Genomic DNA, 230686 nt, shown 5'->3' with positions numbered 1-230686 from the left:
TTACAGGCGTAGATCCCGACGATACGTCCAGCCCGATAGAGCCGTAGATGATAGCCATAGCTGCTGGCGGTGCTGCCCCACTGGTTGAGCAGGCTGTACTGACGGGCGTCGTAGAAGCGGGAGGTGTCGTTGAGGCGATCCCAATATTGGCGGTCTACCTGTACGTCTATGACTCGTAGCCCCGATAGATTTGGGTTTTCAGGCGGCAGATCATGGTGGAAGGCTACCCAGTCGTCAATTAGGCGATACCCGCCCCAGCGAGAAATGAGTTGGTCCCGATTCCACCACAGGCTGGGGGGGGTGAGGTGGGTGTAGGAGGGCGTATTGGCGACCACCGTGGGCCAGTCCGTCGTGTTCCTGCTGGGGAGGCCATTTCCATTCCCGAAACGGTTCCCTGGGTCATAAGCCGAAGGCAGGGTCAGGAGGGTTTGGAAAATGAGTTTTTCGGGTGGGATCAGTGGGGGCGAAGATTGTGCGATGACCCAGGGCTGCTCGGAGGCCAGCGCAACTCCTCCATTCATGCCCACCAAGGCCACAGCAACCCAGCCCAGCCGCTGGAGGTGCTGTCGAAGTTGAGAACCTTTAGAATCGGAGGGACTAGGCATCGTCATCGCTCAACATTAGGATTCCATTTCAGCAGAACGCTATTTCAGCACTATTCAGCAACAAACGATAGCGGTGGGTATGGAGCAGGTGCAGCCCTTGCTTCGCTACCTGTTCCAGCATGTAGACCAGGTGCTCGGGCCGTAAGAGGGTGCCATCGTTGCGGCAACTGCCCCGGTAGTAGATCACCGTGCGTTGCCCCTCTAGCGTTGGGTGACAATCCTTCGGCACTAAGGCCCACAGATCGGCAGGGGCGAGGTGGAGGTCAAATATGCGATCGCGCAAATTCACCACCTTCACCTTGCGAGATTTAGTCGTGTGTTCCCAGGGAATGTTTGCTTGAGCGAGAACCCCTTGACACCAAGCCTGCCACTGGGCTGGTCTAGGAGCGTCCTCAGCATTGACCTGCACTGCCACTAGATACTCCGCCTGATCCAGAGACTTGGTTGCTGAGGGAGCCGTCAGAGGCACCTCTGCTACCGCCGTTAGGGGCATCTCTGGAGGCAGTTGTGCCCCTAGACGCTGGCGAAACGCCTCCGGTTCCAGGGCTTGGGTGAGTTCAAAATCCACCACCTCGCCAGAACTGGTGGCCCCTAGGGGTAGGGCATTGGCGGGAGAGATGCGGGGACCAGGGTGATAGCCCCCCGTAAACGCAATAGGCAAAGCTGCCCGCCGCACCGCCCGATCCAATAACCGAACCACATCCAAATGGCCGATCAGGGCGAGACTTCCCGTTTTGCTAAGCGTCACCCGTAGCCGCTGTACCCGTTCCTGGGGCGGCTGGAAATGGCCAGCAAAGACGGGAATGGGCAGGGGCGGCACGACGACATTGTGACCTAGATCAGGACCGCACACCCCGCAGTGGGAACAGCCCTCAAAGGAGCAATCAGGCACCGTGGCTGCCTCTAGGGCTCGTTGCAGATCTGCCTTCAGCCAGGTTTTGTCAATGCCCGTATCCAGATGATCCCAGGGCAGGGGCTGATCGAGGATCGCGCTACGATCCTCTGTGGGAGTATCCATGACATGCCATTCCCCCTGCTCTACCTGACGGTATTTCCAGGACAAACCCGCTTCATCAATGGCCTGGGTCCAGGCGGCATAGGCCCGATCCATGCTTTCCCACCAGGCATCCATTCCGGCCCCCAGTTGCCACGCCCGCAGCACCACAGCGGAGAGGCGGCGATCTCCCCGTCCCACAAAGTCCTCCATGGCGGAGATGCGGACATCGGTGAAGTTCACCTTCACTCCCCGCAGTGGGCGAAATGCCTGCTTCAGCAGGGCTTGCTTACGCGTAAACTCCGTTGTGGATACGGAATGCCACTGGAATGGCGTATGGGGTTTCGGGGTGAAATTAGAAATTGTCAGGTTCACCCCCAGGGGTCTGCGCCCTTGGTCACGACATTCCTGCTGGAGCCACTGCACCGTCTCCGCAATGCCCAGCACATCCACGTCCGTTTCTCCCGGTAGGCCGATCATGAAATACAGCTTCACCCGGTTCCAACCCTGTTCGTAGGCGGTTCTCACCCCTCGCAGCAGTTCCTCATTGGTCAGCCCCTTGTTCACAATGTCCCGCATTCGCTGGGTGCCCGCCTCGGGAGCAAAGGTGATGCCAGTCTGGCGGGTGCCGCCCAGGATATTGGCAATATTTTCGTCAAAGCGATCCACCCGCTGGCTGGGCAAAGCCAGGGAAATGTTGTCGTCCTTGAGGCGATTCTTGATTTCTAACCCTACGGCGGGCAGGGCTAGATAGTCGGAGCAGCTTAGGGAGAGGAGGGAAAACTCGTCATATCCCGTGGCCCGCATCCCCGTTTCAATGGCGTTGATCACCTGCTCTGGTTCCACATCCCGTGCCGGACGGGTGAGCATCCCCGGCTGACAAAAGCGACAGCCTCGGGTGCAGCCCCGGCGGATTTCGACCGTCAGCCGATCGTGGACCGTTTCTACATAGGGCACGAGGCCGATGGCATAGTGGGGCATGGGGGTGGCTACCCGCCGCAGAATCCGGGCAGGGACATTGGTACGATTGGGATGCACGGACCCATCCGCTGCCATGTCGTAGAACTGGGGCACGTACACACCGGGAACCTGGGCCAGATCCAGGAGGACCGCTTCTCGGCCCCATGCGGCGGTTTTACCCTCTTCTACTACCAGCCCAATTTCCGGCAGCAATTCTTCTCCGTCCCCTAGGGCCACAAAGTCAAAAAAGTCGGCGTAGGGCTCGGGATTGGATGTGGCGGTTTGCCCCCCGGCAAAAATCAGCGGCCAGGGTTCCCCATTGCTCTGGCGAGTGGTAGACCGTTCGCGCCAAGTCAGGGGAATGCCTGACAGCTCCAGCATGGCCAGAATATTGGTGGCCCCCAGTTCGTAGGAGAGACTGAAGCCGAGAATATCAAAGTCGGTGACTGGGCGGCGGGATTCTACGGCAAATAGGGGCGTCTCTGTTGCCTGAAGCTTTTGGGCTAGATCCAGCGCAGGCAGATAGGCGCGATCGCACAATTGCTGGGGCTGGGCATTCAGAATGCTGTAGAGAATGATGTGGCCAAGGTTGGAAGCCCCTACCTCATAAACCTCCGGGTAGGTAAGCACCCACCGCACCGTGGCTTGGTGCCAGGGCTTGTGGACCGCCCCCAGCTCATTGCCCAGGTATCGAGCTGGTTTTGCAATGTCTGGGGTGAGAAGGGAATCAACCGCTGCTGCCACGCGACCAACCTGGGACGAATCCATAGGGATGAACGGGATCCAATATAGCGAAAAGCCCTCGAACTCAGCCAAGTTAAAGCGGGTTTCTTGCCCGCCCAAACCAGCCATCAGAACGACGGCCTCGACTTAATTCCCATCCGAACTTCCCGCCTGACTTCCCCTCCGCAACCCTAGGCCGCAAGTGGGACGGGAGCTGTTTCCAGAACTTCAAAGACCTGATCAAGCTGGGTCAGCTCCAACACAATCCGAATTGAGGGCGGCACCGAGCAGAGGCAGAATCGCTTCTCTAGGCTGCGAGCGAGACGCAGAACGGAAATCAAAGATACTAGACCGGCGCTATCGAGGGATTCTACCTGGCTCATATCCACCATCAGCCCCTGGGAGTCGGTGGCAGCAATGCGCTCAGAAAGTTGGGCTTGCAGGGCCTGGGCATTGGCAGCATTGAGAACACCGCTGGGCTGAACTACCAATAGGGTCGAGGGAAAGCTTGACATGGTATTTGAATCACTCCTGAATCAACTCGTGGGGACAAACGATCGTAAATGTTGGCTACAGGGTCTTTGTGGCATGTCCTGAAAGTAAGCCGGTATTTTCCGAGGTGCACACCCAGGGAGGGCCGACTTCGCTGAATCTTGATATTCAATCAGGATTCCATGAAGATTTGATTAAGTATTTTTGCAGACGGTATCAAGCACCACGGGTTCCAAATAGTGATCTAGGTCACAAATGGGAGGGGTAGGTGTCACCCCCTGGGTCATTTACGGATCACGGGGTTAGGGGAGCGGAGCTGCAACACTATGAATTGAAGCTTGCAATCGGCAGAGGGCCGACTGGTTCCATGTATGCACCTAGCGGAATTCGTAAACTAGTCGAGAAAGCCCTGTATTTTCGACGATTGACGCCGGAGCTAGAAAACGCTATTAACTCCGAGCTTACCCGGCTCGGTTATCTGCCGGATACGGACTTTGAAGCCCTAGAACTCTTGATGGCGGAAATGGATGCTGGTCGGGTGCAGTTGGTACCCAGCTCCTAGGGTTCAATTTTTGCACCAGTATCTTTGGTGGACAGCGAAGGCCGGGGTGTTCCTTTGGTAACCGTGGTAGGTAAGGCTTCTTCCAGGACCGGATAGGCGACCACCTGCCGTAGAATCTGGCTGAGGAGATGGTTGGCTTCGGTGCGATCGCATAATTTGCACGATTCTTCCCCCTCAGTAAGGTAGGGCAAGAGTGCCAGCCAATCTTGATCTAGGGCAGGTTGAAACAGTGAGAGGGGCCAGATCACATCGGGACCTAGCCGCAGATCGTATAGCCGCTCATAGACATGACACCCCATGGCTTGCGGGGGGGGGACTGCGGCGGCAGGTATCACCACGCAAGCCATGGGGCGGACCCAACAACGCTGGCGACTTTCCACCACCTGAATCACTTCCCCATAGAGTCGCAGGAAGTCCTGCTCTAGGTAAACGATTTGATGGGGAATTAGGGATGGCCTGTTGTGGCTTGGATAGTCTAACCGTGCCATGGGATGCAAAAACGGTGCTAGTCATGTTTATATGGGGCCAAATTGCTTCAGAAAATACTAAGGATCTGATCTGATGCTCAGTGCCATAGCAAATTGGCTCGCAGTCTTGTCCAAACCGGACTGACGACTGCTATGGGCGCTAAGGAGATTCTAGACGCCTTAAACTGATGGGTGGATCGAGCTAGGCCCGATGTTGGTGGAAATCTGCCCCAGGGGCCTCTAGATCAATTCCCACTTTAGCCCGGTTGAATCTGGGGGTGGAGTCGGGTTCCAGCGTTAGGAGGAATAAGGTGTGGCAGTTGAAACGATTGAGCAGAAGTCTACAGCCACGGTGCGTAAGCCCGCACCTCGATACCGGGTTCTGCTGCACAACGACGATTTCAACAGTATGGAATATGTGGTGGAGTCGCTTCTGAAGGTAGTTCCCAGTCTGACGACGCCCCAGGCTGTGGACATCATGATGCAAGCTCACTCAGCGGGTAAGGCGGTGGTGATTGTCTGTGCCTTGGAACACGCTGAATTCTATTGCGAGGGCCTTCAGAGCTGTGGCCTGACTAGTTCCATCGAGCCGGAAGAGTAGCCCCCCCTTGTTTGTATTCCTAAAGGTTATCGGACAGTATTTTCGTCGCAGCCCTGCGCCGATCAGGATTATGGGGTTTTTGGCGGGGCTGATTCTGGTGTCCTTGCCGGTAACCCTGCCGCTGTATTGGCTGGAGCAACGAGAGGGCAATTCTGCCTTCGGCATCGGCATTTTACTGACTTGGTTTGGTCTCTTTTTAGTGGGTGTCGGTCCTTGGCTGCGGCGAGTCCACGGGCTAAAGCATCCCTGGCAACGATTGGGGCTCTATGGCGGCAAGCAATGGGGGCGGGCCTGGGTCCAGGGGATGGCGGTTGGCATTGTCGGGGTGGCAGCGCTCTATGGGTTGCAAATTGTCCTGGGTTGGGGGGGGGCGATGCCTTTGCCTGCCAATATGGGGTTCATTCTCCTGGAGGGGTCTTTGGCGGCGGTGGTGGTAGGGCTGGCGGAGGAACTCGTGTTTCGAGGCTGGTTGTTGCTGGAACTGGAGGCCGACTATGGCCTCTCGGGGGCATTGGGCGTGAATAGTCTATTGTTTGCCCTAGTGCATTACATTCGCCCTTGGGAGGTGATTGTGGCGACGTGGCCCCAGTTTGTGGGGTTGGTGCTACTGGGAGTGACTCTGGTGTGGGCGCGTCGCAGTCCCCTCGGGCGAGGGCGATTCCGGCGAATGTCGGGGGCTCTGGCCTTGCCGGCGGGGCTCCATGGCGGGCTGGTGTGGGCCTACTACCAGGTCAGTGTGGCCAATATCGTGCAGCCAACGGGGGTGATCCCCAATTGGGCTACGGGGATTGACGGGAATCCCTTGGCGGGGGTGATGGGGCTGGTTTTGCTAGGTGCGATCGCGGTTTGGTTTTACCGTCGTAGTCGGGAGTCACTGTAACGCTCAAGTCCCCCATCGCTTCGGAAAAGTCTCTTCCCCTATAACTCCGCCGCATAGCGGGCAGCCCCGATTAAGCCCACCTGGGGATTGAGGACGATGGCCACGGGCACATCTTCCAGAAGGCGACTCACACGGCCCTTGTCGCCAAAGGCCGTCATGAAAGGGCCTGCTGTCATCGTCTCTAGATTTTTTGCCGCGATGCCTCCGGCGATGTAGAGGCCGCCATAGGGCAGCAGTTTGAGGGCTAAATTTCCCGCTTCAGCGCCATAGGCTCCGACAAACAGATCCATTGCCTGCTGACAGAGGGGATCCCCCGGATCTTGGGCCGCCTTAGAAATCACGGCAGCGGGATCGATGGTTTTAGCCGCTAACCCCGCCTGTCGCTCCCAGGTGGTGATGTCTGCCGCCACCTCTGGAGACTCCGCCGCCATGCCGCGATCGCGAAGAAATTGGTAGATCGCGACGATACCCTGCCCCGACACCACCCGCTCCACCGAGACACGGGTGATCTGGTTCTTATCCCGCAGGTACTTCAGCAGTTGAAACTCCAACTCCGAGCGGGGGGCAAAGTCGGCATGGCCCCCCTCGGAGGGAAACACCCGATAGCGATCGCCTTGGCGTACCAGGTAACCCTGCCCCAATCCCGTCCCTGCCCCAATCACCGCAATTGGGGCGGTGGCATCACGATGCCCCGGTTGCAACATCTGTAGGTCGGCGGGTTCCAAACCCAACACACCGTAACCAATGGCTTCAAAGTCATTAATTAGGGAGGCTTGCTCTAGATCCAGCGCAGCGGCAAGGCGATCTCGGCTGAGATTCCAGGTCAGATTGGTGAGTTGAGAAGTATGGTTAACCACCGGACCAGCAATGGCAAAGCAGCCTCGGGTAGGCTGCACCGTTTGTCCCATAGCCGCCGCCGCCGTGGCCATGAACTGCTGCACCATAGGCACTAAATCCGAAAAGTTGGCACTGACGTATTGGGCCTCATAGGTCGTGGTCAACTTAGCGCCCGCATCATTGACGAGACGCAGAATGGTTTTGGTACCGCCAATATCACCCGCCAGAAAATAGGTCATAGGAGAAGTTATCAATGCTGTGTTTCTGACCGTTTTATCGTGGCATACCTCGGCCCCTCACCCTAGCCCTCTCCCCAGGGCAGAGGGGACCGAAAAATGTTATTTCCTCGTTCATTATCCCCACGCCCTAGTGCTTTGTCAGTTTTCAAATTGTGAGTTGGCGTAGGTTGGGTGAAACGCAGTGAAACCCAACAGCGGTGGGCTATGTTGGGTTCCGCTAGCGCTGCACCCAATCTACAAATTGAGGCTTGACAGAGCACTAGGGGGCTACCGGACACACTTGATCGGGAAAGGGGGCCGGGACGACGATGAAGCCCGTAGACTCATCCCCCAGAACCCAGTTGCGATCGCAACCCCACCACCACCAATGGGCTCCCGCGTAGGCACAGGTGAGACTGTCGAGTTGGTCCTCCACCGCCTTCATGGCCTTACCCCCCGTGGGAATTGGGGGCAGATCCCCCTCCTCCAGAGGCAGCGGCGGATCCAAGTGAGGCAACTGAGTCAGTTGATACCGACGCAGCTTTTCCAACTCAGGTCGCCGCTGAGCCAGAGATCCCTTCTTGTACTTGAGGATGCGGGGCAACCGGAAGAGGTGAATGGTGGCCGGGTGGGGAAATAACTCGATCTGGTAACGCCCCGGTTTCTGGGGCTTCAGAGTGGGGGCATGGCGAAAGCCTTGGGCCTCCAGAGCTTGGCTGAACTGGATTAACCCAGCGGCGAAGGGACGGCCCCGATTGGCGGGGTAGCAGCCCGCATCATAGCGACCAAAGTAGCGATGGGCGAGGCGATCTGGAAGGCGCATCCCGGTTTCATTAGGGATTAACGTGGGGGCATCCACCGCCACCAGGGCAGGCTGATCTGTGCCCACGTGGGCCTCGATCCAGTCCAGCACCTGATCGTGGCGGGACACACAACAAAAGTCCCCAAGGCGTAGCCCCTGGGGAGTCAGGTCAAGGCAACAGAGGCCGCTGGCTCCGGTTTGCCAGCCCAAATCGATGCCTAGGAATTTCAAGCGTCAACCCTATTGTTCCTGCATCAGACGCAGGTAGTTTTGACGAAGTTGGATGTGGCTCTCGGTGATGCGCTCAGAGAGATGCTTTTCCACCTGACACAACTCTTGCCAAAAGGCGGCGGAGCGTTGGGTAGCGACATATTCCCGCCACAACATTTGCAGCATTGTGGCAAACTCGGGGTTATCCGCCCGCGTTTCTTCGTAGAGTTGATGGAAGGCTTCATGCGCTTGGCCCTGGTTTTCAACAGACTGGGCCAGTTGCATGGCTGCCTTCAGGGCATCCATGGGGGATTGGGCAACAACAGTTTTCATGGGGCTATTTAACTCTCAACAACAGCAAAAAGAAGAATGAAACTCTAAATTCCTCAGGGGTTCTTATACAATTCTTCACAGAGTATACACACCGATACATTACTTAATCCATGGGTAAGCGACGAATTCTTTCTGGCATTCAACCGACCGGGGCTCTTCATCTGGGAAACTACCTCGGGGCAATTCGCAACTGGGTTCGGCTTCAGGAAGAGTACGACAGCTTTCTGTTTATGGCGGACCTCCACGCTATCACTGTTCCTCATGACCCCACCCGTTTAGCGGAGGACACCCAAAATGTGGCGGCGACCTACATCGCCTGTGGCATCGATCCCGACAAGGCCACTATCTTTGTCCAGTCCCACCTGTCGGCCCATAGTGAGTTGGCCTGGTTGTTCAACTGCATTACGCCGCTGAACTGGCTAGAACGCATGATCCAGTTCAAGGAAAAGGCGGTGAAGCAGGGGGAGAATGTCTCCATCGGTCTGTTCGCCTATCCAGTACTCCAGGCGGCGGATATCCTCCTCTACGAGCCGGACTTGGTACCGGTGGGGGAGGACCAAAAGCAGCATATTGAGCTGACGCGGGATATTGCTACCCGCCTGAATTTTCAATACGGTTCGGAAGATGCTCCGGTGCTGAAGGTGCCGGAACCGTTGATCCAGGCGGCGGGGGCACGGGTAATGAGTCTGACGGACGGCACCAAGAAAATGTCGAAGTCCGATCCTTCGGAGCTGAGTCGTATTGATCTACTAGACTCGCCGGAGTTGATTCAGAAGAAGATTAAGCGCTGCAAGACTGATCCGGTGCGGGGGCTAGCCTTTGGGGATCCAGATCGGCCCGAGTGTAACAACCTGCTGACGCTGTACATGCTGTTGTCGGGACAGACCCAGGAGGCTGTGGCTACGACCTGCGCCGACATGGGCTGGGGCCAGTTCAAACCTCTACTGACGGAGACGATGGTGGAGGCGCTGCGGCCCATTCGAGACACCTTTGGTGAGCTGACGGCGGATCGCACCTATCTGGAGTCGGTGCTCAAGCAGGGTCGGGACAAGGCTGCCGCGATCGCAAATCCCACCCTGGCCAAGGTCAAAGCCGCTCTCGGCTACAGCCCCCTGCCCTAGTGCTCAGTCAATTAATGACTGACGGGTGACCGAAACCCTGGAGTTTAGTTGGGGTTGAATTTTGAGGGGCTTCGACCCGTCAAAATTGTCCTAGCGGAATACTAGTTCGGTCGACCCTGGGGCAGATAGGATCGGATGACCCGCCCAGCGCTCAACAGTTGGGCGTAGTAGCGCGCACTTACGGGATCCCGTAAGTCCTCAAGTGAGTCAATGCCGATGCCATTGCGGCCTTGATCTTTGCCAGAACTATGGATATAGCGCCCTGCCCCCAGGGCCAGGGCGACATGGGTGGTTTTCTCAGGGGTACCAAAGAAGATCAGATCGCCGGGTTGTAAATCTGCGATGGCCAGAGGCCGGTCAAAGACCATCGCAATAGGTTCCACGAAGGCTTGCTGCTGGTAGGCGTCCCGAGGCAGTTGGATGCCCACAGCGGCAAAGGCGGCTTGGACCAGGCCGGAACAGTCGTAATTGGGGGCCACGGTGCCCCCCCAGAGATATTCATTGGGCTGGGCCATGGCGGCTTCTGCGAAGGCAATCACCTGGGGCAGACGCTGGGCAATCGTGGCGGCGTCCACTGACGTCGGCTGGTAGGGACCTGGGGCAATTTCTAGCTTGGGCAGATCTGAGATCGCCAGCCAACCGGGATAGTCGTCTTCACAAAGGCAAACCGGAATGGCCCGCTGAGGCCGGTCTCGCCCCTGAGGGAGGAGACCACCCATAATCCTTGTGGTCTTTGACTCTTCTGCTAGCACTCGCAACTGTCGCCCCGCCGCCGCCTGGGTTACCAGACTGTCACAGTCAGGGGTCTTATACAGATTCACCGTCTCTAGGCACCGCAATTCTGAACCTTGAGAAGTCAGACAATCAGGCTGAATATCCACCATAGGAGAGGGTGAGGGTAAATCCAGGGAGCATCGCTTCGTCGGTTACGCTAACCGGGGAAGTCAAGATTTCAACACTTGATAAATTATTGCTGGAGAAGCTTCTGTTAGCTGGGATTGCCCGTGTCGCGGAAGTTTCAGAACCGTGGTTACAGGAGCGTGAATATTGCTCCCCAGCGGCTCAGTTCCTCTTCCCAAGCAACTGACCCAACCCAAAATGTTGGGTAATGCCCGGAAGAAACAGAGGTAAGCCTGTCATTCCGAGCAGCGGGAGGAATCTCGGTCTTGGCCACAGAGGGAAGTTTCTTGGAATCAGCTAGGGGAGCAGGACAAGCCCTATGCCCTCCGGGCAGGCTCCGCCCTAGCGTTAGCCTTAGCGTAGCCATGCCGGAGGCTATTGCCCGAAGGGCTATACGGCTCAGCTCAGAACAAGCAAGGGATTTCCCGTAAGGATGAGACCTTGTTGTTGTGTAGATCCCCTATTGGACAATCTCCATGATCTTGAACATAGGCAAGTACATCGAGATCAGAATCGACCCCACCATGGCCCCCAGAACAATGATCATTAGCGGCTCCATGATACTAGTGAGGGCTTTCACCGCCTGCTCCACCTCGTCTTCGTAGAAGTCCGCCACCTTCATCAGCATTTGGTCTAGCTCTCCAGTTTCTTCCCCAATACTAATCATCTGAATAGCCATCACCGGAAAAACTTGGTGCTTTTGGAGGGCAAGACAGATCATACCGCCCGTTTGAATCTCAGCTCGGGCATCATCAATGGCATCAGAAATAACCTGATTCCCAGCGGTATCCCGCACAATCTCCATTGCTGTCAAGATCGGTACCCCCGATCGCGATAGCGCCCCAAAAGTGCGGCAAAACCGAGCTGTCGCCGTTTTTTGTACCAGATCGCCAAAGAGTGGCATTTTCAGGAAAAACCGATCCATCGTCCGGCGACCAGAGGGGGTAGCGTAGTAGCGCCGATAGAGAAACCCTGCACCAAAGAATGCTGCCACCATAAACACCCAGTTCAGGGGTTGGCGCAGGAAAGCACTAATCAGCAGCATGATCTGAGTGAAGAGGGGCAGTTCCGCATCAAACTGCTCAAAAATCTCGGCAAAGGTAGGCAGCAAGAACACCGTCATCGCCACAAAGATGACGGTTGCCAAGATCGTCACCACCACCGGATAGGCCATGGCCGACTTGATCTGGTTCTGTAAGCGGTTCAAATCCTCCAGCAGCTTAGCCAGACGATTGAGAACCTCATCCAGAACCCCGCCGACTTCTCCCGCCTGCACTAGGCTGACATAGAGATTGTCGAAGCAGCCAGGATGCTTGCGCATAGAATCCGACAGACTGGTGCCCTGCTGCACATCGGAGTTGATCCCCTCCAGAGCCTTTTTGAGCTTAGGATTGGGACATTCCTCCGCCAGCACCCCCAACCCCCGAACTAGGGCGACGCCAGCATTGACCAGGGCCGCAAACTGACGAGAGAAAATAGCCTTATCCTTGACCGAGACCGAGGTCAGATAGTTGGTTTGGATCTCGGTGAAATCTATGTTAAATCCCCGCTCCTCCTTGAGGTCCTGAATATAGACCCCCCGCTCCTTTACCAGGTTTCGGGCCTCGCTGGGACTAGCGGCAGTGACTCGCTCCTTGCGAGAGCGTCCACTACTGTCTTTACCAATCGCTACGTAAGTAGGCATTGTCTTGCACTCACAGTCGATATTTCAGGATTTGGATACTGAGATCATGGGGATATCAAGATCATCAGTTATGAAGAAATGGGCACAAGAGCTGAGATCTCAGCTCTTGTGCCCATTTCTTAGTCTATCGTCGCACGCCTGCCGCCGCCGTTGGCTTGGCTCCTCCCGGTCCCGGTGTGCCTCCAATCAGGCGCTGTAACTCATCGGGACGAGAGGTTTTCGCCATGGCCGACTCAAAGGAAATTTTTCCTTCCCGATAGAGTTCACCCAACACCTTCTCCAGGGTTTGCATACTGAGCTTGCCCCCCGTTTGAATCGCGCCGTAAATCTGGGCAGTCTTTCCCTCTCGAATCAAGTTTGAGATAGCCGGAGTCACCACCATGATTTCCTGAGCCATGATGCGTCCAAATTCCCCTGGTTTGGGATTCATGCGGGGAACTAAAGTTTGGCTCAGCACCGCCACCAGAGAGTTAGACAACTGGACCCGGACCTGCTGCTGTTGTTCCGGTGGAAACACATCCACCATCCGGTCAACAGTCTGGGATGCAGAACTAGTGTGCAAAGTGCCAAAGACAAGGTGACCCGTTTCAGCCGCTGAGATCGCCAGGGAGATAGTTTCCAAATCCCGCATTTCCCCCACGAGAATCACATCGGGATCTTCCCGGAGGGCCGCCCGCAGCGCATTGGCAAAGCTCTTAGTATCTTCACCCACCTGCCGTTGGTGGATCAAGCTCTTGTCTGGAGAATAAATAAACTCGATGGGATCTTCCACCGTCAAAATGTGCTCAGGTCGAGTGATATTGATCTCGTTGATCATGGAAGCCAGGGTTGTGGACTTTCCAGATCCCGTCGGCCCCGTCACGAGAATGAGTCCCCGAGGCTTTTCCGCCAGTTCTCGAACGATAGGGGGTAGGCCCAAGGTATCCATCGTCGGAATCTTAGAACTCAGTGCTCGGAGACAGGCAGCATAGGTACCTCGGTCCTTATACACATTGACCCGGAAGCGCGCTAGTCCCTTCACCCCATAGGAGCAGTCCAACTCCCAGGTTTGCTCTAGATGTTTGCGCTGGGTATTGTTCAACATACTGAAAATCAGCCGCTGACAGGCTTCAGGGCTCATCGGTTCGTGCTCAGTGGGGGTGAGTTTGCCACTGATACGGATGTAGGGAGGGAGACCCGCAGAGAGGTGTAAATCGGACCCACCCCGCTCCACCACCTCTTCCATCAAGTCTTCGATCATCAATTCCATGGCGTTACCTCACCTACAACATCAAGCAACAATAAACTTTAAGAATCCCCACGCTGTCCATGGGATTTTCAGTTCCGGAGAACATTTTTCCCACTGTCTTCGCCCTCTACAACAAGGGCCTTCTCGAACCCTAACCTTGGAACCGTGGGGTTAGACAATAGGGACAGTCCAACCATTCTGGTTGAAGCTGGGCCTGACAGTTATCACAGGTCAGAGAACTCTTGCGGCGAGCCTTGAGTTCCGCCTCCAGTCCCGTATCTGTAAAGGTCACCCGCATGACCTCATCCAGGGTGGTGTGGCCTTGGCGCACAAGGTCGAGGCTATAGGACAGAAGGGTTTGCATCCCATCCTGCACCGCTCCTTCCTTGACTCGATCGGTGGGGGCTCCCTCCGAGATCAGGGTCTGGATGTTGTCGGTCATGCGCATGACCTCATACACCCCCACCCGGCCTTTATAGCCATTGCCTTGACAGGTTTGACAAAGAGTACCAGCGGAACGGGTCGCTTCAATTTGATCCACCGGCACAGTGTTGGCCCGGTAGATAGTCATATCGGCATCCCCAGAGGCGGTAAGGCCAAAGCGGGCCAATTCTTCAGGGGTGGGGTGATAAGCTACGCGACAGTCACTACAGACCCTCCGGACAAGGCGCTGGGCCAGCACGCCAATCAGGGAACTAGAAACCTGAAAGGGCTCCATCCCCATTTCCTCAAGACGTGAGATCGCACCAGCCGCGTCATTGGTATGGAGCGTTGTCAGGACGAGGTGTCCCGTCAGAGCAGCTTCAATAGCAGTTTTGGCCGTTTCTGGATCTCGGGTCTCTCCGACCAGAATCACATCGGGATCCTGCCGCAAAAAGGCCCGCAGAATTGAGGCGAAATCCATGCCCTTTTCCCGGATGACCTGTACCTGGGTGATCCCCGGCAGGGCGTATTCAATGGGGTCTTCTGCCGTGCTGATATTGATCCCCGGATCGTTACGCTCCGATAGCAGGGAATACAGGGTTGTCGTTTTACCTGAACCTGTTGGTCCCGTCACGAGAATCAGACCATAGGGCCGAGAGGCCATGTCTTGGACAATTTTGAGGGTTTCTTCATCAGTAATCAGCTTGTCCAATCCTAGTTGAGTAACGGAGTTGTCCAAAATCCGTAGAACAACCTTTTCCCCGTATCGACTTGGTAGGGTGCTGACTCGGAAATCCACCTTACGGCCTTGGAAGACTCGACGGATGCGCCCATCCTGGGGGAGTCGGCGCTCGGCAATATCCAGTTCAGAAATGATTTTGAAGCGGGCGGTTACAGCGGGAATGATTTTCTTGGGCAACTTAGGGAACGCCTCTCGCAGAACCCCATCTCGGCGAAATCGAATTCGCAGAAACTCTTCCTGGGGCTCCACGTGAATGTCGGAGGATCCCTCCTGAAGTGCTTTGACCAGAATCTTGTTCACTAAGGCAATGACCGGAGCGGCTCCTGCGTCCTGGAGGGCTGCACTCAGGTCAGATTCCTCCTCCATCGCCTCTTCAAGGGCGGCACCATCAAGGTCAAGGTCTTCTAGGTCAGTTTCAACATTGACCGCAGCGTCCATATCCCGCTGCTTTTCCTTGGCGACCTGCTCATCAAGATAGCTGGAGATTAACCGCTGATAGTCTTCAACGGTGATCACCATACGTCTCAGCTTGAGCCCCTGTTGCCGGAGAATGCGATTGAGATCGTCCTGGGCCTCTAGGTTCTCAGGATCCACCATGGCCACCAGTAGGGAGGGGGGATCGCCATCATCCCGAGAGAGGGGAACCAGGCGATGTCGGCGGCAGGTGTCTACGGGAATCAGAGAATCAATGAGTTGGGCAATCTGATTATTGGCAATGGTATCGAGTTCCGGATCTAGGGACTCGACGCCGTAAAGGATTTTTAGCTCAAAAAGCTGTTGCTTTTTGTACTGGCGCAGTAGCTCTGGAGAAAGTTGCTGACCCGTGACAGACTCTAAAACATCTGTCAGAGCCCGCCCTGATCGCCGACTCTCGGCGAGGGCCTGTTGCATCTGTTCGCCATCGACATATCCCGCCTGGATGAGTTTGTTGCCGAAGGGCGAAAAACTGCGCTGTAGGACGAGGGCGCGACGCTGGGAAGAAGAGTTCGTCATAGCCAATGCAGGAACGTACTAAAGAAAAATATGCCCAACCTGAGCCAAATCCCGACAGTCACCGGAAAGGATTGGCCCAACTAAACTGCTGATTAATGGGGAGAACCCCTAAACCGCATTGGCACTTGAGGGAGTAAATGCCGATTGTCTGTGCCCCGATGATAGCCCTAACCCCTGAAAAATGGCACTCATCCTTGGGGATGTTGGGACTAGACTTCTGGGGAAATCTGGTACTTACGAGGATTGGCACGTAATATAGAGACGATTGAACTGGAGCGACTAGACGCTAGCCTAGGTCTTCTCCTCTTAGGGGAGCAGAATGGTGACAGCCAAGGATCGCTCCTGAATCCCCAGTCTGCTATGGGATTTGAGCAGTGCATCGTTAGATTTCTTAGGTTGCAGGCACAATGATTGACGAGACCCACTCCACCGAGCCTTCCCCAATGCCGACCCATGAAGCTCCGGAAGAGTTGGAAGAACTCCAAACTGAGGATGCAGCGGCGGATCTGGACCTAGAGGCGGCCTTTGGTGAGGCCGCAGAAGAAGTTGTAGAGACCGAGGTTGTAGACACCACAGAGGCGGGTTCCCCAGATTTAAGTTCGACCTCGGAGGAAGCGTTGCCTCCTGGACCAGAGGTGGCGGCTCTAGAGGAAAAATTGGTCGCCCTCCAAGGCCAATTGGAGGAGCGCAGTGGCCAATACATGCGCATTGCTGCCGATTTTGAGAACTATCGACGGCGGACGGCTCGTGAGCGGGAAGAGCTGGAGGTACAGTTCAAGTGCAATACCATCAGTGAATTGCTGCCGGTAATCGATAATTTTGAGCGGGCGCGATCGCAGATTAAGCCTCAAACCGAAGCCGAGATGACCATCCACAAGAGCTACCAAGGGGTCTACAAGCAGCTTGTAGACTGTCTAAAGCGTCTAGGAGTGGCAGCAATGCGGGCAGAAGGCCAGGAATTTGACCCCAACTACCATGAAGCAGTGATGCGGGAGGCTACAGATCAGCACCCTGAAGGCACTGTTATGGAGGAATTGGTCCGTGGGTATCTTCTAGGAGAGAAGGTTCTGCGCCATGCCATGGTAAAAGTCGCTGCACCACCAGATCCAATGACCGACGCTCCGGAGGCGACTTCAGACCCAGCGTCCTCTGGATCCTAGAAAAGCGCTAACCCGCTAGACGTTAAATCTGGCCTAGGCAGAAAATTTTACGCTTAGACTGCGATCCTAAGCTATGGTTGCACAAGTCCATCCACCTCGTAGGAGGGGATGAAATTTGAGAGATCTAAGCTAACGTTTAGGGGCGAGAGCGCCTCTTATCCAAGCTAGCCGTTCACAGCCGCGAGTCATGGGAAAAGTAATCGGTATCGATCTCGGAACGACCAATAGCTGTGTTGCCGTCTTAGAGGGGGGACAACCCGCCGTCATTGCCAACACTGAGGGGGGACGAACCACCCCCAGTATTGTGGGGTTTGGCAAAAACGGGGAGCGGCTGGTCGGACAGTTGGCAAAGCGTCAAGCCGTCACTAATGCTGAAAACACGGTTTTCAGCATTAAGCGGTTTATTGGACGGCGGTGGGAGGATACCAGCGAAGAGCGCAGCCGCGTTCCCTACGTCTGCGTATCGGGGCGAGACAACACCGTAGATGTCCAAATTCGGGGTAAGAACTACACTCCCCAAGAAGTTTCTGCCATGATTTTGCAGAAACTTAAGCAGGATGCTGAAGCGTATCTGGGGGAAGAGGTCACCCAAGCGGTGATTACTGTACCCGCCTACTTCACTGACGCCCAGCGACAAGCCACCAAAGATTCCGGCACGATTGCGGGCCTAGAGGTGCTCCGTATCATCAACGAGCCCACGGCGGCAGCCCTGTCCTACGGCCTAGACAAGCAGGACCAAGAGCAAACCGTGTTGGTTTTTGACTTGGGGGGTGGCACCTTCGACGTGTCGGTCCTCCAATTGGGGGATGGCGTCTTTGAAGTCAAGGCAACTGCCGGCAACAACCACTTGGGAGGGGATGATTTCGATAATGTCATTGCCCAGTGGATGATTGATCAGTTCCGGGAGCAGGAAAATATTGATCTATCCGCCGATCGGATGGCCCTGCAACGGATTCGAGAGGCTGCCGAGAAAGCCAAGATTGAGCTTTCCAGCATGTCCAATACCTCGGTCAACCTGCCCTTTATCACAGCCGATGAAACAGGGCCAAAGCATCTGGAAATGGGGCTCACCCGTTCCCAGTTTGACCAACTAGCCAAAGATCTGGTGCAGGGCACCCTTGAGCCCGTCAAGCAGGCGATTAAGGATTCTGGCCTGTCTCCCGATGACATCGATCGCATCCTGTTGGTGGGAGGCTCTACCCGGATTCCAGCGGTACAAAAAGCTATTACCGACTTTTTTGGCGGCAAGGCTCCCGATCGCTCCGTCAACCCTGACGAAGCGGTAGCCCTTGGGGCATCCATTCAAGCCGGTGTCTTAGGGGGAGAGGTTAAGGATCTGCTCCTGTTGGATGTCACGCCCCTTTCCCTAGGAATTGAGACTCTCGGGGAAGTGTTTACAAAGGTTATTGAGCGCAATACGACAATTCCCACCAGTAAGGCCCAGATCTTTTCCACGGCGACGGATGGCCAAACCTCGGTGGAAGTGCATGTGCTCCAGGGAGAACGGGCCATGGCCAAGGACAATAAGAGCCTGGGTAAGTTTCAACTGGCAGGAATTCCCCCTGCACCTCGGGGTGTGCCCCAGATTGAGGTGTCCTTTGAAATCGATGCCGATGGTATTTTGCAGGTTTCTGCCCGCGATAAGGGAACAGGTCGGGAACAAAGCATCCGGATTACGAACACTGGTGGTCTCAGTGGCGACGAAGTGGAGCGCATGCGTCAAGAGGCGGAGATATTCGCCGATGAAGATGAACGACGGATGCAGGTGGCAGACCTCAAAAACCGTGCCGACAACCTGTTCTATAGCTATGAAGCCACGATGCGGGACAATGCTGACCTAATGGATGCCACGGTTAAGGCCACGGCGGCAGAGAAGGCGGCGGAGTTGCGGGCAGCATTGGGCGATCGCAATGTCACCCCTGAAGCCTTGCAGGAGGCTTTAGATGCGCTCCAGCAGGCCCTCTTTGCCATTGGAGCTACCCTGTACCGAACTTCGGCGGAGTCCGGTGGGGAAAATGACATTGACTTTGGGGTCGATGTCCCGACCACGATCATGGATGAAAACGGCGACCAAGACCCAATGGCAGATGGTGGCGGCAGTGATGATGATGATGACGGGGAGTTTGACTTGGATGCCACCATTACCGCTGATTATGAGGCCATTGACTAAACAGGGTCATTCTGGATGATCTCAGTCTTAGGAATTTTTCTGGAAGGTCTGAAGCTTAGTCCCATGGCTGATTTGAGTTAAGACTTGGGGGAAGGGAGGCGGCAATCCGTCCGATCAAGGGCGGTGTTCTCTCTCACGAAATAGGTTAATGTGTCGGAATGTTGATGCGTCTGTGAAGTAGCCGTCTATGGCCCGTGACTACTACGAAGTGCTAGGGGTGGCCCGCAGTGCTAGCCCGGATGAAATTAAGCGAGCCTATCGACGACAGGCCCGTAAATATCATCCAGACGTGAACAAGGATGAAGGTGCCGAAGAGGTTTTCAAGGAAATCAATCGGGCCTACGAGGTTTTGTCGGAACCAGAAATTCGCACCCGCTATGATCGCTTTGGTGAAGCTGGGGTTGGCGGTTCTGGTGCTGGAGGCTTCCAAGACTTCGGCGACATGGGTGGATTTGCCGATATTTTTGAAAGCTTTTTTGGTGGGTTTGGTGGTGCCGCTGCTGGTGGTGCTGGTCCCCGGCGGCGTGGTCCTAGCCGAGGGGACGATTTACGGCTTGATCTGAAGCTGGATTTCCAAGAAGCTGTCTTTGGTGGTGAAAAGGAAATCAAAATCAGCCACTTGGAAACCTGTGCTACCTGTAACGGTTCTGGGGCTAAGCCAGGGACACGTCCCAAGACCTGTGGTACCTGCGGGGGCTCGGGTCAGGTGCGCCGCACCACCCGTACACCCTTTGGCAGTTTTGCCCAGGTCTCGGCCTGTCCGACCTGCGGGGGCTCGGGAGAAGTGGTGGAGGAGCGCTGCGAAACCTGTGGCGGTAGCGGTCATCGCCAAGAGAACAAGAAGCTCAAGATTACGGTTCCAGCGGGGGTAGATAATGGTACGCGCCTGCGCGTTTCCAATGAGGGAGATGCGGGTCAGCGAGGCGGTCCAGCCGGGGATTTGTATGTCTATCTCTTTGTGGCGGAGGATGCCGAGTTCCGACGGGATGGTATCAATATTCTGTCGGATCTGAAAATCACCTATCTTCAGGCCATTTTGGGAGCCAAGATTGAGGTTAAGACGGTGGATGGGCCGGTGGAGATGGAAATTCCACCAGGGACTCAACCCGATACGGTGCTAACGCTGGAAAGCCGAGGGGTGCCTAAGTTGGGCAATCCTGTCAGTCGGGGAGATCATCTGATTACGGTGAAGGTGCAGATTCCCACGCGCCTGAAAACCGAGGAGCGAGATTTGATTGAAAAGTTAGCGGAAATGCGGGGCGATCGCGTCAGCAAGGGAGGGGGCATTGAAGGGTTCCTGGGGGGGCTATTTCGCGGATGAATTATCCTTCTGCTAGTTCTGCAGATACCTCGGACCCTGCACAGGCTAGCCCTGATGCCCAGCTTGATTTACGGGGCACTCCTTGCCCGATCAATTTTGTGCGCACCAAGTTACAGCTTGATCGGATGGTGGCAGGAAGTCTCTTGGAAGTATGGCTTGATGGGGGGGAACCGGTGGAGCAGGTACCGGATAGCCTCACTATGGAGGGGTACACTATTGAGCAACTGAGTGATTGTGGTGAGTTTTTTGCCCTTCAGATCCGCAAACCCAAATCCTAGGGATCGTGTCCATGGTGAATCCGGGACTCTGGGGTACGGTGTTAGCGGTACAGGCCAATTTTTACCAAGTTCGTCTAGGAACTCTGCAAGTTAATCCTGCACTTATCAGTTGTCAAGGATTGGGAGAAGTTGTTTGTCCTAAGCGCCCTCGCAAGGAGAAAATCCGATCGGTTGGTCAGTTATCGACAGATCAGGCCCTGACCCTAGCGTTAACCCCTGAACATCTGTTTCCTTCTACAACTCTGCTCTGTACCCGGCGGGCGCGGCTGAAGAAAATTGGCCAGCAGGTGATGGTGGGGGATTGGGTCCGTATTGAGGAACCAGATTGGGAAGGGGGACGCGGCGCGATCGCAGCGGTTGCTCCTCGCCAAAGCCAACTGGATCGTCCACCTGTGGCCAATGCTAACCAAATTTTGCTGGTTTTTTCCCTAGCGGAACCGGATTTGGATCCCCATCAGCTCAGTCGTTTTCTAGTGCAGGCGGAGACCACGGGTATTGAGATTGCCTTGGTGCTGAATAAACGGGATTTGGTCACTGCCTCGGTGGCGGAGTCTTGGGGTGAGCGTCTCCAGCGGTGGGGCTACTCTGCGGTGGTCACTAGTGTCCAAACCCAGGATCCCTGGCTTCCCTTGGGAGACATGCTGCGCGATCGCGTCACTATCATTTCTGGTCCCTCGGGGGTCGGCAAGTCGAGTCTGATCAATGGCCTGATCCCTGCTGCTCATCTCCGTACAGGCACTGTTTCTGGAAAATTGGGACGGGGTCGCCATACCACCCGTCATGTGGAGCTATTCGAGTTGCCCACGGGGGGGCTACTGGCGGATACGCCTGGTTTTAACCAGCCTGATATCCACTGTGCCCCAGAGGAACTAGGCTATTATTTCCCGGAAGTTTGCGATCGCATTGCGATCGCCCCGTGTCAGTTTGCCGACTGCTTGCACCAGGGAGAACCGGGCTGCACCGTGGGGGAGGACTGGGAGCGCTATGACGATTACCTGGCCCTGTTAGAGGACTGTCTGGCCCAATCCCAGCAGCGCCACGACACCTCTGATAGGGATACCACCCTGAAAACCAAGGTAGGAGAGGCGGGGCAGGTTTACCACGAGCCCCGTCTCCAAGCCAAAAAGTACCGCCGCCTCTCCCGCCGCAGTCGTCACCAATCGCTCCAAGAGCTACGCTACGAACTCACTGACACGATGGAAAATCTAGAAGCTAAGGAGGATGAAGGTTGGGATAATTTTTGATTTGGGATGGATTTGGGATAAAACGTTCGCGTGTAGCGATCCTGCGTGTATCGCTAAAATTCCTAGGATAGGTAGGACGCCTGCACGGCCAAGATGCCCGTCTTACCTGCAAAACACAACTTGGGTTGCTATGGCTTTCCCAAGGTAAGGGACTCGAAGGAAAGCATTTCCGGCAGGATGCCTCCGGAACTGGGGAATTTCCGGCATCAGCCGGGGGCAGGCTGCTGGGGGGTACCCCCAGCAGCCCCAGGGTCAGGATAGACTAGCTGTCGCCGCCGCCGTCGCCGCCGGGTGCTTAGCCAGAATTGTCTCCGCCATCTGGGACGGCGTGAGCCCGAGCTCAATCTTAGACTGGTCCGGGGTGGCGTGATCCACCAGCACATCCGGAACCCCGAGCCGCAACACTGAGACTGACACCTGGGCATCCAATAGGGCTTCCGCTACGCCGGAGCCAAAGCCCCCCACAATGCAGCCTTCTTCTATCGTCACCACCTTGCCAATGCGTTGAGCCAGGGGCAGGATCATCTCTTCGTCAATGGGTTTGGCAAAGCGGGCGTTGATCACCGTCGCCTCGACTCCGTGCTCACTGAGGATTTCCGCCGTTTGCAGAGCGGGATAGACCATGGAGCCGTAGCCCAGAATCAGCAGGTCATCCCCCTGGCGCAGCACCTCTGCCTTGCCAATGGGCAGGGGCTCCCAGCCTTCCTCCATGAGGGGAGCGCCGACGCCACTACCTCGGGGGTAGCGCATGGCGATGGGACCATCGGTGTGTTCAATTCCTGTCACCAGCATCCGTTGAAGTTCTGCCTCATCTTTGGGGGCCATCAGTACCAGATTGGGGATACACCGCAGGTAGGCGATGTCGTACATGCCCTGATGGGTGGGGCCATCTGCCCCGACGATGCCTGCCCGGTCTAGACAGAAAAAGACGGGTAGCTTTTGGATGCACACGTCATGGATGATCTGGTCAAAACCGCGCTGGAGAAAGGTGGAGTAGATCGCCGCTACCGGACGCATTCCCTCCGTCGCCATCCCCGCCGCTAGGGTGATGGCATGTTGCTCGGCAATGCCCACGTCGATGTACTGTTGCGGCAGTTTTTTGGCCAGAATATCCAGCCCTGTTCCCGTGGCCATAGCCGCTGTAATACCTACTACACGGGGGTTATCCTCCGCCAGCTTGGTGAGGGTATTGCCAAAGACCTTGGAGTAGCTGGGGGGTTTGGGTTTATTGGAGGGTTTAGCCTTGCCACTGGCCAAGTCAAAGGGAGATTGGGCGTGGTACCCCACTTGGTCCGCTTCTGCGATCGCATAGCCCTTTCCCTTGACTGTAGCCACGTGCACCAGAACTGGCCCTGGAATCTTGTGGGCTTCCTTAAAGGAAGCGATCAGTTCCTCAAGATTGTGCCCATCCACTGGCCCCATGTAAGTAAAGCCCAACTCCTCAAACACCGCCCCTACCTTGGGCACCGCCAGCCGCTTCATGCCCTCCTTCACCCGACTCAGTTCCGGCGATAGGGATTCCCCGACAAAGGGCAGATGCTTGAACTGCTCCTCCAGGTTGTCTGTCAAAAACTGCATTGGGGGACTGAGGCGAATCTTGTTCAGGTAGCGGGGAATTGCTCCGACGTTGGGGGAAATGGACATCTCATTGTCATTCAGCACCACCAGCAGATTCGTGTGGGGCATGTGGCCAGCATGATTAATGGCCTCCAAGGCCATGCCCCCGGTCATGGCCCCATCGCCGATGATGGCCGCCACCTTGTAGTCTTCCCCCTTCAAATCCCGAGCTAGTGCCATCCCCAGAGCAGCGGAGATGCTGGTGGAGGCGTGGCCCGCCCCAAAATGGTCAAAGCGACTTTCGCTGCGCTTCAGATACCCCGCTACCCCATCCCGCTGGCGCAGGGTGTGGAAATTGTGATAGCGCCCCGTCAACAATTTATGGGGATAGGCTTGGTGTCCCACATCCCACACCACCTTATCTCGATCTAGGTCTAGAGTCTGGTATAGGGCTAGGGTCAACTCCACCACACCCAGACCCGGCCCCAGATGCCCACCACTGGCTGCCACCGTTTCCAGATGCTTCTCTCGAATTTGGCGTGCAACCTGCTCCAGTTGATGGATCGAAAGGCCATGGAGCTGATTGGGGTGGGTCAGTTCACTCAAATGCATAGTGGAATACCCTCGATTTTGGGAAAATAACGCTAAAGTTACTTTTCAACTGTAGAAGATTCACTCACCCCTCAAGGTTTCTGAAAATTGGGTTCGGTGAGGGATAGTACAGAGAAGGACGCTAGGATCAGTGAAAATAGGGCTTTACAGCCGTTTTCCTGGCTCATTATCCCTTTGCGGGAAGATAAAACCCTTAATTACCCTTAATCCTTTGTTATGGCTCATTTTGCTTTGTCTCAGGGAATTCCCCGGTGGTCTGCGATACACTTGGCCGCCGCTGGTCTGATCACCACTGGGGTGCTGACCCTGGGCCTGCCGTCAGCCCTGGCTAATGACTACATGAGTTGCGCCAGCACTCTCCTCGCCCTGGACCTAGAGACAGAGATGGTCGCAGCGGCCTGTGCATTGGCCTACCGCCCCACGGAGGTCTCCAGTTGCGTCACGGGAGTGCTCTCGGAGGCTGTCCTCGATCCCCGTGATGTCCTCACTGCCTGTAGTCGCGATCGCCGCCCCCTAGAGGTGGCTACTTGTGTTACCGACATCCACACCACTTTGCCCGTCGTCAGCTCTCTGTCGGTGCTAGACCATTGCCACCGTAGCCTACTGCCAGTGCGCTACGCTCAGTGCGTTACGGGCCTAGCGGAAACCGCCAGCCTAGCGACAGAGGAATCCATGGTCCGCTGTATCGCCGCTGGCTACCGCCCCGAAAATGTGGCCCCTACCTATATTCCGATGTATTAGTCCAATGTATTAGTTCGCATTCCAATGTATTAGTTCGCAGCCGTTCACGCTTATCATGACTGTCCTCCCTGCTCTCTCTTGGTCCGCTCTACAAAATGGCTCCGATATTCGGGGGGTGGCTCTGGATGGAGTCCCCGGTGAAGTTGTGAACCTCACCCCCGCGATCGCAACCGCTCTGGGGCAAGCCTTTGCTACCTGGCTGGCGACAAGCTTAAAGCGTGCGATCTCAGATCTCACCATTGCTCTGGGACGGGATAGTCGTCTATCGGGTCCAACCCTGATGCAGGCCGTCGCCGAGGGCATCACCAGCCTAGGGGCCAGAGTCTACGACTTCGGCCTCGCTTCCACCCCCGCGATGTTCATGAGCACCATCACTCCCGGCTACGGGTGCCACGGGGCTATCATGCTCACCGCCAGCCACCTTCCCTTCAACCGCAACGGGATGAAATTCTTCACCGTCCAGGGAGGTCTGGAAAAACCCGACATCACCGCTCTACTGGACTTAGCCGCAGCGGGGGCCTTTTCCCCCGCCCCCGTTTTTGGACAGCGGGACAGCTGCGATTTTATGGCGGTCTATGCCGAGCAGCTTGTCCGCACCATTCGCCAAGGGGTAAACCATCCCACCCAGTTCGATCGCCCCCTGACCGGACTACATATTGTCGTGGACGCGGGCAATGGGGCCGGGGGCTTCTACGTGTCCCAAGTGCTAGAACCCCTAGGGGCCGATGTAACGGGCAGCCAATTCCTCGACCCCGACGGCACCTTTCCCAATCACGTCCCCAATCCAGAACATCCCGTGGCTATGGCCGCCCTGCGCCAAGCGGTTCTAGAGCACCGGGCTGACTTTGGGATTATTTTCGATACTGACGTGGACCGCGCTGCTGCTGTCGATGCCCAGGGTCAAGAGTTGAATCGCAATCGGCTGATTGCCCTCATGGCCGCTATCGTGCTCCAGGAGCATCCCGGCTCCACCATCGTTACCGACTCCATTACCTCTGACGGCCTCACCCAATTCATCGAAACCGATCTTCAGGGGGTCCACTACCGCTTTCGCCGGGGCTACAAAAACGTGATTAACGAAGCCCTGCGTTTAAACGAAACGGGGCAGGAGTCCTGGCTGGCTATCGAAACCTCAGGCCACGCAGCGCTCAAGGAAAACTACTTTCTCGATGATGGAGCCTATGTCGTGAGCAAACTGCTGATCGAACTGGCCAAGGCCCACAGTGCAGGTACAGATCTTAGTGCTCGGATTGCTTCTCTACAGGAACCCGTAGAGAGCCGAGAGTTTCGTATCACTATCACCGCCGAGGACTTTCAAGCCTACGGCACCCAGGTGATCGAACACCTGCGAACCTTTGCCACGACCCAGTCAGATTGGACCGTAGTGCCAAACACCCACGAGGGGGTGCGCATCGCCTGCCAAGCCCCCCAAGAAGGGGGCTGGTGCCTATTGCGGCTCTCTCTCCACGATCCGGTGCTGCCTTTGAATGTGGAGTCCAATGTGCCGGGAGGGGTAGGGCAAATTTGCCAAACCTTAGTCAGCTACCTACAAGGATTTGACGGCTTGAAGCTGGGGGCATTGGGGGAGTACGGAAACCTTCCTCTGCCATGAAGCCTGGGTAGGGAATGGGGGCAATCTGATTTCGGAACCATGAATTTCTGATGATTGCTCCGGAGACTGCTGTCGTTGGTCAGGAAAAGGAAGTAGCTATCAGTACTTTCTGGGTCTGCAACAGCAGTCTTTAACACATGACTGGGAACCTGAATCTATCGTTACACCACAGCCTTGAGCCGCAGCGAGACCATGTTGAAATTTGTCGTCAGATGGTGGGGGAAACCTTTGCCTGGGATATGAGCCGCGCCCTGGAGCTGGCTCTGCTGAGAACATTCTGTGTGCCCAGAATTTCCGCTATTCTGCGCCAGACGGGGGAATTTGTTCATCGCCCCCAAAAGCGCTACGACGATACCGGCCTAATCCTGGGCAATATCCTCAAATGGGGGTACGACAGCCCCGAGGGCCAGCGGGCAATTGCGCGGATGAACCGCATCCACAGCCACTACCCAATTGAAAACGAAGACTTTCTGTATGTGCTGTCGGCTTCTTGCTATGAGCCTATCCGTTGGAATTGCCAGTATGGCTGGCGGCTATTTACGGAAACGGAAAGGCAATCCCTATTCTATTTTTGGCGGGCAGTGGGGGATCGCATGGGCATTCAAGATTTGCCCGAAAGCGATGAGGCATTTGCAGCCTTTAAGCAGGACTATGAGGACCGTCATTTTGCCTATAGCTCTGATAATGCGGAGGTGGGGAATGGGGTGATTCGCTTGATGCAGCATTGGCTCCCAGCCGGTCTAGGCTGGTTGGTGCCGATCGTAGTGTATGCCCTCCTAGATGCTCCTATGCGGCAGGCATTGGGCTGGTCTAATCCCCTGCCGGGGCTGGAGTGGACGCTGCGGCAATACTTTCGCGGGCGACGGTGGTTGATTGCCACGGGGGTGCTGCCACGTCGGTCGGGATTCTTTGTGGATCGGCCTACCCGCAGCTATCCCCAGGGCTATGATATGGAGAACCTGGGACCTGTCCCCGACGCCGAGGTCCAACCTGTTGCCTCGGCCTCGCGTTGTCCCTTTATGCGGATGCGGTCTTTTCTCAAGCCTCATACCTCGGCGTCCTGAGGCGGCAGCAGATCTCTACAATGGAAGGGGCATAGCTGACATCATTGCCAGCTATGCCCCTGTTGTCCATTCGCGATCGCAATGTCTGCCTCCTCCCCCACCCGTCCCGCCTCCATTGATAAATTGGTGCAGCGTTTTCAGCGGGTTTCGGATCCCAAACGGCGCTACGAGCAACTTCTGTGGTTTGCAAAGAAGCTTGCTCCCTTCCCCGAGGCTGAAAAAACGCCAGAAAATAAGGTGGCGGGGTGTGTGTCCCAGGTGTACATCATTGCCCACCTAGAGAACGGTCAGATCCACTTCCAGGGTGATTCAGACGCCCAGATCACAAAGGGCTTGGTGGCCCTCTTGATCACCGCCGTAAACGGTCTCACCCCAGAGGAAGTGATCAATCTATCTCCCGATTTTATTCAAGAAACCCAACTGGACGTGAGTCTGACCCCCTCCCGTGCGAATGGGTTTTACAACATCTTCAAAACCATGCAGCAAAAGGCTACTCTCTTTGTGGCGAGCACCTAGTACTGGGCGGTATGAGGTTAGCCCTCGTCGTCGTGCAAGCCTCTGGCTTGCGCGACAGTAGTCGGAGGATTTCTGCCGCAGGGTACTAGTACACCTAGGCTGAAATAGGCTTGCTATTCTGTCGCACCAGCCCAACATTTTCCGGTCCCCTCTCCCCTTGGAGAGGGTTAGGGCTTCGGCGTGAGCTCAGCCGAACGGTGAGGGGCCGAGGTGTACCGCGATAGAACGGTCAGAGTATTTGCGCCGCAGAGCACTAGGCAATTTCCCCCCAACGAGTTAGTGCCGAATGGCACTGGGGTAAGCATTTTTCCGGGTTAGCCGGTTGAGCGAAGTCCAGTTTGTTCCTCAAGCAGAGGCTATTGCCCACAGGTCTATACGGCTCGGCTCACCTCACTGGGTTAATCGGCACGTTATGGCGATATGCAGTTGGATTGTGTCCATCCCTGAGGGCGCACAGCCGTGCGTCCCTACTGTGGGTGTACTGGATTGGGACAATACCGCTAAATTTTACCGCAGAGCCCTTAGGGATCTGTGGGTTCATAGTGTACCCAGTGGCCAGGTTTTCTCCCAAAGGGAGAAAGCCCGATCAGCGGAGCGGGTAGTTGATTTTCCTGCAAGTCCCTTAGTTGTCTGCTGTGGCCTGATTGCGGATCAGGCGCTGGACCGTACCTAGGGCGCGGTTTAGCTCCGGCCCCTTGAGGCTGGGATCGGCCAGGAAGGAGCGCTGTTCTTGCTCCAGCATGAGTACGTCCTGAACCACCAAGCCGTCTAGCATCTTTTGAGCTGCGCCAAAGAGGCGATTTTTGACAAAGCGGCGAAAGGCCACCGGCAACTTGTGCAGCCGATGGAAGGCTTGCAGGGAGGTGAAGTGAATCAGATAGGCCCGAGTGTGGGTAGGGCTGATGGGGCAGAATAGACAGCAAATCTTGAAATCTTGCCCCAGGGTAGAGACCCAGTTGGGGTACACATAGCTGACGTAGAGATCCTCGGGGTGCAGTTTCCGCAGCGCTGGGAAAAAGAGCTGGGAGACGGACCAGATTTTATCGATGCGGTAGTAGCTTTGGGCGTGGTAATGGACATCCACCCGATGATCGGATTCCTCAATGGTATTCAAGACCGGATCTGCCCAGGCTTGCAGATCGTCATGGAGTCGCCCATGGTACATGTCCATCAGGTTCTCGATCAAAAAGGAGTAGTGGGACTCCACATCAATCAGGGATACCGTAGCGATGTAGTTGAGGTGATCCCATTCCGGTAGGGCCAGGGGTTCGATCTTCTCCGCCGCAAGTCGCGCCTCATCCCCTGGAAACACCCAAATGAATCCATCCTGTTCCCGCACGGGATAGCGGCGCAGGGTGCAGGTGGGCAGCTTTTGGGCCTCCCCTAAATAGGGCACATGGGTACAGGCTCCCGTCGCATCGAAGCGCCAACCGTGATACACGCATTCCACTTCGCCATTGACCACTTCGCCGTGGCTGAGCTGGACTTGGCGGTGGGGACAGCGATCTTCGAGGGCTTGGACTTGATGATTGCGATCGCGAAAGAGCACAATTTTTTGCTGCCATAGGGTCACCCCCCGAGGCTTATCGGCAGTAACCTCATCGGCTCGGGCCACAGCATACCAATGGTTTACATTAATGCCCAGCTCCCGCAGATGGGGCTCTTTATGTGAGGTGGCGATCGTAGAGGTCAGGGGCGGTGTAGCGACCATAGGTAGAGTGAGGGGGTGGGGGAGTGATGGGGTGAGGGAGTGATGGGGGGATGGGGTGGGGGAGAGGTGACAGAGAGTTTTGAATTTTGAGTTTTGAATTTTGAATTGAATTTCCCGTAGGGTGCATTCGCGAAGCAATGCACCGCCGAGATGCCGCGCCCAATTCAGGATGTCGCTGCATTGGGCGCAGTTTCTGCGCCCAATGCAGGATGCTAAATCTTCAAGATGCCCTCTGGATTGACAGACAGCAAGGGGCGGCGCTGGGCTCCTTCCCGCTTAAGAATGGCGTTGGCGGCGAGGAGGCCACTGCTGACCGCCCGCTCCATCAATCCGCAGGGAAAGGGCATTTTCACCCAGTCTCCAGCAAATAGCAGATTCGAGACCGGGGTTTCCGTTGTGGGGCGGTCGTTAAAGCTGCCTGGAGGAAACCCTGCAAAGTTCTTCTGATTTACCAACTGCTTGTGGAGCATCGTTGCCTCCCGTAACTCTGGCACAATCTCAAACAGCTCTGACTGGAAGGTTTCCAGCACGGCCTGTTGGGTGGGAAACTCCTTTTCCTTATAGCAGTAGGCGTGGAGTTCCACCACACTGCCCCCTGTGCGCTGTGCCCAGGCGATGTAGTCGTCCTGGATGCGATGGTAGAGGGTGATGCTGTCCGTGAGGCGATAGCCCGACAGGGAGGTAAACCAACTGTGATCCCAGTCAAAGTCGCTATCAAACCAGAATCGGGCCACGGCGAAGGGATCCGCTACTCGGAGCTGATCGACTTGGCTAACTAGGGTGGCGTCCTGGTCGCCCTCCGACAGGGAGAACAAATGCTGAATCCCAGGAATATCGGCGGCCATGACGTAATAGTCGGCCTCTAGGGTTTCTGCGATCGCGGTGTGATTCGGTGGCACGATCGCCATCAACTGCACCTGATCCTCCCGACGCTCTAGCACTTGGTACCGGGTCAAATCTTCTCGGGCGGGGCCACCCAAGACGGTGCCATCGGCGGCATAGACCGCCCCGTGACAGGGACAGGCAAATCCGTCAGCAGTTGTGTCTACGGTGCGCTGGACCGTACAGCCTTGGTGAGTGCAGGTGAGGGAGAGGGCTTCCTGGGCTCCAGCCTGGAGGCTGTAAACCCGATCCCCGGCTCCGAAATACTCCACCTCATCGCTGCTCAGTAGGGGATTGCGATCGACCCAGAAGGGAATGGGGTTGGCTTCTAGGCTTCCCTGCTGGTAAGTCACATTGGCGATCTGACCGTCTTGCCACTGAATCTGGCTGACGGTCGCCCCCGTAATCACCTGTCCCCCATTGTTGCGAATGGCATCGGCGATGGGGTCTACCAAACTGCGGCCCATATCCTGGCAGGTCCCATTGAAGGCCAGTCCCTCGGGATTTCCGAAGAAATAGAAGTGGAAAAACTGCATCAGCTCCCCCGCACTGAGTTCATCGGGGGCATTCAGACTGGACTTCGCAAAGGGTAAGAAATACAGGTCATAGAGCCCCTTGGGAAAGTCGCTCTCCACCCAATCCGCCACGGAAATGTTGTCGAGGCGTTCGTAGGTTTGGGGATTACGAAAGCCTGTGATTTCCCGAAATACCTCTAGGTGTTTGAGTTTTGCCAGGTTGATCCCCCACTTGAGGCGGTTATGGGAGGACACCGCTAGGTCGATCACATTCCACGGGAAGGCGGAGTGGCTGGGGCGGAAAACCTCCGGCTCATAGCCCTCCTTATAGACCAGAGAGTAGTAGTTCAAAGACTTGAAGTTCTGGCGGATGCTCAGTTCCTCCACCACGTTGAAGAGGTTGTAGTACTGGGGAAAGAAGCCATGGAAGCCATGCTCCATCATGAAGGCGTCTTCCCCCACTTGGATCGGCCAACTGGCCACCTTGCCCCCCAACTGCGGGGATCGCTCTAGGAGCGTCACCTGTACTCCCCGCTGACTCAATTCGTAGGCTGCGGCCAGCCCTGCCAGTCCACCGCCGATTACCACCGCCTTTAGCTCTCGTCCAGGCTGGTAGGGCAGGTCCAAGGAATCCCGTTGGTGTACCGCTGGTTCAGGCTTGCTAAAGCGAGAGTAGCTGACTCCCGCTGCCACCGTACCCACCCCAAACAGTTTCAATACAGTCCGCCGGGAAAGGTTTTGCAGAGATGCGAGATCTTGGAGTTGGGTCATGTGACGGGTATCAGCTCGGCAAATAAATTAGGTGATATCCACCTGGAAAGGTGGCAACGGCCCGAATAGTGTCCGGCGAGAAAGACCCCTCTAGCCGTATCTTGCTCTACACTTTGCGACGGAAAATCACGGATGACCGAAGGACTACGGTGCTAGGGGCTGTGGACAATCAAAGCCAGATTCCTGGTTATGGGGCGGTTACAGCCCCTAGCTTGATTCTGTAGGGCGGGCGTGGTCATGCCTACCCCGGAAGGGTTTCCCCGTTAATTGTCCACACGCCCTAAATCCCGATCGCCGTCAATCTTAAACTACCGCCCCTCGACACAGTTCTTTACTCATATTCATTTTAGTTATGGGTTTTCGGGGCACGGGTTTGCAAGGTCGTGGGTTTTGGGGTGCTAGGGCTCCCTAGGACAGGGCTCTGGCCAGATGCTAGGGAAATTCCCTGACACAGTAAACTCAGAATATCCCACCCCTTCAGGGGTTCCATGCCTCATTCCCATAAATTACCTCCTGCGTCCTATGGCCTCTTTTTTTCGCGAGACCTTAGCCGTTGCCCAGCGGATCTTGACCGAGTTGGGGCGGCGACGACGCAGCCTCGTCTTTTGGGCCATTTTTCCGGTTCTCATCTTAGTGCTCAATAGCCTGATTCTGGCGGAGCGTGCACAACTGGAGCAGGCAGAAGCCTTCCAGCAATCAGCTCCAGCGACCCTGGTGGGGGCAGCCCTGTTTTTTAGCTGCTTGGGGGGCAGCGTGGCCACCGTTGTGGCGGAGCGGGAACAGCAGACTCTGAAGCGGCTGTTTCTTTCCCCCCTCAACGGGGGAGCGTACTTTTTGGGAATCTTTGTGGCCCACTGTGCCATTGGGGTGGGACAAACAGCACTGGTCTGGGGGCTCGCGATCGCGATGGGGGCCGAGTTCAGTGGCTCCCTTCCCCTGAGCCTGGGGATCATTCTGCTCAGCATCGCCGCCTATGTGGGGGTCGGGTTCATCCTCGGAACCCAATTTGCCCGCCGCACGGAAGATGTGAACGCCCTGATTGCCGCTTTTGGGGTTCCCTTGCTGATCCTGGGCGGCGCTTTTCTGCCGGTCTCTCTCTTTCCCGACTCCCTACTTACCCTGGCGGAATACAATCCGATTTACCACATGATCATCGCCCTTGAGGGCATCGCCACTGGCTCAGAAACGGTTGAGGCGGTGGCTTCCCACCTTTGGTTTTTGGGAATTTTTGCGATCGCGATGACCGCCAGCGGCTGGCTAGCCTATTACCGTATGTTGCGCGTCGAGCGCCAACTTTAGGGCGATCTCAGCTTTATCGCCCCCATGCCACCCCGTATCCTTACTGGGAATTAGCTAGGATCAGGAAAATCCCGAATATGTGACAGGATGCGACTGCCCTATGTCGTCCCCGACCGTTCCAGGACCAGTCCCAATCGATCCCCAGTACGTGGCCTATTGGCAACACCTCAGGGCTGCCCAGAGCGTTGCCCAAGGTCAGGCATACGATCTTGCTTGGAGGGAGGCTCGTGAGATTGCAGCCTGCTTATACCGAGACTTTGGGGCGATACGAGTACTCGTTTTTGGATCGCTGGTGCGCGATCGCTTCACCGAGGACTCTGATATTGACCTAGCCGCCGAAGGTATTCCCCCAGAACGCTATTTTGCAGCCGTTGCCCAGGCCAATCAGCTCAGCACTCGCTGGGTAGACCTCAAGCCCCTAGAAGCTCTGGAGCCCTATTTCCGCCAGCGAGTTCTAGCCACTGGAGTAGACCTGGATGCGACCCATTAGTGCAGCAGCCCTGCGAGAACTCGCCGCCGATATCGAAGCAGAACTAGCACGCCTCAGCCGCCTAGAACAGGCCATCCAGCAAGTCCAGGCTGAAATTGAGCGAGACCAACTGCGATCTCACCTGTTCTACGAAAATCTCGCCCTCAAACTCCACAACTTCTACAATGGCTGCGAAAAGATACTGCGCCTAGTGGCGGTAGAACTCAACGGAGGATTACCCACCGGGGCAGATTGGCATCAACGACTTCTGGATCGCATGGGGCAAGAACGAGAAGGCCGTCCAGCCGTGTTAGCCCCGGAAACCGCCAGCCATCTACGGGAGTTCCTCAGCTTTCGCCACATTGTCCGCAATCTCTACGGCTTCGAGCTAGATTCGAGTCGGGTAGCCGCTCTCCTAGACCGCTATCCCAGCCTATGGGCAAAAGTACTTCGGGATGTTAAGGCATTTGTCGAATGGCTACGGACACTGGCAGACCACATTCCCAACTCATAACGGGAACCCTTACTCTGGAGAGTAGGCATTATGTGATTGTCCTGAGAGTGGCTCAACATTCCGGCTTCCAGCTTTGTTGTAGTCCCGCAATAGGCAACTTGGCATCAAAGTGATATCTATCCCTTTCAAAAAGCCCCATTGACAGGAGAGAAACATTGACTCGGGAATCTTCTCAAAGGCGAAGTAGTTCTCTCCATGAATCCGAGAATAATTTGTTGCCATACACTCCTGAAAGACTAGGAGAAGGAGGTTTGCGGACCAGAGGCCATTTCAAGGAAGGTCTGGAAGGACAGCCCTTGGTGACCATTATTACCGTCGTATTCAATGGTGAAAAGCACTTAGACAAAACGATATCGAGCGTTATAAATCAAACCTACAAAAACATCGAATACATTATTGTTGATGGCGGCAGCACCGATGGCACTCTAGATATTATTAGGAAATATGAAAATCTAGTGGATTACTGGGTTAGCGAGAAAGACCAAGGGATTTATGATGCAATGAACAAGGGGATAGGATTGGCATCCGGGAAATACATTGGACTTATTAATGCGGATGACTGGTATTCTCTTGATGCTGTTGAAGTCGTTGTTCAAATGTTTTCACAGAGCAGGGCTGAAGTGATTTTTGGCCAAGTTTTTTTTGTTGATGAGCGACTTCAATTGGCCAGAATTCTAGATGTTCCCATTCCGAAAAATAGAAGGGAATTAAAAATAAATATCGTCCATCCAGCCACTTTTCTGGCCGCTAGTATTTACAAGCAAAAAAAGTTCGATATCCGATTTAGACTAGCATCAGACTACGCATTTTTCCTGGATGTGTTTGACTCGGGGGCAACTTTTTTGCGTGTGGAGAAGGTTCTGTCTTATATGCGATGTGGTGGCTCCAGTAGCCAATTCCATGTAGAGGAAGTTGCAATAAAATATAAATATTTCTCTCCATTGGATGCCTTGTCAAAACTTATAGGGTCGAGTGCCACGTATTTTCGCTCTAGATTTTCCCGTCTCTTCCCCACTGCAATGATAAGAGCCATCAAGAAAAAAAGAGGATGGTCTGATGTCTTGGAAATTGATATTCAAGGCCAACCTGGTAATCTATTGAAATCCTGAAAGTATCAGTACTTGATTTTATGAATTCTAATACCTTGATCTTGGGTGGTGGAGTTACTGGATTAGCAGCAGGGTTTGCTTCTGGATTTCCTGTATTAGAGGCAGCCAGCTTTCCTGGGGGAATTTGCTCCTCCTATTATCTGTCTCCCAACGTCAGTGAGCGTCTTTCCATCCCTCTTGCTTCCCAAGAAAACTATCATTTTGAAATTGGAGGAGGGCACTGGATTTTTGGTGGAGATGCCTCGATCCTAAGAATGCTCAGGTCACTGACCTCAGTTAAGCAATATCAACGTAAATCGTCAGTTTATTTTCGAGAGAGAAATCTCTACGTACCTTACCCGTTGCAAAATAATTTACGTTACTTGCCAGACTTGCGAAGTCAAGCACTCCATGAAATGTCTCGAACTAAATCCGACTTTTCAACCTGGCAGGAATGGCAGATACAGTATTTTGGCGAAACACTATCGGAACTTTTCTTTGAGCCCTTTCACCAACTCTATACCGCTGGGCTACATAAAAGTATTGCCCCACAGGATGCCTATAAATCTCCCATAGATCTTGCTCAAGTGATCCAAGGCGCTTTTGATAACAATGTGCAACCTGCTGGATATAATGCCACCTTTGTGTATCCAGAATCGAGCTTGAATATGCTGGCCCAGCAATTAGCCTCTAGAGCAGATGTGAAGTATGGACAGAAGGTTGTAAAAATCGATCTATGTGATCGAGTCATTTACTGTGAGAATGGTGAAATTTATCCCTACAGACACATAATTGCAACCTTACCGCTGAACCGTTTATTAGAATTGACGGGATTAGAAGTGACTGCCCCGCCAGATCCCTATACTTCTGTATTAGTTTTGAATCTAGGTGCTGTTCGAGGATCTAGTTGTCCTGACGATCACTGGCTTTACAATCCCGATGCTCGTTCAGGTTTTCATCGTGTAGGTTTTTACAGTAATGTAGATCGAAATTTCTTGCCCCAATCTTCACGGATATCTGGTAGGCTTGTCAGCATTTATGTTGAGCGTGCCTATCAAGGAGGTGTTCGCCCTAATCCAACGGAAATTGACATATATACCAAACAAGTCATTGCTGAGCTTCAGGAGTGGGGGTATATCGAAGCAGTCGAAGTCGCCGACCCAACTTGGATTGATGTGGCCTATACCTGGTCTTGGCCCAATTCTCATTGGCGTAGTCAGTCCTTAAAAGCATTAGAAGAACACGATATTTATCCTGTTGGACGCTATGGCCGTTGGATATTTCAAGGCATTGCTGATTCCTTAAGGGATGGTTTATTTGTGGGAGTTAGCTTTAAGGAGCAATAGGATATGAAACCCACTGTTGCCGCTGTAGTCGTGACGTTCAATCGTAAGCAGCTCCTACATCAGTGTCTGACTGCACTCTTAAATCAAAGTTGCCCAGTGGATTGTATTGTTGTAATTGATAATGCATCTACAGACGGTACAACTGAGATGCTGGCTGAAAATGGCTATCTCCATCAATCCAGACTCATTTACCAAAAAATGTCTGAAAATACCGGAGGAGCAGGGGGATTTCATGAAGGTATGAAACTGGCATTTGAAGCTGGCTATACCTGGCTCTGGTTAATGGATGACGATGGTGTACCCGCTGACACCTGCCTCGAAAGATTATTAATTAATTCAGAGAAATATGATGTGATTGGAACTGCTGTTGTCAAGCCTGATGACTCGGAAGCCTTAGCACTAAAGTTGCGAGTTTTGGATGACCAAGGCTATTTTGCTAACCGTCAGTATATTTCCACCTACCGCGATCTTTGCGCGCAATCCCAGAATGGGATCTATGCAGGGACAGCAAACTTTTTCAATGGGGTTTTGATTCATCGCCGTGTTCCTGAAAGTATTGGATATGTGCTCAAAGAGCTTTTCATCTGGGGAGATGAATATGAGTATTCGCTACGTATTAAGGCTGCTAATTTTCAGGTGGCAACTGCGGTGGATGCTATCTATCGGCATCCAGCGTCTCTATTTACCTTCAGTAAACTGAAATATTACTATTACTTTCGTAATTTGATCTATGTTTATCAGAATTATGCTCAGATTATGTATCGCCCCAGTCTTAGATGGCTATTTCCTATCTACACTGTGGCCAACTGTCTACGCATGACTCCCTCTTGGTCACCCCATTATCTCGCTCGGGTTCTATCGGCAGTATTTTGGGCATGGCAGGGAAAATTAATTCCTTACAACTGGACCTCAACCTAACAATGTTCTCTTCCCAGACGTGCCCAGTTTGTGAATCCACCCAATCGAAGAGTTTATTTTCTGTTGCGGATGGAAAGCTTGTCCAATGTATTGAATGCAAGCTAGTTTTTTATACCCCATTGCCAAGTTCGGCGGAATTAGCTGCTTTTTATGATGCCGAAAGCTATCGTCAAAACTATCATCACAGCCCTCTAGCTGGAATGCAGATGGCTAAGATTCGCTATCAACAACTGAAAAGCTACTTCCGCCAGAGGACGTCACATGATCTAGGTCTTTCTCCCCAGCTTCGTTATCTAGATGTTGGTTGTGGCGAAGGGGATTTACTCAAAGTATTAGCAGCAGAGGGCTGGGACACTCTGGGAACAGAGATTTCTGCTAAAGCAGTTGCTCAAGCAGGAGAAGGCTGGCGCGATCGCATTCAGGTTGGCGATATAAACTCTGTTGATTTCCCATCTGCATACTTCGATTTGATTACAATGTATCATGTTATAGAACATCTTTTAGACCCTGTAGATGCTCTGTCAAGAGTCTATAACTGGCTAAAGCCAGGTGGTATTCTTTTTATTGAAACTCCTAATTGGGGTGGCTTAGGGGCAAGATTACGAGGACGTTCTTGGTCTCTTATTATTCCTCCAGAGCACTTAACCTACTTCCAGAAAAGCTCGTTATCCTATGCTCTGAGTCGAGCTGGATATGGAGATTTTCAGGTCTTCTCTAGTACTCCACAGGTGCTAGAAAGCCTCGATCGATTCCCTATTGGGGTACGACAATTTATCGCTATTGCATACCGCTTAGCTCCATATATGGGTCTAGGAGCAAATCTTCAAGCTTTAGCTTTTCGAGATCACTAAATGGACTTACAACCCCCTCATGAAACTGCTCTATACCTTGACTAGCTATGTGCCAGCTATAGGTGGGGCTCAAGTTCATACTCACCTTCTAGCTCAACACCTAGCGATTAGAAACACTGTTCAAACTGTCTGCCACTGGGACCATAATCGAACTGATTGGCTATGGGGTACGACCATTGGTCAACCCTCATCCTATAACTATCAAGTTAATAGTATCCCTGTTCATCGGTTGGGTTTTACCTGGGCTGAGAAGCTAAGAATTCTACCTTGGTTGCCTTTGTACTACCCTCTCATGTCTTTAGCTTTACCACCTGTAGTAAAGCTAATTGCTAGGCATTTACAACCCTTTATCCATAAAGCCGATGTACTTCACAATGTACGTATTGGCCGTGAGGGGATTAGTGTGGCTTCCTGGAAAGTTGCCCAACAACACAATCTTCCTTTCATATTGACGCCCGTACATCATCCTCGTTGGGTGGGCTGGCGCTACCGTGCTTACCTTGAGTTATATCGTCAAGCAGATGCGGTCATAGCACTAACGGCCAGTGAGAAAGCCACGCTTATTATGCTTGGAGTTGAACCAGAGCACATTTATGTTACGGGTATTGGCCCTGTACTTGCAGCGAAAGGCCAAGGGAAGACTTTCCGCGATATCTACAATATTCAAGAACCCATCGTTTTGTTTCTGGGCCAACATTATTCTTACAAAGGATTTCGTCAAGTTTTGGAGGCTGCACCTTCTGTTTGGAAACAATTACCGGATGTTCAGTTTGTTTTTATTGGCCCTGCGGTCAAAAGGTCCGAACAAGTTTTTGACGCCTATGCCGATCCGCGTATTCATCGCTTGGGTTCAGTAGATCTCCAGACTAAGACTAATGCTCTAGCTGCCTGTGATTTGCTGTGTGTCCCTTCTTCTCAGGAAAGTTTTGGGGGTGTTTACACAGAGGCATGGAGTTTTGGTAAGCCTGTTATTGGGGGAAGAATTCCCGCGATCGCAGATGTCGTCACTGATGGGCAGGATGGTTTTCTTGTAAATCAAGATCCTGAAGAAATTGCCTGTCGCATTCTGGATCTGTTAACTCAGCCTGCTGCTGCTGCGGCCATGGGGCTGGCTGGTAAACGTAAGGTGGAAGCCCATTACACATGGCCTAAGTTGGCCGAGAAAACCCTGGGTGTTTATCGTTCAGTTTTGGGAGGGAGGAAGGGCGTTTGAGTGAATCCAGATTGGGTTTCCAAACCAATGCCCTAGTCACAGTGGTCAAGGGTGACTAGGGCATTGGTCCTAAGCAGGGATGCTGCTGTGGGCTTGAGGGAAGAACTTAATAGGCGATTTCGTTGAGGACGTATTGCATGAAGTCGCTAGCGACTTCCGAGCTATTTTCATGGGCAGAAAAGACGATGACCATACTGTCGCTGCCTGCGGCATAGCAGAGAATGCGGAAGGTGCCGTCGTCAAAGTAGCCGGTGCGATCGATTTCTCCACCATCAGAGGGAACGCCAATATCTTGAATGAATTGATCGGCGCGGCTGAGGCAGCCACTTTGGTCTACCCCTTGTAGCCAACGATCGCCGCTGGCGATTTCAGGGGCGGCAAAAGCAGGGAGTCCTAGGGTGGCTAGGCTCATACTAACGAATCCAGCGGAGAGAATTTGATTGAGCTTCATCATGGGGTTGGGTTGATAACAATGGACGAGTAGCCATCGCCGGGATAGTGACCGGAGGTTCCTGACGCATCAGACCCTTTAGTTTGTTGAGCAGTCCTGATGCCAGTCTAGACGCCGATAGTCCTGGGGGCTTGCTGGTCTTGGGATACAGCGATCGCAGGTCAATTTCCGGGACTCCCACAAAAAAGGGGCGTTTTGAGGGTATCTCGGCAATTTTAGGGGCAAGGGAGATGGAAAATACACCTAGAGAGCAGCATACTTCTATTCCTTACAGTTTATCCTTACGCCTAGAGAACGACTGATCAAGGAGTCCTCGGCCCATGCGTGTGATTGGTTTAATTAGCGGCACCTCTGTAGACGGTATTGATGGTGCGATCGCAGAAATTCACGGTCAGGGATATCAGCTCGCGGTGACGGTGCTGGGGGGGGGCACGGTGGCCTATCCCCCGGAGGTCCAAGGCGCGATTCTCCGAGCCTGTGCTGGGGAAGCCCTGACCTTGTCAGCCCTGGCGGATCTGGATGACGCCGTGGCCCAATGTTTTGCCCAGGCGGCCCAAGCCCTCGTGGATCAATATGGTCCTGTGGATCTGGTGGCCTCCCACGGTCAAACAGTGTTCCATCGCCCGCCAGACCGAGGGGCAGAAGGGGCGAGGCGGAACCCACGCTTGGGCTACAGTCTGCAATTGGGGCGGGGAGCCGCGATCTCGGATCAACTCCAGTGCCTCACCGTCAGCAACTTTCGAGCCGCCGATATCGCCGTAGGGGGAGAGGGTGCCCCCCTCGTCCCCCCCATAGATGCGGTGCTACTGGCCCATGAAAACCGCGATCGCTGCGTTCAAAACATCGGCGGCATCGGCAATGTGGCTTATCTGCCCCCGCAGGACAAGCTATTCGCCACCCCCTCACCCCAGGTCTTTGGCTGGGATACCGGCCCCGGCAATAGCCTGTTGGACCTCGCGGTGCAGACCCTTTCCGGAGGCACCCTCACCTTTGATCAGGGAGGACAGTGGGCCGCCCAAGGCACCCCCGACCTGTCCTTAGTAGAAACCTGGCTGCGGCATCCCTACTTTGATCAGGCCCCGCCTAAATCCACTGGGCGAGAACTCTTTGGCTGGGACTTTTGGCAGCAGTGTCAGGCTCAAATGACGACCTTAGCTCCTGCGGATGTGTTAGCCACTCTAGTGGACTTTACCGCCGCCTCTATTGCTCAGGAATATCGACGTTGGCTACCCCAGTTGCCTGCTGAGGTGCTGCTGTGTGGCGGGGGAAGTCGCAATTTCTATCTTCGAGAGCGGCTAGCCCATTACCTGCCCGTAATCCCCATTACTACTACGGACGACTTGGGCGTTCCCAGTGGTCTGAAAGAGGCGATTGCCTTTGCCGTTTTGGGATTTTGGCGACATCAGGGCTTTCCCGGCAACCTCCCGACAGTGACCGGAGCCCATGGTCCCGTGGTGCTGGGAGAAATTCACTACCCTACCCCCACGGCGTTTCCGTTCGGGACAGGATCTTCACCTATGCTGTAATGGAAGCGGACGGGGGTAATGATGGATCTTGTGCCCCTTGTCTGGTGAGCCGGGATAAGAAGGGTGAGCGAGTCATACCTATCTAGGCCACCCTATCTGAGCACTAGGCTTGGCGAGGGTTTGGGCCTAGGGGATAGACTGGCCCATAACCAAAACCAGAGGGGTTGCGGGAGAAAACGGGTGGAGCATACATTTTTACTGGAACCAGGGCGCTGGAAGCTCCAGGGCAATTGGCTAGAGCGAGAGGCTATGCCCATAGCGGTTCGTGGTGCGATTTTGATCGCCTGGAGCAACGACGATTGGTTCACTATGGTCATGAAGCTGACCTTTCCCAATTCCGAGATGGATCAGGTTTCACTCCAGTATCGGGGGCGTTTGATCGGTGGAGAGCGTCAGTACACCTTTGTGCTTCAGCACACCCAACTCGATCGGGTGGAAGGGGAAGGTTGGGTTACGCCGGATTCTGTCGTGCAGAGATACTGGGCAATCAATGATCGTCAGCGCCGTACAGGCTTTGAAACCCTCTATCGCCTCAACAGTGATCGCTATCACCTATCCAGCGGCATCATGGCGGGTCACCACCTCACCAGCGCTATGGAAGCCACCCTCGATCGCCATTAGGGACAGGGAACTTGGGGACCAATGTTTCTAGCGATGGTCTCCGACTCGCCTCCGTCCATCGCAGACCCGAGCCAGAGCCAAATCTATCCCGAAGCGGGCAGCGGCGATCGGTATCTTAGAAGGGTAGAAAGGCTCGCTGGGAGGCAATCCCTACGCATCCCCTGGGCATGATGAGTACATCAGTGGATGCCTGTGATTTCCCCCAGCGGGGACTCGCTACAATACGGTTACTTCAACAAGCTTTGTAGGGCCAGAGTTATCCCCTAGCCCATACGGGGCTGTCTTAGATCAGGTTAACTAGGGGCTGTGGATAATCAAGGCCATATTCCTGGTTATGGGGCGGTTACAGCCCCTAGCTTGATTAAGTAGGGCGGGCGTGGTCATGTCTACCCCGTCAGGGGTTCCTCGTTCAAGTGTCCAAAGGCCCTAGATTGAAGTAGCTAGATCGGGGTATTTGCTATCTACATCCACTTGTTTGTATCGCCATTCCCTACTGCCCCCATTGAGCCTTATGCCTTCCTGGTAGCTGTTCCAGGTTATCCAGGTTGAGCAAGGCGAGGGCTTGATTTGGGATCGCGGTGGTCAGTCACCGTTCTGACCCTGTTGATCCCGATGCCATTTCATTGACCCCCATGTCAGACCCCAATCTCGGCCTCAAATTAGCCAATCGCTATGAACTCGTAGAACTGCTGGGGCAGGGCGCAATGGGGCGTGTCTATCTGGCAGAAGATACCCTATTAGGGGGAGTCATGGTAGCGGTCAAGTTCTTGGCCCAAACCCTGCTGAATAAAAAAATGCGCGATCGCTTCGTTCAAGAAGCCACCACCTGCGCCCAATTAGGCCAGAAAAGTATCCATGTGGTGCGCGTCACCGACTACGGCGTCAGCGAAGACGAGGTGCCCTTCTATGTCATGGAATACTTACAAGGGGACAACCTCAGCAAAATTATCAACCCAAAACCCCTTCCCGTACCCCGCTTTTTGGGACTGTGTCGTCAAATTTGCCTCGGGCTCCAATCCGCCCACGACGGCATTCGCGTCAAGGGCTATGACAAGCCCGTCTCCATTATTCACCGAGACATCAAGCCCAGTAATATTCTCATCACTCAGGATCCAACCCTGGGAGAATTGGCGAAAATCCTTGACTTTGGCATTGCCAAACTACTCCAAGCCGACATCGACCAGACCAGTTCCTTCATGGGCACTCTTGCTTATGCTTCTCCCGAGCAAATGGAAGGGCGTGAGTTAGATAACCGCTCCGATATCTACAGCATGGGCATCATGATGTTCCAGATGCTTACCAGCAGAATTCCTTTGACGGCGGAAAGCCATACCTTCGGCGGTTGGTATAAGGCTCACCATTCCCAGCCGCCAAAAGCTATTCACGAAGTCACCTCGGTCCAGAAGGTGCCAAAACTGCTGGAGGATCTGATCATGGCCTGTTTGGCCAAGGATCCTAAGGATCGTCCCCAAACTGTAGGGGACATCATCAAGGCTCTAGAGCCCTTGGATCAGCGCTTTGGAACCGGATTTCGCATTGGCCAACGCATTGGTGCGACGCTGTCTCGGGTGCCCGTAGTCAAAAAAAATGCCGATAGCACCCTCACCGAACCCCAGACCGAAGACGATATCTGTCGGCTGACCTCTTGGCCTAAAAATAAGCCCATTGCTGAAATTGTCTTTCCCTACCCCCTGCCCACCAGCAAGCGTACCCTAGCCACCCTCTGGGTGATGCTGCCCCAAGTGGAGGTGGACAAGCGTCTTCTAGGGAGTCGCTACAACAACTTCATCTGCACTATGTCTCCCCACCCCATGGCGCTCTGGCTGACAGTGCTTTACAACGCCCAGCATGGTCCGCGCTGGCTACCGTGCTACTTAGATTTGAAAACGAAGGCGGGTCAGGAAATGGGCTTTTTGCTGGGGCAAGTGGGGCAATACAAAATCCTCTTCTTTGCCAAGGAGAACCCCCAGCGCTGTGCTCATGTGGTCTCCGCCAACATCGCTAACCCCCAGCGCAAGCTACTGCAAGAGTGGGTAATGGCAGCTCGGAGTCACCCCTCTGTGGGCAATGCCGCAGATAGCAAGGATGTACTAAAGCGTGAGCTAACCACCAGCCTCAAGCCCAAAATTCTCAAACAGCTAGAGGCCCTGCACGAAAACTAGGTGTATTCCATCTCTCAATCAGAAGCCATCCTGCGTAAGAGAGATGCCAGAACCGCATAAAATTAAGGACCAAAGACCTATCGAGACGAACCTATGAGGCCCTACCTGGCAGCCGCAATCCAGATGACCAGCGTGCCGGATCTGGAGAAAAATCTGGCCCAGGCAGAAGATTTGATTGACTTGGCAGTACGTCAGGGTGCCGAGTTGGTGACGCTGCCAGAGAATTTTTCCTTTTTGGGGGATGAAGCGGCTAAACAGGCCCAGGCTCAGGTGATTGGCGATGCCAGCGAAGCCTTTTTGAAAAAAATGGCTCAGCGCTACCAAGTAACCCTGTTGGGTGGGGGCTATCCGGTGCCGACTACGGGTAATAAGGTTTACAACACGGCGCTGCTGGTGGGGCCGGATGGCAACGAGCTGTTGCGATATGAGAAGGTCCATCTTTTTGACGTGAATGTGCCTGATGGCAATACCTATCGGGAGTCAAATACTGTAGTTTCGGGCCAGCGGTTACCCAATGTGTATCCCTCTAAGCATCTAGGCAATATTGGGGTGTCGGTGTGCTACGATGTGCGCTTTCCTGAGCTCTATCGCCATCTCTCCCAGATGGGGGCGGAGGTGTTGGTGGTGCCCGCTGCCTTTACCGCTTTCACGGGTAAGGACCATTGGCAGATTTTGCTCCAGGCGAGGGCGATTGAAAATACCTGTTATGTTCTGGCTCCGGCCCAGACGGGCTACCACAACAACCGTCGCCAATCCCATGGCCATGCCGCCATTATTGATCCCTGGGGGGTGGTGCTGGCAGATGCTGGGACGAGTCCGGGAATTGCGATCGCAGAAATCACCCCTGCTCGTCTGCTCCAGGTGCGGCAACAGATGCCCTCCCTAGAACACCGGGTTTTCATTTAGAGTATTCCATCTAAAAAATCATCCTGGTCATGGTCGCGTACTCTTCCCCTTGGGACGGTTGCGGTGAAACCCCGGATAGGCATTTAGCTCGAACACTCTCCGTAACGTTAAACCATTGATAGACCCTCAAAAACCACAGATCACTCTCTGGGTGAACCTTGTAGGGGAGCAGACTCGGGTACCCTAGACAAGATGCGTTTTTTCAGACCGAATGGTGGATTTGCTTCCTTGGCTGGTTTCTGTTGGCAGTCCCCTAACATCGGCCTGTATAGGCGGTGGGGATCAAGGGTTTTTTCTCCTGGCGGAAGCCTCAGAGGCAGAACTAGAGCCGCTGGTGCTGGCTAGCGTGTTGCTGAGCCTGATTACGGTGTACTTGGCGGCTAAAATCGGGGGCGAACTGTGTGCCCGGTTAAATCTCCCCCCAGTACTGGGGGAATTGGTAGGCGGAGTAGTGGTGGGGATCTCAGCCCTGCACCTCATCGTCTTTCCCGAGGCTGGTGGGGAAATGGGATCGGCCCTACTGCGGGTGGTGGATGCCACCGCTGGCCTTGACCCCCAGTCTCTGATGACGGTTTTCCGGGGTGAGAGTGAGGTGATCTCCGTCCTGGCGGAGTTGGGGGTCATCATTCTGCTATTTGAAATTGGTCTGGAATCGGACCTGAAGGAATTGATCCGGGTCGGTCCCCAGGCGGCGGTGGTGGCTGTTGTGGGGGTAGTGGTACCCTTTGCCCTTGGAACGGTGGGGCTGATTGCCCTATTCAACATTGCTACGGTGCCTGCCATCTTTGCTGGGGCGGCGCTGACCGCGACCAGTATTGGGATTACGGCCAAGGTGCTGGCGGAACTCCAGCGCCTCAATTCCAAGGAGGGGCAGATCATTATCGGCGCGGCGGTCCTGGATGATGTGTTGGGGATTATTGTGCTGGCGGTGGTGGCGAGTCTAGCCAAAACCGGGGAAATCGAAATCCTGAATGTGGTGTATCTGATTGCCGGGGCGGCCATTTTCCTGGTGGGGTCCATTTTCTTGGGGCGGTTACTGAGTCCCTTCTTTGTCACCCTTGTGGATCAGATGAAAACCCGAGGCCAGGTGATCATCAGTTCCCTGGTATTCGCGTTTTTCCTGTCCTATGTGGCGGCGGCGATTCAGCTTGAAACGATTCTGGGAGCCTTTGCAGCGGGGTTGATTTTGGCAGAAACCTCCAAGCGCAAGGAGCTGGAGGAGCAGATTAGCCCCATTGCCGACATGCTGGTGCCTATCTTCTTCGTCACGGTCGGGGCACGGACCGATCTGGGGGTTTTGAATCCCTTAGATCCCAATAATCGCGAAGGATTGATTATTGCCTCCTTCTTGGTGCTGGTTGCGATCGCGGGCAAGGTAGTGACAGGGTTTGCCGTCTTTGGCCAACCGGGGATCAACCGCCTTGCTATTGGCTTTGGTATGGTGCCCCGAGGTGAGGTGGGATTGGTTTTTGCTGGGGTGGGATCTGCTAGTGGGGCACTGTCGGAGTCATTGGAAGCCGCCATTATTGTGATGGTGATTTCAACGACGTTCCTAGCGCCGCCGCTGCTGCGGGTGGTGTTTAAGGAGCCCGATGATACGGGGTCTGATACGGATGAGAAGGAGATCCCAGCGGTGGAAGCAGGGGAGGTGTCTTAGGGGAGTGGGGGAGTGGGGGAGTGGGGGAGTGGGGGAGTGGGGATTGCCTTAATGGGGTAAAACTCCCGTACACTCTTAACAACTTTTCCGTTAAGAACTTTGTCATATCCCGTAAAGGCGTCTCCGTTTATGAATGGTTGCTCCCAGCCTGCATTCCGTGACCTATCTGCGGCTCCCATTGGTATTTTTGACAGCGGTGTGGGGGGGCTGACGGTGCTGCGGGAATTGGACCGCCAGTTACCCCAGGAATCGATTTTGTACTTTGGGGATACGGCCCGCTTACCCTACGGCAACCGCAGCGCCGAAGAGATCCTGCACTTTGTGCGAGACATCATGGACTGGATGGTGGAGCAGGGGGTAAAGATGGTGATGATGGCCTGCAATACCAGCTCTGCTCTAGTGCTAGAACAGGTACAGCAGGAGTATGACCTCCCCATTCTGGGGTTGATCTGGCCAGGGGCACGGGCGGCAGCCCAAGCAGGACGACGGATTGGGGTGATTGCCACTCCAGCGACTGTGGCGAGTAATGCCTATCGGCGGGCTATTTTGGAGGTGGAGCCCAGTGCCCAGATTTGGCAGGTGGGGTGCCCTGAGTTTGTGCCGTTGATTGAGCAGGGTCAACTTCAGCATCCCCGCACCCGCGCAGTAGCGGCAACTTACCTCCAACCACTGGTGGCAGCCCAAATTGATGCCTTAGTGTACGGCTGCACCCACTATCCCCATCTAGAGCCCGTGTTAGGACAAATTCTGCCTTCCGCCGTACAACGGGTCGATCCGGCGGTACATCTGGTGGCGACCGCTGCGCGAGAACTGACGCTGCTCAATCTCCGCCATAGGGGGTCTGCCCAGAAAACGCGCTTCTATGTCAGTGGCGAACCGGAGGGGTTCGCCAATCTGTCGGTGCGGTGGCTGGGCTATCGGCCTCGGGTAGAACAGGTTATTTTTGCCCCTATAAGGGAGCTGCGGGTTAATAGTGTACCCAGTGGCCAGGTTTCGACTTCGCTCAACCTTCAGTGATCGAGGGCTGAGCGAAGTCGTTCGCTTTAGCGTCTCCCGAAGGGAGAAAGCCCGATCAGCGGAGCGGGTACGTTATTTTCCTGCGAGTCCCTAACGGTGTTTTAGGTCAGGGCTAGGGGCGATCTACTTAGGTGACCAAACCCAAACTACGAAGACTGTGTTGGAGTTGAAAGGCCCGACTGGGGTCGGTGTGCTGATATAGGGTGAGGGCGCGCTGGAAGGACTGGATACTCTCGGGAAGTTTCCCTAGCTTGAATAAGGCCACCCCTAGGTTTTGATGGGCTTCGGCATAGTGGGGCTGGAGTGCGATCGCAGTTTTATAGGCCGCGATCGCAGGTTCCAAATAGCCCCGTCCTCGCTGGGCCGTTCCCAGGTTGTAATGGGCCACGGCAAAGTTCGGAGCAATCTGGGTGGCTTTTTCAAACAGTTCTACCGCTCCCGTTAACTGCTTTTGCCCCGTCAGAATACTGCCCAGATTGATGTAGGCTCCCAGTTTCAAGGTCTCCGGAATAGGCTGAGCTAGGGCGAGGCGATAGTGGGCCTCCGCTTCCGTCCAGCGATCATGGCTGCTATCCGCTAGGGCCAAATGGTAGTGCAGTTCATAGGTGGTACTGGGGTCAGCTTTGCCCATTTGCAGTGCCCGCTCTAGCAAAGGACGGGCCTTGTCCCAGTCACCAGCTTGGCCATAGAGAGCTCCCAGCTTGTTGGCAATGTAGGGATCATCGGGGTGCTCCGCCAGGTAGCCCGCCATGATGCTCTGGGCGCGGGCAAATTTGTCTCGGGCTGCGATCGCGCTAGCCTGATACCCCGTGTGGATCATGGCCACCTCTGGATAGGTGACGACCTGCCACTGGGATTCCTGGGCCATCACCACCGCTACGGCATCATCCACTGTCTCGTGATAGGGGCGCTGGAACCGTACCTGAGGGTGGCGACGAAACAAACGGGATACAGCAGAATAGGGAGTCTGCTCTGCTTCCACCTCATGGCGCAGTAGCGTCACCATCAGTACATCCGCTAGGGCAATATCTCCCCAGGGTTCCCCCGTCCGCACCTGTTGCAAAAGCTGCTGCCCTGCGGGAGTCAGGGTTTCATCCGCATCCAACACCAATACCCAGTCTCCTGTGGCGTGGTCTAGGGAGATATTGCGAGCCGCCGCAAAGTCATTCTGCCAGTCTACGGTGACGACCTTAGCCCCAGCAGCCTCTGAGATCGCAATAGTGTCATCCGTCGAACCCGTATCCACGACGATGATCTCGTCTACGCAGTCAGACACGGATTGAAAACACCCCGGCAGATGGGTGGCTTCGTTTCTGACGATCATGCAGAGGGAGAGGGTCATAGGTTAGTAATACTCGTAGGCATCCGCCGTGGGGTTGGCGGGGTCGGGAGCAAAGGCAAGCCAGAGGGGAAACTGAAGCAGCGACAGACTGATCTTGCCCTCCGACTCATCAATCAAAATTAAGGGCAGGAGATTTTCCGCTAACAGACGTTCTGCCCGCTGGGCCAGAGGTTCCGCCGACTCAAAGAGGGTAATGCCCCGACCCGTGCCAAAGTCCCCTCGGGACACCCCCAGGCAGTCTTGGAATCCCCGCCGCCATTCCCCCAGACGCTCAGGGGTGTTGGCCAGCATCAGCACCCGCAACCGATCGCCGTAGAGGGTGTAGAGAATTGAGACTGCGGCTGAGGCAACCAGCACATTTTGCAGGCGGCTGCTAAGGGTTTTTACCGCTCCCCGCCCCCCTTGATTAAAGAACCAGTTGGAGATGCGCTCGCTGTGGATGGGTTCAAAGGTGCGGCGAAACTGCCAAACCGGGCCATAGTAATCGGGGCGGAGACGATATTGGTCTAGCAGGCTTTGAATGCGATTGCTTTGGCGTTGAAAGCGAGATTGGGCGAAGTCTACGGTGGCTGTCGGCTCCGAGGAAGTCTCTGGAGCGGTGGGGTGCGGTCGTCCAGGGCGTTCCGTCCGGGGGGCTGGTTCCGGTGGCAGCATTTCCAACTGTTCGGCGGCGGCGGCGAGGTCTTGCAGACTCCCCACTAGGTATTCCTTAAAGCCCTGTACCCGCATTGCCAAATCCTGGGAGGCTCCAGCAAAAGTGGTCTTCATTTCTGCATCAATGCGATCGCGGCGGCGCTCTAGCTTCTCGATCTCCAGCTCCAGAGATCGCTTGCGGCGCTCTAAATCCACCAAGCCCTGTTGCACCAGACGGGCAATATCCGTCTGTACCTTTCCGGTGCCCCCCACAGGATCGCCCTCGGTAATAGACGCTTCCCCACTGGCAAAGCTGGAGGAGGAAGCAGCGGAAAAGGCAGATTCATCAGCGGTCATAGATCCGAGGGGTGAGGGAACAGGGCATTAGGAAGGCTGCTGAGCATCCGCTGCCGCTTGGGGCAAACGGGCTTCTAGTTCACTGCGGAGGGCCGCAGGTTGGAACAAGATGGGTAAAAAGTGGATGCTGTTGACTTCCCGAAAGTAGAACAGGATGGGCAGTGGGGACCAAAACAGCTCCCAAAGTTGCCAATCTTGGTAGGGAAATTGGCGAATCTGGGTCTGGCCCCGGTAGATCTCTAGAGCTATGGGGGTGAACACCAGCCTTAGGGTCACGGTCTGGTAGAGCAGAAAGAGGGCAAATACTGCGATCGCACCCCCAAGCCAGAGCTGTACCCATAACAGCGGCACGGCCAAAAGTCCCAATCCTATGGGAATGGCATAGCTGGGGAGCAGCGTCGTAGTCGTGGTGGGAGAATCTCTATCTGTGGAATCCTGATGCGGAGAAGCAGTCACAGGTGTTACCAAACCCATCTCGGGCTAACGTGTGCTTCCCATTGTAAAGGGCGACCGTCCTCCCTCACCCCCCCAATATGGCACTTCCCGTCCCTTGGAACATCAGCCAGGAGAGGAAAAAATTACTGATAAAGATCGCCAAGAGAGAGGTCACCACCGCCGTGGTGGTGGATTGCCCCACCCCCTTTGCCCCCCCCGTGGTGGTCAGGCCCCAACTGGTGCCAATCACTGCAATCAAGATCCCAAAGACAAAGGCTTTGATCACGGAGCTGACCAGATCCCAGGTGGACAAAAAGTTTTGGGCTGAATTGATAAACACTGTCTGGGAAATGCCATAGAGGGAGGTCGCAATCAGCAGCCCCCCGGTCATCCCTGTAATAAAGGACAGCAGATTCAACACCGGCAGCATCAGGGCGCAGGCCACCAATCGGGGGATTACCAGGTAGTCGATGGGGTCGGTCTTGAGGATTTGCAGAGCATCGATCTGTTCCGTAACCTTCATGGTGCCGATCTCAGCGGCAAAGGCGGAACCGACACGCCCCGCCAGCACAACTGCCGTCAGCACCGGAGCGAGTTCTCGCGCTAGGGTTAGGGCCAAAACCCCGCCCACGGCAGTCCCCGCCCCAAAGTTGATAAATTCCCGTGTCACCTGAATGGTGAATACCATGCCCACAAAGGTGGCGGTCAGGAGGGCAATCAGCAAGGAGGCTGGCCCCACGATAGCCATTTGCTCTAGGGTATTCCGCCGATGGATCGGTCGGGAAATGAGGTGAATCACCACCTGTCCCCCCAGCAAAATCGCTGCCAAGAGGCGTTGGCTCCAGCGCTGCAAGTTGTAGGAATTTGTAGCCTGGGTCAAAGGGTAACCTCATCACGGCGTGATGGGCAAAGTCCGGTCGGAGACCATCGCAATCGCCACACCTGTTTCCAGCATTATCCTGTTTCCAGCATTATATAGAACCGCCTATGGATAAACCGCCTATGAATAGCCTTGCCTGGATATAGGTTTAGGAAACCTAAAAATGTCAGTTCGGGGGGGGCTGTGTTGAAATTGAAAAGGCGTATTCTTTTTTCGGCGCGATCGCAATGCTCTTCTCCTCCTCTTCTTCTTTAACGGGTCATCCGGCTGCCCTCCGCCATACCCCGAACCATCCCAGCGGACGCCCTATGGGACGAGTTCTCGGATTGCTGGCTCTGCTATGGATAGGGCTAATGGGGTTCATAGCCCTACCCCTGCCTGCCCTAGCGCAGGATGCTGGGGCAAATACTGGTCCCTCGGTTCAGCCCTATCTAGACCGGGTGGCGCAGCAAGTAACCGAGTTCACCCTCGACAATGGTCTCAAGTTCATCGTGCTAGAGCGACACCAAGCGCCAGTGGTGTCCTTTATGCTGTACGCCAATGTGGGGGCGGTGAATGAGGAGGATGGCAAAACAGGTGTTGCCCATTATCTAGAGCACTTGGCCTTTAAGGGCACCCAGCGCATCGGTACCCAAAACTATGGGGCCGAACAGGCGGTACTGGATCGCCAAGACCGGGTATTTGATGAAATCCTAGCCGCTGAGAAGGCCGGGAATCTTGAGGAAGCAGCGGATCTGCGATCGCGCCTCACCGACCTGCGTGCAGAAGCGGCCCAGTATGTAGAGCAAAACAAATATGGCCAAATCGTAGAACAGGCCGGAGGTGTTGGCCTCAATGCCACCACCGGGGCCGATGCTACCCGCTACTTCTACAGTCTCCCCTCCAACAAACTAGAACTGTGGATGTCCCTAGAATCGGAGCGATTCCTAGAGCCCGTATTCCGAGAATTTTACGAAGAGAAGGATGTCATCCTCGAAGAGCGACGGATGCGGGTAGACAACTCCCCCATCGGCAAGCTGATTGAGGTCTTTCTAGAAACAGCCTTTGAACAACACCCCTATCGCCGCCCCATCATTGGCTATGCCGATGACCTCTACGTCGCCACCCGTCGGGATGTACAGACATTTTTCGACGCCTACTACGGTCCCAGCAATCTTGTCGCAGTGGTGGTCGGGGACGTGAATCCCAGGGAGGTGCAACGCATGGCGCGAGCCTACTTTGGCCGCTTCTCTGCCCGCAGTCTCCCGGCCACCGTGACAGTGACAGAGCCCCCCCAAACCGAGACTCGGGAGTTCACCCTCACCTTGGCCTCCCAACCCTGGTATATCGAGGGCTACCACCGCCCCAGCCTCACGGACCCAGATCATGCCACCTACGGCATGATCGAGGCCCTACTCACCAGTGGGCGCACCGCTCGCCTCTACAAAACCCTGGTAGAGGATCAGCGCTTGGCCCTGAGTGTGGGCAGTGTCAACGGGTTCCCCGGCGACCAATATCCCAACCTGTTGCTGCTCTATGCCCTCACCGCCCCCGGTACCCAGCCCGATGACATCGCCCCTTTGATCCATAGCGAACTGGACCGACTGATCAACACCCCTGTCCCCGAAGCCGATCTGGAGCGGGTGAAAACCCAGGCCCGCGCCGCCCTACTACGGCAGTTGTCCTCCAATGCGGGGATGGCGTCGCTGCTGGCGGAATATGAAGCCAAAACGGGCTCCTGGCGGCATGTTTTTGCGGAGTTACAGGCTATTGATGCCGTGACCGCCACCGATGTACAACGGGTTGCCCGCACCGTCTTCCGCCCTGAAAACCGCACTGTGGGCAAGATTCTGCCGGAAGGCGGAGCCTAGCGCGGCTTACCACCCATCACTCTCCCTCCTCCGGTAGCGATCGCGGCCACCGATCCAGGGTGTCAATGCTCTCCAAATCCTCCCCCGAAGCGGCTCCCAGATCTTTGAACTTGCGGGCTGTAACCAAAACACGGGATTCCAAGGAGCCCACCACTTTGTTGAAGGCATCCACCGTACTGTCCAAGCCTCGACGCATTTTGCCTACATGGCCCAAGAGGGTGTGGGTGCGATCGTAGAGTTCGCGACCTAGGTCGCTGACCTGTTGGGCATTTTCCGCCATACGCTCCTGTCGCCAACCGTAGGCCACCGCCTTGAGTAGGGCAATCAGAGTGGTGGGGGTAGCCAGAATTACCCGTTGATCGACACCAAACTCAATCAGGCCGGGATCCTGTTCTAACGCGGCACTGAAAAAGGTTTCCCCCGGTAAAAACAGGACGGCGAATTCCGGGGCGGGCTGGAACTGATCCCAATACCCCTTGCTGCCCAACTGGGTCAGGTGGGTGCGGATCTGGCGGGCGTGGGCTTGCAGATGGGTGCGGCGGCTGGCCTCATCCGGAGCCTCTACCGATTCTAAATAGGCTTGGAGGGGGGCCTTGGCATCGACAATGATTTGGCGCTGGTTGGGCAGTTGAATCACCATGTCGGGTCGGCGGCGACCGCCTTCTGTGGTCACCGAGGTCTGTTGGCTGAAGTCGCAATATTTCACCATGCCCGCCATCTCCACCACCCGCTGAAGCTGGATTTCTCCCCAGCGCCCGCGCACCGTAGGGGAGCGCAGGGCTTTGACCAAGTTGGCGGTTTCCCCCTGGAGTTGGCTTTGGGCTAGCGCTAGCCCCTTCACCTGCTCCGACAGGCTGCTGTAGGCGGCGGTGCGGGCGGTTTCCAAGTCCTGCAAGCGACTGCCCACCTGTTCTAAAGAACTTTGTAGGGGTTGCACTAGGGCGGCGATCGCCTGTTGGCGCTGGGTCAGATCTCCCTGGGCCTGGGATTGGTACCTGCCCAACAGGGTTTCCGCCAGTTGCATAAAGGATTGAGAATTGCGCTGGAGGGCATCGGCGGAGAGGGCTTTGAAGGCATCGGTGAGGCGCGCTTGGGCGTGGTCCAGCAGCCGTTGTTTCTCCGCCATCGCCTGTTGCTCTTGCTGGAGACGGGTTTCCACCTCTCGACCCTGCACCTGGAGAGCAGCGCAGGCAGCTTGCAACTGGTGGATCTGGGCCTCCCGCTCCCGAAGCTGCTGCTGAAGAGGGGGCATCTGGGCGGCTTGGGCTTCGGCGGTACCCCGGCGGCTGGCTTCTTGGCGGAGTTCCCCTTGGATGGTCTCTAGGCGGTCATCGCGGTGTTGCAGGGCAGCCTGCAAGTCTTTAATCTGCTGGGTGTGGGCCTGCAATCGTTCCAGCATCCCAGCCCGATCGGCGATGGTATCTGCTTTGGCGCGATCGCGAATTCCCTGCACCCGGCTTTGGCATAGCAGCCACGTGACCCCGCCCCCCAGCCCCATGCCGATCCCCAGTGCCAGAATTAGTTCCACCCTATCTCCGCCGCATTAATCTCCCTACGCTAGCAACGTTTGTACTATCCTTCAATCCCCTGTCTAGAATAATCCGGGATCGCCTCCTGGCAGCCAGAAGAAACCGCCAACCCCCGAGGATTTTTTGATCCCACCTTTGTGGTGCTGACGGAAAATGAGGATGCCGCCGATCTGCTGCAACCAATCAACGCTGCTTGCAGCAGATCGGCGACACCGCCAACGGATATCACATTTACACTATTCGCCGTTGATTGTCCCCACGCCCTAGGGTTCAGCCAACTAGCTCCGTAGGTTTGCCGCCAATTCTTCGGCGGCTTGCTCAGCCGCATCCACAAAGGGCCGCAGAATCAAATCTATATCAGTGCTGCGGAGCAGCTCATCCTCCCGGTCTTGGTGGACCGTGACCGCCAGTTTGCCTTGGTAGCCATGGTGGCGCAAGGCATGGAGCAGGGTCAGGTTGACCTCTCGCCCAGGAATACTGCTGACCACCCACTTTACGGTTCCTAGGGCAAGGTGGCTGGGATATTCTGGATCCTCCGCATCGCCATAATGGACTGAGAATCCCTGCCGTCGCCAGCGCCGCACATTCTCGGGATCAAAGTCTACTCCATGGACCTCCAGTCCTTTACTGGCCAGACTGTTTACCAGCCAGCCCCCGTAGCGGCCTAAGCCATAGACGATCACATCGGCACCGACGGCGGCTATGTCTGTATCTCCCTCTTCTTCTCGGTGGGGAATGCGGCGCTCAAAAATACCTAGGAGCGGAGAGAGTCGTTCGTAGAGTTCGTGGGAATAGAGAATGAGGTAGGTAGAAAGGCCAATGGTAATTAGGCCCACGAGGGTAATGAGTCCGACGATTTCCTCGTCGATATGGCCCAAGCTCAACCCTAAAGCCGCCAGAATCAGGGAAAATTCGCTGATTTGGGCTACCGTTAACCCTGCCAGCAACCCTGTGCGCTTGCGGTAACCCAGGTAGCCCATGATCACCATGACAATGGTGGGATTGCCCACCAGTACAAATAGGGACAGCAGTACAGCGGGGCCGATCTGCGCCCCCAGCAAACTGAGGTCGAGATGGGAGCCTAGTTCTACAAAAAAGAACAGCAGTAGGAAGTCGCGAATGCCCACCAGCCGCGCCCCAATCGCCTCTCTATAGGGGGTGGAGGCCAGGGAAATACCGGCGAGAAATGACCCGACTTCACTGCTAAAGCCTAGAATTTCACTCAGGGCCGCTAGGGAAACAGCCCATGCGATCGCAAATATCAACAACAATTCCTGCGATCGCGCCACATGCCGCAGCAGGGTGGGGAGCCCGTAGGCCATCATCACCGCCACCCCCACTAGCAGCGCTCCCCCCTTTGCCAAGAGTTGCACTAGCACTGTCCCCAGCGTGGTTTCCCCAGTACTCCCCATTGCTGAGAGGCCAATCATGACCAAGACCACCACTAGGTCTTGGACAATGAGAAAACCCAGGGCAATGCGACCGTGGAGGGAATCGATCTCCCGCTTATCTGACAGCAGTTTGACAACGATGATGGTGCTGGAGAAGGTCAGGGCCACCGCGATATACAGTGCCGTCAGCGGAGAGTAACCTAGCAGCCAAGCCAGCAAAAAGCCCACAATGGAGGTGAAGCCCACCTGCCCCAACCCGGTTGCTACGGCCACTAGACCCATAGTTTGAATCAGGTGCAAATCTAACTTGAGCCCCACCACAAAGAGCAGCAGGGCAATGCCCAGCTCAGCAAATAGCGCCAGTTGTTCACCGGACTGAATCCACCCCGTCACCGATGGCCCCATCAGAATACCAACAGCAATGAAGGCCACAATTAGGGGCTGGCGGAGATAGAGGGCAATCGCCCCCACCCCCGCTGAGATCACGAGTAAAAATGCCGTTTCGTAGAACGGATTGGTCAAAATTTCCATGGCTCAATCCTTCACAACCACCGATCTACATTCGATCTACATTTAATTGCGCCTGCGCTGCCCGTGGCCTGCGCTGTCCCTATCAATCCTCCCATGACTTCCCCACAGCCATCGGAACCCCCTATCTTGTAAGAACAGGAAGACCTGTACTACACCTGCCACCGCCGTAATACCATGACTGAGTCAGTAAAACGCATCTGTATTTTAGGGGGGGGGTTTGGGGGGTTGTACACCGCCCTGCGCCTGAGCACCCTGCCCTGGAGCCAGCAGGAACCCGTGGAAGTGGTACTGGTGGATCAACGCGATCGCTTCGTCTTTGCCCCCCTACTCTACGAGTTGGTGACAGGAGAACTGCAAACCTGGGAGGTAGCCCCCCCCTATGCCGAACTGCTGGCCAATACCCCTGTGCGCTTTATCCAGAACGAAGTGAGCGGGATCAGCCTTGGGGATCGCCAAGTGTTTCTACCGGATCAGGAGCCCCTCACCTACGACCGTCTAGTACTGGCGGTGGGGGGCGAAACGCCCCTCGATGGCGTTCCCGGTGTAGCCGACCATGCCATTCCCTTCCGCACGGTGGAGGATGCCCAGCGCCTTCAGGAACGGTTACGGCACCTAGAAGCCTCGACCGCTGAAGTGTTGCGGGTGGCCGTAGTTGGAGGTGGCTACAGCGGGGTGGAACTGGCCTGTAAACTGGCGGATCGGTTGGGGGAGCGCGGGCGCATTCGTCTGGTGGAGCGGGCCGACGATATTTTGCTCACCTCTACGGAGTTCAACCGCAAGGCTGCCCAACAGGCGCTTTCGGAGCGGGGGGTATGGATCGACCTCGACACCACCGTAGGGTCCGTGGGCACCGATCGCCTGACCCTAAACTATCGGGAGCAGGTAGACGAGATTCCCGTAGACATCGTGTTGTGGACTGTGGGGACGCGGGTGTCCCCCCTCCTGGCAGGGCTGGATCTGCCCAAGAACAATCGCCAGCAACTTCTGGTCCAGTCCACCCTGCAAGTGGTGGATCATCCCCATATCTTTGCCCTGGGGGATTTAGCCGACTGCAAAGATGCCGATGGTCAGCAGGTACCCACGACGGCCCAATCCGCCCTCCAGCAGGCCGACTATGCGGGGTGGAATCTCTGGGCCTCCCTCACCCATCGGCCTCTGCTCCCCTTCCACTACCAGCATCTGGGGGAAATGATGGCCTTAGGCGTGGACAATGCTACCCTTACAGGGCTTGGGGTTCAGCTCGATGGGGTCTTGGCCCACGTGGCGCGACGTCTGACCTACCTCTATCGGATGCCCACCCTCAGCCATCAGATTCGGGTGGGATTGAACTGGATTGAGAAGCCCCTGCGGGATTTGTTATCTGTTTAGGGATCAGCCCGTTTAGGGATCAGCCCGTTTGGGGACCAGTCCGTTTAGGGATTATCTGCTGTAGTCCGCTTGAGTACTGCTTGCGATCTCACACCATGGAAAAGCCAAATGTGATCTTTCTGGATGCCGTCGGCACCCTGTTTGGGGTGCAGGGCACGGTCGGTGAAGTTTATGCCGACATTGCCCGCAAATTTGGGGTAGAGGCGGATGCCGACGCCCTCACCCAGGCATTCTTTCACCACTTCAAGGCGGCGGAGCCGATGGCCTTTGCCGACGCTGAACCTACGGCGGTCCCTGGGTTGGAATACGCTTGGTGGCGTGCGATCGCACAGCAATCCTTCAGTACCGTCGGCGCACTCGAACAGTTCCAGGATTTTGAGGAATTCTTCGCTAGCCTCTATGCTTACTTTTCTGGCGCTGATCCCTGGTTTGTGTATCCCGATGCCTACCATTCCCTAGAGCGCTGGAAATCCCTAGACATTGAGATGGGGATCATCTCCAACTTCGACTCCCGTCTCTACACTGTGCTGGATGCCTTGGCCCTAGCGGACTTTTTTGACTCTGTGACCATTTGTACCGAAGTGGGAGCTGCCAAGCCCGATCCTTTGATTTTTGCAACGGCCCTAGAGAAGCATGGTTGCCCAGCCACCGCCGCTTGGCACGTGGGGGACAGCTACCGCGACGACTACGAAGGGGCTCAGGCGGCGGGGTTACGGGGCATTTGGCTACGGCGGCCCCAGGAGGCCAACCCGTAAATATACAGAGTGAAGAATTATAAAAACCCTTTTGATCCCCATACATTTGCCCTTATTCCTAGAAAAGCGCGTTTGACAATATACCCCCACACACAGAGGTGAGCTATGGACGGGGTTCTCATTACCGGGGCCGTAATGACTGCTATATTTGTGTCTCTCTTCCTCTACAACCGCATTGTCTTAGGCTAGTCTGGTTGGTCTTATCCGCTGCCATGGGGGTTTCTACCCCTAGGGAACTTCGATTCCGCTCCGCTCCATTACTCCTGCGGAGTCGCTTCGCGAACAACATGACAAGTGCACGTCAACATGACAAGCCCGTCATTCCGACCAGCGGGAGGAATCTCGGTCTTGGTCACAGAGGCAAGTTTCTTAGAATCCGCTGCGCGAACAGGACAGGCTCTCCGGGCAGGCGAGGGATTGCCCCTACGGTGGGACTTTAGTTTTTGTGCAAATCCCTGAATTCTGCAACAACCTGTTGCAGAATCGGCAATGGTCTGAAGAGGGTGCATCGCTTTGCGGATGCACCCTCCGCCTCGGTCCGGCTCCCCCTGTATTTTGCAACAACCTGTTGCAAAATTGAGATGCAGCTCAATTCCGGAATTGAGGGTTGCATCGCCCCTAGTGCTGCAACAGCCTGTTGCAATCGTGATCCCCAGGGTTTACCGGAGTCCATGACCGATAGCCTGTCTTTCCCCAACCGCGACTACGAGCAGCTTTTCCTCGACCTGAAAGAACGGATTCGTCTGACTCAAGTACGGGCCGCGATCGCAGTTAATCGTGAGCTGATTGTGCTGTACTGGCAAATTGGCCGCCAGATTCTGCAACGGCAGGTGCACCAAGGCTGGGGCAGCAAGGTAATCGACCGCCTTGCCCAAGATCTGCAACGGGAATTTCCCGACATGAAGGGCTTTTCCTCCCGTAACCTGCGCTACATGCGAGCCTTTGCCGAAGCCTATCCCGAAGAAAAGTCAGTCGATCAGGTCATGGCCAACCTACCCTGGGGCCACAATGTCCGTCTCCTGGATGCTCTGGATGATCCCGAAGAACGTCTCTGGTATGCCCAGCAGGCGATTGCCCAGGGCTGGAGTCGCAACATCCTGCTGATGCAGATCGAAAAGGGCCTCTATACCCCCCAGAACAGTGCCATCAACAACTTTGAGCGCACCCTCCCCCAGCCCCAATCAGATCTGGCCCAAAACCTCCTCAAAGACCCCTACCATTTCGATTTCCTCTGCCTGGGTGCAGATGTGCAAGAGCGCGATCTGGAAAAGGCTTTGGTGGATCGCATTCGTGATTTCTTGCTGGAACTGGGGGTGGGCTTTGCCTTTGTGGGCAGCCAGTATCGCCTAGAGGTGGGGGGCGAAGATTTCTACCTCGACCTACTCTTCTACCATCTGCAACTGCGCTGTTATGTGGTCATCGACCTTAAGATGGGAGACTTTCAACCGGAATATTCCGGCAAGATGAATTTCTACGTGTCGGCGGTGGATGACCTCCTGCGCCATTCCCAGGATCAGCCCACCATCGGCATTATTCTCTGTAAGTCCAAGAATAAAACCATTGCTGAATACGCCCTCCGGGATGTGATCAAGCCCATCGGTATCTCCACCCACCGTTTGGGCAGCGATTTACCCGATGCCTTGAAACAGAGCCTGCCCTCCCCCGAAGTTCTAGAGCAGCAAATGGCGAAGATTACTGGGGATCAGCCAGGGGATGAATTTTGAGAAGGAATAGGTTGGGGTTAGGTTCCTGAGGCAACCCCGGTTTATCCGCCCCGGCCCCCTCAAAAGGCTATATTCTGGGGCTAAGTTGTGCTCGAAACCGCCGTTTGTGCCCGTCGCCATGACAGATACCCTTCAGACCCATGTCTACCCCGTCCTGTGGCAGCAGGATCATGTGCTGCTAATTGACCAGACTAAGCTCCCTCGGGACTACACCGTGGTCTCCATTAGCCGCTGTGAAGACATGATCACTGCCATTAACAGTCGCATTGTGCGCGGGGGACCAGCTCTGGGTATTGCAGCGGCCTATGGTCTGTATCTGGGGGCGCGGGATATTGCCAGCGACGATCGGAATGCCTTTTTGGAAAGGCTAGAAGCGATCGCAGAACAACTCAAAGGCTGCCGACCGGATAAGGCCAATCTGCTCTGGTGCTTAGATCACATGGTCAAGGTCGCCCAGGGCACCAGTGGCTCCGTTGCTGAGGTGCAAAGAACTCTGCTACACACTGCCCAAACGATTCAGCGGCAGAACTGGGATATCTGCCAAGCCATCGGGCGGCACGGCCTCGCCGCTCTACCGGAAACCCCAGCTCAGCTCACCCTCTATACCCACTGCAACCACGGAGCCTTGGCCACCTCGGGCTACGGTACCTCCCTGGGAGTGGTACGTGCCGCTTGGCAGGCGGGGCGGCTAGAGCGGGTCATCGCCGGGGAAACCCGCCCCTGGCTTCAGGGATCACGACTTACCGCCTGGGAATGCGTACAGGAGAATATTCCTGTAACGGTGGTGACCGACAGTACCGCTGCCCACTGTATGCAGCAGGGTTGGGTCCATGGTGTCCTCGTGGGGGCGGATCGCATTGCCGCCAATGGCGACACGGTGAATAAAATTGGCACCTATCCCTTGGCTCTAGCGGCCCAGGCTCAGGGCGTCCCCTTCTTTGTGGCGGCTCCCCTCTCTACGGTGGACTTTACTCTGCCTACGGGACAGGGGATAGAGATTCCCCAGGGAGACGCCACTGATGTCTGTGGTTTGGGGCAAACCCAGGTTTGCCCCTCCGGTGTCACCGCCTACCATCCCTTGGCGGATGTCACCCCCGCTGGGCTGATTACGGCGATTATTACGGAGGAAGGCGCGATCTCACCCCAGGATCTAGCCGCCCATGCCCACCCCAAGCCCTAGGACTAGTACTCTGCGGCGGAAATCCTGTGCCCATTTCCCCTAGGCATTGCCTTTCTGCGGTGCATCGCTTCGCGTGGGCGAAGCCACGCCTTAGCGTTATGCACCCTACGAAGCTTCTTTCCTGGTTCCCAGGCAGAGCCTGGGAATCCACCGAGGCTCTGCCTCGTCGTTAGAAAACGGTAAGGCTATTTAAGCGGCCCAGTTCTAGGGGCTGTGGACAATCCGCCAGATTCCTTGTTATGGGTGCGAGTCCCTAAACTCTCTGGAACTAATGGGGAAATTGGCGGGCTACGGCTTGCAGGCGATCGTAAAAGCCAGACATCGGATCCATTGGGACAAATTTTTGAATGGGGGCCGGGTGACTGAAGGGATCGTCGCGGTGGTAGTAGGGCATCGTGATCTCAGACTGTGGAGGACCGATGGTGACCGTTGGGGGGGCCATGGGTCTCAAACTCGCTGTCGAAGGTGTTAGGGGGGCGGCAGGTGCCTCCTCGATAATCTCAGACTCCTGGGAATCTGGTACAGACAGGGATAGATCGGAGCCCGGTAGATCGGAGCCCGGTAGATCAGGATCGGATGAATCAGAGCCGGATGAATCAGGGTCCGATGAATCAGAGCCGGATGAATCAGAGCCGGATGAATCAGGGTCGGAGATCCCCTCAGCGTTTGGGACCGCAGACATTGCTTCCCAATGATCAGCCCCAAAAGGATCAGTCCCAAAATGATTGGTTCTCAAATGATCAGTCCCAAATCCCTCTGTCCTTAGGAAGGCGGGGCTAGGGATATCCGCTGAGGTCTCCGAGGAAGTCCCGCTACGGGTGTCTCCATGGTCTCCGGCATCCCTAGATGCGGTGGTAGGGCCGACTGACCAGCCTCCTGTGGGCAAGGTGTAGGGGCTCAGATTGGGGTCTACAGGACCAAAGACCACCCGCTCAAAATCGTGGTTGAAGTGGCGGATGGGATAGCCGCGTCGTTTCCATAGGCGAAGGATCTGTTCAACAGAGAAGGCTTTATAGCGGCCCTGGTAGAGGGCTTCTACCACGGCAGCACGAATCCAACTGGGATCCGCTTCCAGATGATGTTGCCACAGGTTCACCAAATCTGCGGGCCGACACCCCCCCAGCTCAAAACTGTATTCCTGCAACAGCCGACAGGCTTGCTCAACATCGCGATCGGAACCAGGAAGTAAAGTCATGGGGTTTGCCGTAGCGCTGGATAACTGTCCTGCTGGAGGGAAGGATAGTAGACCCACTGTGGATCTGGTCTTGCGGTTACCGATACTATTGCTTTGAATATTAGCGAACCTCGATGGATTTAGTAGTTTCTAGCGATATAATGCGTGGGCTTTGTTCCAGGGGGCCAGATGGAGGCACAGGAATGGATCGCGCTGCTCCAGCGTCACCGCGCGATCGCAGTTATTCGCGCTCCCACCTTGGCCCTAGGCATAGATTTGGCTGAGGCTGTAGCGGCGGGGGGCATTCGCTTGATTGAAATCACTTGGACCAGTGATTGCCCTGCGGCCCTCATCACCCACCTGCGGAACGGTCTGTCCCACTGCTGCATTGGGGCGGGTACCCTGCTCCATGCCAGCGATATGGAGGCCGCGATCGCAGCGGGAGCCCAGTTTGGCTTCATGCCCCACACCCAGCCAGAGCTGATGCAGATCGCCCAAGCCCAGGGTATCCCCGCCATTCCCGGAGCCCTTACCCCCACGGAGATTGTCACGGCTTGGCAAGCCGGAGCCCCGGCGGTGAAGGTGTTTCCTGTCACTGCCCTAGGGGGAGCCGCCTATCTGCGGCAGTTGCAAGGCCCCCTGGGCCACATTCCTCTGATTCCCACCGGAGGAGTGACAGCGGCCAATGCTAGCTTCTTTCTCGCCGCTGGAGCCATCGGTCTGGGTGTCTCCACCACCCTCTTTCCCCAAGTGGCGGTTGAAGCCGAAGACTGGGCCGCAATTACCCAACGCACCCGTGACTTTCTCGCTAGTGCTCTGTCCATTAATGATTGACGGGTGATCGAAATCCTGGAGTTTAGTTGGGGTTAAATTTTGAGGGTCTTCGACCCGTCAAAATTTTCCTGACGGAACACTAATCTGAGCCGCAAGGAATTTCATTTTGGAGAGTGCCCATAACTGGGGATCAAGTTTCAATGCTCTGGGTGTAGAGGGCGATGGCGCTACCTTCAGCCGTTGTGCCTAAAATCGCGATCGCAACGACAGGCTCCTCCCCGATCCGCAGCACCTGAAGTGCCTGGAGCTCATGGGTGCAATAGGCCATCAATGCCCGGTGGCGCAGGGCGATCTCCCGGCCCTCTGACCCATAACCCCGACAGCGGCGCTCCACCTGCTCCAGAAATTTCTCCAGCGTTAGGGGTGAGATCGCGGCATCAGCAGGTTGCTGGAGATCTGCGCAGAGGACCGCCAAATCTGGTGTTCCTTCTGCCCATACCCGCAGAGACCAGGTACTTTCCCCCTCACTGGGAAACCAGAGATCAGCGATCAACGCCCTCAGCCTGATCAGAAACTGATGGACCTCTGGGGAATAGTCAGAAAACTTGTCCATGCCTACTCCGAGTTGCCATCCCTCAAGAAAGAATTACATTAGAAGCACAACCCTGCTAAACCCTAAGCGTGATGGCTCCCGCTGTAGATCGTGTGCGCTGGACAACCACTGACCTTGCCCTTTTTCCGGAAGAGGGCAAGCGCTATGAAATCATTGACGGAGTTCTAATTGTGACCCGTGCCCCCAGTTGGAGCCACCAGAGGATTACGGGACGAGTCTTTAGCGTCCTAGATAGGTGGTCCCAGGCCAGTGGCCTAGGGGAAGCGGCAATCAATCCCGGTATTGTGTTCACGGACGAAGACAATGTAATTCCTGATGTGGTGTGGGTCAGCCGCGATCGCTTAGCGCTGCTCATGGACGAGGCAGAACATCTTACGGGAGCACCGGAACTGGTGGTTGAAGTATTGTCTCCAGGATTACGCAACGTGGAGCGTGATCGGCAACTTAAGTTGAAACTTTATTCCCAGGAAGGGGTACAGGAATACTGGATTCTAGACCCGGCTCTGGGCCAAGTTCAGGTGTATCGCCGCGATCAAGTCCTATTGAGGCTCACCAGTACTCTGTACCCGAAGGATACTCTGACCTCTCCTTTGTTGCCAGGGTTTACCTGTGTCCTAGAGCAGATCTTTTCCGGTTCCAGATCACAGAGTCTTTAGAATCTGGAGTGCTTCCTGTACGTGGGCCTTGGGGTTGAACTGGGAATTGAACAGGTGGCGGACGATGCCCTGAGGATCAATCACATAGGTGACGCGGCCCGGTAGCAGTCCCAGCGTAGTGGGAACGCCGTAGGCCCGACGGACTTGGGAACCGAGATCGCTGAGGAGTAAAAAAGGCAGGTTGTGCTTTGCAGCAAATGCCTGATGGGATTCGGGGGAGTCGCTGCTGATGCCAATCACCTCTGCCCCCAGATCCTTGAAAGCTTCGTAACTGTCCCGGAAGGTGCAGGATTCCACCGTGCAACCGGGCGTATCGTCCTTGGGATAGAAGTAGAGCACCACAGGAGACTGATCCTTGAACTGGCTCAGGGATACGGTGTCTCCGGTTTGGGAGGCCAGGGAAAAATCGGGGGCAGGGTCGCCCACTTTAATAGCCATAGGTCTTGTACTGGTCAGCTTGAAGCTGAATTGTTAACTTTTACTAAGTATAGGACGCCCCGCCCCCATGCGAATTCTTCTCTGGCTCCGCAACGATTTGCGGCTCCATGATCATGCCCCACTTCAAGCGGCCCTAAAGACTGGAGCCCAGGTGATTCCGGTCTATTGTCTGGATCCCCGCCAGTTTGGCCAGACCGACTTTGGGTTTCCCAAAACGGGAGCCTTCCGGGCGCAGTTTTTGCTGGAGGCTTTGGCGGACCTACGCCAGTCCCTACGGCGGCTGGGGGGAGATCTGGTGGTGCGCCAGGGGTTCCCGGAGCAGGTGCTGCCAGCCCTGGCGCGGGAGGTGAAGTGCGATCGCGTGTATTGGCATCGGGAGGTCACCCCGGAGGAAACGACGGTGGAGTCTGCCCTCACCCGCACACTGGCGACCCAGGGCGTAGCAGTACAGCACTTCTGGGGCGCTACGCTGTACCATCCCGACGATCTGCCCTTTCCCCTAGAGCAACTGCCGGATATCTTTACTCAATTTCGCAAACGGGTAGAGCGGGATAGTAGGGTATCTACTCCGAGCCCCCCACCCACCCAACTGCTGCCGCTGCCCCAGGGACTTGAACCGGGCTCCTTGTCATCCCTCCAGAATCTGGGTCTGCAACCGCCTATCCGGGATGATCGGGCTACCCTAGTATTCACCGGGGGCGAAACGGCGGGATTGGCTCGTCTGCACCATTACTTCTGGGCAGCAGACTGCCTGAAAACCTATAAGGAAACCCGCAATGGGCTGCTGGGGGCAGATTATTCCTCTAAGTTTTCTCCTTGGCTGGCCCTAGGTTGTCTGTCTCCTCGATACATCCACAGTGCGGTGCAGGACTACGAAACCCAGCGGGTCAAAAATGATTCGACCTACTGGCTGGTCTTTGAACTGTTGTGGCGGGACTACTTTAGATTTGTCTGTACTCGATATCGCGATAGTGTTTTTTACCCCTCCGGTATACAGGGCATCTCTGTGCCGTGGCGGCAAGACTGGCCCCGATTTGAAGCATGGTGTCAGGGCATGACGGGCTATCCCTTTGTGGATGCCAATATGCGGGAGCTAGCTGCTACTGGGTTTATGTCCAACCGGGGTCGTCAGAATGTTGCCAGCTCCCTGACCAAGAATTTAGGCATCGACTGGCGTATGGGGGCAGAGTGGTTCGAGTCTCTGCTGATCGACTACGACGTGTGTAGCAACTGGGGAAACTGGAACTACACCGCCGGGGTTGGCAATGACGCTCGGGGCTTTCGTTATTTCAACATTCCTAAGCAGGCCCAGGACTACGATCCCCAGGGGCGCTATGTCAAACACTGGATTCCAGCGCTAGCCCAAGTCCCTGCGGCCCAGGTGCATCTCCCCGGTAAATTGCGGCCTGAGGAGCAACGCCGATTTCAGATCCAGCTCGGGGTAGATTACCCTCGCCCCCTTGTGGATTTGCAGCAGTCGGTACGGGCTAATGAAGCCCTCTACAATCAAGCATTGGCGCAGCCAAGGGCTGACACCCATTGTCCACGCTGACGGTCTAGTGTTCCGTCAGGAAAATTTTGACGGTCTTCGACCCGTCAAAATTTAACCCCAACTAAAGCGTGGCATTGTATGCCGCCCTAGCCCAATATTTTCCGGTCCCCTCTCCCCGTGGGAGAGGGCTAGGGTGAGGGGCCGAGATGTTCCACGATAGAACGGTTAGAGTATTTCCGCCGGGATGTACTAACGAGTTCAGCTTTATTGTGGTGGTGGGATGCCCTTTAGGATGGAATACCCTTAGGATAAAGAGCGATCTCACTGCGATGGAGGTATGACATGTTTTTGGATGAATTGACACCCTTTGTACAAGAGCTAACCCGACAACCGATAGCCTTTATCGGCGGTTTTACCTCAGGGTTACTCCGGCTCAACTTGAATGAAGATCCGCTCAAGAGCTGGCTCGATACCCAAGCGGGTGCCCCTGATGGCGGTGGAGACAATTTCCCCCCACCCCCCAGCGACGGCCCCCAAAAAATCTCTATTGATTAAGGTTGATTCCCTAGAGCGGCCCGCAGCGATCGCAATGCGGCACTAGAATTCCGCTCGTAGGCGATGTTGAGACAATCTTGAACCAGGCCAGAGAGATTTCCTCGGCCTGGAAAGTGCATACTTTTGGTCTGGAGCAAGTATTGGCTCTGAACTAGGCGATATATTTCTAAGCGACCAGACTTATACAGCCAAATTTCCGGCACTTGGTAAGGGAGATAGTCCTTCACATCTGAATAGCTCGTGACATCAATAAAAAAGGGGCTCTGCACATGCAGAGCCCCTTTTTTAGCAATTAATCAACCTAGAGAGAACGTGCTCTAGAAGCTGAAGGTTGCCCGGATAGCACCGTAGAAGTTGTTGACATCTGTTGCCGAGTTACGATCTAGGTTGCCGTAGATCAGAGCTGGGGTTAGGGTCAAGAACTGGTTGACGGGGATGGAGTAGTAACCTTCAACCATATAGGGGCGGGAGGTGTAGCTAGGTAGGCTAGCGTAGTACACACCCAGTTGAGAGCCTTCCAGGAACAGGTCAGGGAAAGCAGCCCCAATCTGCCAGCTATCGGTGCTAGCAGGACCAGAGGTATGGTGGGCAAAGGAGCCCGCCAGGATGAATCGACCAAAGTCAAGGCTAGCCAGGGCACCATAGGTGTCAGTAGAGGCTCCAGCAACTACAGGAAGTACTCCAGGGGCAGTAGGGGCTGTAGTCCCGTTCGCATATACCAGAGCACCGCTAAAGAAGCCCTCAGGGAGGAAACTTAGCTGGGCAATGTAGCTTTGGCTAGGAGAACCAAAGATACCACCAGCGTTGGGATTGTTAGATCCACCAAGAGGAGTAGCTGTACGGCCAGCAGAGTAGCCTGCATCGAAGACCAAGCTGTTGGTAATCTGGAAGCTTAGGCCAGCGGCGAAGCCACCGCCACCCATGCCAAAGTCATAAAGTAGAGGGCCGCTAGGGTCAGCTACCGCAGGACCATCCCAGGGAACGATGGTGCTGGTGACGAAATCATCAGTTTGCACGGAGTTGGCTGCCAGCGTGGCAGTAACTCGGCTACCAATGGGGAAGCGATAGTAAAAGTCATCGAGAGCAACGTTAAAGGTGCCATCTCCACCAGCATTGGCAAGGCCACCAGCAGTAGCCAGAGGAGCTGCCCCATCCCCTGCTTGGAGGCGAGTCCGTAAGAGATCGCTACCGGTGAAGCTGGTGTCGAAGTTCAGACGTGCACGGCTGTTGAAGGTGGTAAAGCTATCAGGGCCAGCAGCGGTGTTACCGAAGGGGACAACCAAATTAGAGTCCACTTGACCACGGAGCTTGGTGGTGGTAGAGAACTGCTGAGCGCGAAGCTGAGCGGTTTCTGCTTCTAGGGCATCCACACGACCGCGCAGGGTGGCGAGTTCTGCTTGGAACTCTTGCTGAAGGCGCTGGATGGTGGCGAGGGTGCTACCGTCTAGACCGTCTCCGGTGATGAGACCAGCAATAACGTCCAAACAGGCGTTCAGACCGGCGGCGAACTCGTAGCGGGTCAGGGCTTGGTTACCCCGGAAGGTGCGGTTGGGATAGCCTTCGATACAACCGTAGGTTTCTACCAGGTTTTGTAGCGCGGTGTAGGCCCAATCGGAGGGCAGCACATCGCTGAGGTCGCTAACGCTGGCAACTTGAGCTAGTTGAACAGGCTCAGAAGCGGAAATGTCTAAGGATTCAACGGTGGGGGCTTCAGCCGCCACACTGGCACTTGCCATGACCATACCCAGGAGGGCAGGGCTCATGAAAGCTGCTTTCCAAAATTGAGTCGTCATAGTCTATATTCTCCCCTCACACCATGAGGTAGGTTTTAGGCTGATAGCAAAAACTATCAACAAAGCGCGTGAGGCCAAGTAAGCGCATTACTGCACGTACAAAGATTTCCTATCGCGTTCTGCTGATAGTAACAGATTTAATTGGGGCAGGCAAAGTTCCCGTTGCCAAACCCTAACTTTTCAGCCGATGTGTGAGGGGCACGGGGTCTAGTGTGCTAGACCCCGCTGAGGGAGGGTGCCTAAACCCTAGAAGGTGAAGGTCGCCCGGATAGCACCGTAGAAGTTGTTGACATCAACGGCGGAGTTACGGTCGAGGTTGCCGTAGATCAGAGCAGGAGTCAGGGTGAGGTTACGGCTCACGGGAATAGCGTAGTAGCCCTCAACCATGTAGGGGCGGGAATTGTAGCTAGGCAGGCTAGCGTAGTACACACCCAGTTCAGAGCCTTCTAGAAACAGGTCGGGGAAAGCGGCCCCAATCTGCCAGCTATCGGTGCTCCGAGGTGTTCCCGATTCGTCATGGTGGGCAAAGTAGCCCGCTAGGATAAAGCGGCCAAAATCTAGGCTAGCGAGGGCACCATAGGTATTCGTGAAAGCTGATGCGTTGTTGTTGTTATTACTGCCGTGCATGTACACCAATGCAGCATTGAAGAAGCCTTCTGGCAAGAAGCTCAGTTGAGCAATGTAGCTCTGACGATTTGCACCGAAGATACCACCCTGGTTGGGATTGTTAGAACCACCACGAGCAGCAGAATAACCAGTGTCAAAGACCAAGCTGTCCGTAATTTGGAAGCTCAGACCACCACCAAAGCCATCGCCACCCATATCAAAGTCGTAGAGCGCAGGACCACCGGGGTCAGCGACGCTGGGGCCATCAAAGGGAACGATTGTGCTCGTTACAAAGCTGTCCTTTGAAACGGAGTTAGCAGCCAGAGTCGCTGTCACGCGGCTACCAATAGGAAAACGGTAAAAGAAGTCATCTAGGGCTACATTCAAGTTGCCAGGACCACTATCACTACCGCCATTGGCAAGACCGCCAGCCGTCGGGATAGCGTTACCATCACGAGCCTGTAGACGGGTGCGGAGGCGATCTCGTCCGGTGAAGCTGGTGTCGAAGTTCAAACGAACTCGGGTGTTGAAGGTTGTAAAGCTATCAGGGCCAGGGTTAGCTGGAGTAGCCGCAATATTACCGAAGGGGACAACCAAGTTGGCGTCCACTTGACCCCGTAGCTTGGTGGTGGTGGAGAACTGCTGAGCGCGAAGCTGAGCGGTTTCTGCTTCTAGGGCATCCACACGACCGCGCAGGGTGGCGAGTTCAGCTTGGAACTCTTGCTGAAGGCGCTGGATGGTGGCGAGGGTGCTACCGTCTGTTCCACCTCCGGTGATGAGGTCAGCAATCACGTCCAGACAGGCGTTCAAACCGGCAGCGAACTCGTAGCGGGTCAGGGCTTGGTTACCCCGGAAGGTACGGTTGGGATAGCCCTCGATACAACCGTAGGTTTCTACCAGGTTTTGTAGCGCGGTGTAGGCCCAGTCGGAGGGCAGAACGTCGCTGAGGTCGTTAACACTGGCGACTTGAGCCAGTTGTACGGGCTCTTCGACTGCAATCGTGTCTAGGGTTTCGACGCTGGGAGCTTCGATTTCAATGCTGGGAGCTTCAACTGCGATCGCGCTGCTGGTTAACGCAATGCCTAGAAGCGCAGGGCTCATGAGAGCCGCCTTCCAAAGTTGTACAGACATATACTCACTTTCCTCACACGTTTAAGGTGGGATTAAGTGTATGTTAAGCAGCCGTAAACCCTGTAATCCTTTCTCCAAGAGGGTTTCACGCTGCTCTCACCACTTATCCTGCATTGGATAGTAGCAGGGGAACCCAGGAGAATGTAAGTCGTCTAGAACACATCAAAGTCCCATTTCTGGAACATTCTGAATGTAATGATTGTTACGGGAGGGATTGGGGGAGTGATGGGGTGATGGTAGGGGCGCGGTTCCGCGCCCGATGCAGGATGTTGCCGTAGGGGCGGGTTTAGCTCGTGTCTACTGGGAAATCCCAAATGGAAGGCTCAAAACCCGCCCTACCCCGTGCCGGGGAATTCAGCCACCGTATTTAGGCGATCTGGTTGATTTCGGCGGCGAGGGCAAAATCCTTTTCCGTGAGCCCCCCCGCGTCGTGGGAGGTGACGGTGATGGTGACTTGGTTGTAGGAGATGGCGATGTCGGGGTGGTGTCCGGCAGCTTCAGCAGGATCTACGAGCTTATTTACAAATGCGATCGCACTCGGGAATCCGTCAAAGGTCTTCACCGTTTGAATCGCCTTGCCCTTGAGGGTCCATCCCTTCAGCGGGCTCAGCTTAGACTGAATAGTGTCATGGGTCAGAAGAGTAGCCATAGTTGGTCTTGCCTTGTGATGATTGCGAACCCTATCTGGGGTGTTGTAGTTGGCCCCAGGAAATAGCATTCCCGTTCATTGTGACCCCTGAAAAAACTATCCGCCCCTACCCAAAGAAGGATATGCCTTCTCAGGATAGGGGCGGTCTAGCGGGTCTATCAGGTTGAAACCAGACTGCCGGAAGGAACTCCAGAATCCAGCTTCAATGGCTCAGTCAATCTGAGGGAGATTGAGACTGGCTCCTAGTGAACAGCCCCGGCACGCAGCCGGCTCACTTCAACCTGGAGACCCATGCATTTACTACTGTCTGACATGGGCATCACCTCCTTAATTCCCTGGACGGTTTTTATCTCAGGTCATTGTGCAATTGTTTGCACTGGAGATAAGGTAACACAGATTTATTGTTCACACCCCCTAGGCAGCAGTGCTCAGCCCTCGGTGACGGAGTAGCGCAGCGGTGCTGGGCTCTCTTCCTCGGAAGGATTTGAACACCTCCATGGGATGGCAACTTCCCCCCATGGCTAACACCGTATTGCGAAACCGCCGCCCTGTTTCCGCGATCGCGGTTTCATCCTCCAGACCCGCATCCTCAAAGGCCGCAAAGGCATCAGCACTGAGCACCTCTGCCCAGAAATAGCTGTAGTAACCCGCCGCATAGCCCCCGGCAAAGATATGGCCAAAGGAACAGAGCGACGCATCCTCTGGCAACGGCTTCAACACCATGGTTTTGGCTGCAAAGCGATCGCGCACATCCCAGATTGTTTCTTCGCCATCGGCGCGGTAGCGGTGGTGCAGTTCCAGATCCAGCCAGCCAAAGTTCACCTGCCGCAAAATGGCGGAGCCCGTCATGAAATTTCGGGCCAGTAGCAAGCGCTGGTAGAGTTTCTCCGGCAACGGCGCTCCTGTTTCGTAATGGCGAGCTAGGGTGAGCAACGTGTCCCGGTGATAACACCAGTTCTCCATAAACTGGCTGGGCAGTTCCACCGCATCCCACTCCACATTGTTGATGCCCGCCGCACCAGGATAGTCCACCTGGGTCAGCATGTGCTGAAGGCCATGGCCAAATTCGTGGAATAGGGTTTCCACCTCCCTAAAGGTCATCAGGCTGGGCTTTCCCGCCACCGGGGGAGACTGGTTACAGATCAAATAGGCCACCGGTAGCCGGATAACAGTGCCAAACTTACCCCGGTTGACACATTCATCCATCCAGGCCCCGCCGCGCTTTTCTGAGGGACGGCTGTAGGGGTCAAGGTAAAAATGTGCGATCACTTGCCCCCCTTCGTCAGCAACCTGGAAATAGCGCACATCTGAATGCCATACCGGAGCTGTTCCATCGGCGGGGGTAATCGTGACCCCAAACAATTGGTGAGCTAGGCCAAACAATCCCTCTAATACCTGAGGTAAGGGAAAGTAGGGGCGTAACTCTTCGTCATTGAGGCCATACTGTTCCTCCCGCATCCGCTCCGCCCAGAAAGGCACATCCCACTGCTTCAGATCCTCCGCCTCTGCCGCCCTCTTCGCTTGGGCAAAGTTCTGGAGATCGGCCAATTCTTTCACTGCCGCGTCGTAACTCGCCCGCCGCAGTTCCTCCATCAACTGCTCTACTGCCGCTACCGAGGGGGCCATTTTACGCGCAATACTGAGTTCCGCATAGGTGGCATAGCCCAAAATTTGCGCCATTTCTTGCCGTAGCTCCAGCGTACGCTCAATGATGGGCTGATTGTCCCACTCCCCAGAGGCGGCACGGGTGACAAAGGCACGATAGACCTGTTCTCGCAGATCTCGCCGCCGACTGTGCTGTAGAAACGGTACATAGCTGGGATAGTCCAGAGTAATGCGCCATGGCCCTGCTGCCTGCGCCTGCTCCTGAAACTCCTGCTCATCTTCATCCGCTGCTTCCTGAGCTGCCTGGGCCGACAAAGCCAGCAGACTGGGGGGCAACCCCTCAATGTCTTCCGGGGTGCTTAGGGTCAGACTGAAGGACTTGGTCGCATCCAGAACGTGATTAGAAAACTTGGTAGAAAGCTCCGCCAGCGACTGCTGGATCTCGTTAAAGCGCTCCTTCGTGCTGCCCTCTAAGCCCACACCCGAGAGTTCCGCTTCCCGAATGGCTGCTTCTACAATGCGCCTCTGGGCAAGATCCAGGGTTGTCCACCCGTTTCCCTCTTGCAGTTGCTTAAACGCCCGGTAGAGGGGCCGACTCTGACCTAAACGGCTGGAAAATTTCACTAGAGCGGGCTGTACTGATTCGTAGGCGTCCCGGAGTTCGGAGCTGTTTTTCACCCCCATCAAGTGGCTGATAATTCCCCAACTCCAGCGCAGGCGCTCTTCAATACGGGTTAGGGGCTCTACCAAATCCTCCCAGCTAGGCTGAACCCGAGCCTCTAGGGTCTCCAGTTCCTGGTTTAGAGTCTCCAAAAGCTGGTGTATACCGGGCACCACATGCTGCGGCTGAATGTTGTCGAAAGGAGGCAGTCCTTCGCCAACCAGTAAGGGATTTTGCGGAATCGTTAAACTCATAGTGGCAATAGACGACGATAGGTGAACTCAGGAGGCGGTGAACTCAAGATGCAATATGTGTCAGCGCGGATTTACTAGGGGCTGTGGATAATACAAAGCCAGATCCTGATTATGGGGCGGCTACAGCTCCTAGCTTGATTTAGTAAGGTGGGCGTGGTCATGCCTACCTCGCAAGGATTTCCCCGTTAATTGTCCACACGCCCTAGTGATGATCTGAAATGGGCTTAAGCGAACTCATTTCGACTTTGATTTTAGCACCGGGCAGAGTGGGTTTGGAGGGATTGTCTTGGGATTCCTCAGCAAGAGCTACTAATTCGGGGTTTCCCGATATCGAGAAGGGCGGGCTTTGAGCCTCCCATTCTGAGTTCCCAACACCGGGTTAGGACGGGTACGGAGTTGACCTTGATCCTGGATTATCCGGCACGGGGCAGGGCGGGTTTTGTCAGCCCATTCCTGAATCATCACCCACCCAATTCCGGCTAAACCCGCCCCTACGGCGACATCCTGCATTGGCACGGAAACCGCGCCCCTACGGCGACATCCTGCATTGGGCGCGGAAACCGCGCCCCTACCGGGAAATTCAAAATTCAAAACTCCCCCACCCCTAAGCCCTCCGGGCAGGCTAACTCCCTGGGAGTGGCTTCGCCAACGCCTTTCTTGAATGCCGTTAGGCTATACACCCCCCTACTCCAACACCCCATCACCCATCCACCGGGATACAATAGCGACACTCGATCTGGAGAAAGCCTGATGACGCTTGCCGTTGGTGACCCCGCCCCCGACTTTGATTTGCCTGATGCTGAGGGCAATCAAGTCAAGCTCAGTGATTTCCAGGGGCGGCGGGTGGTGCTGTACTTTTACCCCCGAGACAATACACCGGGTTGTACGAAGGAAGCCTGTGGCTTTCGAGATGCCTATGACCAATATCAGGATCAGGATGCGGTGGTTTTGGGGATAAATGCTGATGCTGCGAAGGCCCACAGCAAATTCATCGCTAAATATAGTTTGCCCTTCCCACTGCTGATCGATACAGGAGGGGAAGTCGCTGCTGTCTACGGCAGCTATGGCCTCAAAAAATTCATGGGCAAGGAATTTATGGGGGTCTTTCGCCACAGCTTTATCATTGGCCCCGATGGCAAGGTGGAGAAAATTTATCGCAAGGTCAAGCCAGAACTGCATGCGGCGGAGGTGCTGCAAGACCTGCTATCCCTCGCCCATGGCGAATCCTAGGCTATGGGTATGATGGGGCTCTGGCGTCCAATGCGGGTGTTGCTGGGGTTATTGCTCCGTCGTCCCATTCTGGGTACCAGCATCATTCCCCGGTTGCCTAATGGGGAAATTCTGTTGGTGCGGCGGCGAGATAATGGCCTCTGGAGCCTGCCGGGGGGCATTGTGGATTGGGGTGAGGACATTACCACCGCTGCTCGCCGGGAACTGGCGGAGGAAACGGGCTTGACAGTGATCCAGATGGGGCGTCTAGTGGGAATATATTCCGCGCCCGAGCGTGATCCCCGCTTCCATTCGGTCTGCGTAGCCCTGGAGGCTCAAGTAGAGGGGACACCCCGTATTGGGGATCCGGCGGAGATTCTTGAGGTGATGGGTTTTTCGAGGGATGAATTGCTCCATCTAACCTTGTCCCATGACCACACCCAGCAGCTTCGGGATTATCTGGCGGGGAATACGGTGTTGGCATGACTCTCTGCTATCCGCTAAGCCAGCGACAATCAGCATGACAGGTCATAGGTCACGATGACAGGACTATTGCGCAATGGGCGGATGCGCCTCTCGAAGGGCACGCTATTTTGGCGAGAGGGGGGCCAGGGGGCAACCTTAGTGTTTCTCCATGGGAGTTGGGCGGAGAGCAGCCAGTGGGTGCCGTTGATGGAGGTGTTGTTACCCCGGTTTCACTGCCTTGCGCCGGATCTACTGGGCTTTGGAGAGTCTACGGTGCTTCCTCGGACGGCCTATTCCGTAGCGCTTCAGGTGAATGGCTTGGCGGAGTTTTTGGCTGGGGTGCGATCTCCTGCTGTAATCTTTGTTGCCGATTCTTTAGGAGCTTGGGTTGCGACCCGTTATGCCCTACGCTATCCCGACCAAGTGCGGGGACTGGTGGTGATGGCACCGGAGGGGGTGATGCCACCGGGGTTAGGGAATCGCTGGCGCAGGGAGGCATGGCTGGCTCGGCGTTGGTCTCCTCTCCTTTTGGCTTTATGGCTGATTCGTCCTCTGGTGTCTCTGTTGGGAGGTAGACGCTGGCTGCGACAAGTGGAGTTACGGCGGCGGGAGTTGCGACGCTACCCTGCTGCCTGTCGAATCCTGTTTCAGGGGCGGCGAGGGGAGCGCCGCGCAGAATTGCTGGATGAGGCGTTGCCGGGGCTGCTGCCCCCAATGTGGGTCTTGCAGCCGGAGGGCACGGCGATGGTGAAACAGGCTTTAGGGCAAACCTATGCCAGCCGGGTGGGACGGGGTAAGCTGAAGCCGATGGATACTCCGAGTTCTGTACTGTGGGATGAACCGAGGGAACTTGCGGATTTGATCCAGCAATTTGCGATCGCGCTTGATCCCTAAGGAATTTGCACAGGAATAAAGTCCCAGCATTCCATCAGAACACAACGGCACCGAGGGGAGAGCGCTGGCGCTGCCCCACAAAGGGACTGATGGATTCCTCTAGCGATCGCAGGCGTTGGGTCTGGTCATAGACGTTGAACTGATAGACCAATTCATTATCTAGATCCAGACCCGTCAGCCAACCACTGCGGGGATGATAGGCCCCGGTGTCAATATTGAGCCAGCCCGGTCCCTCCACCAGTTGACCTACGGTCGTATCTGGGAAGGTGAAGGTGATGGTATGCCCAGTGATGATGAGCTTATTGGGAAAGTAAGGCATCGGATTATTGTGAAACCGATCTCGAATCCAACACAATTCCTCCGCAGTCTGCTCACCGATGGGCAATTCGGGATGGATGCCAGCGTGAACCAGCCAAACATCGTCTAGGTCAATGTAGAGGGGCAAGCTGCGTAGCTATTGCAGATGATCGTTTAGCAGATCCATCTGGTCATAGCTGGAGAGGGTGGCCTGCCCGCCGCTGTATAACCAGGCTTGGAGGGCGCTGGCGTTGGCATGACCATCGGCAAAGGCTTCTAGTAATAGTTGTTCATGATTGCCCAAGACGCAGCCAGTGGCGTATTTACGCACATACTCAATCACTAGGGCGCTTTGGTTACCGCGATCGATCAAATCACCGACAAAGTACATACGGTCATCTTCTCTGGGATCCATGGCCTCAAGGAGCCCCATGAGTCCATCGTAGTGACCGTGAACATCTCCAATAAATAGGCGGCGAGACATGGCAGGGGATAACGATAACGAGGCAAGAATTTAGAATTTACATATCAGCCAACATGGGGGCAATGGGCCGCTATGTGTCGGAGGCAACCTAAGTGTTCCCATCAGCGTAACAAACCCCGAAGCTCCCCATGAACTCGTTTGGTAAAGACTTCGCAGGGAATGTTTGAAAGTTCTGTAGGGGGCTACACGGACAGGCAGGGCGGGTTTTGCCAGCCCATTCCTAAATCACCTACCCAATCCCGGCTAAACCCGCCCCTACGAGACATTCCATTCAAAATTCAAAACTCCCCCACCCACCTATGTGTGTCCTGAAATCCCCTTTCCTCCTTCTGCCTTGCGGTACTAGGGTGTAATCACCCCGGCAATTTCTAGCAGGGCGGCGTCAGAGAGAATGGGGGTTCCGGCGATCGTGGCGGGAATCAGGGGCTGGGTTTGATTTTGAACAATACATTGCATGGCGCGATCGTAGACCGTGTTGCCGCTGGATTGCAGCACCCATGATCCTAGGATTTGACCACTTTCATCCACCAGGATTTGGAGTCTGACGGTCACGCTGGCGGAACGACTGACCAGTTCCTGGGACAGGCATTGGGGATAGTCGGTGACCCGTAGGTAGCGGGTCTGCCAACCCGGTGGCAATTGGGGCAGGGTATCGGGGCGATCGCGGGCTTCGGGAACCCAGTCTATGGCCCAGCGGGTTTGCACACCGTCTCCCGCTGGGGCTGTTTCATTGCCATTGCTATTCCTGCTGCCATTGCCATTGCCACTACCATTGGCACTACCACTGCCATTTGTAGGGGGAACAGGAGTGGGCGAGGAGCCAGGAGTCGTGGGTGGGCTAGCTCTGGGGGCGGGGGATGAGGTGCTACTGGGGGGGCTCTCCGGTTGCACTGGAGGAAGGGTCGGTAAATCCGACGTTTCCGAGGAGGCCGTATTGGGAGCCATCGCTGTAGGCAGGGATACTTCGGGGAGTGCTTCAGTCCCGGTTTGTTCAGTCCCGGTCTGCATATTTCTAGAGGCTACCGTTGGGGCCGAGGTTCCAGAGATCTCCGTTAGCGTGACCAGTTCAATCGCAGCGGGCGGAACCGAGGCAGCACTACGGGCTTGTACAACCCAGCCCCAGAGGCCAGCCCCATGGATGGCGAGGGCCGCGATCGCGCTGGCGGGCCAGAGATAAACCGGATCTTGGTGGTGGTCGGGCCAGAGAGGAGATCCCATTAGCAGCACCCAAGGGCATTGCCCTCAGCTTAATGCCTATGCCAGCGTATAAAGAATCCCTAGGGCAGGGCGGGCACCTCTAGGCATAGGGTCGAGGCTAGAATGGGAGTTGGCACCCCCCGTAACGCCACAGGTCGGGGCGTCCCTAGTTCACTGGGGTCAAGGTGTTGGGCTACCTCTGCCGAAACCAGCACCCCATTGGGGTCCGCTGCCTCTTGGAGCCGAGAGGCAATGTTGACACAGGGACCGATGGCCGTATAGTCCGCCCGCACAGAACTGCCGAACATGCCCACCACCGCATCCCCCTGGTGGATGCCGCAGCGAAATTGAACGGTCTGAATCCCCTGGGTTTGCCAATGTTGGTTGAGGCGCTGGAGTACCTGGTGCATTCGATGGACTGCCGCGATCGCGTGGCGAGCTTGATCCGCCGGGGACCATTCCTCCGGTGCCCCAAACAGGGCTAGCACGCCATCACCCATAAACTTATCCACAGTGCCGTTGCAGGCAAAAATGGCATCAGTCATGACCTCCAGGTATTCATTCAGCAACTGGGCTACCCGCCGGGAGCCTAATAAGTTAGACAGGGGGGTAAAACCCACAATGTCGCTGAAGAGGATAGTGACAAGGCGGGGTTCGGGTTTGAGGTCAAGCTGTAGCTCCCCACAGGCAGCTTTCTGCACCAGAGATTTGGGCAAGAATCGCCGCAGCACCGATTCCGTCAGATACTGGTTGAGTTCCGCCACCCGCTGTTCATTGGCCTTTAGTGCCAGCAGGTTGCGCACCTCCGCCAGCAGTTCACGATCGTTGAAGGGCTTACTTAGGTAGGCGTCTGCCCCCTGCTCCATGCCTTCAATACGGGTTTCGTCATCCACCTTGGCGGTGAGCAACACGACGGGAACTGTCCGCAGGCGCTCATCTTGTCGCACCTGCTGAATCAGTTCTAACCCAGACATCCCCGGCATCATTAGGTCCGTCAGAATCAGATTGGGGGGCTGGCTGTGGGCCATCTCTAGGGCCATTGTGCCACTGTGGGCGGTACGGACTTGGTAGCCCTGGCGTTGCAAGACGTGGGATACGTAGGCTCGCAGGTCTGCATTATCGTCTACGACCAGAATATGGGGACTGTCGGGGCCAGGGGAGGATTCGGCCCTAGCAGGGGGAGCCGCTTCAGAGGCTTCTGGCCCTTCTAGGGCCACGTCTGCTAGTTCTACTGCCGCTCGCCCCATCTCTAGGTCTACCGGGGCTTCCAGCACTTGATCGGGGGGCAAATGCCGGGAACCTAGGGGTAACTGTACGCGGAAGGTGGTGCCTTCTCCGTAGGTGGACTGGACTTCTACCTCTCCCTTATGGAGATTGATCAGTTCTTGGACGAGGGCAAGGCCGAGACCGCTGCCCTCATAGCTGCGGTTGGTAGACCCATCTGCCTGCTGAAACCGCTCAAACAGATGAGGTAACTGGTCGGCTCGAATGCCAATGCCTGTATCCTTGACCGTCAGGATGGCATGGTCACCCTCTGGGTGCAGCGTCACCGTGATTGTGCCCTCTGCTGGGGTGAATTTAACCGCGTTCGACAGCAGGTTGTAGAGCACCTTGTCGAACTTCTCTAGGTCTAGGTACACCGGAGGGCAGGGTTGAAGCTGGGTGACTAGGTGAATCTGTCTGCGATCGCAATAAGGGCGAAAGGCGGTGACAATTTCATCCACAAAGCGATCCAGGCCACAGGGCCGGAAGGTGGGCTGCATTCGGCCTGCATCCAACCGTTGCAGGTCTAGGAGCTGGTTGACTAGCCGCAGCAGGCGACGGGCATTGCGGAGGGCGACTTGGGATTGGTCATGGTCTAGCCCTTCCCCTCGGTTTACCGCCGACTCCAGCGGCCCGAGGGTGAGGGTGAGGGGGGTACGAAATTCGTGGGAAATATTCTGGAAAAACTCGGTCTTCTGGCGATCCAGCGCCAAGAGCTGTGCCGCTTGGTCACGGGTGGTCTGGTAGAGTCGGGACTGTTGAACTGCGATCGCAGCCTGGGCCGCCACCACTTGGACCAGATTAATGTCATTAGGGTGCCAAGGACGGGGCTGCCCGGTTTGGCGCAGCGAAATACTACCAATGACATTCCCCTCCGTCACCAAGGGCACCACCAACAGCGAACGGGCGGAGGACCGTAGGGCTTGGGCCATGTCCATTTCAGGGCGCTGGGCTAGATCATCCACCACCACCGGTTGATGGGTGGCCAAAATTTCTTGCAACACCGGGTTGGCATGGATCGGCACCTGGGACCGAGGCAAGTCCGTAGGGGGAATATTGTCATCGACAGTGCGATCGTACAGCCCCACGCATTCCACATACTCATCCGTTGCTGTCCAGAGGGAGAGCACACAGCCATCCACCTGGAGCGCCTGCCCAAGTTCCTGAGTAATAGCGGCAAAAATAGCCTCCGGCTCCAAACTAGAGCGGATTGCCTGAGTCACCGTGTTGATCAACTGCTCCTGACGAGCGAGGGCCTGCATCTGCTCATAGGTGCTGGCCTGAGCCAGAGCCAGAGCTGCCTGATCCGCCACCGTCACCAACAACTGAGTTTCGTGGTTTTCCCAGTGCCGAGATTGGCCACAATGATGCAGGGCCAGCACCGCCATGACAGTGTGCTGGCTACTCAGGGGAATGAGGATGCTAGAGCGGATATCCAGATCTTGGTAGACGGCCTCAGTGGTAGTGGGGGGTAAAATCCGACCTTCTCCGCCAATAATCTGGACCTCTTCCACTTCCCACGCTAACTGATCCACCAGCGCCGTCGCCCTGCCCCCATCAACACCGGTTGTTGCTGTGTAGATAAACGTCTGACTGCCTAACCCGGCCCCAGAAACAGGGCGTAGAACACAGATTGTGGCCTCTATCAGTGCCCCCACCGTCTCCACAATGGTCTGCATCATGGGGCGAGACCCAGCAGCATTGCGAATGGTATTGGTAATGGCATTGAGTAGGCTTTCCTGGCGCAAGACCCGTTGTAGATCCTCCGTCCTAGCCTTCAACACCTGATGGGTTTCAAGGGCCTGTTTCACCACTGCCCGCAGATGTTCATCTTCCCAGGGCTTGGTGACGTATTTGAAGACGCGGCCCTCATTAATGGCATCGACCAAATCCTCTACATCCGTGTATCCGGTCAGAATAATCCGGATGATGTTGGGATAGGTGGCGGCGGTTTGACTCAGAAACTCAGTACCGCTCATTCCCGGCATCCGCTGGTCGGAAATAATTACCGCGACATCGGGCTGGGCCTCTAGCAGTGCTAAGGCATCGTAGCCATTGTCGGCCCGGAGCACCTTGAACTGTCGGTAGAAGGTGCGATAGAGCAAGTCCAAGTTGTCTGGCTCATCGTCCACGACCAACAGCTTGGGCTTCCCGAGGGTGGCATCAGAATAGGGGGTAGACAACTGCATGCACTCGATCAGCCTAACAGGCCAAAAACGGTCTAAAGGAAATCCGTACTTTCTACCCTTACGCCAAGGGCAGAATTCAATCCGGGGAGTTCCCTGGGCTGTGCGCTAGGGGAAGAGAAGGGTACACTGCTTGCTGAGGGGCAAGCGTCCTGAGTTTACCTAATCCCAGGGTGCCCAGACCCTGTGGGATTTCATCATGGCTCTGGCCATCGTGGTGTTCTGGTGTTGTCATTTCCTTCCCTGAGTCAGAGCCCCTATAAGGTCCGGGTTGCCGCTGCCCAGGATCTCCACCAGCTTGCGGACATCCTGACCCGTAGCTTTTACCCCCCTACCAGTTGGCGGCAGTGGGCCTTTCCCTTCCTGCGATTCAGCATTTACGAAGATCTAAAGCAGCGTCTAAATGCGGCGACAGCCCACCATGCCTGCTTGGCGGCGGTGATAATTGGCCCCACTACAACTTCAGAGTGGCTGGTGGGGACCGTGGAGGTGGCTCCTCGGCGCTATCCCCTCTGGGTGAACCGCCAGCCCCGCCAACTGTATCTCTCGAATCTGGCGGTGAGAGAAAATGCGCGGCGTCAGGGAGTAGCTCGTCACCTGCTGGCGGCTTGTGAGGAAACTGCCCATACCTGGGGGTTTCGAGAACTTTATCTCCACGTCATGGAGGACAATGTCTCGGCTCGACGGCTATACCGTCAGGCGGGATATCAGATCCAATATGCGGAAACAACGCTGCTGTCCCTGCTAGGAGCCCGCCCTCGACGGCTATTGCTGCGTAAAAGTCTTGCATCTGAGAAATCATCCCCTGGGTTGGACAATGGGTGTGACTCTGGCTGATCTATACTCTGGCTAATCTATACTCTGGCCTCTACCCAGATTCAGAATAGGGGTTTAGCTGAAACCCTCTAGGGGGATTGCCCCCTAGTCCTTTTACAGAAAGATTACAGGGATATCCCACATCTTCATAGGAGCTTCATGCTTTGCCGTAGTAGACGCTATGGGATATCCGTTGATTCTCTTAAAATTGATGGTGTGCAGGGGATTCGTCACCCGTTTTACCCCTCAGGCATGTGGTAATAGTGTCCTAGATTTGTCGGGAGCCAGATTGTCTCTCCTGATATATCTCTATGATTCCATTCCTGATATGCCTGGTTACCAGACGCTTAGTCCCTGAATAAGGTTTCGGATTTTTGTCAGGTATTCCTGACGTTTTCCCTTCGGTTAGGGCGCGTCATCAATTACGGGTGAAAGCCTTGCCGGGTAAGCATTGCCGCGCCCGGTCCTGTGATATGGCTAGGGGCTGTAGCCGTTGTACAACAAAGGTTCTGACATGAATTGATGACAGCCCCTAGCGTTCTGCTCCGAGCCAAGCAATCCTGGACAGCAGCATTCTGGGTGTATTAGGTGATGGTCAGGTGTGCTGTGAATTGTCGGGCTAGAGCGCTCTGACCCTGATTAGGGACTATCGCTGAATGTGTGCTGACGACAATCTGTTACTATGCTTCCGACCCATCAAGACTCTGTAGCCTATTCCCCTGTGAAGCAAGATGCGGGAGCAGATGAGATCCTAGAGCGCATTACCAGCGGCAAGCTTTGGATCGTTAACCCTCGCCGCCGTAATGGCATTGTGATCTATCGCAAGTTTTATGCCGTATTTGCGGGGCCAGGGGCCGCAGTGGGGGGGCTGTTTGATCAGCACTGTAGCCAGGTGATTCCCCTGGGTAAGCTGTCTTTGCTGACCCCAGCTTCCCATGAAGATCAGCAAAAAGCGATTCGCATTCGGCTCCAGTGGGTGCGGCTCACCCAGAATTTCACTGATCGTCCGGTGCCTATTGAGCGGGCGCAGATGATTCTGGAGCAGTTCAAAATGTATTTTGACCAAGAGATTGTGGCGCGGGTACCCGACGAAGCTTTTGCCCAACTGGTGGGGGTGTTTCCGGAGACGGTCCATTTAGCCCGCCGGAGCATGTGACAGGTTGTTGATGTTTGTTCAAAGGGTGTTTATTTGAGCATCCATCCCTGTTAAAACCCCCGGCCATTGGAGGTAATAGCCGGGGATTTTTCACGCTATCCTATGGGCCGTCTTAGCCTCGCCTTAGCCAATGCGGAGCAGTTCCACCTCGAAGATCAGGGTGGCGTTGGGGGGAATTACGCCACCAGCTCCTCGGGCTCCGTACCCCAACTCGGGGGGGATTACGAGCCGTCGCTGTCCGCCAACCCGCATGGTGGATACCCCTTCGTCCCAGCCCTTGATCACCTGTCCAACGCCAATGGTGAAGCTAAAGGGGCGATTGCGATCGCGGGAACTATCAAACTTGGTGCCATCTTCTAGGGTGCCTGTGTAATGAACGGTTACCCGCTGCCCAGATTGGGGCATGGCACCAGTGCCCTCCAGGGTATCTACATACTGCAAGCCGGAATCGGTCGTTACATAATGAATTGCTTCTTCAGCCATTTCAGACGAGTCCTCGGGGGTAGGCTCTGCGGGAGCTAAATCGGCGGCGGACTGGGCCACCAATGTCTCCGCAGGAGCGGCTAGGTCTTGGGTGATGAGATTTGCCGCGATCGCGTCATCCTGGCCGCCAGTGAATTGAGCTACTACCAGCACAACACAGCACACCGCCAACACAGCAAAGCTTATGAGAATCTCGCGCACGGGGAATTTCCTCCAGCAGCGATTTACAGCAAGATATCAATGGCATTCACGAATGCCAAACAGACCTATCCTACCGAGATTAGGGTCATCACGGCAGGTTTTTACCCTAAGCACCATGGACTTGGTGAAGACGGCATTACTTCCAGAGCTTATTTTCCAGGTCACGAACCTGGCGCTCTAGGCGATCAATGCGGCCCCGCAACTCATCCATCTCGTTTTGCCGAGGCACCCCCAGATCTTGCAACACATTGCGAAGCTGGCGGTTCATCTGTTCTTCAAACCCAGTGGAATCGGTCGAAAACTGAGCCATCACCTCATCCACAAACCGACTGGCCTGTTCTGGATTGAACTTGCCGTCGCGGACCCACTCTTCACTCACCTGGCGCAGGCGTTCCGCCACTAGAGAGGTTGTGCCAATGCCGATCATCAGCATTTGACGCAGCAGGCTATTGGTATCCATGGTGCCTCCAGGCAAAGGGTCAGCGTGACCCTGTTCAAGCTTTATTCTGACAAAGAATGTAAAGATCCTCCTATGCTGACAACCGAACCTTATCTGTTCTATGGGGGCAAGGGGTGAGCAGGAAAACACGGCATACCCCCGCCTAATAACGGGGCATCAACGGTGCAAGAAGCGGGGGAGGAGAGGATTCTGTGGTGATTGAATGGCTTGAGTTTCGGGTGCCTGCCGACCAGCGAGAGCGCTATGTGCAATTGGATGAGGAAATTTGGACCCCTGCCCTGCGGCGCTATCCCGGTTTTTTGTCGAAGGAAACCTGGCTGGATCCCACAGATGCCGAGTTGGTGAGTCTGATGATTCGCTGGCGCAGTCGGGAGGAGTGGAAGGCGATTTCCGAGACGGATTTAACTGCGATTGAGGTCCAGTTTGACCAAGCCTTGGGGGTGGCCTATACCCTGGAAAATGCTCGGGAATTCCAGGTGCGGCGGTTTCCGGTGGGACCGAGGGCGGACTAGGGGCTGTAGATAATCAAAGCCAGATTCCTGGTTATGGGGCGGTTACAGCCCCTAGCTTGATTCATTAGGGCGGGCGTGGTCATGCCTACCTCGCAAGGGTTTCCCCGTTACTTGTCTACAGGTCCTAGGATACGGAGGGAACGCCTGAGGATATTCCTATGCCAAGCTGTCCCCGCTGTCAGACCCCGGTGCAGACTGTGGCGATCCAATGTCCCCACTGTGGGCTGCTGCTAAAGGCCCATGGGCATCCCGGCATTCCCCTACATCAGACTCTAGGAAGCCAGTATCTTTGTGCTGACTGTGCTTATCATGCTGACGATTCCTGCACCTTTCCCCAACGGCCCCAGGCGACCACCTGCACGCTCTACCAGTCGGTGGGCATCAGCGAGGTCGAGACATCGGGATGGTCAAAGACTGGTCCAAAAGGGCCATCCCACTCTTGGACGCCACGCCTCATCCTGCGCCGCTACGGGGTCTGGATCAGCCTGGTACTCCTTTTGGGCATCAGCTTCTTTATTGCCCTCAGTTCGCAATGACCTTAGGTGGGGGTGTGGGGGTGTAGGAGTGTGGGGGTGATGGGGTGACAGGAATTTTGAGTTTTGAATTTCCCGTAGGGTGCATAACGCTAAGGCGTGGCTTCGCCCACGCGAAGCAATGCACCGCAGAGATGCCGCGCCCAATGCAGGGGGTAACAGGTAACAAACAGGTAACAGGGAAGAACCGTAGGGGCGGGTTTAGCCGGGATTGGGTGGGTGATTCAGGAATGGGCTGGCAAAACCCGCCCTGCCCCGTGCCGGGTAATCCAGTCCTTTCGTTTGGGGGATCCCAAATGGGGGACTCAAAACCCGCCCTACCCAGTGCCGGAGAGTCTGAGCCACATGTTCTCTATCTGCATGGGGATGATTTGTCTGTATTCCTTGTCATGAATCCTAAAGAAATTGGCTCTAGAGGACTCCCTTTTCGAGCTAGCCTAGGGAGATTGGCAGATCGGCAGGCAAGACATGAAATTGGCAGATCGGGTTAATCGGGTTTCCCCCTCCATGACGTTGGCCATCTCCGCTAAGGCTAAGGCCATGACAACCCAGGGGCTGGACGTGTGTAGCTTCAGTGCTGGAGAGCCTGACTTTGATACCCCTGCCCACATTATCGCCGCTGCCAAAAAAGCCCTGGATGAGGGCAAAACCCGCTACGGTCCCGCCGCTGGTGAGCCCGCCCTACGGGCCGCGATCGCACATAAACTGAGGACCGAAAATAACCTCCCCTACGGTCCCGAAAACATCATCGTTACCAATGGTGGCAAGCATTCCCTCTACGGTCTGATGATGACCTTGATTAATCCGGGAGATGAGGTGATCATTCCGGCCCCCTACTGGGTCAGCTACCCGGAAATGGTCAAGCTGGCGGATGGGATTCCGGTGATTGTGCCTACGACTGCCGAGACAGGTTACAAAATCACTCCTGAGCAACTCCAGCAGGCTATCACCCCCCGTACTCGCCTGTTTGTGCTGAATTCCCCCTCTAATCCCACGGGAATGATCTACACCCCCGACGAGATTCGGGCCTTGGCCGCCGTTGTCGAGGGTCATGATTTGCTGGTGGCCTCGGACGAAATCTACGAAAAAATCCGTTATGGGGAGGCCGAGCACCTGAGTATTGGGGCGGTTAGTCCCGGAGCCTTTGAACGCACGGTGGTCAGTAGTGGCTTTGCCAAAGCCTTTGCTATGACGGGTTGGCGGCTGGGGTACCTGGCTGGTCCTGTGGAATTGATTCGAGCTATGAATACGCTCCAAAGTCACAGTACTTCCAATGTTTGCACCTTTGCCCAGTACGGTGCGATCGCGGCCCTAGAGGGACCCCAAGACTGCGTGGAAACCATGAGACGGGCCTTTGCCCAACGGCGGCGGGTGATTGCCGATCGGGTCAACGGAATTCCGGGGCTGTCTTGTCTGGAGCCCGATGGAGCCTTCTATCTCTTTGTCAGCATTGCGAACCTGGGGTTGTCCTCTCTAGATTTTTGCAATGCGCTGCTGGAGGAGAAGCACGTGGCCACTATCCCCGGCGTCGCCTTTGGGGCGGAGGGTAATATCCGCGTGTCCTACGCCACGGACCTCGACACCATTGAACGGGGCATGGATCGCTTGGAATCCTTTGTGAAGGCTTGTCTATAAGATGTTCCGGTTCCAGAGGTTGCGTTTCTCGGCGATAGATTGACTCGATGGGGTAGGATCATCAGGCTGTTAAGAACTGTTGAGCCATGGTTGAGCGGCCTATCAAAAAATCTGAGCGTGCCCCTGGCACTGGTGATGAGCCCAAACGGGAAGCGCGGCGAGAGTCTGGTGACAAGGATCGCAAGGGGGGACGGGGCAAGGGACGCGATCGCGAAGAAGTGAAGCGAGGGGTATCCCCAGCCCTCATGCGTGGTCCTAAGCCCCAGCCCATCAAGGAAGAAGAGCCCGCCCCGGAAGTGATTGCGCCTGAGGAGACTACTACCGAAGCAGTAACTGAGGAAGTGGCAACTGAGGAAGCGGCAACTGAGGAAGCGGCAACCGAGGAAGCGGTGGCCAAAGACTGATCCTAGACCATCGCAGTGGAGACGCCAGCAGCTAAGGGGATCCCCATTTAACGATGCCGATTGAAGATTGTATGGCTATCGGTTGCGCCCCCTCGACGTTCTCCAGCGACGAGGGTCGATGACTGATCGTCCATATCGTTATGATTGGGCTGATTTCTAAGAGGCCGTTAGAGTGTCGAGGGAGTTGAACTTGCGCCCTTTTCGTTTTGCCATTATTAGCGATCCCCACATTGCTCTGCCCCATACGATTCGGCAGATCCCCAATCGGTTTCACTTAGTCGAGGTGAGCATCCCCGTTTTTGAAGCCATATTGGCGGATCTGGCGGAGGCGGACCTAGACTTTCTGCTACTGCCGGGGGATCTGACTCAACACGGAGAGCGGGAAAACCATGAATGGTTGGTGAATCGCCTGCGCCAGTTGCCTTTCCCCGTCTATGTGGTGCCGGGAAATCATGATGTGCTAACGCGGGCGGGGGGTGATGCTCAAAGGCCGGTCGGAGCCCCTTGCCCCCTCAGCCTAAAGGAATTTCCCCACCTCTATCGAGACTTTGGCTACGACGGCAGTGATTTACCCTACTATCGCCAGGAAATTTTACCGGGACTTCACCTGATCGGCCTCAATTCCATTGCCTTTGACCAGGAGGGTAATCAAATTCCCTACGGTTACCTGACCGCTCCCCAGCGACACTGGTTAGAGGGCAACCTCAGGGACTGCGCTGACCAATGGGTGATGGTGATGATTCACCACAACGTTTTGGAACATTTGCCAGGGCAAAGCCGCCATCCCCTTGGACAGCGCTATATACTGCGGAACCGGAAGGCTCTTCTCAAGCACCTACAATCGTCCCCGGTGGCCCTACTGTTGACGGGCCATCTTCATGTTCAGGATGTAGTCCAGAGGGAGGGGCTTTGGGAAGTGACCACCGGATCCCTGGTTAGCTACCCTCACCCCTACCGGATTCTGACCGCTACTCCCACGGCTACTGGGCAACTGGAAATCCAGATCGAGACCCACCGCATCCTATCGGTGGCGGACTGGCCAGATTTGCAAGCTGCTTCCCTGGATTGGATGCGCGATCGCGCCTTTGGCTTTATGGTGCGCCTCCTCACCTGTCCCCCCTTCAGTTTGTCGCTGGCGGAGGCGGAGCAGTATGCTCCCCACCTACAGGATTTTTGGGCCAGAATCTCGGCTGGGGATGGCGACCTCACCTATCCCCAACTTCCCAGTCCCCTTCAGGAGCAACTGCGGACCTTTGGTGCGGTGGATGATGCGGGCAATTATTGCGCCATCGACAACGCCACCACGTTGATGTTATCCCACGGTAGACGGTGACAGGCATCGTGAGGGTGGCAGGGGGTCGAGAAGAGCTTTATTGACGGTCAAGAAGCCCTATCGATGTAGTTCATTTATACTAGCTGCGGCTACAATCTAGGCAGTGCTGCGTTGGGAATCTGCCGATGCCCGCGATCTCGTTACGGACTGGGGTGAGGGTGCGTTTGAAGGGGCAGTCGTCCCATCTTCCAGGGTTTTTGGTGGTGGCCTGTCGGGGCGATCGGGTCTGGGTGCGGCAGCCAAGTTGGCCCATCCAGGTCCAGGTGTGCGTTAATGTCACCCAGATAGCCATTCCGGCTCCGGTGTCACCTTGGTGGCCCGGTGTTGCAAGTCACCCTGGCCCCTCCTGTGGTGGGATAACGCCCTATGTCTGCGTCGATGATTCCCGCTGATGTCGCTGAAGCCCAGATTTTGAGCTGGGTCCAGCCTTTGGATCCGGAGCGCGATCTCGAAACGATTCCCCTCTTCCAGGCCATGGGGCGGGTGCTGGCGACGACGGTACAAAGCCCCCTGGACTTTCCCCACTGGGACAATTCCGCCATGGATGGCTATGCGGTGCGGTATGCCGATGTGGCAGAGGCTAGCGCGGAAACCCCTGTGATTTTGACCGTTGTGGAAGAGATTCCAGCGGGCAAAACTCCCCAACGGATCATCCAATCGGGGGAAACGGCACGGATTTTAACCGGATCCATGTTGCCTCTGGGGACAGATACGATTGTGATTCAGGAGGAGACGCAGCGGCAGGGGGATGGTGTTGAGATCCTGGCTGCACCTGAGCCCCAAGCCTTTGTGCGCCACCGGGCTAGTTTTCGGCGGGCGGGGGATGACCTGCTGGCGGCTGGGTTGGAATTACACGCCCCGGAAATTGCGGTCTTAGCGGCGGCACAATGGGCTCAGGTGCCTGTGTATCGACGGCCTCGGGTGGCGATTCTGTCTACGGGGGATGAACTGGTTATGCCGGATCAGCCCTTGCAGCCCGGTCAGATTGTGGATTCCAACCAATACGCCCTGGCGGCGTTGGTCCAGGCAGCGGGAGGGGAACCCGTGCCTCTGGGCATCATCCCGGATGACCCCGAAGCCCTGCGAGAGGCGATCGCGGCTGCCCTCACCCAAGCCGATTGCGTTCTATCCTCCGGGGGCGTGTCGGTGGGGGACTATGACTATGTGGATCGGATTTTGATGGAGTTGGGGGCGGTGCTGGAAATTCGGGCGGTGGCGGTGAAACCGGGCAAGCCCCTGACTGTGGCTAGGTTCCCCAGCTCGGAACCTAGCCCTGGACAGAGGGTGGCCCCAACCCTTTACTTTGGCTTACCGGGAAATCCCGTGTCGGCTCTGGTCAGCTTTTGGCGCTTTGTGGAGCCTGCGCTGCGGAAATTGTCAGGGCGGGCAGCGGGGTGGTCTCCTGTGTTTGTCGAGGCGCGATCGCAACAGGATCTCAAGGCGGGGGGACAACGGGAAACCTACCTCTGGGGCCATTTAGCCAGTACCGACCAGGGTCTCACCTTTTCCTTGGCCGGGGGTAGCCACAGTTCCGGTAACCTGATCAACCTAGCGGGCACCAATGCGCTGGCAGTGGTACCCGTAGGCACCCGGCTGGTGGCGGCAGGAAATCCTGTAGCGGTGATGTTGGTCGGGCGTATCGGGAAGTATTAGGGATGTTATCCATGGGGTGGGAAGATCCCAATCCCCTGGGCATCCTTACGTGAGACCCCTGATTCATTCCCACGAGGGCGTTAAACAGCACAAAGCATATGGCAGCAACGGCACTGATCACGGGTATTACAGGGCAGGACGGCTACTATCTCAGTCGGCTGCTGCTGGGGCGGGGCTATCGGGTGGTGGGGCTAGTACCCCCCAGCCGTCAAGCCAGTGTCGCCAAGTTGGAGGATCTGGCGGAGACCGTTGAGATTTTGCCCGTTGACCTCACGGATGAGATCGCACTCCGCCGTGCCGTCGCCGACCTCCAGCCCCAGGAGATCTACAACCTAGCCGCTCCCAGCTTTGTTCCCGCCTCCTGGAATGATCCCCTCGGCACCCTGGACTTGATTACGGGCACCGCCACCCGCCTCCTAGATGGGATTCGGCAGGCGGGCTTAACCACCCGCTTTTACCAGGCCAGCAGCTCAGAAATCTTTGGGGATGTGCAGGAATCACCCCAGGCGGAAACCACCCCCTTTCGCCCCAAAAATCCCTACGGGGCAGCAAAACTCCACGCCCACTGGACCATGGTGCATCACCGCGATCGCTATGGCCTCTTTGCCTGTAGCGGCGTGCTCTACAACCATGAGTCCCCCCGTCGTCCGCCCCAATTCGTCACTCGCAAGGTGGCCCTCGCCGCCGCCGCCATCAAACTGGGTCTGCGCGATCGCCTCACCATGGGGAACCTAGACGCCAAGCGCGATTGGGGGTTTGCCGGAGACTACGTGGAAGCCATGTGGCGCATGTTGCAAGCCGATAGCCCTGAAGACTACGTGATTGGCACCGGGATCCTCCACAGTGTCCGAGATCTGGTCGCCGCCGCCTTTGCCAGCGTGGATCTGAAGTGGGAAACCTACGTGGACATTGATCCCCATCTGATTCGTCAAGATGAACATTTTCAACTCGTGGCCAATCCCCACAAGGCCAATACGGGCTTGAACTGGCAGCCCCAGGTCAGCTTTGAACAACTGATTGAAAAAATGGTTCAGACCGACCTAGCCCGTCTGCAAGCAGGCCAAGTCTCCCCCCTTGCCTCCGCCCAGCCCGCCTTTTAAGACACAGAATTTTCAGGTATTCGAGGACAGAACTGAGTGGCACGTCAACCGCGTATTAGCTTTGTATTCCTGCAAATTTTTTCCTGCGAAGGGGGGATCCAGTCCTACGTCAAGGATGTTCTCCGGGCCTATGCCACCAACCCTGCCCTACCCCCCGCCGATGTGCTGCTACTGCGGGATGGTGCGAGCTGTGATAATCCCTTTCGCGATTCCAGACTTACCTTCTACTACCTAGAGAGCCCCTCCGCCAACCTGGGACGGCTACGGATGGCGTTGATTTTACTGTGGCATTTACTACGGGGCCGCTATCAGCGAATCATCTGTGGCCATGTCCGTTTGGCTCCTCTGGTTGCTCCCCTGTGTAAACGGTTCCGCATTCCCTATACGGTGATGACCTATGGCAAGGAGGTGTGGGCTCCCCTGCCCCCCCGGCAGCAGCAGGCATTACAGGGGGCGGACAGCCTTTGGTGCATTAGCCGCTACAGCCGCGACTTGGCCTGTCAGGCCAATGATCTGGATCCAGGAAAAGCTCACCTACTGCCCTGCGCTGTAGACGGGACGGTGTTTACCCCCGGCCCTAAATCTCCCCAGCTTCTTCAGCAGTATGGCCTAGAGGGTAGCCGCATCCTGATGACGGTGGCGCGGCTCTGGTCCGGGGACATCTACAAGGGGGTAGATGTGACGATCCGCGCCCTGCCCCAGATTTGTCAGCGCTTTCCCGAGGTGAAATACCTGGTGATTGGCCGGGGTGACGACCAACCCCGACTGGCCCAACTGGCCCAGGATCTGGGGGTGGCGGATCGGGTCGTCTTTGCCGGGTTCGTGCCCAATGACGCACTAGCGGATCACTATCGGCTAGCGGATGCCTACGTGATGCCCTCCCAAGAGGGGTTTGGCATTGTCTACATGGAGGCCATGGCCTGCGGAGTGCCTGTCCTCTCCGGGGATGCGGATGGATCGGCGGATCCCCTTCAGGATGGTCGCATGGGCTGGCGGGTGCCCCACCGGGATCCCGACGCGGTAGCCGCCGCCTGTGGGGAGATTCTGACGGGCACCGACCCCCGCTGTGAAGGCAGTTGGCTGCGTCAAGAAACCCTCGCCCAGTTCAGTCCCGAGAGTTTGCAAAAGCGACTGGCGACCCTGATCTAGCCCAGGGTTACGACCTGGTCTCTGAAGAACAGCTCCATCACTCCCCCACTCCCTGGCAGGGCGAGCACCGCCCGCCCCTACCACCTCCCCACTCCCCATTCGGGTCACCCGGCAACAAGGGCAACCACAAGGGATTGCCCCTACGGGAAATTGAATTCAAAATTCAAAACTCCCCCAATACCCTAATACCCCCAACCCCCCAATACCGATCACCCGGCGACTGGGTAGGGCGGGTTTTGAGCCTCCCATTTGGGATTTCCCGGTAGACACGAGCTAAACCCGCCCCTACGGAATATTTAATTCAAAACTCAAAATTCCTGTCATCTGCTACTTCCTGCATTGGGCGCGGAAACCGCGCCCCTACCCATCCACCCCAAACCCCCTACCCATCCACCCCAAACCCCCTACCCATCCACCCATCCACCCCCATACCCCCATACCCCCACTCCCTCTGCCATCAATGCCAGACCAATGGCGGCTTCAATGCTGGGGAGACTGGCTCCTAAGCTACACTGGGCACAGGTGAAGGCAGACGCTACACCCCCCTGCTCCAAAACCTACCTTAATATCCACCTAGCACCCTAGAAATTGTAATGACACAGACAGTGCAAAACGAACGGGGCATTCAGATGACTGAGGCTGCCCTCCAGCATGTCCAGGCGCTCCAAGCCCAGCACGGTAAAGACCTGTGCCTGCGGGTGGGGGTGCGGCAGGGCGGCTGCTCTGGCATGTCCTACATGATGGACTTTGAAGACCTTGGCAATGTGGGGGACCACGATGAGGTCTATGACTACGATGGCTTCAAGGTGGTTTGCGATCGCAAAAGTCTGCTCTACCTCTATGGCCTCGTGCTGGACTACAGCAACGCCCTGATTGGCGGTGGCTTCCAGTTCACCAACCCCAATGCCGCCCAAACCTGCGGCTGCGGCAAGTCCTTCGGCACTTAGGGATCCGCACAGAAATCAAGTCCCATCTGTCGGGGCGAGTTTAGCTCCTATTGACTGGGGAATTTACAATGGCTTGGGCTTTTCTATGGCTCGGGCCTGCTGTAGGCTTCAGAGGGTTCCATCTACAGGGTCATCCCATGGAATTGACCGCAGGCTTGGTTTGGCTGCTCTATCCCAGAATTACTGAGATAGAGGCCGGACAAGTCTTGAGTTGGAATACTCTTATCCCGGTGAGACAGGTAATTGCAGCATGACTCAGAGCGCTGAATCGCTATTTGATCAAGGTATTGCCCGGTATAAAGCAGGGGATCCGGTAGCGGAACTGATTCCCCTGTTCAAGGAGGTTTGCGATCGCGCCCCCAAAAGCAGCGCCGCCTTCACCTGCCTAGCATGGCTATACCTGCTTGAGGGCAAGGGATCCCTCGCCTTCAAGACTGCCCAGCGGGCAGTGAAGCTCAACCCCCAAGATCCCCAATCGCGGATCAATTTAGCCATCGCCTACCTGGAAACGGGGAAGAAGGGGGTGCGGGATCACATCGAACTGGTGACTCAGGTGATGATGGTGTCAGAGGAACTGCGTCAGGAAGTGCGGGAAAATCTTGAAGATGGATTACGCCGTCGTCCGGACTGGAAAAGTCTAGAGCGGGTACGCACATGGCTCTTTGACAGCTAGTACAGAAAGGCAGAGGGCAGAAGGCAGAAAAGGAATTCCTGGTCTCACAAGGGCTCCTGCTCCATCAAATAGGCAAGTTTTTATGCCGTCGAGTACTAGCTTCTGGCGGATTCCAGCCTCGGAAGGGCGGAGTGGATACCGCTAGCCCGTAACAGTCCGCAAAAAACTTTTGTGAACAATATTGCGGCCTGTGTCGCCCTCTTAAAAAGCCCTGGCAATTGTCCAGGGCTTTTTCATACAAGGGTTTCAGCCTTTTATTGTCCTAGCCGGAATCGGCATGAAATCCCATCGGGGATCGGTAAGAACGATTAGATAACTTAACGGCATGGCTCGAATTTGGGTGATAAGCTTTCTTTAACGAACCGATAAGGTTTACTGAGATTTTTCTTTCTGTCGAGCTAAATTACGGAGCCAAACCCATGGATACACGCACTGTCAAAGTTAAGCCTGAGACTCGCAACCACAAGGGCTTTTTTGTCCGCGACACCGACTATGAATTGGTGGAAATTGAGCAGTCTGGGTGGGCCTTGATCTGCATTGATGAGGCGACCTGCCACTATGTAGATCCCGACAACATTCGTAACCAGGATGCCAGCCTCGGGACCATGGAATGATCTGGGGCAGGCCCATCAGCTTCGTTAGATTGGCTCAGTAATGCCTTGCAAGAGGATTTGTAAAAAAGCGGCTGTTCCCTTGGGAACAGCCGCTTTTTTACGGGTGTTCAGGCACCAGTTTGGGGGGATAGGGTGTTCAACTCGGATTGATGTGTCACGCTGTGCTAACACTGCGGCAAGCGGGACGCTTGCGCGACGACGCGACGATGGCAGCAATAACTCACCTATTTGGTAGAGCAGGAGCCCTTGTGAAACGAGGAAGTCCACGACTTGGAAGGTTATGTCTTAAAACAAGCTGAAAAGCCTGCTAAGTCGTTGTCTCCATACAGACATCCAGTTCCCTGAGCAGAGTCGTTGGCTTTGCCGCCCCGGAGGGGCTAGGGAACGGCCAGAACCCGGTGATGTGGCTGGCTTTCTCCCTTCGGGAGACGCTGCGCGAACGACTCCGCTTAGCCAGCAGTCAATGGGCTCAGTTCTCTGTAACCTTCCAAGTTGTGACAGTCCTTTTCATCCTGCTACGCACGGGCAAAGCCTTACATCCTTCTGCCTTCTGCCTTCCCGCCCTAGGGGTTTGACAAGGCGGTCCATTCTTGGATTTTGAGCTGAGCAGAGGCATAGGCTTCGGTGCGGGCAGGCACCTGCCGCGCGATTTGAATCGCCTGGGGCAGATCGCGATTCGCCTCACTTTCTGCACTACGGAGAATATCCCAACTCCACTGGTTGATGACGCCTTGGGCCTCACTCCAGCGACTGCTACCTTCGGGAACCTCCCGAGCGATATTAATAGCTTGCACCAAAGCAGCGATGGTGCCGCCTTGGGCGCTTTGGTAAGCCCGCTGGAGTTGGTCGCCGCCACTGACTTCCCCGCGCCAGGTTCTGACTAGGCTTTGGGCATCACTATGGAGGGCTTGGCCCTGGGGAATTTGGGAGGCTACGGCGATCGCTTGGGAGAAATTCCCCGCAGCGGCGAGTTGACGGGCCTGGGCCAAGATTGGTGCATGGTCGAGGCGTTGTATTTCCCAGCGCCAGTCTGCAATCAGATCCTGGGCTTCACTGTAGAGGCTGCTCCCGCGTGGAATCACCTGGGCTGTTTCGATGGCGGCGCTGAGGGCGGCGCGATCCCCTGCCCCAGCAAGAGCCTTGGCCTGGGATAGGTAGGGGCCGTCTTCGATGCGAGAAATTTCCCGCTGCCAGCGGTCGATTTGCTGCTGGGCGTCTTGCCAACGGGGATTGTCTCGCCCGATCCGGCGGGCTTCGATGATGGCGGCCCGCAGATCTGCCACGGTGCCGGGTTCTGCCACCCGTCGAGACCAGTCCAGGAGGGCCAACCCCTCTACCTGTTGCTGCCATTCACCAATCAGGGCTTGGGCGCGGCTGTAGAGAGGACGATCGCGACTAATACTCTGGAGCCGCAGAATGGCGGTCTCATAGCCCATGGTGGAGTTGTCCCAGGTGAGTTCGTAGGCTTCCGCTAGGGTTTTGAAATCGGCAACTTCCCCGGCCAGTCCGGCTTTAGGGGGAATCTTGCCCAGAATGTCCAAAGCACTGGCACTGTCAGCTCGTGCTAGGGCATTCTCTGCCAGATCCAGCAGTTTGCGGCTGATTTCCTTCATCAAGGTTTGAGCTTCCCCATGGAGGGGGCTCGTATCCTGAATCTGACCAATTAGCTCTAGAGCCTCTAAGATTGCCGTTACGCTTCCCCGTTCTGCTAGGCGACGGGCTTGACCCAGAAGATTTATATCCCGCCGTGCCGCCGTAATCAGGTTCAGCAGTTCCTCATATTTGGTGGTTTGCCAATAGTCATTCCCCACATTACGAAGTTGGATTGCCTCGCCGAAGGCTTCGCGGAACTTACCTTCCTGGAGATAGGTTTCAGCATTGGCAAAAATAGTGCTTGCTTTTTGCCAAATGTCTTCCCAGGTTGCAATGCGGTCCACGACTAGGGCCGCAGCGGCGGTGTGTCCGGGGATGCGGCGGGCAATGGCGATGGCTTCTTGCAGGTCTCCTTCATGGAAGGTACGGTCGGCAATAGTCAAAATCTGTTCGGCCCAGCGCTCGACTCGTTCGTCAATGTCGCTACGGAGGGGATGATCCTGGGGCAGTCTTTCCACCAGGGAAATAGCTGCTAGGAGACTTTCTACGGAGCCTTGATCAGCGTAGGCGTCTGCACATTGCAGGCGGGTTGAGGCGGAGGCCAAGGGCCAGAAGATGGCGCGGCAGTTGGGCAGGTTAGGAATGCGAAACAGACTCACGGCGGAGGCTGTCGCTACCCCCCCAAATAAGGCTAAGGCGACTAAGGCCCATAGGGTCCAATTGCTGGCAAGACGAATCCAGAGGGAGGGGCGGAGGTCGGTAGCGGGGGTGTCTAGCTGAGATCTCAGGGAGGCGACCTCGGTCTGGGCACGGGAAGCAGAACGCCGCTGACGGGTTGGTTTTTGTGGGGTAGGGTCTCTGGGTTCAGATGGCTTGGACGCGGGCTGTCTGGATCGGGGCTGCTTGGGCGCAGGATAGATCGAGCGCGCCTCCGCTTTGGGGGCGGGCGGGGGCATGGTGGCTCCGGGGCTGGAGTTGACCCACTGCGATGGCCCCTTTGGGCCGGTCTCTGACCATCGTGGATTTGGGGGTTGCAGATTCGGGCGGGGCTGCTGTCCCCGTCGCGGTGGCGGCATCTTGGCACTGCCCGCAGCGGTCACTGGGGGCGAGGGCGGGTTAACGGGTCGCTGCCCGTAGGGCCATGGACGGGGATTATTCATATATCCCTAATAAACGTACCTAAATGGAATTGGGCCAACCCTTTAGGGGGTTCTTGACCCCTAAACCGGGGACTGGACACCAGATATAGATGCATCCCTGGTATTTCAGCGTGACCTAGATGTCCTGAAAGTATACTGAGCCCTTTGGGAAACGCAATGGTGCGAATGTAAAAAACTAGGGGTTCACTCCATATCTCGCTGCCAGCAGCGCTAGGGTAGACAGAGCTTGAATGGGGCTCATGTAGCTTTATACCAAGTCCAGCTCGAAATCTGGAGTTTCCCCACCGGGAAAGCTCCATTTCTGGACTTGGGCAAGGTTGAGATCTAGTCTTGTCGGTTTTTTCTGTCGGTTTTTTACTGTGAAACGTTCTTCCTCCAGTGCTTCCTACAAAAGTAGTCGTCGGCCTCCCCTCATTCTATTTCCGGCGATCGCTGTGGTGTTGGTCCTCGTGTTGTCGGGAGCGGTGATCCACCTGCTGACGGAATCCTGGTGGTTTGCTGCGGTGGACTATGCCGATGTCTTTTGGCGGCGGATTCGCTGGCAGGGGTTGATCTGGCTGGCTACCCTGGTCCTGGCGGCGGGCTTTTTGTTAGCCAACTACGGTCTGGCAGCAGCCCTAACTCGGGATTCTCCCTGGCGGCTGGGGAAGAATGCTCCCCCGATTCCCCGGTTGGCGGTTTTGCCCAGCTATGGCGCGATCGCACTTAGTCTCGTGGTGGCCTTTGGCATCGCTCTTCAGGGAGCTGCTGCCTGGGACAGCATCCTCCAGTTTTTGAACCTCACCCCCTTTGACCAGAGGGATCCCCTCTTTCAGCAAGACCTCTCCTTCTACTTTTTTCAACTGCCGATTTATCAGGGGCTGCAACTGGGGTTACTGCAACTGGTGCTGTGGGCCTTGGCAATTGCGATCGCAGTTTATGCCCTAAAGGGGGAAATTCGACCAGAGCGGGGCTGGAAATATTTCCTCACTGGGGCTGCCAAGACCCACCTGTGTCTGCTGCTGGCGGGACTGGCCGTGCTCATCGCCGTAGGGTTCTACCTAGAGCGGTACGAACTTCTGTTCTCCCCCTCAGGGATCATCTTTGGGGCCGGATTTACCGATGTTAATGCTCGCCTGCAAGCCTACTGGATGATGGCCTTTGTCACCCTAGCGGTGGCAGCGCTGTTCATCGTTTCCCTTGGACGCAGCGGCTTTTTGCTGCCCAGCGTCGGCATTGTGTTGTATGTAGCCGTGTTAGTGCTGGTCAGCGGTTTCTATCCCTGGTTTCAGCAACGATTCCAAGTCGCTCCCAATGAATTGGTCAGGGAACAGCCCTACATTGAGCACAACATTGCCTACACCCGCGACGCCTATGGTTTAGCGACGGTGGAGAGTAATGACTTTCCCGCCGAGGCCAGTCTGACCCAGGCTGACCTCACCGCCAATAGTCCCACGGTAGACAACATTCGCCTCTGGGACTACCGCCCCATCCTCAGCACCTACCGCCAACTCCAGGAAATTCGCCTCTACTACCGATTCCAGGATGTAGACGTGGATCGCTACACCCTGGACGGCAACTACCGTCAGGTGATGGTGGCCGCTCGGGAAATGGACTACAGCCAAGCTGCCCCCGAGGCCCAAACCTGGGTCAATCAGCGGCTCAAATTTACCCATGGCTACGGCATCGTCATGAGTCCGGTGAACCAGGCGACGACGGATGGTCTGCCGGAACTCATGATCAGAAACATTCCCCCCGTGATTGATATCGATCTGGCTTTGGAGGAACCCCGGATCTACTACGGTGAGGCGACCCGAAACTACATCTTCACGGGCACCGACACCGACGAATTTGACTATCCCCTAGGAAACGACAATGCCGTTAATCGCTACGAGGGCAGCGGCGGTGTGCCCATAGGCTCCCTGGGGCGACGGCTAGCCTATGCCTTTGAACTGGGGGATTTCAATGCACTGATTTCCAACTATTTCATCCCGGATTCCCGTGTTCACTATCATCGGCAAATTGTAGAGCGGGCACGGCAGGTCGCCCCGTTCCTCACCTACGACAGCGATCCCTACATTGCTGTGGTGGAGGGACGCTTGAAGTGGGTGCTGGATGCCTACACCACCAGCGATCGCTATCCCTATTCCCAGCCCCTCATTCGCAGCAGCGACGTAAATGACATCCTGGGGAATCCCGTCCTAGCCCAGATCGCCCGTCGGGGCACCAACTACATCCGCGATGCCGCCAAGGTCGTGATTGACGCCTACGATGGCAGCCTTACCTTCTATGCCCTAGATGGGACCGATCCGATCCTGTCCACCTACCGCAAGATTTTCCCCAACCTGTTTCAGGATATGACGACGGTGCCCTCCGCCCTGCAAGAACACTTTCGCTATCCCCAGGATCTCTTCACCCTCCAGGCCCACATGTACCGGACCTACCACATGGCCAACCCCGAGGTGTTTTACAACCGAGAGGATGTGTGGCGCTTCCCCATGCAGATTTACGAAGGCGCGTCGGTGATGATGGAGCCCTACCACACCATCATGCGGCTCCCGGACACCAGCCCCGAGGAGTTCATCCAGATCATGCCCTTTACCCCTGTGAACCGCGACAACATGGTGGCATGGCTGGCGGGGCGCTCCGATGGCGATAGCTACGGCACGCTGTTGGAATACCAGTTTCCTAAAGAGCGGTTGATCTACGGCCCCAGCCAAATCGAAGCCCGCATTAACCAAACCCCTGAGATTTCTCAGCAGCTTACCCTCTGGAGTCAAGAGGGATCACGGGTGATCCGGGGAGATATGTTGGTGATTCCCATTGAGCGATCGCTGCTCTATGTGGAGCCGGTGTATCTGCGGGCGGAGCAGGGGGAACTGCCGGAACTGCGGCGGGTGATTGTGGCCTATAGCGATCGCATTGTCATGGCGGAGACGCTGGATGCCGCGCTTGTTGAAATCTTTGGGGCGGCTGATCCCGATGCGGCACCGGAGGCGGAAGCTACCCTTGACCCCGATCAGGTGGCCGTTCCCCAGGCACCGGCAACCCCAGAGGTGGCAGCCCAGATCCAAGCGGCCCTGGATGCCTACACCGCTGGACAGACTGCCCTCCAAGCGGGGGACTGGGATGGCTATGGTCAAGCCCAACGCGATCTGGAGCGCATCTTGACCCAATTGAATGACGAGATCTAGTGAATGACGAGATCTAGGCCAGTCCAGTTGCGATGGGGGATGGTTTGAGGTGCCGCCCATTGAGAGCCTATCCGGAAACACCCTCCAAGCCTTGATTCTTCATCGGCAAAACCGAGTATGGCAATCCCATTTGATGTCTGAAGACCTTCGTAGCGTGGGTGAAGCGAAGCGTAACCCACGGAGCAAGAGGCTTACTCAAACCTGAGTTCGACAAGGAGTAGAGGGCTAAAAAACGTCAATTCGGTATCAGCGCTGTCACCCCGCCGGGAATTCAAAATTCCCGGCTAACAGGCTTATAGCGGTTCCCTAATGTATGAGGTACACCTCAACTTAATGACACTTTGGCGAACAAGGGGCTTAAGCCCCTTGCCTGTACTTCACCCGAGTGAGAACCGCTATAAGTCCATTTTTGATGGACTGGGAGTTGGGCTGGGGATAGGGGGGCGAGTCCGTTTTAACGGACTTCTGCTGTGAGCCAGGGCAATTTATTCCCTGGCGGATGGGTAGCGAAGCTTAAGTCGAACTCAGGCTTACTCAAGGCTCATGCAGGATCGCTATTGGATGGATTCTTAGTGCCCTAGAACAGTGGGCATTGATTGAAGTTGGTCTGCTAGGGGACGGTTCCCACCTATAGGCAGCAGTACCCCCTGGCTAGCGGACAGGGTGGGGGACCAAGCCACCCAAGCGCTGCCCTTAGGCAACCCTGGGGCATAGGTTGGGCTCAGCCAGAGGAGGGGCGAGCGGGGTAGACGGAGCGGAGGCTGGCCCCTGCGATTGTCCCTTGGGGCTGGTCTCTGACCATTGTGGCTAGCCCCTGCATTACTGGGCATCACTGCCGCCAATGCCGACAGCACTCCGTGTTTATCTTGCAAAATTCCCGTGGGGGCCATCCACAGCGCCACCGTTAGGCGATGCTCCAGCCCGTAGACATAGAGAGTAGCGGCAGCACTCACCGCTGCCTCAAAGTCCTCCGGTTGCCAAGTGGCTTGGACATCCAGGGCCAGCAAGACTTGATTGTCTGCCGTCAGTTGCTCCAGTTCTCGTACCCGCAGTTCTCCATAGCGGGCACTGGTGCGCCAATGGATCAGCCGGGTAGGGTCGCCCCAGCGGTAGGGGTGCAAGGCACGGGTCAGCCCCTCGGTAGCCTGGTCCGCAAGGCGTGATTGTTGCCACCTTAGCCCCGTAGATAGACTCATATCTTCCAAAATTGGGCAGTGGCGCAGGGGCCATACCTGGGGATATACCGTCACTTGGGCTGGAGCCACCACCGAGCGCCGACACCAAAACAACCCCACCGGGGCCGCTGTTCGCAGACTCACCTCTGGCCACTGATAGATGCCGCGCTGGGTAGCCTTGACCTCATAGCGCCAGGGGTGACTGTGGTGGGGACCAAGAGCCGCAATCGCAGTGGACTGCAACGGCCCTAGCCCCTTCGGTAGGGGATCCTCTATCTGGAGCAGGGCACGGGGCTGGGAACTGGGATTCGTAAGGGTCAGGCTCAGGGGCAAAACCTCTCCTACGCTAATGGGGCGTAGGGGAGCCCGAGTGACCCGTAGCCCCCGTAACGCTCGGGGGGGCAAAAGGGCTGAAACCAGGAGCAAGGCCAGCAAGATACCGCTGATCACATACAACCAACCCGCCATCGTATTGGTCGCAGCCCCAAAGAAAATAATTGTTAGCCCCAGCAGCAAGCCACCGCTATAGGCCGGGACGACCCAGTGGATTTCGAGCCAGTCGTGGAGGGATTGGAGGCGAAGCATAGGAGGACGGAAGCCAGAGAGAGCCCGTTTAGTCAGCATAGCTCGACACCCGTGGGATAATAGCTTGCCCATGACCCACCACCCCGCTAGGAGCCTATGACTGCCCGTCTTACCCCGGATGCTGTGCCTGAGATGCTGGAATCCCCGGCAGACCTGAACTTTCAACTGCCGGATCCTGAAGATGATCAGATCTCTGAGGGGGAGTTTCGGCAGCGGATCGAGACCGCATGGCAGGTGTGCGATCGCTTTGATCTGCAAACGGATATTTGGCGGGGCCGAATTTTGCGGGCGGTGCGCGATCGCGAAAAACGGGGCGGAGATGGCCGGGGTACAGGCTTTCTGAACTGGCTAAAGGATCAGGAAATTACCAAAAGCCAAGCCTATTCCCTAATTGAGCTGGCGGACAGTGCCGACACCCTGCTACAGGAGGGCCTGCTAGAACCTGAGGACGTAAACCAGTTCAGTAAACGAGCCTTTGTGGAAACCGCCCAGGCATCCCCCGAAGTGCAGCAACTGGTCAGCGATGCCGCCCGCCGGGGGGATCACATTACCCGCCGCGAGGTGCGCCAAGTCTCCGACGAATGGACCGCCATGTCCTCGGATCTCCTGCCTACGGAGGTGAAGGAAAAAGCCGCCAACAACACCATTCCCACCCGCTACCTAGCACCCTTGGTTCGGGAAATGGAAAAGCTCCCGCCCATTCACCAAAACACCCTCAAAACCGAAGTTACGCTCAATCCCGATCTCGACACCCTCAAACAGGTCACCGCAGAAGCTCGCTATCTGGCGAAATATCTGGAAGCCGCCGTCCAAGTTCAGGCCCTAAACCACGAGGGGCTGGACTTGGAAAATGCCCTAGAGGAAGCCCTACGGGTCGGCTGTCTCAACGCCACCGCCGATATGGTGAACCAAGCCGCCCAACTGGAGCAAACCGTTGCCAAGCTCTACAACACCTGGAACCGTCTCACCAAACTCTCAGAACGGGTCTTCGTAGATAGCGGAGCCAGTACTCCCCATCTGCGGGAGCTGTTGGCCCGCCTTGATCCCCTCACTAGCACCACCCTAACGGTGCAAATCGGCGATGCCGACAGCCCCCTTGCCCACACTGTCCGCCTCAAAATTCTGCCCGCCATTGATGGCGTTATTGATGGCGTTGCTGCCGGTATCCCATAGGTTATGGGTCTACAACCAGTTGCCCACCATCACAAAGGGAGCCCAGAAATAGGGGTGGCGGCGGTAGCGGGGATCGTCAAGGATGGCTCTCTGGGCGGCCTGGAGGGCTTGGGCCTTCGTGACTCGTTGGGTGGTTAGGGTTTCGTAAAACCGCGTCATCAATTGGGATGTGGCCACATCATCCACCTGCCAGAGGCTGGCGAGGGTGCTGCGGGCTCCGGCCCGAACCGCAATACCGGCCAGACCTAGGGCAGCCCGATCGTCCCCAGCGGCGGTTTCACAGGCACTCAAGACCAGCAGTTCTACGGCGGCGGCACGATTGGTGGCGGTGGCTTCTAGGGATCCCGTCAAATCATCAATGGTGATGGTGGTGCCCCCGGAAGCCACGATAAAGGTTTCGTTTTGGTTGGAGCTGAACTGGCCATGGGTAGCAAGATGGACGATGGGGGCGCGGGTGTTGGCTAGGGCCTGTCGGAAACTGGCAGGGGTGAACTCCTCGTTCATCAGGATCTGAGTCGCAGGGAGGAGGGCCTGAATTTGGTCCAGTTCCGCCGCCACATTGGGGAGGGCGGAAAATCGAACCTGGCGAGAGGTGTTGGGGATATTGACATTGACCGGCTCTGACAGACCAAAGGCGAGGGTCGATAGATTGGTTTCTAACAGGGGCTGGGGAGCCAAGAGTTGCAGGCCGGGGGTGAGTGCGATCGCGTATTTTTCAATCAAGAACTTCTCCCCGTCAAACAGGGCTGCCATGGGCACATTGCGCAGTCCCCCATCCAACACAAACACCAGGGTATCAATGCCCCTGGTGGCAAGATCCGCCTCTAGGGGACGAATCACCCAGTCGTAAACCTGCTGGGCAGAGGTGCGGTAGCCCAGGCTAATGCGGTTCGTCAGCGCCCGCCGCAGTTCCCTTAGGGTAGTGTCCATTTCCGTGGCGCTGATGCGGGTGGGGTAGAGTTCGAGCAGTTCCTCGTTCTCCCTGAGTTGCTTCTCTGTGGACTGGGTGTCCCTCGCCTTGGCCGCTAAGGTGCTTTGGCCGGGATAGCTGACGATGGTAGCAAGACGATCACTGAGGATGATGGGGTAAATGACGGCGGCAGATTGGGCCTGGGCAATTTGATCGATTTGCACCTCTTGTAGATCTAGGCAGGCCGCCCGGAGATAATTGTTCAATTCCTCCTGCTGGAGGGATTCAATCACCATGCGGGCCGCCCCCAAGGGGTTCGCCGTACCGTTGGCCTTACGGTCTGCCTTGTTGCCCCCCTGCTCATAGGACTCGATTAGCAGACTCACCAGCTTGCGGTGGATCGGCTCCACACTCTTTTGGAAGGAAAATTGCAGATCGGGGTTGACGGCGAGCAAATCTGTCCGCAGCCGTTTCAGGGTGTTGACCGCTGACTGATAAGCCGCGATCGCACCGGGCAAATTACCTTGGGCCTCCTGAATTTGCCCCAATTGCTCATGCCAACGGTAGGTGATATCCGTAGCATTCACAGCGGCGGCGATCACCAGGGCTTGTTCCGTCAACTGGTGAGCCTGTTGCCACTGAGATTGTTTCAGGGCTACGGTGCCCCGCAGGCCCGTCACGTAGGCATTGGTACGGCGATCGCCCAGGTTTTGGGCCTGGAGTTGGGTCGCCGACAGCAGAGATTCGATCTCTCCCCAACTTGGGGCAGCGCACCCTGGGCTCCCACAACCCGCTTGGAGTTGAATCAGGCTGTTGGCAAAATTGATCCGCCCTTGGAGAGCATCGCGGCTTAAGGGTTGTTCGGTGACCTCGGTCCAGAGGCGCTGGCTGAGGGCATTGGCGGCGTTGTACTGCTGGGCCTCCACCAGCAAACTGAGTTCATTCAGGTGGGCTCGCAGGCGATTGGAGCCAGGACTGGCCGCTGCCGCCTGACGGTAATAGTCGAGGGCGGCGTCTGGATCTTGCGGCGATCGAGCCGCATTGCCCAAACTGATGTAGAGGGCGGTCAATACCTCGGGCAAATGGGCCTGATCAGCGGTAGAAAAAGTACTGGATCTAGCCTCCAATCGCTTTAGCACCACCAAACTTTCTTCCAGAACGGTTCTTGCCTGGGCGGTACTGTCCGCCACCAGCAGGGCTCCCCCTAGACTGTTTAACCCCTCGGCCTTGACTAGGGAATCGGGCTGCGATCGCAACCAAGTTTCCAGGGGCAAAAGAATGTCTCGAATGGCACGGCGGTAAAAGCCTTGATGTTGAAGAGCTTGGGCCTGATTAATACGACTCCGCACCTGGCGAATGGTATCGCCCTGGGCCTCGTAGAGAACCGTTGCCGTTTCAAACGCAGCCAAGGCCGCAACTTCATTTCCTTGGGCCAAGTACAGTTGACCCTGAATAGTCCAGGTCTGGGCCAACACCACCGGACGACGGGCATCGTTGCCCTCCCGGAGGAGAGAAATTGCCCGTTCCACGGCTCCCTGGGCCTGGGACCATTGGCCCAACTGTCCCCGCACCAAGGCCAAATTACTAAGGGCCACCGCTGTCCGCAGAGAATCTCCATTAGCCTCATAGGCCCGCAGCGTCTCTTCCAAAAGGGTGGCAGACTCCGTCAGTTGCCCCGATTCGTAAAGCTCATAGCTGGTCTGCAAGGGTGAAGCTTGAGCCAGTACAGCATCCCCTGGCCAAGAACTGATTAGGGAACTGGTCGAGGAACGGGTCACTGGAGACGTTGGTTCCCCTGGCCAAGACTGGGCCGGGACCAAGGCCAACAGCCAGGTTGTCCCTATTGTCGCCAAGACTAATGCGCCCCAGCGCCCCCATCGTCGCCCGCCGCGCCACAGGTTTTGCCAACGACGCAAACCAAGTCGGGGGAAGGAAAAGGGGATGCCCATGGCAACCTCGGGGTATTAGCTAAGAAACTCTAGGCTAGCATTATCATCCCGTAGACTCCCAGTACCCCCCTGCACTTCAAAATTTCCCCCTGGAATCGTTCCTTGCGCCAGATCGGGATTCTTCACTTCGCTCCCCATTCAAAACTCCATCCCTAGCGCCTACCGCAAAAGAAACGGAGGTGGACAGTTAAGCATGAGCCAGTAGCGCCCCAGTTGGTGCAGTGCTCTCAAGAACTGGTCATAGTCAATGGGCTTGCGAATATAACTGTTGCAGCCCAGTTCGTAGCTCTGGAAGCGATCTTGCTCCTCATCGGAGGTTGTCAAGATCACCACCGGAATCACTCGACCGATGGGGCTCTGGCGTAGCCGTTGCAGTACTTCCAGCCCCCCCATGCGGGGCATATTCAGATCCAGTAATATCAGCTCAGGGTAGAGCGGCTCAGCCCCCGTCTCTGAAGGGATCAGCAGTTGCAATGCCTCCACCCCATCCCGCGCTATCGTTACCGATCGTTCAGGAATTCCCACCTGCTCAAAGGCGATCATGGTCAACTCAATGTCGTCCGGGCTATCTTCCACCAACAACAGTCTGCGAAGCTGGGTCATGGCGTTAGGCGCAAATGGATCTCATCCGAACCCCGATAGATCATCCCTAAACAACAGCACTAAATCGCAATCTTTAGGATTAGTATCGCGTAGGACTCAAGGGTGCGACTATAGCTAGGATTTTGTCACGCCAGCGTCGCTTGGCTGAACTTGTCAAGGACAAAACCCTGCAAAAATTTCACTGGAATGTTCTAGTGTCCACCATCAGCCTCTTAGAGGCCCAGTGTAATTTCCTGGAGGTTGGACAACAAATCGCATCAGGGTACGAGCAATACGGAGCAATACACTGTATACAAAATACAGCTTCATACCCTCACCCCCATGCTCTGTGATGTTATTGCGGTCAAGCTACCCCGGCCAACTGCATTCGGCTCAGAAAGGCCCGTAGGCGATCGCTTTGGGGATTGGTAATTACGTCGTAGGCGCGACCCGCTTCTTCAATTACACCCTGGTTGAGAAAAATGACTCGATCCGCCACATCACGGGCAAATTGCATCTCGTGGGTGACGATAGCCATGGTCATGCCATCCTCCGCCAGTTGCTTCATGACCCCCAGCACCTCACCCACTAGCTCTGGGTCTAGGGCACTGGTGGGCTCGTCAAAGAGCATGATATCCGGCTGCATACACAGGGCTCGGGCAATGGCCACCCGCTGCTTTTGTCCTCCCGAGAGCTGATCGGGATAGGTCTCTGCCTTGGCCGACAGTCCTACCTTCTCCAGGTACAAATGGGCGCGATCTCGGCTTTCGGTGTTGTCTCGCCCCAGCACCTTGCGAGGAGCCAACATCAGATTTTCCAACACCGTCATGTGGGGAAATAGGTTGAACTGCTGAAATACCATGCCCACCTGAGCCCGCAGCCGTTGCAACTGCTTCCGGGATAAATCTGGATGGGACAGATCCATGCCGTTGACCCGTAGTACACCATTATTGATACTTTCTAGGCGGTTGAAACAGCGCAGTAGGGTACTTTTGCCACAGCCGGAGGAGCCAATGATGGCCACTACCTCCCCGACTTCCACTTGGCCGGTTAATCCCCGCAACACCTCCAAGTCTCCGTAGCGCTTGTGCAGATCCTGAAAATAAATCGCGGATAGAGCGTCTGACATAAAACAAGACTTGTAGTGAAAGCTGCACCGTGCAGTAGAAACACAGAGTATCATCACTGGCATAACTCTAATCGTGCTTCTCTAGACAATTTATGACCATTCGCAGATCTGCCTTTCTACGCAACCTGGCCCTAGGTCTAGGGGCTTCCGTACTCTTTGCAGCCTGTGGAGGCGGTGCTCCCACAGCCGACGGTGGAGGGGAAGCTGCTGGCGACATCCTCAAGGTGGCCACTGAGCCCGCTTTCCCCCCCTTTGAGTTTCAGGCGGATGGCGGAGAACTGGACGGCTTTGATATCGATTTGATGAAGGCCATTGGTGCAGAAGCTGGGGTGGAAATCCAATTTGAATCGCTGCCCTTCGATGGCATTATTCCAGCTCTCCAGGCGGGGACGGTGGATGCGGCCATTAGTGGTATGACGATCACCCAAGAACGGCTGAATACGGTGGATTTCTCCCGTCCTTACATCAAGGCGGGGTTGGCGATCGCGGTCAAGGCAGAAGACACTGCAACTACGTCCCTGGCAGACCTAGAGGGCAAACGCATTGCTGTCCAGATCGGCACCACGGGTGCAGATCAAGCGGCGGAGATTCCTGGAGCCGTTATCAGTACGTTTGACTCTGCACCTCTGGCATTACAGGAACTGGCCAATGGCAATGTGGATGCGGTAATCAATGACGCCCCCGTAACCCTAGATGCGATCGCATCCGGCAATATAAACGGCCTTAAGGTGGTGGGGGAACTGCTGACGGAGGAATTCTACGGTATTGCCCTACCCAAGGGCTCCCCCAATGTGGAGGTGATTAATACTGCCTTCGCCGCCCTGATCGAAAACGGCACCTATACTGAAATTTATCAAAAGTGGTTTGGCACCGAGCCCCCGGAACTCCCGGAATCAGCGTTTTAAACCGTCCCAGAAAGAGCCAGTCCTGATCAAACTGGCCAAAGCTATATAGCGGTTCTCACTCGGGTTCAGTACAGACAGGGGGCTTAAGCCCCTTGTTCGCCGATTGTTCGCCGAAGGGCGATTAAGTTGAGGTGTACCTAATCCACTAGGAAACGGCCATGGATGCGCTTTATCAGGGCGTATCTGGCTGGGTTCCATCAGCGTCTTGCCCCTCTGGTATTGGGGAGAGTTGCTCCACCAGCCCCATTTCAAAGGCAATGTCCGGTAGATCTCTGGCGATGTATTGTCCCGGCTCAAACACTCGCCCCGGAGTCAGGCATAGTTGCCGCAATTCCACCACCTCGGTTTCCAAGAAGATGCTGCGGGCAAGGCGACGCTGAATAGCCATAGTGATGTTTTCCTTAGCATTACTGCTTTTAGAGCCCTATTCTTCAAACTGCCCTATTCTTCAAACTGGTATATCTCACGGGTGTAGTTTTCATCCAGGATGTGTTTGGGGCGTAGCACGAGCACCAGTCGTCCCAGGATTTTAACCGTTGGCTCGGTGTCAAACCATTGGAGGGTGACGGTGGTGCCATCGGTGCTGAGGAAATAGCTCATATCATCCCAAGCCCGCTGTCCCCGGTCTACCACCAGCAACACCTGCTCCTTGCTGTCGGGGTTCGTCACGTTGGGGATCTGATGGGGCTGGGCCAAGATGCCGATGGGATCTTCGGCCTGTAAAATCACCTGCCAACCGGGAATCGGAGCCCAAGCCCCGGTGCCACTAAATTTAACGATGCCGAAGGGCTCTTCTGGGACCGTTACGGGAACCGCCTGAAATTCCTCTGGGGAGAGGGGCAGGGCTCCCGCCACTGGAATCAGGTAGGGGAGTTCCCCATCGCTTTCTAGTCGATATACGGGCAGGGTTGGGGCGGGGCGAGCTTTGACAACGGAGAAATCCGTCAGCAGCTTCTCGATCTGTTGGCGAGCTGTGGGGCTGGCGGCAAATCGGAGACCCTGGGCAATCAGGCGCGATCGCGCTTGGAGCTCAGACTGTTGGCGGGCTAGCTTCCAGTAGTGGTAGGCTACCGCATCACCCGTAGCCTCGGTAAAGTGGCTGGGGAGCTGCTTGCGGTATCCGTACTCCTTTAACGCCTTGACCACGTCCTTCATGGCTTCAGTATCGAGGTCATTGTCAAGGGCAAACACGGCGGCACGGGCACGATCCTCCTGGGACAACACTCGGATTTCGTAGAGCAGATCGCTGCCTCGCTCGGTAAAGTGCGATCGCACCGCTTCGGACACCTCCGCCTTCATCACCGAGTCATAAACCTGGGCTGCGACAATGAGCTGATTTTGGTGAATGGGCTCAAATCCGGTGTCTTCAAAGATGTTTTGAGGACTACGGCCTGCTTTTTGTAGGGCTTGGCAGGCCCGCCCCCAGGATACCCAGGTGCCCTTTTTGCGTCGCAGTTGGAGGGTTAGAGCCTCCAACTGCTCGTCCACTGGAGCGACATCCACTGGAGCAACATCTGGATCACTGTTGGAGGATTGGGGAGACACCATAAAGTCTGAATGTTGAACGGCTATGGCTCGACTCTAGCGCGTTTCCCCAAGGCAAAAACAGAAACTTCTGCAAAGGGCTTGACGCTGTCCCTCCCTAGGCGTGAAGATTAAGAGCGCGATTGTGCGGGGCTATAGCTCAGTTGGTAGAGCACCTCAATGGCATTGAGGGGGTCAGCGGTTCGAATCCGCTTAGCTCCATTGAATTTCAGACTGCAAGAGTTAGGTGTCGTTCCCAGGCGCTTTGCCCGCACATTTCAGGTTTGGGGCGCGGTCAGTACGCCCTATCGGTAATGCCCACTATTCAGTTCCCTGTGCTCTGAATGCTCGCAGAGCCTGAGCACGGCTTTCGATGGCCACACATGCTGCCAGGGCCGCTAGGTTCACACCAGGAACAAACTGACTTGTCTCAATCTGGCGATAGTTGCGTTCCCCAAGCTGATAGAGGGTGATTTGCTGATTTTGCCAGAACCAAACCTCTGCAATCCCCAGGGCTGCATACCGTTTCAGCTTAGTTTGTCCTTCACCCTTGATGACCACCTCGATAGACAGATCAGGCTGTTCTTTGCGCTCTGTGCCAAAGCAGTAGGACTTGTCGCCTTGGGCACTAACGATGCCCTCTTGCTCGACGGTCATATCTTCTGTGGCAATGAAGTCAATGGCTTGTTCTAGCATCCAAAGTTCTAGTAGAAAGCCCAGATTGCCCGCAATGATGCCGTGCTCTGGTGATACGGACAAAAGTTCCACCTCTCCTCTGTAGAAGGCTACCCGCACCCCAGGGGAGTCAGCAAAGGCCCGTTGCAGCGCCTTGAACTGATCCCACGTCAGGCCGGAATGGGTGAAGCTTTGGGGACTGGCAATCGCGATAGCTGGGTTAGTCATTTGGACTGCTCTCCATGAATTAATGTGTAGAAGTCGCCAGTCCAAGGCGTCAACAGCACATCACGATCCTAGCCAAGTCGCGATCGCACTAATCGACTCCAGTTCCAGATCCGGCTGAATGCCCAGCAGATCGACAAAATGGGGCCGATATTTCCCCGTTTTGACCAGCACCCCCTTCAGCCCTGCGCCCTGGGCTCCCGCCACATCAGCCTCAATGTCATCCCCCACCATTGCCACCTGTTCCGGGGGTAGCCCTAACTCCGCCAGTGCCATCTTGAAAAAGAAGGGGTTGGGCTTGCCCACCACCAGCGCATCTGCATCCGTGGCGTACTCTAGCCCCACCACAAAGGCCCCGATGTCCAGTTGCAGCCCCGCTTCCCACTGCCAAAATTTCCCCTTGTGGAGAGCAATCACCTGGGCTCCCTGCATCACCAAGCGAAAGGCCCGATTCAGCACCCGATAGTTCCACTCGTCCCCCATGTCCCCGATTACCACCACATCAGCCTGGGTATCAGAGATAGGGAACTCAGCGAAATCCTGCTGCGCATTTTCTGAAAGTAGAGGATAAATCTTGGGCTGGCCCATCTGTCGCAGATGCAGCACAGCGGCATAGGGGGCACTGATGATTTCCACAGGATCGATAGGCAGTCCCATCGACTTCAACCCTTGGCTTAGGGACTGGATCGACTCGGTGGTGTTATTGGTGACAAAACGGTAGGGCAGACCACTCTCTTGCAGAGCTTCCACCGTCGCAACAGCTCCCGGCAACGCCCTATTGGCCACATAAAACACCCCATTTAGGTCCAGCAATAGTCCCTTGATGTCTCCAAGCCCATCCATTACCATCGGAAATCCTCAACCGTTTCGGTTTGTTTACTATCTTCCCTGGAGCGTAGCGATTATTGTCCCTGCCAGTGGCTTAGATTTTACCGTTGCCGCGATCGCAGTCATTACATTATCAATAGATAAAGCCCAGATTCCATGCTCACCCCCCCACCCGTGACCCACCCCGCCCTTCGGGCACCCCTCCCAAGAGGGGATGTTAGGAGGAGGTTCCTTGAGCACAGCCAAGGCAAGGGATTGCCCCTGCGGGAATAACTCCAATCCCCCTGCAAGGGCGAGCGCCGCTCGCCCCTACCCACCCCAATACCGGTCACCCGGCAACAGGCAGGGCGGGTTTTGAGACTCCCATTCTGGATATCCCAGCCAATACGAGCCAAACCCGCCCCTACGGCGACATTCTGCATTGGGTGCGGAAACCGCGCCCCTACCGGGAAATTCAATTCAAAACGAAAGGACTGGATTCTCCGGCACGGGGCAGGGCGGGTTTTGCCAGCCCATTCCTGAATCACCCACCCAATCCCGACTAAACCCGCCCCTACGAGACATTCCATTCAAAACTCAAAACTCCCAATACCCGCACCCCCTCACCCCCCCACCCCTTGCTCTGGTACCACGGCGCTCCCCACCCCACCCATCTGCCCCTCCTGCCCACGGATCCGGCGCTACTCTACGGCGCGACAGTATTTACTACCCTGCGAGTTTATGAGAACAATTTGGATCATCCCTTCACGGCATGGCAGCCCCACTGCGATCGCGTGAGTCAATCCCTCCAAACCTTTCATTGGCATAGGCCGAATTGGGGTCAAGTCCGGTCGGGGGCAGAAATCCTAGCCTCCCAGTATGCCGTTCTCAGAATTACCCTTTTTCCCGATGGGCGTGAGCTCATTACTGGACGATCGCTGCCAGAGGATTTAGCAAGCCGTCAGCGGCAGGGGGTCATCGCCTGGGTCGCAGACCCGGACTACAGTCGGCCCCTGCCGGGGCACAAGACCGGCAACTACCTGGGCTGCTGGCTGGCACTCCAGGCGGCGCAGCAGCAGGGAGCCCAGGAAGCGATTCTCACCAGCGCCGACGGACATTGGTTGGAAACCAGTACGGGCTCCCTCTGGGGGTGGGCCGAGGGACAGTGGTGGACACCGCCCCTGACGGCAGGGATCTTGCCCGGTGTGGCGCGATCACAAATTTTGACCGGGTTAGCCCAGCAGGGTCAAGACGCCAGAGTCGTTGATTGGACTGCGGCAGTGCGATCGCACTTCACCCACCTGGCCTACAGCAATAGCGTGGTAGAAGTCGTCCCCATCCGACAGATTCTGCGGACCGCCACACCCTTGAACTACAATCCAGATCACGCCCCAATTCAGGCCCTGAGGCAAGCTTTACACAGGCAATCTGCCTGAATCCTGAAAATCAGTTAACATAATTTAATAATTGATGTCGATAACTGATCGAGACAGTCCTACAAGGCACACACCCTAGGACAAAACCGATAAACCGATACGCAACTTTTAGTCTGGTCTTTAAGGGCCATCGGAAGGCTTGCCCCGGCAACCCTTCCCCCACAACCTAGCCCTGATTACTGTTTGGAGGCATAGCCCCGTGAATAAGCGGTGGAGAAACGCAGGATTGTACGCATTGCTCGTAGTGGCGGTGATCGCCATTGCCACAGCAATCTTAGACAACTCGGGTCAGGAAACCCAAAGCTGGCGCTACAGCCGCTTCCTGAATGCCGTTGAAAGCAACACTATTGAACGGGTCAGCATCAGTGCCGATCGGGCGCGCGCCCGCTTCACCGCTCCAGATGGCAGCGGCCAAGTCACCGTCAACCTACCCAATGACCCCGAACTCATTGGGCTTCTAGAGCAAAACAACGTTGACATCGTAGTCTTCCCCCAAGGAGATGATGGAGCCTTGGTGCGGCTGTTCAGCACCTTCTTGATTCCCATCCTGCTGCTGGTAGTGCTGTTCTTTGTTCTCCGGCGGGCACAGAATGGCCCTGGCAGCCAAGCCATGAACTTTGGAAAGTCCAAGGCAAGAGTGCAGATGGAGCCCCAAACCCAAGTTACCTTTGGGGATGTAGCAGGCATTGAGCAAGCCAAGCTAGAACTAACGGAAGTCGTTGACTTCCTGAAAAACGCCGACCGCTTCACCGCCATCGGGGCCAAAATTCCCAAAGGGGTATTGCTTGTAGGGCCTCCGGGAACCGGTAAAACCCTCTTAGCCCGTGCCGTCGCTGGGGAAGCGGGAGTCCCGTTCTTCTCCATCTCTGGTTCTGAGTTTGTGGAAATGTTCGTTGGCGTCGGCGCGTCCCGCGTTCGAGACCTGTTTGAACAAGCCAAGAGCAATGCCCCCTGCATCGTCTTTATCGACGAGATTGACGCTGTGGGTCGTCAGCGGGGTGCCGGACTCGGTGGCGGCAACGACGAACGGGAACAGACCCTAAACCAGCTTCTCACCGAGATGGATGGTTTTGAGGGCAATACTGGCATCATCATTATCGCCGCCACCAACCGCCCCGATGTCCTCGACTCTGCCCTCCTACGCCCAGGTCGTTTTGACCGTCAGGTCGTGGTAGATCGCCCAGACTTTGCTGGTCGGCTGGAAATCCTCCAAGTCCACGCTCGGGGCAAAACTTTCTCCAAAGATGTGGACCTAGATCGTATTGCCCGCCGGACTCCCGGTTTTACCGGGGCAGACCTGTCGAACCTACTCAACGAGTCAGCAATCCTAGCGGCCCGTCGTAACCTCACCGAAATCTCTATGGATGAAGTGAACGACGCCATCGATCGCGTCCTCGCCGGTCCAGAGAAGAAGGATCGGGTTATGAGTGAAAAGCGCAAGGAACTGGTGGCCTACCATGAAGCGGGTCATGCCCTCGTCGGTGCCCTTATGCCTGACTACGACCCAGTGCAAAAAATCAGCATCATCCCTCGGGGACGGGCAGGCGGCTTGACTTGGTTTACCCCCAGTGAAGAGCGCATGGAATCGGGGCTCTACTCTCGCTCCTATCTGCAAAACCAGATGGCCGTAGCCCTAGGGGGCCGTATTGCCGAAGAAATCATCTACGGTAATGAGGAAGTCACCACCGGGGCCTCTAACGACCTGCAACAGGTCGCACGAGTAGCGCGGCAAATGGTCACCCGGTTTGGCATGAGCGAACGTCTAGGGCCAGTTACCTTGGGTCGCCAACAGGGCAACATGTTCCTGGGCCGTGATATCAATTCCGAGCGAGACTTTTCTGAGGAAACCGCCTCCACCATCGACTCCGAGGTGAGCCAACTTGTCGAACAAGCCTACATTCGGGCAAAGTCGGTATTGGTGGAAAACCGTTCTATCCTCGATAGTCTTGCCGCCATGCTGATGGAGAAGGAAACCGTGGATGCAGAGGAGCTACAGGAATTGTTGGCAAACAACCCTGTGAAGATGGCTCCCATTGTCTAGTTCTATACCAAGTCCAGCTCGAAGTCTGGAGTTTCCCCACCGGGAAAACTCCACTTCTGGACTTGGACAAGGTTTAGTATAGTCCAGCGGCCATAGGCCCAGGATTAGGGTTATACCAGGGCTGAGTTGATATCGGAAGCATAAAACCGGGATGCCTGTTACGGGTGTCCCGGTTTTGACGTTTAGTTTTGGCCTTTTATAATCGGGTTTTCAGCCTGGGTACGGCTATGGGTACTTTTGATATCCAAGAAACCGGCCTACCAGCATCGGTAACAGATGATAAGGTAGACCTGTCAGGAAATAGAGTCTTCCTAAGAGTGTTGCAGCTACATCTCTGTATTGAATCTCAGCAGAAACTAAAATGTGAATTGGCCAGAAATGGGCCTTTGATTCAATGCTGAAGATGTTTTGAGGCTGAAATACTCCAACAGGCAATTCAACCTATTTCCCCTCATTAAGAAATAGGAGGTTAGACATTATGGCACTGGTACGTTGGGAACCTTTACGGGAAATTGACACTCTTCAGCGGCAAATGAATCGATTATTTGACGAGATTCTGCCAACCTCCCGCGATGGCGATCGCGCCTTTTCAATGATGCCTCGGGTAGAAATGGATGATACCCAAGAGGCTATTCATCTGAAGCTAGAGATACCGGGGATTGATCCCAATGACTTGGACATTCAGGTGTCAGCGGAGGCAGTTTCCATTGCGGGTGAACGCAAAACCGATACCAAAACTGAGGAAAAGGGCGTGACTCGAACGGAGTTTTGCTATGGCAAATTCCAGCGGGTCATTCCGCTCTCGTCACGGGTTCAGAATGATCAGGTCGAAGCGGATTATAAGGATGGCATCTTGCGGCTAACCTTGCCTAAGGCTGAGTCTGAAAAAGCCAAGGTTGTTAAGGTCAATCTGAGTTAGGCTGCTATTCTCAGTCAACCTTCTTGCTTCCTGCTGGTGGTAGGTACCGCCAGCAGGAAGGTTTTTCCGTTAGGGTAAATACCTCGATAATGAGGACAACTTACAGATAATTCTCATGGTTATAGCAGTCGCCAGTCCAATTCGGTCAAGACTGCCAGCCGCTTTGCTGGGGCACAACGCATTAGAGCGGTACCCGCATCTGATGCAAATTGGCCAAAGCTATAACTATAGACAGATGCTTAACCGGAGCGGCGATCGCGCAGAGTGTTCGCTAGAATGCAGCCATTGCCCACCTTAATTGCTGTTTGTCATCACCATGGCTGTCCAACAGGTTCAGTACGAGACGCTGCTCTCCACCTGTAGTGAGTACAGCGGGGCCTTAGCCTTGTTGAAACAATACCGTCCGTATTTGGAAGCGATTCCCAGTATGCGACGGCCCAAGGAAAGTATTGTCACGATTCCCCTACCTAATATTCGGGTACGACAGTCGATTCAAGGTGTTGCCATTGAGGCAGGCACCCTCTCCGCTGGGGAAGCCGTAGCTTTGCCCTGCGATGTCGTGCTGCTGATGTGTGACCCGGAGTGGAAGATAAAAACTGGGGTGGAATTATTTATTCTGATCCATCGTCCCCAGGAGGACTTTTCAGATCTGTTGATGCGGTGGCGACGGACGCAAATTCTGCTGGATCGCGGCTATGAATGGATGCTACCCGCCCGCCATGAACATCTCCTCAGCGATGGTGCCGATGTGGTCAGACCCCTCTTTGTTGTTTTTCCTGAGAGCCCCGATCGCATTCTTAAGGGACTACAGGGGGCGGGGCTACCGACGGTGATTTATGAGCCCGAGAGTGATGGTGCGGCATCCATACCTTTACCCCCTGACAGTGAAGAACTGCGGGAGGAGGATAGCGATGATCTGGATTTCTCGGATCTAGAGGATTTAGGTTTGTCGGATAGCCAGAGCGACTAGTAGAGAAAGGCAGAAGTAAGAAGGCAGAAGGATGAAAAGAAATTCTTTGTCTCACAAGGGCTCCTGCTCCACTAAATATGTGAGTTATTTCTGCCGTCCAGTACGAGTCTAGCAATGCCGCGCCCTGTTCTCTACGTTGCGATTACCAACCACGGTTTTGGCCATGCCACTCGGGCGGCCTCTGTGGCGGCTACGGTGCAGACGCTCTGCCCGGAGATCGATATTATTCTGGCGACAACGGCTCCTGACTGGCTCCTGGAGTCTTACATGGCGGGGCCGTACAAACTGCGATCGCGGGCCTTTGACGTGGGGGTAATCCAAGCCGATAGCCTCACCATGGACAAGTCCGCCACCTTGACGGCTCTCCAAACCCTCCAGACCAAGGCGACGGACCTAGTGGTCGCAGAGGCGGAATTCCTAAACTCGGCGGGGGTGGGGCTGGTGCTAGGGGATATCCCTCCCTTGGCAGTCCCCCTAGCCCATCGGGCCGGAGTGCCCTGCTGGATGATGAGCAATTTCGGCTGGGACTTTATCTATCAACCCTGGGGGGACGAGTTTGCCGCCGTAGTCGATTGGATTCAGGGACACTTTAGCCAGTGCGATCACCTTTTTCGCCTCCCTTTCCATGAGTCCATGGCAGCCTTTCCCCACGTCACCGATGTCGGGTTGACCGGGGGCAGTCCTCGGTATGGAGAAGACCATCTGCGATCGCGGTGGGACATCACCGCCCCGGTGGAAAAGACAGTCTTGCTCACCTTTGGCGGATTGGGCTTGGCCCAAATTCCCTACGCCGGGTTAAGCACCTTTCCCGACTGGCAGTTCATCACCTTTGATCTCCAGGCTCCCCCCCTGGCCAATGTGCGACAGATCCAAAATGTCCCCCTGGGGTCGGACCTTGACCCTCGCAGCTACCGTCCCGTAGACCTCATGCCCCTCTGTGGACGGGTGGTGTCAAAACCGGGCTTCAGCACCTTTTCCGAAGCCTGCCGCCTGGGTATTCCCTTAGTGACCATCACCCGCGACGACTTTGCCGAAAGCCCCCTGCTGATCTCCGGCATCCAGGCCCACCATCCCCACCAAGTCCTCTGTGCCGAGACATTTTTTGCCGGAGACTGGTCCTTCCTCCAAGCCACCCCCACCCCACCCCAAAGTGAGATACCCCTGGATCGGGAGGGAAATTCTGCGATCGCCCAGGCCATTATTGAATTTCTATTGACCTAATAATTTTGGGTTTTCCGATTGAAGGAAGGAATCTGGCTTTGATTGTCCACAGCCCCTAGTTCAGTGAAATATTTGTGCCACGGGATAGGCAAAACCAGGCAGCAGGGGACTGACTAGTACATCTGAGGCAAATAGGGTCGTTACCAGCCTCAATTGCATCTGCTCTCGGCGATAGACCTCCAACTGTCCTTTTTGCCAATGTTGTTGGGTAGGAGAGAAAGACATCGCTGCCCCTCTCCCCCCTAAGAACCGGACTTGATAGTTTCCTCTCATCCGGCTCAAGCCCTCTGTGAGCCAACAGGTGTTTTGGCCTGACCATGTACCTGCCGATGACAGGCCTGATGGAGCAATTGTAGGTTCTCGTCCTGACTCAAACCACCCGCCTGGACAGGAGAGCGGTGATGAGCATGGACTTCCTCGCCATTGACGAGCCCTTCACCACAGACAGGGCACCGCCATTGCTGACTTTGGGCCAGTCGATAATACGTGGAGCCTCGACTCCAGTATCGCTTGCCATGCCGCTGTTGACGGTGTTGCCAGTAGTCGTGCAGGTCAGGGTCATCCGGAGAGGCGGTGCCTTTGACTTTGACCTTAACGGGTGACAAGGGCACTCAACGTCATACGGTACAGGGTTTTGAGATAATGGAGGGGACAAAAAAAAGGGAGCCTCAGTACAGCTCCCCCAACCAAATATGTTCCCTACATTCTACCAAACTACCCTTCTCACCCATCTCAATGAAAAACAGTACTTGACCTTCCAGTTACTGTTGTTATTGCTACAAGCGCATCGCCAAGTCAAACTCTCCGTCTTAGCCAGCGTCTTTCCTCAGCCCATTCAGTATCAAAGTCGCAAACGGAACTTACAACGCTTTTTAGCCTTACCCAAACTCACGCTCAAGGTGCTGTGGTTTCCACTGCTCAAATATTGGATCCGCCAAGTGGAAACGGGACGGGGCTTGAACCGTGACCAACGCCGTCGTCTGAGAACGCTCAAACACCATAAACACGGCTATTGGATTCTGGCAATGGACCGCACGGAATGGAAAGGGCGAAATATATTCATGGTCAGCGTGGTGTGGGGGACTCATGCTTTACCCGTCTATTGGGAGCGTTTAGGGCGGGCGGGTACGAGTGACCTGAAAACGCAACGGCGACTGCTGAAAGCGGCCCTGTCCTTGTTTAAGTCCTACCCGGTTCTACTGCTGGGTGACCGGGAGTTCCATAGCCCTAAACTGGCGGAATGGTTGGATCAGCGCGGGGTGTCCTTTGCACTCCGACAGAAAAAGGACTTCCATTTCAAGACCGATACCGATACCGACTATCAAGTCCTCAAAAACGTTGGCTTCAAACCGGGCCAGTCTCGATTTTATGAGGGAGTTTTGTGCAACAAAGGCGATGGTATTGGCCCGTTTAATTTAGCGGTGTATTGGAAGCGCTCCTATCGCCAGAAGGGGCCGAAGGAACCGTGGTATATCCTGACTAATCTGCCCACCTTGAAGCAAGCGTTAGCGGTCTATCGATGTCGCTGGGGCATTGAACAGCTCTTCAAAGACTTTAAGACTGGGGGCTATAACTTGGAGGATACCAAGGTCAATGACACCCGATTCTTAGCCTTAGTTTTACTGATCGCTCTGGCTTACAGTTTGGCGACTCTCCACGGCCAGTGGATGCAGGAGGCCAAGCTAGCTCAGTATGCCGGACGTCTCCAAGAGCACCAAGATAAGGCTCCACGGCACAGTGACTTTAGCTTCAGTCTCTATGGGCAACGATGGCTCTATGCCATGGATTTATGGGCCGATTGGGCGCTCAAGCTGGTGGCCCTTAAACCCCATAAACACCGCTATTTTCAGCGAGGTTTTCACGCTCTATCCCTTATCCAGCAAGCTCTCTAGGGGGGTTGTCACCCTGTAAGGAATCCAACTGTCATGGCCTTGGTTGAGGCGAATCCACGTTTGGTCGATAGCGTCCTGGGCACTGCGTCCGGGCCGAAACCCATAGCTATGTGCCTCAAAGCGAGCTTCCCAACTGGGTTCCAGGGCATTCTTGACCAGGCTTTGGGCCACTCGGTCAAGGACGCAAGGGATCCCCAGGGGACGCTGTTTACCCTTAGCCTTGGGAATATATATCCGTCGGGCTGGACGCACCTGACCGGGCGCATAGGCCGACATCTGATGGACCAGGTGCACCCGCTGGGCGGGTGTTAGGGCGGTATAACCATCAATGCCCGCCGTCTTGCGTCCGGCATTCAGTTGGGTGACTCGTCGCACCGACCACAACAGGTTGGCATGACTCCGTAGCATCAGTTTCATCAGGCTTCTCACCCGATTCCACTGCTGCTGTTGGCTCGCCCGGTAAATTCGCCGTCTCAGGTTCCGCAACCGCTTGTTGACCGACTTCCAGACGATGCTGTGCCAGTCCACTTGCGCTGTCGTAGTTCCGATGTCGTTGCCGACTCTATCTTTCACTCACGATTAGGTTCCTTTACAGTGGTTTATCGGTGAAGACCCACTGGAAGTCTGCGACCTTTCAGTCCGGGGCAAAGCTTGAACCCCTATCTGCGGCATTACCCACAGCCTTCGCTTTCTCCAGTTTCCTTTACCCGCTAGGGAGTTCTGCCGCCTTTACAGACTGGCTTACTGAGGCTATCGACCTGGCCTCAGACCCTATCGGGCTTACCGTGTTCCCTACCTGTGACCTGCGACTGTGGGGGGTTCCATCTATATGCCGGTGGGAGTTCGGTTCCTGCACGGTCAACTCGTAGACTTTGACCGCCCACCCACTTACCTTTTGGTCAGAGTGTTTCAGCCTCTTTCACTCGGCTACTGTGACGACACTTACGATGATTCACTCGCGTTAACCCTTCACAGTCTTCGTCTTGCACTCTCTCCAGATGGAGGCTGCCAGAGGTCGTGCTTGCGTGCCTTGCATTCCATTGCGTTCATTACTTACTAGCAACGTAGGCAGGGTCATTGACCCCGTTACGGGACGATGGGGAGCAAGAATTCCCCAGAGAGGACGGCCTCTCAGTCAGCAGGTACAGCTTTCACGTCGCACCCACAATCCAGTATTCCTGAACACCCCGTTCAGAATAGAGCTTGAGCTTCAGAGCGCGGTCTCTCCTCTCATTTTCCTCGCCGGGAGACAGCACTTCTACAACCAAGTCCGGAGCCGCAGTCAGATGTCCGGCTTCATCTAGTAACAGGGATAGCCGCTCTTGGCTGACCCAAACCACATCGGGAATCACATTATCAGCATCAGTAAAAATCACACCAGGAGCCTGCACCGCCTCGCCTAGGCCCGTTTCTAAACACCAAGTATCCAGAGCCGTACTCATCCGAGTACTTGCCTTTTGATGCCTCCAGTTTGGGACTCTAGTCACCAAGAGATTCCCATCGATGATTTCATACCGATTGCCGTTGTCTGGAAACAGATCTAAATCTGCCGCTGTCCAGCGTACCTTGTCCGCTGTCCGCTGGCTCATAGGTGACTTCCTGAGGGAATGACTTCAGTCTACTCGCTGTCCCCATGGGCAACAGAGCGGGGATGAGCGCGATCGCCTAATCCCATTTGTGACGGATCAAGTCATAGATCTCAACGTACTCCACCGCCGGATTGCGCCAAGAATAGTCATACTGCATCCCCTGGAGCGCAAGCTGTTGAAACACCTTCGGCTCGTTGTAGTACAGATCCAGCGCACGATTTAGGGCCGACTCCAGGGCATAGTTGTCCGTTTCGTAGAACACAAACCCTGTCCGTTCCTCCGGGGGATGGTTGGGGTCGTAATCCCAATCAAAGACAGTGCTGACCAGGCCACCCACCCCGCGCACGATGGGTACGGTGCCGTACTTCATCGCAATGAGTTGGGTCAGGCCGCAGGGCTCAAAGTTGCTGGGGACCACCATCAGGTCCGCCCCGGCGTAGATCAGGTGGGCCAGCTCCTCGTTGAAGCTGAGTTCCAAGTGGATATCGGGATTGTCGTTGAGGAAGCGCTTTTCGTGCCAGAACCAGTCATTTGTCTGGCGATCGGTTGCAGACCCCAGTAGGACAAATTGCGCGCCCCGGTTGAGAGTGTAGTACATGGCATGGTGAACCAGATGCACCCCTTTCTGGTCATCTAGGCGACCCACATAGGCGACGATGGGCTTATTCGCCATTCGTAGGAGTAGCCGTTCCCGCAGAGCCTTTTGGTTTATCCCCTTGTCTTCAAAGGTGCTGAGGCTGTAGGGGTGGGGAATGTGGGTGTCGGTCTCCGGGTTCCAGATGCCGTAATCGACCCCGTTGAGAATGCCGCAAAACTTCTGCTGGTGTCGATGAATCGTGTCACCTAGACCAAAACTACAGGTGCCATAGTGGGCTTCCCAAGCATGGTGGGGGGAAACCGTGTTGACGTAGTTGGAATAGACAATGCCTCCCTTCATAAAGTTGAGAGAGAAGGGGTTGAAATTGTCTCGCAAGCGGTCGTAGTGGAAGTAATGCTCCTCTCGATTGAGCCCCGTGGCCCAGAGAATTTCCGATCCGCCAAACCCTTGGTGCTTGAAGTTGTGGATGGTGTAGAGCACTCGCTGGTACTCCATGCCGGAATACTGGTACATCTCGTAGAGCATCACGGGAATTAGGCCCGTCTGCCAGTCGTGGCAGTGGATCACATCAGGGCGTTTGTTGCTCTGGAGCAGGAATTCCAGCGCAGCTTTGCTGAAAAAGGCAAAGCGCATAGGGTCGTCATCACAGCCGTAGTAGGTGCCCCGATCGAAGAACATATCACTGGAATGGGGCTCAATGAAGAAGCACAGCCGCCCATGCACCCAGCCGCAATGCACTGTACAGTCAATCGCCCCGCCATACCAAGGCACCGACAGCCCTAGATAGGCTTGGTGCAACCCCCAGATGTGGTCGTAGCGCATGTTGTTGTACTTAGGCAGAATCAGCTCGACACAGTGACCCTGGGATTCCAACTGGCGACTGAGGCCGTACACTACGTCCCCCAATCCCCCCGCTTTAATCACCGGAGCGCACTCCGAGGCAACCTGCACAATGTACATAGGGCATCCTCATTTAATAAAAGTTCATTCTGAATTGATTTTATTCAAACAGGATCCTTGAAGCGAGGCAAGAACCTAGGGACAGATTTATGGGGCTAAGGGGGCCGTGCAAACCGCTCAAACCTAGAAACCCCCCTAGCCCGAAGGCAATAGGAGGGTTTCTAGTTATTTACCTAACCGACAGCCTCGTCAACCAAAGCGGCTTGAGGTCGAAGCTATCAGGAAGGCGGCGTAGGTGAGAATATACCCCACCGTGAAGTGAGCTAGGCCCACCACACGAGCCTGAACGATGGACAGTGCCACTGGCTTATCCTTCCAGCGAACCAGGTTCGCCAGGGGAGTCCGCTCATGAGCCCAAACGATGGTCTCGATCAGTTCCTGCCAGTAGCCCCGCCAGGAGATCAAGAACATGAAGCCCGTAGCCCAGACTAGGTGTCCAAAGAGGAACATCCAGGCCCACACCGACAGGTTGTTCATGCCGTAGGGGTTGTACCCGTTGATCAACTGCGAGGAGTTGAGCCACAGATAATCCCGGAGCCAGCCCATGAGGTAGTTGGAGTTTTCATTGAACTGAGCGACGTTACCAGACCAGATACTCAAGTGTTTCCAGTGCCAGTAGAAGGTCACCCAGCCAATAGTGTTCAACATCCAGAACATGGCCAGATAGAAGGAGTCCCACGCAGAGATGTCGCAGGTGCCGCCACGGCCAGGGCCGTCGCAGGGGAAGCTATAGCCGAAGTCTTTTTTGTCCGGCATGAGCTTGGAGCCGCGAGCATCCAAGGCACCCTTCACCAAGATCAGGGTGGTGGTGTGCAGACCTAGTGCGATCGCATGGTGGACCAGGAAGTCCCCAGGGCCAATGGTCAGGAACAGGGAGTTACTGCCACTGTTGATCGCGTTGAGCCAGCCCTCTAACCACACGTTGCCGTTGTTGGGCCAAGCGGTGGAAGCAATGCTGTCAGGATTAGACAGCAGGGTGTCAAACCCATAGAGCAGCTTGCCGTGCGCCGCCTGAATCCACTGAGCAAACACAGGCTCCACAAGAATTTGCTTTTCGGGGGTACCGAAGGCAACCACAACGTCATTGTGGACGTACAGCCCCAGGGTGTGGAAACCCAGGAATAGAGAAACCCAGCTCAGGTGAGAGATGATCGCTTCCTTGTGCTGAAGAACGCGGTCGAGGACGTTGTTCTTATTAGCAGCCGGATCGTAATCGCGGACCAGGAAGATTGCCCCGTGGGCAAAGGCCCCTACCATGATGAATCCAGCAATGTACTGGTGGTGGGTGTACAGCGCCGCCTGAGTCGTGAAGTCCTTCGCGATGAAAGCGTAGGAGGGCAGCGAGTACATGTGCTGCGCCACCAGAGAGGTCACAACCCCTAGACAAGCGAGGTGCCAAGCCAACTGGAAATGGAGGGAATTGTTGTAGGTGTCGTAGATACCCTTATGCCCCTCCCCAATCATGCCGCCAAAGGGAGTGCCCTTCGGAGGATTGTGGGCATTCATGATCTCCTTCATGCTGTGGCCAATACCGAAGTTAGTCCGGTACATGTGACCCGCAATGATGAAGAGCACCGCGATCGCGAGGTGGTGGTGAGCAATGTCCGTCAGCCACATTGCTTCCGTTTGAGGATGGAAGCCACCCAAGAAGGTCAAGATAGCCGTGCCCGCACCCTGGCTGGTGCCAAAGAGATGGTCAGCGGTATCCGGATTCTGGGCATAGACTCCCCATTTCCCTGTGAAGAAAGGCAGGAGCCCATCAGGGTGAGGCGGTGTGGACAGGAAGTTATCCCAACCCACATGCTGACCCCGAGCTTCAGGAATTGCAACGTGGACCAAGTGACCGGTCCAAGCCAGGGAGCTGACCCCAAACAGACCTGCCAGGTGATGGTTCAACCGAGATTCGGCATTTTTGAACCAAGACAGGCTGGGTCGAAACTTGGGCTGAAGGTGAAGCCACCCTGCGAACAGGAAGACCGCAGACATCAGCAGTAAGAATACAGCTCCGCTGTACAGGTCGGCGTTGGTGCGCATACCGATGGTGTACCACCAGTGATACACACCGGAATAAGCAATGTTGACCGGACTAGATGCGCCCGCCTGGGTGAAGGCTTCCACCGCAGGTTGGCCAAAATGGGGGTCCCAAATCGCGTGGGCGATGGGACGGATGTTCAGGGGATCCTTGATCCACTGTTCGAAGTTGCCTTGCCAAGCAACGTGGAAGAGGTTGCCCGAGGTCCACAGGAAGATGATTGCTAGATGACCGAAGTGGGAGGCGAAGATCTTTTGGTAAAGATTCTCCTCCGTCATGCCATCGTGGCTTTCAAAGTCGTGGGCCGTGGCAATCCCGTACCAGATCCGACGAGTTGTCGGATCCTGGGCCAGTGCTTGGCTAAATTTCGGGAATTTAGTCGCCATAGCGTGTTAATGAGTCCTCCGCGCTCTTATCCAACGGCAATAATTCGCGCCAGGAAGAATGACCAAGTGGTCACAATTCCCCCCAGGAGGTAGTGAGCTACCCCAACAGCCCGACCTTGAGTGATGCTCAGGGCACGAGGCTGAATTGCCGGGGCTAGCTTCAGCTTGCTATGAGCCCAAACGATGGACTCAATCAACTCCTGCCAGTAGCCGCGACCGCTAAACAGGAACATCAGGCTAAATGCCCAGACAAAGTGAGCACCCAGGAACAGCAAGCCATAGGCAGACAAAGCTGAACCGTAGGAACCAATGACCTGAGAGGCTTGCGCCCACAGGAAGTCACGCAACCAACCATTGATGGTGATGGCGCTGTTGGCAAAATTGCCAGCGGTGATATGAGATACCGCACCACTGTCGGAAACCGTTCCCCAAACATCAGATTGCATCTTCCAACTGAAGTGGAAGATCACGATGGATAGAGAGTTGTACATCCAGAACAGTCCTAGGAAGACGTGGTCCCAACCAGATACCTGACAGGTACCGCCACGGCCAGGGCCGTCGCAGGGGAACCGGAATCCCAACTCGCCTTTATCGGGTACAAGGCGAGAACTGCGGGCATACAGGACACCCTTCAGTAGAATCAACACGGTCACATGGATGGTGAACGCATGGATATGGTGGACCATGAAGTCCGCCGTACCCAAGGTGATAGGCATCATCGCGACCTTACCGGCCACCGCCACTACGTCACCGCCAAAGGCAGGGCTCACGCTCGCTAGGGCATGGGGAGCTGTTGCACCCGCTGCCCCTGCATGAATACCTTGGATCCATTGGGCAAAGATCGGCTGTAGCTGAATTGCGGAGTCCGAGAACATGTCTTGGGGACGCCCCAAGGCCCGCATGGTGTCGTTATGGATGTATAGCCCAAAGCTGTGGAAGCCGAGGAAGATACAGACCCAGTTCAGGTGGGAAATGATGGCGTCACGAGAGCGCAGCACCCGATCCAACAGGTTGTTTACATGGGTGGCTGGATCGTAATCCCGCACCATGAAAATTGCTGCGTGGGCACCCGCACCCACAATCAAGAAGCCGCCAATCCACATGTGGTGGGTAAAGAGCGACAACTGAGTGGGGTAATCCGTCGCAATGTACGGATAGGGGGGCATGGAGTACATGTGCTGGGCAACAAGAATGGACAGAGAGCCCATCCAAGCGAGGTTCCACGACAGTTGGCAATGCCAGGAGTTCGTAAAGATCTCGTACATGCCCTTGTGACCTTCCCCGGTAAAGGGACCCTTATGGGCTTCCAGCACCTCTTTAAAGCTGTGGCCAATGCCCCAGTTCGTGCGATAGAAGTGCCCTGCGACGATGAACAGAACCGCTAGGGCTAGGTGATGGTGGGCCGTATCTGACAACCAAAGACCACCAGTTACAGGGTTCAATCCCCCTTTGAAGGTGAGGAAGTCAGCGTAGGCCGCCCAATTCAGGGTAAAGAAGGGGGTCAAGCCCTGGGCAAAGCTGGGGTACAGCTCCGCCATCAAGCTCTTATCTAGGATGAACTCATGGGGCAGGGGGATATCCTGCGGTGCCACGCCTGCATCCAGCAGCTTATTGATAGGCAGGGAGACATGGATCTGGTGACCTGCCCAGCCCAAGCAACCCAGCCCAAGCAAGCCTGCTAGGTGGTGGTTCATCATGGATTCCACATTCTGGAACCACTCAAGCTTGGGAGCTTTTTTGTGGTAGTGGAACCAGCCAGCAAACAGCATGAGGCCAGCCATCACAAGGCCACCGATGGCGGTGCAGTAGAGCTGGTAGCTGTTGGTAATGCCGGAGGCCCGCCACAGTTGGAAGAAACCGGACGTAATCTGAATCCCTTGGAATCCGCCACCCACGTCAGCGTTCAGGATCTCTTGGCCAAAGATGGGCCAGACAACCTGAGCACTGGGCTTGATGCCCGTGGGGTTAGTCATCCAAGCTTCGTAGTTAGAAAAACGAGCGCCATGGAAATACATGCCGCTCAACCAGATGAAGATAATGGCCAGGTGGCCAAAATGTGCACTAAAGATCTTGCGCGAAATATCTTCTAAGTCACTGGTATGACTATCGAAATCGTGAGCGTCAGCGTGGAGGTTCCAGATCCACGTTGTGGTCTTGGGGCCTCTAGCTAGGGTCCGGTCAAAATGACCTGGCTTGGCCCACTTCTCGAATGAAGTAGGAACCGGATCCGTATCAACCACAACCTTAACCTTCGCCTCCCGCTCGCGCGGGGTAGTTGTCATGGAGACTCTCCTCTCTCTAGACAAACGAGCAAACACAAATATAAAGCCTTGTGCCAGTCCTTTGATGGAATGCCCCAAGTCAACAGGACCACGGGGTATCAAGCACTCAGCCGACAGTTGCTGTTGAGCATTATAGTCTCCGGTCTTCATCGATCTGAACGGAGGTTAACAATATTTCAAACCCGGGAAATCATTGCCCAGACTGGATTTCAGGGGTGGAGACAGCATTAAAAATGAACCTGCAACCCACTCTATTAACAATTCTCAATCTCTAAAGGGGATCTTTTAGTGGCAAATCCGAAGGAATTACGACTTTCTGTAACGCTCTGTCAACAAACATTGCCAGGATGAACATTGCTTGGGATCGAATTGCCATCTATCCAATGGATCTTAATGGGTCCTATGGATTGGCTATGGTTCCAGTTATTGCGGGTATTGATTTTTTCTATGCTTTGGCTTTAGGGCTGGGGGTGATGCCTCAATAGTGGATCCTGATCTTTGAATGCTTGATCTTTGGATTCCTGATTTGTGAATCCAGATCTTTGAATCTAGATTTCTGCCCTGTGCTTTTGTCCTTGACTCTTGAGGCGTCAGGGTTGGCGTAAGGTGATTAGTAAAGAGGGAATTAGGGCAGTAGGGATATCAGTATGGAGAAGGGTATGGGTGTCATTACGGGGTGGAAACGGGCAGGAGTGTTAGCGGTACGGGGAGCGATGGCCCTGAGGGGCCGGTCTTTGGTCGCACTTCTGGCGACCCTAGTTCTGGCCCTGGGGCTGTGGGGCTGTGGGGCTGATCGTGCCATGACGCCCCAAGTGCTCCTGAGTCCGGACGATGCGCCCACTGCTACCAATGTCCTGGTTGGCCCCCTCACGGAGGTTTCTCCCCCTGAGGCGATTCAGACTCTGAAGCCCTTTCTGGATGTGTATGAGCCCCAGGTGCGGATCTTGACTCCCCAGGATCAGGAGGTATTAACCCAGACCCAGGCAACGGTGCGGGTGCGAGTCCGGGATTTACCTATATATAAGGATGCAAATTTGGGTTTGGGGCCTCATGTCCATCTGTTTCTGGACGATCAGCCTGCTCAGGCTGTCTATGATCTGGATACTCCCCTCGTTTTTGATGACCTGGTACCGGGCACCCACACCCTCAGGGCTGTTGCGGTCCGTCCCTGGGACGAAAGCTTTAAAAATGAGGGGGCTTTTGATCAGGTGAGTTTTGATGTGTTTACTAGTACTCCTGCCCATCGGGTCGATGGCAGTGCGCCCCTGCTGACCTACAACAATCCCCAGGGGCATTATGGGGCGGAGCCGATTTTATTGGACTTTCATCTGACGAATGCGCCGTTGCATTTGGTGGTGGAGGGGGATGACGCGATCGCGGATTGGCGCATTCGCTGTACGGTGAACGGAAACAGCTTTATCTTTGACCGTTGGCAGCCTATCTATCTCCAGGGCTTCAGGCCAGGGAAAAACTGGGTCAAGCTGGAGCTAATTGATGAAACGGGGCAAGGCATTGACAATGTGTTCAATACGGCGGTGCGGGTGATTGACTATGAACCCGGTGGGGAAGATGGGCTATCCCAGTTGATTCGAGGGGAGATTCCCCTTGCTCAAGCCCGAGTCTTGGTGGATCCCAACTACACACCTCCCGTGTCTGAACCTGAAGAGAATGCGACACCGGAAGATCAGAGTGGCGACAATCTAGAGGAGAAGGAGCCGCAGGATCTGGAGACGGCGGATAGCGATCTGAAAACTCCTGAGGATCCTGGGAATCCAATCCCAAAAGCTCCCGAGGTTCCTGTGGAGGCAACGTCAGACTTGTGGCCCACAAAGGGGGATAGTTCTGAGGTGACGGGATCTGAGGCGACGGGATTGGATGCTGTGATGCTACCCGAGGTGACGGCACCGCCGGATGCGATGACCAAAGGTCGGTCGGAAACCATCGCGCCTCCTATGGAACAAACGCCAGTACGTCCAGATCCGGCACGGAGGGGCACATCCAAGGCAAGCCTTACTCCTGAAGCTATCTCTCCTACCTTGTCTCCTGATCCAGCCGATTTTCCTAAAGTTCTGCAACCTATTGATCCACTTGATCTAGAAAAGACAGTGGATCTAGAAAAGACAGTGGACCTAGAGAGCACAGCGGAGGATGAAAGCAGGCCAAATCTACTGCAAGATCTACTTACCCCCACTGACCAACCTTCACCGGATAAAGCTTCTCTGGGAACGTCCCCTGTACCACCCTCTGAGTCCAAGGGGGTGGAAGGTAGTCCCAAAGACAATTCTCTACCGCTGGATGTTGATCTGGAGACCGAAGCCGCGCCGGAAATTTAGAAGATTTACAGGGGATATCCAGTATGGAGGTGATTTGTAGCACCATTGGGATTGGACATAATTCCCTTGCTCCCTGTCCCCTATGAAACTACTGATTACCGCGATCGCGCTGGCGGTGCCCACCGCTTTCTACATTGGGTTTATCCGCAGCATTGACCGCTACGAGAAGGAACCACCGGCCTATCTTGCCTACGCCTTTATCTGGGGAGCCATCCCCGCGATTGTGGCGGCTCTGATTTTACAGATAGTGTTCTCCATTCCTGTGATGCTGCTACTAGGAGAGGCCACCCTAGAGAGCGAGTTCGTCCAAGCTGCCTTTGGGGCTCCCATTACCGAAGAATTGCTCAAGGGTATGGCTGTGGCCATTATCTACCTGACCCAGCGCAAGGAGTTTGACGGTTGGGTCGATGGCATTGTTTACGGAGCCATGGCGGGGTTCGGGTTCGCCTATGTAGAAAACATTTTCTACCTGATGGGCACCTCCACCTGGGAGGAGTGGGGGGTGCTGTTTTTACTGAGAACTATTGTGTTTGGCGGGCTGCATGGCTTCTGGACCGCCCTCACGGGGATCGGCTTTGGGCTCGCTCGCTATCGCCACAATCCCTTTATCAAAGTGATGCTGATGACTGGGGGGCTGCTGTTGGCCATGGCGGGCCATTTTATTCACAATGCCGCCGTTACCCTGGTGGAACTCACAGAGGGTACGTCCTTTTTACTTGCGCTGCTGAACTACGGAGCCCTCCTCCTCGTCATGGGGGGGCTGTGGTTAGTGGCTTTCTGGGTGGATCGGGCACGTCTGCGCCAGTATCTTCAGGATGAGGTGCCGATGGTGTTGTCTAGCAAGATCTATGAGGCTATTTGCGATCGCCGTCGCTGGCAGATGCTGAAGCGTCTTGGCTTACCGAAAAAGCAGCAGCGGGATCTCCTGCAACTTTCGGCGGAACTGGCCCAGAAAAAGCTCCAACTCCAGAAAATGGGGGATGAGGGCGGTAATCAGCGGGAAATCGATCGCCTGCGACAGGCGATTCAGGCGGTTCATCCTCCCTTGGGCAGTGGCTAAATAAACGTAGGCGGACTACCCATGGGTTTGGGGTGATTTGGTTCTGGGTGATCTTACGAGTAGAGGGAAGCGATGAATAAGCGGGAAGATGTAACCCTCCTGATTTTTGGTATTGTCCTGACGTTGGCGGCTTTACTGGTGATTTTTCTGGAGCCGCGCTTTTCTCCCCGCGCCCCCATGGAATTGCCAATGCCCAGTGGTCTATTGAGTGATCCCTTTTTGCAATCCCCCACGAGTAATAGTGTGCGGGTGGTGTGGTTTACCGAGTTTCCAGGGCTGGATCATCGGGTTATCTATGGTACCCGTCCAGATCAAACCCTGGGGCAGGGGGAAATGGGCCAAGTGGCTGCTACGACTCGCCAACTGACTCGCCTGCGGGAAGACCAAGCCTCTCACTTGTCTGGAGATCGGGTTTATAAAGAGCCGACTTTTCGCCCGGTTTGGCGACACGAGGCGGAGGTGACGGGTCTGATACCGGGACAGCGGGTGCCCTACCAGGTGATCAGTCGCCGGGAGGATGGAAGTGCGATCGCAAGTGATCTCTTCACCCTGGCAGCTAACCCACCCCCCGATCAACCCCTCAAAATTTTGCTCACCTCCGACCATCAACTCATGCCTATGACCGCCGCCAACCTACAAAAGGTGGGGGAAACCATCGGCTTGGTGGATGGGATATTTCTTGCCGGGGATCTAGTCAACATTCCCGATCGCGCCTCGGAATGGTTTGACGACAGCCGGGGTGGAGCCTTTTTCCCCGCCTTGCAGGGGCGGGCAGACTATGCCCTGGACCGGGGCGGCACGACCCGATACCAGGGAGCAGCCTTGATCCAGCACGCTCCCCTTTTCGCCGCCATTGGCAACCATGAGGTGATGGGTCGCCGCTCCCCTACCGCTGCCCTTAATGACCAGTTCAACGATCCGATCCCCCGTACCGCCGCCCTCAATCTCTACAACACCTACGCCGATGTCTTTAATCCCACTGGGGATCCGGCCCTGCGGCGCAAGTGGATTATTGACCAGTCCTACAACACCGACACCTACGAGCAGATCTTTTCCTTACCCCAGAGTCAGGTGCCCAATCCAGACGGTCCTGAGCAGACTTCTCGCTACTACGCCACCACCTTTGGTGATGTGCGGCTAATTTCCCTCTTTGTTACGAATATCTGGCGGAGTCCGGGGGTGGAGCCCTCAGTGCGGGGGCGCTACCGAGAACGGCAGCAGGATCTAGCCCACCCCGGCGCTTGGGGTCACGGGCAACATATCTTTGAGCCTATCCAACCGGGTAGTCTGCAATATCAGTGGCTAGAGCAGGAGCTTGCCAGCCCTGAATTTCGGCAGGCTAAATATAAGGTGGTTATGTTTCACCATCCGCCCCATAGCCTGGGGGATAATGTGGTGCCTGCTTTCACGGACCCAGTGCCCATTTACGATCGCGCCGAAGATGGGGCTCTCCAGGCCATCCGCTACGAGTATCCGATTCAAAACGATTACCTGATTCGGGATCTGATCCCCCTACTAGAGCAGGCTGGGGTGGATTTGGTTCTCTACGGCCATTCCCACATTTGGAATCGGTTTGTCAGTCCCAGCGGCCTAAATTTTCTGGAGACCTCCAACGTGGGCAATACCTACGGAGCCTTTCTCCATCAGTCCCGGCCCATTCCCCCGGCTGCACCCACTGAAGAGCTAGATAAATTCCAGGCCGATTACTACGCTGCCCAAGGTGATCCCAACGGCCTCAGTCCGATTTTGCCGACCCTAGCTCCCCTAACCGATGAGGCGGATAATCCTCTGCCCTACTTGGCCAGCAATGACATCACCGCCTTCAGCATTTTCGACACCGGAGCGGGAACCATCAGCAGCTATTACTTTGATACCCGCGATCCTGACTCGACAGTGGTTAAGTTTGACGAGTTTGCCCTGAACTAGGAGCTGTCAAACCTAATTTTGTAGATACTGTGTTAGCGCCTTAGGGTCAAGACTGCTGAGGCGCTAGCTTTTTGGGGTCAAATTCCTGTCCAGAGGACAAGACCGCATAGATCACACGAATGAGCTTGTGCATCACCGCCCCCACCACCGCCATCTTGTGCTTGCCATTGTCCAAGAGCCGTTGGCGAAAAGCTCTGACCTCAGGGCAATGACGCATCAGACTCAGCGCTGGGAAAAAAAGAGCTTCGCGCAGATGGGCATTGCCAATTTTGCACAACCGCGCCTTGCCATTGATAGAAGAGCCAGACTGATGCTCCTGGGGAGTCAACCCAGCAAAAGCCGCCAGTTGAGCGGCAGAGCCAAAGACCTTAATCGAGCCAATTTCCGCCAGGATAATGCTAGCGCTATGTTCAGCAATGCCAGTAATGGAGGTCAACAAGCGGCAGGGCTCCGCCAACGATTCCTCCCCTTGAATATGCTGCTGGCAGCGCTCCTTGAGAGCCTTAGCCTGTTTTTCGAGAAACTCGATATGGGCCTCAATATCCGTTCTCAGTTCCGAGTCACGACAGAGCTCAAGGCGATTTTTCTCTTGGGTGAGCATCTGCTCCAGCGCCTTCAGACGGCGGGTGAGGCTCTGGAGCTGGGCGATCGCCGCTGGCGTGGGATGCCACAGACTGGGCTGGATATCTCGACAAAAGCGGGCAATCAGGGCGGCATCAGCGGCATCGTTCTTGGTGCGGCTGAGTTGACTTTTGGCATACCCCTTGATGCGGGCTGGGTTGACGATACTGACCTGGTGGCCCTGCTCATGGAGATAGGTAGCTAAGTCATGGCCATAGATGTTGGTCGCCTCCAGACAGGCATGAATTGCCCCGAGAGCATTCCCTTGGAGCCAATGGCTCAACTGCTCAAAGCCGCTGGGGGTGTTGTCAAACTTGGCGTGTTTAGAGGATTTGCCATTACGCTTACCACCACTCAGTAAAGCTACGTCAAAGGTGGCTTTGCTGATATCAATACCGAGGAAGATGATGGGGGCTGTACTCATTGGACTGGCTCCAGAGAATAGAGGTTGGCAGGGGCTCAACAATCGCACTATCCTTGCTAAATTCGAGGTGCCCAGTCGGGCCGCTCATGATACTGTCCAGGCTGATTGGCGATGCCCTTGGGGGAGGGGGGAGGCTCAATGAATCTACGAAACAAGCTTGAAGGCTTGGGGTTGGGTTCGGAGTTCTCCCCTGACGGTCTGCTTCCAAAATAACTCTCGATGGCAGGCCGCTTACATACAAGGTTGGGTGTAGCCCTAGCGGAACCCAACATGGCCCACCGCTGTTGGGTGACCCTTCGTTTCAACCAACCTACACAGACTCACAAAGGTAAAGTTGACAGACCACTAGACTCCTGATGGCAAGACGGTTATGGCCCATAGCTCGATTCAATAAAGCGGGCGTGGTCATGACTGCCTGGTAAGGGTTTCGCCGTTGATTGTCCACACGCCCTAAACCTGGACTAAAGTCGTCGTCCCCGCATTATCCGACTCAAGAGCCCCAGAATGGCGGACAGTACCGCAGAGCCGATGATGGCCCACAGAATCGGAAATGAACTGCCGCCAATCTGGAGGGGCAAGATTTCTGGCAATTGCAGACTCCGGGCGATCGCTAAACCAATGTAGGCTCCCATGATGCCCACCAAAATCGAGATCACACAACCTCCCGCTGTGTAACCTGCTAAAGACTGACCCAGGCCGCCACAGATGGCGGCAATGACCAGCAACACTAAAAGTTCAATTAACCCCACAGAGCCTCCTTTCTCACTGGTGCCGTGATTACGAATGGTTTTGCACCAGGCGTTTTTGTACCAGGTCCAGTATGAATCCCGCCTGTTTTTATCTCCTCTGTCCAGGGTTTTAACTTCAGATCTACCTGAGGACAGAATTAGGGGATTTCTGCCCTTAGGGACGTGCCATTAAATAACATTTCACTTTCACATCCTGCATTGGGCGAGGAAACCGCGCCCCTACCCCATCACCCCTAAGCCCTAATATCGGTCACCTGCCCAAGGGTCGCTAGTGTCGTTAGCGCTGAGCCCGTCACTCGGCACAGTTGCCACTCGGTTTTAATGTCAGCCCCCATGCGGTTGTAAAATGCGATCGCAGTTTCATTCCAGTCCAGCACTTGCCATTCCAGGCGACCACAGCCCCGTGTCACCGCCACCTGTCCCAGGTAACCCAGCAACGCCTTGCCGATGCCATGGCCCCGATAGTCAGGCAAGACAAACAGATCCTCCAGGTACAGCCCTGGACGCATTAGGAAGGTGGAAAAATTATGGAAAAACAGGGCAAACCCGACGGGGGTGCTTCCCAAGCGAGCCACCACAGCTTCGGCATAGGGGCGATCGCCAAAAAGATGCTGGTGTAAATCCGCTGCGGTACCCGTCACCTCATGGGTGAGCTGTTCGTAGGCGGCAAGAGCCTGCACCAGTTCAAAGAGAATCGGCACATCCGCTGGCGTAGCGGGGGCGATGGATAGGGGAGCAGAGGCACCAGTCATCGGCTGATATGACACCTGATGGTTTAGCGGAATAACGTTAACGGCAATCAATTATTTCTTGACCGCAATTTTCTAGAAGTACCACAGGGGCGGTCTACATTGCTAGTACTGCTTGGCGGAAGTGGCCAAGGCATTTATGCGACCAAGGGCTTACCCGTGTAGTTCCACTTGAAGGGCTTAGCCATGGTGCGATTGAAGTAATCGACAAACGCTAAAATCTTCGCCTTGAGTTGGGCTTGACTGGTAAAACTCGAACGTCGGAGTAGCTTACGTACCAGGATGGAGAACCAAAGCTCAATTTGATTGAGCCAGGAGCAATGCTTGGGGGTGAAGTGAACGACCAGTCGATGGCTGGGGTCGCTCAAGAACGCCGCTCGGGTCGCCATAGACAGGAGAATGCCCGTCTTCCCTTTCTGGCCCAGATGAATCGGTTTTTCCTCGCGTTCCGCCACCAGTCGGACGAGAGATTCCGATTGATGAGTGTTGAGGCAATCCATGACCAGATGAATCTTGGAGGCATCTGGAACTTGGGCCAGTAAGGCTCTGAGGTGACTCTCGAGGTCTTGCTCGGTGCGGGTGTCTCCCACGGTGGCCTGATCCACCTGTCCGGTAGCGACATTGAATGAGGCAATCAGGGTTTGAGTGCCATGGCGAATATACTCAAACTCAATGCGGGTACAGCGTCCCGGCTTCATGGCGATGTCAGGCATCGTCCGTTCCAGAGCCTGGATTCCCGTCATCTCATCCAGGCTGAAGGTCAGCTCGCCGTGTTCGGCACGAGTGGCAGCCTGTTCGTAGACCTGGCAAATGTCTTTGACTTTGTCCTCGAAGTTAGGGTCGGGGGGGGGGAGAGCCAGTAACGGCTCTGGTGGGGTTTGAGGTCAGCCTCGGCCAACAGTCGGCCCACATGACGGGGACTGATACTCTCGACAATTCCCTGCTTGCTCAGTTCATCGGCCAGTTCTCCAGGGGTCCAATGACTGATGGGGCGGCCATACTGCTCGGGCGGTGCACAAGCTAGGGCATAGAGTTGCGTGATTTGTTCGAGGCTAAAGGTAGCCGGAGCCCCGGGACGAGGGACATCCTGTAGGCGCTCTTCCACAGCGACCTGTTGTTGACTCAACTCCAGCCAACGCCCCCGCCAGCGGCGACTCATCTCTTTGCTGACCCCCAAGTCTCGGGCGATTTCGCCATGGCCTTTGCCCTCATCAGCTGTGAGGATAATCTTGGCGCGCAAAGCGAGCTGCTGTGACGTCCGCTGACGTCGAATCAATTGCTCTAAGTCGCTCCGCTCCGTTTCGCTCAAAGTGAGCCTGGCGGCAGTCAGTCTAGCCATTGTAGAAAAGTCCTCTTTACCCTACCTCTCAATGGTAAGGTCATTTCAGCCACCCAGTACTAGTACCGCAGGGCGTAAATCAGTCCACTATTGTCACGTCAGCCCAACCTTTTCCGGTCCCCTCTCCCACGGGGAGAGGGCTAGGGCTTCGGCGTGAGCTCAGCCGAACGGTGAGGGGCCGAGGTGTACTAGGATGGAACGGTCAGAGTATTTCCGCTGCCCAGTACTAGTACTGGCTGGCAGAAGTCCTGTGCCCATTTCCCCTAGGTGTGGCATTGCTGCGGTGCATTGCTTCGCGTGGGCGAAGCCACGCCTTAGCGTTACGCACCCTACGAAACTTCTTTCCTGGTTCCCAGGCTCTGCCTGGGAATCCTCACCGAGGCTCTGCCTCGTCGTTAGAAAACGGCAAGGATATTTCCGCCGCCCAGTACTAGGGAAATCGGCACACCACTTGGCCCAAGATGTCTTGGGGAGGTACGAGGCCAAACTGGCGGCTGTCCGTGCTGGCGGCCCCATTGTCCCCTTCGAGATGACAGCGTCCGTCCGATGCCACAATCCTGACTCGCTTAATCAGGGGAAAGCAATCGGGCCGCTGGGGATGGCGGGCCACTACAATTTCACCGGGTCGAGGATGGCGATGGCCCCTTTGGGCCGGTCTCTGACCATCGCGATAGGCATGGGGATTCATCAGCACCTCTTCCCCCGGCTGTAACAGAGGCACCATAGATTCCCCCGTCACCCGCCACCGCCGCCGCCGTCGGCCTAGCCACAACAACACATCCCACCAGGTGGCGGAGCGGAGCGTTCCTTGCTGCCCTTCTATCCGGTTTTTCTCTCCTTCAATTAGACCCAACCGATACCCCCTGGGTGGATAGGCGGCTTCCGTACAACTGCGGTATCGTGCCTAGGAGGGCGCTGGTCTCTAAATTCCAGCCCCCATGCAGAAGACATCGGTCGCATACATTAATTGTATCCCTGCCCTAATTCGCTCAATGAGAGGAGATTGCTACCGTTATGGCATACGAGCTACCCGCGTTGCCCTACGACTACACCGCTTTGGAACCCTTCATTTCCAAAAGCACATTGGAGTTTCACCACGACAAGCACCACGCAGCCTACGTCACCAAATTCAACGATGCTGTCAAGGGCACTGATCTTGACCACCAGCCCATTGAAGCCGTCATCAAGGCTATTGCTGGAGATTCGGCCAAGAGTGGCATCTTTAACAATGCCGCCCAAGCTTGGAACCATACCTTCTACTGGAACAGCATCAAACCTGGTGGCGGGGGGCAGCCCACCGGCGACCTAGGAAAAAAAATTGATGCCGATTTTGGTAGCTTCGATGCCTTTGCCGACGCCTTTAAACAGGCCGGAGCAACTCAATTTGGTAGTGGCTGGGCTTGGCTAGTCCTAGAGGGGAGAACCCTTAAGGTCACCAAAACCTTGAATGCCGACAATCCTCTAACGAGTGGACAAGTCCCGCTACTGACGATGGATGTTTGGGAACATGCCTATTATCTGGACTATCAAAACAAGCGTCCTGACTACATCAGCGCATTCTTGGGTAGCCTGGTGAACTGGGACTTTGCGGCGCAAAACCTAGCGACAGCCCAGTAGTGAGTCAATCAATCATTGGCAGATATAGCGGTTCCCTAATGGATGAGGTACAGCTCAACTTGATGGCAATTCGGGGAACAAGGGGCTTAAGCCCCTTGCCTGTACTTAACCCGAGTGAGAAACGCCATAGCTGAAATTCTGGAAGCGTAGTTGGATTGAATCTTGAGGGTCGTCCACCCGTCAATCAATAAAATTCAGATTTTTTAGGATAATGGCCCCGTACTTTAGGTTGCAACATTGCCTAAAGTACGGGGCCATTACTTTGGCTCACAGTGCGTTGATCCAAAACAGGACTGATTAGGGTTGATATCAAGTCCGTTTAATTAGCCACACAAGTCTATTGGGTGGGTAGAACGGCTGTTCGCCCTGTTCAAAATTGTGGGCAATTAGCCGAACACGATATGACACCCTAGCTAGCGGTGTACCAGGTGACATCGCGGCCCTTGCTAGTCCAGAAGATGCCGTGGATTTTCTCCACCGCTGCCATTAATTCCTGAGCGTGTTGCAGGCTTACTTCTACCTTGCAGGCAGAGCAGAGTTTCGCTGCTTTCCAGAAGGTGTCGTGGAGATCGGGAAACTGCTCTAGGTGGGCGGGCTTGAAGTAGTCGGTCCAGAGGATGAGTAGCTCGTCCTTGGCGAGTTGGGCCTGTTCTTCCTTAATCGCGACAAAGCGAGAAAAGGTATTCTGAGCCGCGACAGAACCGTCGTTATTCAGGTCCAGGAGTTTTTTGGTCATAGACAGGACCGCTTCCGCCGCCACCCGTGCTGAGGAAGAATCATAGACGCCACAGGGGCCGTCGCAGTGGGCATGGACCGCAGGGGCGGGGAACCGTGATTTGAATTGGGAAAGGACTTGATTGAGCATCATGCTTAAAGGGGTGATCTTTGTTTCAAAGGACAAAAGGATTGTGAGAACCGCTCAGAATCAGGTCTGAACGACGGCAACCCGGTTGCCTAACCCATGCCTATGGGGGGCAGGGGTATCGCTCCAAACAGCATAGCGAATAAGGTTGGCAGTCTATATCCCCCCAGCTACTTATTTTGAAAAAGAGGGAACCTGCAACCTGAATGAAGGCATGGGATGATTTTTGAGATGGAATCCTTATGAGTGCGCAGTCACGCTCCTTATATATGCCCGTATCTATGCCCGTAAAGTATCTGTGGCGTTGTTTGATTGTTCTGACCCTACTGGGCGGTAGTTGGGGCCTGGGCGGGTGTGCAGAGTTGCTGGCACCACTTCAGAAAACGGTGTTTGAAGGGGCTGACGGTGGAATCCTGTTGCCGCCCTGTGTGGATGATGATTGCAACTGTGGCGATTTTCGGGATCAAGCCCTAGCCCAACAGGTGCTGGATGCCATGGATGGGGATCCCTTTGTTCTTGATCGGGATGGCAATGGCGTCGCCTGTGAGTCTCTGCCCCCGGTATCGTCGGGGTTGGATCCAGCCGTTCCGCCTTCGGACAATCTACATCTGGTGCTAGGCAATCCCAGCAATGCCGGGACTAGCAATCCAAATAATTACCTCCTGGAGCGGGAGGGCTATGCCCTGGCCTACAATCGAGATCGCGGTATTGCCAACTGGGTGAGCTGGCAATTAAGTGCTGACTGGTTGGGGCGGGTGGAGCGCCAAGACAACTTTCGCCAAGACGGTGGCTTACCGGCAGGGTTTTACCAGGTCACCCCCAACGACTATCGCAATAGTGGCTATGATCGCGGCCACATCGCCCCCTCGGGCGATCGCACCGTCAGTATTCCTATCAACTCCGCCACCTTTTTGATGACTAATATCCTGCCCCAAGCCCCCGAGAACAATCGCGGCGTCTGGCGGGAACTGGAGGAATTTGGTCGAGACCTGGTTTACCAAGAAGATCGGGAACTGTACATCATTGCAGGCAGCTATGGCGAGAAAGGCAAGCTGGCGGCAGGACGGGTGACGATTCCCTCGCGGTTGTGGAAAGTGATTGTGGTGCTCGATCGGCCCGGTCAGGGCGTGGCGGGGGTGAGCGCGACAAGCCAAATCATTGCCATTGATCTGCCCAATCGCGATGGGCTCAGTCCCAACTGGCGCGACTACCAAACCTCCATCGATCGGATTGAACTGGCTACGGGGTACGATCTGCTTTCCGAGGTGCCACCCGATATCCAGGCTGTGCTCGCAGCCCAACGCAGCAACTGGTAAAGCTGCTTGAGTTCGACTTAAGCTTTGCTGCCCATCCGCCAGGGAATAAATTGCCCTGGCTCATCGCAGAAGTCCGTTAAAACGGACTCGCCCCCCTATTCTCAGCCCAGCTCCCAGTCCATTTTTAAGGGCCCTTAAAAATGGACTAGAGCCTGTTAGCCGGGAATTTTGAATTCCCGGCGGGGTGACAGCGCTGATGCCGAATTGACGTTAAAGCTATATTTTCTCGATCAAGGGATTAGGGCAAGTCACCAAAGACCATCCCTTGGGGGGTAAAGTTAAGGAAGACCCTGTAAATAAACATTACATATCCCAATCGTTGTGGATGCCGACCTACCGCGTAATCAGCCCCGTACTGCTGCCCCCTGGCCCGTCAACCGACTCATCGGCGATAGCCTGACGGTATTTTGGGGGGATTGGCTAGACCTGAGAGTCCGAATTCCCCAGGTTGCCGCCTCCGGGCTCATCTCTCCCCTCATCTATATTTTGGCCTTTGGCCTAGGACTAGGTAGTTCCCTCGATCGCATCAGCCAGCCCACCGCTGGAGCCAGTTACCTAGAATTCATCTTGCCGGGAATGGTAGCACTGTCCTCCATGGTGATTAGCTTTGGGGGCACCACCTTTTCCATTTGCGGCGATCGCCTCTTTACTAAAACCTTTGAGGAAATGCTCCTCTATCCCGTCCATCCCCTGGCGTTACACCTGGGTAAAATGCTGGCGGGGATTGTTCGGGGTCTGATGACTTCGGCTTCGGTGATTTTGGTGGCGGTGCTGTTTACGGGACATGTGTGGAGCTTTGTGAATCCCCTCTTTCTCCTGCTCATCGTGTTGAACTGTGCGGTCTTTGCCGGGTTGGGGGTGATTGTGGGCCTGAATGTGAAGTCCCTGGAAAGTGTGGGGCTCTTCAACAATTTCTTGATTGTGCCCATGTCTTTCTTGGGGGCCACGTTTTTTGACCCCGCGACGCTGCCCATGGCGCTGAAGGTGATTGTCTATCTGCTGCCTTTGACCTACACGACGACGGGGCTTCGCGCCGCCGCCTATCTGCCCCTGTCGGAATTTCCCTGGTACAGTCTGCCGATCCTACTTGCGATCGCAATTATCCTGTCCTTCATCGGAGCCTACCAGTTCTCCCACCAGAAAGACTGAGGTTACTTCTGAAAACCATTGCTCTAATCCATCGCCAACACCAGCCGCGCTAACTTCTCCGCTGCCCCCGACTCCCCCCGCACTTGGCGTAGGTCTTGGCGGACAGCGGCCAGGGTTTCAGGTTGGTCTAGATACTGGAGAACGCGATCGCCCACCTGCTCTGCCGTCAAGCGGCCAAACAGTTCCGGCACCACCTCTCGCCCTGCCCAGATATTGGGCCAAGCAAACAGCTTGCCACTGCGGCGGATATAGGCAAAGAAGGCCAGGTTGACCAGCCGATTCACGGGCTTACCCACCAGGGGCAAATTCACCAGCAGTCCCAAGATGCCATCCCAGGCGTTCATAGCGTCGAGCTGCTGGGTGGGCAGCAGTACGATCATGGGCACCCCTAGGGAACCCAGTTCAGCGGTATTGGCCCCCACTGTGGTCAGGCACAGGGCACAGTGACTGGTGACCCCATGGGCTGGAAAGGATTGCCACAAGAAGACCTGCATTCCCTGGTCTGTTTTCAGATAGGGCAATTGATCGGGGGTTTCCGGCTGCACCAGGGTAACCTGCGGCCCGTCGAACAGCGGCACCATCGGGTTTTGCTGGGGATCGGCATAGGTGACCAGGGACTCAAGCTGCACCGTGGGGGCAACGGGAATCACAAAGCGGATGTTGGGGTTGCGATCGCAAACGTATGCCGCCGCCGCCAGCAATAGGGGCACCCCCTGGGTCAGCTTGGCCCGCTTGGAACCGGGCAGCAGGCCAATCAAGACCGTTTCCGGCCCCAAACCCAACTGCTGGGCCGCCGTTTCCCGGTCCTCTAGATCCGCCTGCCCATCCCCCATGAGATCCCCCACTACCTGAAATTTGTTGCGGTAGGCGGGGGATACCTTCTCCACCAGGGTTTCATTCATAGTGCCAAAGGCATCGATCCAGCGATGCCAGTTGGCAAACCATTCGGCATAGACCACGGTGCGGTAGCCCAGTCGTCGCCCCACCAGAACGGGATAAATCTGGTCGCCGCCGAGGAAAAGAACCACACCGCGATCGCGCCAATCCCATTCCTCTACGGTTTTCCCCCGCAGCAAGAAGCTCCAGAAATGGGCGGATCCCTGGACCCGATCCACCTCCGGGTACTGGCGAACAATCTCGGCCTCCCGCCCCGTCGCGTTAGGGCAGGGGGAGAGCACCACGGAAATCCGTAGGTCTGCCCGATCAGGACAGTAGGCTCGCAGCGATCGCACCACCGGCTTGACCCAGGTGGTCACTTCACCGGGACCATTGGAAAGGATCACCACATCCATCGCTGACATTACACCCCCTGCACAGAGACTTGGTTCTAGCCTAGGGCATGGTGACCGTCTCGACGAGGTCCAACCAGGCTCAACGAGGTCGATTTACTCGCCATACCAAGCCCGCCGCCAAGCCAGCATCTGCACAATTTCCCCTTCCTGAGCCGCGATAATTTCGGTGGCCAGGGTTTGCATTTCAGCGCGATCGCTCTTTTGCTGCAAATCCTCCGCCATGACGACTGCCCCCTCATGGTGAGGAATCATGGCATTGATAAAGCGCAGATCAAATCCCTCATCCCCCGGCCCAAGGTCCATGGCCATGGTCATCGCCGCCGCCATCTCCGCCGACATCGGCATGTCGTGATTCATCTCTGCGTGGTACATTACCGGGTCCGCCGGGGCATCGGGATACCACGCCTGCCGCCACGTCTGCATCTGGGCAATTTCCTGCTCCTGGGCCGCAATGATGTCCGTAGCGAGTTGGCGAATTTCCTCCCGCTGGCTATTGGCCAAGGCCGCCTCCGCCATGACGACTGCCCCCTCATGGTGAATGATCATGGCGTCAATGAATCGCAGGTCATAGGTGGCATCCGCCGGACCCAAATCCATGTCGTGCATATCATGGTTCATGCCCTGCATCATGCCGTGGTCACCCTCTTGCATCATGCCGTGGTCACCCGACATGGGCTCTCCGCCTCTCTGGCCAGTGCAGCTCGCCAGCCCTAAACCTAGGGGCAAGAGCCCCAGCAGCGTGGCCTGTGTTACCAATCGCAGCGGGTGCTTCAGACTTTGCTTCAGACCATTCATATCGCGATCTCCCAATTACGTGTGACGTGAGCCCAAGGCGCTATGCCCCGTCTCTATGCTTCAGCCTAGACTCTCTAGTGAGCTGGAGGGTCTAGGGGGCTAGGCAATACCATTAGGCACGATGCTATCGTCCGTGGCTTCGCTATTAGTCGCCGCCACACCAGATGGCTGCAAATTGATCTCAAAGGTTCCAATACCTCCAATACCTACAGCGATCGGTTCATACCTGGAATCAGCAACGCTGCCCTTAGGCGGCTTGGCGGATTTTCAGGAAAATGTGATCCTTCACCATGCGGGTGGATTGGGCTAGCCACGCCATCCATTCCTCCCCCACCATAGGCTTTCCCAGGAGGTAGCCTTGGCCATAGTCACAGCCGATAGACCATAAAAACTGAAGTTGGGCTGAGGTTTCTACCCCCTCCGCCAATACCGAGAGCCCCAACCCCTTGCCCAGCGCCACAATGGTTTTTGCGATCGCGGCATCACTAGAATTATCCACCGCATCTTGCACAAAGGACTTGTCAATCTTGAGGGTTTGCACTGGTAAATGCTTGATGGTATTCAAAGATGAATAGCCCATGCCAAAGTCATCTAGGGCAATCTGGACCCCCCAGTGCTGCAACTGTTTCAAGGTACGGAGGGTCAGATCCACATCCTGCATAGCCGCAGTTTCCGTAATTTCCAATTCCAGATATTCCGGCGGCACATTGTACCGCCGCAGGGCCTGCTGAACCGTGAACATCAGCTCTGGATCCCGCAATTGCAGCGCCGAGAGATTAACGGCAATGCGAATCGGGGGCAGACCCGCCTGACGCCAACGGGCATGTTGCTCGCAGGCTTTACGCAAGGCCCATGTCCCCAACTGACGAATGAGGCCAGTTTCCTCCGCTAGGGGGATAAAGCGATCTGGGGGAATCAGTCCCAGTTGCTCATGGTGCCAACGGGCTAAAGCCTCGACCCCGACCACCTCCCCCGTATCGAGGCGCACTTGGGGCTGGTACCAGAGGTCTAGCTCATTCGCATCCAGTGCCTTACGGAGGTCACTCTCCAGTACCAGGGTATTCAGCGTCCCCTCCTGCTGACCCTCTCGATAGAGATGGAAGGTATTCTTACCCTCCTCCTTGGCCTGATTCAGCGCCATATCCGCATGTTTCAGTAGCACTTCCGCCGTCTCGCCATCGTAGGGAAACAGGGCTAGCCCCAGACTGGCGGTCACCACCAGTTCTTGCTTCCCCAGGCAAATGGGGGTCGCTAGGGATGCCAAAAGTCGCTCCGCTAAGGTTGTCACTTCATTGACATGGCCCAGTTGGTCGAAAATCAGTGTGAATTCATCCCCACCCCAGCGGGCCACTGTATCGCAAGGGCGTAGGCATTGCCGGAGGCGATCCGCCACCACCGTCAGCAATTCATCCCCAGCATCGTGGCCCAGGGTGTCATTGATAGCTTTGAACCGATCCAGGTCCAAAAATCCCACCGCCATGAGGTTAGAACCTTCGCCAATCTGCACTAAGTTGAGGCTGAGCTGCTCGGTAAACAGCAGCCGATTGGCCAGTTTCGTTAAGGAATCGTGGTAAGCCTGGTATTTCAGCTTGGCGGTGAGTTGCTGTTGCAGGGTAGCCATATATACATGGACGGAGATGGCCTGCATGAGCCGCAATGCTTCACTGGTCCAGGGGGGAGTCTGATCCTTTCGCAATTCTCGCCAGGTTTCAAAGGAAATCCGAGGGCGCTGATTGCGCTCATCGCGATCGCGGTGTCCGGCCCAGAGAATTTCCTCGTCATAGCCATTGCGAAATACCACTAGATAGCCCAGATACTCCCCCTGAAACCGCAGCCCCGTCGCCAATACGGTACGAATCTGCGATGGCCCCTTTGAGCCAGTCTCTGACCATCGCGAAAAAGCTGCTGCCAAGGAAGGTTCCTGGGCCAACTCTTGCAGGGTATGAATTTGTGGCGAGGAAATCTGCTGCCAGAGCGGTTGCTCATCCCGATGGACCATCCCATAGGGCGCAGCCTTGGTCAAGGTATCCGGTGGTATCTGGGGCGGCGGTTTGTTCTGCGGGTAGCCGTCCGATCCATTCTCCATCAACGTCTGCCATGCAGGTAATGTCGGCAGGTAAGACTGGGGCTGATCGCCAATGGTAAAGAAGGCGTCCTTCTGCATTACGGGGTCGGCGGCTAAATACAACTGGCCCCCACTGCCCGATAACGCCATGACGGTGGTTTCCAGCACCCGTTGGCGAATATCCTCCAAACTTAGGGGACAGTGCAGAAGCTGACTGACCCGGTTGACTACCGCCTCTTGGCGGGCCTGAAATCGTGCTTGGCTGAGCAGATGGGATTGTGCGATCGCAATCTCAAGCTGATCCGACAGTAGCCTTAGTGTTGTGAGTTCTTGGCGACTAAACCGCCGCGATCGGCTATTGTGAATCGCCAATAATCCCCACAACCTGCCCTGATTCAAAATCGGCATCACTAAAGACGACACCACCCCCATTGCCCGCAGATATTGGACATGGCAAGCATCCACAGGACTATACCGCTGGCCCACCCCATATCCCACATCCTGGTGAGGAGCCGCATCCACGCTTTTATGCTGAGTCTGGATATCTACAATCACCCGCTGCCGCTGGGCCACAAAGCGTTGTCGGGATGCTTCGGGAATATCCCCCACCGGAAAATGAAGGTGTAATAGGGAAGGCAGATGATGCAAATCTACGGATTCCGCAATGACAGCCCCACTGCCATCCGGTTCAAAGCGGTAGATCTTAACGCGGTCTACCGAGAGAAAGGCGCGAACCTCCTGCACTGTCGTTGCCAGGATGTCTTTCAGATCTAGGGATTGGCGAATTCGGTGGGTAATTTGATACAGCAGGTGATCATGATAAGACACGGATTTAAAACCTCAGGCCGAAAAATGAGGCGATTTCGCCTAAGTTGAGTTATCTACACTCTATTAGTGTGCCCACCACTTAGATCCTCCCAGGGATTTAGGAGATAGTTCGATACATCTCCCCCGTATTTCTGAAGATTTGTCTAGGCCGCCAGAATTATTCAGATCTTCCGGGCTGAATATAAAGCGGGTGAAGAAAAATGCCAGCAGAAGAGTCGGATGCCTTAGGGGTTGCTCAAGGTCTAATGATCACTACCGTGTCTGGAGAGCAGGAGGCAGCGAACCAGCGCTTTGAAAACCTGCTAGCCGATGCCAGGGCAGACCGGCAAAGGGCAGACCGCGATGGTCAAGGACCGGGCCATCGCGCATTCAAGGAGGCTGAACACCGAGCATTCCTGGAAACCTTTCCAACCCTGCTAGCAGAACTAGCCCGGATCTGGGGTCGGCTAGCCCGCTAGCGGAAATATATGGCCATGAACATTACCACCTTCGGCAAGTCCATCTGGTCGTGGTACAACAGTGTCTGCGGATTGATGAAAAGATGATGAAAATATATTTAAGGTAAACATGCTGACTGTTGTTCACCGCCGGGGAGTATTTGCGGGGATTGTCACCGCTGTCCTAGGGCTGTTGGTGGCATTACCCTTCACTATTGGTCATCCCGTGGCTCCCTTTACCATTTTGTTGGTGGCCTTTGGGGGTGTCATGGTCCTGCGGCGCTTTCTGGGTTTACCGAAGTACGCTACAGCCTATTGGGCCGGATGTTTGGCGGCCTTAGTCATGCTGCTGCCCATCAGTGCCCTTGTTAAATTCGCCGAACAGGGCTTCAATCAAGGCCCTTTCTATGGCCAGGTCTATACCGATGGGGTTACCGGGCTAGAAGCTGGCGATCGCCTTGAGTATCGTGATGGTGACCTCGTGGTGTACAACCGCCAAGCACAGCGTGCGCCAGTGCTGACTTACCGAGTAGGGCAAGACCTCCGCTGGGCGGTAGAGATGGATGTCAGCCAAGCTCCAGCCTACGAGAACTATCACCTGTCCAAAATCGAAGATCTCAGCTTGTTCTACGGCATCTTGCGCGATCGCATCGACTTTACTGGCGAGTGGGACTTTGGCACCGAGCGAGGCCGGATCTTTTTGTGGAAATGGGGCCAATTCCAAAAATTTTACTTGGGCTGGTAACCCAGGAATGTCCACAAAACTGGGCATAGTTAACGTCAATTCGGCATCAGCGCTGTCACCCCGCCGGGAATTCAAAATTCCCGGCTAACAGGCTCTAGTCCATTTTTAATGGCCATTAAAAATGGACTGGGAGCTGGGCTGGAGATAGGGGGGCGAGTCCGTTTTAACGGACTTCTGCTATGAGCCAGGGCAATTTATTCCCTGGCGGATGGGCAGCGAAGCTTAAGTCGAACTCAGGTTAGTTAGCCTAAAACTCTTGATTTTCCGTTCTATAGCGATCCTGTATGAGCCTTGAGTAAGCCTCTTGCTCCGTGGGTTACGCTTCGCTTGACCCACGCTACGAAGGTCTTCAGAAATCAAAAATGTCGATCTATTTATCTACTCCTAGGCTACGGACTCCGTGATGTCCTCTAGGACAACCTCCGCCATGCGGATCACATCCTGGCGGGGGTTGGCATGGGTGACTCGCACCTGGAATTCTTCTCCCAGGGTCATGTCTCGTTCTAGACGTACCCCCAACTCCAGGCCCAACTCCTCTAGCAGAATCAGCCCCAGCAATTCCGACTCCCGTAACCATCGCAGCAACATCGCTTGCCAAACCTGATCTGGATGCCGTCGCAAATACTCCAAGGCCCAATAACGCTTGGTTTGGCGCTCTACCAAGACCGCTTCATAGGCGGCAGTACTCGCTCCCTGCATCAATTCCGTCATCTCCGTGGAGGAAAAGGGCAAGGGATCTCCCCGCAGATGGGCCTTAATTTGAAAATGGGCCAGCAGGTCTGTATAGCGACGAATGGGGGAGGTAACCTGGCTATAGCTTGCCAGTCCCAGGGTGGCATGGCGGGCAGGGGTCAGACCCATTTCACTGCGCGACATACAACGCCGGATGGCGGAATAGCGAGCAGGTCCGGAGGGCAACTGCATCAGTTCCTCCTCTGGTGGTAACTCTGGCTGGGGCTGGCTACGGAAGGGAATGGCTAAGTCATGTTCCTGGCCATAGCGGGCCGCCACTTCCCCCGTCAAAATCATCATCTCCGCCACCATCTGGCGGGCCGGGGAATCTTCTAAAAGCTGGATATCAATGTCGTCTTCCTGCTCTGAGACACGGATGGAGGACTCGGGCATGTGAATTGCGATCGCGCCCTGGGTACTGCGCCACTGTTGCCGCACCTGGGACCATTCTGCGATTGCCAATAGTTCTGACTCCGCCTGCACCCCCAGATCCAACATTTCATCCACATCCTCATAGGTGAGGCGGTAGGTGGGGCGGATATGGCTAGGGGCAATACGGTAGCTCTCAACATCCCCCGCCGCCGTCAGGATAATGCCAAAACTCAGGGCACAACACACCTCACCCTGGATTAAGCTCATCGGTCCCGTCGCCAACTCCAGGGGAAACATGGGGATCATCCCCGTGGGCAGATAAAGAGTGGTGCTGCGACGGCGAGCATCCAAGTCTAGGGTATCCCCAGGGAAGACCCAGCGAGTTGGGTCCGCAATATGCACCCAGAGGCGCTGACGACCATCCTCTAGCGTTTCTAAACTGACCCCATCATCAATCTCGCGGGTGCTGGCATCATCCACGGTATAGACCTTAAGGTGGGTCAAATCCAATCGCTGGGAATCGGGATCGGGCGGGGGATTTTGCAGGCGTTGCTGCGCCATAGCAAAGGCGGCCTCATTGAACTGGGTAGGAATCTGGCTACGCCGCAGGGCCAGATTTTCGTGGGGGCTCCAGAGGTTAAGACTTACCAAGAGCTGAAAGGCATCGGTGGGGGTAGTCGCCCACTCTAAAGCCGCCAGGGTATCCTGAGCCAGGGTGCGTTGACTCGCTTCTTCCCCCAGCAAGGCATATTTCTCTAGGGCCTCTAGCCGAGGGCGATCGCTTTTTTGCCATTCTAACGACTCTCCCGCTAAGGCTTGGGCTACCCGCCCTAGGAAGCCCTCCCACTCAGTTCGTCGTTGCGCTTCCTTCTCAATCTGATGGCGCAGTTCTTCAACTTGGGAGGCGGGTCGAGGCTCATAGCGATCGCCCTTTTGTTTGAAATACAGTTTGTCCTCCGCCAGGAGGCGATGGGCAGCGTAGCAGAATGGGGGCTGATCATCAGAGAACAGCAGCACTGCGAGGCTCACCGGGTCTGTTGTCTCCCCATCTTCACTGAGGAGTTCCCAAGCCACCTGCAAGCTAGAGGGGTCCATATAGGCTTCCGCCTCTGCCCGCAGGCGGGCTAGGGCCGTTGCATCTGCCGGATCCCCCGCCCCTGCCACCTGAAAGGTAATGTCGCGGGGATGGAGCACATGGGATTGCCCCCGCTCATCCACCGCCACCCAGTTTTTTTTACCCTCGGGGCGCTCTAGAACCCCGAGTCGAGGGGTGCCCTGGACCCGAAACTCGACCAGTGTTCCTCTTTCCACGGTCCTGTGCTCCCCGACCTAATAACGATTTGCCAAGCTATCCCAGATTAGCCTTCGGTGTTCACGTAGGGTAGCAGTGAGATTGCCCGCGCCCGCTTGATTGCAGTGGTCAGGTGCCGCTGCTGCTGGGCTGTGAGTCCACTGATGCGCCGGGGCAGAATTTTACCCCGATCGGTGATGAACTTGCGTAGCAAGTCAACATCTTTGTAGTCAATTTTTTCTTCGGGTTTGATGGGGGAAACCCGGCGACGGAAATAGGCCATGAGAATCCTTTGGAGTGAACTTCCTAAGTGAATTACTTAATTTCTTTATGGACGGTGTGCTTGTTGCAGTGGGTGCAGAATTTCTTCAACTCCATGCGCCCCGTCGTGTTCCGACGATTTTTCTGAGTGGTGTAGCGCGAAACCCCGGCAGACCGCTTACTGGGGTTTGTACGGCACTCCGTACATTCCAGCGTGATCACAATGCGAACGCCTTTAGCCATGACCGTTAAACCAGCTTGGGATAATAAGAGACACAATCTCCTATTTTTCCACAGCTTACCGGGTTTGTGCAAATTCTCGTCAGAATTATCACCCCATTACCCTTTCTGCTCCACCCCAAACCCCGCCAGCAACAGCGTCTCCAGCGGCCCATCGGCGGCAGGACGCTGATAGTTAAGAATACGTCGAACCCGTAGGGTCGGGTTCACCAGGGTAATGGAGTCTACGGAAACGACCTTGGTGTAGCGGGTGGTCATCAGCAGTTCTCGACTGGTCAGGGTGTAGCGGAAACGAGAAATGATGGGCCGCTCTTCTTCGTAGGCGCGATCGCGCAAATAATCGCCGGCTAAAACCCCGGCTGAGTCTTCCTGGGGAATAAACAGCATCCGCAATTCTTGGCTTACCTCTTCGCCCGCTTCAGATACCGTGTGGAATCCCAGACGAAATCCCGGCAGAGACTCCAGTGCCTCTGGAGCTTCGTATTCATAGTGGTTGTCCGCCAGCACCTTTTGCTTGAGGTCCAGGGAGATGGGGTCTACCCGAAACGTCGTGCGCGATCGCTCAATTTCCTGGTGACTCAAATAGTGGTACGTGCGCTCTGAGATCCAGTCGCCCACACAACAGTCGAAGAAGGATTGAAAGTCCTGTATGCCCTGCATTGCTATCTCTGTCCCTGGGCCAAGCTAGCCCCTTCACCACAAACCCTATGGTCTAGTGTACTCGCGCCCCTGACCCTTAACTCTGACCACCCCACCGATGGATCAGTCGGCAGGAGAAGCCGACGGCAACCTCACAAGTCTCGTGATCGCCCGACAGCGTGAGGATGTCCCCAACGACAGATCTCGGCCCACTCTGGAGCTAAAAACCGTCCCCAGACCCAGGCCCCCGTAGACGGGTATAAATGCTCACAGTTTTATCGGGAAGACTAGTTAAAAGTAGGGCTGCTATCGGCCCCTACCCTAGGGGCAACCCCAAAAGTTGTCACGAGAGGGAGGTAACCGTTAGCATTGATCCTAGAGTTACAAAACTTAACTTTCGCGATTAATTGTCGCAGGGTTTAGGTCTTGAACTGGGTTGCTCCTTGGGTAATTGGCCTTGATGGGTTTCGGTCCCCCGTTAGGCTGGTTTCGGTTTTGTCTTTTGACTCGTTTGTCGGTTGTTCATCCCTAATTTTCTGGCCCAAGCCTATGCCCTACTCCCTTGATACGGCTCGGATCCTTGCAGAACCTCTGGTCACTGCTTTCTTTCGCCATTGCGAAGGGGACTGGCGCTCTGAGCGGCGCTACTACACCCTCAAGAGCGGAGAAGCCCAAGAGGTTGTGAGTGATCTAACCATCCGCTTTCTGGAGGCTGACAGTGCTGAACTGCGACACCTCTCGCAACTGCATCACTTGGAAGCATCCCAACCATTAGTCTGTGGAGCCCAGGTGTCTTGGGAAAGCAACTACATCAAAACAGGCCGCAAACCCGTAGTGGGCTCCACCCTATTTGGGGTGCGGGGCTCGACGCTATTTCGCGATCGCGGTTTTGCCACGAGTAAGCCTGTAACAGCAGATTACTATTTCCTCGACCCCCGCACGATGGTTCTGAAAACCGTCTATGACGGTTCCAGCTTTGAAGAAGAAATCAAGCTCATCGGCGATCGCACCCGTACTCGCCAGACCATCATTTCCCGTGCAGGGGAAGAGCAGGTCATTGGCCAGTACCTAGAGCAACGGCGTTAAGACACCAGATTTGGAAAGTTGGCTGTTTCCTGAGCGGAGTCGAAGGAAATAGCAGGAAACAGGGAATTCCCCTCGGAGCCACGCGGGGAACACGACTAGCCTCGCCAGCAGCATAGAGAAGCAAAACCCAAGCGCTTACAATGGCATCACAGTATTGACCGTTGCCGCGCCTGTAGCTTTTCGACTATGACCCACGCCGCTGACATCGCTACCTTAGCCCGCTGGATGGCCGCAGACTTTAGCAACCAGCCCCAAGCCTTTGAGAATCCTCCCCTGTTTGCTCACATTCGAGTGTGTATGCGACCCCTGCCCTACACCCTCATGGGTGGGGTCAGTCTGTACCTAGAGCAAGCCTATGATTTCATGCTGACCCAGCCTTACCGGGCACGGGTGCTGAAGCTAATTCTGGTAGACGGGAAGATTCAGATCGAAAACTACCTGATTCAGGATGAGGCCAGCTTTCATGGGGCTGCCCGCGATCGAGATCGCCTCAGTTCCCTCACTGCGGCCCACCTAGAAAGGATGCCGGGATGCAACATGACGGTGGATTGGACCGGCCACAGCTTTCGAGGCCAGGTTGAGCCTGGAAAAGCCTGCATGGTGGTCCGTAACGGTAAAACCACCTACCTAGACAGCGAATTTGAGATTGATGGCCAACACTTTACCAGTTGGGATCGGGGACGCGACCCGGATACTGACGAGCACCTATGGGGATCCCTCGCGGGAGCGTTTCAGTTTAGCCCCCGTGCTAGCTATGCCCATGAAGTGACCTTGAGCTAGGGCAAAAGCCATATTTATGCCCCTAACCTTTCTTTGATTGTTGAGTTTCGTAAAGAAAAATGAGGGGATAAATCAACTTGGAGATCTTGGAAACCCTATCAGGGCTAGCCATTGAGTCTTTGGGAAGGTGCGATCGCACCCAAAACCCTTAATAACTTGTAAATAATAAAGCCCCAGGGAGTGGTGTATATAAATTCATGAGGGTTTTCTACAGTTCATGAAATCCAGACGGGACAAGCATTTTATTGACTCCTTCTGGGTTCTCACTGTGGATCGCAGCCTTCTCATAATTGACTCCAATGTTTCATTAGGTAACAACCTGTGGCAGACATTGAAGAAATATCAAGAAATGAGGAGTGCGGCCATTGCCTGTCTTTAAGATCCTCCCATACGCGGATTTAGAGCAGCCCCAAGCTGAACTAGCCGTGAAACCAGTCAAAAGACAAACCGAAACTCAACTATCTAGGAGATTGAGTAAATGTTTGATGCATACACTAAAGTCGTTTCCCAAGCTGATGCTCGTGGCGACTTTCTGTCCGGCTCTCAAATGGATGCCCTGAGCGCAGTCGTATCCGGTGGCCTAAAGCGGATTGATGCCGTCAACCGTATGACCGGTAGCGCTTCCAAGATCGTTGGCGACGCAGCTCGCGCTCTGTTCTCCGAGCAGCCCCAACTCATCGCTCCTGGTGGCAACGCTTACACCAACCGTCGCATGGCTGCTTGTCTCCGCGACATGGAAATCGTCCTGCGCTACATCACCTACGCAACCTTCACTGGCGACGCCAGCGTTCTCAACGATCGTTGTCTGAATGGCCTGCGTGAAACCTATGTTGCTCTGGGCGTCCCCGGAGCTTCCGTAGCTGCTGGTATTGAGAAAATGAAGGCTGCTGCTCTCTCCATCGTCATGGATCCCGCTGGTATCACCGCTGGTGATTGCAGTGCGCTCCAGTCTGAGATCGCCAGCTACTTTGATGCTGCTGCTGCTGCTGTTGCCTAGTCCTAGGCAGTTTTCAAGCGCCTCCGCGCTAACTTCTCTAAACCAACAAGATCAACTTTACGGAGACATCCACAATGAAAACTCCTCTGACTGAAGCAGTGGCTACTGCTGATTCCCAAGGTCGTTTCCTGAGTGCTTCTGAACTGCAAGTGGCCTTTGGTCGCCTGCGTCAAGCTCAATCCGGTCTAGAAGCTGCTAAAGCTCTGACCGCTAAAGCTGACAGCTTGGTCAGCGGTGCTGCTCAAGCCGTTTACAACAAGTTCCCCTACACCACCCAAATGCAAGGTGCTAACTACGCCTTCGATCAGCGTGGTAAGGACAAGTGCGCTCGTGACATCGGCTACTACCTGCGCATGGTTACCTACTGCTGTGTGGCTGGTGGCACCGGCCCCATGGACGAGTACCTAATTGCTGGTCTTGATGAAATCAACAGCACCTTCGAACTGTCCCCCAGCTGGTACGTCGAAGCGCTGAAGTATGTCAAAGCCAACCATGGTCTAAGTGGCGATGCAGCTACTGAAGCTAACTCCTACATCGACTACGCAGTCAACGCCCTGAGCTAGACTAGCGGGATTGCCCGGAGGGGCAAACAGTTGTTAGCATTTTTGTTAACGGTTGTTTGCCTGTCCGGGCATTGTTGTATCTGAAAGTGCCAAGGAGACCGGCAAATGGCAGTCACAACTGCGGCGGGACGCCTAGGGGTGTCCCCATTCGACGAGTCGAGGCCAGTAGAGTTACGTCAGAATTGGACCCAAGATGATAGCACGGCGGTTATTCGCGCCGCCTACCGTCAGGTTTTCGGCAATCAGTACATCATGGCCAGCGAACGGCTGGTTAGTGCTGAGTCCCTATTGCGGCAGGGAGATGTTTCGGTGCGCGACTTTGTGCGAGCACTGGCACTTTCTGATCTCTACCGGGAAAAATTCTTCCTTTCTGGACCTCAAAATCGATTTATTGAGCTGAATTTCAAGCATCTGTTGGGGCGTGCGCCCTACAGCCAAGATGAGGTAGCTCACCACACAGACCTCTACGTTCACGCTGGATACGAAGCTGAGATCAATTCCTACATTGATTCGGCGGAGTACGGCGATAACTTTGGAGATAGCGTGGTGCCCTTCAGCCGAGGCTATCTGACCCAGCGTCAGCAAAAAACCGTGGGTTTCCCACGGTTTTTCAAGCTATATCGGGGGTACGCGACGAGCGATCGCAGCCAGCATGCTGGTGTTCGCGCTCGTCTCGTGCAGGAGCTGGCTAAAAACTCTGCTTCCCCCGTCTCAAACGCTAACACAGGGTCGGCCATGGTGGGCGCAGCTGGTGGCGATCGCGAGAAGTTCTACCGACTGCGGGTAAACCAGGCATCGGCTCCGGGCCGACTGCCCCAGGTGCGTCGCAGCAGTGCGGAATATCTGGTGTCCTACGAGCAACTGTCTAGTAGGCTTCAGCAGATCAACCGTGCTGGGGGTCGAGTGACCAGCATCACCCAAGCCTAGACCTTGTTTTAAAAAACAAAATTGCCCTGATTCCCAGTGATTACTTCTCGGAAGGGAAGTAATCGGTGCATCAGGGCCAATTTGATGTTAATGACCTTTACCTTAGGAGGATGGGATCGTGCCTATTACGACAGCGGCATCCCGCCTGGGAACTGCGCCCTTTGACGAGACCGGAGTGGTCGAGTTGCGGGCCAACTGGAGCCGGGAGGATGCGAGTCAAGTCATTCAAGCGGTGTATCGTCACCTGCTGGGCAATGATTATTTGATGAAGTCCGAGCGCCTCGTCAGTGCGGAGTCGCTTCTGCGAGACGGCCACATTTCTGTACGAGAATTTGTGCGGGCCGTAGCTAAGTCCGAGCTTTATAAAAACAAATTCTTTTACGGTAACTTCCAGACTCGCGTCATTGAGTTGCAGTTTAAGCACCTGCTGGGCCGCGCTCCCTACGAAGAGTCGGAGGTGGTTGAGCACCTGGATCGCTACGAGAATGAAGGCTACGACGCCGATGTCGATTCCTTTATTGACAGTGAAGAGTACCAGGCTAGCTTTGGGGACAATGTTGTGCCTCACTACCGCAGCTTTGTCTATCAGGCTGGGCAGCGCAGCACGGGCTTTACCCGGATTTTTCAACTGTATCGGGGCTATGCCACTAGCGATCGTACCCAGTCTGCTGGGCGGCAATCTCGGCTGGCTGGAGAACTAGGCCGCAATCAAGCCTCTTCCATCAAACCACCTGGATCGAGCTCGACCGATACCCGCAAGGGCAATACCACCCCCAGCAAATCCCTGGGAGGGAGCACTCCTTTTGGTGGACAGGACAGTAAACTCTACCGAGTTGAAGTGGTGGGCGGTGTTGGTCGGGGCTATCCTCGGGTCCGACGCACGAACACGGCTTATCTGGTGCCCTACGAGCAGTTGTCCGCTAAGTTACAACAAATTAGCCGTAGTGGGGGCCGGGTCTCTAGCGTCACATTTGCTGGCAACTAGAGGGTCTACTCTGGGATAGGGCTGCTAGCGGTGGGGAGACTAATTTGTCCTTTACCCTAGCAGCTCGATATCGGTTGAGGAGTTAGGTGTCATGGGCTAGGGGGCAGAATGCTCGCCGTCTCGTCCATGGGTACTAGCCCCTGTATTTTGAGAATCACAGGAGATGTCTAAAGTCATGCTGGGTCAAAACGCCTTTGGGACCGCCACGGCCTCCCCTGCGAAGGGACGCCTGTTTGTGTATGAAGTCACTGGTCTACGCCAGAACGAAGCCACCGATCAAAACGGCTATCCTATCCGCAGCAGTGGTAGTGTCTTTATCAAAGTGCCCTATAGCCGCATGAATCAAGAGATGCAGCGGATTACCCGCATGGGAGGCACTATTGTCAGCATTAAGTCACTGAATGCTGTCGGTGAAGGCTGTTCCAGCTAGTCATCTGTCCGAAGCACCCATGACGATGGTAGAGGGCGCGATGCCCAGTGAGTCTTTGACGGTTGAGCAGGCTATTGCTAACCTCAATCAAACCGATGACCCCAGCCTGCGGTATTACGCTGCTTGGTGGCTGGGGCGGTTTCGAGTGTCTCAGCCTGCTGCGATCGCGGCGTTGGTAACGGCCTTGGATGATGAGGCTGACCGTTCTCCTGATGGCGGTTATCCTCTGCGGCGAAATGCGGCTCGGGCACTGGGAAAACTTCAGGATCCCAGCGTGGGTCTAGCTCTGATTCAGTGTCTCGATTGTCCGGACTATTATGTCCGGGAGGCGGCGGCCCAAGCCCTAGGGGATTTGGGTGATCGCACCTGTATTGAGGCCCTCCAAGCCAAGCTGGTGGGAGGGGTTGAGGCGGCAGTGCCGGTACCAGGGAAACCCCACCTAGTGGAGCCCTACGGGGCTATTCTAGAAACCCTCGGCATGTTGAAGGCTACGACTGCGATCGCGGCAATTCGGCCCTTTCTCCGTCACTCGGTGCCAGCAGTACAGAACTCTGCCGCCCGTGCACTTTACCAGCTCACCGGGGAAGAGCAGTACGCGGAACAACTTGTCACGGTGCTGCAAAGCCCGACTCTGCAACTGCGACGATCGGCGTTGATGGATCTGGGGGCGGTGGGCTATCTGCCCGCAGCGGAGGCCATCGCTGCCACACTGGCGGAAAATAGCCTCAAGCTGATTGCCCTGAAGGGACTGCTGGATCAACATCTGACGGCTCCCGAGGGCCAGCCTCCGGTGCTGAGCGATCGTGTGATCGCAGTGATGGATTTAATGGATGAATTACTCTGATATCCATCGCCTAGAGTCCCCAGGGAGAGTAGCGTAGACCTTGGTCATAGAAACGGGTTCAATTCAGGAGCGTATCCGTGCCGTTGAGGCAGCGGATTCAGCGTTGGCACTGGTGCAGGCGGTGCGTAGCCTTGCCATGGCAAAGGATCCAGCGGCTATTCCCACCCTGATCACAGTTTTGGGGTTCAACAATCCCGGTGCGGCGGTGATGGCAGTGGATGGGCTGGTGGGACTGGGGGCGGCGGCGGTTCCCGCCTTGCTGGAACAGATTGATGGCTATAACTACGGAGCCCGAGCCTGGGCCATTCGCGCCTTGGCCCTCATCGGTGATCTTCGTGCCCTAGAGATTTTGGTGGATACGGCTCGAGGTGACTTCGCCCTGAGTGTGCGACGGGCCGCAGCTAAGGGTTTGGGAGCCCTCCGCTGGCAGGACATGGCGTCGGGTGAGATCGCCCCTGCCCAAGCCTCTGTCCAAGCGGCTCTGTTAATGGCCTCAGCGGACCCTGAATGGGTGGTGCGCTACGCTGCGGTTGTCGGCTTGGCGGGTCTAGCCACCGCCCTGGGTGCTAATATCCCGGAGTCAGATAATGGGGGAACTCTTGTTACCTGTGCTGCATCGACCCTAGCAGTGGCAAACCCGGAGGCCAGCATCACTACCTGCCTGGAGGCTCTCCAACAGCGTGCGATCGCAGACGAAGAAATTTTAGTCCGGGCACGGGCACAGCGAGCCATTGATCTGCTGACGGTGGGATAGAAGGATAGAGCGGCCTAATGCAGCGCAATAGAGTAGTAAAATAAAACGGCAGAATAAAGCCTGTTAGCCTTCCACCGCCCCCAAGGCATAGAGCATCTGCCGTTCCACCTCCGTGAGCCCCTGACAGCCATCGATAATCATGGATTCATAGGGTCGATCGACTCGAAGCTGTCCATACATATCCCCGGTCGCCAAATCCCAGAGGGTAATTTGGCCGCTGGTGGTGGCGGTCATTAGCCAGCACCCATCGGCACTTGGGGCCACATGCCATAGCGGCTGGGGGCTGTCCAAGGTAAAGGACCGTTGTCGCTGGGACAGATTCCATATCTCTAGGGTTTGGGTATCCCCGACCACAGCCAAGGGTGTGCCCTCGACATCTAGGGTAATGCAATAAATCAGAGGCCGGGGAGACTCCCAGGTGGACATCAGGGTTTGGGTAGACAGATCCCACTGACGCACCGTCCCATCCCGACTACCACTGAACAGGGTATGCCCCTCTGGAGCAAAACAGAGGGTGTGAATGCGCCGATGATGGCTACCTAGCCGCAGCCATTCCTGGCCCTGACAATCCCAACCGCTGAGACTATGGTCGTGGCTCCCACACACCAGCGTCTCGCCATCGGGAGCAAAGGCGATCGCGCCAATGGCGCGATCATGGGCTGGGGTGCTCCATTGGCGAGTCCGGGTCGGTAGATGCCAGAGGCTGAGGTTACCTTGGTCATCCCCAAGAGCCAACCAGGTTTCCGTGGCATCCAGGGCTAGGGTTGTTAGGGGCGCTTCGGGGCGAATCCCCCCTAACCATTCCTGTTTTCCACAGTGCCAGAGATGCAACTCCATCTCATCTCCTACGATCCACATCTGGTTTAGCGATCCAGTTGCGAGGATGCGTAGGGCACCCGAAAAAGTGAGTTTGAGCCGGGTTTGGGGTCGCCAGTGGGGAGTCAGGGTATCTTGCCCCCAACAGCGCAGGGTGTGATTGGGATGGGCGCTGAGAATTCGAGGCGGGGAATCTCCAGTCAGAGCGAGGGCGGTTGCTAGGGGATAATGGCCGCCCCAGGTCCGCCAGCGATCGCAACTGGGAACCTGCCACAGTTGTACTTGGTAGTCGCTAGAGACCATCAACCGATCCCCCTGGGGGCTAAAGGCCAGGGTATGGACTAGGGTATTGAGGTTGCGAGTCTTGAGCAATTGGCCCGTGGTCAGATCCCACAGGCGCACGGTGCGGGCCACGTCGCCGACGGCCCCATAGCGGCCATCGGGGCTGATCGCTGCCGCCATCACCGTTTCACAGGTCCCCTCCATGATTCGACAGGCAAACCCTGAGGCAATTTCCCACAGGACAATTTGTCCCTCGTCACAGCCTAGGGTGACAGCACGAGGGGGATCCTCACTGCTAGCCCCCGGCCCATAGCCTACGGTCCCCAACCAAGCGACTACCCGCCCCCGAAAATGATGGCGGGGTTCCCCACTATCTGCGTGCCACTCCCTGGCCATGCCATCCCGCCCACTGGTGGTGAGGAAGCGGCCACAGGGACTCGCCGCGATCGCAGCAATACCACCGCTATGGGCCAAGCGTTGGCAGTAGCATTCCCCCGAGGCTAAGCCCCATAGGTAAAGGGTTCCAGCGCTATCCCCTGCGGCCAGCCATTGACCCTGGGGATCAAAGGTGAGGGCCTGAATGGCGGCATTAGCTGTAGCCGCTAAGACCTCGGGGCCGGAGATATTGGGCAGGGACCACAGTTGAACTTGACCCTCCCGGTGACCCTCTGCCAGGGTCTTGCCGTCGGGGCTGAGGGCAATGGCACTCACGGCACTGGAGGAGCCTAGCCTCAACCCCGCCTCTAGACGACCGTCCTCTGTGCGCCACACTAACAGACAGCCCGATTGATCTCCCACTGCGATCGCAGTGCCATCGGGGGTCAGCGCCAGCACAGGAGATCGCCCCAGGGGTTTGGCTAGGGCTGTCTGGGCCAGACTTGCGCCCGCCAAGGAAACACCCTGAAACTGATCGCTCTGGAGATCGGTTCCCCGCAAAGATAGATGACAGCAATCCAACGCCACTAGGGGCAATTGCCAATGTTGAGCCAAGTTGAGGAGATTGCCGGGACTAAAGCCCTGGGGCTGAGGGGGCAGCTCGCGGCTAGCCTGGAGCAACCGTTGAACCCAAGGCAGACGATCGGCCACAGGGATCTGGTCTGCCAAAACCGCTGCAATTGGTTCCAGCAGATGACGGCGTTGCCAACGCTGAATATGCTCCGGGCTCTCGGGTTGAATCAGGGGATAGCGATGGAGCCCCTGAAGCCAGTCCGTCTCCCGACCCTGCCGAAAAGTGGCCTGCCGAAACGTAGACACCCATCGTTCGCACAGGTAGCCCCCGAGAAGGGAGGGCAGAACTAGGGTGAGTTTAGCCCTCGGGGCTACCCCCAGTTGACACAGCCCCCGGTTTTGCAAGGAGAGCATCAGCGCCAGACGATCCCGGCCCTCCAGGGTGCTCAGGGCTTCAGGGGACAAGGGACGATGGCCGATAGCCAATTCCGTCAGCACCGCCTGCTCCGATTCACTGAGAGCCGTCAACCAATCGTCTAAGTAGTTAACCATGGCCGGTAACAGGGGATCGGCCTGGGATTGTTCTGCCTGAAGATGGGCCTGAAGACTGGCCTGGAAATTAGCCTGGAGCCCAGGACCAAAGACCTGGAGATGGGCCACCAGATGTTGCATTAGCCGAGGGATACCTCCGTATTGGCGATGAATAATTTGCCAGTTACTGGAGCTGATCTGGAGGCTGGGCATCCCCAAAGACCATTCCTCTAGGGCTGAAGGGGATAATCCCTTGAGGACAAGACAGCGCGATCGCGCCCCTAACCCTGTACTCAGGGTGCTCGGCATTTCCCGCCCCACCCACAACACACAGCTCCGATGGTTATCGTCTCGTAACCGCTGGAGCAGGTAATCATAATCCTCAAAAGTGGGGCTATAGCTACCTGCTAAATCTCCCACCTGGTGAAATACCTCTACCCCGTCAATAACCAGGGCATAGGCTTTCTGGGCTAACTCCTGCACCAAAGCCCGGACCAGGGTGGTAAAAGAAACCGCGCAATCATACTCAATATTGAGGCCCGTCAGAATTTCCAAAACCAGGTTCTGGGGCGTGGGTCGGTCCTCCAGGCTGAGATACACCACGCGGTGAAAGCGCTGCTGGTTCTGCTGCAAAAACTTCACCGCCAGCCAGGTTTTTCCGACCCCAGGAACGCCCACCACCCCAATCAGGCGAGAGTGCTTATCTAAGGCCCAGTGGCTGAGTTGGGTCAGCTCCTGATCCCGGCCACAAAACCCAGTGATGGCAATGCGGAGACTGCCCCAATCGGCAGGCAATTTAGGCTTCAGGGACGGGCTAGGAACGAGACCGTTGTCCGGGGGACCGAGAGGAAATTCTGAGACACCAGCAGCGACCCCTTGACGATGCATCCAGCGTTCGATAGCCGTGCGAAAGTTTTTCTTGCTCACCGGCATCTCTAGCGCCTTGGTGAGATCTTGCCAGAGGTGGGGGCCGACATCGCGACTGAGATACCCCTTGGTGTAGCCTAACCGAACCGCCATTTGGTCATAGGTCTGCCCGTCCCAAGACTCTGAAAGCACGTCCCGCTCTACATCCCGCAAGCCCACCCCATCCCGCACCTGTTGGATGGCCTGGTCTGCATGCCGAAACGCTGTATCAAAGTCCATCGTTCCACTACTCAGTGTTTACCCTGATGCTGCCTTTGAGTCTATCCTGAGTTTTCCTGAGTTTTCCTGAACTTTAATGGCACATACCGGTTTCATCACGCGAAGCAATGCACCGCAAGGATGTCTCGTTAATTGTCCACACGCCCTAGGATTTGGAGGGGGAAATATTGTCAAATAGCCCCAGCAGGGGTCCCAAAATGGCTCCAAATACAAATCCCCCGGCATGAGCCCAATAGGCCACGCCCCCCGCCTCCATCCCCACATTGGCAGGGACATTGAGGCTGGCAATGCCGTAGAGGGCCTGCTGCAAAAACCAGATCCCCAAATACAACACCGCTGGAATGCGAAATGTCGTCAGGAAAAATCCTAAAGGCACCAAGGTCAAAATCTTCACCCTGGGGAAACGGAAGATATAGGCTCCCATGACCCCTGCGATCGCACCACTGGCCCCGAGGGAAGGCACCTCTGATCCCATACTGAAATACCACTGGGTCAGGGAAGCTAATACCCCACAGCCGAGGTAGAACAGCAGGAACCGCCATCGGCCTAGCTGTTCCTCCACGTTGTTGCCAAAAATCCACAGATAGAGCATGTTGCCCCCCACGTGGAAAAATCCGGCATGGAGAAACTGGCTAGAGATCAGGGTGATTCCTTCTCGGGGCAAGGACCCATCTCCCTGAAAGCTGGCGGTGAGTTGTTCTGGCACCACGGCCCAGGTGCGAAAGAAGGTCATCAACTCTATGGGAGAGAGGGTCAACTCGTATAAGAAGACGAGGATGTTGATGAGGATTAACCCATAGGTGATGTAGGGCGTAATCTGGACAGGATTTTCGTCACGGAGAGGTAGAACCACGGGATTTTTGAAGATTGCATTGACAAAACGGTAGCAAACCCTTGAAGTTTCCACATGCTATCCCCGAGCAGATTCTCGCCAGCAGTGCTTGGGATATCAGCCCTATCAACCCCTAGGATCACGATGGACTGACCATGAGGAGTACAGGTATGACTGAGGCAAGGGTGAGCCCAGAGGATCAACGATGGATGCAGCGATGTCTGGCTCTGGCGGCCCAAGCTGCGGGTCAAACAGCCCCCAATCCCCTAGTCGGATCGGTGATTGTTCGTGATGGCATCGCGGTTGGTGAAGGCTACCATCCCCAGGCCGGTCAACCCCATGCTGAGGTCTTTGCCCTGCGGGCGGCGGGGGACTTAGCCCAGGGGGCGACTTTATATGTGAATCTGGAGCCTTGTAACCATACGGGACGGACGCCCCCCTGTACCGAAGCGATCTTGGCGGCGGGTATTCGACGGGTGGTGGTGGGCATGGTAGATCCGGACCCTCGTGTGGCGGGGGGGGGGATTGTGCGGCTGCGGCGGGCGGGACTCACTGTGGATGTGGGTATTGAGGAGCCTGCTTGTCAACGATTGAATGAGGGTTTTGTCCACCGGATTCTGCACCAGCGGCCCTTTGGAATTTTGAAATATGCCATGACTCTGGATGGCAAAATCGCCACCACCAGTGGTCACAGTGCCTGGGTGACTAGCCCAGCGGCCCGCCGGGAGGTCCATCGTCTACGGAGCCGCTGCGATGCGGTGATTGTGGGGGGGAATACGGTGCGCCGCGATAATCCCCATCTCACCAGTCATGGGCAGTGCGATGGCCCCTTTGGGCCGGTCTCTGACCATCGCAATCCCCTGCGGGTGGTGATGAGCCGCCAGTTAGACCTTCCCGCCGCCGCCCATCTTTGGGATGTCACGGTCGCCCCTACCGTGGTATTTTGTGGGCCGGATCCCAATCCTCAACAACACGAGACCCTTAAGGAGCAAGGGGTTGAGATCCTATCTCTGCCCGTGTTAACGCCCCAGGCGGTGATGGCCAATTTGGGCGATCGTGGTCACCTCTGCGCCCTATGGGAATGTGGGGGGCAGTTGGCCGCTCTTGCGATCGCGGCGGGCTGTGTCCAAAAGGTATGGGCCTTCATCGCCCCCAAAATTATCGGCGGAGCCACTGCCCCCAGTCCCGTAGCCGAATTGGGCTTTACCCAGATGACTGACGCGCTCGCCCTGGATAAGCTCTCTTGCCAGCCCATCGGCCCAGACTATCTGATCACGGGCTATCTAGCCCATTCACATCAAGCCCAGCAAAATGACCACCTAAACCCACTCTAGGGGTAGGGGCGCAAGGCTTTGTGCCCAATGTTAAGGACATTCTTTTTGAGAAATGACCTAATCAGAAAAGGACAGATCCCGATAGGGCCGAATCCAGCCTAGCTGCAAGCGATCGCCATCGAGTTGGCGACTTTGCATAAAGCCATCCAAGGCTATACGCAGATCTTCCTTGCCTCGAAAGCTGTCGAGGCGATGGCAGGTGGTGCCATTCTCAAACAGGATGAGGGTTGGTAGGGTCGTAAGGCGATACTGATTGGCCAGTTTCAGATTTTCGTCAGCATTAATATCAACGAGACCGACTTGTCCAGACCATTCATTCTGAAAGCTTTGGAGCAAAGGCTCGATCATCCGGCAGATACCACACCAAGGAGCCCAAAAATGTACCAACACGGGTCGGGAGGCGTTCAATACCTCGGTGTCAAAGGTTGCTTCATTGACGGATAGAGACATGGGGATATTAAGGGGGGATACAAAAGCTGCTTATTGGGATCATTGTATAGGAGTAAGGAACCTCTCAAATCTACTCCAGCGGAGTTTGTTGGCGTCCTGTAACATCCAGGGGATTGTTAATACTTTCACAAATGTTGGGTACTTAGGAGCCCCCATGGGTTGAGGCTGATCCCCAGTTGTATTGCGTCAATTTCTGGATCTGCTTCTGTTTGATTTAGGGATGTTTCCGCTGGGATGCCTTGCGTTAATTTCTTTGACTGGACCTTACCAAGTCCAGCGCTGGGTAAGACCAATCAAGGCGGGATGAAACCACCAGAATCCCCATATAAAGGCTGTGACTCCCAGGTAGGCGGGTTTGAGGAACTCTTGCCATTTAAGTTCCTGTCGTCCTTGAGCAATTGCCTGAAAGGGAATCACGGAGGTTCGGGCCTTTACTGCCTCAAAGGCATCGCCATAGCGGGCCTGCCAACGGCGATCCCCATGCCACACGGCGAACAGATGGTGGGCAATGAGTCCCGCAGAGGTGACGAGCATAAACGTGGTCCCCAGCCAGAGGGTATGGGCCACGCACCAGATTACCTGTCCCACCATCTGGGGATGACGAGTGATGCGGACAATGCCGGTTTCGTAGAGGTGGATCTCGGGCTTCTGGATGGCGGCTACTTCTAGCAGATTAAACGTGGCGGGATAGAGAAAGAGAAAGGAAAGGGCGGATAGGAGCCATACTGCTGCCGCCACCCCTGGCGTGCCCTGGAGATTCCACAGGCGCAGGCCATCGTAACGGTGGTTGATGAAGTAGACAATTAAGATGCCTGCTAGGGGCAAGCTGACTAGGGCAAAGAGGACACGATAGGCGCGGGCTCCAATGAGGGCTTCTCCCCGCGATCGCAGTGCGGCCAAGCCGCTATGGGCAAGGGCAAAGGTGGCCAACATCGCGATTATGATGCCGTGGCTCGGTGTCAGCCAGGAGGTCTCTACCATAGGTGTGATTGGGCGTTGAATAGGGGGTAAACGGAAGTAGGCGCAATCTGATCAAAGGTTGCTTTTCTATCCTACGAGGATCCGCAGGTCGAAATAGTCCCCGGTGGCTTGGAAACAGTGGTAAATGCTCTGCCCACAACGGTTCTGGGAGCAGGACGGAGAGCTCGAAAACAGGACAGGATCCATCCTCAGTCCACTAGACTCCCCAGAAGCAAGGCTGACAGCGCACCTATAGCGGTATTGGCAATATTGACCAGTTCATTGGTCAACCAGCCCCAGCGGGTTTGAAGGGTCGCCCCAATCACGCTTTCTAGATTGGTGGCAATAAAGGCGGCTCCCAGACAAAGGGCGATCCCCACCGGGGAAATCAACCCCAGGCCCCAGGCCGCTAGGGCAATCACGGCGGAACCGACAATTCCCGCCAGGGTGCCCTCCAGGCTCACTGCCCCCTCGGTGCCCGGTGGTACGGGTTGGAGGGTGGTGATCAAAAAGGTGCGCTTGCCGTAGACTTTGCCCACTTCACTGGCGGTCGTATCCGATAGCTTTGTACTGAAACTGGCGACATAGGCCAAGGTCAATAGGGAGACTACGGCGGTCATCTCCTCGCGGCCTGCCAAGATGCCAACCCCCACCGCACAGAGGGTTCCCACTAGCGCCGACCCCCAGACGTTTTCTGGTCCTCGCGCCCCGGATCGTTTTTCCGCGATGCCCGCTGCCTCTTTTTGGGCCATGCCAATGCGGGTGACGCTAGAGCCGGTGAGGAAGTACACCATGACGATGCCATAGCCGCGCCAGCCCAGGCAGATCCAGACAATAACGCCGAGAATCCAGGCGTGGAGATAGCCCGCTGGAGTGAGCAGTTTCTTGGGTGATAACCAAGCCCCCGACAACAGCAACGTATTCAGGCCCAGGGCAATGCCCCAAGGTGTTAGCAGGTCTAGTGGTGGAGCCATGGGCATAGGGTGCGATCGCAACTAACAGCAGAACCCAGTAGAGATACCAGAACCGACCCTGCCAGCATCATGTCAGAGATCCCTGGAATTCCTGGATATTCTATTCTGGAACAGAGTGCGGCGGGTGTCCCCATCCGCGTACCTACCCGTGCAAGCCTGATTGGAGATTGTTGATGGATAAGGTGCTGTTTCACCTCGCCTTCCCGGTCACAGACATAGCTGAAACCAAAGCCTTTTATGTGGAAGGTCTCGGGTGCGCAACCGGACGCGAAGGTCCGAATTCTCTCATTTTGAATTTATACGGCCATCAGCTCGTGGCCCATGTCACCCCTGACCCAGCGCCTCCTCAACGGGGCATCTATCCCCGCCATTTTGGTCTGGTCTTTCAACAGGAGGCCGATTGGGAAGCCCTGATCGCTCGGGCGGAGGCCCAAGGATTGACGTTTTACCAGAAGCCTAAGCTCCGGTTTGTGGACAGTCCTTTGGAGCATCGCACCGCGTTTCTCGCGGATCCCTTCCACAATCTGCTGGAGTTTAAGTTCTATCGACACGCCTCTGCTATTTTCGGTGAGGCGGAATATGCCCAGGTAGGTGAGACCTAGTACTGGCTGCTAGAAATCCTGTGCCCATTACCTCTAGGCGTGGCATGTCTGCGGTGCATTGCTTCGCGGTTCGCAAGCGACATAAAATTCGAAGCCGCGCCTTAGCGTTTTCACCCTACGAAATTTATTTCCTGATTCCCAGGCAGAGCCTGGGAATCCTCACCGAGGCTCTGCCTCGGCGTTAGAAAACGGCAAGGAGATTTCTGCCGCCCAGTACTAGTGGGTCGTTTGCTTTGAATGTGGCCACGAGGAATTGCTTTTCATCCTTCTGCCTTTTTTCTTCTGCCTGTCTGTACTAGTAGCCTGCCAAGCAAACTTTGAAGGGTTCCCAACTCTTCAAAACCCCAAGAATTGGCTCTTCTGGCTTGAGATAACCCGGCAAAATTCCTTTGGTGAACCACTAGGGGCTGGGGCCTGAATTAACTGGCGACTCTGCGAGGGATGCCTGCCAAGGCTTCCCCTTCAGTCTCAAAAATCTCAAAGACTGAATCCATCATGGTGACCTCAAACACCAGCTTGGCTTCAGGATGGACATTGCAAATGCGAAAACTGCCCTTCACCTTATCAGCATCCCGCATCCCCGCCACTAATGAAGTCAAGCCGGAACTGTCAATAAAGTTTACCTGACTTAAATTCACCACCACGTGGGGACTCACGCGGGAAATGCACTCTTGCAGTTTCAGGCGGAATTGCCAGGCCGTTGTGATATCAAGCCGCCCGGTGGGAGTGATCACAATGACCTGTCTCCCATCATCTGTTGTGTGCGTCTTTTGATCCATTGTCCTTTATGGGATACCTCCGCCTTAGGATGCGCCCGCTAAAGCCTAGAGCTGTAAGCTCAGTTGCATTCTACCCACCTAGCTCCCAGAACTCAAAGGGAACGGCAGTAAACTGCGTCTTAAGTTACTTTGCTTAGGCTAGGTCGCTCATCCGGATAGACGACTGATGTACGGCAAGAAGTCTAGGGGAGAGCGAGGCTTAAGGGGAGAGTAGCTCTCCTTAATACCAGACCCTCACAGCCTACCAGCTCTCCAGAGAAAAGGCTGACCACCACTAGATGAAGCTAGTTTGCCCGCTCGGCCCCAGCTTCTCCCGTTTATTACTGGCAGAAATATGAGGATTGTATGAAGAGAATGCTGCCTCTTTACAGAATTATTGCTCTGGGAATGGTCCTAGCCCTAGATCTGTGGGGGAAAATCCCCACTGAGCCAATCCTGAGGCTTGAGAAACACCTCGTAGAGGCGGGCCTCTGGACTGTCAGAGGCGGGCTCATAACCGTATTCCCACCGAACTAGCGGAGGGAGGGACATAAGGATGGACTCGGTACGACCATTAGTTTGCAGGCCAAAGATCGTACCTCGGTCGTATACCAAGTTGAACTCTACATAGCGACCCCGGCGATAGAGTTGGAAGTCCCGTTCGCGATCGCTGTAGGCGCGATCGCGATGGCGTTCCACAATTGGCGTATAGGAAGGTAAGAATGCTGCCCCACAATCTTGGACAAAGTTGAAGATTGTGTCCCAATCTCGCGATGGCAACTCGCCCACCTGGTGACTGTGGTGGGCCGCCAGACCATCCTGGGCAGGGCCACGATAGAGCTCGCCACGTCTTCCGTCCTGGTAGTCAAAGAAAATCCCCCCTACGCCTCGAGTTTCCCCGCGATGCTTGAGGAAAAAGTATTCATCACACCACTTTTTGAACGTGGGGTAATACTCAGGATGGTGGCGATCGCAAGCACCCTTGAGCGTGTGATGAAAATGGTGCACATCCTCCAGTTCTGGGTAGTAGGGGGTGAGGTCAATCCCGCCACCAAACCACCAGACTGGCCCCGCTTCAAAATAGCGGTAGTTGAGATGCACGGTGGGAATGTAGGGATTGTGGGGATGGAGCACCATTGAGGTACCCGTGGCATAGAAGCCGTGGCCCGCCGCCTCGGGGCGCTGCACCAGAATGGAGGGGGGCAGTTGGGTGCCCCACACTTCTGAAAAGTTGACGCCGCCCTGCTCAAACACGCCGCCCTGCTTTATCACCCGAGAACGGCCTCCGCCCCCCTCTGGACGTTGCCACTGATCTTGCTCAAACTGGGATTGGCCATCTACAGCCTCTAGTCCAGCACAGATGCGATCCTGGAGTCCTTGCATAAAGTGACTGACCCGATCGCGGGAATCCGCTGGAGGGGGAGCCGTATTGCCAACGGGGCGATCAAGCTTGGATGGGGTGGAGCTAGTCATGCAACAACTTTCCGTTACAAAAGCCTATGGGACGTTAACCACAAGGGCTAACGCAGTGTTAAAGAGAGCGGTCAGGGACTCCTGCGCAATCTTGGGACTTCATCCTAGAATGTCCGCGCTTTACCCTGTATTAGGGGCTGGGAGCCTGATCTAACCCGGTTTTCAGGCTACCGTGAATCGGAATCTGAGTCAGCCCCACAAAACATTTCTCCATATTGAGAAGCCTTAACTTTTGAGACGTTGGGATGGGGGAATTTCGCCAGTCTGACCCCTTAGGCAGTAGCGTCCAGCTAGGAACACCTAGGTGCAACCCGATCCCAAGCCATAAACCCGATCCCAGGCCATAGGTTAGGATCAGACCTAACCATTGAGTTCCCCATGGGACTGCTCCCCATCGGGATAGCAGCTCCCTTGGGATCCACTCAAAATTCAGGAAATATATGAGCCTTCCCTGGATTAGTCCTGTGACTCGAATCCTGCGCGCCTGTCGCTGGAAACTACGGCGGTTTGGTCCCACTCGCCACCTTGAACGACGGTATCAGGCCATCAGTACGGCCTCGGTGGAAACCTTGTGGCAAACTCTGATCAATTTGGCGGATATGTCTTGGCACCCCCTGATCACGAGTACTAATGCGCCCCAGGGGCTTACGGCGAAACCGGGTCTGATCTATCGCGTGATGCCCCGTTGGGTGCCTATCCCGATCAATATTTTTGTTGAGCGGGTATCCCCCCAAGAACTGCTCAGCATTCGTCTCTTTCCCATACCAGGGCTAGAAGAACGGGTTATTTATCGGCTGGAATCGACAATGTGGGGCACTCAGGTCTCCTATTCCATTACCCTACGGGGGTGGCTGTCGCCCCTGGTCTGGTCTATTTTGAAGCCCTATGCGGCTCAGGTTGCTGCTGCGATCGCAACTGCCGCTGAGCAGGCAGCCCCAAAAGCACTCCGGCCCAAGCGATCTAGCTCTGAGGCATGGTAGATCAAGGGTTTGAAGTCAGGAAGGTTGCCCCAAATGGGGGCTATTGAGCCTTTTCATAGAATATTCCATCTAAAAATCATCCCCTGAGTGGAGCCAAGGGTATCGCTGGGGCTGATTTACGCCTTGGGATCTAAGGTTTTGGGATCTAAGTTTTGGGATCTAATCGGATCTAAATTTAGAGTCGAGACAGGAGATCCCGGATAGGTATTTAGCTGGAACATTCTAAGATGGACTTTTGGGGTCTAGCCGCGATGGCCTCTTGGGGCCAGTCTCTGATCATCGCGATGGCTAAGAGCCCAGTTCTGTCCTCATAAAAGCCTAATCCCCCACCTATGACCTTGACCCTGGACGCCTCGGCAGTTCTAGAGGTCCTGCGCCCAGTGCAGGATCCAGAACTCCAAAAAAGCTTGGTAGAGCTGAATATGATCCGCAACGTAGCGGTCAAGGATGGTGATGTCCAGTTCACCCTAGTCCTGACCACCCCCGCCTGTCCCCTTCGTGAGTTCATCGTAGAGGACTGCGAAAAGGCCGTGAAAACCTTGCCGGGAGTTCAATCTGTTGCGGTAGAGGTGACTGCTGAAACCCCTCAACAAAAGGCCATCCCTGATCGCCAAGGAATTAGTGGCGTCAAAAATATCTTCGCCGTGTCCAGTGGCAAGGGGGGGGTGGGTAAAAGCACCGTCGCCGTTAATATCGCCGTTGCCCTGGCTCAAGCCGGGGCCAAGGTGGGATTGATTGATGCTGATATCTACGGACCGAATGTGCCCACCATGCTCGGTCTAGAGGGAGCAGGGATGACGGTGCGCCCAGGCCCTCAGGGGGAAGAGCTAGAACCCGCCTTTAACCACGGCGTCAAAATGGTGTCTATGGGCTTTTTGATCGATCGCGATCAGCCTGTCATCTGGCGGGGACCGATGCTCAACGGTATCATTCGTCAGTTTTTGTACCAAGTACAGTGGGGCGACCTCGACTACCTTGTGGTGGACATGCCCCCTGGTACGGGGGATGCCCAGCTTACCCTGGCTCAGGCCGTCCCCATGGCGGGGGCCGTCATTGTCACTACGCCCCAGTCCGTGGCCCTATCTGACGCCCGCCGGGGGTTGAGGATGTTTCAGCAGCTCCAGGTACCGGTGCTGGGCATTGTGGAAAACATGAGTTATTTCATTCCCCCCGATCGTCCTGACATCACCTACGACATCTTCGGTTCCGGTGGTGGGGAAAGGACGGCAAAGGAATTGGATGTGCCCTTGCTGGGCTGCGTTCCCCTAGAAATGACCGTGCGCGAAGGGGGCGATCGCGGCTTACCTATTGTTGTGGAGCATCCTGAGTCGGCATCGGCCCAAGCTCTACGCATCATTGCCCAAAACGTTGCCGCCCGCATTTCTGTTGCGGCTTTGACAGCATGACCTTTTCTTTGCGTACCCGTAGTCGTTGGAAACGCTGGTTTCAGGGCTGGCAACAGGTGGACTGGTTACTTCTGTCCCTGCCAACGATCCTAATGGTGTTCGCGAGCGTGGTAATCGCCAGCACTCAAATCAATTTGGAGCAAACTGCCTTTGGGTGGAATCATTTGCTCATGGGGGTTGTTGGTCTGATCATAGCCGTGGGGCTGTGTCGCTTCCGGTATGAAACCTTGCTGGCATGGCAATGGCCTATTTACCTCCTGGTGAATGCCTCCTTGATCACTGTTATCTTTCTGGGCACTAGTGGTCTGGGGGCACAACGCTGGATTAACGTCTTTGGCTTTTATGTCCAGCCTTCGGAATTTGCCAAGGTCGGAGTCATTATTACCCTGGCCGCGATGCTGCAAGCGCCGGGGGGCACTACCCTGTGGGGAATTTTGCGGGCTTTGGCGGTGATTTCAGTGCCTTGGGGACTGGTGTTTATCCAGCCCGACTTGGGAACGTCCTTGGTATTTGGGGCTATTACTCTAGGAATGCTGTATTGGGCCAATGTGAATCCAGGGTGGCTGGTGCTCATTGTGTCGCCCCTAGTGGCAGCCATTATGTTCTATTTTTCGGTGCCCATTTGGCTGACATGGTCTATCGGCATGGGGATCGTTGCCTGGATGACTTTGCCCTGGCGGCTCCTGAGTACGGTGGTGGCGACGGCGATCAATTTGGTTTCTGGCAAACTCGGGGAGTTGTTTTGGAACCTGCTTAAGGATTACCAAAAGGACCGACTCACCCTATTTCTCGATCCGGACAAGGATCCTTTGGGGGGTGGCTATCACTTGATTCAGTCTCGTATTGCTATTGGTGCGGGTCAATTGTTTGGCCGGGGGCTTCACGAAGGCACCCAAACCCAGTTGAACTTTATCCCAGAGCAGCATACGGACTTTATTTTCTCGGCTATCGGTGAGGAATGGGGCTTTGTGGGTGCGATCGCAACTATCGCCGCCTTTTGGCTGGTGTGTCTACGCCTCGTCATCATTGCCCAAAATGCCAAGGACAACTTCGGCTCTCTGCTGACCATCGGGGTGTTGTCTATGGTGCTCTTTCAGGTCGTGATTAACATTGGTATGACTATTGGCCTAGCGCCAGTTACCGGCATTCCCCTACCCTGGGTCAGCTATGGGCGATCGGCGCTACTAACCAACTTCATTGCCCTAGGGATTGTAGAGTCGGTGACCAACTACCGCCGCCGCCTCAAATTCACCGATTAGAACCTGACCGTCACGAAAGCTTCTGGCTGACCGCATAAGTCTTGTCCGGCCTTCCCCTTTCCCAGATCCCTGAGCTTGCCATTGGCTTGGCCTGCCTGTAGGGCATAGGGGGGAGAGGGGGACTGTATAGCCTAACGGCATTCAAGAAAGGCTTAGCCGATGCGTGCCGGCCTTGATTAGGCTGAGATGATTTCGGTGCTAAAGTCCTTCTGTTTTTGTAGTTTGAAGGGGCCATGGAGAGCGCCCCAAGTGTATTTGTCTTGGGTCGCGTCGTAGCCGCGATCGTACATGTAAAACTGGTCAGGGGACTGGGCTGTCCCAGTTCCAGAGATCGCGTCAAAGCCTAGCTCTACCTCCCGTGCCTGTCCATCCACTTGGAATTGGCATCGTTCTCCTGGGAAGTGACGGGCGATAAAGGTTTCTCCGTGAGAGTTTTCTGGATGAACTACCGAGAGAGTGCTGCCCGTCAGGGCCATGAGATCCTGATCGGTGAGGGTGCCCAGGCGGTCTGGGTTTTGGGCGGCTCCCTGCCAAGATTTAGGATCCTTGAGGGCTGAATAGGTGGCGGTAAGATTTCCCTGCTGTGACGCTAGCTGTAGCAACCGCTGACGATAGGGTGGTTGATCATAGGCCATGCTGGCCTGTTCCAAGAAAAAAGTAACGTGCTCTGTGCTGGAAAGCTGGGGTACGGGGCGAATCCACAGTTTCAGTTGCACAAACCAGATGGGTTCGGCCAGTGCCTGCGGCTTGTTGGTGAACTCCCCGGCGAGACATTGTGCTAAATGAATGAGATCGGTAGCCACGGGTGACAGGGAGATAGGGGTAATTCCTCCATACTACCGGGGGATTTGATCCCGACTACTGTGGATACCATGGCGTCCAACCTTGGCAAAGGGTCTACTTGAGGCGAGAATGGAGCTAATGCATTCTTCGAGCGTCGCTCTGTGACTAACGTCCCCACGGTTTCCGATACTAAACGAGCTTTCTATAGCTATCACAATCGCCCCATCGCCTCGGTCTACCGCCGCGTGATAGAGGAACTGATGGTAGAAATGCATCTGCTGCGAGTTAACGAAGACTTTGTTTACGATCCGGTCTACGCCTTGGGGATTGTGACTACCTTCGATCGCTTTATGGCAGGATACCGCCCTGAGGCAGATGAGGCTTCGATTTTTGCGGCCCTATGTCAGGCCAACGCGGGCACGGCAGACCAGTATCGTCGAGATGCTGAAGTCATGGTAGCGGAGGTGTCAGGCCGTTCTCTGGATGCCCTCAAAGCTATCTTAATTAGCCGTTCTGCTGAAGGGGCTGACCTCCTTAAGGGGGTATTGCAGGGCATTGCTGATCGCGACCGTTTCAAGTACAGCCGTGCTTTCGCCATTGGCCTCTATACCCTGATCGAGACCGTAGACGCCGAGATCCTCAAGGACAAGGAAAAGCTGATGGAACTGCTCAAGGCGGTTGCCGAAAGTTTGCCCCTGTCCTTTGACAAGCTGCAAAAGGATGTGGAGCTTTACCGCAGTAACCTCACCAAGATGGAGCAGGCCAAGATCGTAATGGCGGATATTCTGGCTGCTGACCGCAAAAAACGCGAGGAGCGGGCTAAGGCTAAGGCTGATGCGGCTTCGCTGCCAAATGATGCGGTGGTGACTCCCTCTGGAGAGGCTAGCAATGGTAACGGTGACGACTCTAAACCATAAGGGGTTTGTGTAAAACAGATTGGGGATATTTCCAGGAAAGATAATTCCAGCTTCATCCCCAAGATTACCAATGCTGTAGAGTGGGCGCTGCCTATTATTTGGCAAGACCTGAGTTCAACTTAAGCTTCGCTGCCCATCCGCCAGGGAATAAATTGCCCTGGCTCATAGCAGAAGTCCGTTAAAACGGACTAGCCCCCCTATCCCCAGCCAGCTCCCAGTCCATTTTTAATGGCCATTAAAAATGAACTAGAGCCTGTTAGCCGGGAATTTTGAATTTCCGGCGGGGTGACAGCGCTGATACCGAATTGACGTTGGGAAGATATTTTTCGGAAATGATCTAACGCCTGCGTAGGCAACTACGGCGATCCAGTGCCTTGACTTGGTGATATAGCATTTCAATGCGAGGCACTGCCACCCCTGCGGATTGGGCTGCGCTTACAGGGGCACCTAAAATTGCCTCAACTTCTAGGGGGCGACCCTCGTCGTAGTCGATTTTCATACTGGTGCGATAGGGTTTCATGGCGCGAGTGTGGTCCATCATTTCGGCCACCAGACCTCGTGGCAAAGCTCGTCCTTGGCCTGGGGTCGCCTGCTCACCCCAGGCGGCGGCGGCCTCCAGAACTTCCCCCATCAATGCTTCGATGAGATGGGCGATGTTGGGGTCGTTTACCATGGCATCGGTGGTGGCGTCTAGGACTACCGAGAGGGCGTTGAAGGGAATATTCCACACCAGTTTGCGCCAGCGGGCCATGTACAGGTCTGGGGTCACCTCGGCGGCAATCCCCGCTGTTTGGAAATCTGCCGCGATCGCAGTTAGCAACGGGGACAGCCCCCCTGGTTGATCTTGGGGGTCATAGCGGCCTAGGAGGACATTGCCATAGTCCAGATGGTGAATATGACCCGGTCCTACCTTGTTGGAGCAGATAAAGCACAGGCCCCCCAGAACGGGGTGTCCTTGGGTCAGGGGTGCGATCGCAGATTCCACAGCAAGACCGTTCTGAAGCGTCAGCACCACCGTCTCCGGTCCCAGGAGGGGTGGCAGCAGGGTTCTCAGGAGGCTATTTTGGGTCGTTTTTAGTCCTATCAGCACCACATCCACTGGGGGCATAGCCTCCACCTGACGATAGGCATTGACCTGGGGCAGCACAAAGCTCCCCTTGACCGAGTCAATTCGGAGCCCCAAGGACTGGACATGGTCATAGTCTCGGTGCAGCAGATAATGCACCTCGGCCCCACTCCGTTGTAGGCAGGCTCCATAGTATCCGCCGATTGCACCTGTGCCGAGGATGGCATAGCGGCGAGACCCAGCAGCAGCAGGAATAACAGACACGAGGTTAGGGGGGTATAGGGTGTGGAGGTTTGAGGATACTGGGGGATGAACTGGCCGTCAAGGGAGCCATCTCAATACATCCCAGTAACCCATGTATTCCAATAACAGAAGTACCCTACGCTCTGGCTCACCCCAAATGCTGCTGGGACCAGCGGCGATTTTGCTCTAGGCTGAGTTGGACTTCCACCAGTTCCGCCAGTTGCTGAGTCAAGGTGGTGCGTTTGCGCTTGGCCTCCATCTTCCGCTGGAGGGCAGCGCGGGCGAGATCTTCGCGATCGCGGGCCAAGGCCACCTCTGCCACCCGCTGCCAGGTGTCAATATCCTGCTGAGCCCGTTGGTACTGACGCTGAAGACTCTGATGAGCAGTGGCAATATCCCCCAGCGCTTTCTGGAACAGGGTAATCGCCTCTTCTGGAGCGCGATTGCGGGCCGTGCCTTCGATCAATCGACGAAGTTCCGGCAGTTGCCGCTGATTCAAATTGAGGCCAAATCCTGCCAACTGCTCACTTTCACTGCGCCCGGTTTTGCACCAGGTGGCGAAATGCTCACAGTTATTGGTGAGTAGATCGTAGCGCTGCTCATTTAGGCGACTCTCGGCCCGTTGCACAACGATATCCGGCAAGTAGGATACTGACACGGCTTTGACAAATACACGCTGTCCCTGAGCAAAAAAGTCCAGAGAGGTACGGGCAATGGTGGCAGTGCCCGTCTTGCGATAGTGAATAATGGTGCCATCTCCACAGTCAATGCCGTGGTGCTCATAGGCCCTAGACAAGCCCATTAACTCTCGCATGGAATAAACCTGATCTCCCCGAGCCATGGGTTTCTCCTTAGATAGGCAATGATGCAACCCAGTAATACTGGTTTTCGAGGGCAAAGCTACCCATTAACCTTGCCTCACCGCCTCTTAAAGCTTTCGATAGCCGCCCATAGTCAGTGATATTCCTCCTGGGTAGGAGTCCTAAGAACCCAGCCCAATACCCCGTTTAGCCAGAATATATCAAGGGTTTGATGGGGTTGCCGGATACTGCTGGAGTCCCCTGAGCCTACATGGTCTGAGCTTACCTAGTGGGATGGGCGGCTGAATTCCCCGAGGTAATCTCATTGTCATCGTCAGCGATTCCAGAGGAAGTCAGGGTTTCTGAGCCGGGATGAATGTCTGTTTCCTTGGTGAAAGCGCTGGTACTAGCGGCATGGGCCACATGGGCTTCGGCATTGGCCTTGAGACGCATCAGAGCTTGTACCGCTTCGCGTCCATCCGCCCCCGTATTGATCTGGATATTGGGGCCAGAGCGGGCTAAGCGAATGATAATGCCATCCTTAACAGGGACTTGGGTGACCCGCTTGCCATCTAGATAGGTGCCGTTTGTCCCTAAGTTGACAATTTCCCAACCCTTGTCACCCCGTCTTACCTCAACGTGGTGGCGGGACACGACGGCACTGTAGAGCACTACATTGTTGTCGGTAGACCGCCCAATGCGAATAACCGAGTCTTCATCGAAGCTCCAGTGCTGAACCGGATTCTTATTTAGGGGATGCAGAAGGGATAGGGTAATCACATTACTCAACCAATTGCCGGAGTGAACAGTGGCAAAACAAACGCACGACTTTCAGCACCAAGATAGCTAAGGGGATTGGAATATAAAGGTGACCTTGTCACCCTTTCCCAGACCAATGCGATCTCCTGGCCGCAAACGGTGACGATTTCCGTAGGGTAGCGGCATATTGTTGACGTAGGTGCCGTTGGAACTCCCGACATCCTCAATATAGTAAACATCTCCCTCTACCCGCAGTTGGGCATGGGCGCGAGACACAATTTCTGAGTTAGGAAAACCGGCAACATCAATGTCAGGTGGGAATCGATCGTTGGGCTTGCCAATGCGGATCAGGGCCAACTGGGGGGACAACTCGATCAAACTGTTCGTTTGAACGTGCATCAGCTTAGCCTGGTTTACCTGAATTTGGGTGGCCCCTACCGCGTCTCCCGACACTCGGGGGGCAGGAGGGGATAGGGGAGCAACGGCGGAGGTTGCAGCCAAGGGAGGGGATGATGCTGGGATCGTCGCCAGCGGAGATGTCTCGGCCTCTGAGGATTCTTCGGGTAAGGATCCTACAGGGGGACCAGAAATGGGCTCTGGGGCAATGGGTTCAGGCGCAATTAAGGGATCAGGCGGGCTCAAGGGAGGAATCTCTGGGGTCGAGACTGCGTATTCCTCTCCCCCTAGGGTGTCATCCCCGGCTTTATCAGGGGTGGGGGCAGCGGAGCGCAGGTCAAACCCGCACTGGCCACAGAAACTAGCATCACTCTGTACTGGAGCCCCGCACCCTGGACAGGATTCCAGAGTGGGTAGGGGCGTATAGCAAGCCTCACACTGGACGGCACCGTCTGGGTTGGGATGGTTACAGTTCGGGCAAACGATCATGAACTGTTCCTTTACACTGCGACCATAATAGAGGAGAGTTTTGCCCTGAGTAGCAAGTATTACGGCAGGTTTCAGGGTAAACGTTGTCTAGACCTGTGGATCAGGATAGCGACGGGGGCAACCGTCATAATCCTTGCCGATGTCCTTCAGTCTGCTGACCTGTCGGATTGCATGCAACCCTGGCTTACCTAGATCTACGCTCTGGCTGGTCTTGCTTCCTGATTAATCTGACGGACTCTGTCCTGAATTTTACTGTGGGATGCGGAGAAATTTTTGCTGAAGTGAGGCAGGGACAGAAGAAATCTGGCTCCGGGTGTATTCCATCTCGGAAATAATCCCTTAGAGGGTATCTGAAAAGGGTAGTTGCCTACGAAAGAATTAGGGTTATGAGTACTGGTGCATGACGAAAGAATAAGGGTTTCAGCACCCATACTCGACTTCTCAGACACCCTCTAAGGCTGATTACGCTGCTGCCCTGGGGGGTACGTTCTTGGATCGTTGATGAAAAGGCTGGCAGTATCTGGACCCGTATTCAGATGGAACCCTCTAAGGCAGCTCCGGCGTCGCTATCGAGGAGCCACCACAACTCACCCTCGGGACGGATGAGGCGAGAGGGATAGGCTTGGTCGTCTCCGTCTTCGGCGAAGACTTGGGTTAAGGCGGGCTGTTTGTTGGTGCCAGTAACCAGAAACAGTACACAGCGGCTGCGGTTGATGGCGGCTGCGGTGAGGGTGATGCGAGGGGTGCCGTCCTTATCCCCCAGGGTGACGAGGTGATCGTCTACGGTGAGGGCTGCGGTATGGGGAAAGAGGGAGGCGGTATGGCCATCGTCGCCCATTCCCAGCAGTATGATGTCCGGGCGGGTCTCGATGCCTAATACCCCTTGGAGGGTGTGGTTATAGGCGGCGGCGGCGGCGGGTGGACTGAGATGGGTGGGGACTAGGTGAATCTGGCTTGGGGGAATTGCCACCTGATCCAGCCAAGCTGCTTTGGCCATGCCCGCATTACTGTCGGGGTGGTCGGGGGCTACATAGCGCTCGTCTCCCCAAAAAATATGCAGCTTGTCCCAGGGCAGATCGGTTTGTGCTAGGGCGAGGTAGAGGGGCTTGGGGGTGCTTCCCCCTGCTAGGGCCAGGGTGCAGCGGCCTCGCTCTGCGATCGCAGTTTCGATACGAGCGACGACGAGATCCCGCGATCGCTGAATTAGAGCCTCGCGAGTGGGATGAACTTCGATCTGGGGTACTGAAACCATAGTTCTAGCCCTTGGTAATACCGTTGCAGCCTAGACGATTCCTTGACTGGGGCAGGATTGCTTAAGCTTTCCTTAGGGCGTTTCACCGTCTTTGGTGTAAACCGTTTCATCCTCTTGCCGCCAAGCCGGATCCACAATGCAGATGAAAATGAGGTCCGTGACCCCCACACTGCGAATATATTGGCGGGCCTGGGGCGGAATGTAGACCGCATCCCCCGGTTCCACCCGCTGCACCTCATCGTCAATGTGCATTTCCCCAGCGCCACTCAGGATGTAGTACACCTCGGAGGTCGTCAGGGAATGGGGGGTAGAGGTTTGGCCTACGGGGAGGACGGCATGGGCCAGACTGTAGCGCAGGTCTAGGGGCTGCTTGTCGGGATGGAGTAGTTCTCGCAGACGGGTATTGTCCCCCGCCATGAATTCTTCGCAGTTCTGGAGTTTGCGGACAAGCATCGATCTCTCTTTAAAAGTTTTCTTTAAGTTTTTAGCTGTGTTGAGGATCTCAAATTTCTGAGTCTCAAACCCTGGTGGTGTTGAGCCGATCGAGACTGCGCTTCAGGGAGCCTTCTGGCTCAAAGTCGGGACAACCAATGGCGGCCTCAGACAGAGCTACTTGGGGATGGACGGGACACTTGAGATGGTAATCCCCGGAAAAATAACGACAGGCGGCACAGGGGATCCGATGCATTTGTCGTCCTCGGGTAATGCTATCCCGGAGGGCGATCCACAGGGTCCAGGCTCCTAGCCCGACAACGCCCCAAGCCGTGACAAAACATAGCGGTACCAGCAGTGGCTGGAGGCTATGGAGCAGGTGGTAGAGAACAATATGACCGAGGTGCACAGTGGAAGCCATAGGGACGTAATAGATGCCATGGAGCATAGGATCCATTATTTTAGGATCCACTGTTTAAAGATATAAGAAACGGCAGAAAAAAACCGGGCTGCTTGAGAGTACAAGCAGCCCGGTCTTCCATAACAGCATTGGCGGATCTAGTAGGCGAGACCCATGCTGCGAGTGGTTTCAGCCCCGAGGTATACCCGGATGCTGAGGAAGTCGGTGGGGCAAGCCGTTTCACAACGCTTGCAGCCCACACAATCTTCAGTGCGAGGGGAGGAGGCAATCTGAGCAGCTTTGCAACCGTCCCAAGGCACCATCTCCAACACGTCCAAGGGACAAGCCCGGACGCATTGGGTGCAGCCAATGCAGGTATCGTAAATTTTGACGGAATGAGACATTGAATGAAGACTCCAATGTTAACGGGACTTTTCGATGTATTAGGGCGCTTCAGCGGTGTCACGGATGTCACACAGTCTGAAATGAACGCCTAGCAAGGGTTTTCCAATCTTTGTTGAATAGTCTATAGCGTTGGTTTTAGACCACTGGGAGCAGCTCCATAAAAATTTATGGATCGTAATACTTTTATCCTTGGATTTGTCCTTGGAACTGGGCGCGGGGGATCCATTATCAAATTCGTCAAAGTTCCCCCTCTGGGGACAGGACGGTTTCCTGGCCGAACATCCTCCCTTGGGACGGTACGCTTTCCGATAAGATTGTGAGAATGCCTAGCGTCCAGTCCCCAGTGAAGTGGGATGAACCCAGAGGAACCCGTAAGTCTCGTTCTATCTAGAGCGAGGACTAATGGCTGGGTTTAGGGCGTGAGGGTTGTCCACAGCAAATATCCGTAGGGAGTTCACAGCCATGAGCGAAGAGGTTTTTGAGAAGGTCAAGAAGATCGTTGCCGAGCAGCTTGGGGTAGACGAAGCAGAAGTCAAGCCAGAAGCCAGCTTTGCCAACGATCTAGGTGCTGATTCCCTGGATACCGTGGAATTGGTTATGGCACTAGAAGAGGAATTCGATATTGAGATTCCTGATGAAGCCGCTGAAGGTATTGGCACTGTCCAAGCCGCTGTGGACTTTATCAAAGAGAAAGCTGCTTAGGGATGGAATGGCCCTAGGGCTGTTGTTGTCGATGGGGCGTTCAGCCTTGAGTGCCTGCAATTTAGGTGAACCATGACAGAGTTGGAAGCAAAGCGTGTTGTCGTAACGGGCCTGGGTGCGGTGACTCCCCTGGGCAATGACCTAGAGTCGTACTGGCAAGGTCTCCTTGCGGGTCGCTCTGGAATTGGGCCAATTACCCAGTTTGACGCCTCAAACCATGCCGCCCGCATTGCGGGGGAAGTGAAGGGGTTTGACCCTTTGCAGTACCTCGATCGCAAGGATGTGAAACGCATGGATCGCTTTGCCCAGTTCGCTGTGGCGGCTAGCCGTCAGGCGCTTGAGGATGCTCAGCTCCAAATTACGGATCTGAATGCAGAGCAGGTGGGGGTCATGATTGGGACGGGGGTGGGGGGCCTCCGAGTGATGGAGGAGCAGCAGGAGATCTACCTCAACCGAGGCCCTAGTCGCTGTAGCCCCTTTATGGTTCCGATGATGATTGCCAATATGGCGGCGGGGTTGACGGCTATCCACACGGGGGCCAAGGGGCCGAATTCCTGCCCGGTGACGGCCTGTGCGGCGGGTTCTAATGCCATTGGCGATGCCTTTCGTCTGGTTCAGCAGGGCTATGCCCAGGCCATGATTTGTGGCGGCACCGAAGCGGCGGTGACTCCCTTGGCGGTGGCGGGGTTTGCTTCAGCCCGTGCCCTTTCTACTCGCAATGATGATCCCACGGCGGCTAGTCGTCCCTTTGACCGCGATCGCGATGGTTTTGTCATTGGGGAAGGCTGCGGCGTTTTAATTTTGGAATCCCTGGAGCACGCCCTGAGCCGGGGTGCCCGGATCTACGGGGAAATAGTGGGTTACGGGATGACCTGTGATGCCTATCACATGACGGCCCCAGTCCCCGGCGGGGCGGGGGCCGCCCGCTGTATCCAATTGGCTCTAAAGGATGCTGGGATCACGCCGGAGCAAGTGAGCTATATCAATGCCCATGGCACCAGTACTCCGGTCAACGATCCGACGGAGACGAATGCCATTAAGACCGCACTAGGGGCGGTGGCTCATCAGGTAGCGGTGAGTTCGACCAAGTCCATGACCGGACACCTGCTGGGGGGCTCGGGGGGTATTGAGGGGGTGGCCACCACGCTGGCGGTAGCCCGCGATCGCATTCCCCCCACCATTAATTTGGCGAATCCTGATGAGGCTTGCGACCTAGACTACGTACCCAATCAGTCGCGACAGCAGACTGTAGAAGTTGCCCTCTCCAACTCCTTTGGGTTTGGGGGCCACAATGTCACCTTGGTTTTTCGCAAGTATCGTAGCTGAGGCTACAGATTCATGGACGCATAGGTATAATGACCTAACAAAGGGCTACTGATTGCATCGTTTTGCATCGCTTCATCCGTTGATGCACGATCCATTTCTCTACCCTCGGTGTGGGTCTGACAGCAAACTCATCGGTTATTCATTAGAGCTAGGATTTAATGTTGTCCGTCGGTCGCCCCGGTGGGATGATAGAAGCAGGCAGCCTGTTGCCGTCTGCTTCTTCCTAGGTTGGATTTGCAAATCAGGTGCCCACTGTACCGTTCTGTCGTTCAGTATTTAGGTCTATGGCTGTCGCAACCCAATCCTTGGAAGCGCTCTGCGTTAACTCCATTCGTTTCTTGGCAATTGATGCCGTTCAAAAGGCTAACTCTGGCCACCCAGGGCTGCCAATGGGGGCGGCACCCATGGCTTTTGTGCTGTGGGATCGCTTTATGCGGTTTAATCCCAAAAATCCCCAGTGGTTTAACCGCGATCGCTTCGTGCTATCTGCGGGCCATGGCTGCATGTTGCAGTATGCCCTACTTCACCTGACGGGGTACGACAGCGTTACCCTAGACGACCTCAAGCAGTTTCGCCAATGGGGCGCGACCACGCCCGGTCACCCTGAGAACTTTGAAACCCCCGGTGTTGAGGTGACGACAGGTCCCCTGGGCCAAGGCATCTGCAACGCGGTGGGTCTGGCCATGGCGGAGGCCCACCTCGCGGCCCGCTTCAACAAGCCCAACGCCACGGTGGTAGACCACTACACCTACGCCATCCTAGGGGACGGCTGCAACATGGAAGGGGTTTCTGGTGAAGCCTGCTCCTTGGCGGGTCACCTGGGACTGGGTAAGCTCATTGCTCTCTACGATGACAACCACATTTCCATCGATGGCTCCACGGACATCTCCTTCACTGAGGATGTGGGTAAGCGCTTTGAAGCCTATGGCTGGCATGTGCTCCATGTGGAAGATGGCAACACCGACCTAGAGGGGATTGCTAAGGCGCTTGAGACGGCAAAATCCGTCACCGATAAGCCCACCCTGATCAAGGTCACGACCACGATTGGCTACGGTTCCCCCAATAAGTCCAATAGTGCCGGAGTCCACGGTGCGCCCTTGGGGGGAGATGAAATCAAGTTGACGCGGGAAGCCCTGGGCTGGACCTACGGGGACTTTGAGGTGCCCGCCGATGCCCTAGCCCACATGGGTAAAGCGGTGGATCGCGGTGCTAGCTACCAAGCTGAGTGGGAGGAAACCCTCGCCACCTACCGCACCCAGTATCCCGAAGATGCGGCGCTCTTTGAGCGGATGCTGTCGGGTGAGTTGCCCGTAGGCTGGGCCGATGCCCTGCCCACCTATGCCCCTGGGGATAAGGCGCTGGCTACGCGCAAAACCTCGGAAATGACCCTCAATGCCTTGGCTCCGGTGCTGCCGGAACTGATTGGGGGCTCCGCTGACCTGACTCACTCCAACCTGACGGAGTTGAAGATTTCTGGCAGCTTCCAGAAGGGAGCCTACGAAAATCGCAACCTGCGCTTTGGGGTGCGGGAGCACGGGATGGGGGCGATTTGTAATGGTATTGCCCTGCACAACTCGGGGTTAATTCCCTACTGCGCTACCTTCCTGGTGTTTGCCGACTACATGCGGGCGGCCATTCGGCTGTCGGCCCTGTCTGAGGCGGGGGTGATTTATGTCATGACCCACGACTCCATTGGCCTTGGGGAAGATGGCCCCACCCACCAACCTGTGGAGACGATTGCCTCTCTGCGGGCGATTCCCAACCTGACGGTGATTCGCCCTGCGGATGGTACTGAAACCTCTGGGGCTTACAAGGTGGCGGTGGAAAGCCGTAAGGCTCCTACGCTGATGGCCTTTTCCCGCCAGGGTCTGCCCCAACTGGAGGGCAGCTCTGTAGAAGGGGTGGCTAAGGGAGCCTATGTCCTCTCTGATAGTGACGGCACCCCTGACCTGATTCTGATTGGGACGGGCAGTGAGGTTTCTCTCTGTGTCGAGGCGGCGAAGGTGCTGCGGTCGGAAGGCAAGAAAGTGCGGATTGTGTCGATGCCGTCTTGGGAGTTGTTTGACGCCCAGGATGCTGCCTACCAGGAATCGGTGCTGCCTAAGGCTGTCACTAAGCGGCTGGCGGTGGAAGCGGGGATCAGCATGGGTTGGTGCCGCTATGTTGGCGGTGCAGGCGATGTGATCAGCGTGGAAACCTTCGGTGCCTCTGCTCCCGGTGGCTTGGTTATGGAGAAGTTTGGCTTCACGGTGGAAAATGTGGTGAGCCGAGCCAAGGCGCTGCTGGCCTAGGGATCTGGCAACATGAATCAAAAAAGCGTGTGGGTGCGATCATCGCACCCACACGCTTTTTTTGATGCAGCTATAGGGTATTAAGGCCGCGATCGCACCAAGCCCAGCCTTTCTGCGGTACATTGCTCCACATTCGCGTAGCCGCACCTTAGCATTCACCTCCAGAATCCCGTAGGGTGCATTCGCGGCATCAACCTCCCTCACAACAGCGAGACCACCCCCCCTAACCGCAATGCACCGCCCATCCCGTAGGGTGCATTCGCGGCACCAACCTCCCTCGCAACTCCGAAACCAACCCCCCTAGCCGCAATGCACCGCCCATCCCGTAGGGTGCATTCGCGGCACCAACCTCCCTCGCAACAGCGAGACCAACCCCCTTAGCCGCAATGCACCGCCCATCCCGTAGGGTGCATTCGCGGCACCAACCTCCCTCGCAAATGTGAGATCAACCCCCCTAGCCGCAATGCACCTCTTCCAGGGTCGCAGATGACCGTTTAGATTAAGAAACAAACCTGCCCTGCGACCATGACCCAACCCCCTCCGCCACCTCCCCAGGAGCGCATCGCCGAAATCCTGCTCAAATTCATCGCCGCTGGGGGGCTCACCGCTGGCGGAGCCGGAGCCTTCTGGCAAATCCTCAAAGAAGACGGCAGCATTGCTAAAGCCATTGCCTACGGAGCGATCGGCCTGGGCATCGCCTACGGGGCCAAGCTGCTGCTGCCCATCCACCGGGGCAACGAACAGCGGCTAGAGCAAGTGGGGCAATCCATCAACAACCGAATCGATCGCGCGACCGAGCAGGCAATTACTCGCGCCACGGGGTTTGAAGACTGGTACCTGCAATGCCAAGCGTGGGAGTGCCAGTCCTACCGCTCAGAGGGGATGCCCCAACAAGAAGGGATCTTCGCTCCCCTGTTGGAAGAGGTGTTTGTGCCCCTAGCCCTCGACCTCAGCGCCACCCGGCCAGGATTCAGAGCAGCCCCCCAGGATTTCAAGGCCCAAGACTGGGAGCGCCTCAGCAACCTCAACATTTGGCACTTTCTCAAACAAGCCGAATCCACCCGCCCTTACCGCCAATTGGTGATTTTGGCCTGGGGTGGCTACGGCAAAACCACCCTGCTCAAGCACATCGCCTACCTCTACGGCACCGGGCAGCACAGCCGCCACCAGGTAAAACAACGGATTCCAGTCCTGCTGGTTTTGCGCAAGTACCGCGACCTGCTGGCCCAGGAGAATGCCCCCGACCTGCCCACCCTGATCACCCAGCACCACATTCCCAGCCTGCCCAAGGAAGGCAAAAACCGTCCCGTGCCCACCAACTGGGCCACCGACCTGCTGCGCCGGGGGGATGGGGTGATCATGCTCGACGGCTTTGATGAAGTAGCCAGCGACCAGCGCCCCGCCGTGGCCCGCTGGATCAACGAGCAGATGCGCCGCTACGGCAATGCCGTCTTTATTGTCACCTCCCGGCCCAAGGCATACCGCAACCAAGACCCTGCCCACCGTTTGGAGCTGTCTACCCCCCTGTGGGTACGCAACTTTGATGCCGACCAACGCCAAGCCTTTGTCACCCGCTGGTACCAGTGCCAAGAGCGCTACGCCCACGGCGGCAGAGCCACCCCCGATGTGGTGCAACTGGCCAACACCAACGCCCAAGACCTGCTGACCCAGATCGAAGCCCGCCCAGAACTGCAAGACCTCGCCAAAAACCCGCTGCTGCTGAACATGATCGTCACCTTTCATCGGCGCTATCCAGGGGCAAAACTGCCCCAGCGGCGGGTAGAGCTATACCGCGACATTTGCCAACTTCAACTCAAAGACCGTCCCCGCGCCCGCGAACTCGACTCCTTGCTGACCCAGTGCGAAGCCCAAACCCTGTTGCAAATGCTGGCCCTGCACATGATGCAGCAGCGCCAAGAGCGCATTCCCCAAGGGGATCTGCGGCGCTTTATGACCCAATGCCTGCACCAGCAGGAAGAAGCTGTGGATGCAGCGGAATTTATCGACCAAGTGGTGCAGATTAGTGAGCTGCTGGTGCAGCAGGAGGACGAGTACGAATTTGCCCACCTCAGCTTTCAGGAATACCTGACCGCCGCCGAACTGGCCCGCATCGGACAAGAAGAATTGCTCTACGACCACTTTGCCGATGATTGGTGGAAACCCACCATTTCCCTCTACGCCGCCCAGGTGAAACCCGCCCCCCTGTTGCGAGCCATGCTCGACCGGGGAGCCACCGACCTGGCCTACGCCTGCTGGCAAGACACCACCAAACGCCTGACCCCAGAACTAGAGGAGGAGCTAAAGGGACTCCAGCAAACCGTCACCACCTCGCGCTATCAACAGCTAGAGGACTACCTCAAAAATGGCCAGTGGCGAGAAGCCGATCAAGAGACCTATCGACTGATGATTACAACCGTTGGCAAGGAAGACGGGCAGTGGTTTGATTCGGAAGAACTGCTGAACTTTCCCTGCGACGAGCTGTTGACCATAGATGGGCTATGGGTGAAGTATAGCCGGGGCAAATTTGGCTTTAGCGTGCAAAAGAAAATCTATGTAGAGACAGGCAACCCACTCGATGGCCAGTATCATAAAGACACTTTCGAAAAATTTGCGGATCGCGTCGGCTGGCGCAAAGGCGGCGAATATCTGAACTACGACAACCTCCAAGCGAATCCCTCTTTATCTCCGGAGGGAGAATCTCCCATCTGGGTTGCCCTTGGTGATTCATTGATTGTGGATTTGTTGTCTTCTTCTCTCGCACCGAGACTTGTAAACTGTAGCGGTTTAATGCAAAATTGTAAATTCAAAAACATCAAAATCCACCCTTTTTGAACTTTGAATTTTTAACTTTGAACTTTATTCTTCCCCTTCGCACTCACCACAATCTTCGACATAATCTTCACCAACTCTTCCGACTCACCCATCAATCCCCTCATGCGCTCCTCTGGCACCAGATCGGTCGCCACTAGCAAACGTAGCCAGCCCGTAGGGTGCATTCGCGGCACCAACCTCCCTCGCAACAGCGAGACCAACCCCCTTAGCCACAATGCACCGCCCACAGATAGGTTTCGGTGCATTGTGGCCACGGCTTGCGGTGCATTGCTTCGCGAATGCACCCTACGGTTTTTGGTGCATTGCGGCCACGGCTTGCGGTGCATTGCGGCCACGGTTTTGGTGCATTGCTTCGCGTTGGCGGAGCCTCGCCTTGGCGTTATGCACCCTACGTTTGTACCTACGTTAAATATCGATGGATGCTGGAATAGGGCCAATCGGTAGGACAAGCAACCAAGCCGTGTTTCACCGGATTGTGGTGAATGTACTCGCAATGGTTGATGAAATCCTGCTGATCGCGGAGACAATGCTCCCAATAGCGGCGCTGCCAGAGATTACCTTCCTGTCGCCGTTCGCCTGACAGAGTTTTCTCCGAGGGCAGCGCCAATTTTTGGCCACACGCCTTGGTAACCATCAGCTTGATTAATCGCCACCGCTTGCCATAGTCGCTGTCCTCCTCAGGCAACGTCCAAATACAGTGCAAATGATCAGGCAGTAAGACAAAAGCATCAATGGTAAAGGGGTACTTTTTGCGGATGGTAACGATAGCCTCCCTCAGGGACTGTCTGCCCAGATCGGTACATAGCCACGGGTAGCGTTGATAGGTGACATGGGTAAAGAAATAGCTGCCACCAGCACCATGAAAACGTCGATAATTCGGCATAGCCAGACAAGACGCACCACCTCCAGAATGCCCGTAGGGTGCATTCGCGGCATCAATATCCTTGGCAAATATGAGATTAACCTTCCTGGCCGCAATGCACCGCTCACGGTTGATAGATTTTGGTGCATTGCTTCGCGTTGGCATAGCCTCGCATTGGCGTTACGCGACGCACACCTCCAGAATTCCCGTAGGGTGCATTCGCGGCACCAACCTCCTTCGCAACTCCGAGACCAACCCCCTTAGCCGCAATGCACCGCCCACATAAAGACGTGCATAACACACCCATAGGAACAACCCTTCTCTCGCACAATGACAACCCTCAGCCATATTCAGCAGAAGCTTGCTGATCTCGATCAACGTCAACTTCTACAGGTGGCGGAGTTTATCGAGAAGATTAAGTTAGTGAACCCTTCCTCCAAAAAAATTACTGACTTCTACGGAGCATTCACTGCAAGACAACGTTCTGCCAGCAAAGTAGAAATGCGCCAGCAGGTATCAGACTACCTTGCCCAAAAACATAAGCTTGGCCAAGAATGACTGACTTTTTTTGGGTGGATGCCTTCACAATGATCAATCCTTTTCTGCCAGCCAGTACTAGTGCTGGGCGGCGGAAATACCCTGGCCGTTCTATCGTGACACACTCGGCCCCTCTCCCTAGCCCTCTCCAAGGGGGCGAGGGGACCGGACAATTTTGGGCTGGCGCGACAGAATAGCAAGCTTATTTCGGCCTGGGTGTACTAGGTTGCCCAGCATGATTTGCAGGATGTTCACATAGAAGTGAATAGGAGTTCAGGTAGAAAAGAGGTCAAGAAGCAGCTTGATAGGGATGAATCTCAGCCAAGGCTTCTGCTTCCTCCTGCTGGGCTTGATAGAGATCCCATCGCAATTGCAAGGTCAGCCAAAAATCCACAGACGTGGCAAAAAACTTGGCCAATCGCAGAGCCAATCCCGGCGTTAAGCTCTGTTGTTGATTTATCACAGCCTCAATCGTCGCGACTGGCATATTGATGGAAGTCGCTAACCCCTTGGTAGAGATCTCCAGTGGCGCTAAAAATTCCTCTAGCAACATTTCACCAGGGTGGGTTGGGGGGCGGTGGGTGGGGACTCTCATAGGCCAGCGACTCTAGTGATAATCAACAATTTCAACCTCAGTGGCTCCCTGCTCCGACCAGCCAAAACAAATACGATGGCGATCAATGTAGCGGCGCACATAGCCCACCATCGCCTTTTTCAGGGTCAGATTTTTACCGATGTCCCAGTCCAGCCTGTTCAGGGTTTCGCTGCCCTTGTCTTTCACCAAGCTGGTGATCAGACCGCCCAGGCCAGCGGCGGCGGCTCCGATCAGGGGTTCAAATCCGGTCATAGCGGGGATGGCGGTAGCCCATTACAACAAAGTACTTTACGTCTTAATCAATTGCAGTCGCCTCATGAGCGCGGGGCGATTGCGATAGTCTGCCTTGAGCCGCTCTAAGCGCTGGCTAAAGACAGGCAACTGTCCCTGGTGCTCAGCCAAGTCCCGCAGGTCTTCGATTAATCTTGTGGCCTCATCGTAGGCATGGGCCTGTTTCACCTGAATCAAATCTAGTACCCGATCCCAGGTTTGGGTCGCCTTAGGAGCCAGGGCCTCCAGCTCTTTGATACGCTGCCTTTTGGCGGCAGCTTTCTCCTTTCGTTGGCGCTTGGCCGCCACATCGTCGGCGATCGCCACCAGATCCGAAAATCGCCGCCGTTCTTGCTCTGAGGCTAGCGGTAGGGGGGAATCAGCCCCCGCCAACTCCTTCAGTCGGTTAATCAATTGCAGATCGACGTGGGGTTCTCTCCGAACCAGTTTCAGCAAAAATTGCTGACGTTCTGCCTCGGTTAGCTGGGGGAGCCACTCTTCTAGAGACGGGACCGGGGCTGGCCGATGGCTAGGGCTAGTCTGAGCGACGGCGGCAATCAGGTCGTTGTCCAGCTCCACTAACTCCACAAATGCCTTTAGGGGCGGGGTTAGTTTCTCCAGGTTGGGCGGTAGGGGCGGCTCAGTCGGGTCTTCATCCTCGCCATACTCCATCAGGTTAGGACATACCCGCAACCAGACCAAATACAGCAACCGTAGGTCACCCGCCAACAGGTCATCACGCAGGGGTAATAGCCGGGGTAGCCAGCCTTCGCCCTCGACCCAACCCACCATGCCATCTTCTTCCTGAATCTTAATGTTGAGAATCAGGTGGTGGGCGGTGGTAGAGATAGCGATCGCATCCTCGATCTCATAGGGTTTGAACCATGCAAGATCAACCAGCGCTTTGGGCAAGCGAAACATGAGCTGCCAGGTGCCCCAGTTGGCGATGTAGAGCATCGCGTCAAAATACTTGGTCAATATGGCCTCTGGGTCACCCCGAAAGTCGCCATAGTTGTAGACAAAGCTGGCCCTGTGGGGGGTAATGTGGGCTCGACTTGACAGCGCTTGCAGGGTTTCCTGTTCTTGGGGTGTCAGGGCGCGATCGAGGGCTTGAAATTCATAGTACTGATATTCGCTCATTGGTGTTTGCCCCCCATGTTGCAGGCTGAAGTTCCAAGCATTAAAGAAGTTGCGTTAAGGCCATAGTATCCGCTGGCATTGCAACAGATAAGTAAACTCAACCCCCCGAACCCCCTGAGGGTATCAACTCAAAGCGGGACAAATCCCTTGGGGAGGAGTTAGGAGTTAGGAGCCAGAATCTAGGAGAGTACTGGATTCTGACTTCTGACTCCTGAATTCCTCGGAACCAATATTGTCTCGGCTTCCGTTGATACCCCATCCTGACGGCCCAGCAGGGAATGGTTATCGATCAGGGTGCTGGGGATCTTAGGATTTGGCTATGCAGAGAAATCGCTCTGGGTGCTGGATGATGTCAAGGGAGAGATCGACATCGAGATCGGGCCAGTAGAGATGACCGGGGTGGGGCTCTTCTAGGTTAAAAACGTGCTTGATGGGTGCGTCTTTGAACCAAGGGAATTGGTCGTAGGGCAAGAAATATTCGCGATCGCGGCAGAGCAGCCACAGACCGTTAGCGGAAATATTGCTAATTTCCGTCTGGGAAGTAACGGTTCCATGCGTTCCTGAAGTCGTCATAGTATTCCTCAATTAGCTTCTCCACCTGCTTTATTAGACCAATACCGTGGGGGTCACCTTACGAATTGTCAACCTGTCTGAAACTTCTGTGCCCGCTATGAAGACAGCAGTCTAAAGCACGATGTAAATTTGCAGGGGAGGAAATCGAGATGGCTTGGAGGCACGCTGCGGGCGGATGCTTAGCGCTATTGCTGTTGGCCCAGGGAACCGCCCTGGCAGATGCCAGCGCCGAGCTGCACGGGGAAAGTCAGGCCACCGATATCCCAGAGCAGTCTACGGATGAAGCGCCCCTGCCCTGGGCTGAGTTGCAGTCGAGGGATCTGGAACAACCGCTGCTGGGGGGTGAATATAGCCGGATCATGGCCTTACTTTGGGCCGAAGTGGAGGAGAGGTGGGTGGTGCGATCGCACGCCATCACCACCGCCTGCAATGCCCTGGGCAGTGACATGGCCTACCTGCGCGGGCGCGTCCCCCGCCAGATCGAAGATGCCTACCGCCAGATGGCCCCCTTCCAAACCAAAGCGCTGTCTGAGCCATGGCCAACCCCAGGCGCGCAGCACTCTACCCCCCTCAGCTTACGCACTATTTTTCCTCCCTTTGATGACATCGAGGCCGAAGCCCTGCTGGAGCTAATTCGTGCTGATGATCACCACACCTACATTGAATACGAGCAGTTGCTCAGACGCTTTGTAAACCTCGATCTTGCCGCCTATCTCGACCCCGCCCAGGACGATGTGCCCCTCTCCTGCGCCGAGTTCCTGGTCTATGTAGAAACCCTCTATCACGAATTTCAAGACCCGACGGGGGGCCTGGGACAGCACGAGCATTTTTTGTACGACGCCGATCGGCTGATTCAAGAGCTGCTGACGATGCTGCAAGAGGTGCGGCGATCCCTGGCTCTGCTGGAGGCCACCAAGACGAATTCAGGGGAAAATTCAACGACGGCAGGGTGGGCACCGCCCACCGTTAAAGGCAACCTTGCCCAAACGTCCTCCAGGGAGGCGATCGCTCCCCAATCCCCTCAGCAAATAGCGCAGTTTATACCGCTACCTGCCATCGCGATCGCAGACGAGGCCCCCGTCACCCGCCGCGCCTTTCTACTGGCTATGCTGGATCTCATGGTGGATCTGATGGCCTCCCTAGAGTCCCCTTTTGGCTCCCCCCCGTTACGCCCCTTGACCCAGTGTGGTGGCTATAGAATAAGGGGGCTTATGAGCCCTGCCGAGGAGATGGAGTGGGAGGTTTGGAATATGATGCAAGCCCTCGACAGCCTCAATCTGGAAATTTTGACTCTGGTGCGCGATCAGGATCAATAGCACGATATTTACCGGGGCCACCAGCCCTTATCTACTGCCTTTTACTGCCTTTCACCCCACCGTTACTATGAAGGCCGATAGGGGGGTATTTCCACTGGGGCCGGTGCCAACAGGACTTGCGATAAGCTGAATCGTACCGAAACGGGCTGTACTCAGGAGACGCATTCAACATGGGGAAGCATAAGAAGAAAAAGGTCGCTGCTACTTCGAGTCCTCGCGGCTTTGACAAAAAGAGCCTTGGTGTTGAGATGTAGCGAGTGCAGGCTTATGGCGCTAAGGGAGATTGGCGGGCAGCGTATGAGGTTCTCCAAGGTCTAATCCAGCAGTATCCCCAAGAGCAACAGGTGTGGGAATATCTGGCGGAAAGGGTGACACCCCGACAGGTGGTCCCGTTGGGTGCTATCAGCGCGATCGCACTGATAGCTTCAGACCAATGTCACTACAGGACACCTGTATGCGCCGAAATAGCCGCCAAAATATGTGCCGGACAAGTATTCGCCTTGGCGTGGGTCTGGGATGTCTGGGCTTGGGTGCCCAGGTATTGGCCTGTGTGCCTCTGTCCCCCGCAGATTCTAGCCCCACCGCCACCCCTGTCCCCGAGACCCCAATCCGCACCCTGCCTGTGGTGCTGGAACCCCTGCTGCCCCCCTTAACCGAAGCGGAAGGGCAAGCCCTAGCAGCAGAGATGCTGACCGGAATAGATACCTGGTTTGGGCTGGCGGGGGTAGATAAGGTGCCCGCGCCGCCTCGCTACTCTGATGCTTTGCAGGACTACCGCGAAGCGTGGAGTGCCATCCAGGCGGATGGTGCCAATTTCCTCGGCTATTGGCATAACGACGAGGGCTATCCCTATAGCCTCAGCGTTTTTCCCAGCCTCACCCCAGGGCAGGTGTGCATTCTGGAGTTCAAGCCAGAATGGAGCCTCGACATCCTCAATGAAGAAACCGGGGAAACCGTCAAGGATATGATCAGCGAGGAAATTCTGTCCTTTTCAGTGGCAACGGTGGAGCAGGGGATGCTCCGTAGTAGCCAGGTGCGCTCCCAGGGATCTGCCATGGTATACAGCCGCTATACGGTGGGGGAAGCTTACTCGGTGGTGTTTTGGGCAGTGGAGGATGAGCGTCAAACGGTGCGGGTAGTGTCCGCTAGCAGTCCCCCTACCCTGCCCCCAGATTTGTCCCAGGAACTAGGCCCCCAGATAGAACAGGCGTTGGCAGATCACGGCTGCACCGCTGGCTTACCTCCCGAGGGCGATCGCTGAAATCCTGTCTGAGATCGTTCTCAACCATGACGCCATGCTTGGATTCAGGCCGCGATCGCACCAAGCGCTGCCTTTTGCCGGGGCATCAAGGTAAGCCGAGACAATATTGGCTCCCAAGAATTCAGGAGTTAGGAGTCAGAATCCAGTACTCTCCTAGATTCTCGCTCTTAACGCCTAACGCCTCCCCACGAGATTTGTCCCGCTTTGAGTTGATACCCTTAACGGTTCTGGAAGTAGCGCACAATGCCATCGGCGATGGCCTGGGCCATGCGTTCTCGCCAAGCCGCATCTGCTAAGCGTTGAACATCTTCTTGCCCGGTCAAGAAGCCAATTTCTAGCAGCGTTGAGGGCATGGCGGTGTTCCGCAGAACGTAAAAACGGGCCTGCTTCACCCCGCGATCGCGCATTCCCGAGGCAGGCAAAATGCTGGCATGGATCGTCTCTGCCAGCCGTCGCCCTGCTTCTGAGAAATAGTAGGTCTCGATACCGTTAACATCCGGGCGGCTGAGGCTGATGGCATTGGCATGGATGCTGACAAAAATGGTGCCTCGGCCCTGGTTGGCAATGTCCACCCGAGGCTGGAGGTCCAGGGTGCGATCATCGGAACGGGTCATGATCACCTGAATGCCTTGAGCCCGAAGCAGTTCTGCGACTCGTAGGGACACGGGCAAGACTACATTTTTCTCCTGAAGGCCACCAATACCAATGGCTCCTGGATCGCGGCCTCCATGGCCGGGATCAATCACCACCACCACCTGACTGAGGTTGGGGGGGACTTGGGTGGCTGGGGGTTGGGGTTGGGGCGGTACCCCCACCGGAGGCTGGGGACCAGGGGGGACCGTAATCGGCTGGGAGGCGCTGGCGGGCAGTTGGTCAGGGATAGATGCGATCGCAACATTTGCTGGAGGCAATAGAGTCACCCCGCCGATGCTGCTGGCATTCACCTGCCAGTCGGGACTTCCTGGAGCCAGCGTCAAGAGCACCTGGGTCACAGGGGGATTTTGCGGAAGCTGGGTGATCTCCCAGCGGGAGACACTGTAGCGGCTGACGGGCAGGGCTTGGGGGCGCAGCAACGGGGAAATCGAGCTATTCCGCAGTGTGACCAGAATTTGCCGAGGCTCATCGCCGCCGCCGCGCCGCTCCACCTCAATCTCAGGCACTTGGCCCCGAGTTCGCAAAAAGAACCCATCCGGGGTAGTCAGGACATTGTCCAACTGGGTAGCGGCACCGGGTACCACGCTGCCGCTGACGGTATTGGGTGCATCCGCCGCTGGCGTCTCTGGTGTCGGGGTGCTGGTGCGAGTCGGCGTGGGCAATTGCACCACCCACTCATTGGCCTGGACACCCCGTACCTCAATTTGGCGAGGATCCACCGTGTAGCCCGCATTCAACTCAATTACGATGCGCGTAGTTTGGGCATCAAATTGCCCTACCCGCACCTCCCGTACCGCTCCCCCTACGGACTGATTGGCGGTGGGTCGCCCCAGGGTTGTCCCCGGCAGATCAATGACGATGCGGGTCGGGTTGAAAATCAACTGTGCCCGAGGTTGGACACCTGTATCGGTGGTGAACACCAGACGATTTTGGCGGGCATCAAACCGCCAAGACTGAAGCTGGGCAGCCTCAGCGGGCATCGTAAACACTAGGGCACTGACGGCCCCTAAAGTTGCAGGAAGTAGACAGTTATATCGCAATGCGAGGTAATCCCCCAGCACAAAACTCAGTAGAGGGTGATGACGCCAGGTTGTCGTCATCGGTGCCAACCATGACGATGGCTTCGCAAGTTTGGCACCTCTAGTCGGGAAAGTCTAGCGGGTTAAAGTCTAGCCGCTACCGGCAGCTTTGGGGGCAGTTCAGGTAAGGAGATCGGTGTGGCAGCGCCTTGGGCTTCCCATCCCAGCATCAGCGCCTTGCGTTCTAACCCCCATCGGTATCCCCCCAACTGGCCCGATCGTCGAATGACACGATGGCAGGGAATGATATAGCCCACCGGATTGCGGCCTACAGCATTACCAATTGCCCTGGCTGCTGTGGGCCGTCCGATGGCCTGGGCTAAATCCTGGTAGGTGGTCGTAGTCCCCCAGGGAATCTGCAACAGGGCACGCCACACCTGAATCTGAAAGTCGCTGCCTTTGACGTGCAGCACCACGGATTGGGGATGTTCTGGGGCGGTCTGGAAAATGCGATCGCCCAGTCTTTGAATGGCTTCCGGTTCATAACTGAGAGGCACATCAGGCCATTGAGCCCGGAGCAGAGCCTCAAGGTTATCCTCGTCAGGATCATGCAGAAAATGCAAGTTGCAAATTCCCTGGTCGGTCGTCGCTAGCAATGCTGGCCCAAAGGGTGTCTCATGAGTGCCATAGACAATCCCTGGTCCCGCGCCGCCGCCTGCCTCTATCCCAGGTGACATAGCCATCAGTACAACTCGCGGATGCGAAAATCGAGCCTCACTGCCACTCTCTATCCCCATGTCACCACCTACGTTGTTGGTCTGTATTCCAGCAGTTGTAGGGTGCATTCGCGAAGCAATGCACCATTCCCGAAGCTGACCTTGCTAGACAAGCCCTGCGGGATGCCATCATCGCCATGCGGCGCAAATATCCCTTCACCATCGATGCCTTTGTGCTGCTGTCCGAATGGTACATGGCTGGCGCGAATACACCCTACGAGGCTTTCGCTGCTCGGGCGGCATCGTCTCAAGGGTCGCCAGTCATCCATGTAACGCATCCATACAGTTCATCAATAAAAATAGATAATCTTCGAAAAACCTGGTATGCGTCCGCTGTTCTTAAGGTGTAATAGCAGAGAACGTTGTCTACCGTTCTCCATCAGGCTGTGCATCCATCTATCCTTTCTCGCCGCTGGCAGTGGCTAGCCCTTGTTGCCCTTGGGATTTTGCTGGTGCTGTGGCTGGGTCGCTGGCCCAGTCGAGCCGTCTCGCCTCTCCTCACCCCCCTGCCTCAGGATCCCTACATCCAGGTCTATCTCAACCATTCCCAAGCAGCGGTCTACACTGACCCCTATCGCCGCATCCAACGCCACGGGGATGATTTAGAGCAGATCATTATCGATGCAATCCAGCAGGCCCAAACTTCCATTGATGTGGCGGTGCAGGAAATTAACTTGCCGCACATTGCCCTCGCCCTGCGCGATCGCGCCCAAGCCGGTATCCCCGTCCGTATTGTCATCGAAAATCAATACAACCGAGTGTGGCAACCCGTCAATCGGCCCCAATTAGAGGGAATGGAAGATCGCGATCGCGGTCGCCATAGTGAGCAGCGCCGCCTCATCGACGCCAACAACGACGGCAAAATCACCGCCGCCGAACTCGATCAAGGCGACGCCATCCGCATTTTTCAAAAGTCGGGCCTTCCCCTAATCGACGACACCGCCGACGGATCCAAGGGCAGCGGCCTCATGCACCACAAATTCATGGTGGTGGACGGAAAAACCTTAATCACGGGTTCCGTTAACTGGACCCTGAGCGATGTCCACGGCGACTTTGCCGAACCCGATAGCCGGGGCAACGCCAATGCCCTGCTCAAAATCACCAGCCCAGAGCTAGTCGCCCCCTTTACCGAAGAATTCAATCTGATGTGGGGGGATGGCCCTGGCGGCAAACCCGACAGTCTATTCGGCCTGCAAAAACCAGCGCGATCGCCCCGCATCCTTCAGATTCCCAACTCCCAAGTCACCGTCCAATTCTCCCCCCTCTCCAAAACCCAACCCTGGAGCCAGAGCACCAACGGCTTGATCAGCCAAACCCTAGCCCAGGCCCAGCAACGTATTGACATGGCCCTATTCGTCTTTTCCGATCAGGGCATCAGTAATGGCCTCGCCCAACGCGCCCAAGTCGGGGTACAAATCCAAGCCCTGATCGACGCCGACTTCATCTACCGCTACTACAGCGAAGGGCTAGACATGCTGGGACTGGCCATACCCGATCACCGCTGCAAGTTCCAAGCTGATAACCGTCCCTGGACCCAGCCGATTCAGGCCGTGGGCAAAGCGCCCCTGGCCCAAGGCGACAAGCTGCACCACAAGTTCGCCCTGATAGACAACACCATCACCATCATCGGCTCCCACAACTGGAGCGCCGCCGCCAACCACACCAATGATGAGAATCTACTGGTGATCCGCAACCCTACCGTCGCCGCCCACTTTCGCCGCGAGTTTGATCGCCTCATCGACGGCGCTGAACTCGGCTTTACCCGTGAACTCCAAGACTACCTCCAGCGCCAGCGCAAAGCCTGCGGGCTCTCTCGCTCTAGGTCTGGGGATACTCAATTATCAATTTCTGTCGGGATGTCCTGAGGCTAGATATGACTGGGGCAAATTGCCTCAAAATACGGGGCATCCTTTTTGAGACTGAGTGTCATAACTGATGGGGTTGCAGTCTTGTCCAAATTGGACTGCTGATTGCTATATCTGACTTGCTCTCATATCTGAAATTTTCCTTTTTGGGTAAGCATTTGAAGGGTTTAGGCTGCTACCTTAAATCCTTGTTGGGCGAAGGCAAGCAAAAAGATTGGCGCTCTATTATCGCCTTTGCATTATTGCGATTATTCGCAATAAACAGCCCAGGTAGCAGTGAAAATGGTCCATCTTGTCAATGTATATCCAAACTGTCTAGCGATTTTTGCACCTGTTCAAATCCGAACTCATTGATTGCGCTACTGGGGTTTCTAGGGGTTAATCTTACGGACCAAAAAATAGCGAATTTAACTCGAAGTTCAAGGATAATCTTTCATTAATCCTTCCATAATCTGGGCCTTCTAGACTTAGCTGTGATGTTCGATATTTAGAGCTAATCTTGTTATGGCCCAGAGAAACCAGGGTTGGGGTCAATCTGTGAACCCCGACGACGCGATTCACAATACCTCTGCAAACGACTCCTTTGAGAATGTTTTAGCCCGTGCCCGTGTCGGTCGCCGGGGATTTCTGAAGGGCAGTTCGTCTCTGGCTGCCGCCTCGATGCTGGGCATGGGGCTAGCTTTCCTTACCGATGCAGTCAACCAAGATGGTCAAGTTGCTAAAGCAGCCACAGGACCCAGGCTAGGCTTTAACCCTGTTGCCAAGAGTATCGCCGATACTCTCATCGTCCCCGAGGGCTACACCGCCACTGTTCTCCTTGCTACGGGCGATCCGATCAAGAGTAACGTCACGCCCTACAAAAATGACGGGACTGACAACGACTTCGAGGTTCGGGCAGGTGATCACCACGATGCCATGTACTACTTTGGTCTCAACCGGGCTGGGAATGGCTGGGATCCGCAGGGCTCTGATCGTGCTTTGCTCTGTATCAACCACGAAGTATGTGAAGACCTCGGCTTTATCCATCCGAACGGTCCCACGGACTACGGCCCCGAAAGCACCACCCCTCGCCCACCCCTCGAAATTGATAAAGAGGTGGCAGCCCATGGGGTGACGGTGGTGGAAGTCGAGAGACAGGGGTCTACCTACCAGTTAAACCGCGATTCTCGTTACAACCGCCGCATCACAGCAACGACCCTATTTGAAATCACCGGGCCTGCTCGCCGTAGCCCCATGCTGGCAACGGCGTTCTCCCCCACGGGTGAGCAGACACGCGGCACCCTAAACAACTGTGCCAATGGCTATACCCCTTGGGGCACCTACCTCACCTGTGAAGAAAACTGGGCCGGGTATTTCCATCGTCGTGAAGAAGATAGCGCCCGCACGGCCAAGGAATTGGCTTCTTTCAAGCGCTATGGTATCGGCAATGCCACATCGGGCCGCTACAACTGGTCGCGAGCCGGAGCCCCCGACAACACTGACCTGTATCGCCGCTGGGATACGAGCAAGACGGGTGCCAGGGCTGACCAAGATTTTCGCAACGTCGCCAACACCTTCGGTTGGGTGGTAGAGATGGATCCCTTCAATCTCAATGCCACCCCTAAGAAGCGAACCACCATGGGTCGATTTGCCCACGAGGGAGCTTGGCCAGCGACAGCGGTTGCGGGTCAACCCCTGGTGTTTTATTCGGGGGACGATGCCCGCAATGAATATGTCTATAAGTTTGTGTCTGCTCTGGTCTGGGATCCTCGGGATGCCACGGGCGGCTTAGCAGCGGGGGATAAGTACCTGGATGCAGGCACCCTGTACGCAGCGAAGTTTAACGATAACGGTACGGGGGAATGGCTGCCCTTGACCCTGAGCAATCCCAACATTGCTAACTATGCGGATTACGACTTTGCCGATGAGGCGGATATCTTGATCAACGCCCGTATTGCTGCTGATGCGGCGGGGGCAACGAAGATGGATCGCCCTGAATGGGGTGGGGTTAATCCGGTAAATGGGGAGGTTTACCTGACGCTGACGAATAATGTCTCTAGTAGTAGTGGGCGCGGGGTGAAGACAGCGCTAGATGCCGCTAACCCCCGCTATTACGCTGATGAGAAGGGGTCCAGAATCAGCCAGGGCAATGTCAATGGTCACATCATTCGTTGGCGTGAAGCGGGCGGTTACGCTGCGGCAATGACGTTCCAGTGGGATGTATACCTGTTTGCTGCTCAGGCCGATGCTGGCTCTGATGTTAACCTGTCGGGCTTAACGGATGAGAATGATTTCTCTAGCCCCGATGGCCTCTGGTTTAGCGATGCGGTACCTGGTTTGATGTGGATTCAAACCGATGATGGAGCCTATACCGATGTCACCAACTGCATGATGTTGGCGGCGATCCCCGGTACAGTCGGGGATGGTCAAGCGAAGATGGTGACGAACAAGGCTGTGCCCAGTAATGGGGATGCCGATCAGGTGGTCAGAACCTATATGGGTCAGTCCGCCAATTCCACGGTGCTGCGTCGCTTTTTGGTAGGACCACGGGATTGCGAGATTACGGGGATCACGGAATCGCCGGATGGCAAGGTGATTTTTGTGAATGTCCAGCATCCCGGCGAAAATAGCACCTCTGCCACTGACCCGACTCAGTTCACCAGTCACTGGCCCGATGGCGGCAATGCCCGTCCTCGCTCTGCGACGGTGGTGATCACGAAGAATGATGGTGGCATCATCGGCACTTAGGAATCTGCGGGTTCATAGTGTACTCAGTGGCCAGGTTTTCTCCCGAAGGGAGACGCTGACGCGAACGACTTCGCTCAACCTTCAGTGATCGAGGGCTGAGCGGAGTCGTATGTCTTTCAGACAGGCTGCGCCAACATGTAATGGCTCCCTTCGGGAGCAAGCCCGATCGGCAGGTAGTTTATTTTCCTGCAAGTCCCTTAGGAACCCGGCTGCTTGAACATGCCATTCTTGTGGGTCAGGCATCTTGCCTGACCATGGACAGCCGGGACGGCTATCCCACGTGATTTACTCTCTATTCCTTAGACGGCGAGACAGAGGGGCATGAATCGGCGATCTGCTCCGTTCGCTACAGGTAACTGCTGGCCTGACGGCTGAACATGGTGTGGTACTGGCCCCCTTGGGTCATGAGCGTGTCGTGATCGCCGTTTTCAATGATGCGGCCCTGTTCTAGGACAATAATGCGATCGCACAATTTTGCCAGAGCAAGGCGGTGGCTCACCACCACCGCCATGCGGTCCTGCGCAATGGATCGGAAGATGCGATAGATTTCGTGCTCATTTTTGGGATCCAGAGCTGCTGTAGGTTCATCGAACACCAGCAATTCCGCCTGACCCAGACGCATCAGGGCACGGGCAATGGCCACCCGTTGCCATTGCCCACCGGAGAGGTCAATCCCATCTTCCAGTTGGCGGCCTAGGGGGGTGTCAATGCCATGGCTAAGGGAGGCGGGTAGATAGTCAATGCCCGCCTCTGTCAATACTGTCCGTAGGGCTTCATCTTCCTCCAGTTTGGGCAGGTAGCCCCAGCCCACGTTTTCCCGCAGGGTGGCGGGGAAACGGGCGTAGTCTTGCATGACGACGGCGATGCGAGATCGCAGTTGCTCCAGATCCAGAGCCTTCAAATCCTGCCCGTGCCAGGTGATTCGCCCCACCGTGGGGTCATAGAGACGACAGAGTAACTTTGCCAGAGTCGTCTTGCCCGCCCCATTTTCCCCCACCAGAGCCACCATCTCCCCTGGCTGGATGGTGATATCAATCTCCTGCAAAATAGGACGATCCTGCCCTGGATAGGCAAAAGACAGCCGCTCTAGGGTAATGCCTGCCCCTAGGACTGGAGCCGCCACTGGCCGCTGGGTACCGGGATAGAGCTGGGGAGCCAAATCCAGTAGTTGAAAAATGGGAGCCGTCGCCAGAGACACGTCATAGATATCCCCCGTGTGGGCAATCAAAACATAGAGACTGCGGCGCAGTTGCAGAATAATCCCTGTATACAGAGCCAAATCTCCTAGGGTCAGGTCGCCCCCCAGCACCGCCACCACCACATAGGCATAGGGCACCGTCACCCCCAAGCCCCCTACCAATGCCCAGAGCATCACCATCAACGCTCCGTCTCGCCGCACCCGCTCCATGCGCTCAAACATTTCTCCAAAGCGCTGCTGCCACCGCCCCAGTACTATTCCCTGAAGCGAAAACAACCGCAGTTCCTTGGCATACTGCGGGTCAGTGATCGTTTTGCTGTAGATGCCCATCTCCCGGCTAATACTGGCCTGGGTTTCCTCCACCCGCCAACTTTTGCGGTGGTGGCGCATTTCCACCACGATGGAGGGCACCGCCGAGGCCACCAGAGTCAGGGGCACCCACCAGGCAATGGAGGCCGACACCGCCACAGAGGGTACGAAGGTAAACACCCCCATAAAGGTCGCCGCCACGATGAAGGCCAGACGCTGGATGCGCCCCAAGCCTCGCTCCGCCAGCTCCAGTAGATTCAGCAACTCCGGCGTTTCAAACAGGGCAATATCGTCAAAATAAGCCACCTTTTCCAGTACCTTGCCCTGGACAAAGCCTTCGACGCGATCGCGTAGGGAGGCAAACAAACTGGTGCCCACCGCATCCACCGCATCCACCACCAAATTCAGCCCTAGAGCAATCACCACACTCCACACCAGGCGAGAATTCCCCAGAAGCGCCGCCACCGGATTCGTCATGCCCCCCTGGGCCGCCATGGCCGCCGCCTCGTCAATGACGATTTTGCCTAGAAATAAGGACACCGACGGCCCCACCCCCGTCAGCAGATTCAACAGCGCCAGTCGTCGTAGTTCCACAGGGGCCGCCTGCCCCACCATCTGCACACTGCGGCGGAGAGCCTGCCAAGGCGTGAGTTCTTTTGGAGTCATGGGTTTTGGGAATTAGGGTTCCGGGGAATAGGGTTGACCCATCCGCTATGGGACAACATGCACTCCCCAACTTCCCCTAGATACAAAAAGCCGGGTCGAAACCCCGAAAGGGCTCCAACCCGGCCCATGCTCTAGGAGCACACGCGAGTCTACAGGATGCCTAAATGGTGGCTCAGGGATGGAAGAACGCCAATGGCAAAAAGTTCAGATAAATTCAGGTTTTGTTCATTCCCCTACCGTCCGCTCCAGAATACCTACCGAAGGCTCCACCAGCGCCCAAGTGCCATCTGGCTGCCGTCGCATGGCGGCAAATTGGAGAATTGCGCCCTTGCCGATGGGGTCTCCGGCCTGGACATTGCCTAACCGGGGTCGCCGCAAACCACAGAGGCGAAACAGGTAGGCAGGAACTTCGGGGCTGGTGAAGGCTACGCAGTCGTGGTCGGTGGGCTGTACCTTGCCGTCAAAGGGTGCGTGGACGGGCTTGCCCTCCAGTTCAATAGACACATCCCCCAACCCCCCCATGACTCGATATCCCCCTACTTCGCTACCAGGTTGCAAGGCCCACTTTTGATGCAGGGCAATCTCGCGGGGCGGCACCACGGGGCCGCGACTACAGGCCGCGATCGCAGTTATCATCCCACCCATCACGCCCCCCAGCAGCAGAGGCCGGAGACGCACCCCGGCCCTAGCGCCGGAGACTGAAGTCATAGCCCGCATACTCCCCCTCCTCGTAGAGCACGATCAACCAACTTTGGGGATCAAAGGCCAGGGGATAGACTTCCCGCTCCGCCATGGCCCCAGCCCGAATTTCCGCTGCTTCCAGTAGGCAATAGGGCTCAGCAATGACTTCCCGAACTGCCTCCCGCGATGCCCGCTCGGGAATAGTCAGCAGTTGGCTCAACTCATCCCGCGATAGCACCGACTGGGATTGAACGGTTTGCTGGCAAAGATTGCTGACTTTGGGGGCTTCGGTGGACATCTGGGGAATCACCACCAGGGCAGCGAGGGCTAACATGCCGCCTCCAGCTCCTGCCAACCAGACTTTGTTGGCAGCATGTGATGGTCTTTGGCCGGTCGAAGACCATCGCGGCGGTGGCTTTCCCGGTCTAACGGGGAAACCAGAACGGGAGCCCTCCTCTGCACCATAGATATAGCTAGGGGCAGGATGCCCATGGCGATATTGGTCCTGGCGATACGGCTCCTCAGAGATCCGTCCAGGGCTAGGGAGGGGATGGTCCAGGGAACTGCCTCGCTGGCTCCCAGATTCCGTCACCCTATACTCTTGCTTGCTATAGCCCTGGTAGCCCTGGGGGCTCTGGGAGCCAGGGGCATGGGTCTCGTACCAGGCATCGCTTTGAAAACCTGGTGGTGGGGCAGCGTACCCCTGGTTTCCCGTCATCTCTGGTGCCCCTTGACAGGGGGCACCAGAGGCTGGAGGCCGATAGTAACTGCTGTACTGCTGCTGGGCTTGGTGGCGCATTCGGGACATGACAGTGCCCTCCCCAAAAAGACTCAACGATTTTGACTAGGCGATGCCCACCCCAACCCTTCAACTGGAAACAGCACCTACTGGGCAAGGATATATTCACCTTGCCTTAACTATAGTACAAACGTATTTAAGTGACAAAGATCTTGCTGGCAAAGATCCTGTAATGTGGGCTAGCCGGGACGGCTGTCCACGGTCAGGCAAGATGCTCGACCCACAAAAATTGCACAGGACAAGATCCGGGTTCCTGAGGACGTGTGGATAATTCATACCAATTCCCCGAAATAAGACTACAGATGTTACCTAGCCCCAATGGGGTGGCAAAGCCAACCCGAGTTCGACTTAAGCTTCGCTGCCCATCCGCCAGGGAATAAATTGCCCTGGCTCATAGCAGAAGTTCGTTTTAACGGACTTCTGCTATGAGCCAGCCCAGCTCCCAGTCCATTTTTAATGGCCATTAAAAATGAACTAGAGCCTGTTAGCCGGGAATTTTGAATTCCCGGCGGGGTGACAGTGCTGATACCGAATTGACGTTGTTTACACGACTTGGAAGGTTACGGAGAATCGAGCCCGTTGACCGCTGGCTGAGCGGAGTCGTAAGTCTTTCAGACAGGCTACGCCCTAGCGTTAGCCTTAGCGTAGCCATGCCGAAGGCTATTGCCCCTTGGGCTATACGCCCTGCGTCTCCCGAAGGGAGAAAGCCAGCCACACCACTTCACCTATGCAATCCCCCTAGTACCCCAGGGTGTAAATCAGTCCACTATTGCCGCGCCCTCTCAACATTTTCCGGTCCCCTCTCCCCTTGAGAGAGGGCTAGGGTGAGGGGCCGAGGTGTGCCACGATGGAACGGCCAGGGTATTTCCGCCGCAGAGTACTAGGGTTAAGCTGTGCATGAATAAGACAATCCGCAACTGGTTGCTGATCGCCTTTCTCTTGAGCTTCCTTGCTGTAGGGATTCCCTATTGGTTGATTCCATACAACCAGGTAAATCTGCCCCATGTCTTGCTTAGACCGGGACTCTTGGTCGTCGTATTTTCAGCGTTAAGCCTGCGCCTATGGCGAGTCGCCCCCTTTGGGCAGGTGGTCACCCTGATGGGGATGGCGGTGCCCTGCACCGTGTTTGTGCGGGTGGTGTGGGAAACGTGGCTCGACCCCACGTCCCATAATTTGTGGCCTTTTGAAATTATCCTGGCCCTTCTAGTAGGGGGGAGCAGCGCATTTATCGGTGCTAGTGTGGGCAGCTTGATGGCGCAGCTACGTCACTAATCACGATACCGCCCCGTTGGGCCAGGGTCCGCTGAAACTGCGCGGTGGGCCAAACCTGCTCTACGGGCCACACTCCCGGAGCCTGCAACGTTCCTGCTAGCAGGGCTTGGGCGATGCTGCCCGTGCCCCAGCCCGCTGCCTGGGCGGTGTCGGTGTGGGCAAAACTGGCTTGGTACTGGATGGGGCGATTCTGGTTGTGCCCGGTTAGGGTGACTACCATAGCAATGCCGACCCCACTCCAGCGATCACTAATCTGGGTCATGCGGTAACTGATCTGAGCCAGAAACTCCACAGTTTCAGGCCGTCGTAGCCAGTCCTTGGGCAAGGCATGGGCTGTGAGCCAAGTGAGGTGGTTGTAGATATCTGGCACTGAGCCGAATTTGGTCACGACGGTCTGCACCGGAAAGGACTCCGCCAGGGTCATGGCCTCGACGGTGTTGAACCAGTAGACACCGCAGGAGCCAATGGGGGTAGGAAAATTCACTTTCTGCCGCTGACTATAGGGCTGTACTGTACGCCAACTGCCGTCAATCCAGGCCGAAAAAGGATGTTGGAGTTCTAGAAACGTGGTCCGCAGTACCGTCACCCCGGCTCCCCCAGACCCGGCTACGCCATAGCTAAGGTGGATGGTGTCGGTGTGGTCTAGGGCTTCGATGCCCTGGCGTACCATGCTGTTAGAGATACCAGGGAACACCCCCGTACTCACCAATGCGGTGACGCCAGCGGCGGTGGCTTGCTCCTTCAGGTCTAGCGCAGCCCGGACATAGCGGGGGTTATCTGCCACATCCAGGTAGTTCACCCCTTGGGCGATGCAGGTTTCTAGGACGTGGCGATCGCGATAGCTGAAGGGTCCGGCGCAGTGAATCACTAGGTTGTGATCTGCGATCGCGGCTGCCACCGCCAAACGATCAGCCAGATCCAGAACTAAGCAGCTCCCAGATCCCAAGGACTCCCCTGGGGAGCATCGCCGCCCGGTAACTGTAATCGCCGCCGTCGTGTACTGGGCCAAATCTGCCGCCACACTGGCCCCAATCCGGCCTCGGCCCCCTAAAATCAAAACCTTTTGTGTCATTTTCCCTAACACCTCGATCCCCAGGTCACCTTATTAGAATTAAGGCCATTTCCCAACGGCACATCCCGAAACAGAACATCCGGCAACGGAATATCCCCAATATGGGGGACAGCGGTGCGGTGCCCCTTGGGCGGGAATTGCCGGATACCGATTCCTTTCTACTTTGCTACTTCGCCCTACTTCACTTTCTCCTATGGTTGCCTCTCGATGGTCCCTTTGGCCCCTAACGGGGGTAGGATTGCTACCTCTTGCTGGATCTCTGAACTGGGTGGCGGGGAACTCAGGCCAGCCAGCAGGGGTAATGATACAGTTCATAGAGCCTACCGCCCTAGATCTCTGGACCATGCCCCAGCCCCTGTTGTTTGAGACCGCCGCTGACTTTTCTGAGGGTTTTGCCGCAGTCCGCTGGAGTGCTGGCTTTGGATATATTGACCGCACGGGCAACATTGCTGTGGAGTTGGCCGACACGGTAGAGGTCGTGGGCAACTTTTCAGAAGGATTGGCGGTTGCTCAAGCGGGGGTCTATTACGGCTACATTAATGCCACCGGAGACTGGGCTATTCCTGTCCAATTTCGGCAAGCAAAAGCCTTTGCAGACGGACTGGCGGCGGTACAGGCAGAACGCCGATATGGCTATGTCAATACTCGGGGCCACTGGGAAATCGAACCCCAGTTTGATCTGGCGGGGGATTTCTCTGAGGGCTTGGCGGCGGTGAAGCAGGATGGCCTCTACGGCTATGTGAATCGGGAAGGCGCGATCGCAATTCCAGTACAATTTCGAGATGCTTGGCGCTTTGCCGACCAACGGGCGGTGATTAAGGTGGATGGCAAACGGGGCTACATTGATCCGACGGGTGCGATCTCTATTCCCCTGACCTTTGATGGAGCCTTCACCTTTGCTGAAGGGCTGGCCCGTGTACGCCAAGGCAACCAGTGGGGCTTCATTGACCCCAGTGGCACCCAGGTTATTCCGCTCCAATTTGACTACGCCTCTGATTTTTCTGAGCAGCGGGCGGTGGTATTGCAGGAGGGGAAATGGAGCTATGTAAATCCTCAAGGAGACAAGGTAATTGAGGGCCAGTTTGCCTACGCAGCAGATTTTTCTGAAGGTCTAGCGGTGGTGCAAATCGAAGGCCAGTATGGCTATGTGGATCGAGAAGGGAAAATTGCGATCGCACCCCAGTTTCAAAACGCTGGCCCCTTTTCTGAAGGCTTAGCCCGAGTCCAGGTAGACCAGCGCTGGGGCTTCATTGACCCCACCGGCCAGTTCCTCACCCAAGCCACAACCAGACAGGGCGGGGGTTGAACGCCAACCCGTCACGCCCCGCCCAATAAGACCCAAAGCACCCTACTATCCCCCAGCACTATTGGCAGGGGCGCTAGGGCGTGTGGACAATTATAGTGAGCTTACTCGGGAGTACCTTCACCTTCGGTCTCCTCGCCTTCAACCGCTTCACCTTCGGCCTCCTCGCCTTCAACCGCTTCGCCTTCAGCCGGTTCCTCTATTGCGTCCACATCAGCAGGTTCAGTGGTTTCGGTGTCACTACCGCCACAGGCGGCCAAGGTGGCTGTTAAGCCCAGCATCACCAAAAAAGCAACGGGTTTCCAAGTCATGGTCCAACGCATATTTCTATCTCCCAATTTGATTTCGTACTTTTTTGCAGCAAAAACCTTCCGGGACGAGGGATAACCCCTCCCAGCCGATTCTTGTCAGATCACTATAGAGGTAAACTTCGATCCCTGGGGCGAATCGATAATCTTTTCATAACCTTCAGGCAACCTGCTCATAATCTTTCTTATTAGGATCCAGTCCGAGCCACCTCCTAAGATTGCCCTCAGTCACCCCTGAACAGGGTCGGGCTGACCGCCCATCTGGGAGATCACGGATGGACCCAGACACGCAATAATGAACTGGGTTAGGTCGCCTTCCTGAAGCGCATTGCGGTGCTGAGGCAAGGCAGAACCTTAGCTTGCACCGAATCCCCAGGGTTAGCCCCATGAATTATCTTGTTGCCGTCCTCAGCGATCGCATCCAAGCCGAAGCCGCCTACTCCGCCCTAGAAGCAGAATCCTTTGCCATGGAGACAGTAGCAATCCTAGGCAAGGGCTACAAAAGTGCAGATGAGTATGGACTGAACGATCCCGCTGACGAAGCCTGGAAACAAGTACGGCGGATGCTGGTGTGGCTAGTGCCCTTTGGGTTTGTGGCGGGCCTAAGCTTTAATGCCATCACCGGACTAGATACCTTTCCCTGGGCAGGAACCCTTGGTAATCAGGTGATTGGAGGGCTGCTCGGGGCCGGCTCTGGTGCTATGGGAGCCTTCTTTGTGGGTGGTGGGGTTGGGCTGGCTTCCGGTAGTGGCGATGCCCTCTCCTACCGTAATCGTCTTAGTGCGGGCAAGTACTTGGTAGTGGTGCAGGGGACTGAGGCCCAGATTCGTCAGGCGACGCCGATTGTACGCCGCTTTCGCCCCGAGAACCTTCAGGGCTACCAAGCCCAGGAAACCTAGCCCAGGAAACCTAAACTATGGCCCGCCAACGCTTCATGATCGAGATGGGCATGGGGGTAGACCAGCATGGCCAAGATCCGACGGTAGCTGCTGCTCGGGCAGTGCGAAATGCGATACTGCGTCTCTACCGTGGGCGTACTGATACGACTTGACCCTTTGGGGAGGGGGGAGGGATGTATCCAAGACCTAACCCAGATCTAACAGCGTAAAAATACGACCTTAGGGTAGAGGGCAGTTGTGTAAACCTACGGATTATTTAGCGTTTTTTCTACCTATATAGAGCGCCCACCAATTTTCTTTAATAGCTTGAATAGCTAGCCTTCATAATGGCTAGCCTTTTATTAGGGCCGTATGAAAGATTTGGATTTAGCCTTGGCAGCCCTAGGGTCAGTAGCCACTATTGATACAGGCCAAGCAAGATAAACGAGTTGCGTTTTTTCTTCGCTAAGTCTGTCCTCGTGAAGGGGGACGCCGACCCTTACTAATCCGCACTCACCTCGAAACCGCTATGAAATTCGCGAACCTCGCCCTTGGCGCGTCCTTACTGACAGGTTTTTTTGCTGCCCCAGCAATGGCTGCCAGCATCACGAACCCCACCCTAGGGGGAGCCAATGATGTCATTCTCTACGATTCCGATGGCGTCTATACCTTTGCGAATCCCGGAGCTTCCCTGGATTCAATCCTAGCGGGAGATGCTGGCAGTCCTGGAGGCAATATCGAGCTCTTTGCCAGTAGCGAGAAGCCTGGGGCTAATTTTTCTACCCCCACAACCCTCAGCGGCAACTTGAATGGCACCAGCATTACCCTCAGCAGCCTCACCGCAGCTGATTGGGACGTGTTTGGGGTCGGTTGGTTCACCGAATTCTTGGATGTTGCTCTGAACAGCACAGGGAAGTTCCTAGCTGCTCAGGCTGGGTATGGAAATCTATATTCACAGTTTAAGTCTATGGGGGGACCCCAGACTTTCAGTGACCCCAATATTTCCTACGTCAATCAAGATGACACCACCGGGGAGGTCACCATTGGTTTAGCGGGGCACCTGAATGCCCATAATCGCATCAAGAACATTCTGCCCAGCAGCCTATGGAGCTTTCTTAACCCGAATATTCAGGCCAGCGAAATTGTGAAAGTGCTCTATGGGGATGAGCCTGCCCAATATCTCTGGAGCTTCAGCGCTACGGCCTCTGGTCTTGTGGAGGAAAACGACGGCGTATCCCATAACGGCAACTACGAGGTGTCTTTCCGGGGTACTCTGCCTCCCCCCGAGGCTGTTCCTGAGCCTACCGCTGTGCTCGGGCTGGTGGCTCTGGGTGGCATGTTGGTGGCCAGCAAGCGCAAGTCCGTGGCTTAGCACTAACCCTGTCTGATTTATAGCAGGAGTCACTACCGTTAGGACGGTTCAAAGTCTGGAACGAACAAGGGGCTTAAGCCCCTTGTCCTAACCTAGAGGGCCACTGATTTAGCTTGAAAAATCTCGCTTCATCCCTCGTTGGCCCCAACGAGGGATTTTTTGTTTCAATGACTTTAGGATTGTGGGGGCTGCTCAGGGGGACTCTCATCACCTTCGGGCCAAATCGCCTCAGAGTCCACGTCGATGGTGGTACCAGGGAGCTTATCTCCAGCTTTGCGATCGCGCTGGTCCTGGATGTTCGCTGCCACATCCGCAACGCGATCGTTGACCTGAGTACGGACCTTTTTTGTCCGTTGCTTGACTTGCCCTAGAAGTTGGCCAAACCGCGATCGCGCCTCATCTCCTAACTTTTGGGCTTGGGACTGGACTTGCCCCGCCAAATCTTGGGTACTGTTGAGCACGGCCTGCACATCTTGACGGGTCTGGCTCGCATCCTCCTGCCAGAACTCAGCAGCGCGATCGGGGAGCCCACTCCGATATTGGGGCGCATTGATCAACGCCGTATGACGCACCATCATGCGTTTACGTCCCGCACTCACAACGGCATCCGGGGTAAACAGATAGACCCCATCCGTCAGCCCTTGCCAGCCTGGAGCCGTGAATAGATATTGGGTGATGGCCCCCGTTTGGCCATCAAAGCAATAGTCCACTAGCCGCCCGACCCGATTCCCCACATCAGTCCAGATTTCCTGCCCCTCTAGGGGCAGTGCCGCATCAAACTTTTCAGAAATAGCCTGGTTACCAAGACGAACCACAATGCTGTCTAAGCCAATAGACTCGATCTGCACCCAAGGGATAGGCTGGGATGGACTCAGAAATCCAGCATTGCAGACTAAGCCCTCGACCTGATGAGCTTTGACATCCACCACCATATGGGCCACCCGACCCACCGCCTCGGTGGTGGCCATATCAATTACCAGACGATCGCTGAGGTCACGGTGGCACAGAGAAATATCAGCAGAGTCAGGCATAGGATCAACAGCCCAAGCAGGATACCGATATCCTACCTACCTTGGCCCACCATTGGGTAGAGAAACCCAATGGTGGGGCAACGCTGACTCCTTAAGGATGGGCAGGCGGGATCGATGCTGGAGGCAGTAGGGGTTAGGGATATAGCGGCAAGGAGTGACAGCGGAATCGAGGACGCAAGGATTTGGCAGGAATAGGACGGATGGTACGTGGGGCATGGAGTAGGCCATAGCCTGTAGGCATCGTAGCCGTTAGATCCTCAAGGTTGACCCCGATAAAGTCCGCAATATGCTGGGGATGATAAAGCCGCTGATACCATTGCCGGAAGGAATGGCATCCCAAGGTTTGCTGGCGGCGGAGATCCCGCTGTACGGTTTCCCAGTAAGCTGGGGCAAAATCCACAAAGTTATCGTGGCAACTCGCCATCACCCCATCAATGCGGCGATAGCGATGGATAAACCACAGGATCAATGCCTGCCAATCCATTGGCATCGGCTCTGATTGCAAAAACGGCAGCGTCCGCCGTCGCAGTTCGGGCAGATAGTCTTGGAGCCAAAATTGCATCAGCGGACCATAGCCCGGATTCTCAAAGCAGCTAAAGTCCAAGATCTCGGCGGTCGTCACCCCAAATTCATTGAGAACCTCTTGGGGAAAGTAACAGACCCCCTGGCGTGCATCCTCATAGAGATCCCGCAGGGTGTTGTAAAACTGATCCACCACACCAAAATGACGGGCAATCGTCCGTTGCTGGGGCTCTAGGTGGGGTAAAACCTGGAAGCAAGAGCCCGCCAAGCGATCCAGCATCTGCTCGTAGTCTGCCAGGGTCTGTAGGGTGAGATGGGGCCGATGATATTCAACAATCGCTTCTACATAGTCATTCCAGGCAATGATCTCCGCTTGGTGCTGATCCGGGTGTCCTTCGGCAAACCATGCCTGGTAAACCTCTCGTAACACCGAGGGTAGGGATGGCGTAATATCCAACTCCCCCGTTTCCAATAGACGCTGCCAAGCTGCCTGGAACGCCAAGAACTGGCCTCCTCCCGGCAAAACAATATTGTCCTGTTCGGCCAAACGATCTAACCAGCGAATCCAGTGAAAGCGTTGAAACCAATCGTGGTGCATCGTGGCGGGCAGGCAGGCCAACCAAATGCCGTTATCTTCATCCTTGAGGGCATCATCTGCGATTGCCTGATATTCGGAAGATGCTACCTGTGAGGTAAGAATACTCATTCTCTGTAGATACCCAGATAGATGTCTTGAGGAAGTTGCGTAGCTTTTGACTGACCACAGTCCCAAGAATTCACTGATGTGGACAGCAACTATGGCGGATCTGAAAGCCTAGCAGTGAAAGGATAAATCGGTGGGGGTTACCGAATCAAAGATGAAATAATCTGTGCTATCACTCGTAGCATAGCTACCTCATATTGGCGCTAGGGGAGTCACCCTCCGAGGTCTCTCAGGGGTGATAAGCGAGTACCACAATTCCTGGAAGGGTTGCAGTCGTATTGAGAACAAACCAGACCAAAAGGCTCATGACTCTGCTCCAGGAATTGTGAGGGCTGTTACAGTCCGCGCCATTCGGGCCATAGTCCTTGCTATTAAACTGCCCACCAGACTGATGGTGGAACCCATCCAGACCAATTTAGGGACGTGCAATTCAAAACACCCTACCAGCCCAATAGCGGTCACCCGCCCACCACAAGGGATTGCCTCTACGGCTGGGACTTTATTTCTATGCAAATCCCTTACTGGAGAGTCTCTGGGTCCACGCCCAACTCCCGAAGCTTGGCTGCTAGGCCATCATTCCGTTAGCGTTCGGCCTTAGCTCGGTGGTGCTCGGTTTCGGTTCGCTGGTGCTCGGCTTCAGCCCGCTGGCGTTCAGCTTCAACTAATTTTCTCGATGCTGCTGCCGATTCCTCTGGGGTCGGTACACATTCTCCCTCAGGGGTAAAAACGTAGCGGCTTGGCCTGGATCCCCAGAAAAAGCTTTAATTGTTGGCTCCACAACCAACCTTGGGCATTGGGTGGAATCGGCTGGTATGGGCCACCCACCAGATCAAAGCCTTGGAATTCTAGGCTACTGGGATCAAACCAAAAATAGTCGGGAGTGCGGAAAATATCCTGGTAGATCTCTTTTTTGAGCGTGCGGTCAGTTTTGGCGGTGGAATCAGACAGCAGTTCAATAATCAAGTTGGGGTACTTTCCCCCCTCTTCCCACACAACCCAACTTTTGCGAGTACGGTTTTCAGCACCTAGCACGACAAAGAAATCTGGTCCCCGGAAGTCCTCTGACTTGCGCTGTTGTGGACTGTAGTAAACCGTGACATTGCCTGAGACATGAATATTTTGGCGATCCTGATCTTGGCGATCCTGCCACAGCCACCGCAACAATCGAATGGGCAGGTCAATCTGATCTCGGTGTAGATCGCTTTCCAAGGGCGGTTCATCGCTGTCGAGATCTCCTGGGGGAAATATTACTCTGTCTGACTCCGGTTCTGGCACCGTCGGCTCTGGCTGAAGAGGCGGCTGGATCTAAGTGGCGAGAGCACTAGGGGCATTGATGGAGGGAACAGCCATAGCGGAGACCGTTGTGAGGAATCTAGTTGGGCAGGAAGCTTCTGATGTGAGGAACCTGACTTTGGGAATCTGGCCCCAGTGTCGCGAAGGGGGGAACCGGATGGATTGATAATAGGATTAGATCCAGAGATCCAGGCTCAGGCCGTTATCTGCCGCTGGGGTCTTTCTGTTGTAACGCTGTGGCTGCAATCCCATGTCCCTGTTTGATTGGTTCGCGAATCGCCGTAAAGATGGCCCCATTAGCCAAGAGCGGCAGGAGCGGGAAATCGCTGATGGTCTCTGGACCAAGTGCGAAGCCTGCGGGGTTATGACCTATACCAAGGATCTGCGTGCCAACCAGTTTGTTTGTCCAGAGTGCGACCACCATCACCGGGTCTATAGTGATGAGCGTATTCACCAACTGATTGATACTGAGACCTGGGAACCTCTGGATGTCCATGTCACTCCTCAGGACCCCCTCAAATTTCGCGATCGCAAAGCCTATAGTGATCGCATTCGCGACACCCAGAGCAAAACCCATCTTGCCGATGCCGTACAAACGGGAATCGGTGAACTCTTGGGGTTACCCGTGGCCCTTGGGGTAATGGACTTTCGCTTTATGGGAGGCAGCATGGGGTCAGTGGTGGGAGAACGCCTCACCCGCCTGATTGAACAGGGCACCCAAAACCATCTACCCGTAGTCATCGTCTGCGCCTCCGGGGGCGCAAGAATGCAGGAGGGAATGTTGAGCCTGATGCAAATGGCTAAGATCTCCGGAGCCCTAGAACGTCATCGCCAAGCCCGTCTCCTCTACGTTCCCATCCTCTCCCACCCCACTACCGGCGGCGTCACCGCCAGTTTTGCCATGTTGGGAGACATTATCCTCGCAGAGCCCAAGGCCACGATTGCCTTTGCCGGACGGCGGGTGGTGGAGCAAACCCTACGGGAAAAGCTGCCGGATGATTTCCAAACTGCCGAGTATCTGCTTAGCCACGGTTTCGTTGATGCTATCGTGCCCCGGACCCAGCTCAAATCCACCCTGGCCCAACTCATTCGTCTACACCAGCCCGTAGCGGCGGTAGGAGGTACCAGTATCCCTACCCTACCAACCGCTGCTGCCCCCCTGTAACAAACTCCCCTGTAACGATTTGTTCCCTATGGTGGCCTGATCCCGGCTCGATCTCGGCCTAAGCTTGCCAACTCCAATGCGATCTCGGTGGGCTCTTTGGGAATCCCCCATTCGGTGGCATGATATTGATTACTGGATACTCAATATTCACAGTTTATTCACAGTTAAGAAAGGATGATGACGTTTTCCTAGGCTTCATCCTGCATCCTGCGATCGTGAGCGTCGCCAGCGGGCATCTAGATATGGGTTAGGGCTTGACCTAGCCAATACCTACCCTTGTGACCTCTAACGCTGTGAATTTTGAGCCTGCTGCTGTGTTGCGTGATAGCGAGCTATCAATACCTTGAGGAGAACCATGCTTAGAAAATGCATTTGGCTGGCGGCGATCGCCGTGTGGACATTTAGCCAGTGGTTCGCTGGCCCCGCCATCGCCGCAGAGCTGGATGAAGCGACCCGTACCATACCACTCAATGAGCAGGGCGATACCCTCGTCCTATCCCTGGACCAAGTGGCCCGAGGCCGTAAGCAGTTTAACTATGCTTGCGCTACCTGTCATGTTGCTGGCATTACCAAGACCAACCCCACCGTCGGCTTGGATCCGGAAAGTTTATCTGGAGCCCTGCCCCCTCGGGATAGTGTTGAATCCCTAGTGGACTATCTGAAAAATCCCACGACCTATGATGGTCTGACGGAAATTTCCCAACTTCACCCGAGCCTCAAGAGTACTGACATTTTTCCAAAGATGCGCAGTCTGACCGAAGATGACCTAGTGGCAATCAGCGGCTATATTCTGCTCCAGCCCAAGGTGATTGGTCCCCTGTGGGGGGGTGGCAAGAGTACCGTCTCTGCCCCCGGCACCTCAGGACTCTAAGCTTCCTGGATTAATGCCACGGGAAATCCATCCAGAGGCTAGCCCCTTTGCCTAGCCTCTCAAGATAAAATATTGTCTGTAAAGAACTCAACTCAGCCGTTAGAGGTACCTATGAAATTTTTCGTGCGTGCAATTCGTAGTTTGGGTGTAGCTTGCCTAGCGTTAGCTTTAGTTGTGGGAACGGTCGTGATGGCCGCTGCTCCCGCTGTTGCTGCCACCTACGAAGTCAAGATGGGTTCCGACTCTGGTCTGTTGGTGTTTGAACCCGCTAATCTCACCATTCAAGCTGGTGATACCGTTACCTGGGTCAACAACAAAATGGCCCCCCACAATGTCATTTTTGATGGCAATAGCATTCCTGACAAATCTGTTGCCGATAAAATTTCCCATGATCAGTTGACCTTTGCTCCTGGTGAATCCTATTCCACTACCTTTACAGCGGATCTGCCCGCTGGTGAATATACTTACTACTGCGCTCCCCACCGGGGTGCGGGCATGGTTGGCAAGATTACTGTAGAAGGTTAAGTCTAGGGCTTAACGCCTGGAAACACTCAAGCTGCCCTATCCACCATAGGGCAGCTTTTTCAATGGCCTAATTCAGTGAACTGCAAAAGTGTACAGATAGGGAACTCCAACGCCACTACGAGATCTCTAGGGATTGAACTCGGCTCGGGGGCCAATAGATTTTGTAGCCCGGTCCCAGGATGTCAGGAGCGGTGACAAAACCCCACAGGTGAGAGTCGCCACTAAAGTTGCGATTGTCTCCGAGAACAAAGTAACTGTCTGGCGGCACCACCTCTGGTCCCCATTCATAGCGGGGAGCTTCTCGAATGTAGGGTTCTCCGAGGGCTTGGCGATTTACAAAAACCTGGCCGCCAGTGACCCACACCTGCTGGCCTGGTAGACCAATCACCCGTTTAACCACCAGCGTATCGGGTTTGATCTGGCCTTGGGCAATGGCAGCGGCGGGGGCATTAAAGACCACAATATCCCCCAACTGGGGACGGTATGATCCCTTCCTTTGGACAAAGATGCGGTCGCCCACGTGCAGTGTGGGCAGCATAGACTCGCTGGGGACTACACATTGTTCTACCGCATGGCTGACCCAGGCAGGGATTGACCCCACTATCAGACGCACGATTACCAATCCCACCACAATGAAGCTGATAAAGGGGCTGGGTCGGTGGTGGGGTGAGAGGGCAACTCGATAGCTATGCCAGCAGCCCAGTGCCCAGATGGCAACGGGGAGGGGAAGTAACCGGGGATGGTCTTGGGTGAGGAGGGCGGTGACAATACCCGTGGTCAGCAGGGTCATTCCCCAGCCCAGGCGATGGAGGTACAGGTGCCCTAGTCCGGGCAGAATCTGAGATAAAAATACGGTGTACCAAGGATCCTTAACAGGGGTATTGCGGGGTTCTGGTTCAGCTCCTCTGTCGCCACTGCTCAGGCTAGCATCGACAATACTGAGGCCGTAGAGGCTCAGAAAAGCCACGATTGCCCCTAGACCCCAGACCGTATTGCCCTGGGGGGCAAAAATGGACCACAGAATGAAACTAATCAGTCCCCCCGCCGTTGAGGCCATGGCTGCGCCTGACAATACCTGGCGACGGTAGATTTGTCCGAGACCAGGGAAAATCAAGGAGCAGTTTGCCGCCAGCCAGATACGGGAGGAGGAAAGGCTAGGGGATAGGTGCGATCGCACAAAATCTAGCTTGGAGGGAATAGACCACTCAAATAATAGTGCGCTTATTCGTCTTGTTGCTGCGCTGTGCCCACCAGAGAAGGCTGTAGACTACAACAAGATATCCGATAGCTAGGGAAACGATTACAACGGAGACAGGTAGGGAAGGAATCATGGCAGTATGGCAAGGGAAGAGCGGGACAGCAGGTAGTATGCTGCTCCAGACCATTGAGTCCAGCACCTTGAAACCGCTGAGTCTAAATCAGCCGTCAGATTCGGGATCTACGCGACCCTACAAGTATTCTGGGGAAGGGTAGAGTAATTAAGGGGATTTGCCCTCTTCTCTACCTCAGCCCAGCCATCCTGCTTATTTGTCGATAATTCCTAAATCCTCAACGGTAGACCAAAGCAGCTCAACCAAGCCCGAAATATCACAGGTTTTGTGAACTTTGCGGGTTACAACGTTGCTCGTGAAACAGCAATGTTTGGAACAGCAATATTTAGTTTTTGTCAAAGCTTAATATTTAAGATAACACAAACCCCTGGGGACTTGAGGCTTGCTGAGAGGAGATTTACAGAACTTAGTAATCCTCCAGAGGGCCTAGGGGTAAGCATTCCGACCCCGACACAGGGACGTTGGGATGCTTGTCAAGGGTCTAAGGCTTGACTTTTCTGGGGAGATTATTCAAGGATTTTGCTCTGGAAAAAGGTTTATTCCCCTTCCCAGGACGTTAGCTTAGAATGAAAGCAGAACTGTAAAAATTCGTAAACAAACTGCCTAGGCCGTTCTATCCATGGCTTCAGTCACTTCTCTCTTTGCACCTGTTGACGGGGATCTCGCTGAGCTTACCCATAATCTGAAGCAACTCGTGGGCGCTCGCCATCCCATCCTGTATGCAGCAGCAGATCATCTATTCGGCGCAGGGGGCAAACGTATTCGTCCCGCAATCGTTTTTTTGCTGGCACGGGCTACCACTGGGTCTGAGGATATCTTGCCCCAGCATCGACGGTTAGCAGAAATCACCGAGATGATCCACACCGCTAGCTTGGTCCATGACGATGTGGTAGATGAGTCGGAGGTCCGACGGGGTGTGCCTACGGTCCACAGTAGCTTTGGGAATCGAATTGCGGTGCTGGCGGGGGATTTTCTATTTGCCCAGTCGTCTTGGTACCTGGCAAATTTGGATAACCTGACGGTGGTTAAGCTCCTGTCCCAGGTGATTATGGATCTAGCGGAGGGGGAGATCCAACAGGGGTTAAACCGCTTTGATACGGAGCTTTCCCTTGAGGCATACCTAGAAAAGAGCTATTACAAAACCGCATCTTTGATTGCCAACAGCGCTAAATCTGTAGGGGTGTTGAGTGATCTGCCTGAGGTCCAAATCGAAAACCTATATGGCTATGGTCGTCATCTGGGCTTGGCTTTTCAAATCATTGATGACATTTTGGACTTCACTGGCTCTACGGAGGTATTGGGCAAGCCCGCTGGGTCTGACCTCAAAAGCGGCAATCTCACGGCTCCGGTGCTCTATGCTTTGGAGGAGAAGCCCTACCTGAGTACGTTGATCGACCGGGAATTTGCAGAATCTGGGGACTGGCAACAAGCCTTTGATCTGATTCTGGCCAGTGAGGGGATTGCCCGATCGCGGGAATTGGCGTTGTACCATGCCGATCAGGCCACCTATTGCCTTAAGGATCTGTCGCCCTCGGCTTCTCGTCAGGCCCTACTTGATTTGGCCAGCTATATCCTCCGCCGCATTCACTGATCCTTAAGAACCCATCCCTATATCCAGGGTTGCCTAGGAGAAGTCCAGCCTTTGAGGGTGTTTTCGGATCGGTTCTTAATCTCCGGATTCTTAATTCACTTATCTCTAACGTCCTGTCCATGGCCTTGGAAATCGAGCGGAAATTTTTGGTGACGGGGACTGATTGGCGGGCTTTAGCTCCGGGGGTACTCTACCGCCAGGGCTATATTCCCAGGGGCAACCCGGCCACGGTTCGGGTTCGCATCGCCGGAGAGCGGGGCTATCTCACCCTCAAAGGCCCTACCCAGGGGCTGACTCGCAGCGAGTTTGAATACGAGATTCCCCGCACAGATGCGGAGGTTCTGCTCGATACCTTCTGTGAGACTCCCTTTGTGGAGAAAATGAGGTATCGCATTTCCTTCGCTGACCATGTCTGGGAAGTGGATGAATTTCTGGGGCAAAATCAGGGGTTAGTCCTGGCGGAAATTGAGTTGACGGATGAGGCAGAGCCCTTTGAGCGTCTAGATTGGGTCGGGCTAGAGGTCTCTGATGACCCTCGCTACCGCAATGCCAACCTTGCTCATCACCCCTATGCAACTTGGACTGATTAGGGTGTCTCAGGGGCACAGTACAGGGCTACTATGATGCAGGGGTGCCAAAGCCCAACTGTCGTGCTGCCTGTCCTGTGCTGCCATGTCTCGGACTGCCCTCCCTGCCCCAGATCTCGATCTCACCCGCCGCATCCTGGAAATGGCTACAACGGGGGTGTACCGAGAGTCTCTTTTTGAGGCCCTTGCTCCCATCGCTACCCAACGGCAAATCCGCAGTGCCATTGCCCAGGCAAAGCAATTTGGTCTCCAGTCTGTTCGCCATCTTCGGGATGCGGAGTTGGGTACTTATTACCAAGTTGAGCGCCATAAGTACGACTCCTTTCAAACCGCTGTGGCGGCGGCTGTTCCCCTGACAGGGGATGACCTTGCGGCCCAAATTCTCTTGACTACTCGTGCCCTACGGGGCATGTTGGCGGTGGCGGGGGGGAGTGCGATCGCACTTCTGATCCTAGGGGGGCTCTGTCTCCTCTCTGGCCATCTCCATAGCGGTCGCCTTGCTTGGGTTGGAGCCGCCAGCATCGGCGGTTTGTGGCTGATTCAGCGTTACCTAGTGCGATCGTTGGTGTAGGCCAGAGGTAGACCGAAGGAGGCCCGTAGATCGAGGTATCATCCTCTCTCTACCAGTCCTGGGGGTTACTGGCCGCAGTAAACAATTAGGTCAATCTCCACATCGCCAAAGCCCGCTAGGGCCGTCACCCCGACCGTGGTGCGGCTGGGGAGTCGCTGCGGCTGACAGTAGGAGGCGTAAACCTGATTGACCGTCTCGTAGTAGCGAAAATCGGTTACGAAGATCCGCACCATCACTACCTGACTAAAATCGGTACCTACGTGAGATAGCACTCGTAACAAGTTCTCCATCACTTGATGGGTCTGGGTTTCAATATCCCCCTTTATCACCTTGCCAGTGATGGGGTCTTCGGAGAGTTGTCCAGTGACAAAGAGGAAGTCTCCAGCCCGTACCGCGTGGGAATAGGGCGCAACGGGGGGCAAAACATTGTCTGGCAGCGTAATATGCTCGATCACAACCTGATTCCATTGATAGCGTGTTCAGCAGTTAGATACAGTGGCAAGCCCAGCAGTTTCCCGGAAATGGCGAGATTTGTCTTTCTCCAACCAGAATCAGTCCTAAGGGGCTCGCAGGAAAATAACGTACCCGCTCCGCTGATCGGGCTTCGACTTCGCTCAGCCCTCGATCACTGAAGGTTGAGCGAAGTCGTTCGCGTCAGCGTCTCCCGAAGGGAGAAAACCTGGCCACTGGGTACACTATTAACCCGCAGCTCCCTAAGGGTAGATCCACCCCGACATCGGGAAAAGACTAAGGCTGCCTCAGGTAGATAGGATGACCCTGGTTTAGACGAAGGAGATCGGCAGGAGTGCCCAGATGCTCTACCCATGCTCTAAAGGCAAGGTTCTAAAGGCAAGGTTCTAAAGGCAAGGTTCTAAAGGCTTGCTGTTCATGTTCTAAAAAATGTTCTAAAAGATAATGTCTAGGCCCAATGTGCAGATGTCGATAACGTGGAGGGTTGGCGCGGCCTGATGCGTGGCCAGCCATAGGTCATAGGGGGCTTGAAAGGCCATAGCAGTGGGGGCAGGGAGGCCATCGACACGCCCTACCAGTTGTCCGTGGGGATTTACAAATCGCAGGTGACCCTGATCACTACAGGCAACATAACCAATGGCCATTTCTCCCAACCAAGGTGTGGCCACATCCAGGCGACAGCGCATGACTTTAAAGGGCAGCAGATCAATGATCAGAAGGGCGGGTGAGGGGCCGATCTCTTGGGCCAGGATGCGTCGGGGTGTGTGAGTCAGGGCCAAGGACTGTACCATGGCATTGAGGGTGAGATGCCCTAAGGAGACGCCTCGCCGGGTAATTACGTGGAGGTGAGTCTGGTGACCTGCGATCGCAGCCAGCAAAATATGCCCCTCATCCAGGACCAGCAGTTGAACCGGGGAAGATGGCATGGAGGGGACAGGTAGAGATCGGGGCTCAGACATCGCTGATGCCGCTGTTTTGCCAAGGGAGAGGGGAGCCCACCAAAGCCGTCCGCCAGCAGTGGGACTGTAGCCCAGTGCCCAGCGCCGCCGGGGAGAAACCACTACGGTCACAGCCTCAGGAAAGGTAACCAGAGGCTGAATCTTACCGACAGGGGACCAGAGGTTCTGGGCACTAGCGTCTAGCGGGCGAACTGGGAGGTAGTACAGGGTCCGGTCAGTGGCCGCAATCGCACCCTCTGGAGCGTTAAAGATTGCCTGGGGGCGATCGGGCAACGTCCAGATGTGGGGATAGCCCTGGGGTAATTTCCCCACATCTGCGGGGGGCAGCAGCCATCCTTTCACATCGGTACTACAATCCCCCAGTAGCAGATAGCCCCCCGTGGAACCAGAGAGGGCAGGCTCTGCGGCTAGACTGTGTACGGGTTTGTCTAGGGCTATCTCGCCCTGGGAGGCAAAGAGAAGAGGGGCGTCATCGTCGTAAACAATAGGGTACGACGTGCGCAACTCCGCCGCCGACAGTTGGGCGCGCATAGCGATCAAGGTTTCCTGCATTGTCGCCGCTGAGCGATAGCGACGGCCCACGAGTTTTTGCAGGGCAGTGCGGATCACCACCTGCAACGAATCTGGCAGTGTGGTCGGAATCAGGGGCGTTTGATTAAGATGGGCCACCATAAGCTGGCTGGGGGTACCGGAAAAGGGGCGTTCCCCCAGCAACAGCTCATATAGAATTACACCCACAGCATAGAGATCCGAAGAGGCAGAATGCTGATGATAAAACCGTTCTGGGGCCATGTAGGCGGGAGATCCTGTTGCCCCCGTTTGATCTTGGCCCCGCAGTTCTTGACTCAGGCGGGCAATGCCAAAGTCTGAAATCTTGACCTGCCATCCTCCCGGCCTCACAAATAGCAGGATGTTTTCGGGCTTGATGTCGCAATGGACAATGGCCTGGGTATGGGCGTGGTCGAGAGCCGTCAGCACCTCCGTAATCAGGGTGAGGATTTCCGCTAGGGGGAGGGGGGCGGTCTGCTCCATAAGCTGCCGCAGGGTACCCCCTTCGCAATAGTCCAACACTAATTGTCGTCCCGTCGCAGACTGTTCTAGGGCGTGACAGTTGGCAATATTAGGGTGCTCTAGGCTGAGCAAAAACCGGAGTTCTCGCAGAAATCGATGGGTGGTGAGGCGATCTCGGTTGAGGTTTTTAAGGGCTACCAAGCGTCCCGTCCGACGGTGCACAGCACAGTACACTTGCCCAAATTGGCCCTGCCCCACAAGCCCCAAAAGGCGATAATTAGACCGCTGAAGGTTGCGAAGCACGGCCACAGTACTAAAAGACACGGTAGGTTAACGGGTCAACACTCCCATAATGGCATCATGGGGCTGGCCTGCCTCAACCAATGCGATCGCGGACTTGAGACGCCCCTCGATTCCCAGGACAAACCGATTGCGGTCAGCGCCTAGGGATTCGCAACTGGTTTGCACACAAAATAGGTCTCGCCCCGTGAGCTGACTAAAGAAGGTCTGTAAAATACCCTCCTCCAAGGCTCCTGAAGGTTTCTGGGGCTGCACGACCTGGGCGGTAAAGGGAGAATTTTGGGTCGAGACCACCAGGAAGCCCTGGTTATGGTGATCGGTATCTAGATGGATTTGACCCCACCCGTGGGTGCGCCAACATTCCTGAAAAGATTGCATAAACTCCGCCATAGAGAAGTCTGCAACAGGCTTTTTGTAGTAGTCGCTCAGCTCTTCACAGAAGCGCGCATAGAAGTTTTTGCCCCACCACAGGCCACAATTGCGCAGTACCAAGCGCGTGGCCTGCCCCGTTTCATTATTGAGCCCATCGTAGATGGCCTTGAGCAGAACACTGGGCAGGGCCAAAAGGCGGTCGCCTCGGCGATTTTCCAGTAGGCCCAGCTCTAGGGTGCCCCGCACATAGACATCACTGGCAAAGTAGTTACTAGGCAAGCGATCGTCAACAAGTAGATCAGCAACAGAAATCATGGGTCTTTAGTCCCGAGGGTACCGTGTCAAAAGGGTGCCGTGTAGCCAATGCCCCACCAATACTCGACCCACCTAAAACATACCGACTAGGGGGGCGTCAGTGGTGTCAGTGGCAACTGCATGGGTTGGGTTGAGCATGGCCTTCGCCGCCGCTAAACCAGGGGTCAGCAGAGCCATCTGCGGTGCCGTGAAGCGACGGCTTAACTGTTGAGTCAGCAGGGCATGGAGAGCCTGGTCAATGGCCAGGGTGCCGTAGGCTTCTACCATGTCTGGAAGCCAAGACTGGAGTCGTCGGGTCACAAGGTCGGTATCATCCGTCAGCAGGGCCATGGCTGCATAGCGGAGAGCCAGGAGCCCGTTTTGGATACTGCGCTTCAGCAAATCCTCCGACTCTTGGGGAAATTGCTGCTGGAGGGTGTCGGCCACCTGCTGCATGAGGGTCAGTTCTTCATCGCGGAGTTGGCGATAAACGGCAATTCGCTCGGGTAGAGAGCCCACATACTGGCTCAGGACATTTAGCTCATTGGGTTGGAGGTAGCGCTTTTCGGGTTCATCAAACAGGGCACTGAGGGCAGGATTCATGGAATTCTCTCCAATGGGGTCGAACGTTGGGGGAACCAAGCCCCGCTAGGGATATCCCCTCTCAAAATCTATCCCCTGGGTAGGGCTAAAGGTATCACTCGCGCAGATGCACGCTTGGACCTCTACCCAAATCTGGGACAGGATCTTAGGGGGACACTAAAACAGGCTAGAAAAGTCATCCAGGGTGAAGGTGTCTACCTCACTGGGGGGAGGCGAGGCGTCTAGACGCATTCCAGGGGCAGCGATTTCTGGTGTGCCCTCCCACATAAATCGACTAAAGAACTCCCCAACCGTCATTCGGAGCGAGAGGGGCATTGCCCGTAGCTCCGTGTCGCCATTGTTGGACCAGGGGGCCAAGGTGGGTTTGCCTTCCCAGGCCACTTGGCTAAAGAAGCTCTGCACTGTCATCGTCCGGAGCGACTGGGGAGGGGAGGGTGGTGGGCGATGGCCGTTGCTCAAGGTTAGGCTCATAGCACCCCACTCCCCGACCGGAGGCGTTTCTCGATATCTCGGGCGGTGGCCCCTTCGTTCATCCAGAAGGCGGCGGCGTCAATGCGCTCTTTGCCCCCCAGAAGAAACTTGCAGTAGTTTTCGCCCATGGAGTAGCACTGGATTTCGATGCAGCTCAGTTGCTTCCGCACCATTTCCGTGAAGAATCCGGCGAATAACCCGGCATAGATATGGCAAACGGGTTTGCCGACATCGCCGAGGGTTCGGGCCACGGCGGAGTCAAAGACGTTGATGAACATGAAGCCCTGTTTGCGATCGCTCATGTCCACTTCCCATCGTCCCCAGCCCTGGGAGGTGAAGGGCCACCACCAGGTTTCCAGCAGAAACATGAGGTTGGCCTGACGGGCACTCATGTTGAACTCCCGCTCGAACCACTCTTGAAAAAAGAGAGAATCCTGTTTACCCCATTCCAAGCCAATGGAGTACATGATGGCGGCGGAAGCTTCGCCGACCTCTTCTTCTAGGCCCTCTAGCAGGCCGATGATGAAATCCTCGCTGGTGAAGACGTTGCGGCTACCGTTCCAATCGGTAACGCTACCATCCGCACCGTTAAACTGAAAAAAATCTCGAAAGCTATAGTGGTTATGCTTTTGAGGATGTTGGGTATGAAGTTGGTGGGACTGTGTCAGCGTTGTGGCCATAATGCAAGCCCTGGGGGCTGATTGGGATCTAATACTCGTAATGTGCCCAAGCCGCCCGTCAATTGCAACGAGGTTTAGACCCAAGTTGAAAAATCTTAAACCTTAGGGATGCGGAAAAGATGGGAAATTTATCGGGTAGCTATGGTCCGCTATCGCTGGGCTAGGGTTGCCCGACTCAGCTCTAGAATCGGGCAGAGGAGCCTTGCTTCCTCTAGGGTGAAGGATTGACGCACGACGGTCTGCATGGTGCGGTAGGTGGCATCACAACTCCGCTCTGCCTGGAAGGAGCGCATGATGGTCTGAAACCACATCAGCATCCGTTCTTTGAACAGGTCGGGATCGTTGATTAGGAGGGATGCGGCGGCGTATCGCAGGGTCCGGACGGTGTCTCTCTGCCACTTTGCCGTCAGGTCATCTCCGCCAATCTGGAGCAGGGTGGGATCTTCGCTCCGCATCTGGGCGAGGACCTGCTGCACGATCTGGACCTCTAGGCGCTGAATTTTTTGATACAGACTAAAGCGCAGGCGGGCGGTTTGCAGGTATTGCTGAAAAAACAGGAGTTCGCTGTCGTTGGCATAGCGTCCATCCACATCCATCGTCAAGCGGTCTAACTGACTGAGCATTAGGTCAATTCCATAGGGACGACAAAGGCTAGGGGATCAGGGCAGGGGGATGCATGGGGGGCATGGGGGGCTTACTTATTAGAATGCCCTTAATTAAGTTTTGTTAACTTCCTGCCCCTAGGTTTCAGGGTAAAAGCTGAGGTGGGGCTACCCTTCCCGTGCCTCCCGCGTGCCTGCGGCAAGCTGCATCAGCATTGGATATCCACCATCTTGGTGGTATTTGTCGGCCCAGGCTCGCAGCAGTTGATCCAACTCTTCTAGGGCTTCGCTGCGGCGGTCGATATCCACATCAAACACCTCCAAGGCTCG

211 protein-coding genes and 1 tRNA gene (2 of these 212 running past the window's edge) are annotated in these 230686 nt (G+C 55.6%); 107 read left to right on the top strand and 105 right to left on the bottom strand.

Going from position 1 to position 230686, the window contains the following annotated elements; all coding sequences use genetic code 11:
• From LEP6406_RS0222045 to LEP6406_RS0222035, 3 genes are all read right to left on the bottom strand, one after another.
• On the bottom strand, positions 1-611 hold the 5' portion of the coding sequence (locus tag LEP6406_RS0222045; protein WP_027269346.1) for a hypothetical protein. It extends 142 nt beyond the left edge of the window; only the first 611 of its 753 coding nucleotides appear in the window; the start codon lies at positions 609-611; the stop codon falls past the left edge of the window.
• Between the two features lie 22 nt (positions 612-633).
• Positions 634-3327 carry a TIGR03960 family B12-binding radical SAM protein gene (locus LEP6406_RS0222040; RefSeq protein WP_202807546.1) on the bottom strand — a complete coding sequence of 898 codons (2694 nt, stop codon included), beginning with the start codon at positions 3325-3327 and terminating at the stop codon, positions 634-636.
• A gap of 146 nt (positions 3328-3473) precedes the next feature.
• Positions 3474-3797, bottom strand: a complete 324-nt coding sequence (locus LEP6406_RS0222035; RefSeq protein WP_008313870.1) for an STAS domain-containing protein — start codon at positions 3795-3797, stop codon at positions 3474-3476.
• A 344-nt stretch (positions 3798-4141) separates the two neighbouring features.
• Between LEP6406_RS0222035 and LEP6406_RS0222030 the strand changes: the two genes are divergently transcribed.
• Positions 4142-4336 (top strand): hypothetical protein, encoded by a 195-nt coding sequence (locus tag LEP6406_RS0222030; protein WP_008313872.1) that lies wholly within the window; start codon positions 4142-4144, stop codon positions 4334-4336.
• Here the strand turns inward: LEP6406_RS0222030 and LEP6406_RS30635 are convergent.
• Positions 4333-4824, bottom strand: a complete 492-nt coding sequence (locus tag LEP6406_RS30635) for a hypothetical protein (RefSeq protein ID WP_051463821.1) — start codon at positions 4822-4824, stop codon at positions 4333-4335. The genes LEP6406_RS0222030 and LEP6406_RS30635 overlap by 4 nt on opposite strands.
• Before the next feature lie 292 nt (positions 4825-5116).
• Here LEP6406_RS30635 and clpS point away from each other — a divergent pair, with 292 nt between their 5' ends.
• The gene (gene clpS, locus LEP6406_RS0222020; protein WP_008313876.1) at positions 5117-5404 is read left to right on the top strand and encodes an ATP-dependent Clp protease adapter ClpS; all 288 of its coding nucleotides are present in this window, start codon (positions 5117-5119) and stop codon (positions 5402-5404) included.
• 70 nt (positions 5405-5474) lie between these two features.
• The gene (locus tag LEP6406_RS0222015) at positions 5475-6284 is read left to right on the top strand and encodes a CPBP family intramembrane glutamic endopeptidase (protein WP_051463820.1); all 810 of its coding nucleotides are present in this window, start codon (positions 5475-5477) and stop codon (positions 6282-6284) included.
• A gap of 38 nt (positions 6285-6322) precedes the next feature.
• Here the strand turns inward: LEP6406_RS0222015 and LEP6406_RS0222010 are convergent, their stop codons facing one another.
• From LEP6406_RS0222010 to LEP6406_RS0222000, 3 genes are all read right to left on the bottom strand, one after another.
• Positions 6323-7360 (bottom strand): glucokinase, encoded by a 1038-nt coding sequence (locus LEP6406_RS0222010; protein WP_008313880.1) that lies wholly within the window; start codon positions 7358-7360, stop codon positions 6323-6325.
• A 259-nt stretch (positions 7361-7619) separates the two neighbouring features.
• Complete coding sequence (locus LEP6406_RS0222005) at positions 7620-8372, bottom strand: DUF429 domain-containing protein (protein WP_008313883.1); 753 nt, start codon at positions 8370-8372, stop codon at positions 7620-7622.
• A 9-nt stretch (positions 8373-8381) separates the two neighbouring features.
• Complete coding sequence (locus tag LEP6406_RS0222000) at positions 8382-8684, bottom strand: hypothetical protein (protein ID WP_008313884.1); 303 nt, start codon at positions 8682-8684, stop codon at positions 8382-8384.
• Between the two features lie 110 nt (positions 8685-8794).
• On the opposite strand from LEP6406_RS0222000, the gene trpS reads away from it, so the two are divergent.
• Positions 8795-9805, top strand: coding sequence for a tryptophan--tRNA ligase (gene trpS / locus LEP6406_RS0221995; RefSeq protein ID WP_008313886.1), 1011 nt, complete (start codon positions 8795-8797; stop codon positions 9803-9805).
• A 101-nt stretch (positions 9806-9906) separates the two neighbouring features.
• Here the strand turns inward: trpS and LEP6406_RS0221990 are convergent, their stop codons facing one another.
• The 4 genes from LEP6406_RS0221990 to LEP6406_RS0221975 form a co-directional block, all read right to left on the bottom strand.
• Complete coding sequence (locus LEP6406_RS0221990) at positions 9907-10689, bottom strand: C40 family peptidase (protein ID WP_008313888.1); 783 nt, start codon at positions 10687-10689, stop codon at positions 9907-9909.
• Between the two features lie 476 nt (positions 10690-11165).
• A complete protein-coding gene (locus LEP6406_RS0221985) occupies positions 11166-12389 on the bottom strand; it encodes a type II secretion system F family protein (protein WP_008313889.1) in 1224 nt (407 codons plus the stop codon).
• Between the two features lie 124 nt (positions 12390-12513).
• Entirely contained in the window at positions 12514-13638 is a 1125-nt protein-coding gene (locus LEP6406_RS0221980; protein ID WP_008313891.1) for a type IV pilus twitching motility protein PilT, read from the bottom strand.
• Between the two features lie 130 nt (positions 13639-13768).
• Positions 13769-15775, bottom strand: a complete 2007-nt coding sequence (locus LEP6406_RS0221975) for a GspE/PulE family protein (protein WP_027269342.1) — start codon at positions 15773-15775, stop codon at positions 13769-13771.
• Positions 15776-16182: 407 nt separating this feature from the next.
• Between LEP6406_RS0221975 and grpE the strand changes: the two genes are divergently transcribed.
• The 5 genes from grpE to rsgA all read left to right on the top strand — a co-directional run bounded on the left by grpE (position 16183) and on the right by rsgA (position 21948).
• Positions 16183-16935 carry a nucleotide exchange factor GrpE gene (gene grpE / locus LEP6406_RS0221965; RefSeq protein WP_008313435.1) on the top strand — a complete coding sequence of 251 codons (753 nt, stop codon included), beginning with the start codon at positions 16183-16185 and terminating at the stop codon, positions 16933-16935.
• 187 nt (positions 16936-17122) lie between these two features.
• A complete protein-coding gene (gene dnaK / locus LEP6406_RS0221960; protein ID WP_008313436.1) occupies positions 17123-19105 on the top strand; it encodes a molecular chaperone DnaK in 1983 nt (660 codons plus the stop codon).
• A 187-nt stretch (positions 19106-19292) separates the two neighbouring features.
• Positions 19293-20426 carry a molecular chaperone DnaJ gene (gene dnaJ / locus LEP6406_RS0221955; RefSeq protein ID WP_008313437.1) on the top strand — a complete coding sequence of 378 codons (1134 nt, stop codon included), beginning with the start codon at positions 19293-19295 and terminating at the stop codon, positions 20424-20426.
• The gene (locus LEP6406_RS0221950; RefSeq protein ID WP_008313439.1) at positions 20423-20704 is read left to right on the top strand and encodes a sulfurtransferase TusA family protein; all 282 of its coding nucleotides are present in this window, start codon (positions 20423-20425) and stop codon (positions 20702-20704) included. The genes dnaJ and LEP6406_RS0221950 overlap by 4 nt, the downstream gene beginning before the upstream one ends.
• An 11-nt stretch (positions 20705-20715) precedes the next feature.
• Complete coding sequence (gene rsgA, locus LEP6406_RS0221945) at positions 20716-21948, top strand: small ribosomal subunit biogenesis GTPase RsgA (protein WP_008313440.1); 1233 nt, start codon at positions 20716-20718, stop codon at positions 21946-21948.
• Between the two features lie 252 nt (positions 21949-22200).
• Here the strand turns inward: rsgA and dxs are convergent, their stop codons facing one another.
• Positions 22201-24117, bottom strand: a complete 1917-nt coding sequence (gene dxs, locus LEP6406_RS0221940) for a 1-deoxy-D-xylulose-5-phosphate synthase (RefSeq protein WP_008313441.1) — start codon at positions 24115-24117, stop codon at positions 22201-22203.
• A 216-nt stretch (positions 24118-24333) separates the two neighbouring features.
• Here dxs and LEP6406_RS29250 point away from each other — a divergent pair, with 216 nt between their 5' ends.
• The 4 genes from LEP6406_RS29250 to LEP6406_RS0221920 all read left to right on the top strand — a co-directional run bounded on the left by LEP6406_RS29250 (position 24334) and on the right by LEP6406_RS0221920 (position 28050).
• Positions 24334-24858 carry a hypothetical protein gene (locus LEP6406_RS29250; RefSeq protein WP_008313442.1) on the top strand — a complete coding sequence of 175 codons (525 nt, stop codon included), beginning with the start codon at positions 24334-24336 and terminating at the stop codon, positions 24856-24858.
• A 55-nt stretch (positions 24859-24913) separates the two neighbouring features.
• Complete coding sequence (locus LEP6406_RS0221930) at positions 24914-26470, top strand: phosphohexomutase domain-containing protein (protein ID WP_008313443.1); 1557 nt, start codon at positions 24914-24916, stop codon at positions 26468-26470.
• Between the two features lie 137 nt (positions 26471-26607).
• Complete coding sequence (locus tag LEP6406_RS29245) at positions 26608-27534, top strand: oxygenase MpaB family protein (protein WP_008313446.1); 927 nt, start codon at positions 26608-26610, stop codon at positions 27532-27534.
• Between the two features lie 81 nt (positions 27535-27615).
• A complete protein-coding gene (locus LEP6406_RS0221920) occupies positions 27616-28050 on the top strand; it encodes a SufE family protein (RefSeq protein ID WP_008313447.1) in 435 nt (144 codons plus the stop codon).
• A 622-nt stretch (positions 28051-28672) separates the two neighbouring features.
• Here LEP6406_RS0221920 and LEP6406_RS0221915 read toward each other — a convergent pair.
• On the bottom strand, positions 28673-29761 hold the full coding sequence (locus LEP6406_RS0221915) for an aromatic ring-hydroxylating dioxygenase subunit alpha (protein WP_008313448.1): 1089 nt from the start codon (positions 29759-29761) through the stop codon (positions 28673-28675).
• A gap of 212 nt (positions 29762-29973) precedes the next feature.
• Entirely contained in the window at positions 29974-31929 is a 1956-nt protein-coding gene (locus LEP6406_RS0221910) for an FAD-dependent oxidoreductase (RefSeq protein WP_008313449.1), read from the bottom strand.
• Positions 31930-32451: 522 nt separating this feature from the next.
• Between LEP6406_RS0221910 and LEP6406_RS0221900 the strand changes: the two genes are divergently transcribed.
• The 8 genes from LEP6406_RS0221900 (at position 32452) to LEP6406_RS0221870 (ending at position 39627) form a co-directional block, all read left to right on the top strand.
• On the top strand, positions 32452-33228 hold the full coding sequence (locus tag LEP6406_RS0221900) for an ABC transporter permease (protein ID WP_008313451.1): 777 nt from the start codon (positions 32452-32454) through the stop codon (positions 33226-33228).
• 100 nt (positions 33229-33328) lie between these two features.
• Positions 33329-33718: a nucleotidyltransferase family protein gene (locus tag LEP6406_RS0221895; RefSeq protein ID WP_008313452.1), complete on the top strand. Its 390-nt coding sequence runs from the start codon at positions 33329-33331 to the stop codon at positions 33716-33718.
• On the top strand, positions 33705-34211 hold the full coding sequence (locus tag LEP6406_RS0221890) for a ribonuclease toxin HepT-like protein (RefSeq protein WP_008313453.1): 507 nt from the start codon (positions 33705-33707) through the stop codon (positions 34209-34211). The genes LEP6406_RS0221895 and LEP6406_RS0221890 overlap by 14 nt, the downstream gene beginning before the upstream one ends.
• Positions 34212-34510: 299 nt before the next feature.
• Positions 34511-35320, top strand: a complete 810-nt coding sequence (locus tag LEP6406_RS29240; protein ID WP_225886605.1) for a glycosyltransferase family 2 protein — start codon at positions 34511-34513, stop codon at positions 35318-35320.
• A gap of 20 nt (positions 35321-35340) precedes the next feature.
• Positions 35341-36645, top strand: a complete 1305-nt coding sequence (locus LEP6406_RS0221880) for an FAD-dependent oxidoreductase (RefSeq protein WP_008313457.1) — start codon at positions 35341-35343, stop codon at positions 36643-36645.
• A 3-nt stretch (positions 36646-36648) separates the two neighbouring features.
• Positions 36649-37563: a glycosyltransferase family 2 protein gene (locus tag LEP6406_RS29235; RefSeq protein ID WP_008313459.1), complete on the top strand. Its 915-nt coding sequence runs from the start codon at positions 36649-36651 to the stop codon at positions 37561-37563.
• A complete protein-coding gene (locus LEP6406_RS31585; RefSeq protein ID WP_193364932.1) occupies positions 37473-38414 on the top strand; it encodes a class I SAM-dependent methyltransferase in 942 nt (313 codons plus the stop codon). The genes LEP6406_RS29235 and LEP6406_RS31585 overlap by 91 nt, the downstream gene beginning before the upstream one ends.
• 19 nt (positions 38415-38433) lie before the next feature.
• Positions 38434-39627: a glycosyltransferase family 4 protein gene (locus tag LEP6406_RS0221870; protein WP_008313463.1), complete on the top strand. Its 1194-nt coding sequence runs from the start codon at positions 38434-38436 to the stop codon at positions 39625-39627.
• Positions 39628-39733: 106 nt separating this feature from the next.
• Here the strand turns inward: LEP6406_RS0221870 and LEP6406_RS0221865 are convergent, their stop codons facing one another.
• Positions 39734-40039, bottom strand: a complete 306-nt coding sequence (locus tag LEP6406_RS0221865) for a hypothetical protein (protein ID WP_225886603.1) — start codon at positions 40037-40039, stop codon at positions 39734-39736.
• A 359-nt stretch (positions 40040-40398) separates the two neighbouring features.
• On the opposite strand from LEP6406_RS0221865, the gene LEP6406_RS0221860 reads away from it, so the two are divergent.
• The 6 genes from LEP6406_RS0221860 to murI all read left to right on the top strand — a co-directional run bounded on the left by LEP6406_RS0221860 (position 40399) and on the right by murI (position 47967).
• A complete protein-coding gene (locus LEP6406_RS0221860) occupies positions 40399-41604 on the top strand; it encodes an anhydro-N-acetylmuramic acid kinase (RefSeq protein ID WP_008313466.1) in 1206 nt (401 codons plus the stop codon).
• A gap of 180 nt (positions 41605-41784) precedes the next feature.
• Positions 41785-42225 carry a hypothetical protein gene (locus LEP6406_RS0221855; RefSeq protein ID WP_008313469.1) on the top strand — a complete coding sequence of 147 codons (441 nt, stop codon included), beginning with the start codon at positions 41785-41787 and terminating at the stop codon, positions 42223-42225.
• A 632-nt stretch (positions 42226-42857) separates the two neighbouring features.
• Positions 42858-44387: a serine/threonine protein kinase gene (locus LEP6406_RS0221850; RefSeq protein WP_008313470.1), complete on the top strand. Its 1530-nt coding sequence runs from the start codon at positions 42858-42860 to the stop codon at positions 44385-44387.
• Between the two features lie 93 nt (positions 44388-44480).
• Positions 44481-45293 (top strand): carbon-nitrogen hydrolase family protein, encoded by an 813-nt coding sequence (locus tag LEP6406_RS0221845; RefSeq protein WP_008313472.1) that lies wholly within the window; start codon positions 44481-44483, stop codon positions 45291-45293.
• A 211-nt stretch (positions 45294-45504) separates the two neighbouring features.
• Complete coding sequence (locus tag LEP6406_RS0221840; protein WP_008313474.1) at positions 45505-46950, top strand: cation:proton antiporter; 1446 nt, start codon at positions 45505-45507, stop codon at positions 46948-46950.
• A 129-nt stretch (positions 46951-47079) separates the two neighbouring features.
• Complete coding sequence (gene murI / locus LEP6406_RS0221835) at positions 47080-47967, top strand: glutamate racemase (protein WP_008315161.1); 888 nt, start codon at positions 47080-47082, stop codon at positions 47965-47967.
• A 127-nt stretch (positions 47968-48094) separates the two neighbouring features.
• On the opposite strand, the gene LEP6406_RS0221830 is transcribed toward murI, so the two are convergent.
• The 4 genes from LEP6406_RS0221830 to LEP6406_RS0221815 all read right to left on the bottom strand — a co-directional run bounded on the left by LEP6406_RS0221830 (position 48095) and on the right by LEP6406_RS0221815 (position 51614).
• Complete coding sequence (locus LEP6406_RS0221830; protein WP_008318544.1) at positions 48095-49309, bottom strand: tetratricopeptide repeat protein; 1215 nt, start codon at positions 49307-49309, stop codon at positions 48095-48097.
• Positions 49310-49312: 3 nt separating this feature from the next.
• Positions 49313-50299 (bottom strand): DUF3086 domain-containing protein, encoded by a 987-nt coding sequence (locus tag LEP6406_RS0221825; protein ID WP_008318542.1) that lies wholly within the window; start codon positions 50297-50299, stop codon positions 49313-49315.
• 27 nt (positions 50300-50326) lie between these two features.
• Positions 50327-50755 (bottom strand): DUF3119 family protein, encoded by a 429-nt coding sequence (locus LEP6406_RS0221820; protein WP_027269340.1) that lies wholly within the window; start codon positions 50753-50755, stop codon positions 50327-50329.
• A gap of 64 nt (positions 50756-50819) precedes the next feature.
• Positions 50820-51614, bottom strand: coding sequence for an MlaE family lipid ABC transporter permease subunit (locus LEP6406_RS0221815; protein WP_008318538.1), 795 nt, complete (start codon positions 51612-51614; stop codon positions 50820-50822).
• A 308-nt stretch (positions 51615-51922) separates the two neighbouring features.
• Here LEP6406_RS0221815 and LEP6406_RS0221810 point away from each other — a divergent pair, with 308 nt between their 5' ends.
• Positions 51923-53464, top strand: coding sequence for a M16 family metallopeptidase (locus LEP6406_RS0221810; protein WP_051463817.1), 1542 nt, complete (start codon positions 51923-51925; stop codon positions 53462-53464).
• A 16-nt stretch (positions 53465-53480) separates the two neighbouring features.
• Here the strand turns inward: LEP6406_RS0221810 and rmuC are convergent, their stop codons facing one another.
• Both rmuC and LEP6406_RS0221800 read right to left on the bottom strand, forming a co-directional pair.
• The gene (gene rmuC, locus LEP6406_RS0221805; protein WP_008318534.1) at positions 53481-54992 is read right to left on the bottom strand and encodes a DNA recombination protein RmuC; all 1512 of its coding nucleotides are present in this window, start codon (positions 54990-54992) and stop codon (positions 53481-53483) included.
• A gap of 279 nt (positions 54993-55271) precedes the next feature.
• A complete protein-coding gene (locus LEP6406_RS0221800; RefSeq protein ID WP_008318532.1) occupies positions 55272-56915 on the bottom strand; it encodes a cation:proton antiporter in 1644 nt (547 codons plus the stop codon).
• A gap of 174 nt (positions 56916-57089) precedes the next feature.
• On the opposite strand from LEP6406_RS0221800, the gene LEP6406_RS0221795 reads away from it, so the two are divergent.
• The 4 genes from LEP6406_RS0221795 to mtnA all read left to right on the top strand — a co-directional run bounded on the left by LEP6406_RS0221795 (position 57090) and on the right by mtnA (position 61942).
• Positions 57090-58283 carry an NAD(P)/FAD-dependent oxidoreductase gene (locus LEP6406_RS0221795; RefSeq protein WP_008318530.1) on the top strand — a complete coding sequence of 398 codons (1194 nt, stop codon included), beginning with the start codon at positions 57090-57092 and terminating at the stop codon, positions 58281-58283.
• Positions 58284-58378: 95 nt separating this feature from the next.
• Complete coding sequence (locus tag LEP6406_RS0221790) at positions 58379-59038, top strand: HAD-IA family hydrolase (protein ID WP_008318529.1); 660 nt, start codon at positions 58379-58381, stop codon at positions 59036-59038.
• 671 nt (positions 59039-59709) lie between these two features.
• Positions 59710-60762, top strand: a complete 1053-nt coding sequence (locus LEP6406_RS0221785) for a PDDEXK nuclease domain-containing protein (protein ID WP_008318527.1) — start codon at positions 59710-59712, stop codon at positions 60760-60762.
• A 118-nt stretch (positions 60763-60880) separates the two neighbouring features.
• Entirely contained in the window at positions 60881-61942 is a 1062-nt protein-coding gene (gene mtnA, locus LEP6406_RS0221780; RefSeq protein ID WP_008318525.1) for an S-methyl-5-thioribose-1-phosphate isomerase, read from the top strand.
• A gap of 268 nt (positions 61943-62210) precedes the next feature.
• On the opposite strand, the gene LEP6406_RS30630 is transcribed toward mtnA, so the two are convergent.
• Complete coding sequence (locus LEP6406_RS30630) at positions 62211-63137, bottom strand: hypothetical protein (RefSeq protein ID WP_008318523.1); 927 nt, start codon at positions 63135-63137, stop codon at positions 62211-62213.
• A gap of 168 nt (positions 63138-63305) precedes the next feature.
• Between LEP6406_RS30630 and LEP6406_RS0221770 the strand changes: the two genes are divergently transcribed.
• Entirely contained in the window at positions 63306-63950 is a 645-nt protein-coding gene (locus tag LEP6406_RS0221770; RefSeq protein ID WP_008318522.1) for a bifunctional 4-hydroxy-2-oxoglutarate aldolase/2-dehydro-3-deoxy-phosphogluconate aldolase, read from the top strand.
• 130 nt (positions 63951-64080) lie between these two features.
• Here the strand turns inward: LEP6406_RS0221770 and LEP6406_RS0221765 are convergent, their stop codons facing one another.
• The gene (locus LEP6406_RS0221765) at positions 64081-64503 is read right to left on the bottom strand and encodes a nuclease A inhibitor family protein (RefSeq protein WP_008318520.1); all 423 of its coding nucleotides are present in this window, start codon (positions 64501-64503) and stop codon (positions 64081-64083) included.
• Positions 64504-64574: 71 nt separating this feature from the next.
• Between LEP6406_RS0221765 and LEP6406_RS0221760 the strand changes: the two genes are divergently transcribed.
• Positions 64575-65159, top strand: a complete 585-nt coding sequence (locus LEP6406_RS0221760) for a Uma2 family endonuclease (RefSeq protein ID WP_008318518.1) — start codon at positions 64575-64577, stop codon at positions 65157-65159.
• On the opposite strand, the gene LEP6406_RS0221755 is transcribed toward LEP6406_RS0221760, so the two are convergent.
• Positions 65145-65597 carry a peroxiredoxin gene (locus tag LEP6406_RS0221755; protein WP_008318516.1) on the bottom strand — a complete coding sequence of 151 codons (453 nt, stop codon included), beginning with the start codon at positions 65595-65597 and terminating at the stop codon, positions 65145-65147. The two genes, LEP6406_RS0221760 and LEP6406_RS0221755, sit on opposite strands and share 15 nt — an antisense overlap.
• Before the next feature lie 67 nt (positions 65598-65664).
• Between LEP6406_RS0221755 and LEP6406_RS0221750 the strand changes: the two genes are divergently transcribed.
• Positions 65665-67149, top strand: coding sequence for a DASH family cryptochrome (locus LEP6406_RS0221750; protein WP_008318514.1), 1485 nt, complete (start codon positions 65665-65667; stop codon positions 67147-67149).
• Between the two features lie 282 nt (positions 67150-67431).
• The gene (locus tag LEP6406_RS0221745; protein WP_008318512.1) at positions 67432-67644 is read left to right on the top strand and encodes a ssl0294 family protein; all 213 of its coding nucleotides are present in this window, start codon (positions 67432-67434) and stop codon (positions 67642-67644) included.
• Here the strand turns inward: LEP6406_RS0221745 and LEP6406_RS29225 are convergent.
• From LEP6406_RS29225 to LEP6406_RS0221720, 5 genes are all read right to left on the bottom strand, one after another.
• Complete coding sequence (locus LEP6406_RS29225) at positions 67641-67913, bottom strand: PDDEXK family nuclease (protein WP_008318510.1); 273 nt, start codon at positions 67911-67913, stop codon at positions 67641-67643. The two genes, LEP6406_RS0221745 and LEP6406_RS29225, sit on opposite strands and share 4 nt — an antisense overlap.
• Before the next feature lie 48 nt (positions 67914-67961).
• Positions 67962-69437, bottom strand: a complete 1476-nt coding sequence (locus LEP6406_RS0221735) for an iron uptake porin (protein ID WP_008318507.1) — start codon at positions 69435-69437, stop codon at positions 67962-67964.
• Between the two features lie 246 nt (positions 69438-69683).
• The gene (locus LEP6406_RS0221730; protein ID WP_008318504.1) at positions 69684-71174 is read right to left on the bottom strand and encodes an iron uptake porin; all 1491 of its coding nucleotides are present in this window, start codon (positions 71172-71174) and stop codon (positions 69684-69686) included.
• 367 nt (positions 71175-71541) lie between these two features.
• On the bottom strand, positions 71542-71823 hold the full coding sequence (locus LEP6406_RS0221725; RefSeq protein WP_008318501.1) for a 4a-hydroxytetrahydrobiopterin dehydratase: 282 nt from the start codon (positions 71821-71823) through the stop codon (positions 71542-71544).
• A gap of 414 nt (positions 71824-72237) precedes the next feature.
• A complete protein-coding gene (locus tag LEP6406_RS0221720) occupies positions 72238-74343 on the bottom strand; it encodes a M3 family metallopeptidase (protein WP_008318497.1) in 2106 nt (701 codons plus the stop codon).
• 750 nt (positions 74344-75093) lie between these two features.
• Between LEP6406_RS0221720 and bcp the strand changes: the two genes are divergently transcribed.
• Genes bcp through LEP6406_RS0221705 form a run of 3 tightly spaced genes read left to right on the top strand, consistent with a single transcriptional unit; the run spans position 75094 to position 76911 of the window.
• The gene (bcp, locus tag LEP6406_RS0221715) at positions 75094-75573 is read left to right on the top strand and encodes a thioredoxin-dependent thiol peroxidase (RefSeq protein ID WP_008318496.1); all 480 of its coding nucleotides are present in this window, start codon (positions 75094-75096) and stop codon (positions 75571-75573) included.
• Between the two features lie 3 nt (positions 75574-75576).
• Entirely contained in the window at positions 75577-76038 is a 462-nt protein-coding gene (locus LEP6406_RS0221710) for an NUDIX hydrolase (RefSeq protein WP_036028678.1), read from the top strand.
• Between the two features lie 54 nt (positions 76039-76092).
• Entirely contained in the window at positions 76093-76911 is an 819-nt protein-coding gene (locus LEP6406_RS0221705) for an alpha/beta hydrolase (RefSeq protein WP_008318492.1), read from the top strand.
• A 34-nt stretch (positions 76912-76945) separates the two neighbouring features.
• On the opposite strand, the gene LEP6406_RS35530 is transcribed toward LEP6406_RS0221705, so the two are convergent.
• The 4 genes from LEP6406_RS35530 to LEP6406_RS0221690 all read right to left on the bottom strand — a co-directional run bounded on the left by LEP6406_RS35530 (position 76946) and on the right by LEP6406_RS0221690 (position 82341).
• On the bottom strand, positions 76946-77356 hold the full coding sequence (locus LEP6406_RS35530) for a hypothetical protein (protein WP_008318490.1): 411 nt from the start codon (positions 77354-77356) through the stop codon (positions 76946-76948).
• A gap of 9 nt (positions 77357-77365) precedes the next feature.
• Positions 77366-77692 (bottom strand): metallophosphoesterase, encoded by a 327-nt coding sequence (locus LEP6406_RS35525; protein ID WP_008318487.1) that lies wholly within the window; start codon positions 77690-77692, stop codon positions 77366-77368.
• Positions 77693-78034: 342 nt separating this feature from the next.
• Entirely contained in the window at positions 78035-78910 is an 876-nt protein-coding gene (locus tag LEP6406_RS30625; protein ID WP_008318486.1) for an energy transducer TonB family protein, read from the bottom strand.
• Positions 78911-78969: 59 nt separating this feature from the next.
• The gene (locus LEP6406_RS0221690) at positions 78970-82341 is read right to left on the bottom strand and encodes a response regulator (protein WP_008318483.1); all 3372 of its coding nucleotides are present in this window, start codon (positions 82339-82341) and stop codon (positions 78970-78972) included.
• A gap of 183 nt (positions 82342-82524) precedes the next feature.
• Between LEP6406_RS0221690 and LEP6406_RS29210 the strand changes: the two genes are divergently transcribed.
• Both LEP6406_RS29210 and LEP6406_RS0221680 read left to right on the top strand, forming a co-directional pair.
• Positions 82525-83175 (top strand): GNAT family N-acetyltransferase, encoded by a 651-nt coding sequence (locus tag LEP6406_RS29210; protein ID WP_008318481.1) that lies wholly within the window; start codon positions 82525-82527, stop codon positions 83173-83175.
• A gap of 661 nt (positions 83176-83836) precedes the next feature.
• Positions 83837-84310, top strand: coding sequence for a hypothetical protein (locus LEP6406_RS0221680; RefSeq protein WP_008318475.1), 474 nt, complete (start codon positions 83837-83839; stop codon positions 84308-84310).
• Between the two features lie 123 nt (positions 84311-84433).
• On the opposite strand, the gene LEP6406_RS0221675 is transcribed toward LEP6406_RS0221680, so the two are convergent.
• Together LEP6406_RS0221675 and LEP6406_RS0221670 are read right to left on the bottom strand one after the other, a co-directional pair.
• Positions 84434-84994 (bottom strand): FKBP-type peptidyl-prolyl cis-trans isomerase, encoded by a 561-nt coding sequence (locus tag LEP6406_RS0221675; protein WP_008318472.1) that lies wholly within the window; start codon positions 84992-84994, stop codon positions 84434-84436.
• A 136-nt stretch (positions 84995-85130) separates the two neighbouring features.
• Positions 85131-85454 carry a phasin family protein gene (locus LEP6406_RS0221670; protein ID WP_008318469.1) on the bottom strand — a complete coding sequence of 108 codons (324 nt, stop codon included), beginning with the start codon at positions 85452-85454 and terminating at the stop codon, positions 85131-85133.
• Positions 85455-85645: 191 nt separating this feature from the next.
• Between LEP6406_RS0221670 and LEP6406_RS0221665 the strand changes: the two genes are divergently transcribed.
• The 12 genes from LEP6406_RS0221665 to LEP6406_RS0221605 all read left to right on the top strand — a co-directional run bounded on the left by LEP6406_RS0221665 (position 85646) and on the right by LEP6406_RS0221605 (position 96007).
• On the top strand, positions 85646-85966 hold the full coding sequence (locus LEP6406_RS0221665; RefSeq protein ID WP_008318466.1) for a TIGR03792 family protein: 321 nt from the start codon (positions 85646-85648) through the stop codon (positions 85964-85966).
• A gap of 158 nt (positions 85967-86124) precedes the next feature.
• Complete coding sequence (locus LEP6406_RS0221660) at positions 86125-86502, top strand: zinc ribbon domain-containing protein (protein ID WP_008318465.1); 378 nt, start codon at positions 86125-86127, stop codon at positions 86500-86502.
• Between the two features lie 465 nt (positions 86503-86967).
• On the top strand, positions 86968-88134 hold the full coding sequence (locus LEP6406_RS0221655; protein ID WP_008318462.1) for a pyridoxal phosphate-dependent aminotransferase: 1167 nt from the start codon (positions 86968-86970) through the stop codon (positions 88132-88134).
• Positions 88135-88220: 86 nt separating this feature from the next.
• Positions 88221-88538, top strand: a complete 318-nt coding sequence (locus LEP6406_RS29205) for a hypothetical protein (RefSeq protein WP_008318460.1) — start codon at positions 88221-88223, stop codon at positions 88536-88538.
• Between the two features lie 190 nt (positions 88539-88728).
• Positions 88729-89871, top strand: a complete 1143-nt coding sequence (locus LEP6406_RS0221645) for a metallophosphoesterase family protein (protein WP_225886601.1) — start codon at positions 88729-88731, stop codon at positions 89869-89871.
• A gap of 125 nt (positions 89872-89996) precedes the next feature.
• Positions 89997-90263 carry a hypothetical protein gene (locus tag LEP6406_RS33100; RefSeq protein ID WP_155834744.1) on the top strand — a complete coding sequence of 89 codons (267 nt, stop codon included), beginning with the start codon at positions 89997-89999 and terminating at the stop codon, positions 90261-90263.
• Positions 90238-91524 (top strand): molybdopterin molybdotransferase MoeA, encoded by a 1287-nt coding sequence (gene glp / locus LEP6406_RS0221640; RefSeq protein ID WP_008318455.1) that lies wholly within the window; start codon positions 90238-90240, stop codon positions 91522-91524. The genes LEP6406_RS33100 and glp overlap by 26 nt, the downstream gene beginning before the upstream one ends.
• 98 nt (positions 91525-91622) lie before the next feature.
• Positions 91623-92624: a GDP-mannose 4,6-dehydratase gene (locus tag LEP6406_RS0221635; protein WP_008318452.1), complete on the top strand. Its 1002-nt coding sequence runs from the start codon at positions 91623-91625 to the stop codon at positions 92622-92624.
• 36 nt (positions 92625-92660) lie between these two features.
• The gene (locus LEP6406_RS0221630; RefSeq protein WP_008318450.1) at positions 92661-93773 is read left to right on the top strand and encodes a glycosyltransferase; all 1113 of its coding nucleotides are present in this window, start codon (positions 92661-92663) and stop codon (positions 93771-93773) included.
• 593 nt (positions 93774-94366) lie between these two features.
• Positions 94367-94720, top strand: a complete 354-nt coding sequence (locus tag LEP6406_RS0221620; protein ID WP_008318449.1) for a HesB/IscA family protein — start codon at positions 94367-94369, stop codon at positions 94718-94720.
• A 250-nt stretch (positions 94721-94970) separates the two neighbouring features.
• Positions 94971-95393 (top strand): tetratricopeptide repeat protein, encoded by a 423-nt coding sequence (locus LEP6406_RS0221610; protein WP_008318447.1) that lies wholly within the window; start codon positions 94971-94973, stop codon positions 95391-95393.
• 419 nt (positions 95394-95812) lie between these two features.
• Positions 95813-96007, top strand: a complete 195-nt coding sequence (locus LEP6406_RS0221605; protein ID WP_008318445.1) for a hypothetical protein — start codon at positions 95813-95815, stop codon at positions 96005-96007.
• 563 nt (positions 96008-96570) lie between these two features.
• On the opposite strand, the gene LEP6406_RS29200 is transcribed toward LEP6406_RS0221605, so the two are convergent.
• Positions 96571-98760: a chromosome segregation ATPase gene (locus tag LEP6406_RS29200; RefSeq protein WP_155834743.1), complete on the bottom strand. Its 2190-nt coding sequence runs from the start codon at positions 98758-98760 to the stop codon at positions 96571-96573.
• Between the two features lie 359 nt (positions 98761-99119).
• Here LEP6406_RS29200 and LEP6406_RS0221595 point away from each other — a divergent pair, with 359 nt between their 5' ends.
• A complete protein-coding gene (locus LEP6406_RS0221595) occupies positions 99120-101933 on the top strand; it encodes a UPF0182 family membrane protein (protein WP_008318441.1) in 2814 nt (937 codons plus the stop codon).
• Positions 101934-102502: 569 nt separating this feature from the next.
• On the opposite strand, the gene LEP6406_RS0221590 is transcribed toward LEP6406_RS0221595, so the two are convergent.
• Positions 102503-103732 (bottom strand): DUF58 domain-containing protein, encoded by a 1230-nt coding sequence (locus LEP6406_RS0221590; protein WP_071992265.1) that lies wholly within the window; start codon positions 103730-103732, stop codon positions 102503-102505.
• Positions 103733-103789: 57 nt separating this feature from the next.
• Here LEP6406_RS0221590 and LEP6406_RS0221585 point away from each other — a divergent pair, with 57 nt between their 5' ends.
• Positions 103790-104866, top strand: a complete 1077-nt coding sequence (locus LEP6406_RS0221585) for a hypothetical protein (RefSeq protein WP_008308880.1) — start codon at positions 103790-103792, stop codon at positions 104864-104866.
• Positions 104867-104875: 9 nt separating this feature from the next.
• Here LEP6406_RS0221585 and LEP6406_RS0221580 read toward each other — a convergent pair whose 3' ends face one another.
• The 3 genes from LEP6406_RS0221580 to LEP6406_RS0221565 form a co-directional block, all read right to left on the bottom strand.
• On the bottom strand, positions 104876-107725 hold the full coding sequence (locus tag LEP6406_RS0221580) for a CHAT domain-containing protein (protein WP_008308883.1): 2850 nt from the start codon (positions 107723-107725) through the stop codon (positions 104876-104878).
• A 159-nt stretch (positions 107726-107884) separates the two neighbouring features.
• Positions 107885-108328: a response regulator gene (locus tag LEP6406_RS0221570; protein WP_008308887.1), complete on the bottom strand. Its 444-nt coding sequence runs from the start codon at positions 108326-108328 to the stop codon at positions 107885-107887.
• 343 nt (positions 108329-108671) lie between these two features.
• Complete coding sequence (locus LEP6406_RS0221565; RefSeq protein ID WP_008308889.1) at positions 108672-109436, bottom strand: amino acid ABC transporter ATP-binding protein; 765 nt, start codon at positions 109434-109436, stop codon at positions 108672-108674.
• Between the two features lie 92 nt (positions 109437-109528).
• On the opposite strand from LEP6406_RS0221565, the gene LEP6406_RS0221560 reads away from it, so the two are divergent.
• A complete protein-coding gene (locus tag LEP6406_RS0221560) occupies positions 109529-110341 on the top strand; it encodes a basic amino acid ABC transporter substrate-binding protein (protein ID WP_008308890.1) in 813 nt (270 codons plus the stop codon).
• Between the two features lie 172 nt (positions 110342-110513).
• Here LEP6406_RS0221560 and LEP6406_RS0221555 read toward each other — a convergent pair whose 3' ends face one another.
• Entirely contained in the window at positions 110514-110729 is a 216-nt protein-coding gene (locus LEP6406_RS0221555; RefSeq protein WP_008308891.1) for a hypothetical protein, read from the bottom strand.
• A gap of 53 nt (positions 110730-110782) precedes the next feature.
• Positions 110783-111889: a RuBisCO accumulation factor 1 gene (locus LEP6406_RS0221550; RefSeq protein ID WP_008308893.1), complete on the bottom strand. Its 1107-nt coding sequence runs from the start codon at positions 111887-111889 to the stop codon at positions 110783-110785.
• Positions 111890-112014: 125 nt separating this feature from the next.
• On the opposite strand from LEP6406_RS0221550, the gene LEP6406_RS0221545 reads away from it, so the two are divergent.
• Positions 112015-112087, top strand: a tRNA-Ala gene (locus LEP6406_RS0221545).
• A gap of 99 nt (positions 112088-112186) precedes the next feature.
• Here LEP6406_RS0221545 and LEP6406_RS0221540 read toward each other — a convergent pair.
• On the bottom strand, positions 112187-112768 hold the full coding sequence (locus LEP6406_RS0221540) for a Uma2 family endonuclease (RefSeq protein WP_008308895.1): 582 nt from the start codon (positions 112766-112768) through the stop codon (positions 112187-112189).
• A 60-nt stretch (positions 112769-112828) separates the two neighbouring features.
• Positions 112829-113614: a TIGR01458 family HAD-type hydrolase gene (locus LEP6406_RS0221535; RefSeq protein WP_008308897.1), complete on the bottom strand. Its 786-nt coding sequence runs from the start codon at positions 113612-113614 to the stop codon at positions 112829-112831.
• Between the two features lie 596 nt (positions 113615-114210).
• Here LEP6406_RS0221535 and LEP6406_RS0221530 point away from each other — a divergent pair.
• The 5 genes from LEP6406_RS0221530 to LEP6406_RS0221510 all read left to right on the top strand — a co-directional run bounded on the left by LEP6406_RS0221530 (position 114211) and on the right by LEP6406_RS0221510 (position 120159).
• The gene (locus LEP6406_RS0221530; RefSeq protein ID WP_008316724.1) at positions 114211-115008 is read left to right on the top strand and encodes an aminotransferase class IV; all 798 of its coding nucleotides are present in this window, start codon (positions 114211-114213) and stop codon (positions 115006-115008) included.
• 199 nt (positions 115009-115207) lie between these two features.
• Entirely contained in the window at positions 115208-117049 is a 1842-nt protein-coding gene (ftsH3, locus tag LEP6406_RS0221525; protein ID WP_008316727.1) for an ATP-dependent zinc metalloprotease FtsH3, read from the top strand.
• Positions 117050-117527: 478 nt separating this feature from the next.
• On the top strand, positions 117528-117968 hold the full coding sequence (locus tag LEP6406_RS0221520) for an Hsp20/alpha crystallin family protein (RefSeq protein ID WP_008316729.1): 441 nt from the start codon (positions 117528-117530) through the stop codon (positions 117966-117968).
• A 316-nt stretch (positions 117969-118284) separates the two neighbouring features.
• Positions 118285-118938: a hypothetical protein gene (locus tag LEP6406_RS0221515; RefSeq protein WP_008316731.1), complete on the top strand. Its 654-nt coding sequence runs from the start codon at positions 118285-118287 to the stop codon at positions 118936-118938.
• Positions 118939-119052: 114 nt separating this feature from the next.
• A complete protein-coding gene (locus tag LEP6406_RS0221510) occupies positions 119053-120159 on the top strand; it encodes a hypothetical protein (RefSeq protein ID WP_008316732.1) in 1107 nt (368 codons plus the stop codon).
• A gap of 60 nt (positions 120160-120219) precedes the next feature.
• Here the strand turns inward: LEP6406_RS0221510 and LEP6406_RS33095 are convergent, their stop codons facing one another.
• Positions 120220-120384 (bottom strand): PDDEXK family nuclease, encoded by a 165-nt coding sequence (locus LEP6406_RS33095; RefSeq protein WP_155834742.1) that lies wholly within the window; start codon positions 120382-120384, stop codon positions 120220-120222.
• Between the two features lie 53 nt (positions 120385-120437).
• Complete coding sequence (locus LEP6406_RS35720) at positions 120438-120770, bottom strand: HNH endonuclease (protein WP_081748122.1); 333 nt, start codon at positions 120768-120770, stop codon at positions 120438-120440.
• Between the two features lie 81 nt (positions 120771-120851).
• On the opposite strand from LEP6406_RS35720, the gene LEP6406_RS0221495 reads away from it, so the two are divergent.
• Positions 120852-122051: an IS4 family transposase gene (locus LEP6406_RS0221495; RefSeq protein WP_027269333.1), complete on the top strand. Its 1200-nt coding sequence runs from the start codon at positions 120852-120854 to the stop codon at positions 122049-122051.
• Here the strand turns inward: LEP6406_RS0221495 and LEP6406_RS29195 are convergent.
• From LEP6406_RS29195 to psaA, 5 genes are all read right to left on the bottom strand, one after another.
• Positions 122025-122624 (bottom strand): reverse transcriptase N-terminal domain-containing protein, encoded by a 600-nt coding sequence (locus tag LEP6406_RS29195; RefSeq protein WP_081748121.1) that lies wholly within the window; start codon positions 122622-122624, stop codon positions 122025-122027. The genes LEP6406_RS0221495 and LEP6406_RS29195 overlap by 27 nt on opposite strands.
• Before the next feature lie 578 nt (positions 122625-123202).
• A complete protein-coding gene (locus LEP6406_RS0221485; protein ID WP_008309325.1) occupies positions 123203-123640 on the bottom strand; it encodes a Uma2 family endonuclease in 438 nt (145 codons plus the stop codon).
• A gap of 76 nt (positions 123641-123716) precedes the next feature.
• Positions 123717-125198 carry a glycogen synthase GlgA gene (gene glgA / locus LEP6406_RS0221480; RefSeq protein WP_008309323.1) on the bottom strand — a complete coding sequence of 494 codons (1482 nt, stop codon included), beginning with the start codon at positions 125196-125198 and terminating at the stop codon, positions 123717-123719.
• A gap of 189 nt (positions 125199-125387) precedes the next feature.
• Positions 125388-127616, bottom strand: a complete 2229-nt coding sequence (psaB, locus tag LEP6406_RS0221475) for a photosystem I core protein PsaB (protein WP_008309321.1) — start codon at positions 127614-127616, stop codon at positions 125388-125390.
• Between the two features lie 26 nt (positions 127617-127642).
• Positions 127643-129898, bottom strand: a complete 2256-nt coding sequence (gene psaA / locus LEP6406_RS0221470) for a photosystem I core protein PsaA (RefSeq protein WP_008309320.1) — start codon at positions 129896-129898, stop codon at positions 127643-127645.
• Positions 129899-130245: 347 nt separating this feature from the next.
• Between psaA and LEP6406_RS33090 the strand changes: the two genes are divergently transcribed.
• The 4 genes from LEP6406_RS33090 (at position 130246) to LEP6406_RS0221450 (ending at position 135217) form a co-directional block, all read left to right on the top strand.
• Positions 130246-130383 (top strand): hypothetical protein, encoded by a 138-nt coding sequence (locus LEP6406_RS33090; RefSeq protein ID WP_155834741.1) that lies wholly within the window; start codon positions 130246-130248, stop codon positions 130381-130383.
• A gap of 174 nt (positions 130384-130557) precedes the next feature.
• Positions 130558-132231 carry a hypothetical protein gene (locus tag LEP6406_RS30620; protein WP_008309318.1) on the top strand — a complete coding sequence of 558 codons (1674 nt, stop codon included), beginning with the start codon at positions 130558-130560 and terminating at the stop codon, positions 132229-132231.
• 82 nt (positions 132232-132313) lie between these two features.
• Entirely contained in the window at positions 132314-133291 is a 978-nt protein-coding gene (locus tag LEP6406_RS0221455; protein ID WP_008309316.1) for a PrsW family intramembrane metalloprotease, read from the top strand.
• A 72-nt stretch (positions 133292-133363) separates the two neighbouring features.
• On the top strand, positions 133364-135217 hold the full coding sequence (locus LEP6406_RS0221450; protein WP_008309314.1) for a purple acid phosphatase family protein: 1854 nt from the start codon (positions 133364-133366) through the stop codon (positions 135215-135217).
• A 46-nt stretch (positions 135218-135263) separates the two neighbouring features.
• Here the strand turns inward: LEP6406_RS0221450 and LEP6406_RS0221445 are convergent, their stop codons facing one another.
• The 6 genes from LEP6406_RS0221445 to sodX form a co-directional block, all read right to left on the bottom strand.
• Complete coding sequence (locus LEP6406_RS0221445) at positions 135264-136262, bottom strand: IS110 family RNA-guided transposase (protein WP_027268693.1); 999 nt, start codon at positions 136260-136262, stop codon at positions 135264-135266.
• Positions 136263-136723: 461 nt separating this feature from the next.
• Positions 136724-137011 carry a hypothetical protein gene (locus LEP6406_RS0221440; RefSeq protein ID WP_008315319.1) on the bottom strand — a complete coding sequence of 96 codons (288 nt, stop codon included), beginning with the start codon at positions 137009-137011 and terminating at the stop codon, positions 136724-136726.
• Between the two features lie 233 nt (positions 137012-137244).
• On the bottom strand, positions 137245-137763 hold the full coding sequence (locus tag LEP6406_RS0221435; RefSeq protein WP_008315329.1) for a GNAT family N-acetyltransferase: 519 nt from the start codon (positions 137761-137763) through the stop codon (positions 137245-137247).
• A gap of 134 nt (positions 137764-137897) precedes the next feature.
• Positions 137898-138503 carry a transposase gene (locus LEP6406_RS0221430; RefSeq protein ID WP_027268735.1) on the bottom strand — a complete coding sequence of 202 codons (606 nt, stop codon included), beginning with the start codon at positions 138501-138503 and terminating at the stop codon, positions 137898-137900.
• 17 nt (positions 138504-138520) lie between these two features.
• On the bottom strand, positions 138521-139099 hold the full coding sequence (locus LEP6406_RS0221425; protein ID WP_027268720.1) for a helix-turn-helix domain-containing protein: 579 nt from the start codon (positions 139097-139099) through the stop codon (positions 138521-138523).
• A gap of 430 nt (positions 139100-139529) precedes the next feature.
• Positions 139530-139952 carry a nickel-type superoxide dismutase maturation protease gene (gene sodX / locus LEP6406_RS0221420; RefSeq protein WP_008315273.1) on the bottom strand — a complete coding sequence of 141 codons (423 nt, stop codon included), beginning with the start codon at positions 139950-139952 and terminating at the stop codon, positions 139530-139532.
• 161 nt (positions 139953-140113) lie between these two features.
• Between sodX and LEP6406_RS0221415 the strand changes: the two genes are divergently transcribed.
• Entirely contained in the window at positions 140114-140716 is a 603-nt protein-coding gene (locus LEP6406_RS0221415; protein ID WP_008315275.1) for a superoxide dismutase, read from the top strand.
• 409 nt (positions 140717-141125) lie between these two features.
• On the opposite strand, the gene sodN is transcribed toward LEP6406_RS0221415, so the two are convergent.
• Complete coding sequence (gene sodN, locus LEP6406_RS0221410) at positions 141126-141584, bottom strand: superoxide dismutase, Ni (RefSeq protein ID WP_008315566.1); 459 nt, start codon at positions 141582-141584, stop codon at positions 141126-141128.
• Positions 141585-141859: 275 nt separating this feature from the next.
• Between sodN and LEP6406_RS29185 the strand changes: the two genes are divergently transcribed.
• Positions 141860-142894: a DNA/RNA non-specific endonuclease gene (locus tag LEP6406_RS29185; RefSeq protein WP_155834740.1), complete on the top strand. Its 1035-nt coding sequence runs from the start codon at positions 141860-141862 to the stop codon at positions 142892-142894.
• Between the two features lie 321 nt (positions 142895-143215).
• The gene (locus LEP6406_RS0221400; protein WP_008316960.1) at positions 143216-144043 is read left to right on the top strand and encodes an ABC transporter permease; all 828 of its coding nucleotides are present in this window, start codon (positions 143216-143218) and stop codon (positions 144041-144043) included.
• Between the two features lie 23 nt (positions 144044-144066).
• Here LEP6406_RS0221400 and LEP6406_RS0221395 read toward each other — a convergent pair whose 3' ends face one another.
• The 3 genes from LEP6406_RS0221395 to LEP6406_RS29180 all read right to left on the bottom strand — a co-directional run bounded on the left by LEP6406_RS0221395 (position 144067) and on the right by LEP6406_RS29180 (position 149023).
• A complete protein-coding gene (locus LEP6406_RS0221395) occupies positions 144067-145344 on the bottom strand; it encodes a glycosyltransferase family protein (protein ID WP_008316961.1) in 1278 nt (425 codons plus the stop codon).
• Between the two features lie 84 nt (positions 145345-145428).
• Positions 145429-146130, bottom strand: a complete 702-nt coding sequence (locus LEP6406_RS0221390; RefSeq protein WP_008316962.1) for a DUF305 domain-containing protein — start codon at positions 146128-146130, stop codon at positions 145429-145431.
• Between the two features lie 247 nt (positions 146131-146377).
• Entirely contained in the window at positions 146378-149023 is a 2646-nt protein-coding gene (locus tag LEP6406_RS29180) for a bifunctional diguanylate cyclase/phosphodiesterase (RefSeq protein ID WP_008316963.1), read from the bottom strand.
• Positions 149024-149268: 245 nt separating this feature from the next.
• On the opposite strand from LEP6406_RS29180, the gene LEP6406_RS0221380 reads away from it, so the two are divergent.
• Both LEP6406_RS0221380 and LEP6406_RS0221375 read left to right on the top strand, forming a co-directional pair.
• The gene (locus tag LEP6406_RS0221380; RefSeq protein WP_155834739.1) at positions 149269-149481 is read left to right on the top strand and encodes a hypothetical protein; all 213 of its coding nucleotides are present in this window, start codon (positions 149269-149271) and stop codon (positions 149479-149481) included.
• A gap of 109 nt (positions 149482-149590) precedes the next feature.
• Positions 149591-150205 (top strand): hypothetical protein, encoded by a 615-nt coding sequence (locus LEP6406_RS0221375; RefSeq protein ID WP_008316965.1) that lies wholly within the window; start codon positions 149591-149593, stop codon positions 150203-150205.
• Between the two features lie 384 nt (positions 150206-150589).
• On the opposite strand, the gene LEP6406_RS0221370 is transcribed toward LEP6406_RS0221375, so the two are convergent.
• From LEP6406_RS0221370 to LEP6406_RS0221360, 4 genes are all read right to left on the bottom strand, one after another.
• The gene (locus LEP6406_RS0221370) at positions 150590-152620 is read right to left on the bottom strand and encodes a ribonuclease catalytic domain-containing protein (RefSeq protein ID WP_008314420.1); all 2031 of its coding nucleotides are present in this window, start codon (positions 152618-152620) and stop codon (positions 150590-150592) included.
• Between the two features lie 47 nt (positions 152621-152667).
• Positions 152668-152883, bottom strand: a complete 216-nt coding sequence (gene rpsR / locus LEP6406_RS0221365) for a 30S ribosomal protein S18 (RefSeq protein ID WP_008314422.1) — start codon at positions 152881-152883, stop codon at positions 152668-152670.
• A 32-nt stretch (positions 152884-152915) separates the two neighbouring features.
• Positions 152916-153104: a 50S ribosomal protein L33 gene (gene rpmG, locus LEP6406_RS31575; RefSeq protein ID WP_008314424.1), complete on the bottom strand. Its 189-nt coding sequence runs from the start codon at positions 153102-153104 to the stop codon at positions 152916-152918.
• Between the two features lie 96 nt (positions 153105-153200).
• Entirely contained in the window at positions 153201-153761 is a 561-nt protein-coding gene (locus tag LEP6406_RS0221360) for a phycobiliprotein lyase (RefSeq protein WP_008314426.1), read from the bottom strand.
• A gap of 528 nt (positions 153762-154289) precedes the next feature.
• Here LEP6406_RS0221360 and LEP6406_RS0221355 point away from each other — a divergent pair.
• From LEP6406_RS0221355 to LEP6406_RS0221315, 9 genes are all read left to right on the top strand, one after another.
• Positions 154290-154826 carry a phycobiliprotein lyase gene (locus tag LEP6406_RS0221355; protein WP_008314428.1) on the top strand — a complete coding sequence of 179 codons (537 nt, stop codon included), beginning with the start codon at positions 154290-154292 and terminating at the stop codon, positions 154824-154826.
• 186 nt (positions 154827-155012) lie between these two features.
• Positions 155013-155606, top strand: coding sequence for a chromophore lyase CpcT/CpeT (locus LEP6406_RS0221350; protein ID WP_008314430.1), 594 nt, complete (start codon positions 155013-155015; stop codon positions 155604-155606).
• A gap of 478 nt (positions 155607-156084) precedes the next feature.
• Positions 156085-156603 (top strand): phycocyanin subunit beta, encoded by a 519-nt coding sequence (locus LEP6406_RS0221345; protein ID WP_008314436.1) that lies wholly within the window; start codon positions 156085-156087, stop codon positions 156601-156603.
• 74 nt (positions 156604-156677) lie between these two features.
• A complete protein-coding gene (cpcA, locus tag LEP6406_RS0221340) occupies positions 156678-157166 on the top strand; it encodes a phycocyanin subunit alpha (RefSeq protein ID WP_008314438.1) in 489 nt (162 codons plus the stop codon).
• A gap of 105 nt (positions 157167-157271) precedes the next feature.
• Positions 157272-158093, top strand: a complete 822-nt coding sequence (locus LEP6406_RS0221335; protein ID WP_008314440.1) for a phycobilisome linker polypeptide — start codon at positions 157272-157274, stop codon at positions 158091-158093.
• Between the two features lie 118 nt (positions 158094-158211).
• Entirely contained in the window at positions 158212-159078 is an 867-nt protein-coding gene (locus LEP6406_RS0221330) for a phycobilisome linker polypeptide (RefSeq protein WP_008314442.1), read from the top strand.
• A 163-nt stretch (positions 159079-159241) separates the two neighbouring features.
• The gene (locus LEP6406_RS0221325) at positions 159242-159508 is read left to right on the top strand and encodes a phycobilisome linker polypeptide (protein ID WP_304607859.1); all 267 of its coding nucleotides are present in this window, start codon (positions 159242-159244) and stop codon (positions 159506-159508) included.
• A 19-nt stretch (positions 159509-159527) separates the two neighbouring features.
• Complete coding sequence (locus LEP6406_RS0221320) at positions 159528-160352, top strand: HEAT repeat domain-containing protein (protein WP_263971210.1); 825 nt, start codon at positions 159528-159530, stop codon at positions 160350-160352.
• Positions 160353-160392: 40 nt separating this feature from the next.
• Positions 160393-161106 carry a HEAT repeat domain-containing protein gene (locus LEP6406_RS0221315; RefSeq protein WP_008314448.1) on the top strand — a complete coding sequence of 238 codons (714 nt, stop codon included), beginning with the start codon at positions 160393-160395 and terminating at the stop codon, positions 161104-161106.
• A 63-nt stretch (positions 161107-161169) separates the two neighbouring features.
• Here the strand turns inward: LEP6406_RS0221315 and LEP6406_RS0221310 are convergent, their stop codons facing one another.
• Positions 161170-164829 (bottom strand): WD40 repeat domain-containing protein, encoded by a 3660-nt coding sequence (locus tag LEP6406_RS0221310; RefSeq protein WP_008314450.1) that lies wholly within the window; start codon positions 164827-164829, stop codon positions 161170-161172.
• 145 nt (positions 164830-164974) lie between these two features.
• On the bottom strand, positions 164975-165682 hold the full coding sequence (locus LEP6406_RS0221305; protein WP_008314453.1) for a rhomboid family intramembrane serine protease: 708 nt from the start codon (positions 165680-165682) through the stop codon (positions 164975-164977).
• A gap of 149 nt (positions 165683-165831) precedes the next feature.
• Here LEP6406_RS0221305 and ribD point away from each other — a divergent pair, with 149 nt between their 5' ends.
• Positions 165832-166995, top strand: coding sequence for a bifunctional diaminohydroxyphosphoribosylaminopyrimidine deaminase/5-amino-6-(5-phosphoribosylamino)uracil reductase RibD (ribD, locus tag LEP6406_RS0221300; protein ID WP_008314455.1), 1164 nt, complete (start codon positions 165832-165834; stop codon positions 166993-166995).
• A gap of 57 nt (positions 166996-167052) precedes the next feature.
• Here the strand turns inward: ribD and LEP6406_RS0221295 are convergent, their stop codons facing one another.
• The 3 genes from LEP6406_RS0221295 to LEP6406_RS0221285 form a co-directional block, all read right to left on the bottom strand.
• Positions 167053-167445, bottom strand: a complete 393-nt coding sequence (locus LEP6406_RS0221295) for a thioredoxin family protein (RefSeq protein ID WP_008314457.1) — start codon at positions 167443-167445, stop codon at positions 167053-167055.
• A gap of 264 nt (positions 167446-167709) precedes the next feature.
• The gene (locus LEP6406_RS0221290; protein WP_008314459.1) at positions 167710-168426 is read right to left on the bottom strand and encodes an NnrU family protein; all 717 of its coding nucleotides are present in this window, start codon (positions 168424-168426) and stop codon (positions 167710-167712) included.
• A 188-nt stretch (positions 168427-168614) separates the two neighbouring features.
• Positions 168615-169379 carry a TIGR00297 family protein gene (locus LEP6406_RS0221285; protein ID WP_027269330.1) on the bottom strand — a complete coding sequence of 255 codons (765 nt, stop codon included), beginning with the start codon at positions 169377-169379 and terminating at the stop codon, positions 168615-168617.
• A gap of 173 nt (positions 169380-169552) precedes the next feature.
• Between LEP6406_RS0221285 and LEP6406_RS0221280 the strand changes: the two genes are divergently transcribed.
• Positions 169553-169981 (top strand): VOC family protein, encoded by a 429-nt coding sequence (locus LEP6406_RS0221280; protein ID WP_008314462.1) that lies wholly within the window; start codon positions 169553-169555, stop codon positions 169979-169981.
• A 419-nt stretch (positions 169982-170400) separates the two neighbouring features.
• Here the strand turns inward: LEP6406_RS0221280 and LEP6406_RS0221275 are convergent, their stop codons facing one another.
• Both LEP6406_RS0221275 and hemF read right to left on the bottom strand, forming a co-directional pair.
• On the bottom strand, positions 170401-170760 hold the full coding sequence (locus tag LEP6406_RS0221275; protein WP_008314466.1) for an STAS domain-containing protein: 360 nt from the start codon (positions 170758-170760) through the stop codon (positions 170401-170403).
• Positions 170761-171159: 399 nt separating this feature from the next.
• Positions 171160-172212: an oxygen-dependent coproporphyrinogen oxidase gene (gene hemF / locus LEP6406_RS0221270; protein WP_008314468.1), complete on the bottom strand. Its 1053-nt coding sequence runs from the start codon at positions 172210-172212 to the stop codon at positions 171160-171162.
• A 464-nt stretch (positions 172213-172676) separates the two neighbouring features.
• On the opposite strand from hemF, the gene LEP6406_RS0221265 reads away from it, so the two are divergent.
• From LEP6406_RS0221265 to rodA, 3 genes are all read left to right on the top strand, one after another.
• Positions 172677-173192 (top strand): hypothetical protein, encoded by a 516-nt coding sequence (locus tag LEP6406_RS0221265; RefSeq protein WP_036031313.1) that lies wholly within the window; start codon positions 172677-172679, stop codon positions 173190-173192.
• 332 nt (positions 173193-173524) lie between these two features.
• Positions 173525-174598 carry an iron-sulfur cluster carrier protein ApbC gene (apbC, locus tag LEP6406_RS0221260; RefSeq protein ID WP_008314472.1) on the top strand — a complete coding sequence of 358 codons (1074 nt, stop codon included), beginning with the start codon at positions 173525-173527 and terminating at the stop codon, positions 174596-174598.
• On the top strand, positions 174595-175857 hold the full coding sequence (gene rodA, locus LEP6406_RS0221255; protein ID WP_008314474.1) for a rod shape-determining protein RodA: 1263 nt from the start codon (positions 174595-174597) through the stop codon (positions 175855-175857). The genes apbC and rodA overlap by 4 nt, the downstream gene beginning before the upstream one ends.
• A 176-nt stretch (positions 175858-176033) precedes the next feature.
• Here rodA and LEP6406_RS0221250 read toward each other — a convergent pair whose 3' ends face one another.
• Positions 176034-176660, bottom strand: coding sequence for a chromophore lyase CpcT/CpeT (locus LEP6406_RS0221250; RefSeq protein WP_008314475.1), 627 nt, complete (start codon positions 176658-176660; stop codon positions 176034-176036).
• A 141-nt stretch (positions 176661-176801) separates the two neighbouring features.
• Between LEP6406_RS0221250 and psb29 the strand changes: the two genes are divergently transcribed.
• On the top strand, positions 176802-177557 hold the full coding sequence (gene psb29, locus LEP6406_RS0221245) for a photosystem II biogenesis protein Psp29 (protein ID WP_008314478.1): 756 nt from the start codon (positions 176802-176804) through the stop codon (positions 177555-177557).
• 337 nt (positions 177558-177894) lie between these two features.
• Here psb29 and LEP6406_RS0221240 read toward each other — a convergent pair whose 3' ends face one another.
• The 8 genes from LEP6406_RS0221240 to psaC all read right to left on the bottom strand — a co-directional run bounded on the left by LEP6406_RS0221240 (position 177895) and on the right by psaC (position 183798).
• On the bottom strand, positions 177895-178887 hold the full coding sequence (locus LEP6406_RS0221240; protein WP_008314480.1) for a putative 2-dehydropantoate 2-reductase: 993 nt from the start codon (positions 178885-178887) through the stop codon (positions 177895-177897).
• Between the two features lie 127 nt (positions 178888-179014).
• Positions 179015-179707 (bottom strand): lecithin retinol acyltransferase family protein, encoded by a 693-nt coding sequence (locus LEP6406_RS0221235; RefSeq protein ID WP_008314482.1) that lies wholly within the window; start codon positions 179705-179707, stop codon positions 179015-179017.
• 241 nt (positions 179708-179948) lie between these two features.
• Positions 179949-180446 (bottom strand): FHA domain-containing protein, encoded by a 498-nt coding sequence (locus LEP6406_RS32360; RefSeq protein WP_008314484.1) that lies wholly within the window; start codon positions 180444-180446, stop codon positions 179949-179951.
• Between the two features lie 66 nt (positions 180447-180512).
• Positions 180513-181310 (bottom strand): FHA domain-containing protein, encoded by a 798-nt coding sequence (locus LEP6406_RS0221225; RefSeq protein WP_008314486.1) that lies wholly within the window; start codon positions 181308-181310, stop codon positions 180513-180515.
• A gap of 532 nt (positions 181311-181842) precedes the next feature.
• Positions 181843-182562, bottom strand: coding sequence for a 6-phosphogluconolactonase (gene pgl, locus LEP6406_RS0221215; protein WP_008314488.1), 720 nt, complete (start codon positions 182560-182562; stop codon positions 181843-181845).
• 72 nt (positions 182563-182634) lie between these two features.
• Positions 182635-183015: a cupin domain-containing protein gene (locus LEP6406_RS0221210; RefSeq protein ID WP_008314489.1), complete on the bottom strand. Its 381-nt coding sequence runs from the start codon at positions 183013-183015 to the stop codon at positions 182635-182637.
• Between the two features lie 64 nt (positions 183016-183079).
• Positions 183080-183415 carry a hypothetical protein gene (locus LEP6406_RS29170; protein ID WP_051463973.1) on the bottom strand — a complete coding sequence of 112 codons (336 nt, stop codon included), beginning with the start codon at positions 183413-183415 and terminating at the stop codon, positions 183080-183082.
• Between the two features lie 137 nt (positions 183416-183552).
• Positions 183553-183798: a photosystem I iron-sulfur center protein PsaC gene (gene psaC, locus LEP6406_RS0221200; RefSeq protein ID WP_002764973.1), complete on the bottom strand. Its 246-nt coding sequence runs from the start codon at positions 183796-183798 to the stop codon at positions 183553-183555.
• Positions 183799-184261: 463 nt separating this feature from the next.
• Here psaC and acpP point away from each other — a divergent pair, with 463 nt between their 5' ends.
• The 4 genes from acpP (at position 184262) to LEP6406_RS0221180 (ending at position 190950) form a co-directional block, all read left to right on the top strand.
• Entirely contained in the window at positions 184262-184501 is a 240-nt protein-coding gene (gene acpP / locus LEP6406_RS0221195; RefSeq protein ID WP_008314536.1) for an acyl carrier protein, read from the top strand.
• Between the two features lie 81 nt (positions 184502-184582).
• On the top strand, positions 184583-185827 hold the full coding sequence (gene fabF, locus LEP6406_RS0221190) for a beta-ketoacyl-ACP synthase II (protein ID WP_409978151.1): 1245 nt from the start codon (positions 184583-184585) through the stop codon (positions 185825-185827).
• A gap of 284 nt (positions 185828-186111) precedes the next feature.
• On the top strand, positions 186112-188118 hold the full coding sequence (tkt, locus tag LEP6406_RS0221185) for a transketolase (protein ID WP_008314541.1): 2007 nt from the start codon (positions 186112-186114) through the stop codon (positions 188116-188118).
• Positions 188119-188643: 525 nt separating this feature from the next.
• Positions 188644-190950 (top strand): GUN4 domain-containing protein, encoded by a 2307-nt coding sequence (locus LEP6406_RS0221180; protein WP_008317491.1) that lies wholly within the window; start codon positions 188644-188646, stop codon positions 190948-190950.
• Between the two features lie 400 nt (positions 190951-191350).
• Here the strand turns inward: LEP6406_RS0221180 and LEP6406_RS0221170 are convergent, their stop codons facing one another.
• Complete coding sequence (locus LEP6406_RS0221170) at positions 191351-191833, bottom strand: REP-associated tyrosine transposase (protein WP_008317487.1); 483 nt, start codon at positions 191831-191833, stop codon at positions 191351-191353.
• Between the two features lie 309 nt (positions 191834-192142).
• On the opposite strand from LEP6406_RS0221170, the gene LEP6406_RS0221165 reads away from it, so the two are divergent.
• Positions 192143-192370 (top strand): hypothetical protein, encoded by a 228-nt coding sequence (locus LEP6406_RS0221165; protein ID WP_008317484.1) that lies wholly within the window; start codon positions 192143-192145, stop codon positions 192368-192370.
• 268 nt (positions 192371-192638) lie between these two features.
• On the opposite strand, the gene LEP6406_RS0221160 is transcribed toward LEP6406_RS0221165, so the two are convergent.
• The 4 genes from LEP6406_RS0221160 to LEP6406_RS0221145 all read right to left on the bottom strand — a co-directional run bounded on the left by LEP6406_RS0221160 (position 192639) and on the right by LEP6406_RS0221145 (position 194927).
• Positions 192639-192944: a HigA family addiction module antitoxin gene (locus tag LEP6406_RS0221160; protein ID WP_008317482.1), complete on the bottom strand. Its 306-nt coding sequence runs from the start codon at positions 192942-192944 to the stop codon at positions 192639-192641.
• Between the two features lie 12 nt (positions 192945-192956).
• Positions 192957-193196: a hypothetical protein gene (locus tag LEP6406_RS0221155; protein WP_008317480.1), complete on the bottom strand. Its 240-nt coding sequence runs from the start codon at positions 193194-193196 to the stop codon at positions 192957-192959.
• 36 nt (positions 193197-193232) lie between these two features.
• Positions 193233-194354, bottom strand: coding sequence for a hypothetical protein (locus LEP6406_RS0221150; RefSeq protein ID WP_008317478.1), 1122 nt, complete (start codon positions 194352-194354; stop codon positions 193233-193235).
• A gap of 306 nt (positions 194355-194660) precedes the next feature.
• Positions 194661-194927 (bottom strand): DUF2442 domain-containing protein, encoded by a 267-nt coding sequence (locus LEP6406_RS0221145; RefSeq protein WP_008317475.1) that lies wholly within the window; start codon positions 194925-194927, stop codon positions 194661-194663.
• 149 nt (positions 194928-195076) lie between these two features.
• On the opposite strand from LEP6406_RS0221145, the gene LEP6406_RS0221140 reads away from it, so the two are divergent.
• Complete coding sequence (locus tag LEP6406_RS0221140; protein ID WP_008317474.1) at positions 195077-196243, top strand: hypothetical protein; 1167 nt, start codon at positions 195077-195079, stop codon at positions 196241-196243.
• A 454-nt stretch (positions 196244-196697) separates the two neighbouring features.
• A complete protein-coding gene (locus tag LEP6406_RS0221135; RefSeq protein WP_008317472.1) occupies positions 196698-197504 on the top strand; it encodes a hypothetical protein in 807 nt (268 codons plus the stop codon).
• Between the two features lie 218 nt (positions 197505-197722).
• Here LEP6406_RS0221135 and LEP6406_RS0221130 read toward each other — a convergent pair whose 3' ends face one another.
• Both LEP6406_RS0221130 and LEP6406_RS29165 read right to left on the bottom strand, forming a co-directional pair.
• Positions 197723-199258 (bottom strand): N-acetylmuramoyl-L-alanine amidase, encoded by a 1536-nt coding sequence (locus LEP6406_RS0221130; RefSeq protein WP_008317470.1) that lies wholly within the window; start codon positions 199256-199258, stop codon positions 197723-197725.
• A gap of 62 nt (positions 199259-199320) precedes the next feature.
• Positions 199321-199920, bottom strand: coding sequence for a methylated-DNA--[protein]-cysteine S-methyltransferase (locus LEP6406_RS29165; RefSeq protein ID WP_225886599.1), 600 nt, complete (start codon positions 199918-199920; stop codon positions 199321-199323).
• A gap of 395 nt (positions 199921-200315) precedes the next feature.
• On the opposite strand from LEP6406_RS29165, the gene LEP6406_RS0221120 reads away from it, so the two are divergent.
• Together LEP6406_RS0221120 and LEP6406_RS0221115 are read left to right on the top strand one after the other, a co-directional pair.
• Entirely contained in the window at positions 200316-201818 is a 1503-nt protein-coding gene (locus LEP6406_RS0221120; RefSeq protein WP_225886597.1) for a phospholipase D-like domain-containing protein, read from the top strand.
• Positions 201819-202322: 504 nt separating this feature from the next.
• A complete protein-coding gene (locus LEP6406_RS0221115) occupies positions 202323-204545 on the top strand; it encodes a PhoX family protein (protein WP_008317464.1) in 2223 nt (740 codons plus the stop codon).
• Between the two features lie 346 nt (positions 204546-204891).
• Here LEP6406_RS0221115 and LEP6406_RS0221110 read toward each other — a convergent pair whose 3' ends face one another.
• The 3 genes from LEP6406_RS0221110 to LEP6406_RS33085 form a co-directional block, all read right to left on the bottom strand.
• Positions 204892-206718: an ABC transporter ATP-binding protein gene (locus LEP6406_RS0221110; RefSeq protein WP_008317463.1), complete on the bottom strand. Its 1827-nt coding sequence runs from the start codon at positions 206716-206718 to the stop codon at positions 204892-204894.
• Between the two features lie 225 nt (positions 206719-206943).
• A complete protein-coding gene (locus LEP6406_RS0221105) occupies positions 206944-207426 on the bottom strand; it encodes a hypothetical protein (protein ID WP_225886595.1) in 483 nt (160 codons plus the stop codon).
• On the bottom strand, positions 207404-208207 hold the full coding sequence (locus LEP6406_RS33085; RefSeq protein WP_008317460.1) for a hypothetical protein: 804 nt from the start codon (positions 208205-208207) through the stop codon (positions 207404-207406). Before LEP6406_RS33085 ends, LEP6406_RS0221105 begins: the two co-directional genes overlap by 23 nt.
• Before the next feature lie 888 nt (positions 208208-209095).
• Here LEP6406_RS33085 and LEP6406_RS0221095 point away from each other — a divergent pair.
• A complete protein-coding gene (locus LEP6406_RS0221095) occupies positions 209096-209470 on the top strand; it encodes a hypothetical protein (protein WP_008317459.1) in 375 nt (124 codons plus the stop codon).
• Here the strand turns inward: LEP6406_RS0221095 and LEP6406_RS0221090 are convergent.
• Positions 209433-210542, bottom strand: a complete 1110-nt coding sequence (locus LEP6406_RS0221090; RefSeq protein ID WP_008317457.1) for a saccharopine dehydrogenase family protein — start codon at positions 210540-210542, stop codon at positions 209433-209435. The two genes, LEP6406_RS0221095 and LEP6406_RS0221090, sit on opposite strands and share 38 nt — an antisense overlap.
• 301 nt (positions 210543-210843) lie before the next feature.
• On the opposite strand from LEP6406_RS0221090, the gene LEP6406_RS0221085 reads away from it, so the two are divergent.
• Positions 210844-211848 (top strand): WG repeat-containing protein, encoded by a 1005-nt coding sequence (locus LEP6406_RS0221085; protein WP_008317455.1) that lies wholly within the window; start codon positions 210844-210846, stop codon positions 211846-211848.
• Positions 211849-211949: 101 nt separating this feature from the next.
• Here LEP6406_RS0221085 and LEP6406_RS0221080 read toward each other — a convergent pair whose 3' ends face one another.
• Positions 211950-212168, bottom strand: coding sequence for a hypothetical protein (locus LEP6406_RS0221080; protein WP_008317453.1), 219 nt, complete (start codon positions 212166-212168; stop codon positions 211950-211952).
• 371 nt (positions 212169-212539) lie between these two features.
• Between LEP6406_RS0221080 and LEP6406_RS0221075 the strand changes: the two genes are divergently transcribed.
• The 3 genes from LEP6406_RS0221075 (at position 212540) to LEP6406_RS0221065 (ending at position 214403) form a co-directional block, all read left to right on the top strand.
• The gene (locus LEP6406_RS0221075) at positions 212540-213052 is read left to right on the top strand and encodes a hypothetical protein (protein ID WP_008317451.1); all 513 of its coding nucleotides are present in this window, start codon (positions 212540-212542) and stop codon (positions 213050-213052) included.
• Positions 213053-213069: 17 nt separating this feature from the next.
• Positions 213070-213204, top strand: coding sequence for a Lin0512 family protein (locus LEP6406_RS31570; RefSeq protein ID WP_008317450.1), 135 nt, complete (start codon positions 213070-213072; stop codon positions 213202-213204).
• Between the two features lie 356 nt (positions 213205-213560).
• Positions 213561-214403 carry an NF038130 family PEP-CTERM protein gene (locus LEP6406_RS0221065; RefSeq protein WP_008317446.1) on the top strand — a complete coding sequence of 281 codons (843 nt, stop codon included), beginning with the start codon at positions 213561-213563 and terminating at the stop codon, positions 214401-214403.
• A 173-nt stretch (positions 214404-214576) separates the two neighbouring features.
• On the opposite strand, the gene LEP6406_RS0221060 is transcribed toward LEP6406_RS0221065, so the two are convergent.
• The 3 genes from LEP6406_RS0221060 to LEP6406_RS29150 form a co-directional block, all read right to left on the bottom strand.
• Positions 214577-215434: a PRC-barrel domain-containing protein gene (locus LEP6406_RS0221060; protein ID WP_008317443.1), complete on the bottom strand. Its 858-nt coding sequence runs from the start codon at positions 215432-215434 to the stop codon at positions 214577-214579.
• A gap of 133 nt (positions 215435-215567) precedes the next feature.
• The gene (locus tag LEP6406_RS29155; protein WP_008317440.1) at positions 215568-216662 is read right to left on the bottom strand and encodes a squalene/phytoene synthase family protein; all 1095 of its coding nucleotides are present in this window, start codon (positions 216660-216662) and stop codon (positions 215568-215570) included.
• Between the two features lie 711 nt (positions 216663-217373).
• Positions 217374-217868, bottom strand: a complete 495-nt coding sequence (locus LEP6406_RS29150; RefSeq protein WP_263971207.1) for a Uma2 family endonuclease — start codon at positions 217866-217868, stop codon at positions 217374-217376.
• Positions 217869-218202: 334 nt separating this feature from the next.
• On the opposite strand from LEP6406_RS29150, the gene accD reads away from it, so the two are divergent.
• The 3 genes from accD (at position 218203) to petE (ending at position 220513) form a co-directional block, all read left to right on the top strand.
• A complete protein-coding gene (gene accD / locus LEP6406_RS0221045; RefSeq protein WP_008317437.1) occupies positions 218203-219117 on the top strand; it encodes an acetyl-CoA carboxylase, carboxyltransferase subunit beta in 915 nt (304 codons plus the stop codon).
• Positions 219118-219472: 355 nt separating this feature from the next.
• On the top strand, positions 219473-219988 hold the full coding sequence (gene psbV / locus LEP6406_RS0221040) for a photosystem II cytochrome c-550 (protein ID WP_008317435.1): 516 nt from the start codon (positions 219473-219475) through the stop codon (positions 219986-219988).
• Positions 219989-220099: 111 nt separating this feature from the next.
• Complete coding sequence (petE, locus tag LEP6406_RS0221035) at positions 220100-220513, top strand: plastocyanin (RefSeq protein WP_008317432.1); 414 nt, start codon at positions 220100-220102, stop codon at positions 220511-220513.
• A 115-nt stretch (positions 220514-220628) separates the two neighbouring features.
• Here petE and lepB read toward each other — a convergent pair whose 3' ends face one another.
• Complete coding sequence (gene lepB, locus LEP6406_RS34490) at positions 220629-221690, bottom strand: signal peptidase I (protein WP_071992261.1); 1062 nt, start codon at positions 221688-221690, stop codon at positions 220629-220631.
• 773 nt (positions 221691-222463) lie between these two features.
• Between lepB and sds the strand changes: the two genes are divergently transcribed.
• The 3 genes from sds to LEP6406_RS0221015 all read left to right on the top strand — a co-directional run bounded on the left by sds (position 222464) and on the right by LEP6406_RS0221015 (position 224593).
• Positions 222464-223435 (top strand): solanesyl diphosphate synthase, encoded by a 972-nt coding sequence (gene sds, locus LEP6406_RS0221025; RefSeq protein WP_008317428.1) that lies wholly within the window; start codon positions 222464-222466, stop codon positions 223433-223435.
• 119 nt (positions 223436-223554) lie between these two features.
• Positions 223555-224025, top strand: a complete 471-nt coding sequence (locus LEP6406_RS0221020; RefSeq protein ID WP_008317426.1) for a CYTH domain-containing protein — start codon at positions 223555-223557, stop codon at positions 224023-224025.
• 82 nt (positions 224026-224107) lie between these two features.
• Positions 224108-224593, top strand: a complete 486-nt coding sequence (locus LEP6406_RS0221015; RefSeq protein WP_008317424.1) for a hypothetical protein — start codon at positions 224108-224110, stop codon at positions 224591-224593.
• Positions 224594-224658: 65 nt separating this feature from the next.
• On the opposite strand, the gene LEP6406_RS0221010 is transcribed toward LEP6406_RS0221015, so the two are convergent.
• The 8 genes from LEP6406_RS0221010 to hetR form a co-directional block, all read right to left on the bottom strand.
• Entirely contained in the window at positions 224659-225048 is a 390-nt protein-coding gene (locus LEP6406_RS0221010) for a RidA family protein (RefSeq protein ID WP_008317422.1), read from the bottom strand.
• Between the two features lie 450 nt (positions 225049-225498).
• Positions 225499-227358, bottom strand: coding sequence for a serine/threonine-protein kinase (locus tag LEP6406_RS31565; RefSeq protein ID WP_008317420.1), 1860 nt, complete (start codon positions 227356-227358; stop codon positions 225499-225501).
• Positions 227359-227364: 6 nt separating this feature from the next.
• On the bottom strand, positions 227365-228021 hold the full coding sequence (locus LEP6406_RS0221000; protein ID WP_008317418.1) for a V4R domain-containing protein: 657 nt from the start codon (positions 228019-228021) through the stop codon (positions 227365-227367).
• A gap of 72 nt (positions 228022-228093) precedes the next feature.
• Positions 228094-228603, bottom strand: coding sequence for a globin family protein (locus tag LEP6406_RS0220995; RefSeq protein ID WP_008317416.1), 510 nt, complete (start codon positions 228601-228603; stop codon positions 228094-228096).
• 156 nt (positions 228604-228759) lie between these two features.
• The gene (locus LEP6406_RS0220990) at positions 228760-229074 is read right to left on the bottom strand and encodes a hypothetical protein (RefSeq protein WP_008317414.1); all 315 of its coding nucleotides are present in this window, start codon (positions 229072-229074) and stop codon (positions 228760-228762) included.
• Positions 229071-229754, bottom strand: coding sequence for a V4R domain-containing protein (locus tag LEP6406_RS0220985; RefSeq protein WP_008317411.1), 684 nt, complete (start codon positions 229752-229754; stop codon positions 229071-229073). Before LEP6406_RS0220985 ends, LEP6406_RS0220990 begins: the two co-directional genes overlap by 4 nt.
• Before the next feature lie 149 nt (positions 229755-229903).
• A complete protein-coding gene (locus LEP6406_RS0220980; RefSeq protein WP_008317410.1) occupies positions 229904-230377 on the bottom strand; it encodes a globin family protein in 474 nt (157 codons plus the stop codon).
• Between the two features lie 147 nt (positions 230378-230524).
• Positions 230525-230686, bottom strand: partial view of a Peptidase family S48 gene (hetR, locus tag LEP6406_RS0220975; protein WP_008317408.1) — the 3' portion only. Its footprint extends 855 nt past the window's final position; the window shows 162 of its 1017 coding nt (coding positions 856-1017); its start codon lies off the right edge, out of view; its stop codon occupies positions 230525-230527.

It is taken from the genome of Leptolyngbya sp. PCC 6406 (assembly GCF_000332095.2).
Lineage (GTDB): Bacteria > Cyanobacteriota > Cyanobacteriia > Phormidesmidales > Phormidesmidaceae > PCC-6406.
Note: the sequence above shows the minus strand (reverse complement) of the source record. Positions and strands in the feature narration are given on the sequence as shown.

Bases quoted from the DNA above. Each gene is read 5' to 3' on its own strand.
- LEP6406_RS0221510 (WP_008316732.1), top strand. From the start codon at position 119,053: ATGCCGCGCCCTGTTCTCTACGTTGCGATTACCAACCACGGTTTTGGC.
- LEP6406_RS29155 (WP_008317440.1), bottom strand. From the start codon at position 216,662: ATGAGTATTCTTACCTCACAGGTAGCATCTTCCGAATATCAGGCAATC.
- LEP6406_RS0221290 (WP_008314459.1), bottom strand. From the start codon at position 168,426: ATGGTAGAGACCTCCTGGCTGACACCGAGCCACGGCATCATAATCGCG.
- LEP6406_RS29205 (WP_008318460.1), top strand. From the start codon at position 88,221: ATGGTTGAGCGGCCTATCAAAAAATCTGAGCGTGCCCCTGGCACTGGT.
- dxs (WP_008313441.1), bottom strand. From the start codon at position 24,117: ATGCATTTGAGTGAACTGACCCACCCCAATCAGCTCCATGGCCTTTCG.
- LEP6406_RS0221380 (WP_155834739.1), top strand. From the start codon at position 149,269: ATGATCACTACCGTGTCTGGAGAGCAGGAGGCAGCGAACCAGCGCTTT.
- LEP6406_RS0221355 (WP_008314428.1), top strand. From the start codon at position 154,290: ATGCCCTACTCCCTTGATACGGCTCGGATCCTTGCAGAACCTCTGGTC.
- LEP6406_RS0222000 (WP_008313884.1), bottom strand. From the start codon at position 8,684: ATGAAAACTGTTGTTGCCCAATCCCCCATGGATGCCCTGAAGGCAGCC.
- cpcA (WP_008314438.1), top strand. From the start codon at position 156,678: ATGAAAACTCCTCTGACTGAAGCAGTGGCTACTGCTGATTCCCAAGGT.
- ribD (WP_008314455.1), top strand. From the start codon at position 165,832: ATGACTGAGGCAAGGGTGAGCCCAGAGGATCAACGATGGATGCAGCGA.
- LEP6406_RS33100 (WP_155834744.1), top strand. From the start codon at position 89,997: ATGCCCGCGATCTCGTTACGGACTGGGGTGAGGGTGCGTTTGAAGGGG.
- acpP (WP_008314536.1), top strand. From the start codon at position 184,262: ATGAGCGAAGAGGTTTTTGAGAAGGTCAAGAAGATCGTTGCCGAGCAG.
- LEP6406_RS0221795 (WP_008318530.1), top strand. From the start codon at position 57,090: ATGACTGAGTCAGTAAAACGCATCTGTATTTTAGGGGGGGGGTTTGGG.
- LEP6406_RS0221160 (WP_008317482.1), bottom strand. From the start codon at position 192,944: ATGAGAGTCCCCACCCACCGCCCCCCAACCCACCCTGGTGAAATGTTG.
- LEP6406_RS0221980 (WP_008313891.1), bottom strand. From the start codon at position 13,638: ATGGAATTGATGATCGAAGACTTGATGGAAGAGGTGGTGGAGCGGGGT.
- LEP6406_RS0221020 (WP_008317426.1), top strand. From the start codon at position 223,555: ATGGCCTTGGAAATCGAGCGGAAATTTTTGGTGACGGGGACTGATTGG.
- LEP6406_RS0221065 (WP_008317446.1), top strand. From the start codon at position 213,561: ATGAAATTCGCGAACCTCGCCCTTGGCGCGTCCTTACTGACAGGTTTT.
- LEP6406_RS0222030 (WP_008313872.1), top strand. From the start codon at position 4,142: ATGTATGCACCTAGCGGAATTCGTAAACTAGTCGAGAAAGCCCTGTAT.
- LEP6406_RS0221285 (WP_027269330.1), bottom strand. From the start codon at position 169,379: ATGGCTCCACCACTAGACCTGCTAACACCTTGGGGCATTGCCCTGGGC.
- LEP6406_RS0221015 (WP_008317424.1), top strand. From the start codon at position 224,108: ATGTCTCGGACTGCCCTCCCTGCCCCAGATCTCGATCTCACCCGCCGC.
- LEP6406_RS0221060 (WP_008317443.1), bottom strand. From the start codon at position 215,434: ATGCCTGACTCTGCTGATATTTCTCTGTGCCACCGTGACCTCAGCGAT.
- LEP6406_RS0221140 (WP_008317474.1), top strand. From the start codon at position 195,077: ATGGCTTGGAGGCACGCTGCGGGCGGATGCTTAGCGCTATTGCTGTTG.
- trpS (WP_008313886.1), top strand. From the start codon at position 8,795: ATGGGTAAGCGACGAATTCTTTCTGGCATTCAACCGACCGGGGCTCTT.
- psaC (WP_002764973.1), bottom strand. From the start codon at position 183,798: ATGTCTCATTCCGTCAAAATTTACGATACCTGCATTGGCTGCACCCAA.
- LEP6406_RS0221000 (WP_008317418.1), bottom strand. From the start codon at position 228,021: ATGATTTCTGTTGCTGATCTACTTGTTGACGATCGCTTGCCTAGTAAC.
- LEP6406_RS0222035 (WP_008313870.1), bottom strand. From the start codon at position 3,797: ATGTCAAGCTTTCCCTCGACCCTATTGGTAGTTCAGCCCAGCGGTGTT.
- LEP6406_RS0221845 (WP_008313472.1), top strand. From the start codon at position 44,481: ATGAGGCCCTACCTGGCAGCCGCAATCCAGATGACCAGCGTGCCGGAT.
- LEP6406_RS0220995 (WP_008317416.1), bottom strand. From the start codon at position 228,603: ATGAATCCTGCCCTCAGTGCCCTGTTTGATGAACCCGAAAAGCGCTAC.
- LEP6406_RS0221915 (WP_008313448.1), bottom strand. From the start codon at position 29,761: ATGGTCGCTACACCGCCCCTGACCTCTACGATCGCCACCTCACATAAA.
- LEP6406_RS30630 (WP_008318523.1), bottom strand. From the start codon at position 63,137: ATGACTTTACTTCCTGGTTCCGATCGCGATGTTGAGCAAGCCTGTCGG.
- apbC (WP_008314472.1), top strand. From the start codon at position 173,525: ATGACCTTGACCCTGGACGCCTCGGCAGTTCTAGAGGTCCTGCGCCCA.
- hemF (WP_008314468.1), bottom strand. From the start codon at position 172,212: ATGACTAGCTCCACCCCATCCAAGCTTGATCGCCCCGTTGGCAATACG.
- LEP6406_RS0221555 (WP_008308891.1), bottom strand. From the start codon at position 110,729: ATGGCTATTCAGCGTCGCCTTGCCCGCAGCATCTTCTTGGAAACCGAG.
- petE (WP_008317432.1), top strand. From the start codon at position 220,100: ATGAAATTTTTCGTGCGTGCAATTCGTAGTTTGGGTGTAGCTTGCCTA.
- LEP6406_RS0221705 (WP_008318492.1), top strand. From the start codon at position 76,093: ATGACAGGACTATTGCGCAATGGGCGGATGCGCCTCTCGAAGGGCACG.
- LEP6406_RS0221435 (WP_008315329.1), bottom strand. From the start codon at position 137,763: ATGACTGGTGCCTCTGCTCCCCTATCCATCGCCCCCGCTACGCCAGCG.
- sds (WP_008317428.1), top strand. From the start codon at position 222,464: ATGGCTTCAGTCACTTCTCTCTTTGCACCTGTTGACGGGGATCTCGCT.
- LEP6406_RS0221755 (WP_008318516.1), bottom strand. From the start codon at position 65,597: ATGGCTATTAAAGTGGGCGACCCTGCCCCCGATTTTTCCCTGGCCTCC.
- rpmG (WP_008314424.1), bottom strand. From the start codon at position 153,104: ATGGCTAAAGGCGTTCGCATTGTGATCACGCTGGAATGTACGGAGTGC.
- glgA (WP_008309323.1), bottom strand. From the start codon at position 125,198: ATGTACATTGTGCAGGTTGCCTCGGAGTGCGCTCCGGTGATTAAAGCG.
- LEP6406_RS0221860 (WP_008313466.1), top strand. From the start codon at position 40,399: ATGCGTGTGATTGGTTTAATTAGCGGCACCTCTGTAGACGGTATTGAT.
- bcp (WP_008318496.1), top strand. From the start codon at position 75,094: ATGACGCTTGCCGTTGGTGACCCCGCCCCCGACTTTGATTTGCCTGAT.
- LEP6406_RS0221710 (WP_036028678.1), top strand. From the start codon at position 75,577: ATGGGTATGATGGGGCTCTGGCGTCCAATGCGGGTGTTGCTGGGGTTA.
- grpE (WP_008313435.1), top strand. From the start codon at position 16,183: ATGATTGACGAGACCCACTCCACCGAGCCTTCCCCAATGCCGACCCAT.
- LEP6406_RS31570 (WP_008317450.1), top strand. From the start codon at position 213,070: ATGGCCCGCCAACGCTTCATGATCGAGATGGGCATGGGGGTAGACCAG.
- LEP6406_RS0221725 (WP_008318501.1), bottom strand. From the start codon at position 71,823: ATGGCTACTCTTCTGACCCATGACACTATTCAGTCTAAGCTGAGCCCG.
- accD (WP_008317437.1), top strand. From the start codon at position 218,203: ATGTCCCTGTTTGATTGGTTCGCGAATCGCCGTAAAGATGGCCCCATT.
- LEP6406_RS0221890 (WP_008313453.1), top strand. From the start codon at position 33,705: ATGCGACCCATTAGTGCAGCAGCCCTGCGAGAACTCGCCGCCGATATC.
- LEP6406_RS0221445 (WP_027268693.1), bottom strand. From the start codon at position 136,262: ATGAGTACAGCCCCCATCATCTTCCTCGGTATTGATATCAGCAAAGCC.
- LEP6406_RS0221790 (WP_008318529.1), top strand. From the start codon at position 58,379: ATGGAAAAGCCAAATGTGATCTTTCTGGATGCCGTCGGCACCCTGTTT.
- LEP6406_RS0221225 (WP_008314486.1), bottom strand. From the start codon at position 181,310: ATGATCGTTTGCCCGAACTGTAACCATCCCAACCCAGACGGTGCCGTC.
- LEP6406_RS0221320 (WP_263971210.1), top strand. From the start codon at position 159,528: ATGACGATGGTAGAGGGCGCGATGCCCAGTGAGTCTTTGACGGTTGAG.
- LEP6406_RS0221235 (WP_008314482.1), bottom strand. From the start codon at position 179,707: ATGGCTCGGGGAGATCAGGTTTATTCCATGCGAGAGTTAATGGGCTTG.
- LEP6406_RS33090 (WP_155834741.1), top strand. From the start codon at position 130,246: ATGAACATTGCTTGGGATCGAATTGCCATCTATCCAATGGATCTTAAT.
- LEP6406_RS0221870 (WP_008313463.1), top strand. From the start codon at position 38,434: ATGAAACTGCTCTATACCTTGACTAGCTATGTGCCAGCTATAGGTGGG.
- LEP6406_RS0221415 (WP_008315275.1), top strand. From the start codon at position 140,114: ATGGCATACGAGCTACCCGCGTTGCCCTACGACTACACCGCTTTGGAA.
- LEP6406_RS0221770 (WP_008318522.1), top strand. From the start codon at position 63,306: ATGGAGGCACAGGAATGGATCGCGCTGCTCCAGCGTCACCGCGCGATC.
- LEP6406_RS0221155 (WP_008317480.1), bottom strand. From the start codon at position 193,196: ATGACCGGATTTGAACCCCTGATCGGAGCCGCCGCCGCTGGCCTGGGC.
- dnaJ (WP_008313437.1), top strand. From the start codon at position 19,293: ATGGCCCGTGACTACTACGAAGTGCTAGGGGTGGCCCGCAGTGCTAGC.
- LEP6406_RS29235 (WP_008313459.1), top strand. From the start codon at position 36,649: ATGAAACCCACTGTTGCCGCTGTAGTCGTGACGTTCAATCGTAAGCAG.
- LEP6406_RS0221520 (WP_008316729.1), top strand. From the start codon at position 117,528: ATGGCACTGGTACGTTGGGAACCTTTACGGGAAATTGACACTCTTCAG.
- LEP6406_RS29245 (WP_008313446.1), top strand. From the start codon at position 26,608: ATGACTGGGAACCTGAATCTATCGTTACACCACAGCCTTGAGCCGCAG.
- LEP6406_RS0221895 (WP_008313452.1), top strand. From the start codon at position 33,329: ATGTCGTCCCCGACCGTTCCAGGACCAGTCCCAATCGATCCCCAGTAC.
- LEP6406_RS0221655 (WP_008318462.1), top strand. From the start codon at position 86,968: ATGAAATTGGCAGATCGGGTTAATCGGGTTTCCCCCTCCATGACGTTG.
- mtnA (WP_008318525.1), top strand. From the start codon at position 60,881: ATGACAGATACCCTTCAGACCCATGTCTACCCCGTCCTGTGGCAGCAG.
- LEP6406_RS0221825 (WP_008318542.1), bottom strand. From the start codon at position 50,299: ATGACCGCTGATGAATCTGCCTTTTCCGCTGCTTCCTCCTCCAGCTTT.
- LEP6406_RS0221565 (WP_008308889.1), bottom strand. From the start codon at position 109,436: ATGTCAGACGCTCTATCCGCGATTTATTTTCAGGATCTGCACAAGCGC.
- LEP6406_RS0221605 (WP_008318445.1), top strand. From the start codon at position 95,813: ATGGATACACGCACTGTCAAAGTTAAGCCTGAGACTCGCAACCACAAG.
- LEP6406_RS0221590 (WP_071992265.1), bottom strand. From the start codon at position 103,732: ATGCTGACTAAACGGGCTCTCTCTGGCTTCCGTCCTCCTATGCTTCGC.
- LEP6406_RS30635 (WP_051463821.1), bottom strand. From the start codon at position 4,824: ATGGCACGGTTAGACTATCCAAGCCACAACAGGCCATCCCTAATTCCC.
- LEP6406_RS0221950 (WP_008313439.1), top strand. From the start codon at position 20,423: ATGAATTATCCTTCTGCTAGTTCTGCAGATACCTCGGACCCTGCACAG.
- murI (WP_008315161.1), top strand. From the start codon at position 47,080: ATGAATGGTTGCTCCCAGCCTGCATTCCGTGACCTATCTGCGGCTCCC.
- LEP6406_RS0221360 (WP_008314426.1), bottom strand. From the start codon at position 153,761: ATGCAGGGCATACAGGACTTTCAATCCTTCTTCGACTGTTGTGTGGGC.
- LEP6406_RS0221515 (WP_008316731.1), top strand. From the start codon at position 118,285: ATGGCTGTCCAACAGGTTCAGTACGAGACGCTGCTCTCCACCTGTAGT.
- LEP6406_RS0221750 (WP_008318514.1), top strand. From the start codon at position 65,665: ATGCGAATTCTTCTCTGGCTCCGCAACGATTTGCGGCTCCATGATCAT.
- LEP6406_RS0221485 (WP_008309325.1), bottom strand. From the start codon at position 123,640: ATGAGCCAGCGGACAGCGGACAAGGTACGCTGGACAGCGGCAGATTTA.
- LEP6406_RS0221430 (WP_027268735.1), bottom strand. From the start codon at position 138,503: ATGACGGGAATCCAGGCTCTGGAACGGACGATGCCTGACATCGCCATG.
- LEP6406_RS0221170 (WP_008317487.1), bottom strand. From the start codon at position 191,833: ATGCCGAATTATCGACGTTTTCATGGTGCTGGTGGCAGCTATTTCTTT.
- pgl (WP_008314488.1), bottom strand. From the start codon at position 182,562: ATGGTTTCAGTACCCCAGATCGAAGTTCATCCCACTCGCGAGGCTCTA.
- LEP6406_RS0221690 (WP_008318483.1), bottom strand. From the start codon at position 82,341: ATGCAGTTGTCTACCCCCTATTCTGATGCCACCCTCGGGAAGCCCAAG.
- LEP6406_RS0221930 (WP_008313443.1), top strand. From the start codon at position 24,914: ATGACTGTCCTCCCTGCTCTCTCTTGGTCCGCTCTACAAAATGGCTCC.
- LEP6406_RS0221880 (WP_008313457.1), top strand. From the start codon at position 35,341: ATGAATTCTAATACCTTGATCTTGGGTGGTGGAGTTACTGGATTAGCA.
- LEP6406_RS0221450 (WP_008309314.1), top strand. From the start codon at position 133,364: ATGAATAAGCGGGAAGATGTAACCCTCCTGATTTTTGGTATTGTCCTG.
- LEP6406_RS29200 (WP_155834743.1), bottom strand. From the start codon at position 98,760: ATGAATAATCCCCGTCCATGGCCCTACGGGCAGCGACCCGTTAACCCG.
- LEP6406_RS0221670 (WP_008318469.1), bottom strand. From the start codon at position 85,454: ATGGATACCAATAGCCTGCTGCGTCAAATGCTGATGATCGGCATTGGC.
- LEP6406_RS0221850 (WP_008313470.1), top strand. From the start codon at position 42,858: ATGTCAGACCCCAATCTCGGCCTCAAATTAGCCAATCGCTATGAACTC.
- sodN (WP_008315566.1), bottom strand. From the start codon at position 141,584: ATGATGCTCAATCAAGTCCTTTCCCAATTCAAATCACGGTTCCCCGCC.
- LEP6406_RS0221105 (WP_225886595.1), bottom strand. From the start codon at position 207,426: ATGACTTCAGTCTCCGGCGCTAGGGCCGGGGTGCGTCTCCGGCCTCTG.
- LEP6406_RS0221730 (WP_008318504.1), bottom strand. From the start codon at position 71,174: ATGTCTGTACAACTTTGGAAGGCGGCTCTCATGAGCCCTGCGCTTCTA.
- LEP6406_RS0221085 (WP_008317455.1), top strand. From the start codon at position 210,844: ATGATACAGTTCATAGAGCCTACCGCCCTAGATCTCTGGACCATGCCC.
- LEP6406_RS0221830 (WP_008318544.1), bottom strand. From the start codon at position 49,309: ATGACCCTCTCCCTCTGCATGATCGTCAGAAACGAAGCCACCCATCTG.
- LEP6406_RS0221840 (WP_008313474.1), top strand. From the start codon at position 45,505: ATGGTGGATTTGCTTCCTTGGCTGGTTTCTGTTGGCAGTCCCCTAACA.
- LEP6406_RS29250 (WP_008313442.1), top strand. From the start codon at position 24,334: ATGGCTCATTTTGCTTTGTCTCAGGGAATTCCCCGGTGGTCTGCGATA.
- LEP6406_RS0222040 (WP_202807546.1), bottom strand. From the start codon at position 3,327: ATGGATTCGTCCCAGGTTGGTCGCGTGGCAGCAGCGGTTGATTCCCTT.
- LEP6406_RS0220990 (WP_008317414.1), bottom strand. From the start codon at position 229,074: ATGAGCCTAACCTTGAGCAACGGCCATCGCCCACCACCCTCCCCTCCC.
- LEP6406_RS0221395 (WP_008316961.1), bottom strand. From the start codon at position 145,344: ATGTCAGCGATGGATGTGGTGATCCTTTCCAATGGTCCCGGTGAAGTG.
- LEP6406_RS0221310 (WP_008314450.1), bottom strand. From the start codon at position 164,829: ATGGACTTTGATACAGCGTTTCGGCATGCAGACCAGGCCATCCAACAG.
- LEP6406_RS0221390 (WP_008316962.1), bottom strand. From the start codon at position 146,130: ATGAATGGTCTGAAGCAAAGTCTGAAGCACCCGCTGCGATTGGTAACA.
- LEP6406_RS0221165 (WP_008317484.1), top strand. From the start codon at position 192,143: ATGACAACCCTCAGCCATATTCAGCAGAAGCTTGCTGATCTCGATCAA.
- LEP6406_RS0221455 (WP_008309316.1), top strand. From the start codon at position 132,314: ATGAAACTACTGATTACCGCGATCGCGCTGGCGGTGCCCACCGCTTTC.
- LEP6406_RS0221345 (WP_008314436.1), top strand. From the start codon at position 156,085: ATGTTTGATGCATACACTAAAGTCGTTTCCCAAGCTGATGCTCGTGGC.
- LEP6406_RS0221150 (WP_008317478.1), bottom strand. From the start codon at position 194,354: ATGAGCGAATATCAGTACTATGAATTTCAAGCCCTCGATCGCGCCCTG.
- LEP6406_RS0221210 (WP_008314489.1), bottom strand. From the start codon at position 183,015: ATGCTTGTCCGCAAACTCCAGAACTGCGAAGAATTCATGGCGGGGGAC.
- LEP6406_RS33085 (WP_008317460.1), bottom strand. From the start codon at position 208,207: ATGTCCCGAATGCGCCACCAAGCCCAGCAGCAGTACAGCAGTTACTAT.
- LEP6406_RS0221090 (WP_008317457.1), bottom strand. From the start codon at position 210,542: ATGACACAAAAGGTTTTGATTTTAGGGGGCCGAGGCCGGATTGGGGCC.
- LEP6406_RS0220980 (WP_008317410.1), bottom strand. From the start codon at position 230,377: ATGCTCAGTCAGTTAGACCGCTTGACGATGGATGTGGATGGACGCTAT.
- LEP6406_RS0221635 (WP_008318452.1), top strand. From the start codon at position 91,623: ATGGCAGCAACGGCACTGATCACGGGTATTACAGGGCAGGACGGCTAC.
- LEP6406_RS0221580 (WP_008308883.1), bottom strand. From the start codon at position 107,725: ATGGGCATCCCCTTTTCCTTCCCCCGACTTGGTTTGCGTCGTTGGCAA.
- LEP6406_RS0221765 (WP_008318520.1), bottom strand. From the start codon at position 64,503: ATGGACAAGTTTTCTGACTATTCCCCAGAGGTCCATCAGTTTCTGATC.
- LEP6406_RS0221720 (WP_008318497.1), bottom strand. From the start codon at position 74,343: ATGAGTTTAACGATTCCGCAAAATCCCTTACTGGTTGGCGAAGGACTG.
- LEP6406_RS0221275 (WP_008314466.1), bottom strand. From the start codon at position 170,760: ATGGATCAAAAGACGCACACAACAGATGATGGGAGACAGGTCATTGTG.
- LEP6406_RS33095 (WP_155834742.1), bottom strand. From the start codon at position 120,384: ATGTCTTTCTCTCCTACCCAACAACATTGGCAAAAAGGACAGTTGGAG.
- LEP6406_RS0221660 (WP_008318465.1), top strand. From the start codon at position 86,125: ATGCCAAGCTGTCCCCGCTGTCAGACCCCGGTGCAGACTGTGGCGATC.
- tkt (WP_008314541.1), top strand. From the start codon at position 186,112: ATGGCTGTCGCAACCCAATCCTTGGAAGCGCTCTGCGTTAACTCCATT.
- LEP6406_RS0221135 (WP_008317472.1), top strand. From the start codon at position 196,698: ATGCGCCGAAATAGCCGCCAAAATATGTGCCGGACAAGTATTCGCCTT.
- LEP6406_RS0221115 (WP_008317464.1), top strand. From the start codon at position 202,323: ATGGCCCAGAGAAACCAGGGTTGGGGTCAATCTGTGAACCCCGACGAC.
- LEP6406_RS29165 (WP_225886599.1), bottom strand. From the start codon at position 199,920: ATGGCTATGTCACCTGGGATAGAGGCAGGCGGCGGCGCGGGACCAGGG.
- psbV (WP_008317435.1), top strand. From the start codon at position 219,473: ATGCTTAGAAAATGCATTTGGCTGGCGGCGATCGCCGTGTGGACATTT.
- LEP6406_RS0221735 (WP_008318507.1), bottom strand. From the start codon at position 69,437: ATGACGACTCAATTTTGGAAAGCAGCTTTCATGAGCCCTGCCCTCCTG.
- LEP6406_RS0221975 (WP_027269342.1), bottom strand. From the start codon at position 15,775: ATGACGAACTCTTCTTCCCAGCGTCGCGCCCTCGTCCTACAGCGCAGT.
- LEP6406_RS0221280 (WP_008314462.1), top strand. From the start codon at position 169,553: ATGGATAAGGTGCTGTTTCACCTCGCCTTCCCGGTCACAGACATAGCT.
- LEP6406_RS0221180 (WP_008317491.1), top strand. From the start codon at position 188,644: ATGACCCAACCCCCTCCGCCACCTCCCCAGGAGCGCATCGCCGAAATC.
- LEP6406_RS0221540 (WP_008308895.1), bottom strand. From the start codon at position 112,768: ATGACTAACCCAGCTATCGCGATTGCCAGTCCCCAAAGCTTCACCCAT.
- LEP6406_RS0221550 (WP_008308893.1), bottom strand. From the start codon at position 111,889: ATGGTGTCTCCCCAATCCTCCAACAGTGATCCAGATGTTGCTCCAGTG.
- LEP6406_RS0220985 (WP_008317411.1), bottom strand. From the start codon at position 229,754: ATGGCCACAACGCTGACACAGTCCCACCAACTTCATACCCAACATCCT.
- LEP6406_RS0221810 (WP_051463817.1), top strand. From the start codon at position 51,923: ATGGGACGAGTTCTCGGATTGCTGGCTCTGCTATGGATAGGGCTAATG.
- LEP6406_RS0221130 (WP_008317470.1), bottom strand. From the start codon at position 199,258: ATGACGACAACCTGGCGTCATCACCCTCTACTGAGTTTTGTGCTGGGG.
- LEP6406_RS0221990 (WP_008313888.1), bottom strand. From the start codon at position 10,689: ATGGTGGATATTCAGCCTGATTGTCTGACTTCTCAAGGTTCAGAATTG.
- LEP6406_RS35525 (WP_008318487.1), bottom strand. From the start codon at position 77,692: ATGTCTCGCCGCCTATTTATTGGAGATGTTCACGGTCACTACGATGGA.
- LEP6406_RS0221920 (WP_008313447.1), top strand. From the start codon at position 27,616: ATGTCTGCCTCCTCCCCCACCCGTCCCGCCTCCATTGATAAATTGGTG.
- LEP6406_RS0221760 (WP_008318518.1), top strand. From the start codon at position 64,575: ATGGCTCCCGCTGTAGATCGTGTGCGCTGGACAACCACTGACCTTGCC.
- LEP6406_RS0221110 (WP_008317463.1), bottom strand. From the start codon at position 206,718: ATGACTCCAAAAGAACTCACGCCTTGGCAGGCTCTCCGCCGCAGTGTG.
- LEP6406_RS0221610 (WP_008318447.1), top strand. From the start codon at position 94,971: ATGACTCAGAGCGCTGAATCGCTATTTGATCAAGGTATTGCCCGGTAT.
- LEP6406_RS0221785 (WP_008318527.1), top strand. From the start codon at position 59,710: ATGACCGATAGCCTGTCTTTCCCCAACCGCGACTACGAGCAGCTTTTC.
- LEP6406_RS0221080 (WP_008317453.1), bottom strand. From the start codon at position 212,168: ATGCGTTGGACCATGACTTGGAAACCCGTTGCTTTTTTGGTGATGCTG.
- LEP6406_RS29170 (WP_051463973.1), bottom strand. From the start codon at position 183,415: ATGGCTTCCACTGTGCACCTCGGTCATATTGTTCTCTACCACCTGCTC.
- LEP6406_RS0221425 (WP_027268720.1), bottom strand. From the start codon at position 139,099: ATGGCTAGACTGACTGCCGCCAGGCTCACTTTGAGCGAAACGGAGCGG.
- LEP6406_RS0221075 (WP_008317451.1), top strand. From the start codon at position 212,540: ATGAATTATCTTGTTGCCGTCCTCAGCGATCGCATCCAAGCCGAAGCC.
- dnaK (WP_008313436.1), top strand. From the start codon at position 17,123: ATGGGAAAAGTAATCGGTATCGATCTCGGAACGACCAATAGCTGTGTT.
- LEP6406_RS0221325 (WP_304607859.1), top strand. From the start codon at position 159,242: ATGTCTAAAGTCATGCTGGGTCAAAACGCCTTTGGGACCGCCACGGCC.
- LEP6406_RS0221535 (WP_008308897.1), bottom strand. From the start codon at position 113,614: ATGGTAATGGATGGGCTTGGAGACATCAAGGGACTATTGCTGGACCTA.
- LEP6406_RS0221865 (WP_225886603.1), bottom strand. From the start codon at position 40,039: ATGAGCCTAGCCACCCTAGGACTCCCTGCTTTTGCCGCCCCTGAAATC.
- glp (WP_008318455.1), top strand. From the start codon at position 90,238: ATGTCTGCGTCGATGATTCCCGCTGATGTCGCTGAAGCCCAGATTTTG.
- LEP6406_RS30620 (WP_008309318.1), top strand. From the start codon at position 130,558: ATGGGTGTCATTACGGGGTGGAAACGGGCAGGAGTGTTAGCGGTACGG.
- rpsR (WP_008314422.1), bottom strand. From the start codon at position 152,883: ATGGCCTATTTCCGTCGCCGGGTTTCCCCCATCAAACCCGAAGAAAAA.
- LEP6406_RS0221145 (WP_008317475.1), bottom strand. From the start codon at position 194,927: ATGACGACTTCAGGAACGCATGGAACCGTTACTTCCCAGACGGAAATT.
- rsgA (WP_008313440.1), top strand. From the start codon at position 20,716: ATGGTGAATCCGGGACTCTGGGGTACGGTGTTAGCGGTACAGGCCAAT.
- psaA (WP_008309320.1), bottom strand. From the start codon at position 129,898: ATGACAACTACCCCGCGCGAGCGGGAGGCGAAGGTTAAGGTTGTGGTT.
- LEP6406_RS0222010 (WP_008313880.1), bottom strand. From the start codon at position 7,360: ATGACCTATTTTCTGGCGGGTGATATTGGCGGTACCAAAACCATTCTG.
- LEP6406_RS30625 (WP_008318486.1), bottom strand. From the start codon at position 78,910: ATGGGATCTCCTCTCTGGCCCGACCACCACCAAGATCCGGTTTATCTC.
- LEP6406_RS0221680 (WP_008318475.1), top strand. From the start codon at position 83,837: ATGCTTCCGACCCATCAAGACTCTGTAGCCTATTCCCCTGTGAAGCAA.
- LEP6406_RS0221375 (WP_008316965.1), top strand. From the start codon at position 149,591: ATGCTGACTGTTGTTCACCGCCGGGGAGTATTTGCGGGGATTGTCACC.
- LEP6406_RS0221295 (WP_008314457.1), bottom strand. From the start codon at position 167,445: ATGTCTCTATCCGTCAATGAAGCAACCTTTGACACCGAGGTATTGAAC.
- LEP6406_RS0221335 (WP_008314440.1), top strand. From the start codon at position 157,272: ATGGCAGTCACAACTGCGGCGGGACGCCTAGGGGTGTCCCCATTCGAC.
- LEP6406_RS0221800 (WP_008318532.1), bottom strand. From the start codon at position 56,915: ATGGAAATTTTGACCAATCCGTTCTACGAAACGGCATTTTTACTCGTG.
- LEP6406_RS0221900 (WP_008313451.1), top strand. From the start codon at position 32,452: ATGGCCTCTTTTTTTCGCGAGACCTTAGCCGTTGCCCAGCGGATCTTG.
- LEP6406_RS0221570 (WP_008308887.1), bottom strand. From the start codon at position 108,328: ATGACCCAGCTTCGCAGACTGTTGTTGGTGGAAGATAGCCCGGACGAC.
- LEP6406_RS0221585 (WP_008308880.1), top strand. From the start codon at position 103,790: ATGACTGCCCGTCTTACCCCGGATGCTGTGCCTGAGATGCTGGAATCC.
- LEP6406_RS0221095 (WP_008317459.1), top strand. From the start codon at position 209,096: ATGAATAAGACAATCCGCAACTGGTTGCTGATCGCCTTTCTCTTGAGC.
- psaB (WP_008309321.1), bottom strand. From the start codon at position 127,616: ATGGCGACTAAATTCCCGAAATTTAGCCAAGCACTGGCCCAGGATCCG.
- LEP6406_RS29185 (WP_155834740.1), top strand. From the start codon at position 141,860: ATGCCCGTAAAGTATCTGTGGCGTTGTTTGATTGTTCTGACCCTACTG.
- LEP6406_RS0221620 (WP_008318449.1), top strand. From the start codon at position 94,367: ATGACACAGACAGTGCAAAACGAACGGGGCATTCAGATGACTGAGGCT.
- rodA (WP_008314474.1), top strand. From the start codon at position 174,595: ATGACCTTTTCTTTGCGTACCCGTAGTCGTTGGAAACGCTGGTTTCAG.
- LEP6406_RS0222015 (WP_051463820.1), top strand. From the start codon at position 5,475: ATGGGGTTTTTGGCGGGGCTGATTCTGGTGTCCTTGCCGGTAACCCTG.
- LEP6406_RS0221495 (WP_027269333.1), top strand. From the start codon at position 120,852: ATGTTCCCTACATTCTACCAAACTACCCTTCTCACCCATCTCAATGAA.
- LEP6406_RS0221745 (WP_008318512.1), top strand. From the start codon at position 67,432: ATGTTTTTGGATGAATTGACACCCTTTGTACAAGAGCTAACCCGACAA.
- LEP6406_RS0221560 (WP_008308890.1), top strand. From the start codon at position 109,529: ATGACCATTCGCAGATCTGCCTTTCTACGCAACCTGGCCCTAGGTCTA.
- LEP6406_RS0221985 (WP_008313889.1), bottom strand. From the start codon at position 12,389: ATGCCTACTTACGTAGCGATTGGTAAAGACAGTAGTGGACGCTCTCGC.
- LEP6406_RS0221350 (WP_008314430.1), top strand. From the start codon at position 155,013: ATGACCCACGCCGCTGACATCGCTACCTTAGCCCGCTGGATGGCCGCA.
- LEP6406_RS0221910 (WP_008313449.1), bottom strand. From the start codon at position 31,929: ATGACCCAACTCCAAGATCTCGCATCTCTGCAAAACCTTTCCCGGCGG.